General features: G+C 62.8%; 239 protein-coding genes, 5 tRNA genes and 2 pseudogenes (1 of these 246 cut by a window edge). 103 read left to right on the top strand and 143 right to left on the bottom strand.

Annotation, left to right across the window (positions count from 1 at the left end):
• Positions 1-16: 16 nt before the first annotated feature.
• The 5 genes from B059_RS0101810 to petA form a co-directional block, all read right to left on the bottom strand.
• Positions 17-430, bottom strand: coding sequence for a ClpXP protease specificity-enhancing factor (locus tag B059_RS0101810; RefSeq protein WP_018076529.1), 414 nt, complete (start codon positions 428-430; stop codon positions 17-19).
• 13 nt (positions 431-443) lie between these two features.
• Positions 444-1,043 carry a glutathione S-transferase N-terminal domain-containing protein gene (locus tag B059_RS0101805; protein WP_018076528.1) on the bottom strand — a complete coding sequence of 200 codons (600 nt, stop codon included), beginning with the start codon at positions 1,041-1,043 and terminating at the stop codon, positions 444-446.
• Positions 1,044-1,266: 223 nt separating this feature from the next.
• Positions 1,267-1,992 carry a cytochrome c1 gene (locus B059_RS0101800; RefSeq protein WP_018076527.1) on the bottom strand — a complete coding sequence of 242 codons (726 nt, stop codon included), beginning with the start codon at positions 1,990-1,992 and terminating at the stop codon, positions 1,267-1,269.
• Positions 1,993-3,228 (bottom strand): cytochrome b, encoded by a 1,236-nt coding sequence (locus tag B059_RS0101795; RefSeq protein ID WP_018076526.1) that lies wholly within the window; start codon positions 3,226-3,228, stop codon positions 1,993-1,995.
• 4 nt (positions 3,229-3,232) lie between these two features.
• Positions 3,233-3,841, bottom strand: coding sequence for a ubiquinol-cytochrome c reductase iron-sulfur subunit (gene petA / locus B059_RS0101790; RefSeq protein WP_018076525.1), 609 nt, complete (start codon positions 3,839-3,841; stop codon positions 3,233-3,235).
• A 153-nt stretch (positions 3,842-3,994) separates the two neighbouring features.
• On the opposite strand from petA, the gene B059_RS0101785 reads away from it, so the two are divergent.
• Positions 3,995-5,173, top strand: a complete 1,179-nt coding sequence (locus B059_RS0101785) for a S1C family serine protease (protein WP_038057999.1) — start codon at positions 3,995-3,997, stop codon at positions 5,171-5,173.
• 12 nt (positions 5,174-5,185) lie between these two features.
• Here the strand turns inward: B059_RS0101785 and B059_RS0101780 are convergent, their stop codons facing one another.
• Genes B059_RS0101780 through B059_RS0101770 form a run of 3 tightly spaced genes read right to left on the bottom strand, consistent with a single transcriptional unit; the run spans position 5,186 to position 8,257 of the window.
• On the bottom strand, positions 5,186-6,994 hold the full coding sequence (locus tag B059_RS0101780; RefSeq protein ID WP_018076523.1) for a thioredoxin domain-containing protein: 1,809 nt from the start codon (positions 6,992-6,994) through the stop codon (positions 5,186-5,188).
• On the bottom strand, positions 6,981-7,712 hold the full coding sequence (locus B059_RS0101775; RefSeq protein WP_018076522.1) for a hypothetical protein: 732 nt from the start codon (positions 7,710-7,712) through the stop codon (positions 6,981-6,983). Before B059_RS0101775 ends, B059_RS0101780 begins: the two co-directional genes overlap by 14 nt.
• Positions 7,709-8,257 carry an RNA polymerase sigma factor gene (locus B059_RS0101770; RefSeq protein WP_245538704.1) on the bottom strand — a complete coding sequence of 183 codons (549 nt, stop codon included), beginning with the start codon at positions 8,255-8,257 and terminating at the stop codon, positions 7,709-7,711. Before B059_RS0101770 ends, B059_RS0101775 begins: the two co-directional genes overlap by 4 nt.
• A gap of 145 nt (positions 8,258-8,402) precedes the next feature.
• Between B059_RS0101770 and B059_RS0101765 the strand changes: the two genes are divergently transcribed.
• Positions 8,403-8,858, top strand: a complete 456-nt coding sequence (locus B059_RS0101765; protein ID WP_018076520.1) for a DsrE family protein — start codon at positions 8,403-8,405, stop codon at positions 8,856-8,858.
• A gap of 86 nt (positions 8,859-8,944) precedes the next feature.
• On the opposite strand, the gene orn is transcribed toward B059_RS0101765, so the two are convergent.
• Complete coding sequence (orn, locus tag B059_RS0101760; RefSeq protein WP_018076519.1) at positions 8,945-9,493, bottom strand: oligoribonuclease; 549 nt, start codon at positions 9,491-9,493, stop codon at positions 8,945-8,947.
• A gap of 113 nt (positions 9,494-9,606) precedes the next feature.
• Between orn and B059_RS0101755 the strand changes: the two genes are divergently transcribed.
• The 4 genes from B059_RS0101755 to B059_RS0101740 all read left to right on the top strand — a co-directional run bounded on the left by B059_RS0101755 (position 9,607) and on the right by B059_RS0101740 (position 11,817).
• A complete protein-coding gene (locus tag B059_RS0101755; protein ID WP_018076518.1) occupies positions 9,607-9,915 on the top strand; it encodes a c-type cytochrome in 309 nt (102 codons plus the stop codon).
• A gap of 11 nt (positions 9,916-9,926) precedes the next feature.
• Positions 9,927-10,268 carry a 4a-hydroxytetrahydrobiopterin dehydratase gene (locus B059_RS0101750; protein WP_018076517.1) on the top strand — a complete coding sequence of 114 codons (342 nt, stop codon included), beginning with the start codon at positions 9,927-9,929 and terminating at the stop codon, positions 10,266-10,268.
• Positions 10,269-10,395: 127 nt separating this feature from the next.
• Entirely contained in the window at positions 10,396-11,274 is an 879-nt protein-coding gene (gene rsgA, locus B059_RS0101745) for a ribosome small subunit-dependent GTPase A (protein WP_018076516.1), read from the top strand.
• Positions 11,275-11,307: 33 nt separating this feature from the next.
• Entirely contained in the window at positions 11,308-11,817 is a 510-nt protein-coding gene (locus B059_RS0101740; protein ID WP_211206867.1) for a DsrE family protein, read from the top strand.
• Positions 11,818-11,835: 18 nt separating this feature from the next.
• Here the strand turns inward: B059_RS0101740 and B059_RS0101735 are convergent, their stop codons facing one another.
• The 11 genes from B059_RS0101735 to B059_RS18495 form a co-directional block, all read right to left on the bottom strand.
• Positions 11,836-12,270, bottom strand: a complete 435-nt coding sequence (locus B059_RS0101735) for a CBS domain-containing protein (RefSeq protein ID WP_018076514.1) — start codon at positions 12,268-12,270, stop codon at positions 11,836-11,838.
• 63 nt (positions 12,271-12,333) lie between these two features.
• A complete protein-coding gene (locus B059_RS0101730) occupies positions 12,334-12,879 on the bottom strand; it encodes a DJ-1 family glyoxalase III (RefSeq protein WP_018076513.1) in 546 nt (181 codons plus the stop codon).
• Between the two features lie 42 nt (positions 12,880-12,921).
• A complete protein-coding gene (locus B059_RS0101725; protein ID WP_018076512.1) occupies positions 12,922-13,407 on the bottom strand; it encodes a YajQ family cyclic di-GMP-binding protein in 486 nt (161 codons plus the stop codon).
• 23 nt (positions 13,408-13,430) lie between these two features.
• A complete protein-coding gene (locus tag B059_RS0101720) occupies positions 13,431-14,012 on the bottom strand; it encodes a hypothetical protein (protein ID WP_018076511.1) in 582 nt (193 codons plus the stop codon).
• Between the two features lie 8 nt (positions 14,013-14,020).
• A complete protein-coding gene (ppnP, locus tag B059_RS0101715) occupies positions 14,021-14,335 on the bottom strand; it encodes a pyrimidine/purine nucleoside phosphorylase (protein WP_018076510.1) in 315 nt (104 codons plus the stop codon).
• Complete coding sequence (locus tag B059_RS0101710) at positions 14,336-15,565, bottom strand: argininosuccinate synthase (protein ID WP_018076509.1); 1,230 nt, start codon at positions 15,563-15,565, stop codon at positions 14,336-14,338. It lies immediately after the preceding gene.
• Between the two features lie 11 nt (positions 15,566-15,576).
• Positions 15,577-15,816, bottom strand: a complete 240-nt coding sequence (locus B059_RS0101705; RefSeq protein WP_018076508.1) for a DUF2283 domain-containing protein — start codon at positions 15,814-15,816, stop codon at positions 15,577-15,579.
• Entirely contained in the window at positions 15,813-16,730 is a 918-nt protein-coding gene (gene argF / locus B059_RS0101700; protein ID WP_018076507.1) for an ornithine carbamoyltransferase, read from the bottom strand. Before argF ends, B059_RS0101705 begins: the two co-directional genes overlap by 4 nt.
• Positions 16,730-17,911 (bottom strand): acetylornithine transaminase, encoded by a 1,182-nt coding sequence (locus B059_RS0101695; RefSeq protein ID WP_018076506.1) that lies wholly within the window; start codon positions 17,909-17,911, stop codon positions 16,730-16,732. The genes argF and B059_RS0101695 overlap by 1 nt, the downstream gene beginning before the upstream one ends.
• Positions 17,912-17,999: 88 nt before the next feature.
• Positions 18,000-18,500, bottom strand: a complete 501-nt coding sequence (locus tag B059_RS0101690) for a urate hydroxylase PuuD (protein WP_018076505.1) — start codon at positions 18,498-18,500, stop codon at positions 18,000-18,002.
• A gap of 7 nt (positions 18,501-18,507) precedes the next feature.
• Entirely contained in the window at positions 18,508-18,756 is a 249-nt protein-coding gene (locus B059_RS18495; RefSeq protein WP_018076504.1) for a hypothetical protein, read from the bottom strand.
• Between B059_RS18495 and B059_RS0101680 the strand changes: the two genes are divergently transcribed.
• The gene (locus B059_RS0101680; protein WP_018076503.1) at positions 18,755-19,036 is read left to right on the top strand and encodes a DUF3579 domain-containing protein; all 282 of its coding nucleotides are present in this window, start codon (positions 18,755-18,757) and stop codon (positions 19,034-19,036) included. The genes B059_RS18495 and B059_RS0101680 overlap by 2 nt on opposite strands.
• Positions 19,037-19,100: 64 nt before the next feature.
• Here B059_RS0101680 and rpsT read toward each other — a convergent pair whose 3' ends face one another.
• The gene (gene rpsT / locus B059_RS0101675; RefSeq protein ID WP_018076502.1) at positions 19,101-19,364 is read right to left on the bottom strand and encodes a 30S ribosomal protein S20; all 264 of its coding nucleotides are present in this window, start codon (positions 19,362-19,364) and stop codon (positions 19,101-19,103) included.
• Positions 19,365-19,626: 262 nt separating this feature from the next.
• On the opposite strand from rpsT, the gene murJ reads away from it, so the two are divergent.
• From murJ to B059_RS18490, 7 genes are all read left to right on the top strand, one after another.
• The gene (gene murJ / locus B059_RS0101670; RefSeq protein ID WP_026177235.1) at positions 19,627-21,165 is read left to right on the top strand and encodes a murein biosynthesis integral membrane protein MurJ; all 1,539 of its coding nucleotides are present in this window, start codon (positions 19,627-19,629) and stop codon (positions 21,163-21,165) included.
• 62 nt (positions 21,166-21,227) lie between these two features.
• A complete protein-coding gene (locus tag B059_RS0101665; protein ID WP_018076500.1) occupies positions 21,228-22,154 on the top strand; it encodes a bifunctional riboflavin kinase/FAD synthetase in 927 nt (308 codons plus the stop codon).
• A gap of 11 nt (positions 22,155-22,165) precedes the next feature.
• Positions 22,166-24,955 (top strand): isoleucine--tRNA ligase, encoded by a 2,790-nt coding sequence (gene ileS, locus B059_RS0101660; protein WP_018076499.1) that lies wholly within the window; start codon positions 22,166-22,168, stop codon positions 24,953-24,955.
• A 16-nt stretch (positions 24,956-24,971) separates the two neighbouring features.
• Positions 24,972-25,445, top strand: a complete 474-nt coding sequence (lspA, locus tag B059_RS0101655) for a signal peptidase II (protein ID WP_018076498.1) — start codon at positions 24,972-24,974, stop codon at positions 25,443-25,445.
• Complete coding sequence (locus B059_RS0101650; protein ID WP_018076497.1) at positions 25,442-25,879, top strand: FKBP-type peptidyl-prolyl cis-trans isomerase; 438 nt, start codon at positions 25,442-25,444, stop codon at positions 25,877-25,879. Before lspA ends, B059_RS0101650 begins: the two co-directional genes overlap by 4 nt.
• A gap of 13 nt (positions 25,880-25,892) precedes the next feature.
• Positions 25,893-26,822: a 4-hydroxy-3-methylbut-2-enyl diphosphate reductase gene (ispH, locus tag B059_RS0101645; protein ID WP_018076496.1), complete on the top strand. Its 930-nt coding sequence runs from the start codon at positions 25,893-25,895 to the stop codon at positions 26,820-26,822.
• Between the two features lie 96 nt (positions 26,823-26,918).
• A complete protein-coding gene (locus B059_RS18490) occupies positions 26,919-27,296 on the top strand; it encodes a DUF5615 family PIN-like protein (RefSeq protein ID WP_211206866.1) in 378 nt (125 codons plus the stop codon).
• A gap of 123 nt (positions 27,297-27,419) precedes the next feature.
• On the opposite strand, the gene B059_RS0101635 is transcribed toward B059_RS18490, so the two are convergent.
• The 7 genes from B059_RS0101635 to B059_RS21585 form a co-directional block, all read right to left on the bottom strand.
• Positions 27,420-27,959 carry a GspH/FimT family pseudopilin gene (locus B059_RS0101635; protein ID WP_026177233.1) on the bottom strand — a complete coding sequence of 180 codons (540 nt, stop codon included), beginning with the start codon at positions 27,957-27,959 and terminating at the stop codon, positions 27,420-27,422.
• Positions 27,960-28,270: 311 nt separating this feature from the next.
• Positions 28,271-28,753 carry a GspH/FimT family pseudopilin gene (locus tag B059_RS0101630; protein ID WP_038057996.1) on the bottom strand — a complete coding sequence of 161 codons (483 nt, stop codon included), beginning with the start codon at positions 28,751-28,753 and terminating at the stop codon, positions 28,271-28,273.
• A 65-nt stretch (positions 28,754-28,818) separates the two neighbouring features.
• Positions 28,819-31,899: a pilus assembly protein gene (locus B059_RS0101625; protein WP_051068469.1), complete on the bottom strand. Its 3,081-nt coding sequence runs from the start codon at positions 31,897-31,899 to the stop codon at positions 28,819-28,821.
• 26 nt (positions 31,900-31,925) lie between these two features.
• Positions 31,926-32,420 (bottom strand): pilus assembly PilX family protein, encoded by a 495-nt coding sequence (locus B059_RS0101620; RefSeq protein WP_018076491.1) that lies wholly within the window; start codon positions 32,418-32,420, stop codon positions 31,926-31,928.
• Complete coding sequence (locus B059_RS0101615) at positions 32,417-33,508, bottom strand: PilW family protein (RefSeq protein WP_051068464.1); 1,092 nt, start codon at positions 33,506-33,508, stop codon at positions 32,417-32,419. The genes B059_RS0101620 and B059_RS0101615 overlap by 4 nt, the downstream gene beginning before the upstream one ends.
• 2 nt (positions 33,509-33,510) lie before the next feature.
• Entirely contained in the window at positions 33,511-34,089 is a 579-nt protein-coding gene (pilV, locus tag B059_RS0101610) for a type IV pilus modification protein PilV (protein WP_051068463.1), read from the bottom strand.
• On the bottom strand, positions 34,080-34,475 hold the full coding sequence (locus B059_RS21585; protein ID WP_018076488.1) for a type IV pilin protein: 396 nt from the start codon (positions 34,473-34,475) through the stop codon (positions 34,080-34,082). Before B059_RS21585 ends, pilV begins: the two co-directional genes overlap by 10 nt.
• Positions 34,476-34,711: 236 nt before the next feature.
• Between B059_RS21585 and thiO the strand changes: the two genes are divergently transcribed.
• The 4 genes from thiO (at position 34,712) to B059_RS0101585 (ending at position 38,441) form a co-directional block, all read left to right on the top strand.
• A complete protein-coding gene (thiO, locus tag B059_RS0101600; RefSeq protein ID WP_245538703.1) occupies positions 34,712-35,788 on the top strand; it encodes a glycine oxidase ThiO in 1,077 nt (358 codons plus the stop codon).
• 176 nt (positions 35,789-35,964) lie between these two features.
• Positions 35,965-36,393, top strand: coding sequence for a Uma2 family endonuclease (locus tag B059_RS0101595; RefSeq protein WP_018076486.1), 429 nt, complete (start codon positions 35,965-35,967; stop codon positions 36,391-36,393).
• Positions 36,386-37,318, top strand: a complete 933-nt coding sequence (locus tag B059_RS0101590) for a mitochondrial fission ELM1 family protein (protein WP_051068462.1) — start codon at positions 36,386-36,388, stop codon at positions 37,316-37,318. The genes B059_RS0101595 and B059_RS0101590 overlap by 8 nt, the downstream gene beginning before the upstream one ends.
• Positions 37,311-38,441, top strand: coding sequence for a glycosyltransferase family 4 protein (locus B059_RS0101585; protein WP_018076484.1), 1,131 nt, complete (start codon positions 37,311-37,313; stop codon positions 38,439-38,441). Before B059_RS0101590 ends, B059_RS0101585 begins: the two co-directional genes overlap by 8 nt.
• A 144-nt stretch (positions 38,442-38,585) precedes the next feature.
• On the opposite strand, the gene B059_RS0101580 is transcribed toward B059_RS0101585, so the two are convergent.
• The 32 genes and pseudogenes from B059_RS0101580 to cysS all read right to left on the bottom strand — a co-directional run bounded on the left by B059_RS0101580 (position 38,586) and on the right by cysS (position 66,319).
• A complete protein-coding gene (locus B059_RS0101580) occupies positions 38,586-40,436 on the bottom strand; it encodes a polysaccharide biosynthesis protein (RefSeq protein ID WP_018076483.1) in 1,851 nt (616 codons plus the stop codon).
• Positions 40,426-41,382 carry an MraY family glycosyltransferase gene (locus B059_RS0101575; protein WP_018076482.1) on the bottom strand — a complete coding sequence of 319 codons (957 nt, stop codon included), beginning with the start codon at positions 41,380-41,382 and terminating at the stop codon, positions 40,426-40,428. The genes B059_RS0101580 and B059_RS0101575 overlap by 11 nt, the downstream gene beginning before the upstream one ends.
• Positions 41,379-42,323 (bottom strand): UDP-glucose 4-epimerase family protein, encoded by a 945-nt coding sequence (locus B059_RS0101570; RefSeq protein ID WP_018076481.1) that lies wholly within the window; start codon positions 42,321-42,323, stop codon positions 41,379-41,381. Before B059_RS0101570 ends, B059_RS0101575 begins: the two co-directional genes overlap by 4 nt.
• On the bottom strand, positions 42,323-43,072 hold the full coding sequence (locus B059_RS0101565; protein WP_018076480.1) for a glycosyltransferase family 2 protein: 750 nt from the start codon (positions 43,070-43,072) through the stop codon (positions 42,323-42,325). Before B059_RS0101565 ends, B059_RS0101570 begins: the two co-directional genes overlap by 1 nt.
• Positions 43,069-43,920, bottom strand: coding sequence for a glycosyltransferase family 2 protein (locus B059_RS19835; protein WP_018076479.1), 852 nt, complete (start codon positions 43,918-43,920; stop codon positions 43,069-43,071). Before B059_RS19835 ends, B059_RS0101565 begins: the two co-directional genes overlap by 4 nt.
• The gene (locus B059_RS18480) at positions 43,917-44,780 is read right to left on the bottom strand and encodes a glycosyltransferase family 2 protein (protein ID WP_018076478.1); all 864 of its coding nucleotides are present in this window, start codon (positions 44,778-44,780) and stop codon (positions 43,917-43,919) included. The genes B059_RS19835 and B059_RS18480 overlap by 4 nt, the downstream gene beginning before the upstream one ends.
• A 77-nt stretch (positions 44,781-44,857) precedes the next feature.
• On the bottom strand, positions 44,858-46,096 hold the full coding sequence (locus tag B059_RS0101550; RefSeq protein WP_026177229.1) for a glycosyltransferase family 4 protein: 1,239 nt from the start codon (positions 46,094-46,096) through the stop codon (positions 44,858-44,860).
• 44 nt (positions 46,097-46,140) lie between these two features.
• Positions 46,141-47,052 (bottom strand): class I SAM-dependent methyltransferase, encoded by a 912-nt coding sequence (locus B059_RS19830; RefSeq protein WP_018076476.1) that lies wholly within the window; start codon positions 47,050-47,052, stop codon positions 46,141-46,143.
• A gap of 57 nt (positions 47,053-47,109) precedes the next feature.
• Positions 47,110-48,039, bottom strand: coding sequence for a glycosyltransferase family A protein (locus B059_RS0101540; protein WP_018076475.1), 930 nt, complete (start codon positions 48,037-48,039; stop codon positions 47,110-47,112).
• A complete protein-coding gene (locus B059_RS0101535; protein WP_018076474.1) occupies positions 48,040-49,149 on the bottom strand; it encodes a glycosyltransferase family 2 protein in 1,110 nt (369 codons plus the stop codon).
• Between the two features lie 47 nt (positions 49,150-49,196).
• Entirely contained in the window at positions 49,197-50,063 is an 867-nt protein-coding gene (locus B059_RS0101530) for a class I SAM-dependent methyltransferase (RefSeq protein ID WP_018076473.1), read from the bottom strand.
• Positions 50,063-50,941: a glycosyltransferase gene (locus B059_RS0101525; protein WP_018076472.1), complete on the bottom strand. Its 879-nt coding sequence runs from the start codon at positions 50,939-50,941 to the stop codon at positions 50,063-50,065. Before B059_RS0101525 ends, B059_RS0101530 begins: the two co-directional genes overlap by 1 nt.
• A gap of 2 nt (positions 50,942-50,943) precedes the next feature.
• On the bottom strand, positions 50,944-51,720 hold the full coding sequence (locus B059_RS0101520) for an FkbM family methyltransferase (RefSeq protein ID WP_081601561.1): 777 nt from the start codon (positions 51,718-51,720) through the stop codon (positions 50,944-50,946).
• Between the two features lie 20 nt (positions 51,721-51,740).
• Positions 51,741-53,051 carry a flippase gene (locus B059_RS18470; RefSeq protein WP_018076470.1) on the bottom strand — a complete coding sequence of 437 codons (1,311 nt, stop codon included), beginning with the start codon at positions 53,049-53,051 and terminating at the stop codon, positions 51,741-51,743.
• Positions 53,052-53,157: 106 nt separating this feature from the next.
• Positions 53,158-54,315, bottom strand: a complete 1,158-nt coding sequence (locus B059_RS0101510) for an O-antigen ligase family protein (protein ID WP_018076469.1) — start codon at positions 54,313-54,315, stop codon at positions 53,158-53,160.
• Positions 54,316-54,386: 71 nt separating this feature from the next.
• Positions 54,387-54,869, bottom strand: a complete 483-nt coding sequence (locus B059_RS21580) for an asparagine synthase C-terminal domain-containing protein (protein WP_336433332.1) — start codon at positions 54,867-54,869, stop codon at positions 54,387-54,389.
• A gap of 178 nt (positions 54,870-55,047) precedes the next feature.
• Positions 55,048-55,248: pseudogene (locus tag B059_RS21575) on the bottom strand (asparagine synthase-related protein); the annotation flags it as partial.
• The gene (locus B059_RS21570; protein WP_272867451.1) at positions 55,187-55,468 is read right to left on the bottom strand and encodes an asparagine synthase-related protein; all 282 of its coding nucleotides are present in this window, start codon (positions 55,466-55,468) and stop codon (positions 55,187-55,189) included. The pseudogene B059_RS21575 and the gene B059_RS21570, both read right to left, overlap by 62 nt.
• Before the next feature lie 69 nt (positions 55,469-55,537).
• Positions 55,538-56,077 carry an asparagine synthetase B family protein gene (locus B059_RS19820; protein ID WP_026177226.1) on the bottom strand — a complete coding sequence of 180 codons (540 nt, stop codon included), beginning with the start codon at positions 56,075-56,077 and terminating at the stop codon, positions 55,538-55,540.
• 52 nt (positions 56,078-56,129) lie between these two features.
• The gene (gene hisG / locus B059_RS0101490; protein ID WP_018076468.1) at positions 56,130-56,792 is read right to left on the bottom strand and encodes an ATP phosphoribosyltransferase; all 663 of its coding nucleotides are present in this window, start codon (positions 56,790-56,792) and stop codon (positions 56,130-56,132) included.
• Between the two features lie 12 nt (positions 56,793-56,804).
• On the bottom strand, positions 56,805-58,058 hold the full coding sequence (murA, locus tag B059_RS0101485; protein WP_018076467.1) for a UDP-N-acetylglucosamine 1-carboxyvinyltransferase: 1,254 nt from the start codon (positions 58,056-58,058) through the stop codon (positions 56,805-56,807).
• Complete coding sequence (locus tag B059_RS0101480) at positions 58,059-58,295, bottom strand: BolA family protein (RefSeq protein WP_018076466.1); 237 nt, start codon at positions 58,293-58,295, stop codon at positions 58,059-58,061. It lies immediately after the preceding gene.
• A gap of 30 nt (positions 58,296-58,325) precedes the next feature.
• The gene (locus B059_RS0101475; RefSeq protein ID WP_018076465.1) at positions 58,326-59,081 is read right to left on the bottom strand and encodes an ABC transporter permease; all 756 of its coding nucleotides are present in this window, start codon (positions 59,079-59,081) and stop codon (positions 58,326-58,328) included.
• Positions 59,078-59,986, bottom strand: a complete 909-nt coding sequence (locus B059_RS0101470) for an ABC transporter ATP-binding protein (protein WP_018076464.1) — start codon at positions 59,984-59,986, stop codon at positions 59,078-59,080. The genes B059_RS0101475 and B059_RS0101470 overlap by 4 nt, the downstream gene beginning before the upstream one ends.
• The gene (locus B059_RS0101465; RefSeq protein ID WP_018076463.1) at positions 59,983-60,261 is read right to left on the bottom strand and encodes an STAS domain-containing protein; all 279 of its coding nucleotides are present in this window, start codon (positions 60,259-60,261) and stop codon (positions 59,983-59,985) included. Before B059_RS0101465 ends, B059_RS0101470 begins: the two co-directional genes overlap by 4 nt.
• Positions 60,258-60,893 carry an MlaC/ttg2D family ABC transporter substrate-binding protein gene (locus B059_RS0101460; RefSeq protein ID WP_018076462.1) on the bottom strand — a complete coding sequence of 212 codons (636 nt, stop codon included), beginning with the start codon at positions 60,891-60,893 and terminating at the stop codon, positions 60,258-60,260. The genes B059_RS0101465 and B059_RS0101460 overlap by 4 nt, the downstream gene beginning before the upstream one ends.
• 69 nt (positions 60,894-60,962) lie before the next feature.
• A complete protein-coding gene (locus B059_RS0101455; protein ID WP_018076461.1) occupies positions 60,963-62,324 on the bottom strand; it encodes a TolC family protein in 1,362 nt (453 codons plus the stop codon).
• Complete coding sequence (gene mlaD / locus B059_RS0101450; protein WP_018076460.1) at positions 62,321-62,788, bottom strand: outer membrane lipid asymmetry maintenance protein MlaD; 468 nt, start codon at positions 62,786-62,788, stop codon at positions 62,321-62,323. Before mlaD ends, B059_RS0101455 begins: the two co-directional genes overlap by 4 nt.
• A gap of 2 nt (positions 62,789-62,790) precedes the next feature.
• Positions 62,791-63,579: a lipid asymmetry maintenance ABC transporter permease subunit MlaE gene (gene mlaE / locus B059_RS0101445; RefSeq protein ID WP_018076459.1), complete on the bottom strand. Its 789-nt coding sequence runs from the start codon at positions 63,577-63,579 to the stop codon at positions 62,791-62,793.
• A 1-nt stretch (position 63,580) separates the two neighbouring features.
• Entirely contained in the window at positions 63,581-64,384 is an 804-nt protein-coding gene (locus B059_RS0101440; protein WP_018076458.1) for an ABC transporter ATP-binding protein, read from the bottom strand.
• An 87-nt stretch (positions 64,385-64,471) separates the two neighbouring features.
• Positions 64,472-64,927 (bottom strand): DUF72 domain-containing protein, encoded by a 456-nt coding sequence (locus B059_RS0101435; RefSeq protein WP_018076457.1) that lies wholly within the window; start codon positions 64,925-64,927, stop codon positions 64,472-64,474.
• 24 nt (positions 64,928-64,951) lie between these two features.
• Positions 64,952-66,319 carry a cysteine--tRNA ligase gene (gene cysS, locus B059_RS0101430; protein ID WP_018076456.1) on the bottom strand — a complete coding sequence of 456 codons (1,368 nt, stop codon included), beginning with the start codon at positions 66,317-66,319 and terminating at the stop codon, positions 64,952-64,954.
• Between the two features lie 118 nt (positions 66,320-66,437).
• Between cysS and B059_RS0101425 the strand changes: the two genes are divergently transcribed.
• From B059_RS0101425 to B059_RS18460, 3 genes are all read left to right on the top strand, one after another.
• Positions 66,438-67,007: a tetratricopeptide repeat protein gene (locus tag B059_RS0101425; RefSeq protein WP_018076455.1), complete on the top strand. Its 570-nt coding sequence runs from the start codon at positions 66,438-66,440 to the stop codon at positions 67,005-67,007.
• Positions 67,008-67,081: 74 nt separating this feature from the next.
• Positions 67,082-67,573: a peptidylprolyl isomerase gene (locus B059_RS0101420; RefSeq protein ID WP_018076454.1), complete on the top strand. Its 492-nt coding sequence runs from the start codon at positions 67,082-67,084 to the stop codon at positions 67,571-67,573.
• Between the two features lie 8 nt (positions 67,574-67,581).
• Entirely contained in the window at positions 67,582-68,331 is a 750-nt protein-coding gene (locus tag B059_RS18460) for a UDP-2,3-diacylglucosamine diphosphatase (RefSeq protein ID WP_018076453.1), read from the top strand.
• Here B059_RS18460 and B059_RS0101410 read toward each other — a convergent pair.
• The 21 genes from B059_RS0101410 to B059_RS0101310 form a co-directional block, all read right to left on the bottom strand.
• Positions 68,326-69,012, bottom strand: a complete 687-nt coding sequence (locus tag B059_RS0101410) for a hypothetical protein (RefSeq protein WP_245538700.1) — start codon at positions 69,010-69,012, stop codon at positions 68,326-68,328. The genes B059_RS18460 and B059_RS0101410 overlap by 6 nt on opposite strands.
• Positions 69,009-70,181, bottom strand: a complete 1,173-nt coding sequence (locus B059_RS0101405; RefSeq protein ID WP_018076451.1) for an O-succinylhomoserine sulfhydrylase — start codon at positions 70,179-70,181, stop codon at positions 69,009-69,011. Before B059_RS0101405 ends, B059_RS0101410 begins: the two co-directional genes overlap by 4 nt.
• A 5-nt stretch (positions 70,182-70,186) precedes the next feature.
• Positions 70,187-71,707: an amidophosphoribosyltransferase gene (purF, locus tag B059_RS0101400; protein WP_018076450.1), complete on the bottom strand. Its 1,521-nt coding sequence runs from the start codon at positions 71,705-71,707 to the stop codon at positions 70,187-70,189.
• Between the two features lie 21 nt (positions 71,708-71,728).
• Positions 71,729-72,214 (bottom strand): CvpA family protein, encoded by a 486-nt coding sequence (locus B059_RS0101395; protein WP_018076449.1) that lies wholly within the window; start codon positions 72,212-72,214, stop codon positions 71,729-71,731.
• A gap of 2 nt (positions 72,215-72,216) precedes the next feature.
• Positions 72,217-72,873: an SPOR domain-containing protein gene (locus B059_RS0101390; protein ID WP_018076448.1), complete on the bottom strand. Its 657-nt coding sequence runs from the start codon at positions 72,871-72,873 to the stop codon at positions 72,217-72,219.
• Positions 72,854-74,131, bottom strand: a complete 1,278-nt coding sequence (gene folC, locus B059_RS0101385) for a bifunctional tetrahydrofolate synthase/dihydrofolate synthase (RefSeq protein ID WP_018076447.1) — start codon at positions 74,129-74,131, stop codon at positions 72,854-72,856. Before folC ends, B059_RS0101390 begins: the two co-directional genes overlap by 20 nt.
• A 3-nt stretch (positions 74,132-74,134) precedes the next feature.
• A complete protein-coding gene (gene accD / locus B059_RS0101380) occupies positions 74,135-75,004 on the bottom strand; it encodes an acetyl-CoA carboxylase, carboxyltransferase subunit beta (RefSeq protein ID WP_018076446.1) in 870 nt (289 codons plus the stop codon).
• Positions 75,005-75,022: 18 nt separating this feature from the next.
• A complete protein-coding gene (gene trpA / locus B059_RS0101375; protein ID WP_018076445.1) occupies positions 75,023-75,829 on the bottom strand; it encodes a tryptophan synthase subunit alpha in 807 nt (268 codons plus the stop codon).
• 45 nt (positions 75,830-75,874) lie between these two features.
• A complete protein-coding gene (gene trpB, locus B059_RS0101370; RefSeq protein ID WP_018076444.1) occupies positions 75,875-77,074 on the bottom strand; it encodes a tryptophan synthase subunit beta in 1,200 nt (399 codons plus the stop codon).
• Positions 77,071-77,691, bottom strand: a complete 621-nt coding sequence (locus tag B059_RS0101365; protein WP_018076443.1) for a phosphoribosylanthranilate isomerase — start codon at positions 77,689-77,691, stop codon at positions 77,071-77,073. The genes trpB and B059_RS0101365 overlap by 4 nt, the downstream gene beginning before the upstream one ends.
• Positions 77,676-78,455 (bottom strand): tRNA pseudouridine(38-40) synthase TruA, encoded by a 780-nt coding sequence (gene truA, locus B059_RS0101360; RefSeq protein ID WP_018076442.1) that lies wholly within the window; start codon positions 78,453-78,455, stop codon positions 77,676-77,678. The genes B059_RS0101365 and truA overlap by 16 nt, the downstream gene beginning before the upstream one ends.
• Positions 78,456-78,467: 12 nt before the next feature.
• A complete protein-coding gene (locus B059_RS0101355) occupies positions 78,468-79,082 on the bottom strand; it encodes a CbiQ family ECF transporter T component (protein WP_245538699.1) in 615 nt (204 codons plus the stop codon).
• Positions 79,075-81,474 carry a motility hub landmark protein FimV gene (locus B059_RS0101350; RefSeq protein WP_018076440.1) on the bottom strand — a complete coding sequence of 800 codons (2,400 nt, stop codon included), beginning with the start codon at positions 81,472-81,474 and terminating at the stop codon, positions 79,075-79,077. The genes B059_RS0101355 and B059_RS0101350 overlap by 8 nt, the downstream gene beginning before the upstream one ends.
• Before the next feature lie 130 nt (positions 81,475-81,604).
• Positions 81,605-82,717, bottom strand: a complete 1,113-nt coding sequence (gene asd, locus B059_RS0101345) for an aspartate-semialdehyde dehydrogenase (RefSeq protein WP_026177224.1) — start codon at positions 82,715-82,717, stop codon at positions 81,605-81,607.
• A 92-nt stretch (positions 82,718-82,809) separates the two neighbouring features.
• Positions 82,810-83,871 (bottom strand): 3-isopropylmalate dehydrogenase, encoded by a 1,062-nt coding sequence (gene leuB, locus B059_RS0101340; RefSeq protein ID WP_018076438.1) that lies wholly within the window; start codon positions 83,869-83,871, stop codon positions 82,810-82,812.
• Between the two features lie 70 nt (positions 83,872-83,941).
• The gene (gene leuD, locus B059_RS0101335; protein ID WP_018076437.1) at positions 83,942-84,580 is read right to left on the bottom strand and encodes a 3-isopropylmalate dehydratase small subunit; all 639 of its coding nucleotides are present in this window, start codon (positions 84,578-84,580) and stop codon (positions 83,942-83,944) included.
• The gene (locus B059_RS0101330; protein WP_018076436.1) at positions 84,581-84,703 is read right to left on the bottom strand and encodes an entericidin A/B family lipoprotein; all 123 of its coding nucleotides are present in this window, start codon (positions 84,701-84,703) and stop codon (positions 84,581-84,583) included.
• 10 nt (positions 84,704-84,713) lie between these two features.
• Positions 84,714-86,117 carry a 3-isopropylmalate dehydratase large subunit gene (leuC, locus tag B059_RS0101325; RefSeq protein ID WP_018076435.1) on the bottom strand — a complete coding sequence of 468 codons (1,404 nt, stop codon included), beginning with the start codon at positions 86,115-86,117 and terminating at the stop codon, positions 84,714-84,716.
• A 31-nt stretch (positions 86,118-86,148) separates the two neighbouring features.
• The gene (locus tag B059_RS0101320; protein ID WP_038057968.1) at positions 86,149-87,312 is read right to left on the bottom strand and encodes an MFS transporter; all 1,164 of its coding nucleotides are present in this window, start codon (positions 87,310-87,312) and stop codon (positions 86,149-86,151) included.
• 190 nt (positions 87,313-87,502) lie between these two features.
• On the bottom strand, positions 87,503-87,703 hold the full coding sequence (locus B059_RS0101315) for a dodecin family protein (RefSeq protein WP_018076433.1): 201 nt from the start codon (positions 87,701-87,703) through the stop codon (positions 87,503-87,505).
• Positions 87,704-87,809: 106 nt separating this feature from the next.
• Entirely contained in the window at positions 87,810-88,346 is a 537-nt protein-coding gene (locus B059_RS0101310) for a flavin reductase family protein (protein ID WP_018076432.1), read from the bottom strand.
• Between the two features lie 120 nt (positions 88,347-88,466).
• On the opposite strand from B059_RS0101310, the gene B059_RS20680 reads away from it, so the two are divergent.
• The 4 genes from B059_RS20680 (at position 88,467) to B059_RS21085 (ending at position 89,755) form a co-directional block, all read left to right on the top strand.
• On the top strand, positions 88,467-88,625 hold the full coding sequence (locus B059_RS20680) for a hypothetical protein (RefSeq protein WP_018076431.1): 159 nt from the start codon (positions 88,467-88,469) through the stop codon (positions 88,623-88,625).
• Between the two features lie 88 nt (positions 88,626-88,713).
• Positions 88,714-89,085, top strand: a complete 372-nt coding sequence (locus B059_RS0101300; protein WP_018076430.1) for a TusE/DsrC/DsvC family sulfur relay protein — start codon at positions 88,714-88,716, stop codon at positions 89,083-89,085.
• A 187-nt stretch (positions 89,086-89,272) separates the two neighbouring features.
• Positions 89,273-89,503, top strand: a complete 231-nt coding sequence (locus B059_RS21310; protein ID WP_026177223.1) for a P-loop NTPase family protein — start codon at positions 89,273-89,275, stop codon at positions 89,501-89,503.
• A gap of 78 nt (positions 89,504-89,581) precedes the next feature.
• On the top strand, positions 89,582-89,755 hold the full coding sequence (locus B059_RS21085; RefSeq protein WP_169333066.1) for a hypothetical protein: 174 nt from the start codon (positions 89,582-89,584) through the stop codon (positions 89,753-89,755).
• On the opposite strand, the gene B059_RS0101285 is transcribed toward B059_RS21085, so the two are convergent.
• Entirely contained in the window at positions 89,742-90,575 is an 834-nt protein-coding gene (locus tag B059_RS0101285) for an HDOD domain-containing protein (protein WP_018076429.1), read from the bottom strand. The two genes, B059_RS21085 and B059_RS0101285, sit on opposite strands and share 14 nt — an antisense overlap.
• 260 nt (positions 90,576-90,835) lie before the next feature.
• Between B059_RS0101285 and B059_RS0101275 the strand changes: the two genes are divergently transcribed.
• Positions 90,836-91,036, top strand: a complete 201-nt coding sequence (locus B059_RS0101275) for a DUF1059 domain-containing protein (RefSeq protein WP_018076427.1) — start codon at positions 90,836-90,838, stop codon at positions 91,034-91,036.
• Positions 91,037-91,129: 93 nt separating this feature from the next.
• Here the strand turns inward: B059_RS0101275 and B059_RS0101270 are convergent, their stop codons facing one another.
• Both B059_RS0101270 and B059_RS0101265 read right to left on the bottom strand, forming a co-directional pair.
• Positions 91,130-91,795, bottom strand: a complete 666-nt coding sequence (locus tag B059_RS0101270; protein WP_026177222.1) for a ferredoxin reductase domain-containing protein — start codon at positions 91,793-91,795, stop codon at positions 91,130-91,132.
• Positions 91,796-91,916: 121 nt separating this feature from the next.
• The gene (locus tag B059_RS0101265) at positions 91,917-92,336 is read right to left on the bottom strand and encodes an AF1514 family protein (protein WP_018076425.1); all 420 of its coding nucleotides are present in this window, start codon (positions 92,334-92,336) and stop codon (positions 91,917-91,919) included.
• A 319-nt stretch (positions 92,337-92,655) separates the two neighbouring features.
• Between B059_RS0101265 and B059_RS0101260 the strand changes: the two genes are divergently transcribed.
• Positions 92,656-93,180 (top strand): DsrE family protein, encoded by a 525-nt coding sequence (locus B059_RS0101260; protein ID WP_026177221.1) that lies wholly within the window; start codon positions 92,656-92,658, stop codon positions 93,178-93,180.
• Positions 93,181-93,245: 65 nt separating this feature from the next.
• Here the strand turns inward: B059_RS0101260 and B059_RS18450 are convergent, their stop codons facing one another.
• Complete coding sequence (locus B059_RS18450) at positions 93,246-94,085, bottom strand: DUF2238 domain-containing protein (protein WP_245538698.1); 840 nt, start codon at positions 94,083-94,085, stop codon at positions 93,246-93,248.
• Positions 94,086-94,508: 423 nt separating this feature from the next.
• Between B059_RS18450 and B059_RS0101245 the strand changes: the two genes are divergently transcribed.
• The 6 genes from B059_RS0101245 to B059_RS0101220 all read left to right on the top strand — a co-directional run bounded on the left by B059_RS0101245 (position 94,509) and on the right by B059_RS0101220 (position 99,159).
• On the top strand, positions 94,509-95,552 hold the full coding sequence (locus B059_RS0101245; protein WP_018076420.1) for an OmpA family protein: 1,044 nt from the start codon (positions 94,509-94,511) through the stop codon (positions 95,550-95,552).
• 172 nt (positions 95,553-95,724) lie between these two features.
• Complete coding sequence (locus tag B059_RS21080; RefSeq protein ID WP_018076419.1) at positions 95,725-95,868, top strand: hypothetical protein; 144 nt, start codon at positions 95,725-95,727, stop codon at positions 95,866-95,868.
• Positions 95,869-96,009: 141 nt separating this feature from the next.
• Positions 96,010-97,362: a TrpB-like pyridoxal phosphate-dependent enzyme gene (locus B059_RS0101235; RefSeq protein ID WP_018076418.1), complete on the top strand. Its 1,353-nt coding sequence runs from the start codon at positions 96,010-96,012 to the stop codon at positions 97,360-97,362.
• Between the two features lie 202 nt (positions 97,363-97,564).
• The gene (locus B059_RS0101230; protein ID WP_018076417.1) at positions 97,565-97,975 is read left to right on the top strand and encodes a cupredoxin domain-containing protein; all 411 of its coding nucleotides are present in this window, start codon (positions 97,565-97,567) and stop codon (positions 97,973-97,975) included.
• 3 nt (positions 97,976-97,978) lie between these two features.
• Positions 97,979-98,614 (top strand): LolA family protein, encoded by a 636-nt coding sequence (locus tag B059_RS0101225; protein ID WP_018076416.1) that lies wholly within the window; start codon positions 97,979-97,981, stop codon positions 98,612-98,614.
• Positions 98,615-98,640: 26 nt separating this feature from the next.
• Positions 98,641-99,159, top strand: a complete 519-nt coding sequence (locus B059_RS0101220; RefSeq protein WP_018076415.1) for an SRPBCC family protein — start codon at positions 98,641-98,643, stop codon at positions 99,157-99,159.
• 98 nt (positions 99,160-99,257) lie between these two features.
• Here the strand turns inward: B059_RS0101220 and B059_RS0101215 are convergent, their stop codons facing one another.
• Positions 99,258-100,580 carry a diguanylate cyclase domain-containing protein gene (locus B059_RS0101215; RefSeq protein WP_018076414.1) on the bottom strand — a complete coding sequence of 441 codons (1,323 nt, stop codon included), beginning with the start codon at positions 100,578-100,580 and terminating at the stop codon, positions 99,258-99,260.
• 423 nt (positions 100,581-101,003) lie between these two features.
• On the opposite strand from B059_RS0101215, the gene B059_RS0101210 reads away from it, so the two are divergent.
• The 6 genes and pseudogenes from B059_RS0101210 to B059_RS0101190 all read left to right on the top strand — a co-directional run bounded on the left by B059_RS0101210 (position 101,004) and on the right by B059_RS0101190 (position 107,590).
• Positions 101,004-102,281, top strand: coding sequence for an EAL and HDOD domain-containing protein (locus B059_RS0101210; RefSeq protein WP_018076413.1), 1,278 nt, complete (start codon positions 101,004-101,006; stop codon positions 102,279-102,281).
• An 83-nt stretch (positions 102,282-102,364) separates the two neighbouring features.
• Positions 102,365-104,725: a Tex family protein gene (locus B059_RS0101205; protein WP_018076412.1), complete on the top strand. Its 2,361-nt coding sequence runs from the start codon at positions 102,365-102,367 to the stop codon at positions 104,723-104,725.
• A gap of 119 nt (positions 104,726-104,844) precedes the next feature.
• Positions 104,845-105,666, top strand: a pseudogene (locus B059_RS21170) (cupin domain-containing protein); the annotation flags it as partial.
• Complete coding sequence (locus B059_RS21305) at positions 105,643-106,050, top strand: helix-turn-helix transcriptional regulator (RefSeq protein WP_336433333.1); 408 nt, start codon at positions 105,643-105,645, stop codon at positions 106,048-106,050. The pseudogene B059_RS21170 and the gene B059_RS21305, both read left to right, overlap by 24 nt.
• 176 nt (positions 106,051-106,226) lie before the next feature.
• Complete coding sequence (locus B059_RS0101195) at positions 106,227-106,808, top strand: hypothetical protein (protein WP_018076409.1); 582 nt, start codon at positions 106,227-106,229, stop codon at positions 106,806-106,808.
• A gap of 53 nt (positions 106,809-106,861) precedes the next feature.
• On the top strand, positions 106,862-107,590 hold the full coding sequence (locus tag B059_RS0101190) for an oxygen-binding di-iron domain-containing protein (protein WP_018076408.1): 729 nt from the start codon (positions 106,862-106,864) through the stop codon (positions 107,588-107,590).
• 145 nt (positions 107,591-107,735) lie between these two features.
• On the opposite strand, the gene B059_RS0101185 is transcribed toward B059_RS0101190, so the two are convergent.
• Complete coding sequence (locus B059_RS0101185) at positions 107,736-109,235, bottom strand: esterase/lipase family protein (protein WP_018076407.1); 1,500 nt, start codon at positions 109,233-109,235, stop codon at positions 107,736-107,738.
• Between the two features lie 430 nt (positions 109,236-109,665).
• Between B059_RS0101185 and B059_RS0101180 the strand changes: the two genes are divergently transcribed.
• The 5 genes from B059_RS0101180 (at position 109,666) to B059_RS0101160 (ending at position 113,188) form a co-directional block, all read left to right on the top strand.
• Positions 109,666-109,983 carry a hypothetical protein gene (locus B059_RS0101180; protein WP_018076406.1) on the top strand — a complete coding sequence of 106 codons (318 nt, stop codon included), beginning with the start codon at positions 109,666-109,668 and terminating at the stop codon, positions 109,981-109,983.
• A 112-nt stretch (positions 109,984-110,095) separates the two neighbouring features.
• Entirely contained in the window at positions 110,096-111,019 is a 924-nt protein-coding gene (locus B059_RS0101175) for a hypothetical protein (RefSeq protein WP_018076405.1), read from the top strand.
• Positions 111,020-111,424: 405 nt separating this feature from the next.
• Entirely contained in the window at positions 111,425-111,646 is a 222-nt protein-coding gene (locus B059_RS0101170; protein WP_026177218.1) for a hypothetical protein, read from the top strand.
• A 119-nt stretch (positions 111,647-111,765) separates the two neighbouring features.
• A complete protein-coding gene (locus B059_RS18440) occupies positions 111,766-112,134 on the top strand; it encodes a YciI family protein (RefSeq protein ID WP_018076403.1) in 369 nt (122 codons plus the stop codon).
• A 142-nt stretch (positions 112,135-112,276) separates the two neighbouring features.
• Positions 112,277-113,188, top strand: coding sequence for a DMT family transporter (locus B059_RS0101160; protein ID WP_018076402.1), 912 nt, complete (start codon positions 112,277-112,279; stop codon positions 113,186-113,188).
• Positions 113,189-113,237: 49 nt separating this feature from the next.
• Here the strand turns inward: B059_RS0101160 and B059_RS18435 are convergent, their stop codons facing one another.
• From B059_RS18435 to B059_RS20155, 3 genes are all read right to left on the bottom strand, one after another.
• Positions 113,238-113,999, bottom strand: a complete 762-nt coding sequence (locus B059_RS18435) for a hypothetical protein (protein WP_211206863.1) — start codon at positions 113,997-113,999, stop codon at positions 113,238-113,240.
• A gap of 78 nt (positions 114,000-114,077) precedes the next feature.
• Entirely contained in the window at positions 114,078-114,818 is a 741-nt protein-coding gene (locus B059_RS0101150; RefSeq protein WP_018076400.1) for a DUF2189 domain-containing protein, read from the bottom strand.
• A 389-nt stretch (positions 114,819-115,207) separates the two neighbouring features.
• Positions 115,208-116,233: a hypothetical protein gene (locus B059_RS20155; RefSeq protein ID WP_081601558.1), complete on the bottom strand. Its 1,026-nt coding sequence runs from the start codon at positions 116,231-116,233 to the stop codon at positions 115,208-115,210.
• Positions 116,234-116,307: 74 nt separating this feature from the next.
• On the opposite strand from B059_RS20155, the gene B059_RS20675 reads away from it, so the two are divergent.
• Both B059_RS20675 and B059_RS20150 read left to right on the top strand, forming a co-directional pair.
• Complete coding sequence (locus tag B059_RS20675) at positions 116,308-116,559, top strand: hypothetical protein (protein WP_026177216.1); 252 nt, start codon at positions 116,308-116,310, stop codon at positions 116,557-116,559.
• 276 nt (positions 116,560-116,835) lie between these two features.
• Positions 116,836-117,003, top strand: a complete 168-nt coding sequence (locus B059_RS20150; RefSeq protein ID WP_018076398.1) for a DUF1328 domain-containing protein — start codon at positions 116,836-116,838, stop codon at positions 117,001-117,003.
• A 225-nt stretch (positions 117,004-117,228) separates the two neighbouring features.
• Here the strand turns inward: B059_RS20150 and B059_RS0101130 are convergent, their stop codons facing one another.
• The 5 genes from B059_RS0101130 to B059_RS0101110 all read right to left on the bottom strand — a co-directional run bounded on the left by B059_RS0101130 (position 117,229) and on the right by B059_RS0101110 (position 124,582).
• Positions 117,229-117,879: a cupin domain-containing protein gene (locus B059_RS0101130; RefSeq protein WP_018076397.1), complete on the bottom strand. Its 651-nt coding sequence runs from the start codon at positions 117,877-117,879 to the stop codon at positions 117,229-117,231.
• A gap of 160 nt (positions 117,880-118,039) precedes the next feature.
• On the bottom strand, positions 118,040-118,933 hold the full coding sequence (locus tag B059_RS0101125; protein WP_018076396.1) for a nucleotidyltransferase domain-containing protein: 894 nt from the start codon (positions 118,931-118,933) through the stop codon (positions 118,040-118,042).
• 8 nt (positions 118,934-118,941) lie between these two features.
• A complete protein-coding gene (locus tag B059_RS0101120) occupies positions 118,942-119,907 on the bottom strand; it encodes a patatin-like phospholipase family protein (protein ID WP_026177214.1) in 966 nt (321 codons plus the stop codon).
• Between the two features lie 135 nt (positions 119,908-120,042).
• A complete protein-coding gene (locus B059_RS0101115) occupies positions 120,043-121,176 on the bottom strand; it encodes a ribonucleotide-diphosphate reductase subunit beta (protein ID WP_018076394.1) in 1,134 nt (377 codons plus the stop codon).
• A 499-nt stretch (positions 121,177-121,675) separates the two neighbouring features.
• A complete protein-coding gene (locus B059_RS0101110) occupies positions 121,676-124,582 on the bottom strand; it encodes a ribonucleoside-diphosphate reductase subunit alpha (protein ID WP_051068461.1) in 2,907 nt (968 codons plus the stop codon).
• A 493-nt stretch (positions 124,583-125,075) separates the two neighbouring features.
• Between B059_RS0101110 and purU the strand changes: the two genes are divergently transcribed.
• The 4 genes from purU (at position 125,076) to B059_RS0101090 (ending at position 127,898) form a co-directional block, all read left to right on the top strand.
• Positions 125,076-125,930 carry a formyltetrahydrofolate deformylase gene (purU, locus tag B059_RS0101105; protein ID WP_018076392.1) on the top strand — a complete coding sequence of 285 codons (855 nt, stop codon included), beginning with the start codon at positions 125,076-125,078 and terminating at the stop codon, positions 125,928-125,930.
• 76 nt (positions 125,931-126,006) lie between these two features.
• Positions 126,007-126,600, top strand: a complete 594-nt coding sequence (wrbA, locus tag B059_RS0101100) for an NAD(P)H:quinone oxidoreductase (protein ID WP_018076391.1) — start codon at positions 126,007-126,009, stop codon at positions 126,598-126,600.
• A complete protein-coding gene (locus B059_RS20625; RefSeq protein WP_018076390.1) occupies positions 126,597-126,944 on the top strand; it encodes a DUF2069 domain-containing protein in 348 nt (115 codons plus the stop codon). Before wrbA ends, B059_RS20625 begins: the two co-directional genes overlap by 4 nt.
• A 12-nt stretch (positions 126,945-126,956) precedes the next feature.
• The gene (locus tag B059_RS0101090) at positions 126,957-127,898 is read left to right on the top strand and encodes a GGDEF domain-containing protein (protein ID WP_018076389.1); all 942 of its coding nucleotides are present in this window, start codon (positions 126,957-126,959) and stop codon (positions 127,896-127,898) included.
• Between the two features lie 95 nt (positions 127,899-127,993).
• On the opposite strand, the gene B059_RS0101085 is transcribed toward B059_RS0101090, so the two are convergent.
• The 9 genes from B059_RS0101085 to B059_RS0101040 all read right to left on the bottom strand — a co-directional run bounded on the left by B059_RS0101085 (position 127,994) and on the right by B059_RS0101040 (position 135,973).
• On the bottom strand, positions 127,994-129,529 hold the full coding sequence (locus B059_RS0101085; RefSeq protein WP_018076388.1) for a 2-isopropylmalate synthase: 1,536 nt from the start codon (positions 129,527-129,529) through the stop codon (positions 127,994-127,996).
• Positions 129,530-129,743: 214 nt separating this feature from the next.
• On the bottom strand, positions 129,744-130,526 hold the full coding sequence (pssA, locus tag B059_RS0101075; RefSeq protein WP_018076386.1) for a CDP-diacylglycerol--serine O-phosphatidyltransferase: 783 nt from the start codon (positions 130,524-130,526) through the stop codon (positions 129,744-129,746).
• A 12-nt stretch (positions 130,527-130,538) separates the two neighbouring features.
• Complete coding sequence (locus tag B059_RS0101070) at positions 130,539-131,165, bottom strand: phosphatidylserine decarboxylase (RefSeq protein ID WP_018076385.1); 627 nt, start codon at positions 131,163-131,165, stop codon at positions 130,539-130,541.
• Between the two features lie 94 nt (positions 131,166-131,259).
• Positions 131,260-132,276, bottom strand: coding sequence for a ketol-acid reductoisomerase (gene ilvC / locus B059_RS0101065; protein ID WP_018076384.1), 1,017 nt, complete (start codon positions 132,274-132,276; stop codon positions 131,260-131,262).
• A 38-nt stretch (positions 132,277-132,314) separates the two neighbouring features.
• Positions 132,315-132,806 (bottom strand): acetolactate synthase small subunit, encoded by a 492-nt coding sequence (ilvN, locus tag B059_RS0101060; RefSeq protein ID WP_018076383.1) that lies wholly within the window; start codon positions 132,804-132,806, stop codon positions 132,315-132,317.
• Between the two features lies 1 nt (position 132,807).
• Positions 132,808-134,520, bottom strand: a complete 1,713-nt coding sequence (locus tag B059_RS0101055) for an acetolactate synthase 3 catalytic subunit (RefSeq protein ID WP_026177213.1) — start codon at positions 134,518-134,520, stop codon at positions 132,808-132,810.
• Between the two features lie 348 nt (positions 134,521-134,868).
• Positions 134,869-135,204, bottom strand: coding sequence for a DUF2173 family protein (locus B059_RS0101050; RefSeq protein ID WP_018076382.1), 336 nt, complete (start codon positions 135,202-135,204; stop codon positions 134,869-134,871).
• A 9-nt stretch (positions 135,205-135,213) separates the two neighbouring features.
• A complete protein-coding gene (locus B059_RS0101045) occupies positions 135,214-135,552 on the bottom strand; it encodes a DUF2173 family protein (RefSeq protein ID WP_018076381.1) in 339 nt (112 codons plus the stop codon).
• A gap of 16 nt (positions 135,553-135,568) precedes the next feature.
• Positions 135,569-135,973 (bottom strand): DUF2173 family protein, encoded by a 405-nt coding sequence (locus B059_RS0101040; protein WP_018076380.1) that lies wholly within the window; start codon positions 135,971-135,973, stop codon positions 135,569-135,571.
• A gap of 80 nt (positions 135,974-136,053) precedes the next feature.
• Here B059_RS0101040 and B059_RS0101035 point away from each other — a divergent pair, with 80 nt between their 5' ends.
• The 7 genes from B059_RS0101035 (at position 136,054) to B059_RS0101005 (ending at position 139,365) form a co-directional block, all read left to right on the top strand.
• Positions 136,054-136,491 (top strand): RDD family protein, encoded by a 438-nt coding sequence (locus B059_RS0101035; protein ID WP_018076379.1) that lies wholly within the window; start codon positions 136,054-136,056, stop codon positions 136,489-136,491.
• A 4-nt stretch (positions 136,492-136,495) separates the two neighbouring features.
• On the top strand, positions 136,496-136,927 hold the full coding sequence (locus B059_RS0101030) for a DUF6231 family protein (protein WP_018076378.1): 432 nt from the start codon (positions 136,496-136,498) through the stop codon (positions 136,925-136,927).
• Between the two features lie 153 nt (positions 136,928-137,080).
• Positions 137,081-137,500: an SseB family protein gene (locus B059_RS0101025; protein WP_018076377.1), complete on the top strand. Its 420-nt coding sequence runs from the start codon at positions 137,081-137,083 to the stop codon at positions 137,498-137,500.
• A gap of 24 nt (positions 137,501-137,524) precedes the next feature.
• Positions 137,525-138,907, top strand: coding sequence for an FAD-binding oxidoreductase (locus B059_RS0101020; RefSeq protein WP_018076376.1), 1,383 nt, complete (start codon positions 137,525-137,527; stop codon positions 138,905-138,907).
• A gap of 57 nt (positions 138,908-138,964) precedes the next feature.
• Positions 138,965-139,040: transfer RNA gene (locus B059_RS0101015), tRNA-Ala, on the top strand.
• Between the two features lie 16 nt (positions 139,041-139,056).
• Positions 139,057-139,239, top strand: a complete 183-nt coding sequence (locus B059_RS0101010; protein ID WP_018076375.1) for a hypothetical protein — start codon at positions 139,057-139,059, stop codon at positions 139,237-139,239.
• Between the two features lie 50 nt (positions 139,240-139,289).
• Positions 139,290-139,365 (top strand) — tRNA-Glu (locus B059_RS0101005).
• Positions 139,366-139,479: 114 nt separating this feature from the next.
• Here the strand turns inward: B059_RS0101005 and B059_RS0101000 are convergent.
• A tRNA-Arg gene (locus tag B059_RS0101000) sits at positions 139,480-139,555 on the bottom strand.
• Positions 139,556-139,653: 98 nt separating this feature from the next.
• Here B059_RS0101000 and B059_RS0100995 point away from each other — a divergent pair.
• Together B059_RS0100995 and B059_RS0100990 are read left to right on the top strand one after the other, a co-directional pair.
• Complete coding sequence (locus tag B059_RS0100995; RefSeq protein WP_051068460.1) at positions 139,654-140,226, top strand: peroxiredoxin; 573 nt, start codon at positions 139,654-139,656, stop codon at positions 140,224-140,226.
• A gap of 38 nt (positions 140,227-140,264) precedes the next feature.
• Positions 140,265-141,476 (top strand): diguanylate cyclase domain-containing protein, encoded by a 1,212-nt coding sequence (locus B059_RS0100990; protein WP_245538697.1) that lies wholly within the window; start codon positions 140,265-140,267, stop codon positions 141,474-141,476.
• A 4-nt stretch (positions 141,477-141,480) separates the two neighbouring features.
• Here B059_RS0100990 and B059_RS0100985 read toward each other — a convergent pair whose 3' ends face one another.
• The 3 genes from B059_RS0100985 to B059_RS0100975 form a co-directional block, all read right to left on the bottom strand.
• Positions 141,481-142,047, bottom strand: a complete 567-nt coding sequence (locus B059_RS0100985) for a CDP-alcohol phosphatidyltransferase family protein (protein ID WP_018076372.1) — start codon at positions 142,045-142,047, stop codon at positions 141,481-141,483.
• 13 nt (positions 142,048-142,060) lie between these two features.
• The gene (hrpA, locus tag B059_RS0100980; protein ID WP_157273571.1) at positions 142,061-145,858 is read right to left on the bottom strand and encodes an ATP-dependent RNA helicase HrpA; all 3,798 of its coding nucleotides are present in this window, start codon (positions 145,856-145,858) and stop codon (positions 142,061-142,063) included.
• Positions 145,859-145,999: 141 nt separating this feature from the next.
• Positions 146,000-146,668, bottom strand: coding sequence for an energy-coupling factor ABC transporter permease (locus tag B059_RS0100975; RefSeq protein ID WP_018076370.1), 669 nt, complete (start codon positions 146,666-146,668; stop codon positions 146,000-146,002).
• A gap of 56 nt (positions 146,669-146,724) precedes the next feature.
• Between B059_RS0100975 and B059_RS0100970 the strand changes: the two genes are divergently transcribed.
• The 13 genes from B059_RS0100970 to B059_RS0100910 all read left to right on the top strand — a co-directional run bounded on the left by B059_RS0100970 (position 146,725) and on the right by B059_RS0100910 (position 157,753).
• Positions 146,725-147,393, top strand: coding sequence for a YecA/YgfB family protein (locus B059_RS0100970; RefSeq protein WP_018076369.1), 669 nt, complete (start codon positions 146,725-146,727; stop codon positions 147,391-147,393).
• 37 nt (positions 147,394-147,430) lie between these two features.
• On the top strand, positions 147,431-148,099 hold the full coding sequence (locus B059_RS0100965) for a histidinol-phosphatase (RefSeq protein WP_018076368.1): 669 nt from the start codon (positions 147,431-147,433) through the stop codon (positions 148,097-148,099).
• A 10-nt stretch (positions 148,100-148,109) separates the two neighbouring features.
• Positions 148,110-149,099, top strand: coding sequence for a PDC sensor domain-containing protein (locus B059_RS0100960; RefSeq protein WP_018076367.1), 990 nt, complete (start codon positions 148,110-148,112; stop codon positions 149,097-149,099).
• Between the two features lie 97 nt (positions 149,100-149,196).
• Positions 149,197-149,772 carry an electron transport complex subunit RsxA gene (rsxA, locus tag B059_RS0100955; RefSeq protein WP_018076366.1) on the top strand — a complete coding sequence of 192 codons (576 nt, stop codon included), beginning with the start codon at positions 149,197-149,199 and terminating at the stop codon, positions 149,770-149,772.
• The gene (gene rsxB, locus B059_RS0100950) at positions 149,772-150,338 is read left to right on the top strand and encodes an electron transport complex subunit RsxB (RefSeq protein WP_018076365.1); all 567 of its coding nucleotides are present in this window, start codon (positions 149,772-149,774) and stop codon (positions 150,336-150,338) included. Before rsxA ends, rsxB begins: the two co-directional genes overlap by 1 nt.
• Positions 150,335-151,999 carry an electron transport complex subunit RsxC gene (gene rsxC / locus B059_RS0100945; protein WP_018076364.1) on the top strand — a complete coding sequence of 555 codons (1,665 nt, stop codon included), beginning with the start codon at positions 150,335-150,337 and terminating at the stop codon, positions 151,997-151,999. Before rsxB ends, rsxC begins: the two co-directional genes overlap by 4 nt.
• A gap of 23 nt (positions 152,000-152,022) precedes the next feature.
• Positions 152,023-153,057, top strand: coding sequence for an electron transport complex subunit RsxD (gene rsxD, locus B059_RS0100940; protein WP_018076363.1), 1,035 nt, complete (start codon positions 152,023-152,025; stop codon positions 153,055-153,057).
• Complete coding sequence (gene rsxG / locus B059_RS0100935; protein WP_018076362.1) at positions 153,054-153,707, top strand: electron transport complex subunit RsxG; 654 nt, start codon at positions 153,054-153,056, stop codon at positions 153,705-153,707. Before rsxD ends, rsxG begins: the two co-directional genes overlap by 4 nt.
• Positions 153,704-154,381, top strand: coding sequence for an electron transport complex subunit E (locus B059_RS0100930; protein ID WP_018076361.1), 678 nt, complete (start codon positions 153,704-153,706; stop codon positions 154,379-154,381). Before rsxG ends, B059_RS0100930 begins: the two co-directional genes overlap by 4 nt.
• On the top strand, positions 154,378-154,530 hold the full coding sequence (locus B059_RS21075) for a hypothetical protein (protein WP_018076360.1): 153 nt from the start codon (positions 154,378-154,380) through the stop codon (positions 154,528-154,530). The genes B059_RS0100930 and B059_RS21075 overlap by 4 nt, the downstream gene beginning before the upstream one ends.
• Positions 154,531-154,552: 22 nt before the next feature.
• Positions 154,553-155,185: an endonuclease III gene (gene nth, locus B059_RS0100920; protein WP_026177210.1), complete on the top strand. Its 633-nt coding sequence runs from the start codon at positions 154,553-154,555 to the stop codon at positions 155,183-155,185.
• Positions 155,178-155,612 (top strand): DUF1841 family protein, encoded by a 435-nt coding sequence (locus B059_RS0100915; RefSeq protein WP_018076359.1) that lies wholly within the window; start codon positions 155,178-155,180, stop codon positions 155,610-155,612. Before nth ends, B059_RS0100915 begins: the two co-directional genes overlap by 8 nt.
• 254 nt (positions 155,613-155,866) lie before the next feature.
• Complete coding sequence (locus B059_RS0100910) at positions 155,867-157,753, top strand: diguanylate cyclase (RefSeq protein WP_018076358.1); 1,887 nt, start codon at positions 155,867-155,869, stop codon at positions 157,751-157,753.
• 74 nt (positions 157,754-157,827) lie between these two features.
• Here B059_RS0100910 and B059_RS0100905 read toward each other — a convergent pair whose 3' ends face one another.
• Positions 157,828-160,506 carry a bifunctional acetate--CoA ligase family protein/GNAT family N-acetyltransferase gene (locus B059_RS0100905; RefSeq protein ID WP_018076357.1) on the bottom strand — a complete coding sequence of 893 codons (2,679 nt, stop codon included), beginning with the start codon at positions 160,504-160,506 and terminating at the stop codon, positions 157,828-157,830.
• A gap of 125 nt (positions 160,507-160,631) precedes the next feature.
• Between B059_RS0100905 and B059_RS0100900 the strand changes: the two genes are divergently transcribed.
• The 3 genes from B059_RS0100900 to B059_RS0100885 all read left to right on the top strand — a co-directional run bounded on the left by B059_RS0100900 (position 160,632) and on the right by B059_RS0100885 (position 164,945).
• Entirely contained in the window at positions 160,632-161,555 is a 924-nt protein-coding gene (locus tag B059_RS0100900; protein ID WP_018076356.1) for a histone deacetylase family protein, read from the top strand.
• A 657-nt stretch (positions 161,556-162,212) separates the two neighbouring features.
• Positions 162,213-163,562, top strand: a complete 1,350-nt coding sequence (locus B059_RS0100890) for a KamA family radical SAM protein (RefSeq protein ID WP_018076354.1) — start codon at positions 162,213-162,215, stop codon at positions 163,560-163,562.
• A gap of 105 nt (positions 163,563-163,667) precedes the next feature.
• Positions 163,668-164,945, top strand: coding sequence for a mechanosensitive ion channel family protein (locus B059_RS0100885; protein ID WP_018076353.1), 1,278 nt, complete (start codon positions 163,668-163,670; stop codon positions 164,943-164,945).
• Between the two features lie 183 nt (positions 164,946-165,128).
• On the opposite strand, the gene B059_RS0100880 is transcribed toward B059_RS0100885, so the two are convergent.
• Together B059_RS0100880 and B059_RS0100875 are read right to left on the bottom strand one after the other, a co-directional pair.
• Positions 165,129-165,452 (bottom strand): c-type cytochrome, encoded by a 324-nt coding sequence (locus B059_RS0100880; RefSeq protein ID WP_026177209.1) that lies wholly within the window; start codon positions 165,450-165,452, stop codon positions 165,129-165,131.
• Between the two features lie 9 nt (positions 165,453-165,461).
• Positions 165,462-165,797, bottom strand: a complete 336-nt coding sequence (locus tag B059_RS0100875; protein WP_018076351.1) for a c-type cytochrome — start codon at positions 165,795-165,797, stop codon at positions 165,462-165,464.
• A gap of 165 nt (positions 165,798-165,962) precedes the next feature.
• On the opposite strand from B059_RS0100875, the gene B059_RS0100870 reads away from it, so the two are divergent.
• A complete protein-coding gene (locus tag B059_RS0100870) occupies positions 165,963-167,807 on the top strand; it encodes a SulP family inorganic anion transporter (protein WP_018076350.1) in 1,845 nt (614 codons plus the stop codon).
• Here the strand turns inward: B059_RS0100870 and B059_RS0100865 are convergent.
• Genes B059_RS0100865 through B059_RS0100855 form a run of 3 tightly spaced genes read right to left on the bottom strand, consistent with a single transcriptional unit; the run spans position 167,758 to position 170,786 of the window.
• Complete coding sequence (locus B059_RS0100865) at positions 167,758-168,246, bottom strand: thermonuclease family protein (RefSeq protein WP_018076349.1); 489 nt, start codon at positions 168,244-168,246, stop codon at positions 167,758-167,760. The genes B059_RS0100870 and B059_RS0100865 overlap by 50 nt on opposite strands.
• Complete coding sequence (gene recN, locus B059_RS0100860) at positions 168,243-169,898, bottom strand: DNA repair protein RecN (RefSeq protein ID WP_018076348.1); 1,656 nt, start codon at positions 169,896-169,898, stop codon at positions 168,243-168,245. The genes B059_RS0100865 and recN overlap by 4 nt, the downstream gene beginning before the upstream one ends.
• 15 nt (positions 169,899-169,913) lie before the next feature.
• The gene (locus B059_RS0100855) at positions 169,914-170,786 is read right to left on the bottom strand and encodes an NAD kinase (RefSeq protein ID WP_018076347.1); all 873 of its coding nucleotides are present in this window, start codon (positions 170,784-170,786) and stop codon (positions 169,914-169,916) included.
• Between the two features lie 158 nt (positions 170,787-170,944).
• Between B059_RS0100855 and hrcA the strand changes: the two genes are divergently transcribed.
• The 4 genes from hrcA (at position 170,945) to B059_RS0100835 (ending at position 174,830) form a co-directional block, all read left to right on the top strand.
• A complete protein-coding gene (gene hrcA / locus B059_RS0100850; protein WP_018076346.1) occupies positions 170,945-171,961 on the top strand; it encodes a heat-inducible transcriptional repressor HrcA in 1,017 nt (338 codons plus the stop codon).
• On the top strand, positions 171,961-173,064 hold the full coding sequence (gene hemH / locus B059_RS0100845) for a ferrochelatase (RefSeq protein ID WP_018076345.1): 1,104 nt from the start codon (positions 171,961-171,963) through the stop codon (positions 173,062-173,064). The genes hrcA and hemH overlap by 1 nt, the downstream gene beginning before the upstream one ends.
• Positions 173,065-173,244: 180 nt before the next feature.
• The gene (locus B059_RS0100840; protein ID WP_018076344.1) at positions 173,245-173,547 is read left to right on the top strand and encodes a c-type cytochrome; all 303 of its coding nucleotides are present in this window, start codon (positions 173,245-173,247) and stop codon (positions 173,545-173,547) included.
• Between the two features lie 20 nt (positions 173,548-173,567).
• The gene (locus B059_RS0100835) at positions 173,568-174,830 is read left to right on the top strand and encodes an FAD-dependent oxidoreductase (RefSeq protein WP_018076343.1); all 1,263 of its coding nucleotides are present in this window, start codon (positions 173,568-173,570) and stop codon (positions 174,828-174,830) included.
• Between the two features lie 381 nt (positions 174,831-175,211).
• On the opposite strand, the gene B059_RS0100830 is transcribed toward B059_RS0100835, so the two are convergent.
• The 7 genes from B059_RS0100830 to aat all read right to left on the bottom strand — a co-directional run bounded on the left by B059_RS0100830 (position 175,212) and on the right by aat (position 179,556).
• Positions 175,212-175,496 (bottom strand): hypothetical protein, encoded by a 285-nt coding sequence (locus tag B059_RS0100830; protein WP_157273570.1) that lies wholly within the window; start codon positions 175,494-175,496, stop codon positions 175,212-175,214.
• 10 nt (positions 175,497-175,506) lie between these two features.
• Entirely contained in the window at positions 175,507-175,713 is a 207-nt protein-coding gene (locus tag B059_RS0100825) for a YMGG-like glycine zipper-containing protein (protein WP_051068468.1), read from the bottom strand.
• 292 nt (positions 175,714-176,005) lie between these two features.
• Entirely contained in the window at positions 176,006-176,509 is a 504-nt protein-coding gene (locus B059_RS0100815) for a dihydrofolate reductase (RefSeq protein ID WP_018076339.1), read from the bottom strand.
• Positions 176,506-177,300, bottom strand: a complete 795-nt coding sequence (locus tag B059_RS0100810) for a thymidylate synthase (RefSeq protein ID WP_018076338.1) — start codon at positions 177,298-177,300, stop codon at positions 176,506-176,508. The genes B059_RS0100815 and B059_RS0100810 overlap by 4 nt, the downstream gene beginning before the upstream one ends.
• A 12-nt stretch (positions 177,301-177,312) precedes the next feature.
• Entirely contained in the window at positions 177,313-178,155 is an 843-nt protein-coding gene (locus B059_RS0100805; RefSeq protein WP_018076337.1) for a hypothetical protein, read from the bottom strand.
• Positions 178,137-178,877 carry an arginyltransferase gene (locus B059_RS0100800; protein ID WP_018076336.1) on the bottom strand — a complete coding sequence of 247 codons (741 nt, stop codon included), beginning with the start codon at positions 178,875-178,877 and terminating at the stop codon, positions 178,137-178,139. Before B059_RS0100800 ends, B059_RS0100805 begins: the two co-directional genes overlap by 19 nt.
• A complete protein-coding gene (gene aat / locus B059_RS0100795; protein ID WP_018076335.1) occupies positions 178,864-179,556 on the bottom strand; it encodes a leucyl/phenylalanyl-tRNA--protein transferase in 693 nt (230 codons plus the stop codon). The genes B059_RS0100800 and aat overlap by 14 nt, the downstream gene beginning before the upstream one ends.
• A 106-nt stretch (positions 179,557-179,662) precedes the next feature.
• Here aat and B059_RS0100790 point away from each other — a divergent pair, with 106 nt between their 5' ends.
• The 14 genes from B059_RS0100790 (at position 179,663) to panD (ending at position 191,460) form a co-directional block, all read left to right on the top strand.
• Entirely contained in the window at positions 179,663-180,238 is a 576-nt protein-coding gene (locus B059_RS0100790) for an OmpW/AlkL family protein (protein WP_018076334.1), read from the top strand.
• Between the two features lie 84 nt (positions 180,239-180,322).
• Entirely contained in the window at positions 180,323-182,827 is a 2,505-nt protein-coding gene (locus tag B059_RS0100785) for a heavy metal translocating P-type ATPase (protein ID WP_081601557.1), read from the top strand.
• 2 nt (positions 182,828-182,829) lie between these two features.
• Positions 182,830-183,006 (top strand): cbb3-type cytochrome oxidase assembly protein CcoS, encoded by a 177-nt coding sequence (gene ccoS, locus B059_RS0100780; protein ID WP_018076332.1) that lies wholly within the window; start codon positions 182,830-182,832, stop codon positions 183,004-183,006.
• A gap of 52 nt (positions 183,007-183,058) precedes the next feature.
• Complete coding sequence (locus B059_RS0100775; RefSeq protein WP_245538696.1) at positions 183,059-183,697, top strand: DsbA family protein; 639 nt, start codon at positions 183,059-183,061, stop codon at positions 183,695-183,697.
• Positions 183,681-184,535, top strand: a complete 855-nt coding sequence (locus B059_RS0100770; RefSeq protein WP_026177208.1) for an amidohydrolase family protein — start codon at positions 183,681-183,683, stop codon at positions 184,533-184,535. The genes B059_RS0100775 and B059_RS0100770 overlap by 17 nt, the downstream gene beginning before the upstream one ends.
• Positions 184,536-184,569: 34 nt before the next feature.
• Complete coding sequence (locus tag B059_RS0100765; protein ID WP_018076329.1) at positions 184,570-185,214, top strand: peptidylprolyl isomerase; 645 nt, start codon at positions 184,570-184,572, stop codon at positions 185,212-185,214.
• Between the two features lie 131 nt (positions 185,215-185,345).
• Positions 185,346-186,137 (top strand): FecCD family ABC transporter permease, encoded by a 792-nt coding sequence (locus B059_RS0100760; protein ID WP_018076328.1) that lies wholly within the window; start codon positions 185,346-185,348, stop codon positions 186,135-186,137.
• Positions 186,134-186,871: an ABC transporter ATP-binding protein gene (locus tag B059_RS0100755; protein WP_018076327.1), complete on the top strand. Its 738-nt coding sequence runs from the start codon at positions 186,134-186,136 to the stop codon at positions 186,869-186,871. Before B059_RS0100760 ends, B059_RS0100755 begins: the two co-directional genes overlap by 4 nt.
• Positions 186,872-186,913: 42 nt before the next feature.
• Positions 186,914-188,263 (top strand): polynucleotide adenylyltransferase PcnB, encoded by a 1,350-nt coding sequence (gene pcnB, locus B059_RS0100750; protein WP_018076326.1) that lies wholly within the window; start codon positions 186,914-186,916, stop codon positions 188,261-188,263.
• On the top strand, positions 188,260-188,766 hold the full coding sequence (gene folK, locus B059_RS0100745) for a 2-amino-4-hydroxy-6-hydroxymethyldihydropteridine diphosphokinase (RefSeq protein WP_018076325.1): 507 nt from the start codon (positions 188,260-188,262) through the stop codon (positions 188,764-188,766). The genes pcnB and folK overlap by 4 nt, the downstream gene beginning before the upstream one ends.
• The gene (locus B059_RS0100740) at positions 188,763-189,404 is read left to right on the top strand and encodes a deoxynucleoside kinase (RefSeq protein ID WP_018076324.1); all 642 of its coding nucleotides are present in this window, start codon (positions 188,763-188,765) and stop codon (positions 189,402-189,404) included. Before folK ends, B059_RS0100740 begins: the two co-directional genes overlap by 4 nt.
• Position 189,405: 1 nt before the next feature.
• Positions 189,406-190,194 carry a 3-methyl-2-oxobutanoate hydroxymethyltransferase gene (panB, locus tag B059_RS0100735; protein WP_018076323.1) on the top strand — a complete coding sequence of 263 codons (789 nt, stop codon included), beginning with the start codon at positions 189,406-189,408 and terminating at the stop codon, positions 190,192-190,194.
• A complete protein-coding gene (gene panC, locus B059_RS0100730) occupies positions 190,194-191,039 on the top strand; it encodes a pantoate--beta-alanine ligase (protein ID WP_018076322.1) in 846 nt (281 codons plus the stop codon). Before panB ends, panC begins: the two co-directional genes overlap by 1 nt.
• A 40-nt stretch (positions 191,040-191,079) precedes the next feature.
• A complete protein-coding gene (gene panD, locus B059_RS0100725; protein WP_018076321.1) occupies positions 191,080-191,460 on the top strand; it encodes an aspartate 1-decarboxylase in 381 nt (126 codons plus the stop codon).
• Positions 191,461-191,565: 105 nt separating this feature from the next.
• On the opposite strand, the gene B059_RS0100720 is transcribed toward panD, so the two are convergent.
• The 11 genes from B059_RS0100720 to B059_RS0100675 all read right to left on the bottom strand — a co-directional run bounded on the left by B059_RS0100720 (position 191,566) and on the right by B059_RS0100675 (position 205,865).
• Positions 191,566-191,910 (bottom strand): cupin domain-containing protein, encoded by a 345-nt coding sequence (locus B059_RS0100720; protein WP_018076320.1) that lies wholly within the window; start codon positions 191,908-191,910, stop codon positions 191,566-191,568.
• A 26-nt stretch (positions 191,911-191,936) separates the two neighbouring features.
• Complete coding sequence (locus B059_RS0100715; RefSeq protein ID WP_018076319.1) at positions 191,937-194,411, bottom strand: glycogen/starch/alpha-glucan phosphorylase; 2,475 nt, start codon at positions 194,409-194,411, stop codon at positions 191,937-191,939.
• A 16-nt stretch (positions 194,412-194,427) separates the two neighbouring features.
• A complete protein-coding gene (gene glgA / locus B059_RS0100710; RefSeq protein WP_245538695.1) occupies positions 194,428-195,900 on the bottom strand; it encodes a glycogen synthase GlgA in 1,473 nt (490 codons plus the stop codon).
• Positions 195,901-195,936: 36 nt separating this feature from the next.
• Positions 195,937-198,147: a 1,4-alpha-glucan branching protein GlgB gene (gene glgB / locus B059_RS0100705; protein ID WP_018076317.1), complete on the bottom strand. Its 2,211-nt coding sequence runs from the start codon at positions 198,145-198,147 to the stop codon at positions 195,937-195,939.
• The gene (gene malQ, locus B059_RS0100700; RefSeq protein WP_018076316.1) at positions 198,144-199,496 is read right to left on the bottom strand and encodes a 4-alpha-glucanotransferase; all 1,353 of its coding nucleotides are present in this window, start codon (positions 199,494-199,496) and stop codon (positions 198,144-198,146) included. Before malQ ends, glgB begins: the two co-directional genes overlap by 4 nt.
• Complete coding sequence (locus B059_RS0100695; protein ID WP_018076315.1) at positions 199,496-201,217, bottom strand: glycoside hydrolase family 57 protein; 1,722 nt, start codon at positions 201,215-201,217, stop codon at positions 199,496-199,498. Before B059_RS0100695 ends, malQ begins: the two co-directional genes overlap by 1 nt.
• Positions 201,210-202,529, bottom strand: coding sequence for a glucose-1-phosphate adenylyltransferase (gene glgC, locus B059_RS0100690; RefSeq protein WP_018076314.1), 1,320 nt, complete (start codon positions 202,527-202,529; stop codon positions 201,210-201,212). The genes B059_RS0100695 and glgC overlap by 8 nt, the downstream gene beginning before the upstream one ends.
• Positions 202,530-202,583: 54 nt before the next feature.
• Entirely contained in the window at positions 202,584-203,573 is a 990-nt protein-coding gene (gene glk, locus B059_RS0100685; RefSeq protein ID WP_245538694.1) for a glucokinase, read from the bottom strand.
• Positions 203,560-205,257: a glucose-6-phosphate isomerase gene (gene pgi / locus B059_RS0100680; RefSeq protein ID WP_026177206.1), complete on the bottom strand. Its 1,698-nt coding sequence runs from the start codon at positions 205,255-205,257 to the stop codon at positions 203,560-203,562. The genes glk and pgi overlap by 14 nt, the downstream gene beginning before the upstream one ends.
• 271 nt (positions 205,258-205,528) lie before the next feature.
• Positions 205,529-205,589: transfer RNA gene (locus B059_RS20670), tRNA-OTHER, on the bottom strand.
• Positions 205,590-205,778: 189 nt separating this feature from the next.
• A tRNA-Leu gene (locus tag B059_RS0100675) sits at positions 205,779-205,865 on the bottom strand.
• A gap of 94 nt (positions 205,866-205,959) precedes the next feature.
• On the opposite strand from B059_RS0100675, the gene queA reads away from it, so the two are divergent.
• The 9 genes from queA (at position 205,960) to B059_RS0100630 (ending at position 213,939) form a co-directional block, all read left to right on the top strand.
• On the top strand, positions 205,960-207,000 hold the full coding sequence (gene queA, locus B059_RS0100670) for a tRNA preQ1(34) S-adenosylmethionine ribosyltransferase-isomerase QueA (RefSeq protein WP_018076311.1): 1,041 nt from the start codon (positions 205,960-205,962) through the stop codon (positions 206,998-207,000).
• Entirely contained in the window at positions 206,997-208,100 is a 1,104-nt protein-coding gene (gene tgt / locus B059_RS0100665; protein ID WP_018076310.1) for a tRNA guanosine(34) transglycosylase Tgt, read from the top strand. The genes queA and tgt overlap by 4 nt, the downstream gene beginning before the upstream one ends.
• Positions 208,101-208,147: 47 nt before the next feature.
• A complete protein-coding gene (gene yajC, locus B059_RS0100660) occupies positions 208,148-208,465 on the top strand; it encodes a preprotein translocase subunit YajC (RefSeq protein WP_018076309.1) in 318 nt (105 codons plus the stop codon).
• A gap of 114 nt (positions 208,466-208,579) precedes the next feature.
• Complete coding sequence (gene secD / locus B059_RS0100655; RefSeq protein WP_018076308.1) at positions 208,580-210,394, top strand: protein translocase subunit SecD; 1,815 nt, start codon at positions 208,580-208,582, stop codon at positions 210,392-210,394.
• A 10-nt stretch (positions 210,395-210,404) separates the two neighbouring features.
• The gene (secF, locus tag B059_RS0100650) at positions 210,405-211,337 is read left to right on the top strand and encodes a protein translocase subunit SecF (protein WP_018076307.1); all 933 of its coding nucleotides are present in this window, start codon (positions 210,405-210,407) and stop codon (positions 211,335-211,337) included.
• 66 nt (positions 211,338-211,403) lie between these two features.
• Positions 211,404-212,030, top strand: coding sequence for a DedA family protein (locus B059_RS0100645; protein ID WP_018076306.1), 627 nt, complete (start codon positions 211,404-211,406; stop codon positions 212,028-212,030).
• A 136-nt stretch (positions 212,031-212,166) separates the two neighbouring features.
• Positions 212,167-212,874 carry an RNA polymerase sigma factor gene (locus B059_RS0100640; RefSeq protein WP_018076305.1) on the top strand — a complete coding sequence of 236 codons (708 nt, stop codon included), beginning with the start codon at positions 212,167-212,169 and terminating at the stop codon, positions 212,872-212,874.
• Positions 212,875-212,935: 61 nt separating this feature from the next.
• Positions 212,936-213,535 (top strand): ferritin-like domain-containing protein, encoded by a 600-nt coding sequence (locus B059_RS0100635; protein WP_018076304.1) that lies wholly within the window; start codon positions 212,936-212,938, stop codon positions 213,533-213,535.
• On the top strand, positions 213,532-213,939 hold the full coding sequence (locus tag B059_RS0100630) for a c-type cytochrome (RefSeq protein WP_018076303.1): 408 nt from the start codon (positions 213,532-213,534) through the stop codon (positions 213,937-213,939). The genes B059_RS0100635 and B059_RS0100630 overlap by 4 nt, the downstream gene beginning before the upstream one ends.
• Here B059_RS0100630 and pdxJ read toward each other — a convergent pair.
• From pdxJ to B059_RS0100575, 11 genes are all read right to left on the bottom strand, one after another.
• Positions 213,908-214,657, bottom strand: coding sequence for a pyridoxine 5'-phosphate synthase (gene pdxJ, locus B059_RS0100625; protein ID WP_018076302.1), 750 nt, complete (start codon positions 214,655-214,657; stop codon positions 213,908-213,910). The genes B059_RS0100630 and pdxJ overlap by 32 nt on opposite strands.
• Positions 214,654-215,403, bottom strand: a complete 750-nt coding sequence (gene recO / locus B059_RS0100620) for a DNA repair protein RecO (protein WP_018076301.1) — start codon at positions 215,401-215,403, stop codon at positions 214,654-214,656. Before recO ends, pdxJ begins: the two co-directional genes overlap by 4 nt.
• A 143-nt stretch (positions 215,404-215,546) precedes the next feature.
• Positions 215,547-216,431 carry a GTPase Era gene (gene era, locus B059_RS0100615; protein ID WP_018076300.1) on the bottom strand — a complete coding sequence of 295 codons (885 nt, stop codon included), beginning with the start codon at positions 216,429-216,431 and terminating at the stop codon, positions 215,547-215,549.
• Positions 216,428-217,108, bottom strand: coding sequence for a ribonuclease III (rnc, locus tag B059_RS0100610; RefSeq protein WP_018076299.1), 681 nt, complete (start codon positions 217,106-217,108; stop codon positions 216,428-216,430). The genes era and rnc overlap by 4 nt, the downstream gene beginning before the upstream one ends.
• Positions 217,101-217,502, bottom strand: coding sequence for a DUF4845 domain-containing protein (locus B059_RS0100605; protein ID WP_018076298.1), 402 nt, complete (start codon positions 217,500-217,502; stop codon positions 217,101-217,103). The genes rnc and B059_RS0100605 overlap by 8 nt, the downstream gene beginning before the upstream one ends.
• A gap of 9 nt (positions 217,503-217,511) precedes the next feature.
• Positions 217,512-218,321 carry a signal peptidase I gene (gene lepB / locus B059_RS0100600; protein ID WP_018076297.1) on the bottom strand — a complete coding sequence of 270 codons (810 nt, stop codon included), beginning with the start codon at positions 218,319-218,321 and terminating at the stop codon, positions 217,512-217,514.
• A complete protein-coding gene (gene lepA, locus B059_RS0100595; RefSeq protein WP_018076296.1) occupies positions 218,322-220,121 on the bottom strand; it encodes a translation elongation factor 4 in 1,800 nt (599 codons plus the stop codon).
• 187 nt (positions 220,122-220,308) lie between these two features.
• Entirely contained in the window at positions 220,309-220,554 is a 246-nt protein-coding gene (locus B059_RS0100590; RefSeq protein ID WP_026177202.1) for a glutaredoxin family protein, read from the bottom strand.
• Positions 220,547-221,947 carry a DegQ family serine endoprotease gene (locus B059_RS0100585; protein WP_018076294.1) on the bottom strand — a complete coding sequence of 467 codons (1,401 nt, stop codon included), beginning with the start codon at positions 221,945-221,947 and terminating at the stop codon, positions 220,547-220,549. The genes B059_RS0100590 and B059_RS0100585 overlap by 8 nt, the downstream gene beginning before the upstream one ends.
• Positions 221,944-222,384 carry a SoxR reducing system RseC family protein gene (locus tag B059_RS0100580; protein WP_018076293.1) on the bottom strand — a complete coding sequence of 147 codons (441 nt, stop codon included), beginning with the start codon at positions 222,382-222,384 and terminating at the stop codon, positions 221,944-221,946. Before B059_RS0100580 ends, B059_RS0100585 begins: the two co-directional genes overlap by 4 nt.
• A 7-nt stretch (positions 222,385-222,391) precedes the next feature.
• Positions 222,392-223,166 carry the 3' portion of a MucB/RseB C-terminal domain-containing protein gene (locus tag B059_RS0100575; RefSeq protein ID WP_018076292.1) on the bottom strand. 182 nt of this gene lie beyond the right edge of the window, so the window shows 775 of its 957 coding nt (coding positions 183-957); its start codon lies beyond the right edge, outside the window — the gene reads right to left on this strand; the stop codon is at positions 222,392-222,394.

Genomic DNA, 223,166 nt, shown 5'->3' with positions numbered 1-223,166 from the left:
ACGAGAGATAATCCGATTACTTGACGACTTTGAGCGAGGGTTTGCCCTTGGGCGGCGCCGGCGCATCGCCTGGCGGGGACGGGGGCGATGGCGCCTGCCCGGGTGGCGGCGTGGATGCGTCGACCGGCTCGAAATGCAGGCCTTGGCCGTTCTCGCGCGTGAAGATGGCAGCTACCCGATCCACCGGAATGGAAATCTCGTGCGAAACGCCGCCAAAGCGCGCGGAAAACTGGATCCAGTCGTTGTCCAGGGTGAGATTACGGGTGGAGGCCGCACTGATGTTCAGCACAATCTGGCCGTCCTTGACGAAACCGGGCGGCACACGGGTGCGGCTATCCACCGCAACCAGCAGCTGCGGGGTGAAACCCGAATCCGTGCACCATTCATACAGGGCGCGGATCAGATAAGGCTTGGTTGAAATCTCGGCCACCCGTCCTCGTCCCTTACTTGCGCAGCGCCTTTTCGGTGGGCGTCAGCGCGTTGATGAAGGCCGGGCGGCTGAACAGGCGCTCACGGTACTTGAGCACCGGCGCCGCCATTTTCGGCAGTTCGATGCCGTAATGCTCGAGACGCCACAGCAGTGGGGCGATCGCCACGTCCAGCATGGAGAACTCGTCGTTCATCAGATATTTCTGCTTGGTGAGGATGGGCGTGAGTTGCGACAGGCTGTCACGGATTTCCTGGCGCGCCTTGTCCGACGACTTGCCGAGGGTGTGCTCCAGCGTATCGACGTGGGTAAACAGGTCGTGCTCGAAGTTGAACAGCACCAGTCGTGCACGCGCGCGCATGACGGGATCCGGCGGCATCAGCTGCGGATGCGGAAAACGCTCGTCGATGTATTCGTTGATGATGTTGGATTCGGTCAGAATCAGGTCGCGCTCGACCAGCACCGGCATCTTGCCGCTGGGGCTGATGCTGGCGATTTCTTCCGGCTTGTTGTGCATGTCCACATCGATGACTTCAAAGTCCATGTCTTTCTCAAACAGGACGATGCGACAGCGATGGCTGTACGGATCGGTGCTACCGGAATACAAGGTCATCATGGCAGGGGCTCCCTATCGTGTTGCGTATGTTGATGCTTTTTGACTTGAAATCCGGCTGCCTGAGTTTCCAGCCAGTAGCAGGCGGGCTCGAATATTGGTTGCTGGCATGCTGCATGGCTTGCGGGCAGTGCGTCAGCGCCTGTCGTTCAAGCGGGTTGGGGCCGGATCGATAAATGCCAACAGCCGGACACAGTCCGGCTGTTGGCAAATGGTGTGGCCCGACTCAGTGAATATCTTTCCAGAACTCTTTCTTCAGGTAATAGGCCACCACGAAGAAGACCGCCAGAAAAATCAGCACGATGACGCCAAGCTGCTTGCGCTGGACCTGCGCGGGCTCGCCCATCCACACCAGGTAGTTGACCAGGTCGCCGACCTTGGCGTCGTACTCGGCCAGGGTGACGCTGCCGGGCTTGGCCAGTTCGAGGCGATCGATCACTTCATGCTCGCCTTCCTTCCTGTAGTGCGGCACCATTTCGCCCTGCAGATCCCACATTACGTGCGGCATGCCCACCTTGTCGAACACGACGTTGTTCCAGCCGGTGGTCCGGGTGTCGTCACGGTAGAAGCTGCGCAGGTAGGTATAGAGCCAGTCGGCCCCGCGCGAACGCGCGATCACGCTGAGGTCGGGTGGCGTGGCGCCGAACCAGGCCTTGCCGTCGGCCTTGGTCATGCCGACCTTCATGGTCTCGCCCGGCTTTTCGCCGGCAAACAGCAGGTTCTCCTTGATCTGGTCCTCGGTCAGACCCAGATCCTGCAGACGCGAGTAGCGCATGGAACCGGCGCTGTGGCAGTTGAGGCAGTAGTTCACGAACATGCGGGCGCCGCGCTGCAGGGAGTCCTGGTCGGACAGATTGACCGGCGCCTTGTCCAGATGAATGCTGGCGCCCGACGCAAAAGCCACGACGGGGGCTGCCGCCAGCAGGAAAAGAAAGTTCTTCAAGCGTTTCATTTAGCCAGTCACCCTTTCCGGTTCCGGTTTGGTTTTGTCAATCGAGGTGTACCAGGGCATCAGCAGGAAAAACAGGAAGTAGATCACTGAGAAAACCTGGGCAAATATCGTCGCCACCGGGGTGGACGGCAACAGGCCCAGATAGCCCAACCCGATGAAGGACACGAGGAACAAAGCAAGCATGATCTTGTAGATCGGGCCGCGATAGCGGATCGACTTGACCTTGCCGCGGTCGAGCCAAGGCAGGAAGAACAGCACGACGATCGACAGGCCCATCGCCACCACGCCCGGGAACTGTGAGCCGAACAGCGGCGGCACCGCACGCAGGATTGCGTAGAACGGCGTGAAATACCACAGCGGCGCGATGTGCGCAGGCGTCTTCAGCGAGTCGGCGGGGACGAAGTTGTTGGCTTCGAGGAAGTAGCCGCCCATTTCCGGCGCGAAGAACACGATCGCCGAGAACACCATCAGGAAGACAATGACGCCGACGATGTCCTTCACCGTGTAGTACGGATGAAAGGGAATGCCGTCGAGCGGAATGTGCGTCACCGGATCCTTTTTCTTCTTGATCTCGATGCCATCGGGGTTGTTGGAACCGACTTCGTGCAGCGCCACCAGGTGCACTGCAACCAGCGCGATCAGCACCAGCGGCAGGGCGATGACGTGGAAGGCGAAGAAGCGGTTCAGCGTGGCGTCCGAAATCACGTAGTCGCCGCGAATCCAGATCGACAGGTCTTCACCGATGAAGGGCACGGCGGCAAACAGGTTGACGATCACCTGCGCACCCCAGAACGACATCTGGCCCCACGGCAGCAGATAGCCGAGGAAGGCTTCGGCCATCAGCGCCAGGTAGATCAGCACGCCGAAGATCCAGATCAGTTCGCGCGGCTTGCGGTAGGAACCGTACATCAGGCCGCGGAACATGTGCAGATAGACGACGACGAAGAACATCGAGGCGCCGGTCGAGTGCATGTAGCGGATCAGCCAGCCCCAGTCGACGTCGCGCATGATGTACTCGACGGATGCAAAGGCGAGTTCGGCATCCGGCTTGTAGCTCATGGTGAGGAAGATGCCGGTGACGATCTGCAGCACCAGCACCAGCAGTGCCAGCGAACCGAAGAAATACCAGAAGTTGAAGTTCTTGGGCGCGTAGTACTCGGACAGGTGCGCCTTGTAGGTGGCGGTGAGCGGGAATCGATCGTCGATCCAACCCATCATTTTTTGCAGGGCAGACATTTATTTACGCTCCTTTTGCGTCTACACCGATCAGCAACCTGGCATCGCTGAGGTATTGATGAGGCGGAATCACCAGATTGGTCGGGGCCGGCACGCCCTTGTACACACGTGCGGCAAGGTCGAACGTCGAACCGTGGCAGGGGCAGAAGAAACCGCCCGGCCAGTCGCTGCCCATGCCACTGTCGCCACCCAGTTTGAGTTTTTCGCTAGGCGAGCAGCCGAGGTGGGTGCAGATGCCGACCGCCACCAGATATTCCGGCTTGATCGAGCGGGTCGCATTCTTGCAATAGTCGGGCTGCTGCGGCTGCTCGCTCATGGCGTCAGCCAGCTTGTCGTCATGCTTGCCCAACTGGGCGAGCATCTCCTTGGTGCGGTTGACGACCCACACCGGCTTGCCGCGCCATTCGACCGTCAGCAGCATACCCGGCTCGATCTTGCTGATATCCACTTCCACCGGCGCGCCCGCTGCTTTCGCGCGCGCGCTTGGCAGCATACTCATGACCAGCGGCACTGCCACTCCCACAGCAGCGACCCCCCCAACCGCGCTGGTCGCAGCGATCAGGAATTTTCGTTTATTTGCGTCCACTTTTTGCCCTTCGGCTTCCTGGCTCATGTTTACCTAACCTGAACGTGTTGCGATAAAACCGGCATTCTAACCAAATTGCCCCCTCTACCGGAAGCCCAACGTAGCGCCGGCGCAGTAAGTTCCCGCCCTGAGCTATAATTATCGCGCGGCGGCATCACGCTTTCCTTGACCTATATCAACATGCGCAAACTCTGGTTGCTTTTCGCCCAATCCGCTACGGTGGCCTTGGGCGTGTTGTTCATCATCGTGCTGTTCAAGCCCGACCTCCTGCACTGGCAAACCCGGCAGCCAGGCCTCACCATTCAGCAGGCGCAGCATCCGGCGGCCAGTGGTCCCGCCGCAAGCGCTTCCTTCGCCCCCGCCGCAAAAAAGGTCATCCCGACGGTGGTCAACGTTTTTACCCAGCAAAAGGTGCGTAGCCCAGCCCATCCCGCGCTGCAGGACCCGATCTTTCGCTACTTCTTCGGCGACCGGCTGGACTCACGGCTGCGCGAGGTGTCCAACCTCGGTTCGGGTGTGATTGTCAGCCCGAACGGCTATATCCTGACCAACCACCATGTGGTCGAAGCCGCCGATCAAATCCGCGTGGCGCTGGACGACGGCCGGACGCTGCCGGCACGGGTGGTAGGGGCCGACCCCGAAACCGATCTGGCGGTACTGAAGATCGATACCGACAATTTGCCCGCCATCACCTTCGCCCAGGCCGACAGTCTGCAGGTCGGCGACTGGGTGCTGGCGGTGGGCAATCCGTTCGGCGTCGGTCAGACCGTCACCGCGGGAATCGTCAGCGCACTTGGACGTACCCATCTCGGCATCAACACCTTCGAGAATTTCATTCAGACCGATGCCGCCATCAATCCAGGCAACTCGGGCGGTGCGCTGGTCGACGCGACGGGCAATCTGGTGGGGGTCAACAGCGCCATCTATTCACGCACCGGCGGCTCGCAAGGCATCGGCTTTGCCATTCCGGTCAGCATCGCGCGCCAGGTGATGGAACAGATCGTCAAGACCGGCAGCGTGACGCGCGGCTGGATCGGCATCGAAGTGCAGGACCTGACGCCCGAACTGGCGGAATCTTTCAGTCTGAAAAATGCCGATGGCGCATTGATCGCGGGCGTGCTGAAAGGCGGCCCGGCCGACGCCGGCGGCATCCGTCCGGGCGACATCCTGCTGGCGGTCAACGGCAAGGCCGTGACCGACTCGGCCTCGCTGCTGAACCTGATTGCCGCCCTCAAACCCGGCATCGATACCCAGCTCACGGTGGCGCGCAAGCAGCAATCGCTGAACCTGAAAGTCCAGGTCGGGCGGCGCCCCATGCAACGCGCGCTGGAGCAGGCGCAGGAACCCGAACTCAACTAGGGCCTGTCAACCCTAATCTCGCGGCTGCATCGTCTGCGTCAGCACCCGCACGCGGGTGGGATAGGCGTAGGCATCCCGCTCCATCGCCGGCAGCCGCCAACCGGCGGCGGTACGCGCCAACCGCTGCAGCACGGGATCCGGCAAGCGCAGGCTGGCCAGGATCAGCACATCGGACGGCGAATACAGTGCGCCGTCGGCCAGCGCCGGCTCGGCCTGCAAGGTGGCCAGCAAGGGCCGCGCTTCGCGTTGCCAGCCCTTCCCGCTCCAGAACGCCTGCCAGGCGGTATGCGCCAGTTGCCGCGCCCGGGCGCGCGATTGCGCGTTGCCGGTGGCCTCGGCATGATCGAGCAGCCCCTGCACGACATAGGCGTAGTCCTCCAGTTCGGCCTGCGGCAGTACCTGCCCGCGCGCCCTCGCCTTCCTCAGGTACCGGTCCCTGACCAGCTGCGTCAGCAGGAATCGCTGCAGATGGTCGGCGCGTTGACGATAGGCCGGATCGAGTCGAATGGCCTGGCTGAAGGCCGACAGCGCCAGGCCATTCAGGCCGGCATTCAGCTTGTCGTCCTTGGGCAGGCTGCGGGCGCGGCGCAAGGGACGCAGGATGTGCGCGGCATCGGCCAGCAGCCGGCGCTCGTCCGCCGTCGGGGTGCGGTATTCCGCAGGCAGATAGCCGTCGTCGAAACTGCGCGCGGCATCGAGCCGCCACACCCGCTGCGCCGCGGCATAGGCTGCGGGCGGCAGGTGCCGCTTCAATTCATCGGGCTCCCACAGATAGGTGGCGCCTTCCCGCCCGGCGGCATCCACCGCCGAGGTGCTGCTGTACAGGCCGCCGCCCGCATCCAGCAATTCGTCCTGCATGAAATCGAGCGTGCTGCGGGCAATTTCGCGGTAACGCGGCTGGCGCAGCACGGTTGCGGCACGCAAATAGAGCATCGCCAGATGCGCATTGTCATAGAGCATTTTCTCGAAATGCGGCGTGTCCCATCCGGGATCGGTGGTGTAGCGGAAAAATCCGCCGCCGATATGATCGCGCAGTCCGCGCGCCGCCATCTGATCGAAGCTCAGGCGCAGGAATTCGGCCAGCCTGGCGTCCGGCTGCCGTGCCTGGCGCTCCAGCAGGGCATGCAGTTGCGGCGCCATCGGAAATTTGCTGACCTGGCCGAAGCCGCCATGGAGCGTGTCGGCTTCTTGCCAGGCGCCGGCGACGAACTGCTGCCAGGCGCGCGCGCTGCGTGCCGCCGTCAGCGGCGCACCGACGGGCTCCAGCGCAGGCGGCGGTGCCGCCTGCTGCGCCAAACGCCGGATGCCGGCCGAATCCGACGCCCAGCGTGCGGAGAGCTGGGACAGCAGCTTGCTGAAATCCTCCGGCGGCGCATACAGCACGACGAACGCCGGATAGCCCTCGGGGGTGACGAAGGCATTCAGCGGCCAGCCCGCCACACCATTGAGCCGCGAAGAAAACTCCTGCAAAGCCTCGTCCAGCCCGTTGTTGAGCTCGCGGTCGACCTTGACCGGAATGAAATCACGATTGAGCAACGCGGCAATCTGCGGGTTCCGGTAGCTTTCGCGCTGCATGACGTGGCACCAGTGGCAGGCGAAGTAGCCCACCGAAACGAACAGCAGCTTGTTCTCGCGCCGGGCGCGGGCGAGGGTGTCGGCATGCCATTCCTGCCAGGCCACCGGATCGTGGCCATGCAGGGCCAGGTAGGGTGACGGATGGCCGGCCAGCCGATTGACCGGAGCGGCCGCGGCCGACGCCGCAGGCAGCAGCAGAATCAGCAGCAGGACGGCAACGGTCGTCGCACGTTCAAACCCGGACATAGGTCCAGCCTTGCTGGAGCCGGGTGACGATTTCGCCGATGGCCGTCGGCGCCGTCCGGGTGGCGGGCAGCAGCTCCACCCGCTGTCCCTCGTCCGTAATCCGGGCGATGGACTGGCCGCATGCCACCCAGTGCAGGTTGACGTGGCGCTGTTTCATGCGTGCCATGCGCGCGGCGTAGGGACTGTAGCCCGCGCGCATCAGCTGGATGCCGCGGCTATTGGCGATGACTTCAAGCTGCATCGGCCGCCCCTCCCGTTCCGCTTCGTCGAGCAGACGCTCGGCCTGATCCAGTACCGCCTGCATCTTGTCCGGCGCGGCGCTGTCGAGATGCAGCATGACCCGGTTCGGGTCGGCCTCGCGCGCCAAACTGACCGTCCGATAGCCGTCCAGGGCGGCGGCCGGCGCGGCGGCCAGCGCACGCGATTCCACGCCGCGCAAGGCCCAGCCGGCGCTCACACCCGCAAGCAGAATGAGGCTGCCGAAGGTGCAGCGCTGCATGAACCGGCGTCGCGGCACGCGGCGCGATTCCCGGCCAGCTGCCGGCGGTGGCTCGGCATATGCCAGCTTCACCATGCCCTGCAGGCTGCGCAGGGCGCAGACGCGCTGCATCAACCCCGCATCCTCACGCATCCGGGCGATGAGCTTTTCGCTCTCGGCGACGTCGAGTTCGCCATCGATGAATGCATGCAGGATTTCGTCCGAAACGATCGAGCTCATTTCACCCTCCTCAGCTGCGGCGGTGCCGCAGGCTGCTGCATTGCCGTATCCAGCAATTTTTTCAGGCTCGCGCGTGCGCGCGACAGACGGCTCATCACCGTACCGACCGGAATGTCCAGAATTCCGGCCACCTCGGCATAGCCGAATTCTTCCAGATCGACCAGCGTCAGCACCTGGCGCTGCCCCAGTGGCAGACGCGCCACTGCGGCACGTACGCAGGCAATCACCTGCTCGCGGTCGCAGCATGCCTCGGGCGACGCGGCGCCGGATTCGAGTTCGTCCTGCCAGTCCTCGACATCGTCGAAATCGCGCCGGCTGCGCAGGTGATCGAGCCAGCAGTGATTCATGATCGCCACCATCCAGGCCTTCAGCGCCGCCTCGTCGCGTAGCTGAGCACGCCGTACCCAGGCTTTGGACAGCGTTTCCTGCACCAGGTCGTCGGCCAGCGCCGCGTCGTGGCACCAGGCATAGGCGATGCGGTAGAGCACCGGACGCTGCGCCTCGATGCCTGGGCGGAACGGGCCAAACAGAAAACGGCTCATCATGGTCATGTCGATGTGACGCGGAAAAGGGTACGTTTATTCCAGAAAAATCTGCCTGCCGGAATGGAATAAGCGTGTCACTCGCTGCGTCTTCTTCACAGGCTTCGATAAAGCCGGTTTATTCAATATATCAATCAGGAGACTCACCATGACACGCATCTTCGCCCCGCTACTGACCGTTCTGCTGCTGGCAACCGCCCCCATGGCCCACGCCGCCCCGCTGGCCGAGGCTGCGGCCCCTGCCGCGGGTCCGGAAGAAAAGGTGGTCTATCACCTCAACGACAGCGAAAACGCGATGGTCGCCTTGCGCAACGTGCGGAATCACCTCAACGCCAGCAAGGATGCCCATATCGCCGTCGTCGCCCACGGCAAGGGCATCGACTTCCTGCTCGCCGGCGCGCAGGACAAAAACGGCAACCCCTACGAGCCCGCAGTGCAGGAACTGAAGGCCAAAGGCGTCGACTTCCGCGTCTGCAACAACACCCTGAAGAGCCGCAAGCTGGACGCCAGCGCGGTGATCCCCGAAGCCACCGTCGTGGCGTCCGGCGTCGCCGAAATTGGCCGCCTGCAGGCGCGGGAAGGCTACGTCTACCTCAAGCCCTGAAGCCCCCGATCCACTACGCGCAAAGCGCGTGTGGAACCAGCGGCTACGCCATGCCCGATCTGGCAGCGGCCATCCGGCCGCTGTTTTCATGCGCCGCGGATGAAATGCTCGCGGTAATACTTCATTTCGTCGATCGATTCGTAGATGTCCGCCAGCGCTTCGTGCTTGCTCGCCTTCTTGAACCCTTCGCACAAACCCGGGCGCCAGCGTTTGGCGAGTTCCTTCAGCGTGCTGACATCCAGGTTGCGATAATGGAAGAAGGCTTCCAGCTGCGGCATGTAGCGCGCCATGAAGCGGCGGTCCTGGCAGATGGAATTGCCGCACATCGGCGAAGTCCTGGCCGGCACGTGCTGCTTCACGAACGCCAGCATCTGCGCCTCGGCCTCGGCCTCGGAAAGCGCAGAGGCCTTGACGCGATCGATCAGTCCCGACTTGCCGTGCGTGCCCTTGTTCCAGTTGTCCATCGCATTCATCACCGTGTCGGGCTGGTGCACCACCAGCACCGGCCCTTCGGCCACGGTGTTGAGGTCGGCGTCGGTGACGACAATGGCGAGTTCGATGATGCGGTCGGTGTCGGGGGACAGGCCGGTCATTTCCATGTCCAGCCAGAGCAGATGCGTGGGATTCAGTGCCATTTCAGCGTTCCTTCGAAAAACAGGCCGCCATTCTCGCACACGAGGTGAACGGCGCTGGCGCAATTGCCGCCCTGTGGCGATAATGCAAGGAATAATCAATCGGAGTCTCGATCATGAAAACCCTGACCGCCCTGTTCTGCGGCGTGCTGCTGGCGAGCGGCGCGCATGCCGCGCCGTTCGCCAAGGGCGACCCCAAGACCGGCAAGCAGCTGCACGACAAAGCCTGCCTCAGCTGCCACACCAGCATGTTCGGCGGCGACGGCAGCAAGATCTACACGCGCGCCGATCGCAAGGTCAAAACCGCGCAGCAACTGGCCGCCCGCATCTCCGCCTGCAACGCCAATACCGGCACCGGCTGGTTTCCGGAAGACGAGGCGCACGTCGCCGCCTACCTCAACCAGCAGTATTACAAATTCAAGTAAGGAGTCCCGTCATGACCACTGTCGTTGAAGAACTCGTCCGCAAGAAATGCGCTCCCTGCGAAGGTGGCGTCGCTCCCTTGACCGATGCGCAGGTTGCGCCGTTGCTGAAGGGGCTGCCTGGCTGGCAGCGCGACGGCGAGAAAATCGTCAAGGAATACAAGTTCAAGGATCACTATCGGACCCAGGCATTCACCAACGCGGTGATGTGGGTTTCGCATCGCGAAGATCACCATCCCTTCCTGCTGGTCGGTTACAACACCTGCCGTGTCGAATACTGGACACATGCGATCGGCGGCCTGTCGGAAAACGATTTCATCTGTGCCGCGAAAGTCGATGCACTGCTGGACATTTGACGCCGAGGGGATCGTTTCGGCACAGACTCGCGTGAACAAAGCGAACGTTAAGACGCTTCGCGCCGGCCGGAGCCCAAACGATTCCCTCTGCGCGGCCAAGGTCGACGCACTGTCCGACATCTGAGACATGGCCGTCCTGACCGGCCAGGTTGTCGCGGCGTTCAGCCGCCGCTTCATCGTTGCGACCGCTGCCGGCGAACTGCCTTGCCAGGTCAAGGGCCGCCATCTGCGCGCGGTATGCGGTGACCGGGTCGAAGTCCGGCGCGACGGCAATGCCGGGGTGATCGAGGCAGTGCTGCCGCGCGCCAGCCTGCTCTACCGTTCCGACGCCTTCAAATCCAAGGCCATCGCTGCCAATGTGACCCAGCTTGCGGTGGTGGTGGCGGCACGGCCGAGTTTTTCGATGGAACTGGTGCAGCGCTGCATTCTCGCCGCCGAAGACCAGGGCATCGCCAGCCTGCTCGTCCTCAACAAGGCCGACCTGCCGGAAACCCCGGTCGCGCGCGCACGGCTGGACCTCCTCACCCGCATCGGCTATCCGCTCGTCATCCTGTCGGCGCTGTCCGACGCGACGCCCCTGAAACCTGCCCTGCACGGCCACACCACGCTCTTGATCGGGCAGTCCGGCATGGGCAAGTCGACCCTCATCAATACGCTGTTTCCCGGTGCCGAGGCGGTGACAGCCGAGTATTCCGAAGCGCTCGACAGCGGCCGCCACACGACTACCCACACCCGCCTGCACCGGCTGGATGCCGTTTCCACGGTGATCGACTCGCCCGGCCTGCAGGAATTTGCCCTGCAGCACCTGGATGCCGGCGCCCTGGCACATGGCTTCGTCGAGTTTCGCCCGTTTCTCGGGCAGTGCCGCTTTCGCGACTGCAAGCACGAGACCGAGCCGGGCTGCCGTCTCCAGGAAGCCGCCGCCGCGGGCGCGATCGACCCCGCGCGGCTCCAGCTGTTCCAGACCCTGCGCCGCCTGCAACAGAACGCCGCACAGCGCCTATAAAACAGACACGATCAGAAAAACGGGGAGATCGTCGTGAAACCTGTCCTGACTTTGTTAATGCTGGTGTGGCTGGGCACGATTGCGCCAGCGCAGGCGGCTGGCAAATGGGTGGCCACTCCCTATGCGCCCCCCAAGGTCATGTTCGAGTTCTACCTGGACGACCCGCAGAAAATTGGCAGTGCACTGTACTGGGTGCGTTCGCTGATGAACCCGCTGCAGGAGGCGCCTTACAACTACTCGCCCGAAGACATGAACATCGTGGTGGTCATCCACGGCACCGAAATCGTGACGGTGGCGACAAAGAACGAGGCCAAATATCAGGAAGTGGTCGACCGCATGCGTTACTACGCCGACCTCGGCGTGTCCTTCAAGGTATGCGGCCAGGCAGCCGAGGATTTCGGCTATGCGGTAGCGGACTTCCAGGATTTCATCGAAGTGGTGCCCAACGGCATCGTCGAGCTGGCGCACTGGCAACAGCAGGGCTACGCGCTGATCGTGCCGAAAATACTGGAGAAGACCATCGACATCGAGTCGATCCGCTGACCGGCTCAATAGGCCGCCTTACTCGGGCCAGTGCTTGATGTAGCGCTTCAGCAAGCTGTTCTCGAAATTGGCTTCCTTGAGGCAGGCACGCGCCACGTCGTGGAAGGAAATGATGCCAAGCAGCTTGTTGCCGTCGAAGATCGGCAGGTGACCGATGTGCGATTTGGTCATCACGTCGCGCGCGTAATCCACCGAGTCGTCCGCATTGGCCACGACCGGCTCGGCCACCATGATGCTGCTGACTTCGGCATCCTTCAGGTCGCCGCCCTGTTTGAGCATGCCCTGCACCACATTACGCTCGGTCAGGAGCCCTACCATCTCGCCATTTTTCAGTACCACCAGCGAACCCACCCCCAGGCCCACCAGCTTGGCGACGGCGCTGGAAACCGGGTCGGTCGGCGCAATGCTGTGAATGTCGTCGCTTTTAAGCGTGAGGATTTCGCGAATCTGCATGGTTGGTGGTCTCCGGATCGGCGTGATGTAGGCCGAATGATAACAACGGCGGCGCGTGGCCGGCTACGGCCTGACCAACGCAGCTTCAACCTGCTGGCGCTTTTCGCTACCCGTCAGCACTTCCACCAGCGCCAGCGCAAAATCCATTGCCGTGCCGGGGCCGCGCGAGGTCATCACCTTGCCGTCCTGCACCACGGCAGCGGCGCTGACGGTCACGCCGGGCAGCGCATCGAGGAAGCCGGGGTAGCTGGTCGCCTGCTTGCCGTCGAGCACGCCGGCTTCAGCCAGCACCATCGGCGCGGCGCAGATGGCAGCGGTGTATTTTCCGGCGGCCGCCATTTTTTTCAGCAGCGCCAGGATGCGTGCATCCTCTTTCAAATGCGACGCGCCCGGCATGCCGCCCGGCAGCACCACCATGTCGTAGTCGTCCTGCAAAGCCACGTCGAGCGTGACGTCGGGTACCAGCTGCACGCCGCGGCTGGCCTTGACGATACCGGGCTTCAGGCCTGCCGTCACCACCTCGACGTCGGCACGGCGCAGCAGATCGATGATCGTGACGGCTTCGAGTTCTTCGCAGCCGTCCGCCAGGGGAACCAGAACCTTGCTCATGCCCGTCTCCTCGTGTCTGAGCTGAAATCCTCGGCCGGATATTCAGTCGCGGAAATTCTGATACTGCAGGGGAAAATCGGCAATACCCTTCCTTACCAGCGCGATGGTGTCCTGCAGCACGTCGCGCTTGGCGCCCGACACGCGCACGGTGTCGCCCTGGATGCTGGCCTGCACCTTGAGCTTGCTGTCCTTGATACACTTGACGATCTTCTTCGCCAATTCGGTCTCGACGCCGGTCTTCACCGTCACGTTGCGCTTGACCTTGTTGCCCGAGACCTTCTCGACGTTGCCGATATCGAGACATTTCACGTCGACGCCGCGCTTGGCCAGCTTCTGCGTCAGGATGTCGTGCACCTGGTCGAGCTGGAATTCGGTGTCGGCGTAGACTGTGAGGACATACTCGGCCTGCTCGATGCGCGCGTCGGAGCCCTTGAAGTCAAAACGCGTGGACACTTCCTTGTTGACCTGATCGACCGCGTTGCGCACTTCCTGCTTGTCGACCTCTGACACAATATCAAAACTTGGCATGATAGCTCCTTGACCTGGATTGATCAGACATCCGGGCTTAGCTCCATTACAAACGACTGCACCGGCAGCCCCGATTCGTCGTGGAACTCGGCCGCCGCCATCACCCCCAGCCGCGCCACCGCCTCGGCATCGAGCGAGGGCGCGCGATACGCCGCGTACATCGCTCCCAGCGCATACGGGCTGCCGCTGCCGTAGGCGTAGAATTTCGAGAACTCCTGTACGGTGCGATGCGCTGCCACGCCGAAGATGCCGCGCGGATTGGCGATCAGCACGTCCATGCGGGAGGACTCGAGATCGTCCTCCTTGTCCTCGCCGGCCTGCAGGTAGTAGTGCTCCTTCAGCGCGCCGTGCAGGGTGTTCCACACGCAGAAGATGCGGGCCACCGAGTCCAGTTGCGGCGGCTCGTCCAGCGAAGCGAAATAGTCCGCCAGGATCAGCTTGAAGGTGGCCGAGCCGGTAATCGCGACGTAGCTGTCGCCGACGCGGATGATTTTCTCATGGTTCGCCACGTAATCGGCGGACTCCTTGCCGCCGCCCCACTTCGTCAGCGTATCCGCCGCGATCGCGATGCGGCCGTCTTTCCTGACGATGGTGACGGTGGTCATGGCCCGGTTCAGCCGAAGTGGCAGACGTAGTGGTACGGCTCGCCGGCCACCTCGATCTCGAAGCTGGAATTGCCCGGCACCTTGAACGACTGCCCGGCGCCGCAGCTCTTCCACTCGCTCTCGCCGGCCAGCTTGACGCGGCAGGAACCCGCCACCGTTTCCATGATTTCAGGTGCACCGGTGTTGAAGGTGAGCGTGGCCGGCAGGATCACGCCGATGGATTTCTTCGTGCCGTCGGCGAACTGCACGGTGTGTGAGACGCACTTGCCGTCGAAATAGACGTTGGCCTGCTTGATGACCGCAACATTATCGAACTGGGACATTCATTTTCTCCGTGCGTCGAGTTTGGCGGCGATGCGCATGCGCAGCGCGTTGAGCTTGATGAAGCCGCCCGCGTCCTTCTGGTCGTAGGCGCCGGCGTCGTCCTCGAAGGTGGCGATGGTCGAATCGAACAGCGAATCGCTCTTCGAATCACGGCCGACGACGATGACGTTGCCCTTGTAGAGCTTGAGGCGCACGCTGCCGTTGACGTGCTGCTGTGTGTGATCGATCAGCACCTGCAGCGCGCGGCGCTCGGGCGACCACCAGTAGCCGTTGTAGATCAGGCTGGCGTAGCGCGGCATCAGGTCGTCCTTCAGGTGCGCAACTTCGCGGTCGAGCGTGATCGACTCGATCGCGCGATGGCCCTTCAAGAGAATCGTGCCGCCGGGCGTCTCGTAGCAGCCGCGCGACTTCATGCCGACGTAGCGGTTCTCCACCAGGTCGAGACGGCCGATGCCGTGCTTGCCGCCGATCTCGTTCAGCTTCGCCAGCACCTCGTGGGCGCGCATGCTCTGGCCGTCGATCGCGACGACATCGCCTTTCGCGTAGGTCAGCTCGATGTATTCGGCCTGATCCGGTGCCTTTTCCGGTGACACCGTCCAGCGCCACATGTCCTCCTCGGCTTCCGCATTCGGGTCTTCCAGATGGCGGCCTTCGTAGGAGATGTGCAGCAGGTTGGCATCCATCGAATACGGCGAGCCGCCCTGGCGGTGCTTCATGTCGATGGGAATGCCGTGGGTCTCGGCATAGTTCAGCAATTTTTCCCGCGACAGCAGATCCCACTCGCGCCACGGCGCGATCACCTTGACGTCGGGTTTCAACGCGTAGGCGCCGAGCTCGAAACGCACCTGGTCGTTGCCCTTGCCGGTGGCGCCGTGACAGATGGCGTCGGCGCCGGTTTCGTTGACGATCTCGATCAGGCGCTTGGCGATCAGCGGGCGCGCGATCGAGGTGCCGAGCAGGTATTCGCCTTCGTACACGGTATTGGCGCGGAACATCGGGAAGACGAAGTCGCGCACGAACTCCTCGCGCAGGTCGTCGATGTAGATCTGCTCTGGTTTGATGCCGAATTTCAACGCTTTCTCGCGCGCCGGATCGAGTTCCTCGCCCTGGCCGAGGTCGGCGGTGAAGGTCACCACCTCGCATTGATAGGTGTCCTGCAGCCATTTCAGGATGACGGAGGTGTCGAGGCCGCCGGAATAGGCCAGTACTACTTTCTTGATGTCGTTCATGGTGTGTGGATTCAATGGGTGGAACCGGATGAGTGCTTGTCGATGATTTCGACCTGGCCGGGGAAACCGCCGATTCTCAGCATGTCGAGGTTGGTGGCGAGGCTGGCCCTCTCGATCTCGATGCCGACGACGCGGCCGTCTTCCGACAGGTTGAGCACGATGCCTTCGTGCGCCTCCCACGCCTGCGTGGGGTTTTCGGGACTGATTTCGACATAGAGCGTATCCATGTCCTTGAAGTAGGCAATGTTCATGATTCGATTTTTCCCAGCAGCAGATATTCCATCAGCGCCTTCTGCACATGCAGGCGGTTTTCGGCTTCGTCCCACACCACCGACTGCGGGCCGTCGATAACCTCGGCCGTCACTTCCTCGCCGCGGTGCACGGGCAGGCAATGCATGAAGACCGCATCCGATTTCGCCATCGCCATCATGTCGGCATCCACCTGCCAGTCGGCGAAGGCCTTCAGGCGCTCGTCGTTTTCCGCTTCCCAGCCCATGCTAGTCCATACGTCGGTAGTCACCAGGTCGGCGCCACGGCAGGCATCCATCGGATCGGCGAAGCTTTCGAAATGATCGGTGCCATATAGATTGGCGCGTTCGGGTTCGACCTCGTAGCCCGGCGGGGTCGACACGTGCACGTTGAAACCGACCACTTCGGCCGCCTGCAGCCAGGTGTTGCACATGTTGTTGGAATCGCCGATCCATGCCACCGTCTTGCCCTGGATCGAACCGCGATGCTCGATGAAAGTGAAGATGTCAGCGAGGATCTGGCACGGGTGGTATTCGTTGGTCAGCCCGTTGATCACCGGCACGCGCGAGTGTGCGGCGAAGCGCTCGATGATGTCCTGCTCGAAGGTGCGGATCATCACGATGTCGACCATGCGCGAAATGACCTCACCCGCGTCTTCAACCGGCTCGCCGCGCCCCAGCTGGGTGTCGCGCGTGTTGAGATAGATCGCCGAGCCGCCGAGCTGGTGCATGCCGGCCTCGAACGAGAGCCGGGTACGGGTCGAGCTCTTCTCGAAAATCATCGCCAGTGTGCGGTCGAGCAACGGGTGGTAGGGTTGGTACTGCTTGAAGCGCGACTTGATCAGCCGCGTGCGCTCGAACAGGTACAGCAGTTCATCGCGCGACAGATCCTTGAATTGCAGGAAGTGCTTGAGCATCACGCCGCCTGCTGCAGGTAGCTTTTAACGATGCCGGATACCGCCGCGACCAGCGCATCGACCTCGGCTTCACCGTAAATCAGCGGCGGTACCAGACGGATGACCGAGTCGGCGGTAACGTTGATCAGTACGCCGGCGTCGCGCGCCACCGTCACCAGTTCGCCGCAGGGGCGGTCGAGCTCGATGCCGATCATCAGGCCCTCGCCACGGATGTCGACCACGCCATGCACGCCGGCCAGTGCCTGCCGCAACCCGCCGCGGATGTCCTCGCCACGCGTGCGCGCGTTGTCGATCAGCTTCTCTTCCTCGATCGCATCGAGCGTCGCCAGCGCCGCCGCGCACGCCAGCGGATTGCCGCCGAAGGTGGAGCCATGATTGCCCGGCTGGAAAACATCGGCTGCCGCGCCACGCGCCAGGCAGGCGCCGATCGGCACGCCCGAGCCAAGTCCCTTGGCCAGCGCCATCACGTCCGGCATCACGCCGGAATGCTGAAAGCCGAACCAGGTACCGGTGCGGCCGATCCCGGTCTGCACCTCGTCCAGCATCAGCAGCCAGCCGTGAGCATCGCAAATCTGCCGCAATCCGGCGAGGTACGCCGACGGCAGCACGTTGATGCCGCCTTCGCCCTGCACCGTTTCGAGCAGCACCGCGACCACGCTCTTGTTGTGCTCGGCCACATGGCGGATCGCATCGAGGTCGTTGAACGGAACCCGCGCGAAGCCCGTCAGCAGCGGCTCGAATCCCGCCTGGATCTTGCGGCTCCCGGTCGCGGTCAATGTCGCCATGGTGCGGCCGTGGAACGCCTTTTCCATCACGATGATGGTCGGCACCTCGATCCCCTTGCCGTGCCCATACAGGCGCGCCAGCTTGATCGCCGCCTCGTTGGCCTCGCACCCCGAATTGCAGAAGAACGCCTTGTCCATGCCCGACAGCGCGCACAGACGCTCGGCCAACTCTTCCTGCCGCAGCACGCGATACAGGTTGGACGAATGGATCAGCGCGGCCGCCTGGTCGGCGATCGCCTTCACCAGTTTGGGGTGCCCGTGGCCGAGCCCGTTCACCGCCACGCCGGCGACCGCATCGAGATAGCGCTTGCCCGCTTCGTCCCACAGATAGGCGCCCTCGCCGCGCACGAACGCAACCGGCTGGCGCGCATAGGTGTTCATCAGATGTGTTGTCATGGCAGTCCTCAACCAGGCTGTCGAAGTCGCTGTTCTTGAAATAGAAAACGGCGGCCTGAGCCGCCGTGCTTATCATGCACCGCCTTGATTATAGGCTGAAAAGCGCCGAGTGAGACATCCCGGTCGCCATGAAGAACAGCATCGGAATCGACAGCATGGTGTTGCTGCGCGACGCCAGAAAGGCGACGCGGCGCGCCGTGTTCTTCTCCTCGTCGGTCGCTGCTGCCATACCCAGAATTTTCTTCTGATTCGGCCAGATCAGCACCCACACGTTGAACAGCATGATGGTTCCGAGCCAGGCACCAATGCCGATCGGCCCCATGCCGTTGCGCAGCAGGAAGGCATCGGTGAAATGCGGCCCCAGCAAGGCTGCACCGGCAACCCAGGTCACCACGGCGGCCCAGCGGAAGAACAGCAAGGCGCGCGGCGCGACGTGCTTGGTGATGCCTGCGGCGGTGCCGTCGGCGCCTGCGTTTTTCAGCGCCGCCACCTGCACGAAGTTGAAGTAATACAGCAGGCCGATCCACATGATGCCTGCCATGAAGTGGATCCAGCGGGACAATGCGGAGACGATGTCGACGTTTTCCATTGCGCCCCTAACTCAAAAAATTTCTGGCAAAGACAACCAGTACGGCCGTGAGCACGACGCCTGCGATAACGGTACCCCACAGCGAATCCAGCGGGTTTTTCATGGTTCTCTCCTCCTTCGAATGGTTGACCGTTTTTGTCGGACAAGCCGGCGCCAGTATCTTCAAAATGCCGCGATCGTGCAAGCGCCGCACCCACGCCGCGCTGGCGACAGCATGATAAAATCCGCCGATTCCTTCAGCCGCCCGCCCACTCATGGATGACGCTTCCGCCAACGCCCCCTTCATCATTCGCGGCATCACCGCCAAGGGCACCCGGTTTCGGCCGAGCGACTGGGCCGATCGCCTGGCGGGCGCCTTCGCGGTGATCGACCCCAACAACCGCACCAATTATTCGCCGTACGTACAACCCACCACGCTGGACAGCATCCGTTGCGTGGTGGTGGACAAGAAACTCAAAACCGCCGATCCCAACGCCTACCGTTTTTTGCTAACCTTCGCCAGCTGCAACGAATTGCTGACTGAAAACGCCGACTGAACCCGCGGCGCCGGAAATGAAAAACGCCGCATCTGCGGCGTTTTCACTGTGCGGCGCCTGGCGCTCAGGCCATGCTCTTGACCGCCAGAGACAGGCGGCTCTTATGGCGTGCAGCCTTGTTCTTGTGGACGATCTGCTTGTCGGCGATGCGGTCGATCACGCTCATGGAAGCCTGAAAAACCTGCTGGGCGGCGGCCTTGTCGCCGGCCTCGATGGCTTTACGTACTTTCTTGATCGCGGTGCGCAATTCCGAGCGCTGGCTCATGTTGCTGTCGCGCTGCGCGCTGGCTTGACGTGCGCGCTTGCGCGCCTGGGCGGAGTTCGCCATGTATTCTGCTCCTGTAGGTCCTGCGCATAGCAAATATGAGCAGGACAAATTAATCTGCGCGCCCAGCCATGCTGACGGGGCAAACTCAATCCGAAGCTCCCCGTTTTCGACGGGACAGATTCACCAAAGCCCGCGATTGTACGGGAAACCCCGGCCGCAAATCAAGCGGTTTTGCATGCAACTGCAATAGGCGCGCTTGCGCGCAATCGCAGTTGCAGTTGGCGCGCCCGGCCCGCACAATGCGCGCAAAATGCCGCCATCCATGAATCTCCTCAAAGCCCTCGCTGCGGTCAGCAGCATGACACTGCTTTCCCGCATACTGGGATTCGTGCGCGACACCCTCATCGCCCGCGTGTTCGGTGCCGGACTCCTGTCCGACGCTTTCTTCGTCGCCTTCAAGATCCCCAACCTGCTGCGGCGCCTGTTTGCCGAAGGCGCCTTCTCGCAGGCGTTTGTGCCTATCCTCGCGGAATACAAGAGCCGCCAGGGCCACGACGCCACCCAGACCCTGGTCAACCAGGTTGCCACCGCGCTGACGCTGGTGCTGGTCGCGGTCGCGCTGCTGGGCATCGTGGGCGCGCCGTGGGTAGCCTATGTCAGCGCACCGGGATTCCGTGCCGAGCCGGAAAAATTCGCCCTCACCGTCACCCTGCTGCGCATCACGTTCCCCTACATCATCTTCATTTCGCTAGTGGCCCTGGCGGCGGGCATTCTCAACACTTTCAGCAAGTTTTCAGTGCCTGCGTTTGCACCGGTGCTGCTGAATCTGTCCATGATCGCCGCGACCCTGTGGCTGGCGCCATACTTCGATCCGCCGGTACTGGCGCTGGGCTGGGGCGTGGCGCTGGGCGGGGTGTTGCAACTGGCGTGGATGCTGCCGCATCTGCTGAAGATCCGCATGCTGCCGCGCCCGACCCGGCGTTTCGACGACCCCGGCCTCAAGCGCGTGCTGAAATTGATGGCGCCCGCCACGCTAGGCGTCTCGGTCGCGCAGATCAGCCTCTTGATCAACACCATCTTCGCCTCGTTTCTCGCTACCGGCAGCGTATCGTGGCTGTATTACGCCGACCGCCTGATGGAGTTTCCCACCGGCATGCTGGGGGTGGCGCTGGGCACCATCCTGCTGCCCAGCCTGGCCAGGCATTACGCCGACGACTCGCCGGCCGAATATTCCAAGCTGCTCGACTGGGGCTTGCGGCTCACGTTGCTGCTTGCGCTGCCTTCTGCCGCTGCGCTGGCGGTGCTGGCAGTGCCGCTCATCACCACGCTGTTTCATTACGGTGCCTTCAACGCGAACGACGTAAGCATGACGCAGCAGGCGCTGATCGCCTACAGCCTGGGGCTGGTCGGACTGATCCTGGTCAAGGTGCTGGCGCCCGGATTCTACGCCCGGCAGAACATCCGCACCCCGGTCAAGGTCGCCGTCTTCACCCTCGTCGCCACCCAGTTGATGAACCTCGCCTTCATCGGCCCGCTCGGCCACGCCGGACTGGCGCTGGCCATCGGCCTGGGCGCCTGCCTCAATGCCGGGTTGCTGCTGCATCTGCTGAAAAAACAGCAGGTTTACCAGCCACAGTCCGGCTGGACCGGCTACTTCCTGCGCGTGCTGGCGGCGGTTGTGCTGATGGCGGCGATGCTGTTCTACACCATGGGTGACGCGCAGTGGTGGCTGGCGGCCGGCTTTCCCGACCGGCTGACACGGCTGTCGCTGCTGGTCGGCGGTGGGATCGCGCTGTATTTTGCCGCGCTGGGGCTGATGGGCTTCCGTCCGCGGCAGTTCGCGCGGCGGGCGGCGAATTGACGGGCCGCTTAATCAGCTAGAATTAGTCCTTTTCGCGCCGGTTCGCCCTACGCATCAACCCCATGCGCATCACCCACGGTTTCAACGCTCTCGGCACGCCCCACGCGGTCACCATCGGCAACTTCGACGGCCTGCACCTCGGACACCAGGCCATGCTCGCCCGCCTGCAGGACGTGGCGCAGACGCGTGGCCTGCCAAGCTGCGTGTTGAGCTTCGAACCGCATCCGCGTGAATTCTTTGCACCCGAACAGGCGCCGGCGCGCCTGTCCAGCCTGCGCGAAAAGGCCGAATGCCTGCAACAGCTTGGCATTGATCGCTTGCATGTGTTCCGTTTCGACCGCGCATTCTCCACGCTGACTGCCGGAGCTTTCATCGAACGCGTGCTGGGCCACACCCTGCAGGCGCGCTACGTGCTGGTAGGCGACGATTTCCGCTATGGCGCCAAACGCGCGGGGGATTTCACGCTGCTTGAAAGCCTGGGCCAGTCGCTCGGTTTCGACGCCGAATTTCTGCCGACGGTCGAAGTCGCCGGCGAGCGCGCCTCCTCCACCGCAGTGCGCAACGCGCTGGCTGCGGGCCAACTGGAGCATGCCGCGCGCCTGCTAGGCAGGCCCTACAGCATTTCGGGGCGCGTGGTGCACGGCGACAAGCTGGGGCGCGACATCGGCTTTCCCACCGCCAACATCCAGCTCCGGCACAACCGGCCGCCGCTGATGGGCATCTTTGCGGTGGAACTGTATGGCCTCAACGGCGCTCCGTTGCGGGGGGTGGCGAGCCTGGGCAAGCGGCCCACCGTCAAAGGCGCAAACGCCGTGCCCGTGCTCGAAGTACACCTGTTCGATTTCGATGCCGACATTTACGGCCGTCGCGTGCGCGTGAGTTTTCTCCACAAGCTGCGCGACGAAGAGAAATACCCCGACCTCGACAGCCTCGTTGCGCAGATCCGCCGCGACGTCGACAACGCGAAACACTATCTGGCCAAGATTTAACCCGAACAGCCATGCCTGACTACAAAAGCACACTCAACCTGCCCGACACGCCTTTCCCGATGCGTGGCGACCTTGCCAAGCGCGAACCCGGCTGGGTCAAAAGCTGGCAGGAGAAAAAACGCTACGAAGCGATCCGCAAGGCCGCGGTCGGACGGCCAAAATTCATCCTGCACGACGGCCCGCCCTACGCCAACGGCGACATCCACATCGGCCACGCAGTCAACAAGATCCTCAAGGACATCATCGTCAAGGCCAAGACCCTCTCCGGCTTCGACGCGCCCTATGTGCCGGGCTGGGACTGCCACGGCCTGCCGATCGAACTGCAGGTGGAAAAAACCCACGGCAAGGATATCCCGCCTTCAAAATTCCGCGCGCTGTGCCGTGCCTACGCCACCGAGCAGATCGAACGGCAGAAGGCCGACTTCATCCGTCTCGGCGTGCTGGGCGACTGGGCAAATCCCTATCGCACCATGGACTTCCAGTTCGAGGCCGAGCAGTTGCGCGTGCTCGGGCAGATCCAGCAGGCGGGCTATCTGTATCAGGGCGCCAAGCCGGTGCACTGGTGCGTCGACTGCGGCTCGGCGCTGGCCGAAGCCGAGGTCGAATACGAGGACAAGACCTCGCCGGCGATCGACGTCGGCTTTGCCGTAGCCGACCACGCCGACCTCGTCAAGCGCTTCGATATTGCGGCGATCGACGAACCGATCCGGATCGTCATCTGGACCACCACGCCGTGGACGCTGCCGGCCAACCAGGCGGTGGCGCTGCATCCTGATTTCCAGTACGCGCTGGTGCGTACCGGCAAAGGTCTGCTGATTCTCGCCGACAGCCTGCGCGAAGCCGCGCTGACGCGCTACGGTTTGAGTGAAGGCGCCGAGGTCGTCGCGCACACCACCGGCCAGGCACTCGAAGGCATACTGCTGTGGCACCCATTCCAGGATCGCCAGGTAACGGTCATCCTCGGCGAGCACGTCACGGCCGACGCCGGCACCGGCGCCGTGCACACTGCCCCCGGCCATGGCCTCGACGACTACGTGGTGGGCAGCCGTTATGGCCTCAAGGTCGACAACCCGGTGGGCGACGACGGCCGCTTCTACGCCGCCGTGCCACTGGTCGGCGGCATGAGCATCTGGCAGGCCAATCCGCTGATCGTCGAGACGCTGGAGACCAGCGGCAGCCTGCTCGCGCACGAGAAGCTGCTGCACAGCTACCCGCACTGCTGGCGCCACAAGACGCCGATCATCTTCCGCGCCACGCGGCAGTGGTTTATCGGGATGGATGACAGGGATCAGGGGTCAGGGGCCGGGGGTCAGGTGGGCACGTTGCGCGAACAGGCGATGAAAGCAGTCGATACGACGCAATTTTTCCCGTCGTGGGGCCGTGCGCGGCTGGAGGCGATGATCAAAAACCGCCCCGACTGGTGTGTCTCGCGCCAGCGCAACTGGGGCGTGCCGATGCCCTTCTTCACCCACAAGGAAACCGGCGAACTGCATCCGCGCACCGCAGAACTGCTGGAAACCGTGGCGAAGCGCGTCGAGGCAGCCGGCATCGAAGCCTGGTTCGCGCTCGACACGACCGAGCTGCTGGGCGACGACGCCGCGCACTACGACAAGACCGGCCACACGCTCGACGTCTGGTTCGATTCGGGCGTGACTCATGCCTGCGTGCTGAAGCACCGCCCCGAGCTCGCGCATCCCGCGGATTTATATCTGGAAGGCTCGGACCAGCATCGCGGCTGGTTCCAGTCGTCGCTCCTCACCGGCTGCGCCACCGACGGCCGCGCGCCCTACCAGGCCCTGCTGACCCACGGTTTCGTGGTCGACGGCCGCGGCCACAAGATGAGCAAGTCGAAAGGCAACGTCGTGTCGCCGCAGAAGGTGATGGACCAGTTCGGCGCCGACATCCTGCGGCTGTGGGTGGCGACCACCGATTATTCGGGCGAACTCACCATCTCCGACGAGATTCTCAAGCGCGTCGTCGAAGGCTATCGCCGGATTCGAAATACCTTGAAATTCCTGCTCGCCAACCTGTCGGACTTCGATCCCGAGGCACACGCGCTGCCGGTCGAAGACTGGCTGGAAATCGACCGCTACGCGCTGGCAATGACGCGCCAGCTGCAGAGCGAATTGCAGGCGCATTACGACGCCTACGAATTCCACTTCATCGTGCAGAAGCTGCAGAGTTTCTGCTCGGAAGACCTTGGCGGCTTCTATCTCGACATCCTCAAGGACCGCCTCTACACCGGCGGCGCCGACAGCCGCCCGCGGCGCGCGGCGCAGAACGCGCTCCATCACCTGACCCATGCGCTCACCCGCTGGATGGCGCCGATCCTGTCGTTCACCGGCGAAGAAGTGTGGACACAGCTGGCGGGTGAGAACGATTCGGTGTTCCTGCATATCTGGCACGTGCTGCCGGAACAGACAGACGAGACGAACCTACTCGAGCGCTGGACCCGCATCCGCGCCGTGCGCGCCGAGGTGCAGAAGGAACTCGAGACCGTGCGCGTCGCCGGCGGCATCGGCTCCTCGCTGCAGGCCGAAGTTGTCTTGCACGCCACTCCCGAAACCCAGGCCCTGCTGGCGCCGCTGGGCGACGATCTGCGCTTCGTGCTGATTACCTCGCAGGCCCGCGTCGTTGCCGCAGAAGAAGAACGTATCGTCGTCACGCCGAGCGCGGCGAAGAAATGCGAGCGCTGCTGGCACTACCGCGACGACGTCGACACGCACGCCGCCCACCCCGGCCTGTGCGGACGCTGCGTGAGCAATCTTCATGGCGCAGGCGAGACGCGCAGCCATGCTTGACCTGCGGAACCCTGCAATGCGCAAATGGCTGGGCATCGCCTTTGCCGTCATCGTTGCCGACCACCTGACCAAGTTCTGGGTGTCTGCAACGCTCGACTACCAGGAAGCGATCCCGGTGCTGCCTTTCTTTTCGCTGGTGCGGGTGCACAACACCGGCGCGGCGTTCAGCTTCCTCGCCGACGCCGGCGGCTGGCAGCGCTGGTTCTTCATCGCGGTGGGCGTCATCGCCACCGTGATCATCGTGCGCCTGCTGAAACGCCACGCAAGCGAACCGCGCCTCGCGTTTTCGCTGGCACTGGTGCTCGGCGGCGCACTCGGCAACGTCATCGACCGTGTGGTGCTGGGACATGTGGTGGACTTCCTGTATTTTCACTATCGCGGCTTTGCCTGGCCGGCGTTCAACGTGGCCGACTCCGCCATCAGTGTCGGCGCCGCCCTGCTGATCTGGGACAGCCTGCGCAGCAAGCCCGCCACAGCAGGCCAGCCATGAGCGTGCGCAGCGTCGTCCCCGGCGACACCCTCCAGCTGCGCTACGCGCTGCGGCCGCGCGGCGGCGACGATCTCATCTCCAACTTCGACGATGCCGAAGCGGACACCGTGACGCTCGGCGACGGCACCCTGGCACCGATGCTGGAACAGTGGCTGATCGACCTGGTTCCCGGCGAGCGCCACGTGTTCCTGCTCGAACCCTGGCAGGCCTTCGGCGACAGCCAGCCCGAGCTGATCCAGACCCTGGCCAAAACCGATCTGCCGGCCGACATGGAATTCGCGGTCGATCAACTGGTCGAATTCACCATGCCCAACGGCCAGACCCTGGCCGGGCATATCCTGGAAATCGGCGATGAGGCGGTGAGGGTCGACTTCAACCATCCTCTCGCCGATCTGTCGGTTGAGTTTGAAGTGGAAATCGTACGCATCCTCTGAGACAGGAACCCTTATGACGGCCACCATTCTTCTCGCCAACCCGCGCGGCTTCTGCGCCGGCGTTGACCGTGCCATCGCCATCGTCGAGCGCGCGCTGGAAAAATTCGGCGCACCGATCTACGTGCGCCACGAAGTTGTCCACAACACCTATGTCGTCAACGACCTCAAGGCCAAGGGCGCGATTTTCGTCGAGGAACTCGATGAAGTGCCTGCCGGCGCCACCGTCGTTTTCAGCGCCCACGGCGTGTCGCAGGCGGTGCGCGCCGAGGCCGAGGCGCGTGGGCTCAACGTGTTCGACGCTACCTGCCCGCTCGTCACCAAGGTACACGTCGAAGTCAGCAAGATGCACGACAAGGGATACGAGATCGTGATGATCGGCCACAAGGGCCACCCCGAAGTCGAAGGCACACTGGGGCAGTCGGAAGGCGGCATGCACCTTGTCGAAACACCGGAAGACGTCGCCAGCCTGCACGTCGCCGACCCCGACAAGCTCGCCTACGTCACCCAGACCACGCTGTCGGTCGACGACGCCGCGCGCGTGGTCGACGCCCTGCGCGCACGTTTCCCCCACATCACCGGGCCAAAGAAGGACGACATCTGCTACGCCACGCAGAACCGCCAGGACGCGGTCAAGGCGCTGGCGCCGCAATGCGACGTGGTGATCGTGGTGGGGTCGCCGACCAGTTCCAACTCCAACCGCTTGAGGGAAGTCGCAGAAAACCTGGGAGTGCCCGCGTATATGGTGGACAACGCGTCGGAAATCGATCCGCAGTGGGTGGCCGGAAAGAACAGAGTTGGACTCACCGCCGGCGCTTCTGCACCTGAAATTCTGGTGCGCGCTGTTATCGATCGGCTGAATCAATTGGGCATCGACACCATAACGAACCTCGATGGCGCTCAAGAGAGGATTGCGTTCGCCTTGCCAAAAGGCTTGGGGATTTGACCTCAGATCGCCGCAGTCCGATCATCGGCGCAGCCAAACCTTGATACCCTACGCAGCATGGCAAGCCAAAGAACGTGAGGTCACGCCGGCCAACGCATGAAGCTGCCGGCCGGCATGAACCTGTCGCCGTGCTGGCTTGGTGTCTTGACTGAAGCTGGCTTCGAAGCGCTGCATTGGCCATTATTGGGCGTAAAAACGCGCCTGCCCCAGAAATCATGGCCCACGCCAGCGCAAACAACTACGCTGTGCTTACTCACAATCCGGACTGACTTCAGCGCGATTCTCGCCGCGCCCCATGGCGGCAAGCCCGGTGTCGTGCAAATCTGTTCCGAAGATATTAGCCCTGGCGCAATGGGCAAGCAGATCATCGCTGCATTGCGCCAAATGAAAATCGAGTCGGCAGACGACGCCTTGCTCACCATTGGCCCGAACCGCACACGCCTGCGCCTACTGCCCCTGCAACGCAAAGAATAACCGCCCAATACGCGGGCCGCGTATGCACCCATCGAGTCTAAAAGCCTCAGCGCCCACTGCGTACCGCAGGCAGTACACCTTGAGGCCGAAGTTCGCTGCCTCAAGGTATTCGACGCCACCCGATCATGGACAGGATGCGAGTGTGACCTTTGCTGTGCGCGGCCTGCCGGTACTGCTGATGACGATCTGCCTTCCACCTCCCGAGCCGTCCGATTCACTGCACAAAGTCAGCGTTCCGGCCTGGAAGGCCCCGGAGGTAAGCTTGCTCGCGCCACTGGGTGCGTAGGAGATGTATTTGGAAACCAAGGTGTTGCCGGTGAGCCTAAGCCCGGTCTGAAAAGCCTGTCTGACCTGGATTACCGTTTCGCCCGAATCCACCACTGCATTGTTGTTGGCGTCATGAAACACCAGCCACCCCTGGTGCCAGCCACCACTGGCGGCACAGGATATTCCAGCCGCCGACGTGCATACCACCACGCGCGAACTGCGTTTGATTGCCTCACTACGCGCTAGATGCAAGGAAGAAAGCAGCTCATTAGCGGCACTCGTCAAATGGCTGTTACGCGTGAAAGCAGCAAAGCTGGGAATACCAATCCCAAGAAGGATTGCGGAAACAGCCAGCACAACCATCATTTCCAGCAACGTTGCACCCGACTGTTTCATATCGCCCCCTGTTCACTCGTGATTCTCAGAGTGACACTTCGGGCGGGAATGAGCTATACAACTTTAGTTGTAGGATCGCCAAAAAAACCCATAATCATTTGAATTAAAACGACAATGTATTTTCATTCCGGATGAGATCCGGAGTTAGGCATTACGCTTACGCTGTTAAACTGAGTTTATCTGAACACGGCGGAAGCCTGAAAATGCGCAAGAACCTGCATCTGGGCCAGGCCTGGCTGCAAAAAACAGGCTTTGGAGCGTCAAGCTATTACTCGAGGACATATACATAAGCTGCCAGACGAAGTCCCATGTCAGGGACACGTACTAGCGCTGGCGACTTTCATCACGCCAGGTCTTCCAGTTAGGCTAACGGTGATGGTTCTTTTCGATGTGCCGATCGTCGGGGTGGCTCGGCAAAGGGTCAGATTGACGGGAGTTGCTCCGACACCGGTTGGCTGGAAAACGATGCTGGTTGCATCCCCCGAAAGCAAGAATCCATTAGGCAGCGCGGCCTGCGTGTAAATTACAGAGCCCCCAGCCAGAATCACCCAGCCATCTTTCCAGGCGCCGGTACAACTGCTGCCGTTTGACGAGGCGCACAGCGTCGCTGTCGCATTGCGCTTAATCGCCTCGCTGCGCGCCAAATGCGCGCTGGCCACAAAATTGTTGGCAAGCGTATTGAGCTTGCTACTCAGTGCGGCATTCTGAAAAGAGGGAATCGCTAGCGCCGCCAGGATAGCAGCGATAGCAATCGTCACTAAAAGCTCCACCAAAGTAAAACCACGCATCATCATGAACCTGCGGCCCGCCTTTGCAGCGAATCTAATGCGAGCTTCCCGAGAGCTTTCGTGACAATAGTTCATTTCTGGATATACCAATAGACGCGCTCCTTATTGCCGGTCACGCCACTTCCGCTCGTCTTTAATTTCACTTCGACTGGCGATTCCGGGTTGGCTCCAATAATGAAAGGCACCGTCATGGGCTGTCCGGTCGCAGGATTGGTCACCGTCACCATACCCGATACCGGAGAGGGTGGTAGCCCTCCACCTGAGACTTGCGCATAACGGTTGCCAGCCTGTCCAACCGGCGACGCATCCAGGTAATTAATGTTGTAAACCTGAGCTGTTCCAAGGGACGAGGTGCAAGCATTCGCGTCGGGTACTGTAGGAATATGCGTACTGAATGTCACCTCACCAAATACGACCACAGCAGAGGTCACCACTTGCTCCTTATCGCTGAAGGTTAAATACCAGCCCTTTTTGGCATCGAGGTCAGCCGCTGAAGGATTACCCCCGTTATTGCTGATCCCGAGCAAAGAATCCTGGCACAGAAAATCCCCTCCACAAGTGGTCGACTCACTGGAAAGCCAAGTGTTATCCAAAGGTTTGTCTTTCAGCATGAAAAAAGCATTGTTCACACTGGTTGTCGCAGTATTCGAATTGAGTGGATGCTCGCGATCGCCCGATCCCATCAGCACCGCATTGAATGTCGGAGCTACCACTACCTCAGGCCCGAACAAAAACTTACGGTTGGAGGTTCCCCCCGCGCAGCCCGACGGCGTTCCGCAGCCAAGTGAAGCAATCTGGGTGAATGCCCAGTTGGTGGGTGACTCCGCGCCGAAGGTAATCCGATAAACGTTACCCCCCGTATCGGCTAAATAAGCGTATTCTGCCAATCCGGTTGATGAATTTGGCACTACGGTGACGTCGCCCACCACACTACGCGTAGTATTGAATGTCTTCAACAGCGTTCCGTCGCTCGCATCAAGCACATAGACCCGATTTCCCTTTGGTGAAGTGCAGCTATTGTTGGTTGTGCCGTTATCGGTATCCTCGCAGGTATCGTAGCCGCCGCCCACAATCAGCATCGGTGAGGCACCCGACCCATAACCAGCTGCTTTGAAGGTTTTGAGGGCGGACCAAGTTTGGCCAATTTGCTCAAAACCCGTCATGCAACCAGTGTCGTCACCCAAACCTGTCGTGCATCCCTTACGCCACAACAAGCTTGGTGATTCCGGCGTGCTGACATCAAACGCGTAAATCATGCGTCCACCGCGCCGCTGGCTCGCATAAATCCAGGTATTAGTATTGTCTTTATAGGCCGTAATCGGCCCGTCGAAGAAATAGGGTTTAGCCGTGGCGTCACCCGCACTCGGAAACGTGATGAGCAACGAATTATCGTAGATTCTTTTCAGCTTGCCGTATTGATCGGGCGCGATGAAAGACCACAATTCGCTGCCTGCGTCTGTCCCCGTCTGATTACCATTGATTGCGTGAAGCATGCCATCGTTGGCGCCATAGAACACCACCACACCTGTGCTGCCACCATAGTCCACTGCCACCGGGCGCGAATGCACCACGTCACCCAGCGCCGACGGGCGCATCTCTGTCACATTCGCGTCGCTATCCTCATCCTTGACATCGGTGCCGCGTGCCCAATTGATGATCTTGGTACGTTGAGCGGCATCGGCCGCTCCCAGGGCTGCGGCCGTAATACCAAGATTTCCGTCAACGAAATCGTCGAGGCTGCCCGCCGCGCAGGTGCCGCAGGTTTTGACAGTGCGCGATGCCGGCGCGATAGCCCGCAGCATGTATCCTGCCGCTCCTTTCTCCACCACTTCGCCGTCCGGCGTATTGGACCAGATCGAATTTGCAACGGCCGTACAAGATCCCTTTGCTTCTGAACCTTCATAGTCCCAATAGCTGTCCACTGTCGCCGAAGTCCAGAAACTGCGTGCGCATTGGGTAATGAAACCAGTATTGTTGTTAATTGCCAATTCATCATTTGCATCGACCAGGTTGAGCGCAAAACCGCTGCCCTGCACGCTTGCCTTGAACTTGTACTGCTTCAGGTTGCCCTTCCAGCTCGGCTTGGTGTCGATGTCCGGTCGGAACATCCCGATGAAAACCTGATTAAGGTAAGTGCCTTGCGTATTTACGCTCACCGGCAAACTTGCCGAGGCGAACACGCTGTTGACGGCCTGGATTTCAGCGACGATTTGATCGAACGCCGCCTTGATCTTGGCGCCCACATCGGCTGCGCCAGCCGACCCCACATCAAAATACTTACCCTGGCCCTCTTCGGCCATACTCTGCAGCAATGCCTTGTAATCAGCGGAATACTGACCTGCGACCGTAGGTACTACGTCGATCACATAGGTGACGACGGGATTGGTGGTTTTATTGGCAAGATAGCGCGCCCACTCATCTGCGATTTCGGACTGCATTCCACTGGGCGTCAACGGAATCGTCGTCGTCTTGCCTCCAACCGCAGCAAGATGATTGTTGGCTGTAGTGTTGTCGCTATTATTTGAGCTCGACTTGCCGTTACTCAGGAATATCACATAATTTTTCTTGCAGACCGAGGAAGTCGGAGCCTGATAGGTCGTTGCACCGCTCGATGCCAACGCATTGCCAGGCAGCGTGTACACGGCATTGGCCGCCGCCGTTCCGGATGCATTGCCTGTGAAATCGCGTTTTTTCTTGTTGGCGCCCGCATAGGCTGTGCTGCTGGAAAAATAACGGTTGACCTCCGACATCGTCAAACCAAGCTTGCCGTTATTTGACGCGTCGTTATTTACATGAAAGTCGAGGACAAGATTTTTATATAGCGTTTTATTTGCCTCCGACATGGTGCGCACCGCAGCGCGCACATAGGCGCCGTCCGGATTGTCGTTGCCGCTGCCTGTTTCGGTATACATCATGAAGCCAAGCCGGAACTTGTTATTTTCAAGATCATCCACGGTCGAAGCAAGTGCTGCCATTTCAGCAGTGAATGCCGTACTCCAGTTCGCGGTATTGTCTATGACGATCAGCACATTGGGCAGATCGGCGCTTGCCGCATCCACCCCGGTAAAAAGGTCGATGTCCTCTGCATGTGCGAATGGCATGGCGAACAGCAAACCAGCTGCAAGACAGCGTGCCAATTTCGGGAATTCCATCTTCCTGCTCCTCAGAGTCGGCATGCTCAAACGCACGCCGATGCCGCATACTGCGTTTGGGTAAGGCGCTTACGCACCCCCTGCCAGATTGTCACCGCTGCGCCGGTATTCGTGCTGCTGACCCGAGCTTCAATATCCCATACGGTGTTGTAATCGATCGTGCTCGGCACTCCCGATGTCACGCCACTGAGCGTGGCTACGCTGGTAGAAATCGAGACCGCCTGGACACAAACGGGCGTCATGACGTTGACGGTGTAGTCATTGGTTCCATCCTGATCGATGTCGACCGGAATGGTCGAATTCACGGGCAGCGTGGTGAAATCGGAACTGATGATTTGCTCAATGGCCACATTGGCGGCAGCGATCGCCTCATCGCGGAATTGCATGTTGCCAACGGATTTGAGGTTGCCGCTGCTCAGCATGAAGGCGGAAGTGACAACCAGCGTCAGCAATACCAGCATGATCAGGCCCACGATGAGGGTGGCACCTTGCTGGGCACGTCGCGTTGCTGACATCATCATGGCGTCTCCCTCCGTCCGGACGGGTTGACGAGGCGAACGGTGGTGGTGAAGACGTGGCGCTTGAAGCCGTCGTTGAACGGCGCCATGGAACCCGCGCTACCTAGGGTATAGACCTTGGTATCGGTATAGCCCGGCGTGATTTCGGAACTGCGCGCCAGGACATGGATCCGGACGGCGACGACATTGGCCGCATCGCAGTTTGCAGCGCTAATGCAGCTCAAACCTGCACTATTGACGAAGGTATCGGGAATGCCATCCCCGCGGTTCACCGCGCCTACATAGCTCACTGCCGCACCATTCTTGCCGATATTATCGATACCGTATTCGATTCTGAATCCTTCTATTCCTTCAATCAGAGGTTGCGCCGCTTGATGTTCGCCGCCGATAAATTCGGAGCGCATCAGGGTGGGAATACCGTCGCCCGCAACGACCGAATAGTCGCGTATGTAATAAATGCTGGAAGTGAACTTGCGCGTCACCGCAATATCGCCCGAACTGACCGGTAAGACTGCGGGCAAACAATTTTTCTTGTGCAGAACATGTCCACTACTGGCGAGAACGAAGCTTAGCGGTGGTGTGGCATTGATTTCAGCATTGCATTGCGATGCCTGGAAGCAAACCTCTCCACCGCAGGCGGTTCCCGCGCTGGGCTCGGCATGACGAACGACAAGCACATCGGTATTGGCTTGCTGGTTGGCCACTGCCGCACAAGTCCCGACATCAGCCTGTACCGGAATGCCGATGAGGTTATTGCGGTCGGCCGCAACCCAGGTTCCCGGCACTTTGCAGGGGTCAGGTATCGCGTTAGGCATGTCGTCCGGCGCACTCACGTTGCGGTCCTCGAATCGTGGGACCAAATCGCCCCAGAATCCGGCGTGAACAAGGTCATCCTGCAACAATTGAATGGCGAATCGACCATTCTCGATCTGCCGGTTCATTTTCGCCATCTCGTTGTTGGTACGGGTGACATTGAGAAAGAGCGCGATCAGAGCCCCCACGATAACCATGCCAATGGCAATCGCAACCATCAGTTCGATCAGGGAAAGGCCTTGGGCATGCCGGGGGGCATGCCATTTTCCGATAGTCATGTTCACGTCAGATTCCCGATGCGGACGACCGTAGTGATGACGCGACGACAGATATCTCCAGTGCAGGCCGAGCCTGCCGCGCCATTGTAGAGGCCTTGCCCGCAGGCAGGGACAGGCGCCGAGATGGGCGTCATGCCCTGCCAGGCCACCGAAACCAAATATTGGCCACCGCCAATGTCCTCGATACAGCCACGGCCACCGACCATAGCGCCAACGTTGCCGCCACCCAGCGTCTCCCCTGTACCTTTAAGGGCATTGCACCACTCTCCGACATCACTCTGTTGCCGGGTGGCCGTGGCGGTGGGGCAGACGGCTGTGCCACCCAGCGGGGCGGTGGTAGGGGCGGCGGCGGCATAGCTCGCTGCATTGGCCCGATTGGTGGCGATGCGACTGGCCATGTCGTTCAACAGGACAAGCGCCTGGGCACGTTGATAGGCCTCCATTTCGGACGATTGCAGGCGTGCCTGCAATCCGGCCAGGCCCAGCAGCCCAATAGCCAGAATGACGATCGTGACCAGCACTTCGATCAAGGAAGTACCATGCTGAGCACCAGGAGGGGGCGAGAAGCGGCTTATTTCCATTTTGCAGCACTAGGCCCTTTGACGCCTTCGCTATTGAGGGTGAGATTGCCATCGCTGGCCTGCGAACCTGTGGCGGTGAAAGTGATAGTGAAGTTTGGCGGCGTCGCTACGTTGTTTGCCACGAGTCCTGCCGTGTATTTCGCCCCAACTTCAGGGGGAAGTGAGTAACTCATGTCACTCAAAGTCGACGCGTAGCTTCGATTGGCCAGAAAGAACTGCTGCTGCCGATTGGCGATGTCCATCATCTGCGCCTGCGCAGCCGCACGATGACCACGAATGACGTATTGAATGTAAGACGGATAGGCAATCGCCGCCAGAATTGCGACGACCACCACGGTAATCATCAACTCAATCAGGGTGAACCCGTTTTGTCTGCCTGACTTCATGTCTCTTCCTTTTATATGCCCTGCATCCTAATCAGCGAATAAGCAAGCCGCTACGGCCGTCCGATGACTGGTGCCTTTGGACGAACAGGCGGAAGCGGTAACGCCCTGCCGTGCCAATCGCATATATAACGACGCACCGCGCAATTTCTGTAGACGCGGCATGTCAGCCCGGGAAACCCCTAGAATTGCGCGATGCGAAAAACAGATATTTCGATGACTCCGAAAGGACTCCTGGCTTGAGCACGCACATGCTGGTGGTGGGCGCGGGCATATCCGGGCTGAGCGTGGCGCGGGCACTGCTGCTGCGCGGCCACGCCGTCACGCTGCTGGAACGCGGCGCCGTGGGCAGTGAAGCGTCCTGGGCGGGCGGCGGGATTCTGTCGCCGCTACTGCCGTGGGATTACGCCGAAGCACTCTCCACACTGGCGCTACGTTCGATGGCCGGGTATGCCGACTGGGTGGCGGATATCGAGGCTTGTTGTAGGCATAGTGCCGAATACTGGCGCTGCGGGATGCACATATCCGGGCTCTCTCACCCCGATACGGCGCTCGCATGGTGCCAGGCGCATAGCCTGGCGGCGCAACCCGCCCCCCCGGGGACCGGCAGCCTCTGGCTGCCAGACATTGCCCAGGTCCGCAATCCGCGACTGGTGGTAGCGCTACGCAAGGCAGTCGTGCAAATGGGCGGGGTCATCCATACACACACGGCGGTCGAAACAGTCACCACCCGGGGGAGACGGCTGGTAGCCGTCAACACAAGGCAAGGCAGCTTCCAGGCAGATCGCTTCGTGTTGGCTACCGGTGCCTGGGCGGGAATCGCACTACCGGGATTCACAGGTGTCCCCAACATCCGCCCGATCCGCGGCCAGATGCTGCTGTTCAAGCTGGAACCGGGTGCCTTGGACACGATCCTGTACCGCAACGGGCTGTATCTGATTCCGCGCCGCGACGGCCATGTACTGGCCGGCAGCACGCTGGAAGACGCAGGCTTCGACAAGTCGACCGACGCGGCCACGCTCCAGCGCCTGCATGCCGAGGCCGCCGAGTTGCTACCCATCCTGGCTGATGCCCGGCCAGCGCAGCACTGGGCCGGACTGCGCCCCGGCTCGCCCGGCAACATCCCGGTCATCGACCGCCATCCCGATTTCGACAACGTGTTCGTCAACGCCGGGCATTATCGCTACGGCGTGACGCTGGCGCCAGCTTCGGCGGAGCTGCTGGTCGACGTGATGGAAGGCAGGACGCCGGCGCTCGATCCCGCGCCATATCGCTGGCAGGCGGCGCTTGAGCGAGCATGGTCCGGTTGTTTTTAGCCCGGCTATCCATTGCGGGCCGAACGCCGTTGTGGAGGTGGCACCCTCACTGCGAATGCAAGCACCGTGCGACTTGAATGTGGCGCCAGCAATTTTATCGCCACCAAGCCGGCGGGTTTCAATTCGCGTCGAATCAATAGGATAATCGTCTCGTCCACCCAATCTGGTCACTTGCCATGTCACAAGCCCACGTCCATTCGCCGATTGGTGAAGCCGACTACCTGCATCGCGAGGAAGCCGCGACCAGCAAACATGAGTTGGTGGACGGCGACATTTTCGCGATGGCGGGTGCGAGCGAGCGGCACAACCGCATTGCTGGCAACATCTTTTTTCACCTGCGCAGCGCCACCCGCGGCAAAAACTGCCGTGCGTTCATGGCCGACATGAAGCTGCGGCTTGCCAGCGGCTCGACGTATTACTACCCCGACGCGATGCTGGTGTGCGACCCGGCTGACGACCACACGATCTACTTTCGCGATGAACACGGCGTCTGGTTTGAACAGGAACTCTCGCCCGAAGACCGGCTGGATGTGGCGTGCGGTGACGCCCGCCTCGCCCTGTCGCTGGACGATTTGTACGAGGACACGGGGCTACTCGTTGTCTGAGGCGGTCGGCAAGCGTCCCTCTTTGATCGTCTGGATCGTCAGCGATGGCAAGCCGGGCCACGTCAATCAGTCGCGCGGGTTGGCCGAGGCGCTGGTGCGCGCCATCCCCGCCGAAATCCATACCCGGCGCACCCTGCCCGCCTGGCGCGCCTGGCTGGCGCTGTTGCTGAAGCGCGTCCCCGACAACACACCGCACAGGCCCGACCTGATCATTGGCGCAGGTCATGCCACCCATCTGACGCTGCTGGCCTTGCAACGTGCACACGGCGGGCGCAGCGTGGTGCTGATGAAGCCGAGCCTGCCGCGCCGCTGCTTCGATCTGTGCATCGTTCCCGAACACGACGGCGTCGCGACCGATGCACGCACGCTGGTGACCGCGGGCGCGCTGAACCGCATCCAGCCAGCGGCGACACGCGGCGCGGGCCACGGCTTGATTTTGATTGGTGGCACCTCGCCGCATTTCGATTGGGACAGCGACACAATCCAGGTGCAGATCAAGGGCATTCTCGCGCGCACGCCCGACATAGAGTGGACGCTTACCACCTCGCGCCGCACCCCGGCGGATTTTCTGGCGCAGTTGCCGTCATCCCCCAAGCTGACGGTCATCCCTCACACGGCCACCTCGCCCGACTGGATACCCGAACAGCTTGCCCGCAGCAGCACGGTGTGGGTGACGCCCGACAGCGCCTCGATGGTATTCGAGGCATTGACGGCGGGCGCCGAGGTCGGCGTATTCGACCTGCCAGTCAATCCGAAAAGCCGCGTCGGCCGGGCGATCGCGCAGCTCGCCGATGCGCAGCGCATCACCCGCTTCGCGTACTGGTGCGCGCACGACAAGCTGCACCCCAACCTGCACCCGCTAGCCGAGGCAGACCGCTGTGCGGCCTGGATTCTGGACTGGCTGAAGAAAAAAACGAATGGCTGAAGAAAAAAAACTCACGGTTCTGCAACTGCTGCCCGCACTGGAATCGGGCGGGGTCGAGCGCGGCACGCTCGAAGTGGCACAGGCACTGGTGGAACGCGGCCACCGCGCGCTGGTGATGTCGGAGGGCGGGCGGCTGGTCGCACCGCTGACCGTATGCGGCGCCGAACACTTCGTCTGGCCGATCGGCAAGAAATCGCTCAAAACGCTGCTGCTCGCCAGCAGGCTGCGCAGCTTCCTGCTGGAACAAAAGGTCGGCCTCATCCATGCACGCTCGCGCGTGCCGGCATGGATTGCATACCTTGCCTGGCGCGGCATGGATCCGTCTACCCGCCCGCGTTTCGTCACCACGGTGCACGGCATGTATGGCGTCAACCGTTACAGCCGCATCATGACGCAGGGCGAACGGGTGATTGCGGTGTCCAACACCGTGCGCGACTACATCCTGCGCGAATACCCCGACACCCCGCCCTGGCGTATCCAGGTCATCCATCGCGGCGTCGACGGCGAAGCCTATCCGCACGGCTGGAAGCCCGATTCCGGCTGGCAGCAGGCGTTCCTTACGCAGTTTCCGAACGCCGCCGGCAAGCAGTTGCTCACCCTGCCCGGCCGCATCACCCGGCTCAAAGGGCATGAAGACTTCATCGAATTGATTTCCCGGCTGAATCGACGCGGCCTGCCCGTTCATGGACTCATCGTCGGCGGCGCGTCGTCATCCAAGCTGCGCTATTTGCAGAAGCTGCGCTATCGCGTGCGCAGCATGGGGCTGGAAGCCGACATCAGCTTCACCGGCCAGCGCGACGACCTGAAAAACATCCTGGCAATTTCCAGCCTGGTGCTGTCGCTTTCCACCCAGCCCGAATCGTTCGGCCGCACCACGCTGGAAGCGCTGCGGCTGGGCGTGCCGACGGCAGGCTACGACCATGGTGGTGTCGGCGAAATCCTGCGTACCGTCTATCCTGCCGGGCTGTTGCCGCTCGGCCGAATCGACGAAACCTGCCAGCGCCTCGCCCAGCAGCTGCAATACCCGGAGCCGGTTCCGGCCGGGGATTTTTTTCCGCTGCAAGCCATGCTGGATCAGACCGTGTCGCTGTACGAACAACTCGCGCGTGCACCACGGCGCTAAAACAGATTCAAGTTACAAGGCGCAGGCGAAACCGGTGGCCTTCTGTTTGTCCACGAACCCCTCATACCTTGAATCTTGAGTCTTGAGTCTTGAGTCTTGAGTCTTGAGTCTTGAATCTTGAATCTTGAATCTTGAACAATGGTGTCACGACGGTGCCGTTTCCGGCTGGTATTCCGGCACCCAGGTTTTCAGCTGGCATTTCACCGTCGCTTCATCATAGGGATCGGAACAGGCCAGCCAGGCCAGACATTCGTCGTGCCAGCCCGCATCGGCGGCGCGCGCCTTCGCCACCCGTAGCTTGGGGTGCGGCGTCGGCAACGTCGATTCGTCATCGGCGAGCAATTCCTCATAGAGCTTCTCGCCGGGGCGCAGGCCGCTGTACTCGATGCGGATACGCTCCTCGTCCGCGCCCGACAGCCGGATCATGAGTCGCGCCAGTTCGGCGATCTTCACCGGTTCGCCCATATCGAGCACGAAGATCTCGCCGCCCTCGCCCATCAGCCCCGCCTGTAGCACCAGCTGCGCGGCCTCGGGGATCGACATGAAGTAGCGGGTGATCTCGGGGTGCGTCACCGTCACCGGCCCGCCCGCTTCGATCTGTTTCTGGAACTTGGGAATCACGCTGCCGGACGAACCGAGCACGTTGCCGAAGCGCACCGACACGAAGCGCGTGCCGCTGGGTTGATCGGCCAGGCGCTGCTGCATCGCCTGGCACGCCATCTCGGCAAGGCGCTTGGTCGCCCCCATGACGTTGGTCGGGTTGACCGCCTTGTCGGTGGAAATCATCACGAATTTGCCCACGCCATGCGCCTGCGCGGCCGCGGCGACGACCTGGGTGCCGAGCACGTTGTTGCGCACCGCTTCCCAGGCATTGGCGTTCTCCATCAGCGGCACGTGCTTGTAGGCGGCGGCATGGAACACCACAACGGGACGCTGCACTGCCATGACCTGACTGACCCAAGCGGCGTTTTTGACGTCGCCGATCACCGGCACGATCGGAAGACCGGGAAAGCGCTGCGGCAGCTCCTGCTCCATTGCATACAGCGCCAGCTCGGACTGCTCGAACAGCACCAGTTTCGCTGGCGCAAAGCGCGCGATCTGGCGGCACAGCTCGGAGCCGATCGAACCGCCGGCCCCGGTCACCATCACTACCCGGCCGGTCAGCAGCTGGTGCAAGCCGCTGTCGTCGAGCTGTACCGGGTCACGCCCCAGCAGGTCGTCGAGTTCGATTCGGCGCAGGCTGGAAACCGACACCCGGCCAGCCACCAGGTCTTCGAGCGAGGGCACGGTCAGCACGTTCAACCCAGCCTCGGTACAGGCCTGGGTGATGCGCTTGCGCACCGCGTGCGCAGCCGACGGCAGCGCCAGCACCACGTCGTCGACGTCCATTTTCTTTGCCCAGTCGGCAACGTCGGCCAACGGCCCGAGCACCGGGACGCCCTGCACCAGCCGCCCCTGCTTGTCGCGGCTATCGTCGAGCAGGCCCACCACGTGAAAGCCCGCCGGGTTGCGCGCCAGCTCGCGCAGCAGGAAGTCCGCCGCCGAGCCGGCACCGGCCACCAGCACCGGTTTGCTGTCGGGGTGCAGTACGCTGGCCAGGCGATGTTCCTTCCAGGCGCGGTAAGCCAGACGGCTGCCGCCCATCACGACCACCAGCAGCAGCGGATCGAGGATCAGCACCGAACGCGGCACCACGGCGCTGACACGAAACAGGACCAGCACCAGCGGAACCAGCAGCGCCGCCAACCCGACCGCCAGCACGATGCGCTTGAGGTCGGGCAGGCTGGCGAAGCGCCAGATGCCGCGGTAGAGGCCAAAACGCCAGAACACCGCCGCCTGCAGCGGCACCACCCAGGCCAGAGTGGAGACAGCCGCCGTCCGGAACGCAGCCGGCACCTCCAGGTTGAAGCGCAGCCAGTACGCGGCCAGCCAGGCGATGGCCGCCACCAGGATGTCGTACAGGACGATGAGCGCGATACGCGGATTAAGCTTCATTGCGAGGCCGGTGCCATCGCAAATCGATGGCGAGGAAAATCAGCAGGTAGGTTGCGGCCGACAGTATAAGCAGCCACGCAAGGGTTTGCGGCAAAAACAGCAGCACGAATGCCAGCGCTGCCATAGCCAGCATCAGCGCATACGCGGCGAGGGCGATCTGGCGATGCGACGCACCGAGCAGCACCGCGCGCTGGTAGTAATGCGAGCGGTGCGCCTCCCAGATTCGTTCGCCGCGCAGCCCGCGCCGCGCAAGCGTCACGCTGGCATCGACGATGAAGGGGGAGAACACCAGCAGCGGAAACAGCCAGGGCCACACATGCCGCAGCGCACCCAGGATACCCAGCGAAGCCGCCATGAAGCCCAGCGGAATCGAGCCGGCGTCGCCCATGAACACCCGCGCCGGCGGGAAATTGAAGCGCAAAAAGGCGAGCGCCGCCGCCGCGATCGCCGCGCAGAATGCGGCCAGCCCGGGTGCGTCGCCGAGCCACGCAGCCAGCCCCAGCGCGCTGAAGCCGATTGCCGCCATGCCGCCCGCGAGTCCGTCCGAGCCGTCCATGAAATTGTAGAGGTTGGTCACCCAGACCACTGCGAGCATGCCCGCGAGCAAGGCCCAACCGGTCAGGCCCAGTGCCAGCAGGCAGCCCCCCGCCGCGACGAAGTGGGCCAGGAAGCGCACGCGCACCGGCAGGCCGCGTACGTCGTCGAGCACCGACACCGCAGCGAGCGCGAACGCGCCCAGCGTCACCGGCAACAGTGCCGTATCACCGAGCCACAGCGCCGCCGCCAGCACGCCGGCCATGATGCCCAGCCCACCGACGCGCGGCGTCGGCGTCGCGTGCAGCGAGCGTTCGTTGGGGTGGTCCATCGGCAGGCGGTTGCGGCGCAGGAGCCAGGAGAGCGTCAGCCAGCACGCCACGAACGAGAAAACAACGGCAAGCCAACTCATTTTGCTGAAACCACCGTTTCCGCCAGCCCTTCCGCCAGGGAATAGGGAGGCGTCCAGCCCAAGCGGGAGCGGATAGCCGAGCTATCCACGTACAGGGAGCCTGTCAGGCGTGCCACTGGCGCCCGCTTCCCCAGCATCGTGCCGACGAGCCTGAGTACGCCCACCGGGACAGGAAACAGCCGGGCCGGCCGCCCCATCGCCCGCGCCAGCGCGCGAACCAGTTCGGGCGTCGAAACCGGATGGCCGTCGTCGAGCAGGAAAGTTTGTCCCGCCGCAGCCGGATGTTCGATGCACACGCGGATCGCGTCGACAAAGTTGCCAAGATAGAGAAGGCTGCGACGGTTGTGGATCGCCCCGAGCGGGAGCGGCCAGCCGCGCGCGACGGTGTCGAGCAGACGCCGGAAGTTCTCCTTCACGCCCGATCCATATACGAGCGGCGGCCGCAGAATCACTACTTCCAGCCCGGTTTCCTGCGCGATCCTGCGCAGCCCCTGTTCGGCTTCCCACTTGGATATCGCATACGGATCCTCGGGCGTGGCCGCATCGGTTTCCCGATAGGGTGCATCACGCCCCTCGCCGTTGACCTTGATGGTGCTGATGAAAACGAAGCGCCTCACCCCCGCCTGTGCCGCCTGTTGGGCGAGATTGAGGGTGGCCTCGGTATTGATCTCTCGATACAACGCGAGAGGGTCCTGGACGCTTTCCTGCATCATGTGCACACGCGCTGCAAGATGGACAACCGCATCGCAGCCCGCGAGCGGCAGACGCCAGTCCGTCGATGGCCCGATATCGCCGATCACCACCTCGCCCTGCAACTCCGACCCGCGCCGCACAGCGGGGATAACCGCTTGGCCGGCGCCGGTGAGTTGACTGCACAGCGCGCGGCCGACAAAACCGGCGGCGCCCGTGACCAGCACCCTGGAATGGTTCGGACTTGTCATCACGAGTTGCCCGTCTTCGGCAGACGCAGCCAATGCTTGCTCAGGTAGCGCGCCATGCTGCCTGCATGCCAGCGCATGTAACGAAAATCCCGCCGGCTCGCACGGCGCGCATCATGGGACACCTGCACTTTGGGGCAGGCCAGCACCCGGTGCCCACCCTGCCACAGGCGCGTGCAGATATCGACATCTTCGTAATAAAGAAAGAACCCCTCGTCGAAACCACCCACGCGCCGGTAATCCTCAGCCCTGAACAGCATGAACATGCCACCCACCCAGTCAGCCGGAAAGGTTTCATCACCCACCGCAAAAGCATAGCGGCCATCGCCCCGGCCCAACAACTTGTTGGCCAGAGAAAAGGGTGTCGGGAACCGGCGAATGCTGTCCTCAATTTGTCCTGCCGGGGAAAGCACGGCAGGCGCAATCACGGCGGCGCGCTGGCGCTCAATCTCTTCGATCAATAGCGCGAAAGGGTTTTCCGGCATGCGTATGTCCGGATTCAACACGCAGAACCATTTTCCCTCCGCGAGCCGAAAGGCGGCATTGTGGTTTGCGCCGAAACCCTTCGGCGAGGCATTCGCCACGACCGTTACAGGATACGGAAAATCCTCAGAGGAAAATGGCAGCCGCTCGGGAATATTGCGGGTCAGAATGACTTCGAGGGGCAACGAATCGGCAAAGCGGGCGAGGTCTGCGAGGACATTACCTGCCAAGTCGCCCTGGCCATGGCTGACCACCGAAATCGAGATCACGGCTGCGTAGCGTGGTTATCACCACGAACCAGACTGGCCGCACGCCGGAACGCAACAATGAGCAGACGACGCACATACTTGGCCAATGAAAAGGCCATCAAAGCTATCGCCGCTGGCAGCCCTATCATTCCGATTGTCTTCAGATGCCAATAATTATTCAGTTCACCTTTCTCCATCGCCCACATCTGTGAGCTCAGCCCACCCGCTCCGAACATGGGCTTGCTTATCAAGGCGAGCGGAGCTGACATCCTCACCACGCGCAATCCCGACAAGGCGATCTCCATCCACAGCAAATGGTCGTCCGTGTGGCGTTTGCCGGACATGAAGCGGAAGGAAATGTTTGCCCTGACCATGACGGAAGGCGTTACAAGTGGGTTGAACAATAGAAGCCTGAGCGGCCGGACATCCTCGGCTTGCGCCGGATGCGGGATATCCAAGTCGGCTCCCGAACCACGCGCGATACGGTAGCCATGCCCGCACAATGCAACGTCGGGATGCATGCAAATATATTCATACTGATATTCGATTTTGTTCGGGTGCCAGCGATCATCCGCATCGAGGAATGCGATGAGCTCCCCTCGCGCCGCGGCCCATCCTGCGTTACGTGCTGACGCAGCCCCCTGATTTTCGCTCAGTTCCAGCACCTTCAACCAAGCCGGGTCGTAACGCAGCGCGAGTTCCCTAACGAAATCCCCCGTCCCGTCCTTGCTGCCGTCATTCACCACGATGACTTCCAGGGGCAACTGGGTCTGCTTGGCCACCGAGTCGATAGCTTCTGCAATGGTAGCCTTGGCTCGAAAGGCGGGAATCACGACACTGACAGGTGCCACAGTATTCAACTGGCTCATGTCCGCGTCCAGTGCGCCGGCTTGCCCATCAACCGTCGTCCCATATCCAGTAAATGGCGGGCGCCTCTCTCGCCTAGCAGGCGCCACAAAACACGCCGCAGCATATGCCGGACGGCAGCCAACAGCCAGGGGATGCCCGGGAAAATGCGGCCGTTTTCCCGGGTGGCACGACGCATTTCAAACAGCATCCTTTCGGAAGTGGCAGGATTCGACGAGATTCCGCCGAGCGACATTCCGGCGATCACGATATCCACGAACATCGCCTCGCGATCCTTCAACTCCCGCAGAAGGAATTCGTAGTCACCGGAAATCCTGAATGAGGTATCGAATTCCCCATGCACTCGAAATAAATCCCGGTGATGGAACAGGGCCGTATGCGGAAGGCACATCACGCTGCGAAAGCGGTTCCGTACCCTTTCCCACGCCTCGCCCGGAAAATAGATACCCTCGCCGGCCTGATTGACCAGCGCAACTTTCCCATAAACCACCCTGTATGCGGGATAAGCCGAATCAAGCATGGCCGCCATTTTCTGCAGCACATCCTGCGTCCACAGGTAATCGTCCGCGCCCAGGAAAAGAATCCATTCACCCGTCGCGTGGCGAATGCCCTTGTTCCAGGCATCGTAAATCCCCTTGTCCGGCTCGCTCATCCAGTAATCGATCACATCCTCGTTTTGCCGAAGGATATCCAGCGTGCCGTCTCTTGAGGCACCGTCCACAACAATCCATTCGATGTTGCCGTAGGTCTGCTCACGAATCGATTTGATCGCATCGGGAAGATGCCCGGCCGCGTTGTAGGTCGAAGTAATGATGGTGATCAGAGGTTGGCCGGGTTCGAATCGCTTTCTTCCTCCCGTCATGCGCAAGCCACCCTCCTGTACGACGGACTGGGCTCCGCTATTGCCGCCATGCCGAACTTCAAGTATGGAGCCCACTGTCATGCATCCCGAATGGCTTGGTGGTACACGTCCATGTATTGTCGAGCCACCTTCTGATAGGAGAACCGCGCAACAGCGTCCTCCCGCGCTTGAGTGGCCAACCACGCATAGCGCTCACTATCTTCCAACACCCACTGTATTCCATGTGCCAAATCTTCCGCATCGAATGCCTTCGCCAGATAGCCTGTCTGCTGGTGGCTAATGATGTCAGGCAAGCCACAAGTGTCAAACGCCACCACCGGAGTCCCACAAGCCAGGGATTCGACGCCCATATTGGGCAAATTTTCAATACGTGAAGGGATCACAATCACATCGGCCGCGCTGTATAGCACCCGGAGGCTAAGATCATCATGTAGATGCCCCATGTAATAAACGGGGAATCCCAGATCGAGCGGCTCGCGCGGCGCATTCTGACCCAATATCAGCAAGTGCAGGTCGCCCATCTGCTCCCGCAAGTGTTGCAGCGAAGAAAGCAGAAGATCGAAGCCTTTATGGGGCGCCGCATTGGCACCAAATGTTCCAAACAAAAGCAGCGGCCCTGCCGAAGTCAGTCCCAACAACTGACGAGCAGAATGCTTTTCAATCGGCCGCCACACCTCTGTGTCGAGAGGGTTATGAATTACAGAAACCGGCCAGCCGCACATCAGAACACTCTGGCGCACGCAATCGGCCAACCAATGGCTGGGGGCGACAATATGCATCGGCCTCCGCCACGCCTTGCGCTTGCGTTGCCACACCCAGCGGTTCAGATCGAAACCTGATTCGGGGCTAGGCCGATTGGTGCGCAAATACCCATCACGCCAGCGAAAGTCTTCGGTGACATGCTCTGCGCCACAAAACGCCCACATGTCATGCAGTGTCCAGACTATCGGCTTCTCGATGCGCCCGATGTCCCCGATGGACATCATTTCCAAATTCACCCACTGCAGATGCGCCACATCAGCGTCGGACAAGTTGATCTTCCTGGGCCAACCGGAAGGCAACATTGCCGACGAGTGCAGGATTGGGTTCCCGGTGGTCAGCAAACGGTTCGGCAGCCTGCCGAGCACAGGGCGAACCATTGCCGTCATCCGGTCCCACTTGCCTTGGGGTCCCTCTACCGTCCAGTGCTGCGACGATGCATCGTTCACGAGCATGCGCGAATCCACTCCCTCCGACCGCAAGGCATGATGGATCCGAAGTGCGGCCCGGGCGGCTCCGCCAACAGAGTCAGAGTGATTGAATACCCGAACTTTCAAGATCGAAGGCTCGCGATGGGCGAGGCAATGTGAGGATGGCCCACTCAGATTTTTCGGTAGACACCGATCACGGTGTGACCTTTGACATCAGTGAGTGGAATGGGAACAAGCTTCCCCAGTATCGACGACAATTTGGATACGAGTCTGGCGATCAGCGAATAATCCAGCAGCTTCGGTTTCATGCCGAGCCACCGTCTCAGCCGTGATTCCCATATCGTTTTATGCGCCCAATCCCGGTGATACTCTGCAACGGACTCGTACTCTATTGCCAACACTTCGAGACCGAAGCGTTCCGCCAAATGTCGCAGTGTCGTCCCGGTCCAGTGCGTCACATGGTGTGGCGGCATATCAAGTATGTTGTTCAATGCAGTTCCAACAAAACTATCATGGGCCGGCACTGCAATAATCAAACGCCCGCCTCGCTTCAGGCACTTCACGCAGTCCCTGATGAACCCCGCCGGATCCACAACGTGCTCCAGAACCTGGAATGACACAACCGCGTCGTACGTATTGCCGGAACTGGAATGAACTTCTACCGTCTGCTTAATCAGTCGAATACCAGCCTCGCTTGCCTTCTCGATAGCTTTATCGTTGAACTCCAGTCCCGTGTATCTGTGAGCCCCGACCACCTTCGCGAACGCCGCCTTGCCTCCCCCGACCTCCAGAACCCCCCCCTCTGCAGGCAGGTATTTCTGCGCGACTGCATACTCATACTTCTCTGCCATGTAATACCAGTCGAAGGACTGAAGTCGCTCGTACAGCCCCTCTCCGCCCGTCTCCATTGGGTCGAAATATCCGAGACCGCAAGACGCACAGACACAATAATCCAGCCGGGTGGAATTCAGCGCGTGTTCAATACCAAAGGCCTGCGCATATTTCGCGTTTAGATCCTGAACGCTGACCACCTCTCGCACCGTTACATCCTTGCTGCCACACAGCACACAAGCCAAAGGCATCTTTTCCCTCTCATTTGTTCTCTTCTGACGCGAAGAGTCCGCCCAACTGGGGCGTTTTTATCGTGCCCGAAACCTTAGCGAGATATTTCGCAGCTCTTGCAGGACCATCCCAGCGACTGAAGTGCTGAACGAACGTCGGCCGGTAAAGGTGTCCGCTTCAGGGTGGGGCAGGACAATCTTTGGATGGCGAAGCGGGAATTCTATCGGCTCGACAGGCATGTCCGCATAGACGCTTACCTTGTGCGTATGGGTGGCATCGGCACCGAAACCAATGTTCGATATCAGGTTGACATTGGGTAGGGCCGACACCATTCCCTGCGACCAAAGCGCCAGTGTCCACTGGTAATCCCAAGCATCGAGCTGATCTTCAAATACGGCATCGAATGCCTTGGCCCAATGTCGCCGTTCACTGTGCGTATTCACCAAGGCATCCAACCACCCACCATCCCGAAAAGCCGGCCATAAGGACGCGTCACGGTCGTAATGACGCCAAGCTCTCCTCCATGAAGCCCAGCCCCAAATGTGGTTGTAGCGCGAGAAGTAGTAGCTGGCCTCACCTCGCTTACGGCCGAACTGGAAGTTGTCGCCGCTGATCAAACCAATTCGCTCATCATCGCGGTAGCGTTCCAGGAGCTCTTCGCAGAAACGAAAGAAACTCGGGTGCGGCAAGCAGTCATCCTCAAGGATAATGGCTTCAGGCACTTGTTCGAACACCCAGTCTATGCCACTCGCCGGCCGGTTCCTGCAACCGAGATTAACGTCGGAAAAGTTCGTGAGGACTTCGCATTCCCAATCCACGCGCTTGATGACCTCGCGTGTTGCCGCGCATTTCTCAAGTTCACCCGGCCTATCCGGCCTCGGACCATCTGCCACAACCAGAAGTTTGGGTGGCTTGACCTTGGCAATCTCTGCGAAAACACGCTCCGTGGTTTCCGGCCGGTTGAAAATAATGAACGCGACCGGAGTCTTCAGCTGCCAGTTTGCCATTCAAGGTCTTCCAGACGAGGTGATCAGCTTGAAAACAAGAGGCGCACTGCGAAGTAAGTCGCTGTAAGCGCGGACCCTGTCCCTATTCTTACTCTTGGTTGCACCAGTACTGACTAATGACAATGCGCTTGCAGCCAAGGTCTTGGCGGCCGCCAACGCAACCCCTGCAACAAGGGCAAGAATCAACGTTTGCCGAGCCGGCAAGCCCAGCCTCCGAGCGCGCTTTTCCGCTAGATCTCGGATCGCATCCAGCACAAGGCTTCGGTCCGCCCTCAATTTATTGGACCTAAGAAGCTCGATGACGGATCTGTAAATGCCAGGAAAAGCCCTGTAATAGAACGAGCTCGAAGTCCCAGTTTTTTGGGCCAGAATCTGATATGCAAGAATAAAATCCAGAAAGAGCCTGAGTTCTATTGCCACGTCGTTCTTTCCCCACGATTCCCAGTGGCAAACGTTCAGCACGGTATGATGCACGATATTTTTTTTCCAGAAGTATGCGCCTTTTCCTCGGAGCAGATCTCCAAACACGATGACTGGAAAATAGGCGTTGTCATCGAATTCTTTCCAGAACTCGAAATCAATTGCTTCCCCCCGCAGAATTAACCCGGACAATACAAACCCATTATCCATGTACCTGGCTGCATTAGCCGATGAAGGCTCTATTGCCACGCTATCCGGAAAGGAATCGCAAACAACACAGTGAAGGCCGCCTTGTTCCGTATATGAATATCGTGGCGTCCAAGCCGCCGGCAAACTAGGGCGATGCATTCGAAGGAATTCGACCAATTCCACCAAAACCCCGGGCTGAAGCGAATCGTCATCTGTGATGATCAATTGATATTCGCTCGTCCGCGACGCCTCTTCCAGCATGCACCGGATATTCGCGCTCATGCCAAGGTTGCGTTCCCGAGTCACGGCCGCAAAGTAGCGTTGCAAGTAATCCCTTAGCAGGTTGGCCGTGTTATCAGGCGATGCATCGTTCGCCACATAGATTCCGACATGTCCTGATAGCGAAGCGTTTTCAATTTGTGCGGCCACTGATTCGATACACCGGCGTAACGACTTCTCCCGCTTATAGGTCGGAATACAGACCATCAATAGTTTCTTCATTTTTTCTTCCAACGGCGGGCACTTCAGCCAAGTCTCACGTAGAGAATTCACAAACCCCGAAGCGATCCAAGCAATTGCTTCACCATCTGTCTGCGGCGAGACCCCGGTGGCAGAATTGCATCAAGGATCTTCTTTCGGCGAATCGACCTGAGACGCGGATTGACTTGGCGCCACGGTATGTCCAGATTGTCTAAATTGAGCTGCGCTAGCGCATCTCTGTCCAAGACCGAAGGTTCCGCTTTCATTACGTACTGGTATACGAACGAATGCGGATCCTTCAAGACATAACTCCTGACGCGAGACGGCACTCGGTGCGCACCCGTGACGTCAGACACGACTACGGAGCAGTCAAGAAGCCGAACCCCTTGCCGAGAGAAGAAGTCCGCAATGCTCTTGAAGGTAAAGAACTTCAGATGAGTTTTATCCAAAATGCCCGTTTCCGTATAGCTGAAGTCGTCATTCAGCAACTGAAGCTTCACATCCCCAAATGCCACGTTCGGAAGCGAAATCACAAAAAACCCACCTTCCTTCAAGAACGTCTTAAAGGGGTGAAAAGCTTTGTTCGGTTGCACGACGTGCTCTAACACATCGAGAAGCACAATGACGTCGAAAGATTTCCAATAATTTTCAAAGGCCGCGCTCTCAAAGGAGTTGAGGTCGACTCGGTTTATGGCTGAATAGGCCCCGGTCTCTTTCGCAATGGCAATGCTCTCCGGACTGAATTCCATGCCATGCATTTCGCAGTTCTTGTTCCTATGCAAGAAAGCGCCAAAATCCCCACAAGCGGAACCTACATCCAAGACGACGGAATTAGATGGTATGTATTTGCTCGCAATAATCCTGGCGTCATTCTCATTTTCCGGATCCAAACTCACTTGATAAATTCTGGACCGGTCGTAACCAACCTCGCTCACTACGCCTTTTCCTCAAATTTCTCAATCGCGCACCGAAACCGCAGCAATATTGATTTAAATTTGGTAATCACCCTGTCCATAGCCGATTTCTCTTCATACTTACCCCCCCCCAAGTTTAACCAGTTCTGATAATTTTTCTGCCAATGCTCATTGTGTAGGCCATTCCAGAACTTTGGCTGTCCATATGCATGAATGATCTTGGCCTTTGGAGCCAAGACTGGATCGCTAGGATGGGGCGAAAATACCTTGCTATCGATCAGAACCGGTTGCAGACTGAAACGCTGAACCATGAAATCGAATATGGCTTGTTCGGGCATATATAAAAGCTCCGCATATTTGTCCAGTTCCGCATAGCAGAACTGGTACATTTCTTTATGTTTTTTTAAATGGTCCTGAAATACAAAAAGCCCTGCGCCTATGCCAACGGCCTCCATATCATATTCACTAACTGATTCATGTAATTGTCCCCTGACAGAATTCTCGCCCGGCATGAATTTAATTCCCTCTTCACAATGGGAAAAAAGTTCAGATATGTCGACTTGAACAATGACATCGTAGTCCGACCACATCACATTTTTGTAGTCATCCAACAACCTGAGGCACTCAAATTTGGTAAAAACCATCTTAGAGAATTGCCTCACAGAACGGGAATTTAATACTCTCGCGCTCTTCAGTGGGAAGTCATACAAAATAAACCTGGTCGGCAAGATTGTGCCAAGAATTTTCTGGTCATTCTTGCCAATTCCGTCGTGAATAATCACGACCTCGTCGACCATCCCTGGGGATAGCCGCTTTAGGTCCATCATCACGCAGGCCACCGCAAACACATGGTCCGCAGTGAGGCCGAACACGATTGCGTTGTTCTTCTTGGCGTCCATTCTCAACTTCTGGCGATGTATTGCTGTTGCACCCAGAAAGAGTCGGACTGCACGCCGTCGTCCGACAACTGGAAATACACCAATTCGAAATTATTCTGTCTCAACAAGCGCTCGATATCCCAGTAGAGTTTCTGTCCCTCCCAGTACTGCCGGTACTCTCCTTCAACCTGTATCGATTTGACCTTCGACAATTCCTCGCCGAAGCCATCGAGAACTTCGTAATTCGCACCTTCCACGTCGAGCTTCAAAAAGTCGACCGACTGGATCTGGTTGTCCCGAATGAACTTATCCATTCTGATCACTTCGACTTCGATGTCGACAAAGTTGCGGCTATCGGCGGTCAAACCCTTCCTCAGGGACGAGATGCCACTGTTCCCGTATTCATTGTTTTCCACGTCAATGGCGTGGAACACTGCCCTGCCGTTGTGATCGGAAATCGCAAAATCGTAGCTGTTGAAGTTGTAGAGTTCTCGCACCGCCTTGATGATCGCCGTGTGGGGCTCGAAGACATAGATATCCAAGTCCGCCAGGCCAAAACGCTTCCTGAGATATTCCGCATCCTGTGCATAATTTGCGCCGATCTCGAAAATATTCGACGGCTTGAAGGTGCAGAACTTTTCGACAAGGTCGGCATAGAGCGCCATCGCCCTTCCATCAGACACCGCTCTGGGATGAACCTGGATTTTTACACGCGGCCTGATCTTGACGCTTATCTCGGTCTTCGTTATCGCCTCGACGAGTCGGCGAACTTTTCCAAGCAAGAAAATTGCAAATTTCATAATGATTTGGTTTGGTTTGGCTATTTTCTGTTGTTCAGAAATATCCCGGTTTTCGAATTAAGGATGGCTAAAGAGAGTAGGGTCGATCCTACTGCAGTTATCAAAGTGGAAATCGCTGCCCCAATCCCCCCGTAGAGGGGTATCAACATGAAATTGAGCAGCACATTCGACACGACGGAAAAGATCGACACCACAAATCCGGCCTTCAACAAGCCTTCGATATAAAACATCTGGTTCAGAACAAAGAAGACCAGATAGGGCACGCCAGTCCAGATATAGATAGCCAAGTAAGTTCCGGCAGCGGCATACTGCTGGCCATAAATCAGATGGACAACCTGGTCGGACAGCAAGAAAATGATGACAGCAGCTGGCAGNACGCCTGTTGCCATCAGTTTGGTTACTTGAAGAATTCTCTTCCGGTAAAGTTCCTCGCTTTTTGCTTTTGCCGCAATGATAGACGGATAAATGGACGAACCGATGATGCCGGGAATTATCAGCCACACCTCGGCCAATCGGACAGCCGCGGAATAGTTGCCGACGACTGTATTGTTGACCATAGACCCGAGCATCACCTGATCCATTCTCATGTTGATCATTGAGGCCATGGACCCAAGTATCAGCGGCCAGCTTTCCATGAGCAGGCTTTTTGCGCGGGACCGGCTTGCGCGCCAGTTCAACAACCAGCCCGCTTGCCTCGCGTAGACCAGCAACAACAATGACCCCGCCAATGCGGTTTCCGCCAACGCCGCCCATACAAAGGCCAGCAGCGGCGCCTTGACCAGGATCAAACCGACCCTGATCGCCGCCAGAATGAGAAAGACGCCGTTTTCCACCCATACGGTGTACTTGGATCTGACCTGCGATTCAAACCAGTACTTCACCACCTCTGACGCCTTGAATACCAAGGCAAACCCGAGTATTGCAACCATTGCCCTAGCTAGGTCGTCAGCCGGCCTCATGACGCTGATAGCCACGACAGCCAGAACAAAAGCCAGGAAACCACCCATCAATTGCAGCAGGAAAGTCGTGCCCAGGGTGAGGCTGGCTCCATCCGCCTTCTGAACCAGATCCCGCACAACGATGCCATTCAACCCCAAACCGGCGACCGCCCCGAACAGGGCAACGATGGCCATGGCATAGTTCATGAGACCGAACTGCTCAGGCCCCAGATATCGCGCTACCCATACGCCGACAAGCAGCCCCATCCCCATGCGGAGTATCTTGTCGCCCAACAGCCAGCCCGTATTGGTGAGCGCTTTTTGCAGATTTGGGCGATGCTCGATTCTGGCCCTCAGGCTTGCCGGCAGGAGCTTGAGCCATATCGGGGTCAATTTGGGTGCAACTCCACTCGATACGCCGGGATCAGAGTCCCGGCCAACATAACAGGCTTCATTTCACCGGAGATATATTGACGGAGGTTTCTTGCCATTTCACCGATCAACCTTGCTCACGCCCAGGTTTCCCGGAATCCGGATTATAGAGTGCAAGAAGAAACGACACGAACATGGCCACATGGTAGGACCGATACGATTGCTCCAGCATCGTTGCGACAAGGATGCCCGCCACAGCCGCATACATGACCCCATGCTGCAAGGAACGAAGATTCGCCGCACCAGCCATGACTGCCAGGATTTGTGCACCATAGAACATCATGTACAAGGCCAGTCCGACCACACCCAATTCATACCAGCAGTCCAGCAGCAGGTTGTGCAGGTGCCCCACCTTGTATGTCTCGTTGATCACCACGGGCGGGTACAGCCCCACATTGCTGGGGCCGCCGCCCAGCCACTGGTTGGGCGGCGGAATGGTGATCGCCTGATACCAGAGCTGCGTGCGGAAGCTGCTCAACTGGTTGAGGAAAGTGAACCAGTACTCGTGCGTATGCTCTGCCTGGCTCAGCACATGCCCGGCCGGGTCGAACGCGAGGATCAGCGCAATAAACAGGAGCGAGGTTCCTCCCAGCGCCAGCAGGCGCTTGTTGGGGACAACGAAGAACACAAGCACTGCGAGCGCCCCGGCCAGGGTGACCACCTCGGTCAGGCTGTTGGAAAAAACCAGCAGCAGGGTCAGACTGGCCAGGCAGGCCAGGCTCAGGACAACACGGATTTTGCCCTTGACGGTCTGCCAGATGAAATAAAGCGCGAAGGGGGCAAGATAGGCCGGTACCAGGCCGTGCACCTGCAGTTCGGGATGGAAGTCGGACGACATCGACAGGATGAGAAACTGGGCTGCATAGTATGCAAAGCCGATCAGGCCTGCCACGCCGATCATTCTGACGGCACGCTCCAGGCTGAATTCGGGGATGGTGCGCACCAGTGCCCAGGTGATGAAGTAGCTGGACCCCAGCAAGGCATACTGCACCCACTTGCCGTAGGCGCCGTCAGGATTGATCGACAGCGCAGCGCTGAGCGTGCCCCATGCCAACAGCGCCAGGTACAGGACCGATGCGGCTGGCGGGAACGCGAAGCTGCGCGTGCGGACCAGCAGAACCACCGCGGTGACCCAGTAGAGCATATAGCTTGTGTTGCCCAGTCCGCGCCCGACCTGATAGAGCAGCGCAATGAAGACCGGTGCCAGCAGCAGCCAGTAGCGCATGCTGTGTGTTCCAGTGAGTACATCGCTCCAACCGGGGTTTTCGGGGCTCATGACAAGAGTTTTGTTTTCTTTCATTTCCATACCGTTGGTGCCAGATGGCGCGCATTGAAAAATATTGGATATTGGGTATGTCGGTTCATTGCGCGATGAACGCCAGCGGATCCGCCTGGTCGGCCGGCTTTTCGCCGCCCGACTCGATGTGAATGCGATGCCAGATCGCAAAGTTCAGCAGCGTCCACAGCGCGGTGCGGTGCTGTGCTTTGCGCCCTGCTGTTGTGCGCGCAGGAGCTTGCGCACCTCAGACGGATCGAACCAGGTGCGGATGCCGCCCGCTTCCGGCAGGACCTATGGTCGCGCGGCAGATAGCGTTCGCCCCACAGCCGCAGGAAGCGCTTGCCGGTACGCTTTTCGATCTTGTAGGCGTCCGGCAGCGCCAGCCCGAACTCGACCACCCGATGGTCGAGGAACGGCACGCGACCTTCCATGCCCCAGGCCATCAGCATACGGTCGGCCTTGATCAAGAGATCGTCGGGCAGCCAGGTTTCCAGATCCACGCATTGCATGCGCTGCAGCCGCGTCCACTGCTGTGGGGTATGCTGCCACGCCTGCCGGAAGGGTTGCCGCCAACCGGGCAAGACTTCGGCCAATCACGGGCTGAACAATACCGGGCGGGCCGCCCTTGCTGCGGAAGCTGCCGCTGCCAGGCGCGCGCATCGCCGCCCAGGCCCGCTTGATCCAGGGTGAGCGATAACGCCCATAGCCGGCGAACACTTCGTCCCCGCCTTCGCCTGAAAACACCACTTTCAGTTCGACGCCCACTCGCTCGGCCAGCATCGACACCGGCAGGTTGGCGTAATCGGCGGTGAGGTCGTCAACCGCCCATACGCTGCGCGGCAGACAGTCCAGCATGCCGTCGGTACTGACCTCGAACACACTGTGGCGGGTGTGGAACTGCGCGACGACGCGCTGTGCCGCATCGAGTCATCGACCTCGTTGTGCACCGAAGTGCCGGGGAAGCCCACCGAGAACGTGTGCAGAGGTTTGTCCATGCGTTGGCCAGTTGGGCCGCCAGCAGGGAAGAATCGACCCCTCCCGAGAGGAACAGGCCCAGCGGGACGTCGACACACATATGGATGTCCATCACGTCTTTCATCAAGATGTCGAAACGTTCCAGCGCTTCGTTCAAACCAAGACTGAGCGGGGTGATCTGCAACGACGACCACTAGGCCTGCACTTCCATCGTCAGGGCACGGGTATCGATCCGGGCTAGATGCGCGGGCGGCAATTTCGCAACGCCTTGCAGCAGCGTGCGCGGCGCGCAGGTGAAATTGGACTGCAGGAGTTGGGCAAGTCCTTGCGGATCGACCTCGGGCTTCCCCAGCCAGGGCAGCAGCGCTTTGATCTCGGACCCAAAAACCAGCCCCCGGCTATCGGGACAGTAGTAAAGCGGCTTGATGCCGAGTCGGTCGCGCGCGAGGATCAGCTCGCAGCGCTGCGCATCGTGGAGCGCGAAGGCAAACATGCCCTGCAGGCGATCGAGGAAGGCGATCCCCCAGGCCTCGTAGTCGTGCAGGAGCGTTTCGCAGTCGGAGTGGGTGGCGAAGCAGTGGCCGAGCGTTTCCAGTTTGGCGCGCAGTTCGCGGTAGTTGTAGATCTCGCCGTTGGCGACCAGCGCAAGGCTGCGGTCCTCGGCGTTGCGCCATGTCGTCGAGCAGGGTATCTCGACCGGCGTGGCTGAGACGACGCCTGCGATCTCACACATGCTTAAGCCCTGCCGTGCGTCGGCGTTCGGTCGTCACGCGCCGCGGAGCGCCTCAGCGCGCGCCGCCGGCAGCGACTGCCGACGCGAATGCATCGATCACCGGCTGGATCAGGCGGCGCTTGAGCTTCAACGCCGCCTGATTCACCACCAGCCGCGAACTGATGTCGCTGATATGTTCCACCGCGACGAGCCCGTTGGCCTTGAGCGTGCCGCCAGTGGAGACGAGATCGACGATGACATCGGACAGTCCGACCAGCGGCGCCAGTTCCATCGAGCCGTACAGCTTGATGAGGTCGATGTGCACGCCCTTGGAGGCAAAATGGTCGCGCGCCGCATTGACGTATTTGGTGGCGACGCGGATGCGCGCGCCCTGCTTCACCGTCCCCGCATAGTCGTAGCCTTCACGCACCGCGACCATCATGCGGCAGCGCGCGATCTGCAGGTCGAGCGGCTGATAGAGGCCGTTGCCGCCATGTTCGTTCAACACGTCCTTGCCAGCGATGCCGAGGTCGGCGGCGCCGTATTGCACGTAGGTCGGCACGTCGCTGGCGCGCACGATGATCAGGCGCACGTCGTCGCGGTTGGTGCCGATGATGAGCTTGCGCGAGGACTCGGGGTTCTCGGTCGGAGTGATGCCGGCCGCAGCCAGCAGCGGCAGGGTTTCTTCAAAGATGCGGCCCTTGGACAGGGCCAGCGTGATGCCTGAATTGCTCATGTTCGATGTCTGTCAATGCATGCGCTTGATGCGCGCGCCGAGCTGGGTCAGCTTCTCCTCAATGCGCTCGTAGCCGCGATCAAGGTGATAGATGCGCTCGATGGTGGTCTCGCCTGCCGCCACCAGGCCGGCCAGTACCAGGCAGGCCGAGGCACGCAGGTCGGTGGCCATGACGATGGCGCCGTCCAGTCGCGGCACACCGCGCACTAAAGCAGTGTGGCCGGAAACCTCGATGTTCGCACCGAGGCGGCGCAGCTCCTGCACGTGCATGAAGCGGTTTTCGAAAATGGTTTCGGTGACGCTGGCGGCGCCGTCGGCGATGGCGTTCATCGCCATGAACTGCGCCTGCATGTCGGTTGGAAACGCCGGATGCGGCGCGGTGCGCACGTCCACGGCCTTCAATTTGCCGTCGGATTCGACCTCGATCCAGTCCGGCCCCGTCTCGACCTTCGCGCCCGCCTCACGCAGCTTGGCGATCACGGCTTCCAGCGTGTCGGGCTGGGTGTGGGTGGCGCGCACGCGGCCGCCGGTCATCGCGGCGGCGACCAGGAAGGTGCCGGTCTCGATGCGGTCGGCCATCACCGAATAGTCGGCGCCGTGAAGCTTGTCGACGCCGTGAATGGTAATGACGTCGCTGCCGGCGCCTTCGACGTTGGCACCCATCGCGGCCAGGCAGCGCGCCAGGTCGACCACCTCGGGCTCGCGCGCGGCGTTTTCCAGCACCGTGGTACCGTCGGCCAGCGCGGCGGCCATCATCAGGTTCTCGGTACCGGTCACGGTGACCATGTCCATCACGATGCGCGCGCCCTTGAGACGCTTGCAGCGGGCATGGATGTAGCCATGTTCGATCTGGATGTCGGCCCCCATCGCCTGCAGACCCTTGATGTGCAGGTCGACCGGGCGCGAACCGATGGCGCAGCCGCCGGGCAGGGAGACGCGCGCCTCGCCGAAGCGCGCCAGCGTCGGCCCCAGCACCAGAATCGCGGCGCGCATGGTTTTCACCATTTCGTAGGGGGCTTCCTTGTGCGGGATCGATTCGCCGCACAGGGTGACGCGGTTCTGGTCGTCCAGCGTGACGCGCACGCCCATGTGGCCGAGCAGCGCCAGCATGGTGCTGATGTCCTTGAGATGCGGCACATTGCCGAGACGCAGCGGTTCCACGGCAAGTAGGCTGGCGGTGAGGATCGGCAGCGCGGCATTCTTGGCGCCGGAAATGCGCACCTCACCGGCGAGCGGATTGCCGCCGTGGATCAGCAGCGCATCCATTCAGCGCGCGGCCCAGTCTTCGGGAGTGTAGGTCTTCATCGACAGCGCGTGGATCTGCGCGTGCATACGCGAACCCAGCGCGTCGTACACCAGGCGGTGCTGCTGGATCATGTTCTTGCCGGCAAAGGCGGGGCTGACGATGACCGCCTGGAAATGCTGGCCGTCGCCGTCCAGCTCGATGTGGTCGCACGGCAGTTTCTCGGTAATCCAGCCTTTGATGTCGTCGGGAGTAACCATGTCTGTTTTGCCTCGCTCGTCTTTCGCAATCTAGTGTCTGAGTTTGTAGCCGCGCTTCAGCAGCATCAGAGTGAGGGCGGATATTGCCACAAAGCAGGCCCCGGCGACCAGCAGACCGAGCCAGGGATCGGTGTCGGACTGCCCGACAAACGCATAGCGGAAGCCGTCGATCAGGTAGAACACCGGGTTAACGTGCGAGACGGCCTGCCAGAAAGGCGGCAGCGAGTGGATCGAATAAAACACGCCGGACAGGAAGGTGAGTGGCAGGATGAGGAAATTCTGGAACGCCGCCAGCTGGTCGTATTTTTCCGCCCAGATCCCGGCGACGATGCCGACCGCCCCCATGATCGCGCAGGCCAGCACTGCATACGCCAGCAGCCAGCCAGGCTGTGGCATCTGCCACGGCGCGAACCACAGGGTCACCATCCATACGCCGAGCCCGACGATCAGCCCGCGCAAGACCGCCGCCCCCAGATAGGCGAGGAAAAATTCCAGATACGACAGCGGCGGCAGCAGCACGAATACGATGTTGCCCTGCATTTTCGACTGGATCAGGCTGGACGAGCTGTTGGAAAACGCGTTCTGCAGCATGCTCATCATCACCAGCCCCGGCACCAGAAACTGGGTGTAGGAGACACCGGGATAAACCTCGACATGTCCTTCCAGCACCTGGGAAAAAATCAGCAGGTACAGCAGCGCCGTCACCACCGGGGCGACCACGGTCTGCACCACCACTTTCCAGAAGCGCAGCAGTTCCTTGTAGAAGAGCGCCGGCAATCCAGTCATGTGCGCTTCATGATGTCGGTGAAGACATCCTCCAGGTCAGGTTCCAGCAGGTGCATCTCGGTCACACGGATTCCGGCGCCGCGCAGGTCGGCAAGCAGGGTTTCCAGTTCGCCATAGTCGCTGAAATTGACGCGCCAGCAGCCGTCGGCATCGCGTTGCAGGCGGCCCTGCCAGGCGGGTGGCACGGATTCGGGGTCGAACCGCAGCTGGGCGCAATGCTCGTTGGTCAGTTGCAGCAGGTTGCGCGTGGCGTCGAGGGCGACGACGCGTCCGCTTTTCAGCATGGCGATGCGGCCACACAGTGCCTCGGCCTCTTCCAGATAATGCGTGGTCAGCAGGATGGTGTGCCCCTCGCGGTTGAGGCGGCTGATGAATTCCCACAGCGAGCGGCGCAGATTGACGTCGACACCGGCGGTCGGTTCGTCCAGCACGATGACCGGCGGCTTGTGCACCAGCGCCTGCGCCACCAGCAGGCGACGCTTCATGCCGCCCGACAGGTTCTGCGTGTTCTTGTCGGCGTGCTGGGTGAGATCGAGGTGATGCATGATCTCGTCGATCCAGCCATCGTTGTGCTTGAGGCCGAAATAACCGGACTGGATGCGCAGGGTTTCGCGCACGTTGAAGAAGGGATCGTAGACCAGCTCCTGCGGCACCACGCCGAGGGCGCGGCGCGCCTGGCGATAGTCGCGCACCACGTCGTGGCCCATGATGGCGGCATGACCCGAATCGGCCCGGGCGAGCCCGGCCAGAATCGAGATCAGTGTGGTCTTGCCCGCTCCGTTGGGCCCCAGCAGGCCGAAAAACTCACCCTGCTGGATATCGAGCGAAACCCCGTCGAGCGCCTGGGTGGTGCGGAAGCGCTTGCGCAGTTCGCTGACACGGATCGCGGGGTTTGTCTGGCTCATGCGGGCAACAGCTCGGACACCCCATACAGTTCGGCCAGGGTAACAAAGCTGGCGGGCAGGCCGGTACAGCTCAGCGTGCGGCCCGACTGCCGGGCCTGGCGCATGGCACTGAAGATGAGCGCAAGGGCGGCCGAATCGGCGGTCTCGACTCCGCTGAAATCCAGCGTATCGACCTGCTGCGCGAGGTGCGGCCGCAATTCGCGCAGCAGGCCGCCGACGCTGTCGACGGTCACCGCGCCGGCGATACGGCAGCGCGTGCCCTCACATGCAATCACGAGCCGGGGCGCGGCGCCGGTTTGGACGTCCCGCGTTCGGACTGGGCAGCCAGGGTCTTGATCAGGCCGTCGATCCCGTTCTGCCGGATGGTGCTGGAAAAGGACGCGCGATAATTGGTCACCAGGCTGACGCCGTCGATCGACACATCGTAAACCTTCCAGCCGAAGGCAGTTTTGTACATGCTGTAGTCGATCGGAATGGGCTGTCCGCCCGGCTGGCGGATCTCGGAACGCACGGTCACGTCGGTTTCGTCCGGCTTCATCGCCAGCGGCTTGAATTCGACCGTCTGGTTGGTGAACGCTGTGAGCGAGCTGGAATAGGTGCGCACCAGCAGGTTGCGGAACTCGGTCACCAGTTCCTGTTTCTGCTTGGCGGTGGCACGCGGCCAGTGCTTGCCGACGGCCAGCTGGGTCATGCGGTTGAAATCGAAGTTGGGAAGGATCTTGGCTTCGACCAGCTGATACACCTTGCTCTGGTTGCCGTTCTGGATATCCTTGTCCTGCTTCAGGATCGTGAGGACTTCCTGCGTGGTGGTGCGTGCCAGCACATCGGGCGGCGTATCGGCGGCCAACGCTGGTCCGCTGTTGAGTCCCAGCACCAGTGCCAGCGGCAAAAAGAATGTGCGCAACATGTTCGTAGGTATTCCTGTTCGAGAAAATCGGAGTTGTATGAACCGGGTCAAGGAGTAGACGCCCGCCGCTTACTTGAGTTCACCCGTCAGGCGCGCCAGTTGCGCCACGTTCATGTTGTAGTCGTTGACCGTGCGCAGATATTCGGTCTGCGTCAGGACGTAATTCTTGAGCGCGTTGGCCACCTTGTCGGCGCTTTCGATCCCGGCCGCAAAATCGGCCAGCGACGCCACCATCCAGCGCCGCGCCGCCGCTGCGCCTTCACCCAGATCGCGTTGCGCATTGTAGTTGGCCTCGGCATTGGCATAGGCCTCGCCCACTTCGAACGGAATGCCTGCCACGGCAAACGCCTTCTTGTGGTTGAGCGCTTCCAGTTCGGCCTGTGCCTGGTTGACGCGGGCGCTGGCGGCACCGAACACGGTGTCCCATTTCACGCCCACCACCGGAGTCAGGCCGCCGCCGTTGAAGGGGTCGTAGAGATAGGGGTTGTCCAGCCGCTCGCGTTGCGAAGCGTAGTTGAATTGCCCGATCACGCCGGCGTACACGTCCGGCATGCGATCGGCTTTCTTGGCCGCCACCAGGGCGCGGCGGGCACGCAGACCGGCTTCGAGCTGCTGCATTTCGGGGCGTTCCTGCAAGGCGCGCGACTGGAACTCGGCCAGATCGACACGCGGGAAGGCAACCGGTTCGAGACGCTCGTCGGCCACCTTCAGGTCGGCCTTCAACCCAGCACCGGTCAGCACCTTGAGGCCATCCAGGCTGATTTTCTCGATGGCGTGCGACTGGTACACGTACTTGGCCAACAGGCCTTTGGCCGCTTGCAGCGCATACAGGTCGGACTGCTTGGCCTCGCCGGTTTCTTCCTTGAGATCACGCTCGACCGAGGTGATGGCCCGATCCAGCCGGCCCTGCATGTCTTCCAGGAAAACCCGGATATCGCGCGCGGTCAGATAGCCGAAATAGGCGCGTTTGGTGTCGTAGACCGTGTCGCCGCGTGTTTGCTTGAGTTCGCCGCGCTTGAGATCGATGTTGCCGCGTGCGGCCTCGCCGTAATGCTCGATCTTGCCGAAGGTGTAGAGCGGCTTGATCAGGGCGAAATCCAGATGCGTCCAGTCGGAAATGCCTTCGATCCTGTCGGCGTCGGTGCGCGGATTGGTTCCGTTAAAAGCCCCGCCCTGGTAGAAGCCGCCCTCGGCTTCCGGCGCCAGTCCGATGAAGGCGTTGGCGCTGACCCGCCAGCCGGCGTTGCCTTGTACTTCCTCCAGCATGCCGCGCGCAGCTTCGACCACCTGTTCGCGCTCCTTGATGCGGGGGTCGGCCGCCAGGCTCATTTCCACCGCCTGCTGCAGGTTGATGGTATCCGCCTGCCCTGGCAGGGCGGCCAGCAACAGGCCGGCCGCCAGCAGGGTACGGGTGAGTGGGTTGATTTTCATTGTGGCGCTCCTTCTTGAGCCTTACCGTATATAAAGTGGCCGATCAGATTTTCCAGCACCACGGCGTCCTGCGTGATGAGAATCCGGTCCTTGTCTTTCAGCTTCGAACTGTCGCCGCCGGCCTCCAGGCCGACGTATTGCTCGCCCAGCAGGCCCGAGGTCATGATGGCGGCAGTGGTGTCCTTGGGGAAAGCATAGCGCTTGTCCACACGAAGTGTGACGGCCGCTTCGTAGGTTTCATTGTCAAAACGGATATCCGCCACCCGGCCCACCACCACCCCGGCACTTTTGACCGGTGCGCGCGGCTTGAGTCCGCCGATGTTCTCGAAGCGGGCGACGACTTCGTAGCTGTCCGACGTGTTTACGGCACTCATGCTGCCTACCTTGAGCGCCAGAAACAGCAGCGCGGCGATGCCTGCGATGACGAATAATCCCACCCAGAGATCGAGTACGGTCTTGTTCATTGTCAGTTGATTCCCCGGAACATGAATGCAGTCAAAACAAAATCCAACGCCAGCACGGCCAGGCTCGACGTCACCACGGTACGCGTGGTGGCGCCCGACACGCCTTCGGCGGTCGGCGGTGCGTCATAGCCTTCGAACAGCGCGATGGTGGTGATGGCGACGCCGAACACCACGCTCTTGATGACGCCGTTCAGGATGTCCTGTTCGAAATCGACGGCGCTTTGCATCTGCGACCAGAACGAACCTTCGTCCACCCCGATCAGTTGCACGCCGACCAGATAGCCGCCGAAAATCCCCATCGCGGAGAACAGCGCCGCCAGCAGCGGCATCGAAATCACCCCCGCCCAGAAGCGCGGCGCCACCACGCGGGCAATCGGATCGACCGCCATCATCTCCATCGCCGACAGCTGCTCGGTCGCCTTCATCAGGCCGATTTCCGCGGTGATGGCGGAACCGGCACGGCTGGCGAACAGCAAGGCGGCCACCACCGGCCCCAGTTCGCGCACCAGCGAGAGCGCCACCAGAATGCCCAGCGCCTCTTCCGAGCCGTAGGTCTGCAGCGTCTCGTAGCCCTGCAGACCGAGCACCATGCCGACAAACAGCCCCGACACCAGGATGATGATGAGCGAAAGCACGCCGGTGAAGTACATCTCGCGGATGGTCAAGCCGAAGCGGCGGAATGCAGTACCCGAGTGCAGCAGCATCGCGAGGAAGAAACGGGCCGCGAAACCGATGCGCCACACGCCCTGTATCGTGCGATTGCCCAGGTTTTCGATCGATCGTTTGAGCACTTTATCCTCCCAGCCGCAAGTCGTCGGCGTAGGATGGCGCCGGATAATGGAACGGTACCGGGCCGTCGGCTTCGCCGTGCACGAACTGGTGCACATAAGGCAGGTCGGACGCGCGGATATCCTCTGCCGACCCCTTGGCAACGATCACGCCTTCCGAGACAAAATAAACGTAATCGACGATTTTCAGCGACTCCTGCACGTCGTGGGTCACCACCAGCGAGGTCAGCCCCAGCGTATCGGTCAGGCGGCGGATCAGGTTGCCGGTCACGCCCAGCGAAATGGGGTCGAGACCGGCAAACGGCTCGTCGTACATCACCAGCGTGGGCTCCAGTGCAATCGCGCGTGCCAGCGCCACCCGCCGTGCCATCCCGCCCGACAGCTCGGCCGGCATCAACTGCGCGGCGCCGCGCAGGCCGACGGCATGCAGCTTCATCAATACCAGGTCGCGGATGGCGTCTTCCGGCAGGTCGGTGTGTTCGCGTAGCTGGAACGCCACATTGTCGAACACCGACATGTCGGTGAACAGCGCGCCGAACTGGAACAGCATGCCCATCTTGCGGCGCAGGCGATACAGGCCGGCCGGGTCGAGTTCGCCCACCGACTCGCCTGCCACGCGCACCGTCCCCTGGCCGGGCTTGATCTGCCCGCCAATCAGACGCAAGAGTGTTGTTTTGCCGCAACCGCTGCTGCCCATGATGGCTATGACCTGCCCCCGTTTGGCGGTCAGGTTGACCCCCTTCAAAACCGGCCGGGTGCCATAGCCAAATGCGACATCTTCGATTTCGACCAGATTATCGTGTTGCAAAAAATCGAGCCTGTATTTCTGTTCGGGCTGCCATTTTACCGAAGAGCAGCAACCCGCCCACAATGGCGCGGGCGTTTTGCCACTTATTCAGTAGCCCATTATCTGCCTCAGGGTATTGGCCTGTTCCAGCAAACCGAGATTGCCACTGCGGCTGAGTACGAACAGGGGCTCGCCGGTCGCCGCCTGCTGCGCGATGCGTTGTGCCAGCAGACGCAGGTCCGGCGTCTCGTCCAGCCACCAGATATGGCGCGCCTCCCATGCCTGCGTTGCCAGCAGCACACGCGCCTGGGCGGGTTTGGCCGATGCCGCGCCTGCCGGTTCCAGCACGAAATAAAACGCCGCATGGGTATCGTCCAGCCATTGCGCCCAGCTTGTTTTAGAGGCGGCCTGCCAGACGGATGCCGGCAGATAAACCGTCTGGAATTGCGTGTTGTAATAAGACAACATCCAGTCATCCGGCAGGCCGTCCGGATAAAACCCGTTGCGCCACGCGGGATGCTGCCAGCCCACGGCGCCGACCAGGACAAGGAGGCTGGGCGTCATGCTGCGGTCAACGTGACCGGCACTTCAGGTACGTCGCCAGGTGGTACCGCCCGGCCCGTCTTCCAGCACGATACCGGCCGCCGTCAGGGCATCGCGGACGCGGTCGGATTCGGCAAAGTCTTTCGCCTTGCGCGCCGCCTGCCGCGCAGCGATCAGGGTTTCGATCTCCGCCTCGCCGATGCCGCCGTCGGCCGTCTTCGCCTGCAGGAAGTCTGCCGCATCGCGCTGCAACAGCCCCAGCACCCCGCCCAGATGACGCAGCGTCAGCGCCGCGACGGCATCGCCGCGATTCGCCTCGCTCGCCAGATCGAACAGCACCGCCAGCGCCTCGGGGGTATTGAAATCGTCGTCCATCGCCGCCCGGAAGCGCAGCGCCGCAGGCTGGCTCCAGTCGGGCGCGGCCACCTCCGGCGGCACGTTTTTCAGCGCGGTATACAAGCGCGTCAGCGCACCCTTGGCGTCGTCGAGGTGGGCATCCGAATAATTCAGCGGACTGCGGTAATGCGCACGCAGGATGAAAAAGCGCACCACTTCGGCATCGTATTTTTCCAGCACCTCGCGGATGGTGAAAAAATTGCCCAGCGATTTGGACATCTTTTCATTGTCCACCCGCACGAAACCGTTGTGCATCCAGTAGTTCACGAAGGTGCAGCCGTTCGCGCCTTCCGACTGGGCGATTTCGTTTTCATGATGCGGGAATTGCAGATCCTGGCCGCCGCCGTGGATGTCGAAATGGCGGCCGAGCAGGTCGGCGCTCATCGCCGAGCACTCGATATGCCATCCGGGGCGCCCCGCTCCCCACGGCGAGTCCCACGCCGGTTCGCCCGGTTTGGCGGCTTTCCACAGCACGAAATCCATCGGATCGCGCTTGTTGGGGTCGACCTCCACGCGTTCGCCCGCACGCAGTTCGTCGAGGCTCTTGCCGGACAGGCGGCCGTAAGCAGGGAAGGCACGCACGCTGTAATAGACGTCGCCATTGGGTGCCGGATAGGCCAGGCCGTTGCGGATCAATTGTTCGATCAGCGCCAGCATCTGGGCCACGTAGGCGGTGGCGCGCGGCTCATGGTCGGGCGGCAGCACGCCGAGCGCACGCTCGTCCTCGTGCATCGCGGCGATGAAGCGCGCGGTCAACGCGGCGGGTGTTTCATTGTTTTCCTGTGCGCGCTTGATGATCTTGTCGTCGATGTCGGTGATGTTCCGTACGTACTCGACCCGATAGCCGCTGGCGCGCAGCCAGCGCGTCGCCATGTCGAACACCACGAATACCCGTGCATGTCCGAGATGGCACAGATCGTAGACGGTCATGCCGCAGACGTATATGCGGACCACGCCTGGGCTGAGCGGGACAAATTCTTCCTTGGTGCGCGTAAGGGAATTGGTGATATGCAACATGATGCGAACGGCTACGAACGGATGGGTGACATGCAGGATTCAAGCGGCACGCCGACTGTCTCAGCCGCGGCGATATTGTTAGAATGCCCGCTTGACCAAGATGATCCGAGCATATCACATGGCCCTGCCGCGTTTACTTGCCGTCGTTGCCGCCTGCGTCTTCCTCTCCGGCACGCCGGTACTGGCCGATGAAATCCAGGAAATCAACCTGCAGTTCCGCACCGGCGACCTGGGCGGCGCGCTCGATCACGCCAACCGCTATCTGGTCCATAATCCCGGGGACGCCCGCGCCCGTTTCCTGAAAGGGCTGATCCTCGCCGACCAGGGCAAGACCAACGATGCCATCAACGTCTTTACCGGGCTGACCGAGGATCATCCGGAACTGCCCGAACCCTACAACAACCTGGCCGTGCTGTATGCCTCGCAAAGCCGGTACGAGGCCGCCCGGAACGCGCTGGAAACGGCGGTCCGCGCGCATCCGGACTACGCCACCGGGCACGAGAATCTCGGTGACGTCTATGCCAAGATGGCGGCGATTGCCTATGGCAAGGCGCTGGTGCTGGACAGCAGGAACGCGACTGCCCAAGCCAAGCTCACGCTGATCCAGAACATGCTGGGGGAACAGGCACGCAAGCAGACTTCGGCCAAACCCGTGCCCGGCACCGGCCAGCCCGCCCCGGCCAGATAAGATCACACCCCCGTCCCGGCACCGCGAAAACACCCGCCGGGAAACCCTCCCGCAACTTCTCAATAAGGACACCCATGGTCAAGCTGCATACCAATCACGGCATCATCACCCTCGAACTCGATGCCGAGAAGGCGCCCAAGACGGTCGAAAATTTCCTGCAATACGTGCGCGACGGTTTTTTTGACGGCACGATTTTCCACCGCGTGATCGACGGCTTCATGATCCAGGGTGGCGGTTTCGAACCCGGCATGACGCAAAAACCGACGCGCGCCGCGATTGAAAACGAAGCCGCCAACGGCCTCAAGAACGAGGCCTATACCATCGCCATGGCGCGCACGTCCGACCCCAATTCGGCCACCGCGCAGTTCTTCATCAACATCGCCAACAACAGCTTCCTCAACTTCACCGCACCGACCCCGCAGGGCTACGGCTATGCCGTGTTCGGCAAGGTGGTCGAAGGCATGGACGTGGTCGACAAGATCAGGAAAGTGAAAACCGGCAACCGCGCCGGGCATCAGGACGTGCCGCAGGAAGACGTCGTCATCAGCCAGGCCGAAATCGCCTGATTAACCCGGTGAACCCGACCCCGTCGTCAAAAACGGGCCGTACCTTCTTTGTCGCCGACCTGCATCTAACCGACGAACGCCCGGTCGCCACCGGGCGTTTTTTTCGTTTTCTGGATGAGGATGCCGCGGGCGCGGATGCCCTCTACATCCTGGGCGACCTGTTCGAGGCCTGGATCGGCGACGACCACGACGAACGGGTCGCCCGCGACACGGCGCAGCGGCTCAAGGCCCTGGCCGATGCGGGCACGCCGGTATATTTCATGCACGGCAACCGTGATTTCATGCTGGCCGGGCGCTACGCTGCGCTGTCCGGCATGACGCTGCTCGCCGACCCCACCCGGATTGATCTGTACGGCGTGCCGACGCTGCTGATGCACGGCGACACCCTGTGTAGCGACGACATGGCTTACCAGACCTTTCGCCGTCGGGTGCGGCACCCGCTGACGCTGGCGTTGTTGCGGCAGCTGCCGCTGGCCTGGCGCCGCCGCCTGGCGCGCCAGGCACGGGCGGGCAGCGAATCGGCCAAGGCAGGCAAGCCGACCGCGATCATGGATGTGAATGCCGATACCGTGCTGCGCGTGCTGCGCGAACATGGGATCTGCCGCCTGATCCACGGTCATACGCATCGCCCGGCGCAGCATGTCCATGCGGTCGATGGCCATGATTGCGAGCGTTGGGTGGTGCCGGACTGGTATGCGCGCTGGGGCTATGTGGTGTGCGATGCCGCCGGCTGCGCGCTCAGGACGGAAGCGCTATGACGGCGCGTTGATCGTCGCCATGCCGCCCGGCACGCTGAATAGTTCAGGCCGCAGCGGCTGCCGGGTTTCGCTTTCGAGCCGCCGCGTGCGCCCGGTGAATTCGCGTTCTTCCAGCGGCAGGCCGAGCGCGAGCGTGGCGCCCGATTCCCACACATGATTCGCCAGATCGCAGTCGCGCTGCAACTCGAGCGGCGAATCCTTCCAGACGCGGTATTGCGTGGCGGCCAGGATGGATTTCAACTCGGCCATCGCGCGCGCCGCATCCGGCGCGGCACGCAGGGCGGCTGCGCCTTCACTGCACACCACCCCTTTCACGCTGAGACTGAAACGCCGGGTGCCGCGCGCAGCCTTGTGGACATCGAGCCGCGGCTTCCAGCCGGCAGGCTTGGGCGGCAGCATGCCGGAAGTGAACACCATTGCCAGCCTGCTTTCACGCATGACGTTGATGACCAAACGCTGGCGTCGGTCCAGCAGGACGAAATCGCCTTCGTCCTCGCCGCTGTCCATGCGCATGAAGTCGTGCGTAACCAGGATGCGCGTCGGATAAGGCGGCTCGCCCGGATCCTGGTCGACATAGCGCAGTGCAATCATGGTTTGCCGCAGCGCGTCCGCGTCGGCCGCATGGGCGGCGCCCATTCCGGGCAGCCCCATCCCGAGCAGACACAGCAGCCACCACTTCATTCAGCCAGTCCGCGCGCGAGATCGGTCTGGATGTCGGCCACCGACTCGAGCCCCACCGCGATGCGCACCAGTCCGTCGCTGATGCCGGCCGCCGCGCGCTGCTCCGGCGCCAGACGGCCGTGCGTGGTGGTCGCCGGATGGGTGATGGTGCTCTTGGTGTCGCCGAGGTTGGCGGTGATCGACAGCATTTTCGTCGCGTCGATCAGCTTCCATGCCGCATCCTTGCCGCCCTTGAGCTCAAATGCGACGATGCCGCCACCGGTTTTCTGCTGCGTCATCGCCAGCGCGTGTTGCGGATGCGACGGCAGGCCGGGATACAGCACGCGCGCGACCGCAGGCTGCGTTTCCAGCCATTGCGCCAGCGCCAGCGCATTCCGCGAGTGCGCATCCATACGCAGCGACAGCGTCTCCATGCCTTTCAGGATCACCCAGGCGTTGAACGCCGACAGCGTCGGCCCGGCGGTGCGCAGGAAGGTGTAGACGCCTTCCATCAGCGCCTGGCTGCCAAGCACCGCGCCGCCGAGCACCCGGCCTTGGCCGTCGAGATACTTGGTGGCGGAATGGATCACGATGTCGGCGCCCAGTTCGAGCGGCCTCTGCAGCGCCGGCGAACAGAAGCAGTTGTCGACCGCGAGCCAGGCGCCGGCCTCGTGCGCGATCGCCGCCAGCGCGCGGATATCGCTCACTTCGGTGAGCGGATTGGACGGCGACTCGACGAAGAAGAGCCGGGTATTGGGCCTCACCGCCGCGCGCCACTCCGCCGGATCGGTCGGCGACACATAGGTCGTCTCGATGCCGAAGCGGCCGAGGATGTTGGAGAACAGCTGCACGGTGGAACCGAAGATCGAGCGCGACGCGACGACGTGCTCGCCCGCCTTCATCAGCCCCATCACCGTCGCCAGGATCGCCGCCATGCCGGAGGCGAACGCCACGCAGCGCTCGGCACCTTCGAGCGCGGCCAGCCGCGCCTCCATCATCTGCACGGTGGGGTTGGTGAAGCGCGCATAGATCGGGCCGGGCTGCTCGCCCTTGAAGCGCGCCGCGGCTTCCGCCGCGCTGCCGAACACGAAGCTGGAGGTGAGGAACATCGCCTCCGAGTGCTCGTTGAACTGGCTGCGCACACTGCCGGCGCGAACCGCCAGCGTTTCAAGATCGTATTCGTTGTCCATGCGTATCAGCTCCCGGACGCAAGATTAAGGTCGAGTTGCTGGGTCGACAGGGCCGACGGCGGCGGCGTTTCGCCGTTGCGCACGGCCTCGACGTAATTCAGATACTCCGGTGTGACGTCGCCGGTGATGTAGCGGCCGTCGAAGCACGAGGTGTCGAAGTCGAGAATCGCCGGGTTGCCGGCCCGAACCACGCTCACCATGGCGTCGAGGTCCTGGTAGATCAGCGCATCGCAGCCGATCTCGCGCGCGATCTCCGCGTCGGTACGACCGTTGGCGATCAGTTCGTTGCGCGTCGGCATGTCGATGCCGTAGACGTTCGAGTAGCGCACCGGCGGCGAAGCCGACGCGAAGTACACCTGCGCAGCGCCGGCATCGCGCGCCATCTGCACGATTTCGCGACTGGTGGTGCCGCGCACGATGGAGTCATCGACCAGCAGCACGTTGCGGCCCTTGAACTCTTCGCCAATCGCATTGAGCTTCTGCCGCACCGATTTCTTGCGCAGCGCCTGCCCCGGCATGATGAAGGTGCGGCCGATGTAACGGTTCTTGATGAAGCCTTCGCGATACGGCACGTTGAGGTGGTTCGCCAGCTGCAACGCCGAGGGACGGCTGGTGTCGGGAATCGGGATCACCACGTCGATGTTCAGATGGGCGAAATCGCGCTTGATCTTTTCGGCCAGCGAGATACCCATCGCCAGACGCGTGTTGTAGACCGAGACGCCGTCCATCACCGAATCCGGGCGCGCAAGGTAGACGTATTCGAAGATGCAGGGATTGAGTACCGCACGGTCGCTGCACTGGCGGCTGTGCAACTGCCGCTGATAGTCGACGAACACCGCTTCGCCCGGCGCCACGTCGCGCAGCAGACGGAAGCCCAGGGTATCGATCGCCACGCTTTCCGAGGCGACGATGTACTCGTGCGGGGTGACCTGTTCGTTGACGCCGATCACCAGCGGACGGATGCCGTGCGGATCGCGGAAAGCCAGCAGGCCGTAGCCGGCAATGAAAGCCGTCACCGCGTAGGCCCCCTTGCAGCGCGCATGCACACCCGCCACCGCACCGAAGATCGTGTCCAGGTTCAGCTGCCGCCCCGAGGCGCGCACCTGCAATTCATGCGCCAGCACGTTCAGCAGCACTTCGGAATCCGAATTGGTGTTGACGTGGCGCAGGTCGGCGCGGAACAGCGATTCCTTCAGTTCATCGGTATTGGTGAGGTTGCCGTTATGCCCCAGCACGATGCCGTAGGGCGAATTCACGTAGAACGGCTGCGACTCGGCCGACGACGAGGCGCTGCCCGCAGTGGGGTAGCGCACGTGCGCCACGCCCATGTCGCCGAGCAGGTTGCGCATGTCGCGGGTGCGGAACACGTCGCGCGCCAGGCCCTGTCCCTTGTGCATGTGGAAGCGGCTTTCCTCTGCCGTCACGATACCGGCGGCATCCTGGCCGCGGTGCTGCAGCACCATCAGCCCGTCGTACAAGAGCTGGTTGGCCGCCGAATTGGAAACGACTCCGATTACCCCGCACATACAGTGCACCCATCCATGAAATTATTCGAAACGAACGTACTTAGCCATCTCTGCCGGCAGCAGCGGCAAGGCGCGCTGCGCCAGTGCCTGCAGGCTGTCCGACAGCGCGGCCTGCTTCCAGAAATCGGTGCGTGGCAGCGAGGTCAGCCCGGCGGCAAGCGTCAGGCCGATCAGGATCACCAGCCCCTTGGCCAGCCCCAGCACGCCGCCCAGCACTTTGTCGGCGCTGCCCAGTCCGGCCGCCTTGATCAGCGAGGCCATGGCATGCCCCAACAGCAGTACGCCGATCAGCACCGCCAGAAAAATCACTGCGAAGCCGGCGAAATAGCGAATGCCCGGATTTTCGGTTGCGATCGGCAGCAGGGGAGCCACCATCAGCGCCCCCCACTTGCCCAGCACAAATGCCAGTATCCAGGCCGCCAGCGAAAACAGCGTATCCACCATGCCACGCATCAGTCCTCGTACCACGGTCAGGACCAGCACCAGCAGCACGATGAGGTCGAGCATGCTCACCTTGTGAGTACCTGCCCGGCCATGCCATTTTCGGCCAGTTTCACCGCAGCCGCCACCGCGGCTTCGCGCGAGGCATAGGGGCCCACGCGCACGCGCGTCAGGGCGCCCACCTTGTCAGTGTAGGCCGGCAACCCGGCGCTGGCTGCGCGCGCTTTAAGCGCACTGGCCTTGGCGGAATCGGAGAGTGCGGCAAGCTGCACCACGAAAGCCTCGCCGGTTGCGGCGGATTTGGCCTGCGGCACAGGCGTCGGTGCGGGTTTCGCAACCGGTTGGGGCGCGGGTTTGGGCGGTTTCGGCTGAGGGATGGGCTTAGCTGCTTCGGGTCTGCGCGGTTCAGATCTGGGCGCCGGTCCGGCAGGCGCCGCCTGAGGCGGTGCGGGTTGCCGCGTCTCCGGTTGCGGGGAAGGCGGCGGCGGTGCCGCCACGGCGGCAGCACGATCCGCCGGCTCCGCTTCGCTGGACGGATTCGGCCCGTCGCGCAGTTCTGCGGCAGGCGACCCCGCCATTTTCACCGCCAGCGAACTGGCAGGCGGCGGTTCGTCTTCCAGCAACAGCGGCAGCACGATCACCGCCAGCAGGGTCAGCGCAACCGCGCCGATCAGGCGGCGCCGGGCGCGGCGTTTGAGGTCATTTTCACTGCTGGGTGGCGGCATGGTCGAGCACGGCGGCAACGGTATAGAACGAACCGAAGACGAGAATTCTATCACCTTCGCATGCCGCGCTTCGCGCCTCCGCCAGCGCCGCGTTCACATCGCGTTGCACCTTGACCGGGGCATGGCCTGCGTGCGTGCGCAGGATGGCGGCCAGCGCCGCGGCATCGCGCGCACGCGGCGAAACGGGCATGCACGCCCACCACGCATCGATCTCGCCGGACAGTGCGGCGAACACGCCTGCCGCATCCTTGTCCGCCAGCATCCCCACCACCGCCAGCGTGCGCCCGGCCACCGGCTGGTCGCGCAGGGTGGCGGCCAGCGCCCGCGCCGCTTCCGGGTTGTGCGCCACGTCGAGAATGACCTCCGGCGCATGGGCGATACGCTGAAATCGCCCCGGTGCCCGCGCCACGGCAAGCCCCTGGCGTATCGCCGCCTCGCTCACCGGCAGGCGGGGGCGCAGGGCCTCCAGTACCGCCAGCGCACCGGCTGCATTGCATAGCTGATAGGCCCCTGCCATGGCGGGCAAGGGTAGATCGGTCCAGCTGCACGCCTCTCCCCGATAGGCCCAGCGATCCGTCTCGCGCTGCGCGGCGAAGTCGCGGCCCGCACAGCGCAGGTCGGCGCCGAGGTGCCGGGCATGCTCGATCAGGCTGGCAGGCGGTTCAGGATCGGCGCAGATGGCGGGACGGCCGGCGCGGTAAATACCGGCTTTCTCGAATCCGATCTTTTCGCGGGTATCGCCCAGAAAATCCATATGGTCGAGGTCGACGCTGGTGACGATCGCCGCATCGGCATCGAACGTATTCACCGCGTCGAGACGCCCGCCGAGGCCGACTTCGAGGATGGCCACGTCGACGCCGGCATCGACGAACTGCAACATCGCGCCCAGGGTGCCGAATTCGAAATAGGTTAGCGAGATGTCGCCGCGCACGGCGTCGATTCTTTCAAATGCGGCGATCAGTTCGGCGTCGCCCGCCTCCCTGCCGGCAATCCGCACCCGCTCGCTGTAGCGCAGCAGATGCGGCGAGGTGTAAAGGCCGGTCTTGTAGCCGGCGGCGCGGAGCATGGCTTCGAGATAGGCGCAGGTGGAGCCTTTGCCGTTGGTGCCGCCGACGATGATGAGGGGAAAGGCGGCATCCAGCCCGAGTGCGTCCTTGACGCGGCGCACCCGCTCCAGGCCAAGCTCGATGGTGCTGGGATGCAGCTGCTCCAGCCGCGTCAGCCAGTCGTCCAGCGAAAGACCCGGGCGTGTCGACACGCCCTAGGCGGCAAGCGCAGGCCGCCCCATCATCATCGCCAGCGTGGCGGCGAGCTCGTCGCGCATCTGGCGGCGGTCGATGATGCGGTCGATGGCGCCCTTCTCCTGCAAGAATTCGGCGCGCTGAAAGCCTTCCGGCAGCGTCTCGCGCACGGTCTGCTCGATCACGCGCGGACCGGCAAAGCCGATCAGCGCATTCGGTTCGGCCACGATGAGGTCGCCCAGCATGGCAAAACTCGCCGACACGCCGCCCATGGTGGGGTCGGTCAGCACTGAAATGAAGGGCAGGCGATTGCGCGAGAGCTGGGTCAGCGCAGCCGAGGTCTTCGCCATCTGCATCAGCGAGAACAGGCCTTCCTGCATGCGTGCACCGCCGCTGGCGGAAAAGCAGACGAAGGCCGAGTTCGATTCGATCGCCGCCTCCACGCCCAGCACAAAACGCTCGCCTACCACCGAGCCCATCGAACCGCCCATGAACTTGAATTCGAACGCCGCCGCCACCACCGGCACTGCCTTGACACTGCCGCCCAGCACTACCAGTGCATCGGTTTCCGAAGTGCCGGCCTGGGCCTCTTTCAGACGGTCGGGATATTTCTTGCTGTCCTTGAATTTCAGCGGATCAAGCGGCATCACGTGGGTGCCGATTTCGTGCTGGCCCTCGGCATCCAGCAGCATGGCCAGCCGCTGCCGTGCGCCGATACGGTGATGATGGCCGCATTTGGGGCACACCTCCTGATTGCTTTCGAGATCGGCACGGTACAGCACTTCGTTGCATGCCGGACACTTGGACCACAGGCCCTCGGGCATGGATTTCTTGTCGGCCAGCGCACGCCGTTTGATTTTCGGCGGCAAAATTTTCTGGAACCAGCTCATCGTTAATTCTCCGCTACCTTATTTCGACGCCGCGTCGACACCCCGGCGCAAGTCCTGCACCAGGTGTTTCACCCGGTTGATCACCTCGTTTTCGGGGGCCGTCTCGATCTCGTGCACGATACGGCTACCCACCACCACGGCATCGGCAATGCGCGCCACCGCCTCGGCGGTCGCCGCGTCGCGGATGCCGAATCCCACTCCCACCGGCAGGCTGCAATGCGCGCGAACCATGGCAAGCTTACGCGCCACTTCCCCGGTATCGAGACTGGCCGAGCCGGTCACCCCCTTCAGCGACACGTAATAGATGAAGCCGCCGGCAACCGCTGTCACCTGCTCCACCCGGGATTCCGGCGTGGTCGGCGACAGCAGGAAAATCGGATCGATGCCGTGCGCCTTGAATACATCGGCCACTCCGTGCGCCTCTTCCGGCGGAATATCCACCGTCAGCACGCCGTCCACCCCGGCGGCTTTCGCCGCCTGGGCAAAGGCCTCGTAGCCCATGTGCTCGACCGGGTTGGCATAGCCCATCAGCACCACCGGGGTCGTCGTGTTGGTCTTGCGGAATTCCGCCGTCATCGCCAGCACGTCCTTCAGCCCGACCTTGTTCGCCAGCGCCCGCTCGGAGGCGCGCTGGATCACCGGCCCATCCGCCATCGGATCGGAAAACGGCACCCCCAGTTCGATGATGTCCACCCCGGCTTCCACCAGCGCGTGCATCAGCGGCACCGTCAGGCCCTTGCCGGGATCGCCGGCAGTAATGAAAGGGATCAGGGCTTTCCTGTTTTGCGCCTTGAGCGCGGTAAAAGTCTGGCCGATGCGGCTCATGGTTCGTTCTTCTGCAAAAAGCGGTTCAATTGAATGGCGGCAGGCCTACAGGGTGAGCCCCGTCGCCTTCGCCACGGTGTTGATGTCCTTGTCGCCACGGCCGGACAGGTTGACCAGGATGATCTGATCCTTCTTCATCGTCGGCGCGAGCTTTTTGGCATGCGCGACGGCGTGGCTGGATTCGAGCGCGGGGATGATGCCCTCGAAGCGGCACAGGTCGTGGAAGGCGGCCATGGCCTCGTCGTCATTGACCGGGACGTACTCGGCGCGACCGGTGTCCTTGAGGTAACTGTGCTCGGGACCGACGCCCGGGTAGTCGAGGCCCGCCGAGATAGAGTGGGTTTCGATGATCTGGCCGTTCTCGTCCTGCATCAGATAGCTGCGGAAGCCATGCAGCACCCCCGGCGTACCCGCCGACAGCGACGCGGCATGCTTGCCGGTTTCCACCCCGGAACCACCCGCCTCGACGCCGATGAGGCGCACACCATCGTACGGAATATAGGGGTGGAAGATGCCGATGGCGTTGGAGCCGCCGCCGACGCAGGCGATCACGGCATCGGGCTGGCGGCCGGTCAGCTCCGGCACCTGGACGAGGCATTCGCGGCCGATCACGCACTGGAAGTCGCGCACCAGCATGGGGTACGGGTGCGGGCCGGCGGCGGTGCCGAGGATGTAGAAGGTCGATTCGACGTTGGTGACCCAGTCGCGCATCGCCTCGTTCAATGCATCCTTCAGCGTCTTTGAGCCGGACGACACCGGCACCACGGTGGCGCCGAGCAGTTTCATGCGAAAGACGTTGGGCGCCTGGCGTATGACGTCCTCGGCACCCATGTAGACCACGCACTCCATGCCGTAGCGCGCGGCGACGGTGGCGGAGGCGACGCCGTGCTGGCCGGCGCCGGTCTCGGCGATAACGCGCTTCTTACCCATGCGCCGCGCCAGCAGTGCCTGGCCGATGGTGTTGTTGATCTTGTGCGCGCCGGTGTGGTTGAGATCCTCCCGCTTGAGGTAGATCTGAGCGCCGCCGTATTGCTCGGAGAGGCGCCTGGCGTGGTAGACCGGACTGGGACGGCCGACGTAGTGCTTCAGTTCATATTCGAATTCGGCCATGAAGGCAGGGTCGTTGCGCGCCTTGTCGTATTCGACGCGCAGTTCCTCCAATGCCGCCATCAGGGTTTCGGCGACGAAAATGCCGCCATAGGGGCCGAAGTGGCCGCGGGAATCGGGTAGATCGGTCAGCTTCATGATGCTTCTTTCGCGTTCGCAATGAATCGCGCAATCTTGTGCGCGTCCTTGATGCCTTTGGATGCTTCCACGCCGGAAGACACATCCACCGCCCAGGGCCGCACGCGGCGGACCGCTTCGGCGACGTTGTCCGGCGTGAGCCCGCCAGACAAAACAATCGGTCTGGACAGATCCGGCGGGATCAGGCTCCAGTCGAAACGCTCTCCGCTGCCGCCCGGCACACCCGGCACCCAGGCATCCAGCAGTAAACCACGGGCGGCATCGAAGTCAGCCGCGCATTTTAGCAAATCCGTGTCCTGATTGACGCGCACCGCCTTGATCCAGGGGCGGCCGAAACGCATGCAGTCGGCCGCGGTCTCGTCGCCGTGAAATTGCAGCAGGTCGAGCGGAACGGTCTGTAACACCGTTTCGATGAAGTCCGCCCCGGCATTGACGAACAGCCCGACCGCCTGCACGAACGGCGGCAGATCGCGCACCAGCATGGCGGCGCTCTCGACCGTAAGATGGCGCGGGCTTTTTTCATAGAACACGAAACCCAGCGCGTCCGCCCCGGCGTCGCAAGCGGCATGCAGATCCTGCAAGCGGGTGATGCCACAGATTTTTACGCGAACAGCCATCGTTCAGAGCTTTCCGGCAAGGCAAAGTGCGCAGGATACCGGATATGGGTGAGATACAGCCCGGCGGCGTCGAAGGTGGGCGCGGCGCGGGTGCGGTCGCGCCCGTCCAGGATCTCGCGCATCCACCCGGGCGGCTGGCTGCCTGCACCGACCTGGACGAGGCCGCCCATGAGATTGCGCACCATGTGATGCAGAAAGCCGTCGGCGCGAAAGTCGCATAAAAGATAATCGCCGCGCCGCTCGATGTGCGCCAGTCGCAACTCCTTGACCGGCGATCTGGCCTGGCATTCGGCCGCACGAAACGCGGAAAAATCGTGCTGCCCGATCAGGCTCGCCGCGGCCAGATTCATTACGGCGGCATCCAGCGGCCGGTGATGCCAGCCGATCATCCCGTGGTTGAGCCCGGGGCGCACCGGGTGATTCAGCAGCACATAGCGGTAGCCGCGCTGGGTGGCGGCAAAGCGCGCGTGAAAGTCCTCACCGGCTTCGCGTGCCCACAGCACCGCCACGCCTTGGGGAAGATGGCTGTTGACGCCGCGCACCCAGGCAGTCAGCGGGCGTTGGGTCGGGGTATCGAAATGCGCTACCTGGAACGCAGCGTGGACCCCGGTATCGGTGCGCCCGGCCGCGGTGACGCCGATCTTTTCGCCGGCGATGGCGGACACCGCGGCTTCCAGTGCATCCTGCACACCGCAGCCCTGCGGCTGCGACTGCCAGCCGCAAAAGCCGACACCGCGGTATTCCAGACCCAGCACGATTCTCATATCACCCCGGCCTCACGCCAGCACGATCAACACCCCAAGCAAGCCCGCGAGTATGACGGCGCTGTCCCGGCTTTGCCAGCGTTCGGCCTGCAGGGTGTAGGTGACGGGCGTCGCATCGTCGGGCAGCGGCGCACGCAACGCATCCAGCCAGCGCGCCGATTTCGGCGCATGCTCGACGTAATCCAGGGTCAGACCCAGCCGCACCGCAAAGCCACGGCGGTCGAAGCCCAGCCAGGTCAGTGGCCGGGCCAGCACATACAGTCCGTAAATCAGGCGGGGACGGGACGTATACGCCAGCAGTGCCGCCAGGCCCGCCAGCATCAGCACCAACCGCCCCACGCGCAGCATGCCTTGCTGCACCCCTTCCACGCTGGGGCTGCCCCATCCCAGCGCCGGCCACAAAGCCGCCCCCGGCAGGGTATAGGCATACGTGAGCAGCAGTACCGCCATCAGCCAGCGGGTGCGGCGCAGCAGGCGCAGCAATTGCGGCCGAACGGGCGCAAACAGAAAGGCCGTCGCGGTGGCGACGGCCAGAATGATCAGCGGGGCCAGTGGGGCACGCTCCACCACCACCGCCCACCCGCACCACAGCAGGATGCGGGCAGCCGGGTGCAGGGATTTAACCAAGCGCGCCCAGCATGCCTTTGGCATCGGTCTTTTGTTTGTCGTTGCCTTCGGCCAGCACTTCGTTGAGGATTTCGCGCGCACCTTCCTTGTCGCCCATTTCCACATAGGCACGGGCAAGGTCGAGCTTGGTGCCGACCTCGTCGAGTTCGAGCTCATTGCCACCGGCATCGCCCAGATCGAGATCGAGGCCGCTAAAGTCGAATTTGCTTTCCAGGCCGCCCTCTTCTTCGAGGCCGAGATCTAGTTTCAGCTCATCATCGGCGGTGGCAGGCAGCTCCAGATCCGGCAGGTCGAAATCGAGATCCTGGGTATCGTTGATTTCCAGGTAATCCGTTTCGGCTGTTGCGGCCGCCTCGGGTGGGGTATCGAAACTGAGCACGTGTCCCGCGGACTCGAACTCCAGGGGCGCGTCTTCCGCCACGGCTTCGGACGCAGGCTGGAGCTCGGGATCGATATCGACCGGACCGGTGGGCTGCATGTCGGCCACGGACTCAGGCACGGGTTCGTCCGGGAACGTCACCGCGCCGCCGGCAACCGCCGCGGTGGCGGCCACCGTTGCCGCCGTTGCGGCGGAGCTCGGCTGTACGCCGCCATACAGCGGGTTGGTCGGATCGATACTGCGCCCCATTTCACAGGCCTTGTCCCACAGCGGGCTGGGTTTGCTGCCCAGTGCGGCATAGAGCTCGCCTGCGACTGCCTCGAACGTCACGGTGTTGCGGCGGGCAGCGTAGATTTCCAGCAATTTGACGCGGATTTCGTGACGATCCGGGTTTTTGTCGATGGCTTCCTTGAGAATTTCCTCGGCCTGGGCGTCGCGTCCGTAGGCCATGTACACCTCGGCTTCGGCAACGGGGTCGACGTCATGGGTATCGATGGTGCCCAGGCCCGCCTGACTGAAGTCGGTCAGGAAGGAAGTGTCGCCGGTATTGACGCTGCCGCCCGACGCGGCGCCGATGACGGTGTTGGGCTGAACGTCGCCGCCGCTCATGATGCTATCTTCCAGAGCGGTGTTGCCGGGCTTGCGCCGGCGACTGCCACCCGCCATCATCCACCACAGCACGCCACCCAGGCCGAGCGCAGCGAGACCGCCGCCCCAATACATCGGGTTGGCGAGCAGGGGGTCATACCAGTTTGCGGCCGGTTCGGGACTGGCCGCAGGCGCCTCGACAGCCGGAGTGACCGGCTTGGTTGCAACCGGCGCAGGCGCTGCCGCAGCGGGCGCCTCGCTTTGCGTCTTCTCCTGCATTTCGACCAGCGCCTGCATATCCTGGATCTGCTTTTCCAGTGCAGCCACGCGCTGATCCGATTCCTGCAGCGCCTTGTCGCGTGCGGTCGCATCCTCTTCCTGGGCGCGCAATTTCTCCTGCAGAACACGGGCTTCGTCGGCCTTGCCGGCGGCGGCCGGCGGCGCAAGCTTGGACAGTTTCAGGACGTCTTGCTGGGCTTCAGGCGCCGGTTTGGCGCGGTCTTCCACCTGTGGAGTAATTTTGCCGCTGCTGGCCTGACCCGGCTCCGCTTTGGCCTCCGGGGCAGTGCTCACGATCCCGGCCAGTTTCTGCCGGTAGGCACGCCAGTCCTCGGCCTGCAATTTGAGTTCGCGCACCGCCTCCTTTTGCGCAATGGCAGCCACTTTTTCAGCCGATGGCACGTTCAGTGTCGTGCCAGCTTTCAGGCGATTCATGTTGCCGTTGAAGGCCTGGGTATTCTCGCGGTAGAGACCCAGCAGGGTCTGCTCCAGACTCACCCCGCCCGGACGCACCTGATTGGCAATCTTAACCAGGGTGTCGCCGCGCTTCACTGCCACGCGGTCGGGAGCGGCAGGTGGCGATTGAGGGGCAGGCTGCGGCTTGCTTGCAGCCGTCGGTGCCGGCGTTTCGGCGGTGACTGGTGCCGGCATGGCCTGGCTTTGCATGGCCGGTGCGGACGTGGACCTGGCAGCAGGCGTCTGGGCCGGGGTAACCGCCACCGGGGCCACTTTTTGTGCGCCGCCCATGCCGGGCGGATCGAGCAGCATGGTGTATTCGCGCACCAGCCGCCCGGAGGCCCAGCTCAATTCGATCAGCATGTCGATGAAGGGATCGTTCACCGGACGGCTGGAAGTCACTTTCAGCACGGCCTTGCCATTGGGCTTTTTCTCGACCGTAAAACGCAGGGAAGACAATACCGGGGCGAATTCGACGCGCGCATCGCGAAACGTCTGGTCGGAAGCGAGGCTGGCCGACAGGCTGTCGAGCTCGGCCTTGTCGGCTGCGAGAAGTTCGATCTCCGCCGCCAGAGGCTGCCCTAGCGCCGAAGTGACCGACAGCTTGCCCAACCCGGCTGCATGCGTCATCAGTGGCACGGCAATCAAGCCTGCAGCCACCAGCTGGGTGGTGAAGCGCTTCAATTTCATCCCATCTCTCCCTATTCGCCCCTGCGCGGGGCTGTTGAATCCTTGACGCCACTATTGACGGCTCGGCAGGCGCAATCTTTAGTGCAACAATCGCACCAGCTCAGGCTCTGCTGCCGGGCAGGCCTTGTGTTCAGGCTTGCAACAGGATTCGCAGCATGCGGCGCAAGGGCTCCGCGGCCCCCCACAGCAGTTGGTCGCCGACGGTGAACGCAGTGAGGTACTGCGGCCCCATGTTGAGCTTGCGCATGCGGCCGATCGGCACGCTGAGGGTGCCAGTCACCGCCGCCGGGGTGAGTTCGCGCATGGTGATCTCGCGATCGTTCGGCACCACCTTGACCCACTGGTTGTGGGCCGCGATCAGGCTGTGGATGTCGGCCAGCGGCACGTCCCGGGTCAGCTTGATGGTGAGCGCCTGCGAATGGCAGCGCATCGCGCCGACACGCACGCAGAGGCCGTCGATCGGGATTGGATTGTCGCTGCGGCGCATGATCTTGTTGGCTTCGGCCTGCGCCTTCCATTCCTCCTTGGACTGGCCGGACTCCAGCGCGACGTCGATCCACGGGATCAGGTTGCCCGCCAGCGGCACCGGCCAGGCGTCGGCCGGGTAGCGGTCGGAACGGATGAAGTCGGCCACCTTGCGATCGATTTCGAGTATCGCCGACGCCGGGTCGCCGATCAGATCGGTAACCTCGGCGTGCACCGCGCCCATTTGCTGGATCAGCTCGCGCATGTTACGCGCGCCGGCGCCGGACGCGGCCTGGTAGGTCATCGGCGACACCCACTCGACCAACCCGGCGTCGAACAGCCCACCCATCGCCATCAGCATCAGCGACACCGTGCAGTTGCCGCCGACGTAGGTCTTGACGCCGTTGGCGACGCCATCCTGGATGATTTGCATGTTGACCGGGTCGAGGATGATGATGGCTTCGTCCTTCATCCTCAGCGCCGAGGCAGCGTCGATCCAGTAGCCGTCCCAGCCCGCCGCGCGCAGCTTCGGATAGACCTCCTTGGTGTAGTCGCCGCCCTGGCAGCTGATGAGGGTGTCGCATGCCTTCAGATCATCGATGCTGTTGGCGTCCTTCAGCGGCGGCACGTCGCGCCCGATGTCGGGGCCCTTGCCGCCGACGTTGGAGGTCGTAAAGAACACCGGATCGATATGGTCGAAATCGCTTTCTTCCTTCATGCGGCCCATCAGCACGGACCCCACCATGCCACGCCAGCCGATCAGTCCAACTTTCATCATGTTCATCTCCAAAAGAACTTAATCCGCGAAGGACGCGAAGGTTCGCGAAGTAAAGCACTTCTTGGCGTCTCTTCGCGTCCTTCGCGGAGAAATCAAAGCGCCCTCACCACTGCGTCGCCCATCTCGCTGCACGACGCCTTCCGCGTGCCCTCGGTCCAGATGTCGCCGGTACGCAGGCCCTCGCCGATCACCTGCTTCACTGCATTCTCGATGCGCTCGGCAGTCGCCAGATCGGCGAAACTGTAGCGGTACATCATCGCCACCGACAGGATGGTCGCCAGCGGGTTCGCCAGATTGCGGCCGGCGATGTCGGGCGCCGAGCCGTGGATCGGTTCATACATGCCCTTGTCGTGCTCGTCCAATGATGCCGACGGCAGCATGCCGATCGAGCCCGACAGCATCGACGCCGCATCCGACAGGATATCGCCGAAGATGTTGCCGGTAACCATGGTGTCGAACTGCTTGGGCGCGCGGATCAGCTGCATCGCCGCGTTGTCGACGTACATGTGCGAGAGCTCGACCTCGGGGTAGTCCTTCGACACTTCGATCATCACGTCTTTCCACAGTTCGGAGCATTCGAGCACGTTGGCCTTTTCCACCGAACACAACTTCTTGCCGCGCTTCATCGCGATGCCGAAGGCGACATGCGCGACGCGGCGCACTTCGGATTCGGAGTACAGCATGGTATTGAAGCCCACTCTTTCGCCGTTGCGCATTTCGATGCCGCGCGGCTGGCCGAAATACACGTCGCCGGTCAGCTCGCGTACGATCATCAGGTCGAGCCCCGACACCACCTCGGGCTTCAGTGACGAGGCGCCGGCGAGTTCCGGATACAGCAGCGCCGGGCGCAGGTTGGCGAAGAGATTCAGCTCCTTGCGGATGCGCAGCAGGCCGCGCTCGGGGCGCAGCGGGCGATCAAGCGTGTCGTACTGCGGGCCGCCGACGGCGCCGAGCAGCACCGCATCGGCCGCACGCGCGAGTTTCAGCGTCGCCTCCGGCAGCGGATCGCCCGCCGCGTCGTAGCCGGCGCCGCCGATGGGCGCGGTTTCCATTTCGATTTTGGCGCCTTCGGCGCGCAGCGCCTCGAGTACCTTGACCGCCTGCGCAACGATTTCCGGACCAATGCCGTCACCCGGCAAGACTGCAATTTTCATGTTCTTAAAACCTTTTTCCGCGAATACCCTTTATTCAATTCAGGGTATTCGCGGATAAACAATTAAATAATCATGCAAACAACCACGGCGCGTCGACCTTGCGCCGTTCTTCGTATGCCTTGATCTTGTCGCTTTGCAGCAAAGTAAGGCCGATGTCGTCCAGCCCATTCAGAAGCCGGTGCTTGCGCCCGCTGTCGACGTCGAACCCCAGCGCCTCGCCGCCCGGCGTGGTCACGGTCTGCTGATCGAGGTCGATGGCGAGGCGATAGCCCTCGTCCGCCGCGCACTCACGAAACAGGCGGTCGACTACCGTGGCGTCGAGCACGATCGGCAGGATGCCGTTCTTGAAGCAGTTGTTGTAGAAGATGTCGGCAAAGCTCGGCGCGATGATCGCGCGGATGCCGTAGTCCTCCAGCGCCCACGGCGCGTGCTCGCGGCTCGACCCGCAACCGAAGTTGTCGCGCGCGAGCAGCACCGACGCGCCCTTGTAGCGCGGGAAGTTCAGCACGAAGTCCGGGTTCGGCTGGCGTGTGGCCGGGTCCATCCCCGGCTCGCCGTGGTCAAGGTAACGCCATTCGTCGAACAGGTTGGGACCGAAGCCGGCGCGCTTGATCGACTTCAGGAACTGCTTGGGAATGATGGCGTCGGTGTCGACGTTGGCGCGGTCGAGCGGCACCACCAGCCCGTCGAGGACGATAAAGGCCTGCATTTAATTGGTCGACTTCTGAATCGCGTCGCCGGCTTTCTCGATGTCCTGCCCCATCCCGCGCACGGTGTTGCAGCCGGCCAGCACCAGGGTGGCGGCGATCATCAGGGCAATCATTGGCTTCATGGAATTCTCCTTAAAAGTGACGTACATCGACAAAATGCCCGGCGCACGCAGCGGCGGCGGCCATCGCCGGACTGACCAGGTGGGTTCTGCCGCCCTGCCCCTGGCGCCCCTCGAAATTGCGGTTGGAGGTCGAGGCACAGCGTTCGCCCGGTTCCAGCCGGTCGGCGTTCATCGCCAGACACATCGAGCAGCCGGGCTCGCGCCACTCGAAGCCGGCCTCGACGAAAATCCGGTCCAGGCCCTCGGCCTCGGCCTGCTGCTTGACCAGCCCGGAGCCCGGCACCACCATCGCCAGTTTGACGCTGGACGCGACCTTGCGGCCCTTGGCCACGCCGGCGGCTTCACGCAGATCCTCGATCCGCGAGTTGGTGCACGAACCGATGAATATCTTGTCCACCGGAATCCCGGCGACCGGCGTGCCGGCTGCGAGGCCCATGTATTCCAGCGCGCGCGTCCAGTCGTGACGCTTGATCTCGCTCGGTGCGTCGGCCGGATTCGGCACGCGGCCGTTGATGGTCGTCACCATCTCGGGCGAGGTGCCCCAGGTCACCTGCGGTTCGATCTTTGCCGCGTCGAGCTCGACCACGCGGTCGAACACCGCGTCGGCGTCCGAATGCAGCGTGTTCCACCACGCCACCGCCTGGTCCCAGGCCGCACCCGTGGGTGAATAGGGACGGCCCTTGACGTAGTCGATCGTGGTCTGGTCGACCGCGACCATGCCGGCGCGCGCGCCGGCCTCGATCGCCATGTTGCACAGCGTCATGCGGCCTTCCATCGTCAGTGCGCGGATCGCCGCGCCGCCGAACTCCAGCGCGTAGCCGGTACCGCCCGCGGTGCCGATCTCGCCGATGATCGCGAGCGCGATGTCCTTCGCGGTGACGCCGCGGCCGAGTTGGCCCTCGACCTTCACCAGCATCGTCTTCGACGGCTTCTGCCACAGGCACTGTGTCGCCAGCACGTGCTCGACCTCGGAGGTGCCGATGCCGAACGCCAGCGCGCCGAACGCGCCATGCGTCGAGGTATGCGAATCGCCGCACACCACGGTCATGCCGGGCAGGGTCAGGCCCTCTTCGGGGCCGATGACATGGACGATGCCCTGGCGGATGTCGTCCATCCTGAATTCGGTAATGCCGAACTCGGCGCAGTTGGCGTCGAGCGTTTCCACCTGCAGGCGCGAGATCGGGTCGGCGATGCCCTGCGAGCGGTCGGTGGTCGGCACATTGTGGTCGGGCACTGCGATGGCTGCATCCGCGCGGCGCGGCGTGCGGTGGGCCAGCTTCAACCCCTCGAAGGCCTGTGGACTGGTGACTTCGTGCACCAGGTGGCGGTCGATGTAGAGCAGCGTGGTGCCGTCGGCTTCGACGTGCACGACGTGGGCGTCCCACAATTTCTGGAATAAGGTCTGGCCGGGCATGGGAGGGCAAATTACGTAAAACCTGATTATTTCATAGCTGGGCACCCACGGGCACGGATTTTGTTTTTCCCCACGCGGCATACACCGCCCACGCCAGCGCCGCGCTCACGGCAGCCAGGGTGAAAGTCCACGCCGAGCCCAGCGTGTCCCAGGTCAGTCCGCTGGCCAGCCCGCCGACGGTGCCGCCGATGCCGTAGGACAGGCTGGTGTAGAGCGCCTGCCCACGCGCCTGATGGCGCCCACGGAAATGGGCATGGATCAGCGCCACCGCCGCTGCATGATAGGTGCCGAAAGTGAAGGCGTGCAGCGTCTGCGCGCCCCATACCAGCCAGGCCGACTCCACCCCCCAGGCGATCAGCAGGAAGCGCAGCACCGCCAGCGCGAAGCTCGCCAGAATCAGCCTGCGCGGCGTCACCTGCGCAAAAATGCGCGGAATGACGAGAAAAATGCCGATTTCGCACAGCACGCCGAGCGCCCACAGCCAGCCCACGGTTGACTTGCCGTAGCCGTGGTCGACCAGATAGATCGAATAGAAGGTGTAATACGGCCCGTGCGTCACCGCCATCAGCAGGCAGGCGACCAGCAGCGACGCCACCTCGGGCCGCTTCACGATGTCCCACACCGAATGATGGTCGGTCGCGTGCGGCAGGATCTCCGCCTCGGGAATCACCCGTGCAAACGCGGCGATGCCCAGCATCACCGCCAGCACCGCCCACGGCAGCCAGGCGATGGAAACATGATCGAAGGCATAGCCCAGCCCCACCACCATCACAATGAAACCGACCGAGCCCCACAGGCGAATGCGGCCGTAGGCATCGGTGCGCTCGCCCAGATGCGACAGCGTCATCGCCTCGACCAGCGGCAGCGACGCGCTCCAGAAAAAGCCCAGTGCCGCCATCACCGCAAACAGCCACCAGAAACCGTCGCCGGCGAACACCCCGGCGAACACCAGCACACTGCCTATCGCCGCAATCTGCACGATCGTCGTGCGGCGACCGGTGCGGTCGGCGATATGCCCCCAGATGTTGGGCGCAAAAATCCGCATCACCTGCAGCAGCGACATCAACACGCCGATCTGGAAGGCGTTGAACGCCAGCGACTGCAGATACAGCCCCCAGAACGGCGATATCGCACCGACGAAAGCGAAATAAAAGAAATAGAAACCGGACAGACGCCAGTAGGGGAGATTGGGCATGAATTCAGTCTGCCGCCACGGCGGCCACAACGCAGCGCGCATTATGCGGCCACGGCAGGGACGCCGGATATGGGCAAACCCGATTGGCAGGCCCGGGGCGGCGCGACTGCCGGATCATCGCAGCCGGTGCGAACGGGCCGCTGGTCCCGATACGCTTCCCGCCAGGGCGTCCGGGGCTTTCGCCGCCGACTTATTTCAGGACAAAGGTCAGCTTCATCCTGACGCTGTATTCGACGACCTTGCCTTTGTTCACCTTCACGCTCTGATCCATCACCCAGGCGCCGGTGATGTTTTCCAGCGACTCGGCCGCCTTCGCGACACCCTGCTGAATCGCGTCATCAAATCCCTTTTTGGAACTCGCCGTGACTTCGATGGTTTTTGCGATGCTCATGATGCCCCTCCGGTTGAACAAGCCGTCCGAAACCTCAGATTACCAACATGCGCGGGGAATCCAACCACAAAACCGGCCATGCCACATCAATCGGCGCCGGCTGCCGCTACTTCATGCCGGAACGCAACCTGACCGGTTCGCCTGCCACCGCGAACACGCCGTTGCCACGGTGGTGCAGCGTCTGCGGATTCTTGACGGTGGTATCGACCCACGCCTTCAGCACTTCAAGGATAAAGAAATTGTAGGCATTCACCAGCCGGGTATCGGCCACCCGGCATTCCAGGCTGGCATAGCATTCCGCAATCAGCGGTGCCTGCACCTGCGAAGCCGGGACAGGCGTGAGGCCGTATTCGACGAACTTGTCGACGCTGCGACCGGAGCCGTTGCCGATGCCCACCACCTGCTGCACCAGCGCCAGCGTCGGAATGTTGACCACGCATTCACGGGTCGCCTTCAGGGTATCGAACGAGGCGTTGCGGCCACTGATCACGCAACCCAGAAGCGGCGGCTCGAATTCCATCATGGTGTGCCACGACATCGTCATGATGTTGGCCCGGCCCCGGCGGGCGGTCGCCACCAGCACCACCGGTCCCGGCTCCAGCAGGCCATAGACCCTGGCCAGGGGATACGCACGCTTCGCCATGTCGACACCTCTTCCGTGATCACCAACGCCTGCAGCATAGCCGGTGTCATGCACTGCGGGCCGGCACGGGCCGCAACATGCTGCACGGCAGCGAAATTGCCGTCTTCGTGATCAGGAACCATGCGAAATACCGCGAACCGATACAGCGCGCCCTCCGACAGCATCGAATTCCACATATGCCGCCTGGCAACGGAGATCCACGGCTTCGTCAACCTGGTGCCGATGGCGGATGCCGGGATCGTGCTGCTGCAGCAAGAAGACTACGTCTGCATGCGCTGAAACCACCTGACGGCGAGCACTCCTTGTATCGGCGATGAGTCTGGCCTAAATTCAAGTATCCCCTCCAAAAGCATCCAAGGAGATGACCATGCTGCACGATTCAACCGACATCAACCGGCTGATCCAGAAGCCGCCGACCGACCCCGATTTCCCGTATGCCCCGCTGGACTGGACACGCAGCGAAGCGGAAAAAATTGCGCGCGATGAAAAGCTTGAGTTGACCGAAGACCATTGGGAGACTCTTCGTGCCCTGCAAAACTACTATGCGCACCACGAAGACGACAGCGTCATCAATCTGCGCGACCTGCACGATGCGCTGGATGAACATTTCCACCAGAAAGGCGGGCTGAAATACCTGTACACGCTGTTCCCGGGCGGTCCCATCGCACAGAGTTGCCGTCTTGCCGGGCTGAAAGCCCCCTTCATGGCTTCCGACCACAGCTTCGGCAGCGTGGCCTAGCCTGATGTTTCAATAGGTTGTTCCCGGCGAAGCCAGGCTGTCGGCGGGACTCCGCTCCTGCTCCCTCAGCAAATGCCGGGGAAGTCCTATCGCCACCGCATCTTCCGTTCATCCCTATTCATCCCTGCCATCGGCAGGATGGCTGAGCTTTGCCGTCACCAGCGGGAAGGGCGGCGTCGGCAAGACCTTGGTCTCGGCCAACCTCGCCGCAGTGCTTGCCAAGCGCGGCCACAAGGTGCTGGTGCTCGATGCCGATCTCGGGCTGGCCAATCTCGGCGCGGTGCTCAATCTGTACCCCAAGATCACGCTGCACGACGTGTTCAGCGGCAAGGCCCGGCTGGAAGAAGCCATTCTGCAGACACCAGGCGGATTTTCCGTGCTGCCGGCAGGCCCGGCACGGTCGAGTATTCACGGCTGACGCCCGAAGTGCGCCAGGCCGTGATGCGCCGCCAGTTGCTGATGCAAGCCATCCCCGGCTGCCCCGGCGGAATGGCCATTGCGCAACTCGCAGACAAGCTGGAACAAAACATCATCCCCAGCCCGGCATAGCATCTATCGCTGGCGCGATGCGCGCCAAATCCTGCCGCTTGCCGCGCAGTTCCGCCTGCGCGCTCCGCAGCGCACGGGCATCAGCCGTCAGGGAGGAGATTTTCTCGTCAGTTTTGAGTGACCGTGGGCCTTGCCGCAACCAGCGCCATCACCCTGTTCGGCTGCATGTGCAGCAGCGCCGCGATCTGGCGGTAATCGTCGGGCAGCGCGGCGTCGTCCCAGCCGTGTGCGGAATGCCGCGCCAGGTTGGCCGCCAGCATCACATTGCGCACTCTGGCCGAGTGTGCCTGCGCCGGATCCATCAGGTTCAGCAGCAATTCAGGCAAACGCCACCCGATCGTCAGCGCGCGCTGCAAATCCTCGCCGGCGAACCCCAGCACCTGCTTCTGCACCTCCGCACTGCGCAGCGAGGGATCGGCATCCTGCCGCTTTTCAACTTCCAGCATCTGTCGCGGGCTGAAGCACCACATCAGCATTTCGGCGACATGGGCAAGCAGTGCCGACACCCGCACTTCTTCCGCATGCAGATCGTGCAGGCGCAGCGCCCAATCGAAGGCATAGTGCGCGGCGCGTTGCGCGCGCCGAACGGTTTGCAGCAGATGCACCAGTGCGTCGAGACGATCGTGCAACATCTCTTCCACGATCGGGGCCGGCGGCACCCCGCGGAAAAACGTGTCCAATCCCATCATCAGCAGCGCCTGCCTCACATCGACCAGTTCATATTGCTGGTTGCGATGCTTGTGCGACTGCATATAGCGCAACAGCTTGACCGTCATCAGCGGATCGTCGGTCACCACATCGGCCGTACCGCGGGTAGTGAGCAGCGCGTCGTCGGCGCGCAGGCGTTGCAGCTCGCGGGCAGTTTGCCTCAGCACAGGAATGTCTGTCTGCCCCAAAAAGGCGAGCCAATCCGCCATGCTTTCCGGTTGCTGCATCAGCATCCCTCCCCGACGGGCCGAAGCGGACTCATGCTGGCGATGGCGCCACGAAAATCCTGCAACCGGCCAAGGAAAGCCTCCCATGCAAACGATTCATGGCTCTCCCCATGTTTAACGGCCTGTCCGACCCTGCCTTGAGCGATGCCGAATGCCGGTTCGAGGCCGACGCTTCCGGATTGACGGGCTATAAAGGAATCATTCGCCTTTTGTGGCGCCCGGTCGGGTTGGACCGGGGCAATTCGGGCGGATGACAGGAGGGTGCCATGGAACGCAAATACATCGACTGCAGGGAATATCCGAGCGAAATGAACTGTACGGTCATGATTTCCGCAGACAGCGAAGCCGAACTTCTGGAAGCCGCGGTCCAGCATGCCGTCGCAGTGCATCACGAGCGAGACACGCCGGAACTGCGCAACCAGATACGTGCACTGGTCAAGACCATGCCCGTCGCCAGGGCGGCGTGACCTCGCATACCCGGCGCAAAGGCAAACGAGGACTCAGGGCCCAGCCTGCCGGGTTTTTTCCTGGAATGAGCCAGCGGCCTTCAGCCTTGCGGTTCAGCGTTCGAATACCAGGCTTTCCGCGCTGGCTCCCAGCGCCGTCAAGGCACCGTTGACTGCCTCCATGAACGGGGGCGGGCCACAAACATAAAAGCGCTGCTTGAAGTCTCCGATTCTTTCTTCCAGGAAGGCGCGGTCGATGCGGCGGTGCTCATAGCCGGGCGCGGCGGCGCCAGTACAGAGCAGAATGCAGCGTTCTCCCAGCAAATGGCGCAACTCTTTTTCGCAGATCACGTCACGCGGGGTCTTGTTGGAAAACATCAAGGTCTGGCCGCCAAGCTTTCCCTTACGCGCCAATCCGCGCAGGATGGCCAGGAAGGGGGTGATGCCGGCGCCGCCAGCAATGAAAACGCCGGGACCTTGATAGCTGATGGTGCCGAACGGCTCGGACATCAGCAGTTCGGCACCGGGCTCCAATTGGTGGAGCGCATGGGTCACGCCGGCGTGGGCAGGGTAGGCCTTGATGGTAAATTCCAGCACCCGGTCATCGGCCAGTCCGGTGGGCGTGAACGGGCGGCCTTGCTCGCGCAGGCCGGGCCGGTCGATCGCCAACTCCACGCCCTGACCGGGAGCGACGGCAACGCCCGCAGGCCTGCTGATGATGAAGTGCTTCACGTCATGGGTAACGAACTGACTCATGAGCAGGCTGACGCGGTAGTTCATCGGCATCCCTTTCCCTCAAAAAACGGGCGCCGCCCACCACGCGAACTCTGCGTGTGTCCTTCGTGTCGGCGATACGCAAATCAGCCGGCCATCGTCTGCATGGCCGGAGGCTTGACCAGATTCAGTACTGATCGGCCAGCCAGTCGTCCAGCGGGGTGCAGGCCTCCTGCTTCGGGATGGAGGAATCCCTGCCCTGCAGCGGGGTATAGCAGATGTACTCGTTGCCCTCGTTATCCGTCAGATTGCGCAGCGGGATATCGCCCACGGTCTCAAAGCCACGCGTATCCATCATGATGAACTGGTAGTCGTCCCCTACGCTGACCTCCAGCCCGCCGCCGTTGCCTTCACCATATTTTTCCCACCAGGTTTCGGGATTGGCGCCGTCATAGAAGGGGGTGGTCGCCCCCAGCCTGCTGTTTCGATGCCATGCCATGATGGTCGGGTCTTTCATCTGATTGTCCTTCGCGGCGTCCTTCGCAAGGAGGCTGGCAGCCTCGAAACCCGGGTCAGCACCGTGAAAGTCGACATGTACGTTTCTCATGATGTGCTCCTTGAAATATGAGTAACGGAAATTGAGCCGTGCCGCCAGAAACGGCGCACGATCAGTATTATTTGTAGGCCAATACCAGACAAAAACAATCAGGTATTCAGCGGCCCATGGGCGCAGACGGATGCCTTCACTCACGCCAGCAACAGCCCGGCAGACCCGGGGGTGATCAGTAGGCTCCGCCACGGATGGCGTTTTCCGGCCCCTCCGTTTATAGTCGGCAAACGCAATGATTTGCATGTAAGCCGGGATTGTGCGCGACCGGGCGGACGCCTACTGCGCACGGCAATGGACCGAAAAAGGAGACATACGCGTGAAAACACACCTGACAGGAATGGCCATCGCGGCAGCCGTCGCTATGCTGCCGGTACAACCGGCCGTGGCGGAGGCGTTCGCGCCTTACGGAACGGCCAAGGTCGACATGCACAAGATGCCGGTTACCAATACGGTATTCGACGTCAATTACGAAGACCCGCAGAAGCTGAACATCCTTTACAACTTCGTCAAGAACACCAAGAAAGAAACCCGCGGCAAGGTGGTGGTGGTGACTCACGGGCCGGAACTGCGCGCGTTTGCCAAGGAAAATTACGAAAAATACCAGGGCATCGTGGACAAGATGGCGGAGCTGGCGAAGGAAGGCGTGGCGTTCAAGATGTGCAACAACGCCATGAAGGCGGCCGGGTTCAGTGCCGAAGACATGCACGGCTTCATTACCGTGGTACCGGCAGGCTTCCCGGAATTGGTCTACTGGCAGGGCAAGGGTTACCAATACATCAACCCGCTGCCGCTCTCGGTGAAAGACGTCCGCTATATCGATCAGCCCCAGCTGAAAAAATGACCCCACCACGCTAGTGGCCGGTATCTGGCAAGGAAACGCCGGATACCGCAGTTCGAATCCGCTCGTCAATCCCCGTCTTCGCGTCCGTCTTTCCCGCGCACCTCCCGCAAGGCCTGCTTGCCCAAGGGCTTGTCGCCCGGTTCGATTTTCAGGCTGGCACGCAGATCGGCGCCGAACGCCGAATCGTGGCGCCAGTGGGTCAATGCCACCATCAGCAGCGCCGGTACCGCTCCGGCCACTGCCAGCGCCATGTCTTTCTGGGCGTCCCACACGTCGCCCTGCGCGCCCAGAAATGCCAGGCCCGCGGCAGGGTCGACGCGGGCCGCCACCAGCCATTCGATAATCTCGTACCCCGCCGAAAACGCCAGCACCAGTTCCAGCGGAAACCAGTACGCCCACACGCCGCGTGCCTTCACCACGCGCACGAATACCTCGTGCAGGGGATAGGCCAGCAGCAGGCCGAAACAGAAATGCACCAGCCGGTCATACATGTTGCGGCCGGACCCGAACCAATGCTGCAGCGTGTAGCCGAACGGCACTTCGGCATAGGTGTAATGCGAGCCCACCACATGCAGCAGCATGAAGGCGGTAATCAGAGTGTAGGAAAGATCGGACAGCCTGAAGTAACGTGCGGTCAGAACGATGAGCGGCACAAACACGAACACCAGGTAGTTTTCCAGCAGCCAGTCGTGCGGATAGCGGGGTTCGATCGCCGCCCACATCCAGACGACGGCAAAAACCCCCAGGAGCAGGGCATGGTAGCGCGTCATGCGTTCAATCCGGGCGACGCCGGAAGCCGCGCTGTAAAGGTCACCGGGTTCGGTTCTTTCATTCTGTCTTTGCTCCTGGCCCGTCACTTCGCATACGGTTTCATGCACCAGCGGGTGGACGGGCTCACCGGGCATTCCGTCATCTGATCCTGCTTGCTTTCAGCATCGGAAATCGCCCAAAGCAGTCACTTCGGGGATTTTAAATACAGGAGGGCTCATCCTTATCCGCCACACACCCTGCAGACCTCACTCCTCAGGGCTTCCCGGCCCTGGCATGCAATGCAACCATCACCGACTCAACCCCGTTCCCCATCACTCCGCGCAAGTCGATACGCCCGCCTGCCTGGTGCCGGTAAGCAAGCCACAGCGCGCTGGTTTGATATAATCCGGCAACTGGCTGCACGATCATGGACTCGCTTTCAGGGTCGTCAATCGCTCGACAAGACGAGGAGGCCAGCGGCCCTCATCGGCCCCGCCACTCGATGGAGGCGACCCTGCTCCGGCGAGAAATTTCGCGACAATGCAGCAATCACCGCAACTATTCGTAAGGATAATCCAATGCGCCTCAAGACCCTGCCCGCCCTCATCGCCCTTGGCCTGGCCAGTGCTGCACTGCAAGCGCACGCCATGGACGACCGCCTGTACATCGCCCCCACGCTGAACTACACCTTCGCCGACAGCGACCGCCGCTCCGACGACGACTGGGGTGGTGGCCTGGCCTTGGGCAAACCCATCAATCCGGACTGGAACCTGGAACTGGCGCTGACGGGCAGTTCGCTCGACCGTGATGCCGGCGGCCGCTACAAGCTGTGGGGACTAGGCGTGGACGGCCTGTATTTCTTCAACCGCGACGCCGGCTTCGCTCCCTACGCGGTCGTTGGCCTGGGCGCGCTGCACACCGACATTCCCGGCCGGGACGACACCGGCCTGATGGCCAACGCCGGCCTCGGCGTCATCAAGCAACTGAGCGAAAACATTGCGCTGCGCGCCGATGCACGCTACCGCTGGGACGACAACAGCACCGATGCCTTCAACAAAAGCAGCTTCGGCGACTGGTTGATCAACGTCGGCTTGAACATCGCCCTGGGCAAGAAGGCGCAGCCCGCCCCCGCGCCACAGCCCGCTCCGGTCGCCTACCAGGAGCCTGCGCCGGTGCCGCCGCCGCAACCCGCGCCCGAACCGGTGGCGCAGGCGGAGCCCGTGCCGGTTGCCCCGGTGCTCAAGACGAAGCAGGCCGTCGAACTGGACAAGGCCCAGGCCGGCGACGTGGTCGTCCTTCTCGAAGGCGTGAACTTCGAATTCGACTCCGCCAAGCTGCGCCCCGATGCCCTCGAAATCCTGGCTGAAGCGGCCACCGTGCTCGACAAGCGCAAAGACATCAACGTGGACATCGTCGGCCATACCTGCAACATCGGCACCGACCAATACAACCAGGGCCTGTCCGAGCGCCGCGCCAAGTCCGTGTATGACTATCTCGTCTCCCACGATATCGCTGCCGCACGCCTCACCTCCAAAGGCATGGGCGAGACCCAGCCTGCCTTCAGCAATGCCTCCCGTGAAGGCCGTGCCAAGAACCGCCGGGTCGAACTGCACGTAAAGTAATTGCAGCGCTGCTGCACCGACAGAAAGCCGCCACATCGAGGCGGCTTTTTGTTTCACCGCGCCATTTGGCGAAGCCTGCGAACCAGGCCACTCCCTGCGCAGGCTGTTTTTGCTGGGTGAAGTCGGTCGGGGCGGGTATCGTTTACGTACGGCCATTAAAAGGAGACAAAGCTTGAAACCGAACTACCAGTACGAAAAGCGGCAAAGGGAACTGGAAAAGAAGAAAAAGAAAGCTGAAAAAGAGCTTAAAAAAGCATCGCCGGCCGGGGCGCCGCCGGCTCCGGAAGATACAACCGTTCCGCCGGAAAACAAGTGAACCGGAGCAGCGCCTGACCCCGTATTGCGAGGGTTTCCGGTCAAGTGGGGAGCGTTGACGACACTTGGCGATTGACCGATGATTGATTGAGCGACCTGCTTGTCCGAAATACCGTCGCCATCCGATAACAGGGAGAACGCCATGCCGCAAACCAAGTTCCTGCTCGACGAATCCGAGATTCCCGCCCACTGGTACAACGTCGTCGCCGATATGCCCAACCGGCCGGCGCCACCGCTGGGCCCGGACGGCAAGCCGATCGGTCCCGAGGCGCTGACGGCGATTTTCCCGATGAGCCTGATCGAGCAGGAAATGTCGGCCGAACGCTGGATTCCGATCCCCGAAAAAGTGCGCGAAATCTACCGGCTATGGCGCCCCTCGCCGCTGTTCCGCGCCCATCGCCTGGAAGCGGCGCTCGGCACCCCGGCGAAGATCTACTACAAGTACGAAGGCGTATCGCCGGCCGGCTCGCACAAGGTCAACACCTCGGTGGCGCAGGCCTATTACAACGCCGAAGCCGGCATCAAGCGCATCGCCACCGAAACCGGCGCCGGACAGTGGGGCTGCTCGATCGCGCTGGCCGGACAGATGTTCGGGCTGGAGGTGCGGGTGTACATGGTCAAGGTGAGCTACGGCCAGAAGCCCTACCGCCGCTCCATGATGCAGACCTGGGGCGCGGAGGTGTTCGCCAGCCCCAGCCTGGAAACCCACTCCGGCCGTGCCGCCCTGGCTGAAGACCCGGACAATCCGGGCTCGCTCGGCCTGGCGATTTCCGAGGCGGTGGAAGACGCCGCCTCGCGTGCCGACACCAATTACGCCCTCGGCTCGGTACTGAACCACGTGCTGCTGCACCAGACCGTGATCGGGCTGGAAGCGAAGAAGCAGTTCGAGAAAGCCGGCGACTATCCCGACATGATCTTCGCGCCCTGCGGCGGCGGCTCCAACTTCGGCGGCGCGACCTTCCCCTTCTTCGCCGACAAGGCGGCCGGCAGAAACGTGCGACTGGTCGCGGTCGAGCCGGCCTCCTGTCCCACCCTCACGCGCGGCCACTACGCCTACGACTTCGGCGACACCGCCAAGCTGACGCCGATGATGCTGATGTACACGCTCGGCCACGATTTCATGCCGCCCGGCATCCACGCCGGCGGCCTGCGCTATCACGGCGACTCGGCGCTGGTGTCGCAGCTCTACCACGAGAAACTGATCGAAGCGATCGCCGTCCCCCAGCTTGCCACCTTCCAGGCCGGCGTTACCTTCGCCCGCGCCGAAGGCATCATCCCCGCGCCCGAATCCAACCACGCCATCGCCGCCTGCATCGACGAGGCGTTGCGCTGCAAGGCAAGCGGCGAGCCGAAGACGCTGTTCTTCAATCTGTCCGGCCACGGCCACTTCGACATGGCGGCCTATGACAGCTATTTCAGCGGCAAGCTGGAGGACTTCGCCTACCCGGAAGAGGCGATCCAGGCCGCGCTGGAGCGCCTGCCGCAGGTGGGGTGATGGCCGCCCGCGCCGCGCATTGACGGCGCGGCTGGACGCACCATGGCGCCGCCTCCGCGATCGGGCGCCAGGCGTTGAAACCGAACTCTCCGTTTGAAAAAATGCCCAACCGAGCAGAAAAGAAATAGTCGTCCTATCGTAAAAGGAGCGAAAGTCCGGCAAGAGACTGCACCTTTCCCGGGGGAGGGACCAAGGAGCCGGCATGCACAGCATCAGACTCATTTCATCCGGTATCGCGCTGGCGCTCTGTCTCGCTGCCGGCACTCAGGCTGCCGACGCCCCTTATCGGGTTGCCGTGGCCAGCGACGGCATCCAGCGCGTCACCATCGTCGGCGGCAGCTATTTCTTCAAGCCAGACCACATCGTCGTCAAGGCGGGCACGCCGGTCGAACTGGTACTGCGCGTCGAACGGGGGATCGTTCCCCATCGCTTCGTGCTCGATCTGCCGTCCGACCAGGTTGCCATCGACACCCAGCTTGGCGAGGAGCCGCGCGTTTTCCGTTTCACCCCCGGCACCCCCGGCCGCTACCCCTACTATTGCCCGAACCGGCTGCTCTTCTTCGATAGCCACCGCGACAAAGGCATGGCGGGCATGCTGGAGGTGGTGGAATAAGCCATGCTCTGGCCCCTGCTCGCCGCCGCCCTGCTCGTTCCGGCCAGCGCAGCGACGCTCGACCCGGTCGCCGCCGCGCGGCAGCAGTTCGAACAGCTCGACAGCTACCGGGTCACGCTTCGTTCGTCCGCGCCGCAGCGCCCGACGCAGGTCATCCGCTACGCCTACCGCAAACCCGGCTTCGTCCGCATGGAGTTCGTCACACCCCATGCGGGCGCGCTGCTGATCTACAGTCCGCACAGCGGCCAGGTGCGCCTGTGGCCATTCGGCCAGCGCGCCTTCGCGGCGCTGACGCTGGCCCCGGACCATCCGCTGATCCGCGGACCCTACGGCCGCAGCGTGGATCGTTCCGACGCCGGGGCGCTGCTGCGTAATGTCCAGGTACTACAGGTGGGCGGCGATACCGAGCTGCGCAGCATGGAAACGGTTGGGCACTGGAACGCCCGGCAACTGGTCGTCACTGGGGCTCCCGGCAAGACGGTGGACGGCGTGCACCGTTTCCAGCTCTGGCTGGCGGAGGGATCGCTGTTCCCGGTCAAGGTCGCCAGTTTCGGCCTGGATGCCGAGGCACTGGAAACCGTGTTGATGGACGACGTTGAAATCAATGTGCCGTTCGCCGCGGATTTTTTCCAGCCCTGACCTCAAGCCTGGAACCTCGAACGGTCATGGCGGAATATCGGTTCTCCACCCTGTGGTACCTGGAAGCCCCGGTGGAATCGGTGTGGGACGCCATCTATCACTCCCGCCGCTGGCCGAACTGGTGGCGCGGGGTCGAACAGGTGCTGGATCTGGAGGCCGGCGACGACAGCGGGCTGGGGGCGCTGCAGCGCTACACCTGGAAAAGCGTCCTGCCTTACCGGCTGACCTTCGACATACGGGTCACCCGCATCGAACCGCTGGTCTGCCTAGAAGGCCGGGCAAGCGGGGAAGTCGACGGGTACGGCGGCTGGTACTTTTCGCGCGAAGGCACGCTCACCGTCGTCCGCTACGACTGGCAGGTACGCACCACCCGGCGCTGGATGAATCTGCTCACTCCCCTCGCCCAGCCGCTGTTCAAGTGGAACCACAACGCCGTGATGCGTGCCGGCGGACAGGGACTGGCCCGTCTGCTCGACGCCCGGCTGGTCGCCATCGCCCATCGCCGCCCGGCCAGGCCGCAACGCGTCCGGGTTGGCGGCAGCTGACGCGAGAAAGGCGGTCTGGTCCTGGCCGCCACAACGGAACGTGGGCTCATCGTTGAATGGGCATGCCGTGCCCCGGCCATTCCCGGAAACCCGGGCGCCTACTCAACCCGGTTGCGCCCGTTGCGCTTGGCGCGGTAAAGCGCATCGTCGGCGCGGCCGAGCAATGCCGCACCGGATTCGCCCATCCGGTGCATGGCGACGCCAAAACTGGCCGTCACACACCCCACCTGTTCGAATTCGGTGTACGCCAAAGACGTGCAGATCCTTTCCGCAATCCCGCGTGCAGCCGCCAGATCGGTTTGTGGCAGCAGCACGGCAAACTCTTCCCTGCCCCATCTCGCCAGGACGTCGGTCTGACGCAAGTAGCATTGAACGTGCTGCGCAATCGACTTGAGCACGATGTCGCCCCGATTGTGCCCCCAGGTATCGTTGATCTGCTTGAAATGGTCGATATCGAAGAGCAGAACCGAGAAAGGCATGGCAGGCGACCGATCATGCCATTGCTGCTCGTCGAGCAGCAATGCCTCGAAGCGCGTGCGATTGGCCACCCCGGTCAGGGGATCGGTCGCGGCAAGGTGCTCCAGCCGCACCGTCTTGCGTTCCAGCATCTCGATGATCTCGCGCAATTCCTGCGCATGGTGGCGCATCAGGTCGGCCCAACGACTATAGGCGACGCCGATCAGGTCCTGCTGGGTGATGATGCCGATCACTTCCCTGTTTGCGGGGTCCTGCACCACCAGCCGCTTGAAATGCTTTTCGCGCAAGGTCGACACCGCCTCGGCCACGGTCAGGTCGTAGGTCACGGCATGGAGCGGGGACGACATGTGCAGGTGTAGCGGGTCGGTCAGCGCCACGCCGTCGTGCAGCAGGCGGATCGCATCCTGGGTCGTCACGATGCCCACCGCGGTTCCCCGATCGAGCACGATCACCGCGTCGTCCGAATCCACCAGCAGCGCCAGCGCCTGGCCGAGCGGCGCATCGTGCGGCAGTTTCCTGATCGCATGCCGGCGCAGCAGATCGCGCAGCTGCTGGCGCTGGAGCATCAACTGCGGGTCGAGGCTGCCGAGAATGTCGGTATTGGACACGATGCCGAACAGGCTGCCCGTCGCATCGACCACGGCGGCATAGCCATGCGGGCCATCGAACAGTTCGATCACATCCAGCAGGCCGCTTCCCTTCGCAATGCTGGGCAGCGGGTGATAGCCGGCCTCGCTGATGGCGATATCGAGGCTCGGCATCGAGAAGCGAAGCCGGACCACATCGGATGCGGTCAGCAGGCCGAAGCCGCCGGACGTCTCCTCGACCACGATATTGCGGAGCGCATGCTGCGACATCTGCTGCAGCGCGTCGCGCACGGCGACTCGCGCCGGCACGCTCACGATGTCGGTCGTGGCCAATTCATCGACAAGAGGAAAGAACATGGATGCCTTCGTTCAGTGCCCGCCGCCCACGCCTCGCAGATCCCATCATCCGCTTCGGCCGTTCTCGACCCGTTTGGGGTCTTCGCTTGAAGTCAACAACACTGTAGCGCAAGCGCGCCGCCAGCGGGAATCCGGCTGGACGCCGTCTTGCTATCCACCCCCGTTCGGCCCGGGCACGGCCGGCCGGGCTGGCGGTTGACTGCATTCCCGCCCGGAATCCACCTCGCGCAGGACAGGGTGTCCAAGCCTCCTTTCATTGTTCACGCTTGTGAAGCCGGGCCTGTCCAACCGCCGGCCTCCTCCCGCTGCGAGTTCACCCCGGCGGGAATGAGCTGATATGCTCACGCTGATAATTAGGGCCTGTTAACGCTGATTTCACACCGGCGACGAGCCCTGCATAAACAAGTTTTTCGAGGAGCCTGGATGGGCAAAGAATCCTTTCTCGCACGGCAACCCATCGTCGATGCCGAACATCGCCTGTTCGCCTACGAACTCCTGTTCCGGCAATCGCTGTCAGCCGTCTCGGCCCAGATTTCCAGCCAGCTGCAGGCCGGCGTCGAGATCATCGGCAACACGCTCTGTCTCGGCCCCGAATGGCTGCTGCACGGCAAGCTCGCTTTCATCAACCTGGACGAAGCCACCCTGATGAGCGACTTCGTCTGCCTGCTGCCGCCCCGCCACGTGGTCTACGAAATCCTCGAGACCGTGCCGGTCTCGCCGGTGCTGATCGCCCGTATCCAGGAACTCCGCCAGCTGGGCTACCGCTTTGCGCTGGACGATTTCGTCTGCCTGGAGGAGTACCGGCCGCTGCTGCCGATGGTCGACTTCGTCAAGCTCGATGTGCTCGAACAGCATCCCGAAAAAACCCTGGAAATCATTGCGCACATCCGCCTCGACTTCTCCGGCCAGTTCATCGCCGAGAAGGTCGAAACCCGCGAGATGTTCGAGCTCTGCCGCAACAGCGGCATCCAGTATTTCCAGGGCTATTATTTCGCTCGTCCCGAGAACCTCTCCAACAAGGCCATTCAACCGGGGCAGCTGGCCGTCCTCGAACTGATGAACAAGGTTCGCGCCTGCCAGGACCTGGGCGAAATCGAAGCGCTGTTGCGCCGCGATGCCGCCTTGACCCTGCGCCTGTTGCGCTACGCCAATTCCGCCGCCGCCGGCCTGCAGCAGCAAGTCCACACGGTGCGCCAGGCCCTCATGCTGGTCGGACTGAAGACACTGTATCGCTGGCTGGCGCTGCTCCTGATCACCGCCAACCCGACACCCACCAACGCCCTGGCGGCACGCACCGCGGTGACGCGCGGACGTCTCTGCGAACTGCTCGGCCAGTCCCGGCTGAACAGCGAGGCACAGGACGAGCTGTTCATCACCGGACTGTTTTCCCTGGCCGAACCGCTACTGGAAATCCCGCTCACCCATCTGCTCGAGCAGTTATCCATGCCCGCGCCCATCGTGCAGGCCCTGCTCCACCAGGCTGGCCCCTATGCGCCCTTCCTGAAGCTTGCCGAGGCTTCGGAACGCAGCGATTTCGGGCAGATCGCCCGCTACGCCAGCGAGATCGCCTCCAGCCCGGAAGAGATCAATACCGCTCAACTGCAATCGCTTGCCTGGGCCGAGGAACTGACCAGCGAAGCAACTACGACGGCAGCCGGCAGCGCTAGCCAGCGCCTGAAAGGGGCGGCGCGCCGGAATTGAGGATATTCGGCATAATGCGCAACCCGAACACTTCAGCTTTCGGCCTCGCGGCGCGGAGGCCGATTCATTCAGCAGGGCAAATCATGCTTCCTTCCATCGAACACCGACTCGCCGCCGAGATCGCGGCCAAACCTGCGCAGGTTGCCGCTGCCATTGCCCTGCTCGACGAGGGGGCGACGGTGCCGTTCATCTCGCGCTACCGCAAGGAGGCGACGGGAGGCCTCGACGACGCGCAGCTGCGCCTGCTGGAAGACCGGCTGCGCTATCTGCGCGAACTGGAAGAACGCCGCGCCGCCATCATCGATTCGATCACGGGGCAGGGCAGGATGACGCCGGCGCTGCTGAAAGCCATCTCATTGTCCCCGGACAAGGCGCAGCTGGAAGACCTGTACCTGCCGTACAAGCCGAAGCGCCGCACCAGAGCGCAGATCGCACTGGAAGCCGGATTGGAGCCGCTGGCGGAATCCCTGCTAGCGAACCCGCTGCTGAATCCGGAGGAAGAGGCAGCCCAGTATCTGCGCGCGCCCTTCAGCAACGAGCAGGGCGACAACCCCGGCGTTGCGGACACGAAGGCCGCGCTCGACGGCGCGCGGCAGATCCTGATGGAACGTTTTGCCGAAGACGCGGGCCTGCTGCAATCCCTGCGCGAATACGTGCAGGAACACGCCATCGTCGAGTCGAAAGTGCGCGAAGGCAAGGAAGCGGCTGCGGAAAAATTCGCCGACTACTTCGACTATGCGGAAACCCTCCACACCGTCCCCTCGCATCGCGCGCTGGCGCTTTTCCGCGGGCGGCGCGAAGACATGCTCGACGTGCGGCTGCGCCTCGACAGCGAGGAAGAGCGGCCGGGCTGGAGTGCGCCGCACAATCCCTGCGAGGCGCGCATCGCCAGCCGCTTCGGCATCCAGGATCAGAATCGCCCCGCCGACCGCTGGCTGATGGACACGGCGCGCTTCACCTGGCGCGCGAAAGTCTTCATGCATCTGGAGCTCGAACTGATGAGCGCGCTGCGCACCCGCGCCGAGACCGACGCCATCAAGGTGTTCGCGCGCAACCTCGCCGACCTGCTGCTCGCCGCCCCTGCCGGCCCGCGCGTCACCATGGGTCTGGACCCCGGCATCCGCAGCGGCGTGAAAGTGGCGGTGGTGGACGCAACCGGCAAGGTGCTCGACACCGCCACCGTCTATCCACACCCGCCGAAGAACGACTGGAACGGGACATTGCACGCGCTGGCCAAACTCGCCGAACGGCACCGCGTGACGCTGATCGCCATCGGCAACGGCACCGCCTCAAGAGAAACCGACAAGCTGGCGCGCGACCTCATTCAGCTGCGCTCCGAACTCAGGCTGACCAGCATCGTCGTCTCCGAGGCAGGCGCGTCGGTGTATTCCGCATCCGAATTCGCCTCGCACGAACTGCCCGAACTCGATGTCTCGCTGCGCGGCGCGGTGTCGATCGCGCGCCGGCTGCAGGACCCGCTGGCCGAACTGGTGAAGATCGATCCCAAGTCGATCGGTGTCGGCCAGTATCAGCACGACGTCAGCCAGTACGAACTGGCGCGCTCGCTCGATACGGTGGTGGAGGATTGCGTCAACGCCGTCGGCGTCGACGTCAACACCGCCTCGGTGCCGCTGCTCGCGCGCGTCTCCGGCCTCGGCAACAGCGTGGCGCAGGCCATCGTTGCCCACCGCGACGCCAGGGGCCGGTTTGCCAGCCGCGCGCAACTGCGCGAGGTGCCGCGCCTGGGCGAGAAAACCTTCGAGCAGGCGGCCGGCTTTCTGCGCATCATGGACGGCGACGACCCGCTCGACGCCTCCGCCGTCCACCCTGAATCGTATCCGCTGGTGCAGCGCATCCTCGCCGACCTCAAGCAGGACCTCAGGGCGGTGATCGGCAACGGCAGCCTGCTGAAATCGCTCGATCCGTCGAAATACACGGACGCGCAATTCGGCCTCCCCACCATCAGCGACATCCTCAGGGAACTCGAAAAACCCGGCCGCGACCCGCGCCCCGAATTCACCACCGCGACCTTCAGGGAAGGCGTGGAAACCCTGGCCGATCTCAGGCCAGACATGATCCTGGAAGGCGTCGTCACCAACGTCGCCGCGTTCGGCGCCTTCGTCGACATCGGCGTGCACCAGGATGGCCTGGTGCACATCTCCGCCCTGTCGAACAGCTTCGTCAAGGATCCGCACAGCGTGGTCAAGACCGGGCAGATCGTGAAGGTGAAAGTGCTGGAGGCCGACGTGAAGCGCAAGCGCATCGCGCTGACGATGCGCCTGAACGATGCGGCGGAGAAGCCCGCCAACAGGCCGGATGCCACGGGCAAGCCGCGCGATTCATACCGGCAGGGCAAGGCAGCGGAAGGGAAATCGAAGCGTGCGCCCACTGCAGCGCCGATGGGTGGCGCCATGGCGGCGGCGTTCCAGAAACTGAAGGGATGAGACCGGTTGGCCGGCGAGAAGGCTCAGACCGGAGCCCGACCTGCCGGTGCGCGAGGAATGGATCGGAGCGGCCGCGGTTGACTCGCGAAATCCCGCTTCAATTCGTCCGATGAAAGGCAATGCGATGCATGCCCCCAGCGCGCTCACAAACGGACTCAGGGCTCACTTGCTTCCCTGTCTTCCTGCGGGGCCTCAGCCCTGACTTCGTCGGAGAAGCGCACCTTCACACTGGTGCGGCTGTTCGTACTCACCGCCAGGCAAAGCCGCCTGGCGGCATAGCAACAAATGTAGTGATTCCGGTCGCCCGTTTCCAGAACCGCGCCGCCGGTTTCGTGACAATAACCACGCGGCGAAAACGGTCGATCTGCCCGCGCCCCGGTCACCCAGCATACTGCGACCCGTGGTCCGCCGAAGCGGCCCCGGCCCGCGAGATCGCCGCAGCCGTGTTGCCCGGCTGCGAGCACGTCATGGAATACCACATGATCGCCAAGGGCCGCGGCTGGGCGGCCGTCGAGGGACAGCCTCCGGTCAGGCTGGGTGCAGGAGATGTCGTGATATTTCCGCAAGGCGACCCGCACGTCATGTCGAGCGCGCCGGGAATCGAACCCCTGCGCCAGACGGCAGACTGGGTTTTTTCCACGCGCAACGATCCCAAGCCCATACCCATCGCCTATCACCACGGCGTCGTCGATGCCGGTGCGTCGCTACCGGTCGAGGAAGCCGACACGATTGCCGTATGCGGGTTTCTCGGTTGCGACCTCAAGCCGTTCAACCCGCTCGTTGCGGTGCTTCCCCGCATTCTGCACCTGGCTGCGGGACACGCCGGCGACTGAGTCGCACGCGTCATCGACCAGGCGGTGGCCGAATCCAGCAGCCCCCGCCCCGGCGGTGATGCCGTGCTTGAACGGCTGGCAGAAATGATGTTCGTCGATGCCGCCCGCCGCTATCTCGATGCGCTGCCCGAGGACGCAACCGGATGGCTGGCGGGACTGCGCGACCGCTTTGTCGGCAAGGCGCTCGAACGCATGCATGCAGAGCCCGATCACGCGTGGAGCGTCGAAGAACTCGCTCACGAAGTCGGCCTGTCGCGATCTGCCTTGCATCAACGATTCATGCATTACCTCGGCCAGCCGCCGATGCAATACCTGGCCAGCTGGCACATCCAGCTTGGCGCTCGCCTGCTGCGTGAATCGAACCGTACGGTCGCAGCCATTGCGCTCGACACCGGCTACGATTCTGAAGCCGCCTTCGCACACGCCTTCAAGCGCGCGGTGGGGGCGCCACCCGGCGCATGGCGGAAGGCCCAGGCAGCGCGAAGCGAATAAAACCATCGGCAAGCTGTGCGTCCTTGCCCGCGAGAGTAGCGGATGAATAGGGTGTCCGGGCTGATGCGTCACTCCGCGGTTCCTGTCCGATTGTTCGCGCAGATAAAAGGGCGCAGGATAGGTCAGGTTTTGCGCCCGGACGCTGCAGCGTGACTGGCTGAACGAGGAAACTGCAAATGACCTTCTACAACATCATCTTCGGCATCCTCTTCCTCGGCGCTTGCCAGGCTGTCCTGCTCAGCCTGAACCGCGAAATCGACACCGGGCTTATCACCCTCGTTGCCCTGATGATCTTCAATGACGCAGTCAACACGGCCGAGGCGGTGGAGGAACGCAAGTTCGATTACACGATCGGGATGAAGCTTATCGACCTTGCCAGCTTCCTGGTTCTTGCCACGACCTTGATTTTGCTGAGCGAGAACACAAAAAATTTCCTCGACGCGCCAATTTATTCGTCTCTACCGGAATGGATCAGGCATCCAAGTGTGCCTCCGGCACTCCTGCTGGTGTACTGCGGGCTCGTCGCTGGCTGGAACCGGGCTTCAAAGGATATATGGAAGCGGAGCGAGTGGCCCTGGTACCTCATTGCCTCGGTGATCGCGATTGTCATCGCGCTCCTCGTTCTGGTCGGGTTACGCCCCTCCAGGCTCGCGCATTCCACTGCGTATGCCTTGGTGACCGGCATTGCAGTGCTGGGAACGCTTGGCTACCTGGTTTCATATTCGTTCATCAAGAAAGAACAAACAGGATCAGACTGAACTGCCCCGGGCTTTGATCTTGCGACGTCGAATCGACATGAAAGGAAAGCGCCATGACCATCACCAACCAACAGTCCGGAACCAGCGTTCATGAAGTGGCCGACGGGATTTATCGCATCAATACGCCGGTGATGCTTGAAGGAAGCACCGGATTTTCGTTCAACCAATACCTTATCAAGGATGATGAGCCCCTGTTATTCCATACCGGGCTGCGCAAGATGTTTGCGCTTGTGCGTGAAGCCGTGGCCTGCGTACTGCCGCCGGAATCGCTGCGTTACATAGGCTTTTCCCATGTCGAGGCAGACGAATGCGGCTCGCTCAACGAATGGCTGGCTGCCGCCCCGCAAGCCGTCCCCCTCTGCAGCCAGGTGGCGGGAATGGTGTCCATCAACGATATGGCCGATCGTTCCCCCCGCACCCTGGCAGACGGCGAGGCACTTTCGCTTGGTCGCCATCGCGTGCGCTGGTTCGATACCCCGCATCTCCCGCATGCCTGGGAATGCGGTCTTTTGACGGAAGAGCGCACCCAAACCCTGTTCTGCGGCGATTTGTTCACCCAGCCCGGTGCAGGCTCCCCGCCTGTCACCGAGGCAGACATTCTCGGCCCCAGTGAAGCATTTCGCTCACAAATGGATTACTTCTCGCATACGACAAACGCGGCCGGGATGCTGGAACGTCTGGCCTCGACCGAGCCAACCCTCCTTGCCTGCATGCATGGCAGTGCCTGGCGGGGCGATGGTGCACGGCTTTTGCGCGCGCTCGCTGTCAGACTGTCGGGATAAGACGTTGTCAGCGTCGTGGGCGTCGCATCGCGGGGCGAAGGGGCACGAGGGTTGCGGGTCGGTCTGGCTGCCAGCGGCCCTGTGTCAATGCAAGACCGAAGCCCGTGTTACCCCATCCGCAGGGCAATCCGCACCAGCTGTCGCGTCACTGCCAGGGCGTACCATACAGCCGCAGCGTGGCCTTGAAGCCCTTCTGGTTCTCCAGCGGAATCGCAACGTAGGGCTTGCCCTGTTCATCCTTCATGCCTTCGGCAATCCTGTCCTCGGCGCTCGACCATCCGCTGTCGGCCAGGACATAGCCCACCCGCCATGACTCGTCGGGCGTGTCTGGGGGGATCGCGCTGATGACGATGGTGTCGCGGAACAGGTATTCGCCCGGCATGTAATGCTGGTCCACCGAAGACTCTTCCCCCAGGTAGGTCAGCATCGACACCGAAAGCTGAACGGAGAACATCATTTCCTTGCTTCGCTGGGGCCGCTTCGACATATCCAGGAACACGGAGAACAGGGTGGGCTGTCGTGCCGCCTTCAGCAGCCGGCCTTCCTCGTCGAACAGATCGGAGCGCTGGCGCAGGATGGCGCTGTTGTTCGCAATCGTGCGGCGCGTCAGGTCGAAGTCCAGCGCGCCCCGGGTCGCTACCGTCACTTCGAAGTAGTAGCCCACGCGGGTTCCCAGCAGCTTGCGCACCAGGCCGATCGGGGGCAGCGGCAGGGCGTCCACCCACAGCGCCCCCTCCACGCGCATATCGCCGAACAGGAAGCGGACCAGATTCTGGAACCCCTCTTCCGAATTCACGATGCCATACGCGCCGCTGTGGCTGCGATGGACATGCGCCCGCGGCGCCTCGCTCACGTAGGCATTCGAGATCCGCACCAGGCCGTCGCTCAGTTCCCCGGCCAGCAGGCGGGATACGCCCCGCGCCACGTCGTAGTCCTTGCTGTTGGTCCCCACCAGACAGAAGAACCGGGCCGGATCGAATTTGTTGTCGAGCGAATTCACGGCGGTTTTTCCGTCCTTGATCGCCAGGTATTCGCGCATCCTGTCGCGGTTGAAATTGTCCATGTCCCACAGATCGAAAAAGCCCGGCACGTTCTTGCCCGCCATCTCGATGCCGTTATGGGGCGTGGCGTAGGTAAACACCTTGTCGACCAGCCTGCGCGCCTCCTTGCTGCCTATCCGGTCGTTCTGCAGAAAACAGCGGCAGACCAGCCCGCCCATGGAATGCGCCACCAGGTAGACCTTGAAGTCAGCGGGCTTCATCTGGCCGCCGCTGCACACCTGATCCCGCACGCGCAGGATCAGGTCGCTCAGGCCCTGCGCCGCCTGCTCGACCGTGGGCACCACGCCAGAACCGAAATCCGGATCGGCCACATCGTAATAGCGGTGGATGATGATGCTCTCCGGCGCGATCTGCCCGGTTTCCAGTTGCAGGCCGTCCCGGTAGATGTCCTTGTAGCCCAGCTTCATCAGCCGCACGATGGGCGACTCGAAGAACACCTTGCGTACCGCTCCGTTCCACGCCTGACGGGACTTGGTCGAGCCGCATTCCAGTCCCATGTACGGCGTCGAAGTCGTCTCCGCGATCTCCGCCCTGGTCATCGCGTAACCGCGAACATAGATGATGGGATATTGCTTGGTGGTCATGGCGTCTTTCATTGTGCGAACACGTGCATTCTAGGGCGTACGACCACGATGTTGCGCAACCGAAGCTGAAGCGCACTCACGCCTTGCCGAACGCCTTCGCCCAGGCCCCGCACAGCATGATCAAGGCCGGGCAGAGCATGGAAGTGGATTCTGGAAGTAGACGAGAAGCCGCAACCAGCGGAATGCCGCCGCACAATGACCTGTCTCCGTTAGCAGACAGAAAATCTCTTTTTTTAATAATGGCTTGCCCCTGATGGCGCCATTTCGCGTCGCCTGATGACGACAAAACGAAGTCGGGCCGGCACCGAACAAAATACATAACACATTGATAAATAATGATTATATAAATCTGGCATGGTCCATGCTATAGGGAGTGTGGCTTCTCGATATGAAAGCCTTTATCAAACTCACCCATTAAGGAGTATCGAAAATGATGCAGAAAACCCAACCGATCCGCAGCACGCTCTTGACTGTTCTCATGGTCGGCTTTGCCACGGCGGCCACAGCTGCGGGGGTAGGTGCCAACACCAATGCCGGCGCCAATGCCGGTGCTAATGCCGGCGGCAACGCGGCGGCCCACGTCAGTCCCGCCGGCAGCGCCAACAGCAACGCCCAATGGCAAGACGGTGCGGCCAAGGGGGCAGACCGTGCCGCCGAGCGCATGAGCCCGAAAGGCGCTGACATGAAGCAATCGGGTGCCACGGAGTCCGACGCCACCGACAAGGCGGCCCTGAAGGACAAACGCTGATGCTTCCCGCGCCCTGCTGCCGCGCGACGGCCGCCAGGGCGCGGGGTGAACGCCGCTTTCAAGCCCGGCTGTCCGTCCAGCCCGCCCTCCCCGCTGACAGGAGGCACGTTATATGACACGCAGCCCCCATTTTTTCAGTCCCATCCAGACACTCAAGCACATCTTCAGCCATATCGGCGTCACGCTGCTGGCTGTCGGCATCGCTTTTTCCCTGCCCGCGCTGGCAAAGTTCATCCTCTTTACCTGGTGGCCCATGATGAAAGACGATTCGCAGCTCCTGCTGATCAATGAAATCGTTTTTGCCGCCGTGCTGGTGCTGCTGTTCAATCTACTTCTCGGCGCACGGCAGGGACGCCTCAGCTACCGGATGAACCGGCTGGCCTCGCTGGTGCATGTGCGCGAGGAGGGCAGCCGGTTCTCGCGCCGGATCGACCGCAAGCTACTCGACCGCATCACCGGCACCCGCGACGTATCGGTGATGTCGGTCACCGGATACGACACCTTCGTGTCAGAGCGACGCAATCTGCACAACGTCATCGACCACAGCTACGAATTGCGGGTCATGCTGATGAACCCCTATAGCGCCGGCGCCATGCGCCGCATGGCCACCCTGGGCGACCCCGCCCCGCTGCTCGACAGCTACTGCCAGGAGACCGCGGCCACGATCGAACGGCTGACTGCCCTGGCGACCGCAGGCAAGCAGGTCACGCTCAAGTTCTACGAGGATCCGCCCTTCTGGAACCTGATCGTTACCGGGGAATACGTGTGGGTGCAGTATTGCCACGACGGCCACGAGCTGCGCAGCCAGCCGGAATACGTCTTCGCCCTGCAAAAGGACCAGCCCACGCAAGGCCTGTTCTCGGCGTTCTACGTGCACTTCCTCAACCATTGGTGCGATCCCGCCCACCCGGAATACGACTTCGCCAGCCACGAACTGATTTATCGCGACGACAAGGGTAACGAAATGAAGCGACGCCCCTTCCCGCCGCAGCCCGATCGCAGCCCACACCAGGGGCTCGTCTTGCTGGCGAGCTGATGCCCGCTATCCGCCATTGCCTGCCCGGCGGCGGAAGATAAAGAGGAAACGGAAATGGCCAAGGGTACGGGTGACACCAAGGCCGCACCCGAACCCGGAAGCGTCAATGCAAGGTGACGGTGTGACCCGGCTTTTCGCCAGAGTCCGTCACGCGATGCCAATTCGAGCCAGGCCCCTTTAATTCCCTCCATTGATTTTGGGTTCATCGGCAGTGGACTATAAATAACGTCACGGCACCGGAGAACAGCCCACGCGCTTCGGCAGCCCCGGAGCAAACCACAACCAACGGGATGCAGCCCGGCGGACGACATGCGTGGTCGCCCGATTGTTCCTTCCTATCCCAAGGGGCCGCAGCTGCGTCCTGCTGCCGTCTATCCGCAATCCAACCAGACAGAGAGGCACGTGATGAAACAAGTCAAACTGAGCGTTCCTGAAATCGGATTGATCGCCGGTACCCGGGCCGCTGCGGGCGCCGGCCTCGCACTGCTGCTTTGCAACCGCCTGAATCCGGACCAGCGCCGTGCAGTCGGCTGGACGCTTCTTGCAGTGGGCGTCGCCACCACGATACCGCTGGTCGCACACGTTTTTGGAAAACCCGCCGCGCCCGCGGACGCTGAAGAGGCATAAATCGCGGGCTATCGGAAGTGCCAGCACCGGCAGAGCACCGGGACCCCGTGCTGCCATGCCATTCCCTGCCTTCAGCCCGTCCCCTGATGGGGTTCGCAGACAAACCCAAAGGAGACACCATGCAATTCATGATGCTGATGATTCCCGCCGTGTACCAGGGCGGCAAACCGGCACCGGGCTTCAAGCCGGATCCGGAGAAGATGGAGGAGATGGGACGTTTCAACGAGGAAATGGGCAAGGCGCTCAAGATCGAATCGCTCAACGGCCTGCATCCACTGGCCCAGGGCGCACGCGTGTCGTTCGCCAGCGGCAAGCCCGCCGTGACCGACGGACCGCTCATCAAGGCAAAGGAAGTGCTGGGCGGTTACTGGCTGGTGGAGGCGCCGTCCAAGGAAGAAGTGGTGAAGTGGGCGCAGCGCTGCCCGGCGGATGACGGCGACATCATCGAGATCCGGCAAATCTTCGGGCCCGAGGATTTCGCGGAATAAGGCGCGTGCCCTGAACTGGAAATGTGGTTTTGCAAGACCTGAGCCCGATGGCTCTTCCAGTTTCACCTGCCTCACGACGCGATGGATCGAGTCGGCAGTGGTGGTAAGGTGAGCTGCACTGCGTATCCCGGAATCCCGTCGCATGACAGCTGAAGCCCTCCCTGTTCCGGCCCACCGCCTCCACCTGTTCAAAGGCTTTGCGGCTGCGGCTGCGGTCGTCGTGATCTGGTCCGGTTTCAACATCGTCTCCCGGCTGGGTGGACGCAGCCCACTTACACCGTTCGACATGGCCGCCATCCGTTTCGTCTTCTCGGGCATCGTGTGTCTTCCGTTCGTGCTGGTCCGATGGCGACGCCTCAACTGGCCGCGACTGGCCGTGCTCGCCGCATTGGGCGGCATGACTTACGGGCTGCTGGTCTACTCGGGCTTTTCGCTGGCGCCGACCGCCCATGCGGGCATTCTGGTCAACGGCGGCATTCCGTTTGCAACGGCATTGATCGCCTGGCTCGTACTCGGGCGCCGTCCCGGCATCCGGTCCGAATTCGCCCTGCTGGTCGCAGGTCTGGGGATCGTGCTGATCGGCCTCCACAGCTTCGGCCAGTTTGCCGGGGCGCCCGCTCATCAATGGGCGGGGGATATATTCTTTCTGCTTGCCGCGATCTGCTATGCCTGCTTTGGCCTGTTGCTCAAGCATTGGCATGTCTCGCCGCTCGACGCCACGATCGGCATTGCCGTGATTTCAATGGCCTGCTACACGCCGGTTTATCTCCTGTTCCTGCCCAAGGCCATCACCACCGTCCCCCTGGCCTTCGTCCTGTGGCAAGGCATTTATCAAGGCATCCTCGCCGCCTCGATTGCCGGCCTGCTCTTCGCCTACGCCATCCACAACATCGGCCCGCAGCGCGCCACCCTCATGCTGGCCATGGTTCCGGGCATCTCGGCCGTCGCCGCCGTACCCTTGCTGGGGGAATCCCTCGATGCCGTGACCCTTGCCGGTGTCGTGCTGGTGACGGTCGGCGCTGTGCTGGGCGCCACGCATCAAGCGGCAAAATGAGGATGAAGGGGCGAACGATCTCTCGGGCAGGGACGAGCAGCGAGCGCAGCTAATCGGGCAACGCGGCACGGCGAGCCACGATAGCCGCCTCACCCTCTGCCAAAGCAAGCGGAGCCAGATCCGCCCCCGTGAGCCAGGATGTATCGATTTTTTTCACCGCCCGCACATAAAGCTTTTCGCCTCCGACGCAGCGCGTGCTGATCCTCAGATCGTAGGCGGCAACATCGATGGTGCCCGACGCGTGGGTCAAGAACAGGTAGGTTTCCGCGTTGACCGTCCCGATCGGCGCGCCATCGACACTGAACAGTACCGCCCCCGCGGGGAACGGCCAGGGCAGACGATCCAGCATCAGATAGATTGCGCACTCGCCCACTTTGGGCCGGTACGCCTTCGCCGCGCGGTCATCGGCCTGCGGCGCCGAGCCGTCGAAGCACATGCCGTTGGAGAGACACTTGGACAGATCCGCTTTTTCGACAAACACGACCTTCCCCGCGTCGTCAAAACCGACTGCAAGCCACTCGTCGTAGGTATATACCGCACTGCTGCTTCCGCCGATGACCCCCCACATCGCGCGGGAGCCGGTGTAGTACCAATACGCTCCCCTGGCCTTGGCTATCAAGGGTGGCCCGAGGAGTTGTCTTACCCGATCGCGGTCCGCATCCGGTGCCGAGAGTTGCCGAAGCACTTCCGGGCCGTAAGGCGGCTTCGTAAAGACACCGATGGGGACGACGATGCAGGACGTGCATGCCAGGGCCGCCACCGCTGCAATCAGGCGCCTGCCCTGACAAAGAGACCTTAGGAGAGCGGCCACGATTTCTCCGGGGAAGGGCTAGACACACCCACCGTCGCTTACGCCTGACGCCAATTTTTCACCTTTGATCGATTGCCGTCACGTGGAAGCAGGCAGGACCGTCTTGTAAAGTTCGTAACTCGCGTATGCCATCACCGGCATCACCAGAGGAAACAGCGGCAAGAGCAGGATGCTGCCGATAATCGTTGCCGAGAGCAGTAGGGCCCAGCCCATGGCGGCGATGAAGTGTCGCATCACGATCCGCACGCTGGTGACCACCGCCCCGACGAGGTTGCTGCGCCGTTCGCACAGAAGCGGCACCGAGAAGGCCGAAACAGCGAAGAGCAAAAAGCCGATCACCGCCCCCGACAGCAGGCCCCAGAAGACGAAGGACGCGATGTCGGCGCCAACGGAGATGAAGTCCGCGGGAAAGATGGGATCGTCGCCGACCATATAGGCGTAGAGAATGGCGGCGTCAGTGATGAAAATCATGAACAGCAGGGCGCAGATCAGGGCGATCGCCCAGATCGCCGCCGATGCCCGGGAAAAACCCTCCGTTAGCGTGGTGAACGTCACCGACGCACCGGCACGGATGCCGCGAGCGACGGCAAAGAAGCCGGCGAGGATCGCCGGCGCCACCAGCATGAAGCCGCCGGCAGCCATGATGACGAAGGGCGCGCGTCCGGCGAGGAGCATAGCGCCCATGATGACAGCGCCGATGGTGGTGAAGATCCCTGCATAGGCAATGCTCACCGCGCGCGTCGCGTTGGCGGTGCGCCAACCCCAGGAAAGCGCCGCGCCGATGGCCTGGAAGGTCAGCGGCCGTTCGGCGAAGAGCATGGCATCCCCGGAAGGCAAGATGGCCGATGGAGGTTCCGCGACAGAACGACGCCCCTCACCCTGTCAATCCCAACTCAAGACCCCGCCCATTGACCCGGCGGTAGCGATGCATTCTTTCAGATCGTCTGGGAGTTTGAGCGTGGTGATGGACATCGAAGTCGCTTCCGTCTGGGGTGTCCCCAAGATATCACCCGATTCCGAGGGCTTCAACGCTGATTATGGTGTCTGACCCCATTTATTCGGCTAAAAGGGTAGCGTCCCCTTTGTTTTATTGTCGGGTCTTGTCTTTTGCGGCAAAAGACAAGACCCGACCCCACTGTCCACACTGCGGTGCGCCGCTTTTTGTTCACAGCTCCCGTCACCTGGAACCGTGGCCTGTTCCCTGTTCTTCAGCGATTCTGATAACGCTCCTCGTACTCTTTTCTCCTACGCTCATACTCTTGCTGGGACCCCTTGTACTTTTGAACCTGGCCCTGTGGCGCAGCCTTGTCGTCCTTGGCCTTGCCTCTCGATTCAGGTTGGGAACGTTGCCGCTCAAGATCGCGTTGCTGCTGCGGCTCTTGGCGGCGTTGTTGCTCCAGCTGACGCTGTTGATCTTGACGGCGTTGCTGTTCCTGCTGACGTTGCTCCAGCTGGCGCTGTTGATCTTGGCGGCGTTGCTGCTCCAGCTGACGCTGTTGTTCTTGCTGCCGCTGTTGTTCTTGCTGCCGCTGTTGTTGCTCCAGCTGGCGCTGCTCCTGCTGACGCCGCTCCTGCTCGCGCTGCTCCTGCTGGCGTTGCTCCTGCTGGCGCTGCTGGTCTTGCTGCACACGCGGTCTAAAGTACTGCTGTGTGACAGGCTCACGCGGCTGGTAGCGGTAATACTCGGAACGTATCGTATGCTGCTGTTCTACTGCGCGAGGATAGCGGTCGCCCGAATAATTCCGCTGGTAAGTCGGCAACGGTGCAGGAGCCGGCGCGGCGCGGTGGTCCCAACGGTCCCACCCGCTTCGACGCTGTTCCCAGTCGCGACCCCAGCGATCCCCCCAACGTGGCGGCGCGTCGGCATGCCAGCCGCGGAAATAAGGCGGCGGTTGGCGGTAGTAACGAACCGGGACGCGCAGAATATAAACTGGCACATCGTAATAACCCACCCTATCCCACGGCCCGTTGTACCAGCCGCTCACATACCAGTTATCGCTACGGAACACCCAGTAGAGGCCGTCGTAAAAGAAGAAATTCGAATCCACCCGGGGCGCGTAGTAAACGGGATAGCCCGGTATCCGGACAAGATCCGGGTACGTCGAATAATGGATACCTATGTTGACGCCAGAATATCCGACGGCGACACGGCTGGATGGCTCATAGGGGGGAGCGGTATAGCAACCCTGGACAAGGATCATCGATATCGCAATCATCAAGTAGCTCTTTTTCATTTGCCGCTCCTTCCCCAGATGTGGGGTTAACCGATTTGGAGATTTGGAGTCGGGCCTTGCCACGCAATACGTCAATGCAAGACCTGCCCCTCAATGTCCACAGTGTGGGCGCGCTCTGTATCTGCAGGATTTCAGACGCGGGGCGAATTGTTACGAAACGTAACTGCATCGCCTGTCCCGGCAAACGATGGGAGATGGATCAAGCTTTTTTCTCCCGGCCAGATGTGGTTTTGCAAGACCTGACCCCGTATCCCGTGACCCTTGCCGGCGTCGTGCTGGTAACGATCGGCGCTGTGCTGGGGGCGACGCATCAAGCGGCAAAATAAGGATGAAGGGCGAACGATCTCTCGGGCAGGGTTTGGAAATGTGGTTTTGCAAGACCTGACCCCGAGCCGTTGTTGTGAAAGCGTCCGAAATACCCCGGTCAGTTCAGTGTGTAGCCCTATCGTTCCCGTGATCCTGACGCCTGCCCGGCAACCACGAGTGGTCTATATTGGCTTTGACAGCCGCCGCCAGGCCACATCAATCAGAGGGCCCGAGGTTCCGTAGGGGCGGCACGATTTCCCACGCGCCATCTTGTGGCCGAAAAAAGGAGAATCACCATGTTTTCCTGGGCTTTGACTTTCTTCATTGTTGCGATCATCGCTGCCCTGCTCGGGTTCAGCGGAATTGCCGGAACCTTGGCGTGGGCCGCCAAGATGCTGTTCATCGCGGGTCTGATCTTGGCTATCGTGTTCTTCGTGATCGGCCGCCGGCCTCCTCCACTGTAGCTGCGCGTGCGATGCTCGATGGGGTCGGGTCTGTGCCATCAGGCTCCTCGCCTGGTGGGTGAATGTGTCAATGCAAGACCTGACCCCGTAGCTTGTTCGATCGGCGCCGTCCTGGGGGCGACGTATCAAGCGGCAAAATGAGGATGAAGGTCGAACGATCTCACAGGCAGGATTTGGAAACGTGGATTCAAGACCTGACCGCGATGACACCCGGACCACGCACGATCATCCCGCGCCCAGATGCCCGACCTTGACAAAGATTGTGCACCCCTCGCGGCTGAACGGCTGGTGCCTGCTCATGTGCGGGCTGCGCAGCCAGCTGCCGGCCGAATAGCGGCCGAACTCGTCCTCGAACACGCCGTCGAGCACCAGGATTTCCTCGCCGCCGAAATGCGCATGGCTCTGGAAAAACGTCTCCGGCTGCCAGCGCACCAGCGCCGCATGCTCGCCTGCGTGCTGGTGCAAGGGCATCACCGCCAGCCCGGGCACCAGGCCGGGCAGCCACTGCATCGACGCGGTATCGAGCCGCACCACGGCCGTGTCTTCTGCGTCGAAGGCGTAACGCTTGATGAACAGCACGCACCCCGCTTCGCTATGGAGCGCCAACTCCGCGCCCAGCGGATTGCGCAGATATGTCCCCGCCCTCCACACACCGCGCGCATCCGTCAGTGTGCCGTCGAGCACGAGGATTTCCTCGCCCAGCGCACCACCCGGCGGCGCGAACATCGCACCCGCCGGCGCCTGCACCAGGCTGGTCGTGCCCGCACCGCCCGCCAGGCTGTCGAGCGGCTTGCAGGCGCCCCCGCCATCCGCCGTCGCGAGCCAGGGCGCCGTTTGCGTAGCCACCACCACACGCTCGTTCACATCTGCATGCATGTCATTTTCACTGTGGTTAACAATCACCGGGGGTTATGGTGTCTGACCCCATTTACGAAGCTGACCCCTTTAGCTCGTGGATAAACAATCCGAAGCTGACCCCTTTAGTTGTCCTATGGTGGATTAATCCGAGCCTGGCCCCTTTGATTTCTTTCCTAATTTACCAGTCGTTCCAGAGACTGATAGTCGCATTGATGAAGGCCTCGCCGTCAGGCTTTGGCCAGCAAGTATGCGAGGCATCTCTTAGCAGGTAATACTGTTCATTCGCGCAGACAAGCTTGTCCTTATCTGCTTCATTTTGAATCCAATTGAAAGCGTTCATGAAGCAATTTTGGTAGTTCTTAGAAAGCAGGTCTGTCGGCACGTTGTAAAGCAGCCCTTCAATAAAATACGAGGGTGCAGTACCTGCCTTGAGCAAACCCTCGTCGACACATCGACTACGCATATTCTTCAGGATGCGAACCATAGGCTTTAACCACTGGTTGCTTGCTTGATGATTAGCCGTCAGATTCGCGGAATGTTGCTTGGGGTAATTAGCAATCCTCTCCCCAGCAGAGTTCCAAAAACAAATTCCCTCGGCATACGATTGGTCGCTATTGCTATTGAACTTGAAATAGCGTCGAAATTGAGCGGCAACAATCACATCAGTCTTTCGACGATTCCCACTTGCCCCTATTGCGATCGCCTTGCCACCTTCCTTAACGTCTGATCCGTACTGCGCGATCAATGTTGCAAGCACATCCCGTTTGAAGTCGGAATATGAATACGCAGCATCCGAGTAAGCTTTCTCTTGAGCAGACTTTTCCGCCTCGCTTAGCTCCGAAAGATCACTATAAAAACAATCATCGAGCCGAATAACTACGTCAACGTCACTTTCAGCGTAGATGTTCGTGTCGTTGCCATATGAGCCTTGCAAAAAGACCTTGTAGCCTTTTCCAGAATAGGGCGTACCTGCAGCCTCTAGCGTGCTCTTGATTGAGTTATACGTGCTGCTGGACTGCTGGATCGACCCCTGATGCGACCAGATATCGAGTTGGGATTCACTAATTGCCATGAGTCACCTCACATCAGAAACTCTTTGAGCTGGTCTTCTCGACAGGCAAATGATTCTCGGCCTCGTTGTCTCAGAATATTCAGCTTGTCCAAGTTGTGCTCCATCAAATCAGTCGCCATTTCCGGTCTCTCAAATGTGTCGCTGATTCTGATAGTTGGCACATCTCTAAATAGAATTGTTCGCAATTGATCCATCGACTGAGTGTTTATTTCCAGCGTTTTCTGGAGAAGTTCGATGCTGTTGAACGGGATGCGTTTTATAACTTTCATGTACCACTTGTTCGGATCTGGGTAGACACCCACACCGACACTTACGACCCGGAGGTCGGCGCGCTCTTTTTTAAGCGCGGCAACAGCATCAGCAATTGCATATAGCGTTGGGTTATTTGCGCAATACCCACCATCTAGAAGTTCTATCTTGTCACCCGCAGACGTCGTTACGACCTTCCGATCAAAGAAAGGAAACGCCGAGCAGGATGCTTGGACAGCATCGGCGATGGGGACTCCAAAGCCCGGTGCAAATGTCCCAATTGATCCATGAGCTTGTTTGACGTTGCCTTTGAATATCATGGGACGCTCGGTCATCCACTTTGTGCTGACAACACCGATTCCAGTTTTTACATCTGCGAACATTCTTTTCCCGAACACATCATGTGCCAGCTTTTCGAGCGCGGCAGTTCGACCATTTCGAGTGCGACAAGCCATTACATCAGGCACGTGCTTCTTGTAGAGGGCATGTATTTCATCGACCTCGTAGCCAAGCGCGATTAATGTGGCAATGATTGCTCCGGTGCTTGTACCGAAAATAATGTCAAACCTCTTATACAGAGGGCAGTTAAGCATTGCTTCAATTTCTTTGAGTACACCGAGTGTGTAGAAACCCTTTGCCCCGCCACCATCAAGCGAGAGGATGCGACACTGGGCATCAGCTTCATACTCTGTAGTTAGCGTTGATTCTTTTTTTTCTTCTGTCACGTTAAATCTTCCACAAAGGAATCAAATCATCATCGGATGGCTTGATGCCGCGCCTTGAACAGTCGCGGTGGTTTTTGCATCCCTGTCCCAAATAAATAAAGGCGCAGTTCCCTGCGCCTTTATTCACTAAGCCGGTCAATCCCAGCTCAACGCCCCGCCCGTCTGATACTCCGTGACGCGCGTCTCGAAGAAGTTCTTCTCCTTCTTGAGGTCGATCATCTCGGCCATCCAGGGGAAGGGATTGGTGACGCCGGGGAACATCTCGTCGAGGCCGATCTGCTGGCAGCGGCGATTGGCGATGAAGCGCAGGTATTCCTTGAACTGGGCAGAGTTGAGGCCCAGCACGCCGCGCGGCATGGTGTCTTCGGCGTAGCGGTATTCGAGCTCGACGCCCTTCTGGATCAGGCCACGGATTTCGGCCTTGAATTCATTCGTCCACAGGTGCGGGTTTTCGAGCTTGATGGTGTTGATGAGGTCGATGCCGAAGTTGCAGTGCATGGACTCGTCGCGCAGGATGTACTGGTACTGCTCGGCGGCGCCGGTCATCTTGTTCTGGCGGCCGAGCGCGAGGATCTGCACGAAGCCGACGTAGAAGAAGATGCCTTCCATGATGCAGGCGAAGACGATCAGCGACTTCAGCAGGGCCTGGTCGGCCTCGGGGGTGCCGGTCTTGAATTCGGGGTTGGTCAGCGTGTCGATGAAGGGGATGAGGAAGTCGTCCTTGTCGCGGATGCTGGCGACTTCGTGATAGGCGTTGAAGATCTCGCCTTCGTCGAGGCCCAGGCTTTCGACGATGTACTGGTAGGCGTGGGTGTGGATGGCCTCTTCGAACGCCTGGCGCAAAAGATATTGCCTGCACTCGGGCGCGGTGATGTGGCGGTAGGTGCCGAGCACGATGTTGTTGGCGGCCAGCGAATCGGCGGTGACGAAGAAGCCGAGGTTGCGCTTGACCAGGCGGCGCTCGTCTTCGGTGAGCGCGGTGGGGTCCTTCCACTGCGCGATGTCGCGCGACATGTTCACTTCCTGCGGCATCCAGTGGTTGGCGCAGCCGGCGAGGTATTTCTCCCACGCCCATTTGTATTTGAAGGGGACGAGCTGGTTCACGTCCGTCGCGCCGTTGATCACGCGCTTGTCGGCGGCCTGCACGCGGCGCGTCTGCGGGGCGGCGTCGGCAACGGCAGCAACTGGTGCGGCGGATTCCTTGCGCAGGAAGGCCGGCACGTCAACGGTCTTGGCGGCGGGGGTGAAGTCTTCTTCAAAGTTCAGCATCGTTCTGGTTCTCCTTTGGTTGTCCCAAAGTGGGCTGGGCCCACACTGCTTTTAATCTGGCGGCGGGCGGAGCCCACCTTGTATTCATTACTGGCTTCTGCGTACCGGCCCCTTCTGCGCCACCTCGGCTGGATCGAGCCGGCGGGGGAATTCGGCGAGCACTGTCTGAGCCCCACAGGGGCGCGTTGCACAGCCGCCCCGATGGATCAGTTCAGTCGAGGCCCGCCCCGAAGGGGTGGCGCAGCAGGGCGGCTTTCTTTGGTTACCGGACGTCGTGCCTTGGCATGACGTCCCATCAAGCCAGCTTGGCGAGACAAGAAAAGTGACTAGCCGCCGGGCATACGATTCCACACGTGCTTTTACCCAGAGGGCACAAGAACGCGTAGTGGATCGGAGTCCCTTCAGGGGCTACCCCCGGCCAACGAACCCACGCGCATTGCGTCGAAACCCATTGGCCAGCTTGGCCTCTTCTTTTGGTGCCGCTCCTCCTCCAACCCCTTTACTGGCACGCCTCGCATTCCTCGAACCCGGGATCCCCCGGCCGCATCGTGCAGGCGCGCCCTTCGATCTCCGGCTCCGGCAGGTTCGCTGCCGCCGCATTGATCGCGCTGCGGCCACTGCTCATCGCTCCCGCGCCGCCGCTCGCCGACACGGCATTCAGTTCGCCGCCCTTGCCGGTGGATTTCTCCGCCGAGGTGGCGCCCAGCGTGCGCAGGTAATACGTGGTCTTCAGCCCGCGTATCCACGCCAGCTTGTAGGTCTCGTCGAGCTTCTTGCCGGAGGCGCCGGCCATGTAGATGTTGAGGCTCTGCGCCTGGTCGATCCACTTCTGGCGGCGCGACGCGCACTCGACCAGCCAGCTGGTTTCCATCTCGAACGCGGTGGCGTAGAGCGTGCGGATGTCGGCCGGGATGCGGTCGATCTTCGCCAGGCTGCCATCGAAGTACTTGATGTCGGCGACCATCACTTCGTCCCACAGGCCGAGCTTCTTCAGGTCGGCGACCAGATACTTGTTGGCGACGGTGAATTCGCCCGACAGGTTGGATTTGACGTAGATGTTCTGGTAGGTCGGCTCGATCGAGGCGGAGACGCCGACGATGTTGGCGATGGTCGCGGTCGGCGCGATCGCCAGGCAGTTGGAGTTGCGCATGCCGTGCTGGCCGATGCGCGCGCGCAGCGCGTCCCAATCCAGCGTGCTGCTGGTATCCACTTCCAGGTAGCCGCCGCGCTCCTCGGCCAGCAGTTTCAGCGAGTCCTGCGGCAGGATGCCGCGGCTCCACAGGCTGCCTTCGTAGCTGGAATAGCGGCCGCGCTCGGCGGCGAGTTCGGTCGATGCCCAGAAGGCGTAGTAGGACACAGCCTCCATCGAGCGGTCGGCGAATTCGACGGCGGCGTCGCTGGCATAGGCCACGCGCAGTTCCTGCAGCGCGTCCTGGAAGCCCATGATGCCGAGGCCGACCGGACGGTGCTTGAGGTTGGAGTTGCGCGCCTTGCCGACGGCGTAGTAGTTGACGTCCACCACGTTGTCGAGCATGCGCATCGCGGTGTGGATGGTCGCCTTCAGCTTGTCGAGGTCAAGCCTGCCGTCTTTCAGATGATTGACGAGGTTGACCGAGCCGAGGTTGCACACGGCGATCTCACTGTCGCTGGTGTTGAGCGTGATCTCGGTGCACAGGTTGGAGCTGTGGACGACGCCGACGTGCTGCTGCGGGCTGCGGATGTTGCACGGGTCCTTGAAGGTGATCCAGGGATGGCCGGTCTCGAACAGCATCGACAGCATCTTGCGCCACATCTGCACGGCGGGGATACGCTTGAACACCTTGATCTCGCCGCGGTCGGCGCGGCGTTCGTATTCGGCGTAGGCCTCGGCGAACTTGCGGCCGTAGAGGTCGTGCAGGTCGGGCACGTCGTTGGGCGAGAACAGGGTCCAGTCGCCGCCTTCCATCACGCGCTGCATGAAGAGATCCGGAATCCAGTTCGCGGTGTTCATGTCGTGGGTGCGGCGGCGGTCGTCGCCGGTGTTCTTGCGCAGATCGAGGAATTCCTCGATGTCGAGATGCCAGGTTTCGAGATAGGCGCACACCGCGCCCTTGCGCTTGCCGCCCTGGTTGACGGCGACGGCCGTGTCGTTGACCACCTTGAGGAAGGGCACGACACCCTGCGACTTGCCGTTGGTGCCCTTGATGCGGGCGCCCATGGCGCGCACCGGGGTCCAGTCGTTGCCCAGCCCGCCGGCGTACTTCTGCAGCATGGCGTTTTCCTTGATCGCCTGGTAGATGCCGTCGAGGTCGTCGGTGACGGTGGTGAGATAACAGCTGGACAGCTGGGAATGCCGCGTGCCGGCGTTGAACAGCGTCGGGGTCGAGCTCATGAAGTCGAACGCGGACAGCACCTGGTAGAACTCGATCGCGCGCGCCTCGCGGTCGATCTCGTTGATAGCCAGCCCCATCGCCACGCGCATGAAGAAGGCCTGCGGCAGTTCGATGCGCGATTCCTCGATATGCAGGAAATAGCGGTCGTACAGGGTCTGCAGGCCGAGATAGCCGAACTGGTAGTCGCGGCCGGCGTCGAGCACGGCGGCCAGGCGCGTGAGGTCGAACTGGCCGAGCTTCTCGTCGAGCAGCTCGGCATCGATGCCCTTCTTGATGAATTGCGGGAAATACTCGGCGTAGCGCTCGCCCATCTGCGTCTGCGTCACCGTCTCGCCCAGCACTTCGTGGCGAATGGAATTGAGCAACAGGCGCGCACTGACGAAGGAATAGCCCGGGTCCTGCTCGATCATCGAGCGCGCGGCGAGCACCAGCGCCTTTTCGACTTCGGCCATCGGCACGCCATCGTAGAGGTCGCGCAGCACGGTGTGCATGATCGGCTCGGCCTTGACGTTGTCGCCCAGCCCGCTGCAGGCGTCGGCCAGCAGCGCGGCCAGGCGCGCGGTGTCGAGCGGCTTCTTCTGGCCGTCCTCGACCACGTGCAGCTGGACGTCGGGGACGCCGGCGGCTTTTTGCGCGGCGCGTTCCTGCGCGCGCTTCTCGCGATACAGCACATAGGCGCGCGCGACTTCATGCTCGCCCGAGCGCATCAGCGCCAGTTCGACCTGGTCCTGGATATCCTCGATGTGGAAGGTGCCGCCGTTGGGGGTGCGCCGCATCAGGGCGGCGGTCACCTGGCCGGTGATCGCCTCGACCAGCTCGCGGATGCGCGCCGAGGCCGCAGCCTGGCCGCCCTGCACCGCGATGAAGGCCTTGGTCACGGCGATGGCGATCTTGTTGGGCGCAAAGCCGACCACCGCGCCGTTGCGGCGGATGATCTTGTAGTCGGCGTAGCGTGTGTCGATCACCGCCGTGTCGGCAGTTTCGAGGGGGGGAACGGGGGCGGATGCAGCGGATTCGGTGGCGACATTCAACATCGATGGGGTTTCCTCGGTGGGTGTAACAAAACCAGACGGCCGTGCCGGTGCGATATTCACACCTTATGCACAGCTTTCCCGGCGCCCGCTCACAGCTTTATTCACAACATATTGTGGTGCGGACGGGAGCCGGGTACAAATTCTAGGTGCCCAGCCGGACATGTCAACCCGGACGCGTTTTGTCGCGCCGGCATTTTTCGCAGGCCGGAAAATCCCATGGCAAATCAAAGTTTTTGCCTGGCGGCATGCCTAAATAATGAACAGACGCATGGCTGGATGCGGCCTGGCGCCGAGAAACGTCGAATCCGGCCGATGGATGCGTTCAAATTCAGCTTATTAGCAGGCATGAATACAGCCTGCGCTGCGCAAAGACTGCTGAATCTTTGCGCGACGCGTCACGAAACGGGGGGGGCGGCCGCATCACCTCAAGATGATCAGGGGAATTTTGGTTATGATTGCGCAAACCCCACACCCCGGATTGCCGGGTGCCACCATGCGTCATACCGCTGTTCTACTGATTTCCTGCCCCGACCAGAAGGGATTGGTCGCGGCCATCGCCGATTTCCTGCTATTGCAGGATGCCAATATCCTGCACGCCGACCAGCATCAGGATGCCGAGCTGAAGCTGTTCCTGATGCGGGTGGAGTGGGATCTGGCGGATTTCAACCTCGACCTGGCCGACTTCGCCACCGCCTTCGGACCCATCGCGAGCCGCTTCGGGATGAGCTGGCGGCTCGCCGAATCGAGCCGAAAACCGCGCCTGGCGGTGTTCGTGTCGAAATTCGACCACTGCCTGGCCGACCTGCTCTACCGCTACCAAAGCGGCGAACTGCATTGCGAGCTGCCGATCATCCTCAGCAACCACGAGGACACACGCTGGCTCGCCGACGCCTACCGGGTGCCCTACCAGCATCTGGCGGTGCACAAGGACGCCAAGCACGAAGCCGAGCAGATGCAGCTGGCGATCCTGCGCGACCAGAGGATCGATTTCATCGTGCTGGCACGCTACATGCAGGTGCTGTCGGCGGATTTCATCCGCCATTTCCCCAACCGCATCATCAACATCCATCATTCCTTCCTGCCCGCCTTCCACGGCGCCAAGCCCTATCACCGCGCATTCGAGCGCGGCGTCAAGCTGATCGGCGCAACCGCGCACTACGTCACCGAAACGCTCGACGACGGCCCGATCATCGAACAGGACGTGGCGCGCATCTCGCATCGCGACAACCTCGACGACCTGGTCAAAAAAGGCGCCGACCTGGAGAAAGTGGTGCTGTCGCGCGCGGTGAAGTGGCATCTCGACAACCGGGTGCTGGTGTACGCCAACAAGACGGTCGTGTTCGACTGAGTCCTGCGCGGGCGTGACGCCGCGGCCCTGCCGCTGCCGTACACTGCTACCTTTGCCTTTTTGCAGACGGACAGTCATGACCGAGATTCTCGTTTTGTATTACAGCGTCGGCGGCAGTGTGCGCGAGATGGCACATCTGGTCGCGCGCGGGGTCAATCAGGTGGCCGGCGCCAGCGCCCGCCTGCGCACGGTGCCCCCGGTGGCGCCGCGCACCCAGGTGGCCGAGCCGCCGGTGCCGGATGAGGGCGCGCCCTACGCGGAGCTGGCCGACCTCGAACAGTGCGCCGGCCTCGCGCTCGGTTCGCCCACCCGTTTCGGCAACATGGCGGCGGCGCCCAAGTATTTCCTCGACGGCACCGGCGCGCTGTGGGCGAAGGGCAGCCTGGTCGGCAAGCCCGCTGCCGTGTTCACCTCCACCGCCAGCCTGCACGGCGGCCAGGAAACGACGCTTACCAGCATGATGCTGCCGCTCTTGCACCACGGCATGCTGATCGTCGGCCTGCCCTACACCCTCGCCGAGGTGAACCACACCGCCAGCGGCGGCACTCCCTACGGCGCCAGCCACTGGGCCGGCTCCGCCGACGACAAGCCGCTCACCGACGACGAGCGCGCACTGTGCATCGCACTCGGCAAGCGTCTGGCCGAAACCGCAAGCAAACTGTCCAGATGAAGAACCTGCAACTCATCGCGAGCGCGAGCCTGATCGCGCTGATCTTCCTGTGCCTAGCGTGGGAACTGTGGCTGGCGCCGATCCGCCCCGGCGGTTCCTCGCTGGCGCTCAAGGCACTGCCGCTGCTGCTGCCGCTGATGGGCATCCTCAAGGGCCGCCGCTATACCTATCAATGGGCGCCGATGCTGGTGCTGGCCTACTTCACCGAAGGCGTGGTGCGCGCGTGGTCGGACACCGGCCTGTCGGCGTGGCTTGCCGGCGCCGAGGTGGTGCTGTCGGTGGCGTTCTTCTTTGCCGCGATCTACTACGCCAGGTTCAGCGCACCGTCGCGGCTGGCAAACTGAATCAGGCCGACAATGACCCGCAACGCGAAAGACGCTGAAATCGACAGCACGGTCTACCGGACCCTGCTGGAATCAACGAAGGCCATCCCCTGGAAAATAGACTGGTCGACCATGCGGTTCGCCTACATCGGCCCTCAAATTGAAAATCTGCTTGGCTGGTCGCCCTCGAGTTGGGTGAGCGTGGAGGACTGGGCGGCAAGGATGCACCCAGAGGACAGGGAACGGGTGGTCGATTTTTGCGTTGCCCAGTCCAGGGCCGGAACCGATCACGAGGCCGACTATCGTGCCCTGGCGCAGGATGGCGGATATGTGTGGATCCGCGATGTGGTGCACGTGGTGCGCAACGAAAACGGCGAAGTCGATTCGCTGGTCGGATTCATGTTTGACATCAGCGAGCGGAAGAAAACCGAGCAGGAACTGGCCCTCCTTCAGAAAGAACTGGAGGAGTTGTCGTTCAAGGACGGCTTGACCGGCGTTGCGAATCGCCGCATGTTCGACGCCATCCTGGATGCGGAGTGGACCGATGCGCGGCGCAACAACCGATCCCTTGCGCTGATCATGCTCGATATCGATTATTTCAAGCAATACAACGACCACTACGGGCACATCCAGGGGGACGACTGCCTGAAACGCGTGGCGCAGGCCCTGAGTTCGGCCGCGACCCGATCACGGGATTTCCTTGCCCGCTTTGGCGGCGAGGAGTTCGTGCTGGTGCTGCCAGAAACGGATGAAAAAGCGGCGATCAAAGTTGCCGAACGATGCCGCAACCTGCTGTTCAAGGAGCAAATCCCGCACGAAACATCGCCACTCAGCCCGATCCTGACCGTCAGCATCGGAGTCGGCGCCATTGTCCCGACGCGCCAGGATGAACCGCTCCGCTTCGTCGAGGATGTGGACAAACGGCTGTACCTCGCGAAGCAGCATGGCCGAAACCGCATCGTCAACGGCCTTTAGAAAGCCGCTTCGCAGCCCGGCAGGCAGTGCCGGCACGCTTTCCGGACGATCATGAAAAACGCCCCTGTCGGGGCGTTTTCTATCGCAGCGCCACGCTACACCTGCGGATGCGCACGCTCGCGTTTGCTGTGCAGTTTGTTGAGCGCGTGCAGGTAGGCCTTGGCCGAGGCCACCACGATGTCGGTGTCGGCGCCCTGGCCGTTGACCACGCGCCCGTCCTGCGCGAGCCGCACCGTCACCTCGCCCTGCGCGTCGGTGCCGCTGGTGATGTTGTTGACCGAATACAGCAGCAGTTCGGCGCCGCTGTTGACCACCGATTCGAGCGCCTTGAACGTCGCATCGACCGGACCCGAGCCATCTCCCGCGGCCTGCTTCTCGGCGCCGTCGTCGGTAAACACCAGTTGCGCGTGCGGAATTTCGCCGGTCTCGGAACACACTTTCATCGATACCAGCTTGTAGCGTTCCTGCCCGGCGGCGTAGCCTTCGTCGGAAACCAGCGCCTGCAGGTCCTCGTCGAAAATCTCGCGCTTCTTGTCGGCCAGATCCTTGAAGCGGGCGAACGCGGCGTTGAGCGCTTCCTCGCTGTCGAGCACGATGCCGAGTTCGGAAAGCTTGGTCCTGAACGCGTTGCGGCCCGACAGCTTGCCGAGCGTCAGCCGATTGGCGTGCCAGCCGACATCTTCGGCGCGCATGATTTCGTAGGTCTCGCGGTGCTTCAGCACGCCGTCCTGGTGGATGCCCGATTCGTGGGCGAAGGCGTTGGCGCCGACGATGGCCTTGTTCGGCTGCACCGGATAGCCAGTGATGGTGGAGACCAGCTTGGAGGCCGGCACGATCTGGGTGGCGTCGATGCGCGTGTCGCAGTGGAACACGTCCTTGCGGGTGCGCACCGCCATCACGATCTCCTCCAGCGAGGCGTTGCCGGCGCGCTCACCGAGCCCGTTGATGGTGCACTCGACCTGGCGCGCGCCATTCATCACCGCGGCGAGTGAGTTGGCGACCGCCATGCCGAGGTCGTTATGGCAGTGGGTAGACCAGATGACCTTGTTCGAATCCGGTACGCGCTCGATCAGCTGCTTCATGCGCTCGCCCCACAGCGCCGGAATACTGTAGCCGACGGTGTCTGGCACGTTGAGCGTGGTGGCGCCGGCCTTGATCACCTCGGTGAAGATGCGCACCAGAAAATCCATGTCGGAGCGCACCGCGTCTTCGGCCGAGAATTCGACGTCATCGCTGTATTCGCGCGCGAGCCTGACTGCCTTCACCGCCGCCTCGACCACCTGGTCCGGCTGCATGCGCAGCTTCTTTTCCATGTGGATCGGACTGGTGGCGATGAAGGTATGGATGCGTCCCGACCTGGCCGGTTTGATCGCGCCGCCCGCCGCATGGATGTCGCGTTCGTTGGCGCGTGCCAGCGAGCAGACGGTCGAGTTCTGGATGGTTTCGGCAATGGTGCGGATCGCATCGGCATCGCCTGGGCTGGCGGCAGCGAAGCCGGCCTCGATCACGTCGACGCCGAGCCTTTCCAGCTGGCGCGCGATGCGAAGTTTTTCTTCCTTGGTCATCGACGCGCCGGGGCTTTGCTCGCCGTCGCGCAAGGTGGTGTCGAAAATAAACAAACGGTCGTTCATGGCTGGCTCCATGGAGGGTCGGGGCCGCGTTCAGGCGCGGGATGCCGACGCATTATATAAGGCTGCCGCATGCAGCTCGCGGCGCGGGGGTACAGCTCGGGGGAGGGGGGTCAATGTGTGCGCGCGACGCGCAGCAGCAGGCTGCCGAACAGAAGGTTCGACAGGCAGAGGAGAAAGGACGGGCGGGACCAATTAGACATGGTCTAAATTTTATCTACTTTTCGCCGCCCTGCAAAGGGGACGGTTTCTTGCGGTGCAGCAGCTTCCACAGCGCATCGCCATAGCCCGACAGGCCATACAGCACGAACACACCGAACAGCACTTCCGGCGGACTGGTCGACACCAGGACGAAAGCCAGCACGATCAGCAGGATGGCAAAGAAGGGCACGCTTTTCCTGAGGTTGATTTCCTTGCCGCTGTAATAGCGGAAGTTGCTGACCATGGACAGCCCGCCAAACAGGGCCAGCGCGGTGGCGAGCCAGCGCACATCCTGGCCCGGCACGCCGTTTTCGACCATCACCCAGACGAAGCCTGCGATCAACGCTGCGGCAGACGGGCTGGGCAGGCCCTGGAAGAAGCGCTTGTCGGTGACGGTGTCGAGCTGGGTGTTGAAGCGCGCCAGGCGCAAGGCAGCGCCGGCGCAATAGACGAAGGCGGCGATCCAGCCGAGCTTGCCCATGCCCTGCAGGGCGAACTCGTAGATCACCAGCGCGGGCGCGACGCCGAACGACACCATGTCCGACAGGCTGTCGTACTCGGCGCCGAAGGCGCTTTGCGTGTGCGTCATGCGGGCGACACGGCCGTCGAGACCGTCGAGCACCATGGCGATGAAGATGGCCACCGCGGCATGCTCGAAGCGCCCGTTCATCGCCTGCACCACGGCATAGAAGCCGGCGAACAGCGCCCCCGTGGTGAACAGATTGGGCAGCAGGTAGATGCCGCGGTCACGCATCCGCGGCCGTTTCGATTCGGTCTTGCGGTGATGGAATTCGAGCATGGCGAAGCCGGGTTACCAGCGAGCCAGTATGGTACGCCCGCCAGTCACTTTTTGACCAATCGAGACCTCGGCGCGTGCCGTCGCCGGCAGATAGACGTCGACGCGCGACCCGAAACGGATAAAACCGTAGCGCTGGCCGCGCGCCAGCCTGTCGCCAATGCGCACATAACACAGGATGCGCCGCGCGATCAGCCCGGCGATCTGCACGCTCGTCACATCGCCGCGCGCAGACTGTATCCACACCGCGTTGCGTTCGTTTTCGGTGGAGGCCTTGTCGAGGTCGGCATTGACGAAGCTGCCCGGCGTGTACCAGTGTCCCTTGATCTCGCCATCGACCGGACTCTTGTTGGAATGCACGTTGAACACGTTCATGAACACGCTGATCTTCAGCGCCTCGCGTTCCAGGTAGGGGTCGTTGACCTTTTCCACCACGACGATGCGGCCATCGGCCGGCGCGATCACCGCATCGGCATCGGCCGGCGGCACCCGCGCCGGATCGCGGAAAAACTGCAGCGCGAACACCGCCCAGATCCAGAACGGAATCGACCACCAGCCGAGCAGCCAGGTCGCGATCAAGGCGGCGGCAAACGCGGCCAGCAATACCAGCCAGCCCTCACGGGCGATAAGGGGATGGGTCATGTTTTAGGAGTCAGGGACCAGGAACCAGGGGCTAGGGAAAGGGGCCACGGCATAGCCGAACGCCCCTAAATCCTAGCCCCTATCTCCTGGATCCTCAGTTTTTGGATTGATCGACCAGCTTGTTCTTGCTGATCCACGGCATCATGGCGCGCAGCTTAGCGCCGACGACTTCGATCGGATGCTCGGCATTGAGGCGGCGGCGGGCGGTCATCTCGGGGTAGTTGGTGCGCCCCTCGAGGATGAACTGCTTGGCGTAGTTGCCGTTCTGGATGTTGTCCAGGCACTCCTTCATCGCGGCTTTGGACTGGGCGTTGATGACCTTGGGGCCGGTCACGTATTCGCCGTATTCCGCGTTGTTGGAAATCGAGTAGTTCATGTTGGCGATGCCGCCTTCGTACATCAGGTCGACGATCAGCTTCAGCTCGTGCAGGCATTCGAAATAGGCCATTTCCGGCGCGTAACCCGCTTCGGTCAGGGTTTCGAAACCGGCCTTCACCAGATCGACGCAGCCGCCGCACAGCACGGCCTGTTCGCCGAACAGGTCGGTCTCGGTTTCTTCGCGGAAGGAGGTTTCGATCACGCCGCCCTTGGTGCCACCGTTGGCGCAGGAATACGACAGCGCGAGGTCACGCGCCTTGCCGGACTTGTCCTGGTAGACCGCGATCAGCGAAGGCACGCCGCCACCCTGCGTGTAGGTGGAGCGCACCAGATGGCCGGGGCCCTTGGGCGCGATCATGACGACGTCGAGATCGGCGCGCGGGGTGATCTGGTTGTAGTGGACGTTGAAACCGTGGGCGAAAGCGAGCGTCGCACCCTGCTTCAGGTTGGGTTCGATATCGCTGTAATACGTACCTGCCATCAACTCGTCGGGAATCAGGATCATCACGAAGTCGGCAGCCTTCACGGCATCGGCGATTTCCTTGACGTCAAGCTTGGCCTTCTTGGCCTTGTCCCACGAGGCGCCGCCCTTGCGCAGGCCGACCGTGACCTTGACGCCGGAGTCCTTCAGGTTGTTGGCGTGGGCGTGACCCTGCGAGCCGTAGCCGATGATGGCAACCTTGCGCTTCTTGATGAGGGAAAGGTCGGCGTCCTTGTCGTAAAAAACTTTCATGTGAATTCCCGGGCAAATAAATAAAAACGGATTGAAAATCAGGCTTTCAGGCTGCGCTCGCCGCGTCCGATGCCGGACGCGCCGGTGCGCACGGTTTCGATGATGAAGGCGGAATCGATCGCCTCCAGAAAGGCATCCAGCTTGGAGCCGGTGCCGGTCAACTCGATTGTGTAAGTGGCGTCGGTAACGTCGATGATGCGGCCACGGAAAATGTCGGCGGTACGCTTCATCTCCTCGCGCCCCGTGCCCACCGCCTTGACCTTGACCAGCATCAGCTCGCGCTCGATGTGGCGGCCTTCGGTCAGGTCCATCACCTTGATCACGTCGACCAGCTTGTTCAGCTGCTTGGTGATCTGCTCGATGATTTCTTCCGAGCCGGTGGTGACGATGGTCATGCGCGACAGGGTGGCATCTTCGGTCGGCGCCACGGTGAGCGATTCGATGTTGTAGCCGCGTGCCGAGAACAGGCCGGCGACGCGCGACAGCGCGCCGGCCTCGTTTTCCATCAGGAGCGAAATGATGTGGCGCATGTCAAAGCTCCTCCGCCAGGATCATTTCGGACAGGCCCTTGCCGCCTTCGACCATGGGGAAGACGTTTTCGGTCTGGTCGGTCTGGAAGTCCATGAACACCATTCTTTCCTTCAGCGCGGGCGAGAAGGCTTCCTTCAGCGCAGCCTCGACGTCCTCGGGCTTGTCGATGCGCATGCCGACGTGGCCGTAGGACTCCGCCAGCTTGACGAAATCGGGCAGCGATTCCATGTACGACTCGGCGTAGCGGCTGCCGTAGAAGAATTCCTGCCACTGCCGCACCATGCCCATGTAGCGGTTGTTGAGCGTGACGACCTTGACCGGGATGCGGTACTGCTTGCAGGTCGACAGCTCCTGGATGTTCATCTGGATGCTCGATTCGCCGGTGATGCAGGCGACCTGTGCGTCGGGAAAAGCGAGTTGTACGCCCATGGCGTAGGGCAAGCCGACGCCCATGGTGCCGAGACCGCCGGAATTGATCCAGCGCCGCGGCTTGTCGAACTTGTAATACTGTGCCGCCCACATCTGGTGCTGACCCACGTCGGAAGTGATGAAGGCATCGCCCCCGGTCACTTCCCACAGCTTTTCCACCACATACTGCGGCTTGATGATGGCGCCGTTGCGGTTGTACTTGAGACAGTCCTTCGAGCGCCACAGTTCAATCTGTGTCCACCATGCATTCAGCGCGGCGGCATCGGGTTTTTCCTTGGCCTGCTTCAGCAGAACCAGCATGTCGGCCAGCACGTTTTGCACGTCGCCGACGATGGGCACGTCGACCCTGACGCGCTTGGAAATCGACGAAGGGTCGATATCGACATGGATGATGCGACGCTGCTCGCGCGCAAAGTGCGCAGGATTGCCGATCACGCGGTCGTCGAAGCGCGCGCCGACGGCGAGCAGTACGTCGCAGTGCTGCATCGCCATGTTGGCTTCGTAGGTACCGTGCATGCCGAGCATGCCGAGGTTCTGCCTGTCGGTGGCGGGAAAGCCGCCTAGACCCATCAGCGTGTTGGTGATGGGGAAACCCAATAACCGGGTGAACTCGGCCAGCTGTTCCGAGGCATCGCCCAGCACCACGCCGCCGCCGGTGTAGATCATCGGCCGCTTGGCTTCGAGCAGCATCTGTACCGCACGCTTCATTTGCCCGCTGTGACCCTTGGCCACCGGGCTGTACGAGCGCATCTCGAGCGTGGCCGGATATTCGAATTCGGTGAGATGCGCAGTCACATCCTTGGGCACGTCGACCACCACCGGGCCGGGACGACCGGTGGACGCGATGATGAAGGCCTTCTTCATCGTCACGGCCAGATCCTTCACATCCTTGACCAGGAAGTTGTGCTTGACGCAGGGGCGCGTGATGCCGACGGTATCGACTTCCTGGAACGCATCCAGCCCGATCGCAGCGGTCGGCACCTGGCCGGTGACGACCACGATGGGGATGGAATCCATGTAGGCGGTGGCGATCCCGGTGACCGCGTTGGTCACGCCCGGCCCCGAGGTCACCAGCGCCACGCCGACCCGGCCGGTCGCGCGCGCGTAGGCGTCGGCCGCATGCACTGCAGCCTGTTCGTGGCGCACCAGCACATGCTTGAACTTGTTCTGCTTGAAGATTTCGTCGTAGATGTTGAGCACGGCCCCGCCGGGATAGCCGAATACGAACTCGACCCCTTCTTCAGCCAGACAACGTACAACGATCTCGGCGCCCGTGGCTTCCATAATAAATGGCAAAAAACTAATCCGTTGGTGAACCCGTGAGGGTAATCGTTTTGCCATGATTCGGTCAAGAAATCATGCCATAGCGCCATTTTGCGCAACGTTGACGACCGCCCGCCAAAACAAAAAAACCCTTCTGCGGGCAGATAGGGTTTTAAGTCGAAAAGCATGTTTACCGGGGAGAAACGCCCCGCGCCTCGACAGGCGCATGCTCCGGCTAGCCCACCCATGCATCCATTTCATCAATTCAGGCGAGAATACAAGGCAAATGCCCGAAAATCGTGCGGCGCCTCTGCCGCACAGCTTGGCCGCATTGCACGACCGTGCGGGAACAATGAACGATGCTGGCGCCTATTCGTGCGCGGCTTCGCCGAGCGCGCGCATGATTTCGTTCAGCGAACCCCGCGCATTTTCAACCAGGCAAACCACGTTTCCGGTGCTGCATACGGTCAGCCCTGCGCCCTGCACGATCCAGCCCCGCGACGGCGACCAGCCGCGCATCTGCGAAAACAGGGACAGCAGGTCGATATTGCTCGACACCAGGCGGCGATACCACTGGGCAAACTGCGCCATCCGTTCCATCAGCTCGGGAGACAGCATGCCTTCGGCTTCCATGATCACGCCATCGTCGCGAAAGCGGCACACGGCGGTCACGCCATCCAGCACCAGGACTTTGTTCAGCGACATACGCGCTCCTCAGGTTGCCTGCACGGCGTTGAACGTGGCTTCGTAGTCGGCATCGCGATTCTTGACGACGACGCCGCAGTTGCCATTCACCACCACCGACCATTCCAGTCCCACGACCGAAAAGCCCTTGAGCGGCTGAAATCCGCTCTGCCCAGTGAGGGCTTCCCAACCGTGTCCTTCCATACTGGCTATGGCCAGATTAGCGACGCACGAGCGTGCCAGCAGATCCAGTACCAGCGGGGTCAATTCAGTCCCCTCGCGCAGTACATGCGATTGCAGATCGCCCTTGTCGCTGTATGTGAACGCTGCCAGCGCGCCCGGCAGTTCCATCATTTTTTCCAGATCCATATCCGCTCCCCGTTTGTCAGTACAACGCTTCCTTGGTATCGCCTCCCAGCCTGGCATACAGATTGACCAGCAGGTCATCCTGCACATCACCCACTTTGGCACGCATGATGGTCATGACGTCATTCAGCAATTCGTCACGGTTTTCGATGAAGGAGAAATAATTGCCCACTGCGCAAACAGTGATTTGGCTGCCGCGCGCGATCCAGCCTTGTATCGGACGGTAGCCGCAATTTTCGGCAAAAGAGTCGAAAATTTCGGCCTGCATGTTGACCGACAGCGTATTGGCACGACACACGATCGACGCCATGCGCGCAAACTCCTCGGTGAGTGCGCCCTCATACGAGAAACGATCGCCGCGATATGCATATTCGCCCGCAGCGATGACACCGGGAATGGCCATGAGTTGCTTTACGATATGCATCGAGTTCCCTCCTGCTTTTTTGATTATGCTTGCGGCACGTTGTGGCAAAGTATCGCGCCCAGCTGCAATATAGAGCCACCATGCAAGACAAAGCAATAGACCTCGCCCCTGCGCCCTTCCTGGTACGCATCGCCGCCCTGATCTACGAATCACTGCTCGTCGCGGCGGTGGTGTTCGTCGCGTCCTTCATCATAATCCCGGTTGTTGGCGAAATGCATGCACCATGGCAGCGGCATGTGTTTCAAGCTTATATCGCAGGCGTGCTGTTCGCCTATTTCAGCACATTCTGGCTGCGCAGCGGGCAAACGCTGGCGATGAAAACCTGGCGTATCCGCCTGGTCAGCCGGAACGGAGACCGCCTGCGCTTCAAGCAGGCCGCGCTGCGATTCGTCCTCGCATTTTTCGGTTTGCTGCTGGCGGGAAGCGGCTTTTGGTGGGCCTTGATCGACCGCGACCGGCTGTTTCTTCACGACCGTATCGCCGGCACCCGGCTGGTACGCGTGCCGCGCAAGGCGTGAAGGGATGAACTGGCGCGACCACCTGCAAACACGCCTGCTGGAGATACGATCCACCAGCGTGTACGCACTGGATGAAGCGGCCCGACAGCTGGCCAGCCGCGTGTTGCAGGACACGCCGGTCTGCGCGCGCGACAACCCGCCGGATTCACTCTGTGCACTGGCATTGGGGATCGATGCGCTGAACGGGCTGAACGTGCAGCAAGCCCAACACCTGATCAACCAGACACGCCTCTATATCGCCCCGCGCATCCTGCTCGCCGTGCAATCGGACTGCGTGCTGGACGAGGCGACGTTTCGTGCCCTCGGTTTCACGCTGTCGGCAACCAACACAACGCAAGACAGGCGCATCCATTACTACGATCTCGACACCTACAAAACCGTGCCGGACTGGCTCAATTCCCGTTACTGGGCACATCCCGAACGCTGGCAGCCCTGAAGGACTCCGATCCACTACGCATCGAAGCCCGCGTGGGATCGTTGCCCTGAAGGCCACCTTCTGATCCGGACCGGGCTTGCGTGTTCCAGGAAGCGCTCGCAGTCCACGCCATCGGGTACACTGGGCCCTGTCATTGCGCAACGGCCCGATATCATGAAGTTCATCCCCCACAACGCACTTGAAGAACAGCTGGCTGCTGTTCATGCCGGCACGCTCGATCCCGAAACATTCGTGTTGCAACTGGTCGACCAGCAGCTATTCATGCCGGTACGCGATGAAAAGAATCCCATCCAGGGATTCCAGCGATCGGTCCAGGCAGAGCCGCTGATCATCGAAACCGATGACGGCGAACGCGTACTGGTGGTGTTCACCAGTCCCGAACGGGCCAAGCCCTTCGTCGAGCACTTCCCCGAATTTTCGGGCGGTCTGCTGACCGAGTTTTCCTGGCTGTTGCGTCGCATCGGCGGCGGGGTACCGATTGCGCTCAACCCGGGGTGGGACATCGGCATGGACTTCGACGCCGACATGATCGCGCAGCTGGTCGCGCAACTTCCCCCCGAACAGCCGGCCTGACGCGTTCCGCCCGCCCACGCCCTCATGCTGCCCGAATCCGCACTCGCTGCTTTCCGTTCCGCACTCGGGGCGGATCGCGTCTTCGACGATGCCATCACGCGTACCCTGTATGCCCACGACGAGACTCCGCGCCATGTCGAACCCGAGGCCGTGCTGTTCCCGGCCTCGCACGCCGACGTGGCCGCACTGGTGCACATCGCGTTCGAACATGGCATCGCCCTGACGCCGCGCGGCGCCGGCTCCGGCAACGTCGGCGGCGCCCTGCCCGCGCCCGGCAGCGTGGTCGTCAGTTTCGAGTGCATGCGGCGGGTGCTCGAATTCGACCCCGGCAACCGCCTTATCGTCGTCGAGCCCGGCGTGGTCACCGAAGACATCGACCGCATCGCGCGTAGCGCCGGCCTGTTTTATCCGCCCGACCCCGGCAGCGGCGCCTATTGCCGCATCGGCGGCAATCTTGCGATGAACGCCGCCGGGCCGCGTGCCGTCAAGTACGGCGTCACCCGCGACTATGTGCTGGGGTTGCGCGCCGTCACCGGCAGCGGACAGGAAATCCGCACCGGCTGCCGCACCACCAAGGGCGTCACCGGCTACGACCTGACCCGCCTGCTGGTCGGTTCCGGCGGCACCCTCGCACTCATCACCGAAGCCACGCTGAAACTGCTGCCCGCACCGGCGGCCGTCGCCACCCTGCGCGCATGTTTCGCCAGCAACCGCGCCGCACTCGACGCGGTCGGCCGCGTCATGCATCAGGCCGTCCTGCCCTGCGCGCTCGAATTCATGGATCACCATGCCATCGATGCCATCCGCCCGACCGGCGCGGCAGGCGATCTGCCGTCAGGCACCCGGGCATTGCTGATGGTCGAAGCCGACGGCGCCGCACAGGATTTGCCGCGGCAGATCGCCGCGCTGGAACAGGCACTCGCCGGCGAAGGTCTGCTCGACATGCGCAGTGGCTTCAAGCGCGACGACATCGCGCGGTTGTGGGCCGCACGCAGATCGCTGTCGCACGCGGTCAAGCGCATCGCACCGCTGAAGATCAACGAAGATGTGGTGGTGCCGGTATCGCAGCTGGCCGACTTCGTCGACTTCATCGACCACACTGCGCAGGTACAGCGCCTGCCGATCGTCTCGTTCGGCCATGCCGGCAACGGCAACCTGCACGTCAACCTCATGGTGCATCCCGACGACGCGGACGAAATGAGGCGTGCCCACCTGGCCCTCGAAGCCATCATGCTGCGTGTGCTGGCGCTGGACGGCACGCTCTCGGGCGAACACGGCATCGGCACTGAAAAGCGCCGTTTCGTGCCACAGGAAATCGACCCTGTGACGCTGGATCTGATGCGCGCGATCAAGCAGCAATTCGACCCGCACGGCCTGCTCAACCCCGGCAAACTTTTTCCTGATTAAGATGGGCACAAAGGCTTTACAAGCGCAAAAGGCATCTATAGAATGCGCGGCTTCGTTGGGGGTATAGCTCAGCTGGGAGAGCGCTTGCATGGCATGCAAGAGGTCAGCGGTTCGATCCCGCTTACCTCCACCAACTAACAGGAAGTCCGATGCACAGGCTTGGCGTCATCACCACCCTGCTGGGGTTGATACTGAGCGTAGTCGGTCTGATTGTTGGATTCTGGAAGATGTTGAATGGTAGCGGGCACGCCGAAATTTGGCTGGGGCTGGTACCATTGGGTTTCGTCGGTTTGCTACTCGGCGTCACCTTGACGCAGCTTTCCAGAAAGTAATGACGGCGCAAGTCGTGGCAGCAAAGTTGGCGGTTCGCACCGTCGTCCGGGTCCCCATCGTCTAGAGGCCTAGGACATCGCCCTTTCACGGCGGTAACCGGGGTTCGAATCCCCGTGGGGACGCCACAATCCTTCCCGGGTTGTGACATAAATCGAGTACTTGAGAAATTAATTAAAGCGGCCGGGTGCCGCTATTTTTATTGCACATTTTTTATTGTGCGTTGCGCCCTGAATCCAGGCTGGCGCCCCGAAGACGAATCGAACGTCCGACCTACCCCTTAGGAGGGGGTTGCTCTATCCACTGAGCTACCGGGGCGTGGCGCGCATTCTACCGAATCCCGCGTGGATTGCCGAACCCTATCGGACATACTCGATTGGCATACAACCCGGCTATGATGCAAACGGGAGGCGCCGATGAATAAATACATGCTGGGTGGACTGGCATTGCTGCTACTGCTGGCCAGCGCGGTTTTGTGGATGCTGCGGCCGGGCCCGCAGCGGACGGAAGGCAGCGCCGCACCCGATTTCGCCCTGCAGGACCAGGACGGACGCACTCATCGTTTGGGCGATTATGCCGGGCGCTGGCTGGTGCTGTATTTCTATCCCAGGGACGATACGCCCGGCTGCACCCGGGAGGCCTGTCGCTTTCGCGATGACATCGGCGTGCTGGGCAAACTCAACGCGGCGGTGGTCGGAATCAGCGTCGACGACACCCGGTCGCACGCCAGTTTTGCCCGCAAATACCGGCTGCCGTTTCCCCTGCTGTCAGACCCGGACGGACGGACGGCCGCAGCATACGACAGCCTGCTGAATCTTGGGCTCGTGCGATTTGCCCGTCGCCATACCTTCATCATCGCACCCAACGGCCGTATCGCGGCACGCTTCAGCAAGGTTGACCCGGCACGCCACGCGCAGCATGTGGCCCATGCCTTGCAGGTCCTTCAGCAGGCCGATATGCCACAGCCAACGCTGCAACCCGGCCAATAATGGACTAGATATCAATAATGGCCTGAGCACAAGCGTCTATGCCTATGCAACGCGGATTCTCCCTCACCACCGGAGCGGCCTTCGTCACGCTGATCGTCCTGATCTGCGGGCTGGCATTGAACGGACTGCTGCAATTACAAACGCTGGGCGAGCAGATGCGCACGGTGGTCGAGAACCATAACCGCAAGATCGATCTCATCACGCAAACTCAGGTGGCGGCGCATATCCGTACCGACAGCCTGTTCCGCATGGCGCTTACCGACGACCCGTTCGAACGCGATGCCCATTTCATGGAATTCAACCGCGCCGGTTTCCTCGTCGGGAGCGGGCGCAATGCCCTGCGCCAGATGGGATTTTCCACCGCCGAGCAACGCAGCTTCGATACCCAGACCCGCCTGGTCAACGACATCGAATTAGTGCAGGGTCGCGTGATCGATCTGCTCAACTCCGAGCTGAGCACTGACGCGCGCCGGGTATTGATGCGGGAAGCTATCCCTATCCAGCAAGCCTTCAACCTGCAACTGGCCGATATGCGTAATCTGTATCAGCAGGCCAACTTCATCGCCCAGCAGCAGGCGCAGCAAACCTACCGGCGCACTTTTCTGCTCACGCTGGCATTCGGCATCGCGGCGGTCGCCCTGGCCCTGCTGATCGCCAGGCATACATTACGAAAAATCGGCCAGAAATCGCGGCAGATAGACGCACAGATGATGGAGCTCGAGCGCTCACGGGCAGCGCTGCGCGAAGAGGCCACGCATGACCCGCTCACCGGACTGGCCAACCGGCGGCTGTTTTATGACCGCCTGCAGCAGGCGATCCGCCACGCCCATCGCTATGGCGGCAAGGTGGGTATCCTGTATGTGGACATGGACCGCTTCAAGGACATCAATGACCGGCATGGCCACCACATCGGCGATGCCGTGTTGATGGAAGTCGCACAGCAGCTACGGGATTGCGTACGCGAATCCGACTCGGTTGCGCGTCTGGGCGGCGACGAATTCGTGGTATTGCTGGAAGGCGTGCAGGGGCGGCACGACTGCGTCGCCGCTGCGCTCAAGATCGAACATAGCCTGGCCCACAGCACCCGCTTTGACGACCTCCATCTGGGCATCAACGCCAGCATAGGTCAGGCGGTGTATCCCGACGACGGAAGCGACGAAGATGCACTGATTCGCGCCGCCGACGCCGCCATGTACCGGGTCAAATCCGGCTGCGAGTCGGAACGCCAGCGCTGCCTTTCCTTTCAGTGACGCCTCAGCGAGGTTTGAAGCGGGCCGCTGCGCGCGCCTTGGCACTCCAGATCCAGACATACTGCGCCCCGGAGACCACGGCAATGACGAACACGATGCCGAACAACGGCAGCAGCCAGCCGTCCAGCGCCAACAGGCCGGCCAGGCCCGCCAGCACCAGCGTCAGCAGCGCAAACTCGGCAAACATATGCGTCTTGCCGAGCCAGGTGGGATGGATTTCCAGATGGCCGGCCAACCCGCGGTAGCTCAGCGCACCCAGCACGATGATGCTGTCGCGCAGCAGGATCGCCAGCGTCACCCACATCGGGATCGCTTCTTCGAGCGTCAGCATCACCAGCGTCACCAGGCCCAGCGCCTTGTCGGCGACGGTATCGAGCGCCGCGCCCAGCGGCGTCATCTGCCGGAGCCAGCGCGCCAGCAGGCCATCGATGCCATCCGACACCGCAGCCGCGAGGAACAGCCAGCAGGCCGCCTCCCAGCGCTGCTGCAGGATCAGCCAGCCGACCACCGGCACCGCCGCCAGGCGCGCCAGGGTTATGATGTTGGGCAGGTTGAAGACGCGTTCGCTCATAGGCATACCGTACTCAACCCAGGGGCTGCCTGGCAAGCTCGTCCCACACTTTGTCGAGCCGCTTGACCGACACCGGATACGGCGTTTTCAGTTCCTGGGCGAACAGCGAGATGCGCAGCTCCTCCAGCTGCCAGCGGAAGTCGTCGAGTGCGGCGGCGGCTGCGCCAGGACCGCCTGAAAGGCGAGTGTCTGGCAGCGTACCCCTTGCGGATACTGCGCCCTTCACCTGGTCACGCCGCGCCAGGTACTTGTTCTGCAGCGTCAGCACGCCCGCCATGGCGCGCGCGTCGCGCTGTTCGGCAGCGGGCAGCTTCTCCAGCCGCTTGAGGATGCCGCGCAGGTAGCGCGGCAACTCCTTCAGGCGCGCCCACGGCGTGGCGGTGATGAAATCCGCCGATACCAGCGCCGCCAGGTGCGTGTGCTCGTCGCGCATCACCGCGGTGAACTGCGGCTTGGCGTTGAGGCGCGCCGCCACCTGCGCATGCAGGTCGAGTATCTCCGCCACGTCGCGTACGAGCGCCTGCTTCACCACGGAGATTCTGGGTTTGGCGCGCTCCTTCTGCTTGCCGAAATGCTTTTCGTCGCGCGGCGTGTCGTCGTCGCCCAAAAGCGCGCGCGCGGCGATCGCATCGATCAGGGCTGCGCGCAGCTGCTCGGCGCTGCCAAAGTTGCGATATTTCAGTGCCAGCGCGGTTTCGCGCGACAGATCCTTGTCGAGCTGCCTGAACTGCGCGGCCAGCGCGATGCGCAGCAGCCGCACGATCCCGCGGCGGGTCTCATTTTCCGCGACGTCGGCCGCATCGAGCAGGCGCAGGTCGACGCTCTCGCCATCGTCGACCAGCGCCGGGTAGCCGGTCAGCTCGCGTCCGTCGCGCCTGAATTTCACCTGCGCGGGCAGGTCGCCGAAATTCCATTCGGCAAGACCGCTACGCTCGAACCCGCTGTCCTCGGTGCCGCCGCCGTAGGTGATGCGCGCCGCGCCGCCAAGCTGCTGGCGCAGGCTCGCAAGATCGCGGCCGCTGGCAAGCTCCTGTCCGCTGTCGTCGATCACGCTGAGATTCATCTTCAGGTGCGCCGGCAACTCGCCCGCCCAGTCGTCGGGATGAATGTCGGCGCCGGTCCTCTTGCGGATGAAGGCGGCCAGCGCCTCGGTCAGCCTCTGCTCGCCAGGTTTCGCTGCCGAGAGAAATGCCGTCACCGCATCGGGCAGCGGAATCAGCGGGCGGCGCTTGTCCTTGGGCAGGAATTTCAACAGCGCGGTGAGCTTCTCGCGGATCAGGCCAGGCACCAGCCAGTCGACCTGCGCCGCTTCGACCCGGTTGAGCAGATACAGCGGCAGGCGCAGGGTCACGCCGTCGAGCGCATGGCCGGGTTCGAAGCGGTATTTGAGCTGGCACGCCACGCCGTCGACCGCCATTGTCTCGGGAAACAACGCGTGGTCGGCGCCGAGTCCCTCGCCGAGGATGTCCGCGCGCTGCAGGAACAGAATGTTCGGGTTGCCTGCTTCGGCTTCCGCACGCCAGCTCTCGAACGCCACGCCGTTGTGGAGGCCGGCCGGGATGCGCGCGTCGAACACGCGGAAGATACGTTCCTCGTCCAGCCACACGCCCGATTTCCTTGCCTTGTGTTCGAGGTCTTCGATTTCCTTGATGAGCGCGCGGTTGTGCGCGAACCACGGCGCCCTGGTGTCGTATTCGCCTGCCACCAACGCACCGCGGATGAACAGCTCGCGCGACAGTGCCGCATCGATGGGGCCGTAGTGGATCTTGCGCCGCGGCACCAGGGTGATGCCGTACAGGCTCACGCGCTCGAACGCCACCACGCGCGCGCCATCCTTCTCCCAGTGCGGCTCGATGAACATGCGCGTCAACAAATGGCGCCCCGCCGCCTCGATCCATTCCGGCCGCACCTCGGCAACCGTGCGTGCGAGCAGCCGGCCGGTATCCGTGAGTTCAGCCGCCATGATCCACTTCGGCGCCTTTTTCACCAGCGCCGAGCCGGGGTGGATCGACAGCTTGATGCCGCGCGCACCCTGATAGTTGCCCTCGCCTGGCTTGGGGCGACCTTTCGCGTCGTCGGACTTGAAGCCGATATTGCCGAGAAGACCGGTCAGCAGCGCCTGGTGGATCGCGTCGTAGCCCGCGGGCTTGTCGTTCGCCTTCAGGCCCAGCTCGGCGATCTGCGCATGCAGCTGGCCGTGGATGTCGCGCCATTCGCGCATCCGCCGCGGCGACAGGAAGTGATCCTGCAGCAGCGTCTGCAGCTGGCGGTTGGTTTTCTTGTGCTGCACCTGCTCCTCGTACCAGCGCCACAGCCTGAGCCAGCCCATGAAGTCGGAACGCTCGTCGGCAAATAATTTGTGCTTTTCATCCGCCGCCTGCGCGCGCTCCATCGGGCGGTCGCGCGGATCCTGCACCGACAGCGCGCTGGCGATGATCAGTACCTCGGTGACGCAGCGCTGCTGTTCCGCCGCCAGCAGCATGCGCGCGATGCGCGGATCGAGCGGCAGTTTCGCCAGTTTCCTGCCGATCTGGGTCAGCTGGCCCTGCTCGTCGAGCGCGTGCAGCTCGGCCAGCAACTGATAACCGTCGGTCACCAGACGCGTGCCTGGCGGGTCGATGAAGGGAAAGCCGACCACGTCGCCCAAGCCAAGCGACTTCATGCGCAGGATGACGCCCGCCAGCGAGGAGCGCAGCAGTTCGGGGTCGGTGAATCTTGGACGATTGCCGAAGTCGGCTTCGTCGTACAGCCGGATGCACACGCCGTCGGCCACCCGCCCGCAGCGCCCGGCACGCTGGTTGGCCGAGGCCTGCGAAACCTTCTCGATCAGCAGCTGCTCGACCTTGTTGCGCGCCGAATAGCGCTTTACCCGCGCGCTGCCGGGGTCGATCACGTAGCGGATACCTGGCACGGTGAGCGAGGTTTCCGCCACGTTGGTCGCCAGCACGATGCGGCGCAGTGCGCTGGTCGGCTTGAAGATCGCATCCTGCTCGGCCACCGACAGGCGGGAAAACAGCGGCAGGATTTCGGTGCCCGGCGGATGGTGCTTTCTGAGCGCCTCGGCGGTGTCGCGGATCTCGCGCTCGCCCGGCAGGAACACCAGAATGTCGCCGGGACCCAGACGCGCCAGCTCGTCGGTGGCGTCGAGGATGGCGGCGATCAGGTCCGGTGCGTCCTTGTCCTTTTTTTCGCGCTCGCCCCTGGCCGGGGTGGCAGGCTCGTCGCGCTCGACCGGCCGCCAGCGGATTTCCACCGGGTACATCCGCCCCGACACCTCGATCACCGGCGCGTCGTTGAAGTGCCTGGAAAAGCGTTCGGCGTCGATGGTCGCCGAGGTGATGACGAGGCGCAGGTCGGCGCGCTTTTCGACCAGCGTCTTCAGGTAGCCGAGCAGGAAATCGATGTTGAGGCTGCGCTCGTGCGCTTCGTCGATGATGATCGTGTCGTAGCGGGAGAGCAGCGGGTCGCCCTGGCTTTCGGCCAGCAGGATGCCGTCGGTCATCACCTTGACCGCGGTGTCGTGGCGCACCTTGTCGGTGAAGCGCACCTTGTAGCCGACCAGGCCGCCGAGTTCCGACCCCAGTTCCTGCGCGATGCGCGCCGCCACCGAACGCGCGGCGATGCGGCGCGGCTGGGTGCAGCCGATCAGCTGGCCGGGGCGGATGCCGGCTTCGAGGCACATCTTGGGGATCTGCGTGGTCTTGCCCGAGCCGGTCTCGCCGCACAGGATCAGCACGCGGTTGGCCTTGAGCGCGGCGAGGATGTCGTCGCGACGCGCGCTGACCGGCAGGTCGGGATAGGTGATGTGCAAGGTGGGGCTCAAAATTCAAAAACCGGATTGTCCGCGAAGGAACACGAAGAAAGGCGAAAGAAACCAACCCGATTCGAGCCTGATGGATGAGCAGGCCAAAAAATGATGGGGTTTCCTTCGCGCCCTTCGCGGATAAAAGCTTTACTTGTTCTGGATATACCGCGCGTCATCGAAGGTTTCCAGCCAGGCCGGACGGTATACCGCCATCATGGTAATCGCCATGCCGGTGGAAAATGCCTCGGCCCAGGCGAGCAGCAGCGCGGCATACGGCGTGTACTGCGTCAGCAGGTAGTCGAGCGGATAGGCGCCGGCCAGCGCCATCAGCGCCGTGGTGGCCAGCCCGACGGCCGCCACGGCCAGCGCCGCACCGAAAAATCCGTTGCCCAGCACATAAATGAAGAAATGATTCGGCAGGCGGCGTTCCAGCAGGCGGAATACGCCCCAGCTCACCGCTGCAGGCAGCGCCACCTGCAGCAGCGCATCGATCCCCAGCGTAACCGGATTGCCGCGCCCGAACACCGCATTGGCCAGCAGAACCAGCACCCCGGCAAAGCTCGCGCGCCAGAAGCCGAACATCAGCGTCATGGCCGAAATGCCGTACAGATGGAACGCCAGCCCCGGCTTCACCCCGGTGCGGATCTGCCACAGTGCCAGCACCGCCACGGTGGCGCCCAGAAACAGATTCAGACGCGCCGGCTGCGCAAGCCTGCGCCAATCCCCCGACACCAGCCAGCGCCAGCCCAGAAAGGCCAGCCCCAGCCAGCCGAACAGATGTAATGATTGCGGCAGCACAAGCGCGGTAAAATTCATCCATCAATTTTACGCGAAGCCCCGTGCGCTGCCGCGCCCTTCGCATCGAGCCTGCCATGTCCACCAGAAACCAGAATGCACCGCTCAGCGACGACGATATCGCCGAACTGGCCGACCTGATCGACGATGCCGCCGCGCGCACCGACGCGCCGCTGTCGCTCGAAGGCGTCGACGGCTTCGTCACGGCCCTGCAATGCGCGCCACGCCCGATTGCGGCGGAAAGCTATCTGCCGGTGCTGTTCGAGCACGACGCCCCCGCAACGCTGTTTGCCGGTGCCGCGGAATACGACCGCTTCGAAGCGCTGCTCGGCCGCCGCTGGAACGAGATCGCGCGTGCGCTCGCCGCCCCGATCGACACCCTGGCCGACCCGCGCGCGCTGTCCCCGCTCATCATGGACTGGGAAGGCCTGCTGGCCGACCTGCCGAAAAACGAGGCCGCCGCGCTCGGTGCCGAAGGCGTTCCGCCTTATGCCAGCCTGTGGGCAGCCGGATTCCTGCAGGTGGTGGAACACTGGGAAGCCGACTGGGAACTGCCGCCGGACAGCAAGGACGAAGCCTTTGTCGACGAAATGCTCGACCCGCTGTATGTGCTGATGACGCCGCCCGAAGAATGGACGGAAGCAGAGCGCCAGACCAGCCGCAACGATTATGTGGCGATGGCGATCTGGAGTTGCTATGAACTGCGCGACTTCTGGCGCGACCGCGGCCAGGCTCCGCGCGCCTGAATTCCTGTAACTTGAATCGTTTAATTTGCATTCCAATATGAATCTCGTCCTGTTCGACCTCGACAACACCCTGCTCGCCGGCGACTCCGACTACGAATGGGGTCAATTCCTCATCGCAAGGGGCGTGGTCGACGGCGCCCACTACGAAGCCAAGAACCGCGCGTTCTACGAAGACTACAAGGCCGGACGGCTGGATATTCATGCCTTCCTCGCGTTTGCCCTGCGCCCGCTCGCCACCCACACGCGCGAACAGCTCGACGCCTGGCACGCCGAATACATGGAGACGCGCATCAGGCCGATGATCACCCAGGCCGCACGCGACCTGGTCGACAGGCACCTCAGCGAAGCCGATCTGGTCGCCGTCATCACCGCCACCAACAGTTTCGTCACCGCGCCGATTGCGCGCGAATTCGGCATCCCGCACCTGATCGCCACCGAACCCGAGCAGCGCGACGGCCGCTTCACCGGCGAAGTCGCCGGCACCCCCTGCTTCCGCGAAGGCAAGGTCACCCGCCTCGAACACTTCCTCGAAACCCAGGGCACCCGCCTCGACTGCCTCACTACCAGCTGGTTCTACAGCGACTCGCATAACGACCTGCCGCTGCTGGAAAAAGTCCGCCATCCCGTCGCCGTCGACCCCGACCCCACCTTGCGCGCCCACGCCGAGGGCAAGGGCTGGCCGGTGATTTCGCTGCGTCACAGCTAGGCCGCACGCCATGCAGCCCATTGTCCCGCACCACTCCGCCCCGTCCCCCACCACGCTCGCCGAAAGCGTCGCCCACCAGCGCGACGCCCTCGCCAATATGCTGCGCGAGCCGCTGGCGCTGGCCGCACAGGCGTGCAGCCGGGCATGGCCGAGCCGTGCCGGACTCAACGCCGCGCTGAGCCATGCGCTGACGACCCTGCCCGCGTGCAAATACCTGTATGCGCTGGATACCCATGCGATCCAGCTCTCCGACAATATCAGCCACACAGGCCTGATCGAGACGGATTTCGGGCGCGATCGTTCCGACCGCCCCTACATGAACGAAGCAGTACCAAACCAGGGCTTTCTGCTGTCGCAGGCCTATATCAGCCTGCGCATGAAGCGGCCATCGCTCACCGCGATCCAGATCGTGCGCAACGACGATGGCGAGGTGCTCGGCTTCGTCGGCGCCGACTTCGACCTGCGCGACCTGCCGATCACCGGCCAGCTATACGACGAACCCACCAACTGGCGGCAGATCAAGGGCGACCCGGCAATCCGCGGCGCGGTATTCCACCAGACCCGCAGCGACAGCCAGATGGACCTCAACATCGACACCGTGCTCGGCGTGATGGAAGAGCTGATGAGCGATCGCGGCGTGTTCCACGGCAAGCTGCACTTTTCCAGCAGCCGCGCCACCATCTGGCTGGTCGACGATCCGTATTACTACCGGCTGCTCGACATCGACGCGCTGACCGACCCCGACACCTGCCTTACCTACCCGCGCCGCCCCTACCCGAACACGGCCGCGGTCCCCAGGGACAAGATCCGTCCGGTGCTCGACACCCTGCGCGCGCTGCGCTTCATGGACGAGACCTTCTATCTGCGCGGGGGTTCGCTCAACATCTTCAATGGCATGATCGGCCTCACCTTCTCGTGCGACGGTTCGCACTATCTGCCCTGGGACGAATTTTTGATCAAGGGCTACGATTTCTGGGCCAGCGGAAAAACCCTCGGCTGACCGGCCGGCCGTGCGCCAAACAATATCCCTACCTTTAGGCGCTTGAATCCCACGCGCCTAAAGGCGGATAATGTGGTATTGCGTTGGGCTGGCTGTTTTGGAAACCTACATCCTCATCATTATTTCCACGGTGTTCGTGAACAACATCGTGATGGCCAAGATACTCGGCCTATGCCCGTTCATGGGCGTATCGAAGAAACTGGAAGCAGCGATCGGCATGGGGCTGGCGACGGCCTTCGTGCTGACGCTGGCGTCCGGTGCGAGCTATCTCGTCAACGAATACCTGCTCGGCCCCGAATTGTTCTATCTGCGCACGCTGTCGTTCATCGTGGTGATCGCCGGGATCGTGCAGTTCACCGAGATGTTCATCCACAAATCCAGCCCGGTGCTGTACCAGGTGCTGGGGATCTATCTGCCGCTCATCACCACCAACTGCGCAGTACTGGGGATTCCACTGCTCAATGCGCAGGAACAGCACAACTTCGTCGAATCGCTGTTTTTCGGCGCTGGCGGTGCGCTCGGCTTCACCATGGTGCTGATCCTGTTTGCCGGCATCCGCGAACGGATGGAGACGTGTGACGTTCCTTCGCCGTTCAAGGGCACCAGCATTGCAATGATCACCGCAGGCTTGATGTCGCTCGCATTCATGGGTTTCTCCGGGCTGGTCAAATAATGCTTGCCGCCATTCTGGTGATGGCCGGTATCGCAGTGGCGATCGGGCTGGCGCTCGGATGGTCGGCCATCCGCTTCAAGGTGGAAGGCAACCCGCTGGCGGAAAAGATCGACGCCATTCTGCCGCAGACGCAGTGCGGGCAGTGCGGATTTCTCGGCTGCCGGCCCTACGCCGAGGCGATCGCCAAGGGCGAGGCGGACATCAACCTGTGCCCGCCAGGCGGCGAGGAAGGGGTGAAAAAACTGGCCGACCTGCTCGGCGTGGAACCCAAGCCGCTCGACGAAAGCCATGGCGCGCCCAAGCCCAAGTCGGTGGCCTTCATCGACGAACAGACCTGCATCGGCTGTACCCTGTGCATCCAGGCCTGCCCGGTCGACGCCATTTCCGGTGCCGCCAAGCAGATGCACACCATCATTGCGGCCGAGTGCACCGGCTGCGAACTGTGCCTGCCGCCGTGCCCGGTCGACTGCATCACCATGGTGCCGATCGCCGAAGATCTGCCGCACTGGAAGTGGAAGCATCCGGTGGTGATGCTGAAGCAGGTTTCCGGAGACAGCAGCGCATGAGCCGCGAACTCTTCAAATTCAAGGGTGGCGTGCATCCACCCGAGCACAAGACGGAGTCGAACGCACGGCCGATCCACGCCGCGCCGCTGCCGAGGAAACTGGTCATCCCGCTGCGTCAGCACATCGGCAACCCGGCCAAACCGCTGGTCAACGTGGGCGACCGGGTGCTGAAAGGCCAGATGATCGGGGAAGCCGACGGCACCATCTCAGCGGCAGTGCATGCCTCCAGCTCGGGCATCGTCACCGCCATCGACCTGCAGCCGGTGCCGCATATCTCCGGTCTTCCCGACCTGTGCATCAGCATCGAAACCGACGGCCGCGACGAATGGATAGAACATGGCCCGCTCGATTACCGGACGCTGGCGCCGGCCGACCTGCGCATACGGCTGCGCGACCTGGGGCTGGCCGGCCTCGGCGGCGCGGTGTTCCCCAGCGCGGTCAAGCTCGACCCTGGCGCGACGCAGCACTGTCCCACCCTCATCATCAACGGCGGCGAATGCGAGCCGTGGATCACCTGCGACGACGTGCTGATGCGCACCCGTGCCGACGAGATCCTGCAGGGCGTGGCGATCATGCGCCACCTGCTGGGCAGCACGGAAATCCTCGTCGGCATCGAGGACAACAAGCCGGAAGCCGTCGCCGCGATGCATGCGGCCGCGGCCCGGATGGATTTTGCAGTGGAAATCGTGGTCGTGCCGGCGCGCTACCCCGGCGGCGGCGCCAAGCAGATGATCCAGGTGCTCACCGGCAGGGAAGTCCCGTCCGGCAAGCTGTCCACCGACATCGGCATCCAGGTGTTCAACGTCGGTACCGCCTACGCGCTGGCTCGCGCGGTGCACCATGGCGAACCCCTGATCTCGCGGCTGGTCACCGTCACCGGCCACGTGCTGCGCCCGCAGAACTTCGAAGTGCTGATCGGCACGCCGATGCATACGCTGATCACCCTGGCGGGCGACCGCGACGGCACCACCGGCGTACTGATGGGCGGACCGATGATGGGCATGCCGATGCCGAATCTCGATGTACCGGTGGTCAAGGCCACCAACTGCATCCTGGTGCAGTCGGCCGAGCTGTTCCCGCCGCTGCCCAAGGCTTTGCCGTGCATCCGCTGCACCCGCTGCGCCGACGCCTGCCCGGCGGAACTGCAGCCGCAGGAACTGTTCCGCTTCGCCAAGGCGGCCGATTTCGGCCGTGCGCAGGAATACCATCTGTTCGACTGCATCGAGTGTGGCTGCTGCAGCTACGTCTGCCCCAGCCACATCCCGCTGGTCGACTTCTACCGCTACGCCAAGGGCGAAATCTGGACTCGCGAAAAGGACAAGCGTGCCGCCGACCTCGCGCGCGAACGCCACGCGTTCCGCCAGTTCCGGCAGGAGCGCGAGAAAAAGGAAAAAGCCGAGAAGCTTGCCGCCAAGGCCCAGGCCAAGCGCGCCGAGCTTGCCGCCGCACCCGACGCCGCCGCCCCCAGCGAAGCCGATGCCAAGAAAGCGCTGATCGCTGCCGCACTCGCCCGCGCGCAGGCAAAAAAAGCCGGGACAGTGCCGAAGAACACCGACCATCTGTCGCCCGGCACCCAGCAAGAGATCGAGGAAATCGAGGCGCGCCGGGCTAAAATCCGCGAGCTGGCGCACCAACCGCTGGAGTCCGAAGAGAAACCCTAAGGCGTCACGGAAGAAAACGCATCATGCCCTCCCCTTTCATTATCGATCGCAGCAGCGTCACCCAGGTCATGGCCTGGGTGCTGGCGGCGCTGCTGCCCGGCATTGCGGTGTACGTCTGGGTGTTCGGGCCGGGCATCCTCGTCACCCTGTCACTCGCCACCGTCACCGCGCTGGCCGCCGAAGCGGCGATGCTAAAAGCGCGCAGCTATCCGGCCCAACCCTTTCTCACCGACCTGTCGGCCGTCGTCACCGCCTGGCTGCTGGCACTCTCGCTGCCTGCGCTGGCACCATGGTGGCTGATCGTCACCGGCACGCTGTTTGCCATCGTGGTCGCCAAGCACCTGTATGGCGGCCTGGGGCAGAACATCTTCAATCCGGCGATGGTCGGCTACGCGGTGCTGATCGTGTCGTTCCCGGTGCAGATGACGCAGTGGGCGGGCCCGCTCGAACTGACCGCGGCGCCGCTTACCCTGGCACAAAGCGCGAGCGTGATTTTCGGTGGCGACGTGTCGAAGGCCACGCTCGACGCCGTCACCATGGCGACGCCGCTGGACTCGCTGCGCACCGGCCTGCTGCAGCAGCATACCGTCGATGAAATCATGACGCAGCCGGTTTTCGGCCACTACGGCGGCATCGGTTTCGAGTGGCTGGCGACGGCGTTCCTGCTCGGCGGCCTCGTGCTGTGGGCCTTGCGCATCATCAGCTGGCAGGTGCCGCTGGCGTTCCTCGCCGGCATCTGGCTCACCGCGGGCTTCCTGCACTTCTTCGACGCCGGACGTTTCGGCGCACCGTGGTTCCATCTGTTCGCACCGTCGGTGATGCTCGGCGCATTCTTCATCGCCACCGACCCGGTATCCGGCGCCACGACGCCGCGCGGCAAGTTGATCTTCGGCCTCGGCGCGGGCTTTCTCACCATCGTCATCCGCACCTGGGGCGGCTATCCCGATGGCGTCGCGTTTGCCATCCTGCTGATGAACCTGTGCGTGCCGCTGATCGATCAATACACCCAGCCGCGCATTTATGGCGGTGCGAAAAAGGCCAAGGCACCACCCGCATGAATTCGCAAATCCGCGCGGCCCTGCGTAATGCACTGCGCACCGGCCTCATCCTGCTCGTATTTTCGCTGATCGGCACCGCGATACTGGCGTTCACCCATGACCGCACCGAGCCGACCATCGCCCGCAGCCAGCAGGCGGAGAAATTCGCGCTCATCAGCCAGGTATTGCCCGCCGCCCTGTACGACAACGACCTGCTGGCCAGCCAGCAAAGCGCGCCGCCTGACGTGCTGCTCGGCACCCGCAAGCCTTCGGCGATATGGATCGCCCGCCGTGGCGGCGCCGTCAGCGGCGTGGTGCTGGAAGCCGTCGCGCCGGACGGCTACAGCGGCGACATCGCCCTGCTGGTCGGCATCGACATCGACGGCAACGTGACCGGCGTGCGCGTCACCGCGCACCGCGAAACACCGGGACTGGGCGATTACATCGACCGCGCCAAAAGCGCCTGGATCGACCAGTTTGCCGGCAAATCGCTGACCGCCCCGCCGCCCAAGCACTGGAAAGTGGCGAAGGACGGCGGCGTCTTCGATGCCCGCGCCGGCGCCACCATCACCCCACGCGCCGTGGTCAAGGCGGTCAAAAGCGCGCTAGACTATTTTGCGCGCCACCGCGCCGCACTGGTGGCCACGCCCGAGCCAGGAGCCCAACCATGATCACCGCAACAGAATTCCGCAGCCTGTTTCACAACGGCCTCATCAAGCAAAACACCGGGCTGGTGCAACTACTCGGCCTGTGTCCGCTGCTGGCAATCAGCAACAACGTCATCAACGCGCTGTCGCTGGGGCTGGCGACCGTGCTGGTGATGGCCGCCTCCAGCGGGGCGGTGTCGGGCGTGCGCCATTTCGTGCCGAACGAAATCCGCATTCCCGTGTTCGTGCTCATCATCGCCGCGCTGGTCACGGTGATCGATCTGGCGATGAATGCCTTCGTGCACCCGCTGTATCTGGTGCTGGGGATCTTTATCCCGCTGATCACCACCAACTGCATCGTGCTGGCGCGCGCCGACGCGTTTGCCTCCAAGAATCACCCGCTGCACAGCGTAGTCGATGCGATTGCGATGGGCCTGGGCCTGACGCTGGTGCTGGTGGTGCTGGGCGCGATCCGCGAACTCGCCGGACAGGGTACGCTGCTGTCCGGCATCGACCTGGTGTTCGGCGAGGAAGCCAAGCAATTCGTGCTGCACCTGCTGCCCGGCTACAAGGGCTTTCTGCTGGCGATCCTGCCACCCGGCGCCTTCATAGCGCTGGGGCTGCTGATCGCCGCGAACAACTGGAACAAGGCGCGCGCCGAACAGCGCGCCCGCGCAGCCGTGCCGGTTGCGGCATGAAGCCGCCGCTGAAAAAACGCGTTCCCAAGCCGCGCAATCCCTATGTCGCACTGGCGATCCAGCGCCGTGCCGGCGCACATGAAAAACCGGCCAGTGCCCAGCGGCAAGCCGAAAAACAGGCATTGAAGAAGTCGCTCGATACGCAGTGACGCGCCGCATGCCACGCTCGCCATGAATCCAGCCAAACGTCGCGAAATCTTCAGCCGCCTGCGCGCGGCCAATCCGCATCCCACCACCGAGCTTGAGTACGCCACGCCATTCGAACTGCTGGTGGCGGTGGTGCTCTCGGCGCAGGCCACCGACAAGGGGGTGAACCTGGCGACGCGCAGGCTGTTTCCGGTGGCCAACACGCCCGAAGCCATCTATGCGCTGGGTGAAGCGGGTCTGGCGGATTACATCAAGAGCATCGGCCTCTACAAGAGCAAGGCCAGGCATCTCATCGCCGCCTGCCGGATGCTGGTCGAGCAGCATGGCAGCCGGGTTCCCGCCGAGCGCGCCGCGCTCGAAGCGCTGCCCGGCGTGGGGCGCAAAACCGCCAACGTGATTCTGAACACCGCTTTCGGCCAGCCGACCATGGCGGTCGACACCCACATCTTCCGCGTCGCCAACCGCACCGGCCTGGCCCCCGGCAAGACCGTGCTGGAGGTGGAAAAAAAGCTGCTCAAGACCATCCCCGCCGAATTCCGCATCGACGCCCACCACTGGCTGATCCTGCACGGCCGCTACGTGTGTCAGGCCAGAAAGCCGAAATGCCCCGAATGCATCATTGCGGATCTGTGCGAGTACAAGGACAAGCGTGTTTAATCCCAGCCGCGACCAGGCGCGTCAGTTCTTCTTCGACGTGTGGGCGAAATACCGCGCCGGACAGGCGCTGGCAGGCGCAGAACAGCCGGCGCTCGACGCCGTGCTGGCGCACCCCGAATACCACGCCATGCTCGATCGGCCCGAGCGCCATAAAGAGCGGGACTACCTGCCCGAGTCCGGCGAAACCAACCCATTTCTGCATCTATCCATGCACCTGGCGATCGCCGAGCAGCTCTCGGTCGACCAGCCGCCGGGGATCCGCGACCGCTACCAGCGGCTGCTCGGCCGGCATGGCGACGCCATGGCCGCCCAGCACGACATCATGGACTGTCTCGCGGAAATGATCTGGCAGGTACAGCGCTACCGCACGGCATTCGATTCGGCGGCGTATTTACGCTGCCTGGATCAAAAGCTCGGCCTCGCCTGACGGCCTTCCGGCAACGCCCGGACTTCGCACAGCAGGCTTCATTTTGTCGAAATCCTGTCGATAACACTGCTGAAAACATGACAGCGGCATCCGGAATGCCTCGCTGCATGCTGGCCGCTCCCACACGGCCATCGATAGTCCGGCACGAATTCAGCCTGAAGCTGCCGCCACGCGGATGGCGACCGCGAGGCATTCTGGCCGGGATCTGCCAATCCGCGACGGCATCCCTTCGCTTCACCGAAACAGGTTGATTGATGACACAGGTTGAACAACTCAAAATCAGCGGCCAGCTGCCCAGTCCACGGGGGGTGGCGCTGGCCGTGCTTGAGTTATCCCGGCGCGAGAACGCAACCCTGAGCGAAATTGCCCGGGTGGTGCAGACCGACCCCGCGCTGTCCGGACGGCTGATCAAGCTGGCGAACGTCGCTTCGCACGGCGTGCGCCCGGTAGTATCGGTGCAGGAAGCCGTGGTGCGCCAGGGCATGGCGACGGTACGCCAGCTTGCGCTGGGGTTTTCGCTGCTGGACCAGTATCGCGCCGGCGCGTGCGAAGCCTTCGACTACCAGGGATACTGGGCACATTCGCTGCTGATGGGGCTGACCATGCAGGCGCTGGGCGCGCGGATACCGGTAGCCGCAGCCGACGAGCTGTTCGTCTGCGGCCTGCTGGCCCAGGTGGGGCAACTGGCGCTGGCGACCGCCTACCCCGACGATTACAACGCGGTCCTGACGGCGCATCATGCCGATCCCGCGCAGCCGATCCTTGCCCAGGAACGCGCCCGCCTGGAAACCGACCATAGCGAACTAGGCATCGTGATGCTGACCGACTGGGGCATTCCCAAAGTCTTCACCGAGCCGCTCGCCCATTATGAGAACCCGGATCACCCCTGTTTTCCCCACGACTCGCGGACCAGCAGCCTGACGCTGATGCTGCGGCTGTCGCACCTGCTCGCCAACCTCGGGTTGGCAGATGCCGCCAGGCGCCAGCAACTGGCACGGGAATGGATGGCGCTGGCGGCCGGACTCGACATCCCGCGGGAAGCTGCCGGAGGCTTCATCGACGGCGTGATCGCCAGCTGGCATGACTGGGGCGCGCTGCTGAAGATTCCGACGACGAGGCTGCCGCCTTTTGCCGAAATCATCCATGGTCATGCGGGGACCGCGGAAAACGAGTCGCCGCTGCGCATCGTGGTGGCAGACGGCAATGCCTTCAGCCGCCGCAAAACCATGGCGCTGCTGGCCGAAGACAGCGGCCACATCGTCTATCCGGCAGACAACGGCAACACGGCTCTGGCGCTGGCGATGGAAGTGCTGCCGCACGTCATCATCGCGCACTACAACCTGCCGCAGCTCGACGGCCCGGAATTGTGCCAGGCCTTGCGCGCGACCGAAGAAGGCCGTCGCATGCATATTCTGCTGATGGCCGACGATCACTGCGAAACGCAGCTGATGCGTGCCTACGAAGTCGACGCGGATGGCTACGCGCCCAGCACCATCAGCGCCAAGGGGCTGCGTACGCGGCTCAACGCTGCGCAACGCCTGGTGCAATTGCAAAACGCCTGGGAAAAGGATCGCACGCAGCTGCGCCAGATTGCCGCCGAGCTGGCCGTGGCCAACCGGCGGCTGGCGAATGCCGCGCTGACCGACCTGCTGACCGGGCTGCCCAACCGCCGTTCGGCGATGGACCAGCTCGAACAGGCGTGGAATGCCGCTTCGCGCTCCGGTGCGCCGCTTGCGGTGATGGTGATCGATATCGACCACTTCAAGCACATCAACGACACCTACGGCCACGCTGCGGGCGACAACGTCCTGCGCGAGGCGGCCGACACCCTGCGCATGTCGGCACGCCGGGGGGACAGCGTCTGCCGGATCGGCGGCGAGGAGTTCCTGGTCATTTGCCCCAACACCGACCTCAAGGCCGCGCTGCTGTCGGCGGAACGCCTGCGCGCCACCCTGGAAGCGAAAAGAGTCACCATCGGGCAGGCGGCAAGAACCATCACCGCCAGCATCGGCGTGGCCGCCCGGGAAGCCGGCACCGCGGATAGCGATTCGCTGGTCAGCACCGCCGACCAGGCGCTCTACGCGGCCAAGAAGGCCGGGCGCAACCGGACCTGCACTCGCCAGCACCCGCTGCCCCATTGACGCGGCAAGCAGGCCACCGCGCAGGGCCGCCGGCCCTGAACCCGTGATCCGGCGGAAACCGCCCGGATCACCACTTACAAGGTGCGCGCAATCCTTTGCACCGTATCGTCCTCCGGATGCGGCTCGCTGCGGAAACCCAGGCCTGCCGCCAGTTTCAGCATCGGACGGTTGGTTTTCAGCACCTCGCCCTCCATCGTCTTCAGGCCCATGCTGCGCGCCACGTCCATCAGCACATCCATGAGCTTGTGGCCGATCCCCTGCTTCTGCCACACGTCGTCGACCACCAGGGCGAATTCGCAGGACTCACCGTCCGGATTGATGGCATAGCGCGCCACGCCCAGCTCCACTTCCCCACCGTCGATTTCTGCCAGCGCCAGCAGTGCCATTTCCCGCGTGTAGTCGATCTGGGTGAGGCGCGCCAGCATGGCGGGGGACAGCTCGCTCACCGCGTCCATGAAGCGGAAATACTTGGTTTCCTCGGACAGGCTGCGCACGAACTTCTGTGTCAGTTCGGCATCTTCCGGGCGGATCGGGCGGATGACGACGTCATTGCCATTGGGCAATTGCCAGTAGGTCAGCAGATGCGCCGGGTAGGGGTGGATCGCCATGTGGCCGTAGCGGTCGGCCGTCGGCACGCGGGGAGCGATGACGATGCGGGCATCCAGCGCCAGTGCGCCGCGTTCGTCCACCAGCAGCGGATTGATGTCCAGTTCGGCCAGCCAGGGCAATTCGCAGACCATTTCCGACAGTCGCAGCAGCACGTTCTCCAGCGCGTCCATGTCGACCGGCGGGCGGTTGCGGAACGCGCCCAGCAGGGTGGCGACGCGGGTGCGCCGGATCAGGTCGTGCGCCAGATAACGGTTCAGCGGCGGCAGCGTCACCGCACGATCCTGCAGGGCTTCGACGTCGACGCCGCCGGCACCGAACACGATCACCGGCCCCAGCACCGGGTCCGAGATCATGCCGAGCAACACTTCGCGGGCGTGCGGACGCATCACCATGGGCTCGATGACGATGCCGTCCAGGGTGGCGTCGGGACGGAGCCGCTTCACATCGGCCAGCATCTCGCTGAAAGCGGAGCGCACCGCCTGGCCGCTGGACAAGCCCAGCCGCACGCCATTGACGTCGGATTTGTGGGTGATGTCCGGCGAATTGATTTTCATCACCACCGGGAAGCCGATCTGCTGCGCCATCAGCATGGCCTCCATGGGACTGCGCGCGATCAACGTCGGCGCGATCGGGATGCGGAAAGCCGCCAGCAGCGCCTTCGATTCCACCTCGTTGAGCAGATGCCGGCCCTGCGCCAGCGCGCTTTCGACGATCAGGCGGGCGCCTTCCGCGTCCGGCTCGGTTTGCTGTGACAATGGTCCCGGCGTCTGCATCGACTGGCGCTGGTTCTCGTAAAAGGCAGAAAGGAAGGAGAACACCTCGACCGCCGGCTCCGGCGTGGTGAAGTACGGAATGCCGGCCTGCTTGAACAGACGCCGTCCCGCGTGTACCTGCGCCTCGCCCATCCAGCAGGTCAGCACCGGCTTGTGCGAGGTCTTCGCCACCTCCACCACCGCCTCGGCCACCTCGGTCGGCCGGGTCATCGCCTGCGGCGTCAGCATCACCAGCACGCCGTCGACGTTGTCGTCGGCGAGGCAGGCGCCCACCGCCGCGCGGTAACGCCCGGCGGCGGCGTCGCCGATGATGTCGAGCGGATTACCGTGCGACCAGTTGGCCGGCAGCACAGCGTCGAGCGCATCGAGCGTCGCCGGCGACAGCTCCGCCATGCGCACACCCAGATCCACCGCGAGATCAGTCGCCATGACGCCGGGGCCGCCGCCGTTGGTGACGATGGCAAGACGGTTGCCGCTGGGCCGGATGTGGCTGGACAGCGCGCGCGCCGAGGCGAATAGCTGCACGATGGTGTTGACCCGCACCACTCCGGCGCGCCGCACCAGGGCATCGAACACCGCGTCCGATCCCACCAGCGCGCCGGTATGCGACTGCGCCGCCTTTGCCCCCGTCGCGTGGCGCCCCACCTTGACCATGACGATGGGCTTGAAGCGGGCCGTCGCCCGCAGCGCGCTCATGAAGCGGCGCGCGTCGCGGATGCCTTCGATGTAGAGCAGGATGCCCCGGGTCTGGGTGTCGTAAGCCAGGTAATCGAGGATTTCGCCGAAATCCAGGTCGGCCGACGCACCGGTGGAGATCACGCTGGAAAAGCCGATGCCGTTGGTTTCCGCCCAGTCCATCATCGCGGTGCAGATCGCGCCGGACTGCGACACCAGCGCCAGGTCTCCGTTCAGGGTGGTGCCCTGGCTGAAGGTGGCATTCAGCCCGATAGCCGGCCGCTGGATGCCCAGGCAGTTGGGGCCGATGAAGCGAATGCCGTATTGCTTCGCTGTGCGGGTCACGACGGCTTCCAGCGCCGCGCCCTGTGCGCCCACTTCACGGAAACCGGCCGACAGCACGACAGCATGGCGGATGCCACGCTGCCCGCATTGCTCCATGATCGGTGCGATAGTCGGCGCGGGGGTGGCGATCAGCGCCAGCTCGGGCACCGCCGGCAACTCGCCGGCGCTGGCATAGCAGCGCTCGCCGAACACAGTCTCGTGCTTCGGGTTGACCGGAAAAACCTGGCCGCCGTAGCCGGATTTGCGCAGGTTCCGGAACAGGGTTCCAGCGACCGAATCCTCGCGTTCGCTGGCACCGAAGACCGCAACCGAACGGGCGTTGAACAGGGGATGCAGATAGTGTTGGGACATGGCTTCGTGAGAACGGCGTGCGGCGGCGCAGCGGCCGGATCGGGGATGCCCTATCCTAGGCCATCCTCCGTTACAGCGCCATCTCGCCGGGCGTATAGTTGAGCCATTCAGCACCTTGACTCGCCATGCACACCGCCTATATCACCCACCCCGAATGCCTCAAGCACGACATGGGCAACTGGCACCCGGAAAGCCCGCTGCGTCTGCGCGCCATCGATGACCGGCTGCATGCCGCCCACCTGTTCGATTATCTGATCCACCACGAAGCCCCGCTGGTGCACCGCAGCCAGCTGCTCAGAGCGCATGACGCCGCCTATATCGATTCCATCGAGGCCGCCTCGCCCTACGAAGGCTTCCACGCGCTCGACCCCGACACCGGCATGAACCCGCACAGTCTGGATGCCGCCTACCATGCGGCCGGCGGCGCGGTGATGGCGGTCGACCTGGTGATGCGCGGCGAAGTGGCCAGCGCCTTCGTCGCCTGCCGGCCGCCCGGACACCACGCCACCCGCAGCCAGGCCATGGGGTTTTGCATCTTCAACAACGTCGCCGTGGCGGCCGCGCATGCCCTGGAAGCGCACGCCCTGGAACGGGTCGCCATCGTCGATTTCGACGTTCATCACGGCAACGGTACCGAGGACATCTTCAGGAACGATCCGCGCGCGATGCTGTGCTCCACCTTCCAGCACCCCTTCTACCCGTTTAGCGGCGCCGACAGCGCCAGCGCGCACATCGTCAACGTGCCGCTGCCCGCCGGCACCGGCGGCCCCGCCTACCGTGAAGCCTTCAGCACGCAAATCATGCCGCGCCTGGAAGCCTTCCGGCCGCAGATGCTGTTTTTCTCCGCCGGCTTCGACGCCCACCGCGAGGACGACATGGCGCAGTTCGGCCTGGTCGAAGCGGATTATGTCTGGATCACCGAGCAGGCGATGGGCGTGGCTGCGCGCCACGCCGAAGGGCGCATCGTCTCGGTACTGGAAGGCGGCTACGACCTCAGCGCCCTGGGACGCAGCGTGGCGGTGCACATCAAGACTCTGGCGGATTTATAACCGCCTCGCGGCTGAATCAGCCATGCCCTGAATCGGGTGCGGAGAGGCAATCAGGATCGGCTGGTTGCAGCCAACCAGCAAGCGTCAGCGCATATCCTTTCGGTATCCGCTAGCCGAATCACGGCATCCTTATAACGCATCGACCAGGGTTGCCCGTACCCGCACTGCGCCCTTCCAGTGCCACTTCCAGTACACGTGAATACTGGCGTACCGCGCCAATGATGAGGCGGCATTTCGGGCAGCAGCGGTGAATTCATGAGAAAGGCCCGCCAGGGCTTAAAGGTGAGCTCAGGTCAGCCGGTACTGGCGGGGAGCGCCTGTATCCAGAAGTGTTATCATTGAATAATGATTTCTATAAAACTATTTTCTGGGTATATACCACGCCGTTTACACACGCCCCTCTCGCACAGGAGGCAGGCCATACCCTTTCCCAAGCCGGCCGGACATTGTTTCGAGATCATTCCCGACACGCAGGGGATTTCATCCGCATCGGTATAACACGGTCCATCGGTCCGTTCAGCCGGTTACAAAAGCACAGCCACGGCATCGCGGCCCCGTTTCCTCCGCTCATCCTCTATCCGGAACAAGCCAGGCCTGGGCAGCATGCCGTCCCGTTGCCTGGTATCCGGCCAACCAAAAATGAAATGGAATTGCCACATGCAGAAATCTTGTAGATACAAGGCCTATTCCCTGAATAACTTCCGCGACATCCCGCAGATGGAACGGCTGCCCGAAGAAATAAAATTCGACATCGAAGTGGTGGGGCACGTCCTTCCCTTCAAGGCCAACAATTTTGTTGTCGACCATCTCATCGACTGGGACCGGGTGCCTGCCGACCCCCTGTTCCTGCTCACCTTCCCCCAGCGTGACATGCTGTTGCCCCATCACTACGAGGAAATGGCAGCCCTGCTGAAAGGCGGCGCCGACCGCGCCGAACTCAAGGCCGCCGCAAACCGTATCCGCCTGCAGCTCAATCCGCATCCGGCCGGACAGATCAGCCACAACATACCCAGCCTCGACGGCGAGAACCTCGACGGCATGCAGCACAAGTACCGGGAAACCGTCTTGTTCTTTCCCAGCCAGGGCCAGACCTGCCACGCCTATTGCAGCTTCTGTTTTCGCTGGCCGCAGTTCGTCGGGCTCTCCGATCTCAAGTTTGCCAGCCGTGAAGTGGATCGCCTGATCGATTATCTCCAGACCAATCCGCAGGTCACCGATGTGCTGTTCACCGGCGGCGACCCGCTGATCATGTCGGCGCGCAACCTGGCCCAATACATCGAGCCCTTGCTCGAAGCCGATCTGCCCAACCTGCGCCGCATCCGCATCGGCACCAAGGCGCTCAGCTACTGGCCTTACCGATTCCTGAGCGACAACGACACAGAGGATTTGCTGGCGCTCTTCCGCAAGGTCGGGGAGAACGGCAAGCACCTTGCCTTGATGGCCCACTTCAACCATCCGAGGGAACTGGCGCCCGAGCCGGTACGCCAGGCAATTGCACAAATCAGGCAAGCCGGGGCGATCATCCGCACCCAGTCGCCCCTGCTGCGGCACATCAACGACGATCCGGCCTTGTGGATCCAGATGTGGAATGAACAGGTAGATCTGGGCTGTGTGCCTTACTACATGTTCATCGCCCGCGACACTGGCGCCCAGCACTATTTCAACGTACCCCTGGTACGTGCCTGGGAAATTTTCCGCGAAGCCTACCGGCAGGTAGGGGGGCTTTGCCGTACCGTACGCGGCCCCAGCATGTCCGCCAACCCCGGCAAGGTACAGGTGCTGGGGACCAGCGAAGTCATGGGCGAAAAAGTTCTGCAACTGCGCTTCATTCAGGCCCGCAACCCCGATTGGGTGCACCGGCCCTTTTTTGCCCGTTATGACGAACAGGCCACCTGGCTGAGCGATCTCAAGCCCGCCTTTGGCGAAGAACGGTTTTTCTATCAGAAAGAATTCGAACAGGACTACCGGGAAAATCTGGAAGAGGGGCATCCTGAGGACTATGAATAATGTCCGGCGCCCCAGCCCGTCGCCGGCGATCCCGCCTCGGCTTGACTGCCGTTAACGCCGGCGATACGCCACAAACCGTTCTTACATGCCCGATCTCTTTCCGCAATGAAGCTTGAAATTGCCTATCTGACCGAACAGCCCGAAGCGATTCAGGCCATCGCCGGCCTGGTGCTGATGGTCTTGCTGGCCTATGGCGCCAGACTTGTCGTCCACTGGATCCTGCTGCATGGGTTCAGTCGCTGGATCGAGGCCATGCAGGCACGCTGGACACGCGTCGTCCTTCACCGCAATGTCCTCAACCGCCTGGAGAAGGTCACGCCGTCCCTGGTGGTCCAGATGTCCGTAGCCGCCATTCCCTATCTGCCCGCTGCCGCCGTAAGCATTATCAGAAATGTGGCCGTGGCGGTGACCGTCCTGCAAATCGTCCGGGTATTGATGGCCTTCCTGGATGCGCTCCACGAAGAGCACGAGGAGTATGAAAGATCAGCCGGCACCCTGGCCGCATCAACCCGCTCGATCAAGAGCCACATCCAGCTGGCCAAGCTGGGTTTGATGTTGCTGGGCGGCATCGTCATCATTGCAGCGCTGATCGACCGCTCACCCCTGATTCTGCTTTCCGGTTTGGGCGCCATGTCGGCTGTGTTGATGCTGGTTTTCAAGGATACCTTGCTGTCCTTCACGGCTGGCTTGCAACTGGCGTCCAACGACATGCTGCGCGTAGGCGACTGGATCGAGATGCCACAGCTGGGCGCGGATGGAGATGTGATCGACATTGCCCTGCACACGGTCAAAGTGCAGAACTGGGACAAAACCATCACGACCATTCCTACCTGGCGCCTGATGTCGGAGAGCTTTCGCAACTGGCGTGGCATGTCCGAGTCGGGCGGGCGGCGTATCAAGCGCGTCATTCGACTGGATGCAGGCTCTGTTTGCTTCCTCAAACCGGAAGACGTGGAACGCCTTCAGCACATTGCCCTGCTCAGGCCTTACCTCGAGCAAAAGCTGCAGGAGCTTGATGGCGCCAATAGCGCGGCAAGCCGCACGTTGGGCGATCTGGCAAAAGCCCCCGCCAATCAGCGGCGCCTGACCAACCTCGGCACCTTCAGGGCCTATATCCATGCCTACCTGAGGCAGCATCCGAAGATTCACCAGGGCATGACACTGATGGTCCGTGCGATGGAACCCTCCTCGGAAGGCATTCCAATGGAACTGTACTGCTTCACCGCGTCAACTGCCTGGATTGAGTACGAAGGCATCCAAAGCGATATTTTTGATCATCTGCTCGCCATGCTCCCTGAGTTTGATTTGCGCCTTTACCAGAAGCCGACGGGTCAGGACCTTACCACCGGATTGCAGTTACGCCAGGGGCTGAACCAGGACTGACAGGCGCCCGGTTGCAGGCGATCACCGCGTCCGGGAAAGCCAGGACGACACAGGCAGACTGCCGGCCGGGCATGCCGGGACTGCCTTTTCAGGATCGCAAACCGCTGCTCTTTTCCGCTCCAGTCGCTTCAATAAAAAACGGGCGCGGCCTGTCCAGCCGCGCCCGCTATCTTTCCGCCTGAATCAATACTTCAGCGTCAGCCCTTTCTGTTTGGAGAAATACATCGCCAGATCGCGCATGTCGGTATCGGAGAGGTTTTGTACCTGGCCTGCCATAATGGGGTTCTTGCGCTTGCCGGACTGGTAATCCTTGAGCACATGGTAGAGATAATCGCGGTGCTGGCCCGCCAGTTTGGGAAAGGATGCCACGGCACTGATCCCGTCCACGCCGTGGCAGGCAGCGCAGGTGGCCGATTTGGCCTTGCCGGCCTCGTAGTCGCCCTTGGCATGTGCGGCCGGGGAAGTGCCCAGTGCAACCGCGGCGAGGATGAGCAATGTTCTTTTCATGGGGCCTCCTCAGTTGGCAGCGCCGCTGTACGACGATGCGTAATACGCTGCAAGATCATCCATGTCACGCTCGGACAGGCTGCCCGCGATGGCCTTCATGCTGGGGTGGCTGCGATCGCCACTTTTATAGGCTTTGAGGGCCGCCACGATATAATCGGCGTGCTGTCCACCGAGCTTGGGAACGCTATATACGCTGGGATAGGCGGTACGCCAGCCGGCAATGCCATGACAACCGGCGCACATCGAGGTTTTAAGCTGTCCGGCCTTGGGGTCGCCCGCTGCCTGAACCGGTGCGGTCAACAGCAGCAGCGCGGATGCACACAACGTCATCGTGGTGAGTTTCATCTTCCTCTCGCTCCCTCTGGTTGAATTGTCGTTGCGACCCGATCCGACGCGGGGTGTGCGTCCGATTATAAAACCGGACAGGCCACCGGGGACAGGAAGCCATACAAAAACCCTTTTGCAACAAATAGTTATAGTCTTATTCACTAATATACTTTTGGAGCCTGCGTGATCGATCTCAAGGCCTGCCCGCTCTGGCTTTACCGCCTGCTGCCCTTCCTGCGCTGGTGGCCCCTGGTCACGTCGCAGACGTTCAAGGCCGACAACATCGCCGCGCTCACCGGCGCCATGATCGTGCTGCCGCAGGCGGTGGCGTTCGCCACCATCGCCGGGCTGCCGCCCGAGTATGGCCTCTATGCAGCCATGGTGCCTGCCATCGTCGCCGCATTGTGGGGGTCGAGCTGGCACCTGGTGTCGGGGCCGACCACGGCGATCTCGATCGTGGTATTCGCCTCAGTCAGCCCGCTCGCCGAGCCGGGCAGCCCGCAGTTCATCGGCCTGGTGCTCACGCTCACCCTGCTGGCCGGCCTGATCCAGCTGGCGATGGGCCTGGCGCGGCTGGGCGCGCTGGTCAACTTCATCTCGCATACGGTCATCATCGGCTTCACCGCCGGTGCGGCGATCCTCATCGCAAGCAGCCAGATCAAGCACTTCTTCGGTCTCGATATGCCGCGCGGCGCACACTTCCACGAAGTGCTGATCCATTTCGGCAGCCACCTCGCCGACATCCAGCCCTGGGTGATGGCGGTGGGCGTGGTCACGCTGGGGTCGGGCATGCTCGCCAAGCGCTATCTGCAGAAGCTACCCTACATGATCGTCGCGATGGTGGTCGGCAGCGTGGTCGCGGCGATCCTCAATGCGCAATTCGGCAGCGAAACCACCGGCATCCGCACCGTCGGCGCGCTGGCCGCCGCCTTTCCCCCTTTCTCGGTACCGGACTTCTCACTCACCGCAATCAAGCAGACGCTTTTCCCCGCCACCATCATCGCCATCCTCGCGCTGACCGAGGCGGTGGCGATCGCCCGCGCGGTCGCAATCAAGTCCGACCAGCGCATCGACAGCAACCAGGAGTTCGTCGGCCAGGGGCTGTCCAACATCGCCGGCAGCTTCTTCTCCGGTTACGCTTCCAGCGGCTCATTCAACCGCAGCGGCGTCAACTACGCAGCGGGAGCAAAAACGCCGCTGGCGGCAGCGATGTCGGCGCTGTTCCTGCTGCTGATCGTGCTGCTGGTCGCCCCGCTTGCGGCCTACCTGCCGGTGCCGTCGATGGCGGCGATCCTGTTCATCGTGGCGTGGGGCCTGATCGACTTCCACCACATCGGCGAAATCTTCAAGCGCCACAAGCGCGAGCGCATCGTCCTCGCGCTGACCTTCGTCGGCACCCTGGTCGACCTGGAAAAGGGCATCTTCTTCGGCATCCTGGTGTCGCTGCTGTTCTACCTTTACCGCACCTCGCGGCCGTCGATCCGCGAACTGGTGCCGCTCGCGCCCGAACTCGACAATCCGCGCCGCAAGTTCGTGCCGGCCGCAGCAGGTGCCGCCCGCTGCCCGCAGATGGCGATGCTGCGCGTCGAGGGCTCGATCTTCTTCGGCGCGGTCGAACACGTGCAGCAGTATTTCCGCAACGTCGACGAGGCCGATCCGAAGAAGAAAAACCTGCTGATCACCGCGCGCGCGATCGGCTTCATCGACCTCGCCGGTGCCGAGCTGCTGGCCAAGGAAGCCACGCGACGGCGCAAGCTGGGCGGGGGGTTGTACCTGGTCGGCGTGCAGCCGGATTTCTGTGAAATGCTGCGCCGCAGCGGCCAGGTCGACACCATCGGCGAAGACCAGATATTCCGCCACAAGGGCGAGGCCCTCGAGTTGATCTACCCGCGGCTCGACAACGAGATATGCCGTACCTGCACCGCGCGGATCTTCCGCGAATGCCACGTCGCACTGCCGGACGGAACGCCGCGCAGCCTCAGCGACCGCGAGCTGGCTGCGCGCGCCGCCACATCCACGGCGGAGTAGGCGCAGGATCCTGCCACAGCCCGATGCCCGCGCGGCGCGCGTCGTCCTGCAGCGGCCGCATCGCCCGGTACGGATTGCGCGACGACGACCAGGCGTAACCGCGCCGCACCAGTTCCTCATTCACTGGCAGCGCATCGACCTCGATCCTTCCCAGCTTGCGACCATAAACATCGGTGGCAACGATTTCGAGCGTTGCACGCTGCTGCAATGCCATGTCCTTGAGCGCGCGGGTGGCCGCCTCGCCGTACGGCTGCCCCTTTTCCGGCGCGTCGATGCCGGCCAGGCGCACCTTGATGAACGCCCGCGAGGACGGATGGTAGTGGTCTGGCCTGAACAGCAGGGTATCGCCGTCGATCACCACGATGACGACGCCGCTGAGCGGCTCCGCCCACGCCACACCGGCGGCGAGCAGCAGGAACAGGGCAAGCAGGCGTCTCAACCCGCGAGCATCTCGGCGGCATGCTGCCGCGTTGTCGCGGTGATCTTGAGTCCGCCGAGCATGCGCGCGATTTCCTCCACCCGCGCGCCGGCATCGAGCAACTCGATGCTGGACGAGACGAAACCGCCGCTGGCCTGCCTGGCCACCCGCAAGTGCTGCGAACCGCGCGCCGCCACCTGCGGCAAGTGGGTGATGACCAGCACCTGCCGGGTTACGCCCAGCTTCGCCAGCCGTCGCCCGACCGCTTCGGCCACGCTGCCGCCGATGCCGACGTCGACTTCGTCGAAGATCAGCGTCGGCACGCCAGCCACGCCCGACAGCGCGGTCTGGATCGCCAGGCTGATGCGCGACAGCTCGCCGCCCGACGCCACCTTGCCAAGCGGTCCCGGCGGCAGGCCGGGATGGCTAGCGACGAGAAACGCCACGTCCTCCAGCCCGTGCGCGCGCGGCTCGCCGGTCGGCGCAAGCGTGATATCGAGCTGACCACCGGCCAGCGCGAGTTCGCCCATCGCCACCGTCACCTGCTTCGACAGCACCGTCGCCGCCTTGCGGCGCAGCGCGCCGAGCTGGCGCGCATCGGCATGGTATTGCGCCAGAGCGGTATCTTCGGCTGCCCGCAGCGCGTCGAGATCGTCGCCCGCCGCCAGCGCGGCCAGCCGCATTTCGAACTGTTGCAGCAAACCGGCCAGTGCATCCGGCTGCACGCGGTGCTTGCGCGCCAGTCGGTGCATGTCGGCCAGCCGCTGGTCGAGTTCGGCCAGCCGTTCGGGATCGGGATTGAGGTTGCCGGCATAGCGGCGCAGCGCATGCACCGCCTCGGCCAGATCGGCACTGGCCGAATTCAGCAGCGCGGCGACCTCCTTCAGGCTGTCGTCCACCGCCTGCATGCCGTCGAGCCGTGCGCTCATTTCGCCAAGCTGGCCGGCCACCGCCGCCTCGCCTTCGTCGAGTCCGTCGATCAGGGCCTGGCTACCCTCGAGTAGCATGGTGACGTGGGCCAGCCGCGCGTGCTCGGTCTGGATGTCGTCCCATCGTACGAGATTGTCGCCCAGCGCGCGCAGTTCCTCCAGCGCCAGCTGCAGGCCTTCGCGCTCGATCTGCCGTGCTTGGCCGTGGGTTTCGGCGTCCAGACGCTGCCGCCGCGCCGCCTGCCAGGCATGCCAGGTGGTGTTGACCGTCACGGCCAGCGGCTGTGCGCCGGCATACGCATCGAGCACCTCGCGCTGGACCTGCGGGCGCAGCAGCGCGTGATGCGCGTGTTGGCCATGGATGTCGAGCAGAAAATCGGCGGCTTCCTTCAGCTGGGTCAACGGCGCGGCGCTGCCGTTGATGAAGGCACGCGAACGGCCGCCGGCGTCGATCACGCGGCGCAGGATCAAGACATCGCCGTCCGACGCGAAGCCGGCGTCGTCGAGCCAGGCCGCCAGCACGGGCAAGCCATCGATCGCGAATTCGGCGGCGATCTCGGCACGCGGCGCACCCGGCCGCACGACGCCCCCTTCGGCGCGGTCGCCCAGCGCCAGCGCCAGCGCGTCGACCAGGATCGATTTGCCGGCGCCGGTCTCGCCGGTGAGCACGGTCAGTCCCGGCGCGAAGTCGAGCTCGACCGATTCGACCAGCAGGTAGTTGCGGATGGAAAGGTGCAACAGCATGGGTACGCTTGCGTGTTAAAGCTGCTTGCCCCAGTGCAGCTTCTGCCGCAGGGTGTCGTAATAACTGTAGGAATGCGGATGCAGCAGCGTGATCGGGCGGCTGGCACGGGTGATCCACACATGGTCGCCGCTGAGCAGGTCGAAATGGTGCTGGCCGTCGAAGTGGACGCGCGCGTCGTCGGCGTAGGTCAGATGCAGTTCGATGCGCGCATGGCTGCTGACCACGATAGGGCGTGCCGACAGCGTGTGCGGGCAGATCGGTACCAGCGCCACCGCCTCCAGCGTTGGATGCATGATCGGCCCGCCGGCCGACAGTGCGTAGGCCGTGGTGCCGGTCGGGCTGGTGACCACCAGGCCGTCGGCACGCTGGCTCTGGACGAATTCGCCGTTGATGGCGATTTCCAGATCGATCAGGCGGCCCGAGCCGCCCTTGCCCACCACCACATCGTTGAATGCAGTGGACTCGAAAACGCGCTCGCCGCCACGATGAACCTGGCCGTTCAGCAGGATGCGTTCTTCCGCCATGTACTGGCCGCTGAGGATTTCCGCCACCGCATCGTACATGTGGTCGACCGTGATGTCGGTGAGAAAGCCCAGCCGCCCCTGGTTGATGCCGATCAGCGGCACGCCGCGTGGCGCCAGTTCGCGCGCGATCGACAGCATGGTGCCGTCGCCGCCCAGCACCACGACCGCATCGCTGTCGATCGCCATATCCTGCAGATTGCGGGTGGGAAAGTCATCGATCCCCAGATGTTCGGCGGTCTGACTGGCAAGCAGAACCGTATGCCCGCGCCCCCGCAGAAACTCCCCCAGTGACCGCACGGAGGCTTCCATGCCCTGATTGTTGTATTTGCCGACAAGACCGACGGTATGGAAAAGGGTTTGCATGAGGGCCGATTATAGGCGAGATGCAAGTTGCAAGATTCGAGAGACAAGATTCAAGATTCAAGATACAAGGTGCAGGCAAAGCGAGCCGTTTCGCGCCTGGCGATGAATCACTTGTACCTTGAATCTTGTAACTTGCATCTCGCCTATATAATCTCCCCATGCTCACCGACCGCGCCCGCATCCTGCTGAAAACCCTGGTTGAACGGTATATTGCCGAAGGCGAACCGGTAGGCTCGCGCACCCTCTCCAAGCATTCCGGGCTGGAGCTGTCGCCGGCGAGCATCCGCAACGTCATGGCCGACCTCGAAGAAATGGGCTTCGTCGCCAGCCCGCACACTTCGGCCGGCCGCGTGCCGACGCCGCGCGGCTACCGCTTCTTCGTCGATACGCTGCTGACGGTGCGCCCACTGGCGCAGGTCGAAGTCAGCCAGCTCGAAAGCAGCCTGACGTCAGCCGATCCGCAACGGCTGATGACGGCGGCCTCCACCCTGTTGTCTGACCTCAGCCGGTTTGCCGGCCTGGTGATGACGCCGCGGCGCAGCCCGGCATTCCGCCAGGTCGAATTCATCAGCCTGTCCGACAAGCGCATCCTGCTCATCATCGTCACCATGGAAGGCGAGGTCGAGAATCGCGTCATCCTCACCGAACAGCCCTACAGCGCCTCCGCGCTGACCGAGGCGGCCAATTATTTCAACCAACACTTTGCCGGGCAGAACTTCGACCAAGTGCGTGCGAAGCTGCGCGACGAACTCGGCCGCATGCGCGACGACATCACCCGCCTGATGGCGGCGGCGCTGGACGCCGGCAGTCAGGCGCTCGACGCCAGCCAGGAAAACGTGGTGGTATCCGGCAGCCGCAAGCTGCTCGACGTGCAGGATCTCTCCAGCAACATGGGCAGCCTGCGTCGCCTGTTCGATGCCTTCGAGCAGAAGACCGGGCTGCTGCAGCTGCTTGACCAGTCGCGCACCGCGGCCGGGGTGCAGATCTTCATCGGCGGCGAATCCGAACTGCTGCCGCTCGACGAATGCAGCCTGGTCACCGCGCCCTATTCGGTCGACGGCCAGGTGGTCGGCACGCTCGGCGTCGTCGGCCCCACCCGCATGGCCTACGAACGCGTGGTGCCGATCGTCGACATCACCGCCAGACTGTTATCGAGCGCGTTGTCGCATCATTGATGAGCTATCTCAAGGAACCCGAATACGCCCACGGCCAGCCCGCCCGCACCGGCATCCTGCTGGTCAATCTCGGCACCCCCGAGGCGCCGACCGCACGGGCATTGCGGCCCTACCTGAAGCAGTTCCTGTCCGACCCGCGCGTGGTGGAAATCCCGCGCGCCGTGTGGTGGCTAATCCTCAACGGCATCATCCTCAACACCCGGCCGAAAAAATCGGCCGCGAAATACGCCGCCGTCTGGACCAAGGACGGCTCGCCGCTCAAGGTCCACACCGAAAAGCAGGCCAAGCTGCTGAAGGGCTGGCTGGGCGAGAAAATCGCCACCCCTTTCATGGTCGAATACGCGATGCGCTACGGCAACCCGGCCATCTCCGACACCCTGGCGCGGATGAAGGCCGCCGGCTGCGACCGCATCCTGGTCCTGTCCGCCTACCCGCAATACGCCGCCTCCAGCACCGCCAGCGCCTTCGACATGGCATTTGCCTGGCTGCAGCAAGTCCGCAATCAGCCGGCGCTGCGCACGCTCAAGCACTACCACGACCACCCCGCCTACATCCAGGCGCTGGCCGCCAACATCCGCGATTACTGGCAGATGCACGGCCGCCCCGACGTATTGCTGATGAGCTTCCACGGTGTGCCGCGCTATACGCTCGACAAGGGCGACCCCTACCACTGCGAATGCCGGAAAACCGGGCGACTGCTGGCGCAAGCGCTGGGACTCGAGCCGAAGCAGTATCGCCTCACTTTCCAGTCGCGCTTCGGCCGCGCCGAATGGCTGCAGCCCTACACCGACAAGACGCTGGAGGAACTCGGCCGAGCCGGTACAGGCCGCATCGACGTGGTCGCCCCGGGCTTCACCGCCGACTGCCTGGAAACCCTGGAAGAGCTGGCGATGGAAGGCCGCGCCGCCTTTCTCGCGGCGGGTGGCAAGGAATTCCGCTACATTCCCGCGCTCAACGAGCATCCGCAATGGATCGAAGCGCTCGGCCGCATCACGCTGGAGAACCTCGGCGGCTGGGTCAGTGACAACCGGGACCGCGACGCCGACGAACAGGCGCGTCAAGCGAGCAGAAACCTGGCGCTGAGCTTGGGCGCGCGCAGCTAGGGTCCAAACATCCGTTCGGCACACGTCAAAGCCGCGTTATATAAGCCCCTGCTTGTTGACAAGCCATGACGGCTCTCCCAGCATGGTACTTCTGGAGAGTCGCCCCAAACCCCGCCAGAATCAAGGCTTGCGGGGCCGTCACGACTCCCGTCCTGATCCCTCACCTCTCTGGAGGAGTCTATGCACAAGAAAATCACTCTGGCGCTCGTCGGCTTCATCGGCCTTGCCCTTTGCGGTGCCGTCGGCGCGGCAGACATGCACACCCAGGTCATCGCATCCACCTGCATGACCTGCCACGGCCCCGGCGGCAAGAGCCAGGGCAAAATCCCCAGCCTGGCCGGCCTGCACAAGGATAGCTTCGTCAAGCTCATGACGGAATTCAGAGCCGGCACGCGCGCCGCATCCATCATGAAGCGCCACGCAAATGGCTACACCGAGGCCGAAATCGAAGCCATGGGCGCCTATTTCGCCAGCCTGAAGTGAATCCATCGAGGAGACCGAAAATGACGCTGAATCGTCGCGATTTTCTGAAGATTTCCGGCGCCGGCGCAGCGGTTGCGCTCACCGGTTGCGCCAGCCGTCCCGGCCCCTCGGCCCGCGCCCACGTCGTCGTGGTCGGTGCCGGCTTCGGCGGCGCCACCTGCGCCAAATACCTGCGCAAGTGGGGACCCAACATCGAGGTCACCCTGATCGAGCCGAACGACAAGTTCGTATCCTGCCCGATTTCCAACTGGGTGCTGGGCGGCCTGCGCAGCATGGACGATATCACCCACGGCTATGACCGCCTGCCCAGGCACGGCATCAGGATGGTCAAGGACAGTGTCGTCGCCATCGACGCCGGCCGCCGCGTGGTCACGACCCGCGGCGGCGCCAGCATCGGTTATGACCGCCTGGTGCTCGCCCCCGGCATCGAAGTGCTGAGCGACACCGTTAGAGGCTTCAAGGAGGCCGAAGCCGCCGGCAAGGTCGTCCACGCCTGGAAAGCCGGTGCCCAGACTGCGCTGCTGCGGCGGCAGCTCGAAGCCATGCCCGATGGCGGCACCTTCGTCATGTCGGTTCCGGCCGCGCCCTACCGCTGTCCGCCCGGGCCCTACGAGCGGGCCTGCATGGTGGCCCACTATTTCAAGCAGGCCAAGCGCAAATCAAAGATCATCCTGCTCGACGGCAACGCCGACATCGCCTCCAAGAAAGCACTGTTCACCTGGGCCTGGAACACCTTCTATCCAGGGATGATCGACTATCGCCCCAACAACGCGCCGCTTGCGGTGGATGGCGGCAGGATGACCGTCGCCACCGAGTTCGACGACGTCAAGGGCGACGTGCTGAATGTCGTGCCCCGGCAGCGCGCCGGTGAAGTCTGCCACCTGGCCGGCGCACGCAACGACAGTAACAAGGCCTGGTGCACGGTCAATCTCGCCACCTTCGAGTCGACCACCGTTCCCGGCGTCCACGTCATCGGCGACTCGGTGCTGTCCAACCTGCCGAAGTCCGGCCACATGGCGACCAACCATGCCAAGATCTGCGCCGCCGCCATCGTCGAACTGCTCGCAGGCCGTCAGCCCGATCCCATCCCGGTCGTCTCCAATACCTGCTATTCGGCCACCTCCGATACCACCGCAGGCTATGTCGCCCACGTCTACCGCTTCGAGGCCGGCAAGGGCTACGTCGCACAGCCCGAGGGGGGCGCCACCGCCAAGGGTGACGAACCCAACTTCGTCTTTGCCGAATCCTGGTCGAAGAATATCTGGGCCGAAGTGCTGAGCTGATGCAACGCGGTGCTGCAAACAAAAACGGGGGGGTGCAGCCCCCCGTTTTTGTTTGGCGATTCTGGATGACCTGAACTGGCCGCTTATGATCAGGACGGCAACAACTGGATCGACGAAAACGACGCCGTGTCTACCCAACTCAGGGGGGTGGAGCAAAAATGCCCAGAGCAACGACCAACTCGCCACCCTGAAGGCTGGCGGCGTGGGCGCGCTGTATCTGGGCAAGGTTGCCACCGAATTCAACCACAAGGGCGGACAACCAGTTCGATGGCCAGGTACGCACCAGCGGCATCGATCTAAACGAAGACGGCTTCGCCGGCAGGCTGCAGCAAATCGACCTCGTCGTATACCCCGGCTATCCCATGCCTCTCGCCGGCGCCACTAGTCACACCGCGGAGCCATTCTCAGCTTCGCCTTGATGGGGTCGCCGACCTTATATTCCGCCAGGGTCTCCCGCGAAGCCTGAAATTCATGGATGGACCCATCGGCCGCCCGCAGGGTCAGCCTGCCCTGGCCCATGTCCACCTTGGTAACCTGGCCCTCAACCATGGCCGGCGCAGCGGCCTTGCCGCAGTCGGCCGGCTTGTCCTGTGCGAAGGCGAGCCCGCTCGAAACCATGAGGCTGCCGACTATGGCTGCCACGTTCAAAAGCATTCCGTTCTTCATCGCGGCCCCTTCACTTGGTTATGTCGTAAATGGCTCCCGCCGCCGCGCCGACGCCCGTGCCTATCAGCGCGCCTTTGCCGGCGCCGTAACCCGTGCCCGCACCGATGGCGGCCCCCGCTCCAGCTCCGACAGCGGCACCGGTGGCGGTGCCGCAGGACGTGCCGAACACAGTGAAAATCAGCAAACCGGCAATTGCAATTGTCTTCGGGGTCTTCATGATTTGCGCCCTCCGCAACATGGTTCATCCGGATAGCGGGATCCTCGCTACCCCCAGCCTTTCTTTTGCAAGACTGTATTTTTTTCTAGTCGATGCGAGCGACCCCGTCAAACTGAAAGGCCTGTCGAACAGCCGTTTCGGTTGCCGGCCCACCAAGGTCCAGGGGATGTTACGGCAACAAAAAACGGGGCTGCAGCCCCGTTTTATCGATTTCCGCAGAGTGCGGACGCAGTTCGGCCATGCACCCTGAACGGGCTATTTCAAAAACGCCAAGCGGGACACGGTTTTTCCACTAGTTTCGTTCATACACCGCAAAATCAAACCCCAGCGCATCCCCCTTCCCGCCCGTGTGCGACTCGCGCGAAACTTCCCTGAACGCGCTTCGGTCGTAGTCGGGAAAGCGGGCGTCGCCCTCGGCTTCGATATCCACTTCGGTCAGGTACAGGCGGTCGGCGAGCGGGATGGCCTGGGCGTAAAGCTCGGCGCCGCCGATGATGAAGATCTCGTCGGCATCCTGGCACAGTGCGAGCGCGGCGGGAATGGAGCCGGCGATCAGGCAGCCGTCCTTGCAGTAGTCGGGATTGCGGGTGATGACGATGTTGGTGCGCCCCGGCAGCGGGCGGCCGAGCGACTCGAAGGTCTTGCGGCCCATCAGGATGGGATGGTTGAGCGTCAGCGCCTTGAAGTGGGCGAGGTCTTCCGGCAGCCGCCAGGGCAGACGGTTCTCGACGCCGATGACGCGGTTCCGGGCGAGCGCGGCGATGACGCTCACGCGCGGCTTCTTCGCAGCGCTCATACCGCCACCGGCGCCCTGATCGCGGGATGCGGGTCGTAGCCGCCGAGGGTGAAATCCTCGAAGCGGAACGCGAAGATGTCGCGCACAGCGGGGTTCAGCGTCATCGTCGGCAGCGGGCGCGGCGCGCGGCTCAACTGCTCGCGCGTCTGGTCGAGGTGGTTCAGGTACAGGTGGGCGTCGCCGAGCGTGTGGACGAAGTCGCCGGGCTTGAGACCCGTCACCTGCGCCATCATCAGCGTCAGCAATGCGTAGGAGGCGATGTTGAACGGTACGCCGAGGAAGATGTCGGCGCTGCGCTGGTACAGCTGGCATGAGAGCCTGCCGTCGGCGACGTAGAACTGGAAGAAGGCGTGGCACGGCGCCAGCGCCATCTTGTCCAGATCCGCGACGTTCCATGCCGAGACGATGATGCGGCGCGAGTCGGGGTTTTGCTTGAGCGTCTTCACCACCTCGCTGATCTGGTCGATGGTGCCGCCATCGGGCGTAGGCCAGGATCGCCACTGGTGGCCGTAGACCGGGCCCAGGTTGCCGTGCGCATCGGCCCATTCGTCCCAGATCGAGACGCCGTTTTCCTTCAGGTAACGGATGTTGGTGTCGCCCTGCAGGAACCACAAGAGTTCGTGGATGATGGAGCGCAGGTGGCATTTCTTGGTGGTGACGAGCGGAAAGCCTGCGGCGAGGTCGTAGCGCATCTGCCAGCCGAACACCGACAGCGTGCCGGTGCCGGTGCGGTCGTCTTTGCGGGCGCCGTGCTCGAGCACGTGGCGCATCAGTTCGAGATAGGGTTTCATCGTGAAGTGGGTTTAAGGTTTTGCGGGTGCGGCCTGGATCAGCAGCTCATTATCGTTGAATACGGTTTCGCCCCGAACGCCGTCGTAAAACCCCGCGAGCCGGGCGGCAGGCGCCTGACCGTAGATATCCCAGAAGGCGATCTCGAAATCGGCGTTGTCCTGCACGGCCAGGGCCAGCCGTCGGAAGCGCGTTTCGTCCTGCGCCTTCAGCCAGCCGACCAGCAGCATGGACTGGCGATAGAACTCGAAAATATTCAGGCCGAACGCGCCGGCACGGTGACGCTTGTCGGGCACGTCCCGCATGGCGAGGTTGACCCGCCTCCCGGCACGAATCGCGGCGTATGCCTGCGCGTCGGTCGCATACTCGGCGCCGCCGCCTGCCGCGGCAAGCGAAGCCCAGCCTTCGTGGAACCAGACCGGCAGGGTGCTGTGGTAGTGGCCGATGCGCTGCCCCAGATGCAAGTGCGCCAGTTCGTGGGCGAGCAGCGCGGGCAGACGGTGCTTCTCGCGGCCGTCGAGGTTGGGCGACAGGATCAGGCGGTTGTCCGGCACCACCGCGGCGGAAAGCTTCGGCGTCATCACATGGCGCCTGAAGCAGTCGTCGCTGCCGCACACATAGATGCGCGGCGGACGGGCAAACGGCCGGTAATGCGCCGCCTCGACCCGCGCGATGGCGGCCGGCAGCGCCTCCGCCACGCGAGCGCCGTAGGCGTCATAGCCCGGCTCGACCCAGACGCGCGCATCGCCTGCCAGCGGGACGAAGCTGTCGATCGGGCGCAGTGCGCGCGGCTCGCTCACGGTGAGCGCGCAGCCCGACAACAGCGTCAGCGCCGCGATCACGCCCCAGCGTCGCATTCCGGTTCCATCACCTGCCAGCGGCCGTCGATCAGCCCCTGCAGCGGCGGGTACTGTTTCTTGTAGGCCATCTTGCGGCTCTCGGCGATCCAGTAGCCAAGGTAGAGATAGGGCAGTTCCAGCCGCTTCGCCAGTTCGACCTGCCACAGCACGCCGTAGACGCCGAGGCTGTCCTGCGTGCGCGCGGGATCGAAGAAGGTGTAGACCGCCGACAGGCCATCCTCGATCTGGTCGATCAACGAGACCATCGCCAGCGTGTCGCCGTCGCGGAACTCGACCATCACGGTGTCGACGTTGGATGACAGCAGGAACTGGGTGTACTGGTCGGGGCCATCGCGGTCCATGCCGCCGCCGGCATGGCGGCTGCCGAGATAGCTGCGGTACAGCGCGTAATGGTCTTCCCTGAAATCGAGCGGCAGGAAACGGGCGGCCAGGTTCCGGTTGCGCTTGAGACAGCGGCGCTGGGTGCGGTTGGGAACAAAGCCGGCGACGTCGACCCGCACCGGCACGCAGGCGTGGCAGTGCTCGCAATGCGGGCGATAGGTGAACTGCCCGCTACGGCGAAAGCCGGCGCGGATCAGCGCGCTGTAGGCATGGCCGTCGATCAGGTGGGTGGGCGTGGCGACTTGCGAGCGCGAGCGTCGGCCCGGCAGATAGCTGCAGTCGTAATGCGCGGTCAGGTAAAACTGGATGCGCTGGAACGGCGGTTCAGTCGGATACATCGAAATTCCATGGGCCGGGCCGATGCGGCAAGTTTACCAACTCCGCCAGCCGCGCTGTAAACACCGTGCGCGGCAGCGTGCGCGCGCCCAGGCTGGCCAGATGGGGGGTCTCCATCTGACAGTCGATGAGGCCGAATTCCCAGCGCCGCAGCTGCTGCGCCAGGCGCACCAGCGCAAGCTTGGAGGCATCGGATTCGCGGCTGAACATCGATTCGCCGTAGAACATGCGGCCGATCGCCACGCCGTACAAGCCGCCGACCAGTCTGCCGTCGTGCCAGGTTTCCACCGAATGCGCGTAGCCGGCATCGAACAGGCGGCGGTAGGCCGCCACCATCACGGGGGAAATCCAGGTGCCGGATGCACCGCCACGCGGCGCGGCGCAGGCGTGCATCACGTCGGCAAACGCGGTGTCCACCCGTACCTCGAAACCGGCGTTGCGGATACGCTTGGCCAGCGAGCGGGTGACGCGCACCTCGCCGGGCACCAGCACCATGCGCGGATCGGGACTCCACCACAGGATGGGCTCGCCGGGATTGAACCAGGGAAAGATGCCGTGGCGATAGGCATCCAGCAGGCGCTCGACCGACAGGTCGCCCCCCATCGCCAGCAGGCCGTTGGGGTCGGTTAGCGCGGTTTCGACTGCAGGAAAAACTGTGGCTTTTTGGAGACGTTCGGGCATGCCGCCATGGTAGCGGATTCATTTTGGCTTGCGTCCTGATTGTTTACTTATTATGATATGAATGTCTTATTTATACTCTTATCTTTTTTCAACAGGAGCCGTGAACATGAAGAATTCCCTGCTTGCCCTTGCACTGATTGCCGCCCTGCCCGCCTCCGCCCTGGCTGACAACTGGATGATGCGCGCGCGCGCCATCCAGATCGCCCCCGACGTCAAGTCCTCCAGCCTGCCGGGCCTCGACGTATCCGACGAATGGGTGCCGGAAATCGACTTCACCTACTTCATCACGCCCAATATCGGGGTGGAACTCATTCTCGCCACCGCACGCCGCGAAATAACGCTGAACGGTGCCAGCCTCGGCAAGCTGAGCAACCTGCCGCCCACGCTGACGCTGCAGTACCACTTCAATCCCACGCCGGTGATCAAACCCTATGTCGGCGTCGGATTGAACTACGCCCGCTTCTATAATGTCGATCTTGCTCCCGGCCTGAGTGTCGAGAAAGACAGCTTCGGCGGCGCCCTGCAGGCGGGCGTGGACATTGCGGTAACCAAGAATGGCTATATCAACCTCGACGTCAAGAAAATATGGATCGATACCGACGTCAAAAGCAACGGCGTCAAGCTCACCCATCTGGATATCAATCCGTGGGTGTGGGGTATCGGCTACGGGTTCCGTTTCTGATAACAAGCTGCACCTGACGCCTGCGGCCGGCCCGATCTCTCTCCCGGGTTTGCCGCGCCATAGCGTTCTCCTGCGGGGCGATGCGTGAGTACTTCTCCTGGGCTCACGGCCGCCCTGTCTTTTTCGGACTGCTTCCACTGCGGCCTGCCGGTGCCGGACGGCGCCCACTATCCCATCAAGTTCGAAGGTGAAACCCGCCCGGCGTGTTGCCGTGGCTGCCAGGCGGTGGCGCAGACCATCATCGACAGCGGCCAGGGCGCCTACTACGCCCATCGCACCGCGTTGCCGGCGACTCCGCAACAGGCCGAGGCCGAACTGGCGCAGCTGGGGCTCTACGACCTGCCCGAGATCCAGGAAAGCTTCGTGCGAACGGAAGCGGAAAACATCCGCGAAGCCGCGCTGATCCTCGAAAACATCGTCTGCGCCGCGTGTATCTGGCTGAACGAGCGCCACATCGCAGGACTGCCGGGCGTGCTGTCGGTGGAGATCAACTACGCCACGCGCCGCGCGCGGGTGCGCTGGGACAACGGCCGCATCCAGCTGTCGGCGATTCTGAAGGCGGTGTCCGACATCGGCTACATCGCTCACCCGTTCGACCCCGGCCGCTCCGACGACATCTACAAACGCGAACGTAACACCGCGATCAAGCGGCTTGCCATCGCCGGGCTCGGCATGATGCAGGTGATGATGTACGCGCTGCCGACCTACACCGCCACCGACATGACCGACGACATCCGTCTGCTGATGCGCTGGGCGAGCCTGATCCTCACCATTCCGGTGGTGGTGTATTCAGCCTGGCCGTTTTTCATCGGTGCCTGGCGCGACTTCAAGCGCCGTAGCCTGGGCATGGACGTACCGGTGGCGCTCGGCATCGGCACCGCCTTCGCCGCCAGCGTCTACGCCACCTTTTCCGGCCACGGCGAGGTGTATTACGACTCGGTCGCCATGTTCGTCTTCCTGCTCCTGGCCGGGCGCTTTCTCGAAATGAACGCACGCCGCCGCGCCGGTGCCGCAGTCGAGGAACTGGTGAAGCTGATCCCCGCCGTCACCACGCGGCTGCCCGACTGGCCGGCGCGCGACGAAGCGCAGGTGCCGGTGGCCCGGCTGGCGGTTGGCGACCACGTGCTGGTACGCCCCGGTGAAACGCTGCCCGCCGACGGCGTGGTGGTCGAGGGCGACAGCGCGGTGAGCGAGGCGATGCTCACCGGCGAATCGCTGCCGGTGTCGAAAACCGTGCACTCGATGGTGGTCGGCGGCAGCCTCAACCAGGCCAGCCCGCTGGTGGTGCGAGTGGACAAGCTCGGCGCCGACACCCGGCTCGCCTCCATCGTGCGCCTGCTCGACCGCGCGCAGAGCGAAAAGCCGCGCATCGGCCAACTGGCGGATCGCGCCGCCGCCTGGTTCGTCGGCCTGCTGCTGCTGATCACCGTTGCCGTCGGGCTGGTCTGGTACGCCATCGATCCGTCGAAAGTGCTATGGATCGTGGTGTCGATCCTGGTCGTCACCTGCCCCTGCGCGCTCGGACTCGCCACGCCCGCCGCACTGACCACGGCCACCGGCCGGCTCACCCGGCTGGGTCTGCTGACCACGCGTGGCCATGCACTGGAAACCCTGGCGCGCGCCACCGATCTGGTGTTCGACAAGACCGGCACGCTCACCCATGGCCACCTCTCCGTGCGCTGCGTGGTGCCCCTGGGCGGACGCAGCGAGCGCGAAGCCGGCATGCTGGCCGCAGCGCTCGAAGCCGGCTCGGAACATCCCATCGCCAAGGCATTGCGCGAAGTGGCCGCACCCGCCGCGATCGCCAGCCATATCCGCAATACGCCGGGGCGCGGCGTCGAAGGCACGATCGAAGGCCGCGTGTACCGGCTGGGCGCGCCGGCCTTTGCCGTCGCCAGCGCTCTCCCCCCGACGCCACCGGAACCGGATAGCGGCGCCAGCTGGGTCGCGCTGGCCGAAGGTGGCGAACTGATCGCCTGGTTTGCCCTGGCTGATACCCCGCGGGCGGATGCCCCGGTCGCGCTCGCCGCGCTGCAAAAACAGGGCCTGCGGCTGCACCTGGTGTCGGGCGACGCCGCGGGCGCGGTACAGGCGATCGCACAGCAGCTCGGCATCGCGGAATGGCACGCCGGTGCCCTGCCGGAAGACAAGCTCGCCTACGTCAACGCGCTGCAGCGGCAGGGCCGCATCGTCGCCATGGTGGGCGACGGCATCAACGATGCACCGGTGCTGGCCGGCGCGCAGGTATCGATCGCCATGGGCGAGGGCGCCGACGTCGCGCAGGCTGCCGCCGACATGGTGATGCTGGGCAGCCGGCTGGTCACGCTGTACGAAGGCGTCGCGCTCGCCCGCAAGACCCGGCGCATCATCCGCCAGAATCTCGGCTGGGCACTCGGCTACAACCTCATCGCCATTCCCGCCGCCGCGCTCGGCTACGTCACGCCGTGGATCGCAGGCATCGGCATGTCGGCCAGCTCGCTGCTGGTGGTGCTGAACGCGCTCCGGCTCTCCAGTTTCAGCCAGCCCGCCGATGACGGCAACCGCAAGGCGCAGGATTCAAGGCTCGCCGCGCAAGAGTCAAGCCCCTGAGCATGGACATCCTGCTCCTGCTCATCCCCTTGAGTCTCGTCATCGTCGGCATCATCGCCTGGATCATGCTGTGGGCGGCCAAAAACGGCCAGTTCGATGACCTCGAAGGGCCGGCGCACAGCGTCATCATGGACGACGACACCCCGCCCAAACCGAACGACCCAACAACCCCGGTCTGAATCTCATCGCGTATGCTGTGAATCGTTTTTTCATTTCGCAGCTGGCTCTCCCATGAAGCCTCCTTTTCTCTGGTATTTCGCCGACCCCATGTGTTCGTGGTGCTGGGGGTTTTCTCCGGTGATCGAAAGCGTGCGCGACGACTACCGCGAGCGCATGAAGATCGCCCTGGTGCTCGGCGGCCTGCGGCCCGGAACCACCGCGCCGATGACGGCGGCGGGCCGGGAAGAAATCCTGCATCACTGGCACCAGGTGCACGACCGCACCGGACAAGATTTCCGCTTCGAGAACGCGCTGCCGGAAGGTTTCATCTACGACACCGAACCCGCCAGCCGCGCCGTGGTGGCGGTGGGCGGACTGGACCCGGCGCTGATCTTCCCGCTGTTCAAGGCAATCCAGTCGGCGTTCTACGCCGGGGGGCGCGACGTTACCCGGCCCGACGTGCTGGCCGGGCTGGCGGCGGCGCTCGGCGTGGACGCGCGGGCGTTCCTGCGCGCGTTCGACAGCGACGACGCCCGCGCCAGAACCCGGGCGCACTTCCTGCAGGCGCGCCAGGCCGGCGTGCGCGGCTTTCCCGCGCTGATCCTGCAACAGGGCACGCAGCTGCACCCCATCAGCAACGGCTGCCAGCCGCTTGAAACCGTGCGCGCGGCGATCGATGCCCGTCTCGCTGCAGATGATGCGTCGAACTGACCGGTTGCTCGCGACGCTTGGCGGACTGGTCGTTGCGGCAGCATGCGCCAGCGCGGCCAGCCCGCCGTCGATGATCGACGCCCACGCGCATTACTCCGCTCCTGCTGCAAGCGCGTTTTCCCCCGCCGCCATCCTGGCCAGACTCGATGCCGCCGGAGTACGCCGGCTGGTGGTGACGAGTTCGCCGCCGCAGCTGGCACAGCACCTGTACCGGCATGCGCCCGGCCGCATCATTCCGCTGCTCGGCGTCTATGCGTCGGACCTGGACAAGGGCCGCTGGGTGCACGACGCCGGCCTGCCGGCGCGGATCGCTGCGCAGCTGGAACACGGCAGCTGGGCGGGCATCGGCGAACTGCATCTGTTTGCCGGCGACGCCCGGCAGCCGGTGTTCGAGCAACTGGTGCGGCTGGCGGCTGCGCGCAGGCTGGTGCTGATGCTTCACGGCGACGCCGAAGTGATCGAGCGCGCGTTCGCCATCGCGCCCGAGGTGCGGGTGCTGTGGGCGCATCTCGGCACCCGGCCGCAGCCCGGGCTGCTGGCCGCAATGCTGGATCGTTATCCCGCCACGCTCTGGATCGACACCTCGGTGCGCAACGAACGCATCGCGCCGGACGGCACGTTGCTGCCGGAATGGCGCGCGCTGTTCGAGCGCTATCCCGACCGCTTCGTGGCGGCGGTGGACACCTTCAGCGTGAACCGCTGGCAGCACTACGCAGCCGTCGTGGCGCAAATCCGCAACTGGATCGAGCCGCTGCCGCAACCGCTGGAAAACGGGCTGCTGCATGACAACGCGGCACGGCTGTTCGACGCCTTCCTGGCATCCCCCGCTCGCCCGTAAAATCCCCCCCCATTCCCACTCTGGAGCTTTTCCGATGACCCGTTTCCCCCTGTTTTATGCCACGCTGCTGCTCGGCGCGCTGATGTTTGGCGTCACCGGCTGCGGCGCCAGCGAACCCGGCACGCAGACCGTTTCCACCGCCCCCGCTGCCGGCCAGCCGGCCAACCCGCGCGTGCTGATCGAAACCAGCAAGGGCGACATCACGCTGGAACTATTCCCCCGCAATGCACCGCAGTCGACAGCGAATTTTCTCAACTACGTGAAAAGCGGGTTTTACGACGGCCTGGTGTTTCATCGCGTGATCCCCGGCTTCATGATCCAGGGCGGCGGCATGACGCCGGACATGGCGGAAAAGCCCAACGGCAAACCCATCCGCAACGAAGCCGACAATGGCCTGAAGAACCTGCGCGGCACGCTGGCGATGGCGCGCACCGGCGACCCGCATTCGGCGACCTCGCAGTTCTTCATCAACGTGGTGGACAACGCGCTCCTCAACCACCGCGGCCAGAGCGTCGCCGGCTGGGGCTATACGGTGTTCGGCCAGGTGGTCGACGGCATGGCGGTGGTCGACGCCATCGTCGCGGTGCCGCGCGGCAGTCGCGGGCCGCACGACGACGTGCCGCTCGAACCGGTCGTGATGCAGCGCGTCAGCGTGCTGGCCGAGGCGCCCCGGCCCTGAGCCCCGTCACCCGACTGCTGCCGCTCGCGCTGGCCGCGCCGTTCGCCATTGCGCTCGGCCTGCTGGCCGGCGCGCTGCCGGCCGACCGCGAACTGGCGCAGCAGATCCTCGTCGAGCTGCGCGCCCCGCGCGTGGCGGCGGCCTTCGCCTGCGGCGGCCTGCTGGCGCTGGCGGGCGCGCTGATGCAGACGCTGTTCCGCAATCCACTGGCCGAGCCCTATCTGCTCGGCGTCTCCGGCGGCGCCGGCCTGCTCGCGCTGCTCGGCATGGCGGCCGGACTGGCATGGCCGTGGGTGTCGGCGCTGGCATTCGCCGGCAGCCTGCTGGCGCTGGCGCTCGCCGCCGCGCTCGGCGGACGGCTGCTGGCGCGCGACCACACCCCGCTCCTGCTCGCTGGCGTCATGCTGGCGGCGGGCTTCGGCGCGCTGATCGCGCTGGTGCTTTCCGTGGCGCCGGCCGAGCGTCTGCCGGGCATGCTGTTCTTCCTGATGGGCGACCTGGCGTGGACCAGCAACGCCTTGATGCTGTGGAGCGCGCTGCTGCTGGCAGTAGCCGCCGCGCTGGGACTGTCGCGGCGGCTCGACGTGCTGCAGCTGTCGCCGCTGAAAGCCGCTTCCCTGGGCGTGGCCGTCGCGCCCACGCGCTGGATGCTGTTCACCCTGGCCGGCGCCTGTACCGCGCTGGTGGTGGCGCAGGCCGGCAGCATCGGCTTCGTCGGCCTGATGGTGCCGCACGCCTTGAGGAAACTCGGCTACGCCGGCCACCGCGTCCTGCTACCTGCCTGCGCGCTCGCCGGCGGCAGCCTGCTGGTGCTCGCCGACGCGCTGGCGCGCACCGTGATCGAACCGCGCGAACTGCCGGTTGGCGTGCTGACTGCCTTGCTTGGGGTGCCGATGATGTTGTGGCTGTTGCGCAAACCATGAGCCTCGTCGCCCATCAGCTCAGCCTGCAAGCCGGCACCCGCACGCTGGTCAACGCCCTCGACCTCGCGCTCGAACCAGGCGAAGTGCTCGGCATCCTCGGCGCCAACGGTGCCGGCAAGTCGACGCTGCTAATGGTGCTGGCGGGTCTCGCTCGGCCCGCATCCGGCCGCGTCACGCTCGACGGCCAGCCGGTTGCGGACCTGCCGCCGCTGACCCGCGCGCAGCACATCGGCCTGCTGCCGCAGGGCGACGAGGGCGGCTTCTTCGGCAGTGTGGCCGACTTCGTCACGCTCGGGCGCTATCCCTTCGGCCATGCGCCCGGCGACCTGGTGCCGCAGCTGGCGACCTGGGAGCTCACCGATCTCGCCCGGCGCCCGCTCGGCACCCTGTCCGGCGGCGAGCACCAGCGCGCGCGGCTGGCGCAGCTGGCGGTGCAGGCGCCGCGCATCGCCCTGCTCGACGAGCCGCTGACCCACCTCGACCCGGCGCACCAGGCGCGGCTGCTGGCGTGGGCGCGTAGCGAAGCCGAGGCCGGGCATGCGATTGCGCTGACGCTGCACGACCCGAACTGGGCCGCCAGTCACTGCGACCACCTGCTGTTCCTGTACGGTGATGGCCGCTGGCAACGGGGCAGGCCCGCCGAACTGCTCACACCGGACGCGCTGGAAGCCCTGTATGGCCTTGGCTCCGCGACGCTGTGGCGGCTGCAGAACCGACCGGTCCAGCCTGTATAATCGCCCATCTGCTTCATTCGCCCCCCTGCTCCGCGCACTCCAATGATTCGTCGCATCATCAGCAAAGTATTCGGCCGCAAATCGCGTGCCTCCGGCGCGCAGATCCTGCCGCAACCCCGACACGGCATCCGCCGCGAGCAGATCGACGACTGCGCGCTGAAAACCTGCGAAACCCTGGCGCAGGCCGGCTTCAAAGGCTATCTGGTGGGTGGCGCGGTGCGCGACCTGCTGCTGGGCAAAACGCCGAAGGATTTCGACGTCGCCACCGACGCCACGCCGGAAGAGGTGCGGCGGCTGTTCCGCCGCTCGCGCATCATCGGCCGGCGCTTCCAGATCGTGCACGTGATGTGCGGGCGCGTCACCATCGAGGTCACCACCTTCCGCGCCAACGGCCAGAAGGAAGCCGAGGAGGAAGACGAGCGGCCGACCGACGAGCACGGCCGCCTGCTGTCCGACAATGTGTTCGGCAACATGGCGGATGACGCGGCACGCCGCGACTTCACCATCAACGCGCTGTATTACGACCCGGCGCGCGAGGAAGTGCACGACTACTTCGGCGGCGTCGCCGACTGCAAGAAGCATGTGCTGCGCATGATCGGCGATCCCGAGACGCGCTTCCGCGAAGACCCGGTACGCATGCTGCGCGCCGCGCGCTTTGCCGCCAAGCTCGATTTCCACATCGACGAAGCGACGCGCCGGCCGGTCGCCACGCTGGCGCCGCTGCTGGCCAACATCCCGCGCGCGCGCATCTTCGACGAGGCGCTGAAGCTCCTGATGTCGGGCCATGCCCTGCGCGGCGTCCACCAGCTGCGCGCCGAAGGCCTGCACCACGGCATGCTGCCGCTGCTCGATACGATACTGGACGACCCCACCGGGGAGCGCTTCATCACCGCCGCACTGAAAACCACCGACGCACGCATCGCGCAGGACAAGCCGGCCTCACCTGCATTTCTGTTCGGTACCCTGTTGTGGCCGCAGGTATTGCAGCGCTGGCGTGCGCTCGAAGCGGCCGGCGAGAAACCGCAGCCTGCCCTGTTCCTGGCGATGGACGAAGTGCTCGATGCGCAGCGCGGCCAGCTCGCCATCCCGCGCCGCTACGACGGCATGATGAAGGAAGTCTGGGCGCTGCAGCCGCGTTTCGAGCAGCGCGGCGGCCAGCGTCCGTATCGCCTGCTGGAGCACCCGCGCTTCCGCGCCGCCTACGACTTCCTGCTGCTGCGCGCCGAATCCGGCGAGGTCGCTGCCGAACTCGGCGAATGGTGGACGCGCTTCCAGGAAGCCGGCGAGGACGAACGCGCCGCCATGCTGCTGGCCGACAGCTCGCCCAAACCGCGCCGCCGCCGCAAACGCAGGAAGCCGGGCGAATCCGGCGCCGAGACGCAGTCCGCATGAATGTGACGGCGACCATTGGCCTCGGCGCCAATCTCAACGACCCGGCCGCACAGGTCGAATACGCGCTGGCCGAGCTCGACCGCCTGCCCGCCACGCGCCTCGTCGCGCGTTCCAGCCTGTACGCCTCGGCCCCGGTGGGCTACGTCGACCAGCCCGATTTCATCAACGCGGTGGCGCAGGTCGAGACGGGCCTTGCGCCGCGTGCACTGCTCGCCGCGCTGCTCGACCTCGAGCACCGCCACGGCCGCGAACGCGGTTTCCGCAACGCCCCGCGCACGCTCGATCTCGACCTGCTGCTGTACGACGGCGCCCACTTCCACGAAGCAGGCCTGTCGCTGCCGCATCCGCGCATGCACGAGCGGGCCTTCGTGTTGCTGCCGCTGCTGGAAATCGCGCCCGACACGACGATCCCCGGTCGCGGCCGGGCCGTCGACTGGCTCGCCGGCTGCGCGGGCCAGAATGTAACCATCCTTCCCCCTCCCACTGCCACGGTCAACGCATGACGCTGTCCCGTTACCGCTACGTCGTGGTCGAAGGCCCGATCGGCGCCGGCAAGACCAGCCTCACCCGCAAGCTGGCCGAGCACCTGGGCGCCGACATCCTGCTGGAAAACGCCGGCGACAATCCCTTCCTGCCGCGCTTCTACCAAGAGCCGAAGCGCTACGCGCTGCCGACGCAGCTGCATTTCCTGTTCGATCGCGCGCGTCAGCTGCGCGATCTGGCGCAGGGCGACCTGTTCCACGCCGGCACGGTGTCGGATTTCCTGATCGACAAGGACATGCTGTTCGCGCGCCTGAACCTGGACGACGACGAATTCGAGCTGTACCAGAAGGTCTACGCCGATCTTGCGCCGCAGGCGCCGACGCCCGACCTGGTGATCTACCTGCAGGCACCGATCGAGGCGCTGAAGGAACGCGTCAAGCGCCGCGGCCTGGATTTCGAGCGCAGCATGGATGCGGGCTACCTGCAGCGCCTGGCCAACAGCTACAGTGAATTTTTCCATCGCTACGAGGACGCGCCGCTGCTCATCGTCAATACCAGCAACCTCAATTTCGCGGAAAGCGAAGCCGATTTCGAGTTGCTGCTGGAACGCATGAGCAAGATGCGCGGCCCGCGCGAATTTTTCAGCCGGGCGGCCTGACATGAGCCTCACCCTGTCCACGCTCAAGGCCATGCGCAGCAAGGGCGAAAAGATCGCCGTGCTCACCTGCTACGACGCCAGCTTCGCGCGCGTGCTCGACGCCGCCGGCGTCGAGGTGCTGCTGGTCGGCGACTCGCTCGGCATGGTGGTACAGGGCCACACCTCGACGCTGCCGGTGAAACTCGCCGAGATGACCTACCACACGCGCTGCGTCGCCGCCGGTACCGGACGCGCCTTCATCGTCGCCGACCTGCCGTTCGGCAGCTACCAGCCATCGCCCGAACGCGCATTTTCAGCAAGTGCACGGCTGATGGCGGCGGGCGCGCACATGGTCAAGCTCGAAGGCGGCGCGGTGATGGTCGACACCGTCGCCTTCCTCACCCGGCGCGGCATTCCGGTGTGCGCGCACCTCGGCCTGCTGCCGCAGTCGGTCAACCAGATCGGCGGCTACCGGGTACAGGGGCGCGAGGACGCCGCCGCGGCCCAGCTGATCGCCGACGCGCGCGCGCTGGAAGCCGCCGGCGCCGGGCTGATCGTGCTGGAAATGGTGCCCGCCGCGCTGGCGAAAATGGTCACCGAGGCGCTGACGATCCCCACTATTGGCATCGGCGCAGGCGGCGACTGTTCCGGCCAGGTGCTGGTGCTGTACGACATGCTGGGCCTGTATCCGCGTGCGCCGAAATTCTCGAAGAATTTCATGGTCGGCGCCGATGGCATCGAGGCGGCCGTGCGCGCCTATGTCGCCGCGGTGAAGGACGGCAGCTTTCCTGCGTCGGAACACGTGTTCTGATGCAGCTCATCCATACCGCCGCTGCACTGCGCACTGCGCTCGCCGGAGAGACCCGCACTGCGCTGGTGCCGACCATGGGCAACCTGCATGCCGGCCACGTCTCGCTGGTCGAACTGGCGAAACGGCACGGTAGCCCGGTGGTCGCGAGCATTTTCGTCAACCCGCTGCAGTTCGGCGCCGGTGAGGACTTCGAACGCTACCCGCGCACGCTTGCCGCCGACTGCGAGAAGCTTGCCGCCGCCGGCTGCGATATGGTGTTCGCGCCCGATGTCGTCGAGATGTACCCGGTACCGCAGACTTTCACCGTGCAGGTAGCCGACAGCCTGGCGAACGATCTCTGCGGCGCGTTCCGCCCCGGCCATTTCAACGGCGTCGCGACCGTGGTGCTGAAACTGTTCAACCTGGCACAGCCGCGCGTGGCGGTATTCGGCAAGAAGGATTTCCAGCAACTCCTGGTCATCCGCGAACTGGTACGGCAGTTCAACCTGCCGATCGAAGTCCTGGCAGGCGACACGCTGCGCGAAGCCGACGGCCTGGCGATGAGTTCACGCAACGCGTATCTGGGCACGGCGGAACGGCAGCAGGCCGCCGCACTGCATGGAGCCCTGGCGGACCTCGCTGCCCGGCTCCACGCTGGCGCGCACGATTTCGATGCGCTTGCCACCACGGCCGCCCGGAGACTGGAAATGGCCGGCTGGAATGTCGATTACATCGCGCTGCGCGACGCCGCCAGCCTGCGGCCAGTCGATGCCGCCAGCCGCCACGCGGTGGCGCTCGGCGCGGCCCGACTGGGTAAAACCCGGCTGATCGACAACATCGAGATTGCCTTGGGTAATCCACTCTGAAGTTTTATAATGTAAGCCCTTTCTTATTGAGGGCACCGTCATGCAAAGAACGATGCTCAAGTCCAAGCTGCACCGGGCTACCGTCACGCATTCCGAGCTGCATTACGAAGGCTCGTGCGCGATCGACGAGACCCTGCTGGACACGGCCAACATCCACGAATACGAGCAGATCCAGATCTACAACGTCACCAACGGCGAGCGCTTCACCACCTACGCCATCCGTGCGGCGCGCGATTCCGGCATCATCTCGGTGAACGGCGCCGCTGCGCACAAGGCCAATCCGGGCGACCTCGTGATCATCGCCACCTACGCCAGCTACAACGAACTGGAACTGGCGCGCTACGCGCCGGAACTGGTGTATGTCGACGCGGACAACCGCATCATGGACACCCGCCAGGCGATTCCGGTGCAGGCGGCGTGAGACCGCAGCCCTAAAGCAAAAAGGCCGGGTTTCCCCGGCCTTTTTGCTTTTCCCCGTAGCTTCAGCACCCCTGCCTTTCCGGCAGGCGGGGGCTCGGGCCTGAGCTCACGCTTGCCTGGCGATATCGACCGAGATCTCCACCGCCGGAACCGTTCCTCTGTTCTCAAGCCAGTGGGTGGTGTTCCTGTCCTCGGGCCAGCCCACTCCCGGCCCATAGTCCGTAGCAACGCCATTTCGATGGTCCGTGATCGTTCCTTGCAGTATGTAGACGGTGCCGGGCCTGTCTTTATGGTCGTGAATCGGACCGAAGACGCCTCCAGGCTCGATGGTTACCATGCGCATTCGAAGTTGACGCCCTGCCATGCCCTCGATCTCAGGGCCGAGGTCAACTGCTGCAAGTAACTTCACCGTCACACCTTGCGTCTCCGGTGCCACCTGTTCGTTGCTCATCGTGCTCTCCTGGATGTCCGCCGATGCTACTTGAGCTTCCAGATCCCGGCGTTGTATTCCTGCATGGTGCGATCGGTCGAGAAGAATCCGCTCGACGCGGTGTTGAGAATGCTCATCCGCGTCCACCTGGCCTCGTCCTGCCAGGCCTGCGCCACCCGCTCCTGGGCATCGACATAGCTGCGGAAATCCGCCAGCACCATCCAGGGGTCGTGCGGACTCAGCAACGAGTCGAGGATCATGTCGAAGATGCCCGGTTCGTATAAATTGAAATGGCCCGATTTCAGCAGATCGATCACCTCGCGTAGATCGGGGTCGTTTTCCACATAGCTCAGCGGCTGGTAATGCGGACGCAGCGCCTCGATTTTCTCGGCGTGCAGGCCAAACAGGAAGAAGTTGTCCTTGCCCACCGCGTCGAGAATCTCGATGTTGGCGCCATCGTAGGTGCCGATGGTGATGGCGCCATTCATCATGAATTTCATGTTGCCGGTGCCGGAGGCCTCCTTGCCCGCGGTCGAAATCTGCTCCGACAGGTCGGTCGCCGGCGCGATAACCTCCATGCTACTCACCCGGTAGTTGGGTGCGAAGACCATCTTCAGGCGACCGTCGACGTCGGGGTCGCTGTTGACCACATCGGCCACGCTGTTGATGAGCTTGATGATGCGCTTGGCCATCGCGTAGCCGGGCGCGGCCTTGCCGCCGATCAGCACGCAGCGGTCGGCCCAGCCATCGAGTCGTCCATGATTGATGCGGTTGTACAGGTGGATCACGTGCAGCACGTTGAGCAGTTGCCGCTTGTATTCGTGGATGCGCTTGACCTGCACGTCGAACAGCGCGTCCGGGTTGAACTCCACCCCGCACCGGGCCTTGATTATCTCGGCGAGGCGTTCCTTGTTGGCGCGCTTCACCGCGCGCCATTCGGCGTGGAAAGCGGCATGGCTCGCCTCCGCCAGCGGCTTCAGCCGTTCCAGTTGCGACAGATCGGCGATCCAGTCCTCACCGATCTGTTCGCTGATGAGCGCGCTCAGGCCAGGATTGGCGTGCGCCACCCAGCGGCGCGGGGTGACGCCGTTGGTCTTGTTGTTGAACTTGTCCGGCCACAGGTCGACGAAATCGCGGAACAGCCCTTCCCGCAGCAGACGGGAGTGCAGCGCAGCGACGCCGTTGACCGAGAAGCTGCCGACGATGGCAAGCCAGGCCATGCGGATCTGGCGCACCGGCCCCTCTTCGATGATCGACATGCGGCGGCGGCGGTCGATGTCGCCCGGCCATGCCACCGACACTTCCCGCAGGAAGCGCGCATTGATTTCGTAGACGATCTCCAGCAGGCGCGGCAGCAGGCGCTCGAACAGTGCCACTGGCCAGCGCTCCAGCGCCTCCGGCAGCAGCGTATGGTTGGTGTAGGCCATGCACTGCGTGGTGATCGCCCAGGCCGCGTCCCACCGCATGCCTTCCTGGTCGAGCAGCAGGCGCATCAACTCGGCCACGGCTACGGAAGGGTGGGTATCGTTCATCTGGAACACGTTGTGCTCGGCGAATTTCGTCAGGTCGCTGTTGCCCGCCGCACGCCACTGCCGCAGCGCATCCTGCATGCTGGCCGAGACCAGGAAATACTGCTGGCGCAGACGCAGCTCCTTGCCGTTTTCGCTGCTGTCGTTGGGATACAGCACCATCGAGATGTATTCGGCCTGGTTCGCCGCCTGCACCGCCTCGGAGTAACTGCCGGCATTGAATTCCTCGAGGTTGAATACGTCGGTGGAAACCGATTTCCACAGCCGTAACGTGTTCACGGCATGGTTGCGGTAGCCCGAGATCGGCATGTCATAAGGCACCGCCAGCACATCGCTGGTATCCACCCAGCGCGCGCGGTGAATACCGGCCTTGTCGTGATAGTGCTCGGTGCGACCGCCGAACGGCACCCGGCAGGTGAACTCGGCGCGCTCGACCTCCCACGGATTGCCGTCGCGCAGCCAGTGGTCGGGATCTTCGACCTGATAGCCGTTCTCGATGCGCTGGTGGAACATGCCGTACTGGTAATGAAGCCCGTAGCCCATCACCGGTAAGTCGAGCGTCGCGCAACTGTCCATGAAACACGCCGCCAGCCGCCCCAGGCCGCCGTTGCCCAGGCCTGCGTCGGTTTCCTGTTCGGCCACCTCCTCCAGTGTCTGGCCGAACCGGTGCAGTGCCTCGCGCGAGGCCTCGTCGAGCCCCAGGTTGAGCACGTGGTTGGCCAGCGAGCGGCCGATCAGGAATTCCAGCGACAGGTAATAGCCGCGCCGCCTGCCCGGCTGGTCGCGCGCGACATAGGTATTCATCCAGTCCGACATCAGGTGGTCGCGCAGCGTCCAGGCCAGCGCCTTATAGGTGTATCGCGGTGGACAGTCCCGCATGCGTCCGAGGTGGTAGAGCTGATAACGCTGGACATCATGTGTGAGCGCTGCGCCAGTTCTCGGCAGCGGTTTCAGAACGATGGCACGGGAGGCGGCAGTTTTCTCGTCTGGCATGGGGATTCCCCTGAAATCATGTCGAATAAAGGGCAAGGTAGCGGTCGGCGCTCTCCGACCAGCCGAACGACTGGCGCATACCGGCCTGCTGCAGCCGTCGCCACTGCGCGGGCTGGCGATAGAGATCGAGCGCTCGGCGGAGGGCGTCCAGGAAGGCCGCCACGTCGGGGACATCGAACACGAAACCGGTGGCGCTGCCATCCTGCAAGGCGGCCTCGGTCGCATCGACCACGGTATCGGCCAGCCCGCCGGTCTTGAAGACGACCGGCGGCGTGCCGTAGCGCAGGCTGTACATCTGGTTCAGACCGCATGGTTCGAAACGCGACGGCATCAGGAACAGGTCCGCCCCGGCCTCGATCCGGTGCGCCAGCGGCTCGTCGTAACCGACCTCGATGAAGATCCGCTGCGGGTGCTGCCTGGCCAGCCGTGCGAGCTTACGCTCGTACATTGCCTGGCCGCTGCCCAGCAGCACCAGCCGCACGTCAGTCTCGGCGAGCAGCACCGGTATCGCGGCGAGTACCCAGTCGATGCCCTTCTGCTCGACCAGCCGCCCTACCAGCCCCAGCAGCGGCGCCTGCAGGGCGGCGTCATCGGCCTGTGGCAAAAACCGTTCGAGCAGGGCCCGCTTGTTGCGTCGCTTGCCGGGCTGGATGCGGCTCACCGAGTAATGCGCGGGCAAGTGCGGATCGGTGGACGGGTTCCAGATCCGGGTATCGATGCCGTTGAGAATGCCATGCAATTTGTATTGCCGCGACAGCAGCAAGCCGTCGAGTCCGTAACCGAATTCGGGCGTGCAGATTTCCTGCGCATAGGTAGGACTCACCGTGGTGACGGCATCGGCATACACGATGCCCGCCTTCAGCATGGAGAAGACGCCGTGGAACTCCGCTCCCTCCGGCGACCACCAATGGCTGGGCAGCTGCAGGCGTACGAAATCGCTGCTCGGGAAATAGCCGCCGTAAGCGAGGTTGTGAATGGTGAACACGGTTTTCGGCCGCCGCGGCTGCTCGGCCAGCAACGCCGCCACCAGGCCGGTCTGCCAGTCGTGCATATGCACCACCGCAGGCTGCCAGCCCAGATTCAGCGCATCCTGGGCCAGCAGTGCCGCCACCCGCGCAAACACCGCAAAGCGCTCGGCATTGTCAGGCCAGTCCTGGCCGCTGGCATCGACATAGGGATTGCCTTCGCGGTCGAACAGCGGCGGGCAGTCGATCACCCACAATGGAAAGGCAAAATCGGGATGGCGCGTTTCCAGGATGCGCGCGCTGACCATGCCCTCGGCGCCGCGCACGTCGAGCCAGCCGAGGATGCGCATCGGGTCGAGCTGGCGCAACAGCGCGCGATAGCCCGGCAGTACCAGGCGGATGTCGGCGCCGCGATCATGCAAGGCATGCGGCAGGCTGTAGAGCACATCGCCCAGCCCGCCGGTTTTCACCAGCGGATAGGCTTCGCTGGCCGCAAACAGGATTTTCATTGCTCCGCGTTTCATTATTCTTTTCCATCGTTACTGATTGGTCACATCGAATCAACCGCAGGGTTTGAGGAACAGTGCGCCGAGCGGCGGGATCGTCACCTCCATGGACTGCTCGAAGCCCATCCACGGCAGATCCTGGGGATGCAGCGGCTGGCCGTTGCCGAGATTGGTGCCGCCGTAATAGGCCGAATCGGTGTTCAGCACCTCGCACCAGGCAGAAGCCGTCGGCACGCCGATGCGGTAAGCGCGGCGCGGCACCGGCGTGAAGTTGAACAGCGCCACCAGCTGCGCGCCCGGCTCCCGTCCCTGACGTACCAGGCTCAGCACCGACTGGTCGGCGTCGTGGCAGTCGATCCAGCGAAATCCGCGCGGGTCGAAGTCGAACTCATGCAGCGCCGCCTCGCTGCGATAGAGGCGATTGAGGTCGCGCAGCAACGCGCGGATGCTGTCGTGCGCGGGGAACGCAAGGAGTGCCCAGTCGAGCTGCCCCGACTCCTTCCACTCGTTCCACTGGCCGAATTCTCCGCCCATGAACAAGAGCTTCTTGCCCGGATGCGCATAGTGCCATGCATAGAATACCCGCAGGTTGGCGAAGCGCTGCCAGGCGTCGCCCGGCATCTTGTCAAGCAGACTTTTCTTCATGTGCACCACTTCGTCGTGCGACAGCGGCAGCACGAAGTTTTCGGTCCACGCATACATCTGGCTGAAGGTCAGCTGGTTGTGCTGGTACTTGCGGTAGATGGGTTCCTTCTCGATGTATTCGAGGCTGTCGTTCATCCAGCCCATGTTCCACTTCATCGAGAAGCCCAGGCCGCCGAGTTCGGCCGGGCGCGAGACGGCGGGCCAGGCAGTCGATTCCTCGGCGATGGTGAGCACGCCGGGGAAGCGGCCATGCACCTCGGCATTCATCTCGCGCAGAAAATGGATGGCCTCGATGTTTTCGCGCCCGCCATACTGGTTCGGCAGCCATTCGCCGGGTTTGCGCGAATAATCCAGATACAGCATCGATGCCACCGCGTCGACGCGCAGGCCGTCAATGTGAAACTCATCCAGCCAGTACAGCGCGTTGGCGACCAGAAAATTGCGCACTTCGTTGCGGCCGAAATCGAAAATCAGCGTGCCCCAGTCCTGGTGCTCGCCGCGACGCGGATCGGCATGTTCGTACACGGGCTCGCCGGTAAACCGTGCCAGCGCCCAGTCATCCTTGGGAAAATGCGCCGGCACCCAGTCGAGCAGTACGCCGATACTTGCCTGATGGCAGGCATCGACGAAGGCGCGGAAATCGTCCGGCGAACCGAAGCGCGCCGTCGGCGCGTAATAGCCCGACACCTGGTAGCCCCACGAAGCGTCGAGCGGATACTCGGCCACCGGCATCAGTTCGATATGGGTATAGCCGAGGTCCTGCACGTAGGGAATCAGTTCGGCGGCGAGTTCGCCCCAGCCGTAATAGCTGCCGTCATCGTGGCGCCGCCAGGAGCCGGGGTGCAGCTCGTAGATGCTGATCGGCTGGTGCTGCCAGTCGAAATGCGCGCGTGCCTCGATCCACGCGCCGTCTTCCCAGGCATAGGCTTCGTCATCCGGCACGCAGCTGGTGGTTTCCGGGCGCATGAACATCTGTCGCGCATAGGGGTCGGTTTTCTTCACCAGTTGGCCGCGGCTACCGAGAATTTCGTATTTGTAGGCGTGGCCAGCCCCCAGACCGGGGATGAACAATTCCCATATGCCCGACGTGCCGCGACAGCGCATCGGGTGGCGGCGGCCATCCCAGTCGTTGAAATCACCGATCACGCTAACCCGTTGCACCGCCGGCGCCCACACGGCGAACAGGCAACCTTCGACGCCATCGACGGTTTTCCGACGCGCACCGAGCACTTTCCAGGCTTCGAAATGGCGCCCCTCGCCCAGCAGGTGCAGGTCCATCTCGCCCAGCTGCGGTCCGAAGCTGTAAGGGCATTGCGTGGTATGCCAATTGCCCGCCCCCTTGTCCTGCCAGCGCAGCAACGGATGCGGCTCGACCGCGGCGCCGGGTGGCAGCTGGCGCTCGAAACAGTCGGTGCCGGGCACCCGCGACATGCGGCCGCCGGCCACCTCGACCGCCTCCGCGGCGGGCATGAAAGCGCGGATCAGCGTGCCGCCGCCCGGCTGCGGGTGTATCCCCAGCACCTCGAAAGGATCGTGGTGCGTGCCGCTCTGCACACGCATGATGGGCGCGCTGACTGCAGGCAGACTGGCATCTGGCGGGCTTGTTCGAGAGAGGTTCATGGACGGGGCTGGATCTCGCATCGGTGGGTTTTCTGTAATTGTCGCAGCAAGCGGGATGCCAGCTCCGGGGTCAGCGCATCCCATGTGAACCGCCAGGTCCAGTTGCCGCTGTCGGTGCCGGGCGTGTTCATGCGTGCTTCGCTGCCGAGCTGCAGTACGTCCTGCAGCGGCAGCACCGCCAGCGCGGCGCAGCTTTCCAGCACCGCGGCGATCATCGCCGCCAGCACCGCATCGGGGTCGCTGACGTCCAGTTGCCGCATCACCTGCTGGCGTGCTTCGTCGGGTAGCGTGCGCCACCAGCCCAGCGTGGTGTCGTTGTCGTGGGTGCCGGTGTAATACACGGTGTCGGGATGCACGTTTTCCGGCTTGTGCGGATTGTCGGCATGGCCGTCAAACGCGAATTGCAACACAGCCATGCCGGGCAGGCCAAACCGGTGGCGCAGCACGGTGACATCTGGCGTGATGACGCCGAGATCTTCGGCCACCAGAGGCAGCGTTCCCATCTCGTCGGCGATCGCCTGCAACAGTTCCGCTCCGGGCACCGCCACCCATTCGCCGTGGACTGCGGTGGGCTCGTCCGCCGGGATCTCCCAGGCCGCAACCAGGCCGCGGAAATGGTCGATGCGCAGCAGGTCGAACCACTCGAAGTGAGCGCGCAGCCGCGCGCGCCACCAGGCGAAGCCGTCGGCCTGCATCGCCGCCCAGTTGTAGTGCGGATTGCCCCAGCGCTGTCCGGTCGCGGAGAAATAATCCGGCGGCACACCCGTCACCATCACAGGGTGGCCCGCGTCGTCCAGCAGGAACAGGTCGCGCTGCGCCCACACGTCGGCGCTGTCGTGAGCGACGAAAATCGGCATGTCGCCGAACATCTGGATGCCGCGCGCCGCTGCTTGTGCACGGATGTGCTGTCCGTGAAAAGCTGCGCGATACTGCTCGACCATCACCGCGTTCAGCTTGTCGGCGTGGCTGACATCGAGCGCGGCCAGCGTCTGCGCATCGCGGTCGCGCAGCGCAAGCGGCCAGTCGGTCCAGGGGGTGTCGCCCTGATCCGCCTTGATGACCATGAAGCGCGCAAAATCCACCAGCCAATGCGCCTGCCGGCTGCGCCAGTCCATAAAACCGTGCATATCGGCCGGTGCAGCGGGAAACAGGGCGGGGTCGACCGCGAATGCCGAGGCACACTGGTAAGGCGACAGCCCGCCCAGCGGCAGGCCCAGCGGCAACATCTGCCACACGCCGATCCCCGCTGCCTGCAGAAAATCCAGCCAGCGTTCGACATCGGCCAGCGTAATCGATGGCAGCGAGGTCGGATGCAGCAGCAGGCCGGCGCGCCGCGTGTCGAATCGCATCAGGTATTCCTGCGCATGGTACCGGCATTCTCGGCGTTGCCGCGGCCATGCGACAGCGGCACGTCGAGCTGGATCGGCGGCGCCACGCCGATCAGCCGATACAGTTCGCGCACCTGGTCCCGGTACAGCTGCTCGAAATCGCTCACGCTGCTGGCCGGGTTGTAGTCGCCGAACCACCAGAACCAGTCTGAGCCCTCGCATACCGCCAGTTGTTGCGTCGCCTGCTGCAGTTGCATGGCGGACAAACCGCCGCCTTTGGCGACACGGTCATAATCGTGCTTCGCCATCGCCAGCAGATCCCAGCCGCGATTCTTGTCTTCCGAACCGATCCAGGTCGAGAAGCTGCCGTATACCCAGCTGCCTGCCGCCAGCCGCTTCAGCGACGTGACGGCGGCTTGCGTGACCTGCCCGGAAAAAGTGTCGACATTGAGCCTGGGGTGGCTCGACAGCGTCGAGTAGAGCGCATCGAGAAAATGGTGGCCGTTGTCGGGGTAGTACTCCCAGGCATTCTCGCCGTCGAGAATGACCGAGACCACATGCCGGCTCGCGTCCTCGCCGAAAAAATGGGCGATGTTTTCCAGATGCTGGACGAAGTCGCCCACCGCATCGTCGGCATGCCAGTCGCCATACTTGAAGCCGATCAGATCGGACAGGCCATCGTCGCGAAAAAACACCCGCGTAGCGAAACCGTCGATCTGCGCAGGCGAGAACAGCGCGCGCTTGGTATGCATATCGCTTTCCGGAAGCCCCGACTTGACGCAGCTGTTGCGCCATACGCCCTCGCCCGAGGCGGTCCAGGCAAAGCCCATTTCATCGAGCTGGGCCAGCGCATCCTCGCTCACCCCGCCTTCGGACAGCCACACGCCGGCCGGCCGACGACCGAAATAATGTTCGAACACGGCCACGCCCCGCTGCAGGTGCCAGCGTGCACGTTCGGCTCCGCCGGGATAGGCCGGCGCCTGCGGGACGGGCGCATCGGGCAGGGCATCGCGCAGGTTGGCAAAGTCATTGAGCAGCGGCACGATGGGGTGACCGTAAGGCGACATCGACAATTCGATCTGGCCGCGCTCGGCAAGCGCGCGGTAACGCGGGATCAGCCCGGCCATGCAACCCTGCATCAAGTTCAGCAGCGCGTGGCGATCGGTGACAGAAAAATTCTTTTCCTGTGCCATCAGCCGCTGCGCCAGCGGCAATTGTTTGAGCGAGTGGCCCAGCCAGGCAAGGTGATACCAGGTCAGCAAATCGAGAAAATATTGCTCGGACAGATACGTCAGGTGCAGCTGCTGCTCTGCGTTGTTGGCTCCGGTTTCGTCGGTGACACCGACCATGCGCAGCAGTGAATGGAATGCGGGATACGGATGGATCATGCGCGGCGCATGACAGCGCCGGCAATCCTGCACGATACGGAGACGGCGAGCTGCATCTGCCGGAATCGGTTCGATGCCCGCAAGCAGGTTCAGCAGCGGGTCGTGGGTGGGCTTGCCGTACTGCAACAGCGCATCGAGCTGCCGTGCGTAATCGTCGAGTTGCTCCAGTAGCACCGGCGCAAAGTTGACCACTGCGCGCATCCGCGGATAGCGCTCCAGATGCGCGGCCATGTCGCTGTAATCCTTGATGCCGTGCAGGTATACCCAGGGCAGGCGATATGCGCCCTTGAGGCCTTCGCGGTAATACGGCTGGTGCATGTGCCAGCACAACACGACATTGATCGATTCAGCCATCGAATTCATCCTGCCACCTGGCGTACAGGTTCTGCCCAAGCATGGCGGGGGTCACCAGCACAATGCCTTCATCCGTCACATGAAAGCGTTTGGCATCCTCGACCCGGTCTTCGCCGATCACCGTGCCGTCGGGAATGACCGTGCCCTTGTCGATGATGGCGCGGGTGATGCGGCAATTCCTGCCGATGCTGACCTTGGGCAGGACCACGCTGTCCTTGATCAGGCTGCAGTTTTCCACCGTGGTGGCAAAGAACAGCACCGAACGTTTGACCCGCGCACCCGACAGGATGCAACCGCCCGCGATCAGCGAGTCGATCGCCTCGCCGCGTCGGCCTTCGTCGTCGAAAATGAACTTGGCGGGTGGAAATTGCGGCTGGTAGGTCCAGATCGGCCAGTCGCGGTCATACAGATTGAGTTCGGGTTCGATCGAGCACAGCTCCATGTTGGTTTTCCAGTAGGAATGCAGCGTGCCGACATCACGCCAGTAGGCGGGCTGATCGTCTTTATTGCGGAAAGGAAACGCGACCCCGCGCGCGGATGCGATGCTGGCCGGGATGATGTCCTTGCCGAAATCGTGCGAGGAGCGGGGGTTGCCGGCGTCCTCGACCAGCGTCTTGTAGAGGAAATCCTTGGAGAAGATGTAGATGCCCGTCGAGACCAGCGCAATGCCGGGCTTGCCGGGAATGCAGTCGGGGTTCTTGGGCTTCTCGGTGAAATGGGTGATGTACATGTTTTCGTCGACCGACATCACGCCGAACGAACTTGCCTCGGCCACCGGCACCTCGATGCTGCCGACGGTGAAGTCGGCACCGGTCTGCACGTGGTACAGCAGCATATCGGAGTAATCCATGGTGTAGACATGATCGCCGCCCAGCACCAGCACGTACTCGGGATGGTGGCGCTGCACGATATCGATGTTCTGGAACAGCGCATCGGCGGTGCCTTGGTACCACTCCTTCTTGTCGGTGCGCTGCTGCGCCGGCAGGATTTCAACGAACTCGCCGATCTCGGCACGCATGAAGCCCCAGGCGCGTTGCAGGTGGCGAATCAGCGAATGCGATTTGTACTGCGTCAGCACGCCGATGCGGCGGATGCCCGAATTGACGCAGTTCGACAGCGGAAAATCGATGATGCGGTACTTGCCTCCGATCGGTACTGCGGGCTTGGCGCGCCAGGCGGTCAGATGCTTCAGCCGCGAGCCCTCGCCGCCCGCCAGCACCAGCGCCAGCGTCCTGTGCGTGAGACCGGTCACCGTCTTCGGCTCGGTGTAATAGCGATAGAGCCGTTCCTGCTCGTCTTTTGAAATCGTCATATCCGTTCCTTGTTGCTGCCCTATGAGATCAAGTAGTGAATCGTTGAATCGGGCTCAGGGCGGCGCAAACGCCATTGCAATCGCACCCTGCACTCCCAGCCGCGGCTGGACAATCAAAAAAACCGGCGTGCGCTCGACCACCCCGCGCATCCTTCCCTTGTCGACGGCCGCGGCCATGAAACGCGGCGACTGCAGGTGTGTCTGCAGGTGCCGGGACACGCCACCGGCGATATACAGCCCGCCGCGCGGCTGATACAACAGCGCCACATTGCCGGTCCACGCCCCATACAGCGCGACGAACAGATCGAGCGCGGCCGCGGCGACGCCATCGCCCGACCCGGCGCGCGCAACGAGCATGGCGCCGTCCACAGGTTCGCCGGGCTGCGCGAGGCCTTGCTCGGTACAGCAGAAGCGGTACAGGTCGTTCATCGCCGAGCCCGACACGGCGCGCTCCCATGACACATGGCCATATTCGGCGCGCAAATATTCGAGCAGCCGCAGCTGCAGCGCATTGCCCGGCGCGAAGTCGGTATGCCCGCCTTCGCTGGCGAAGCTCCGGTAGCGCCCGCTGGAATCGGCCACCATGAAGGCCAGCCCCATGCCGGTGCCGGCGCCGATAATGGCACGCACGCCAGCGGGGTCGGCCGGCCGGGGGTTGAGCGCGATCACGTCGGATGCGGTCAGCGTCGCCACGCCCGCCGCCGCCGCCTGAAAATCGTTGACGAAGCGCACGTCGGCAATACCCAGCGAGGCCGCCATGCCGGCCGCATCGAGTGTCCAGTCCAGATTGGTGAGCTTGACGCGTTGTGCCTGCAACGGCCCGGGCAGCGCCAGCAGCAGGACGTTCGGTGGGACGGGCGACTGCGCCTCGGCCATGAACTGGCGCAACAGCGCATCCGCCGAAGCGAAATCGGCGCTGGCATACACCTTTTCGAAACGCGGGCGCGACACACCCTCCGCATCGCCGGTCACCCAGGCCAGCCAGCTTTTGGTCCCCCCGATATCGCCCGCGATCAACTCCATACTCGAACTATAAGCCAGCATGCGGCTGGCGCATGCGGCGGTAGTGATTAATGAGCGCACTGGTCGAGGCGTCGTGCCCGGTCACCGGCGCAGCGGCCTGCAGTTCGGGCAGGATGCGGCTGGCAAGCTGCTTGCCGAGTTCCACTCCCCACTGGTCGTAGGAATTCAGGTTCCAGATCACGCCCTGTACGAAAATCTTGTGCTCGTACAGGGCGATCAGCATGCCGAGCGCGTGCGGGGTCAGCTTTTGCAGCAGCAGCGCATTGCTCGGATGGTTGCCGTCGAACACCTTGTGCTGGACGAACTGGCCGGTTTGCGCCGAATCGCCTTCAGGCGAGCCCATTTCAAGCAAGGTCTCCCCGCGCGTGCGGCCGCGCATCAGCGCTTCGGTCTGCGCCAGAAAATGGGCGAAGAGAATATCGTGGTGCGCCTGCAGTTCGGTGTGCGGCTCGACCGAGACGATGAAATCGGCCGGGATCATCCTGCTTCCCTGATGCAGCAATTGATAGAACGCATGCTGTCCGTTGATGCCGCTGGCACCCCAGACGATGGCCCCGGTGGAATAGTCCACCACCTTGCCGTCGCGGCTCACCGACTTGCCGTTGCTTTCCATGTCGGCCTGCTGCAGGTACGCCGGCAGGCTGCTCAGGTAATGGTCATACGGCAGGATCGCATGCGACTCGGCACCGAAAAGGTTGTTGTACCAGACGCCCAGCAGCGCCAGGATCACCGGCATGTTCTGCTCCAGCGGCGCATGGCGAAAATGCCCGTCCATCTCGTGCGCGCCTTCCAGCAGTTCGACGAAACGTTCCGCGCCCACCGCCAGCACGATCGACAGCCCGATCGCAGACCAAAGCGAATAGCGTCCGCCCACCCAGTCCCAGAATTCGAACATGTGGGCCGGGTCGATGCCGAACGCCGCCACCGCGTGGCGGTTGGTGGAAGCCGCCACAAAATGCCGCGCGACATGCCGGGTCGCCAGTGCACGTGCCAGGAACCACTCGCGCGCATGGTGCGCGTTGGTCATCGTTTCCTGCGTGGCAAAGGTTTTCGACGACACGATGAACAGCGCCGTCTCCGGATTCAGCGCTTCCAGTATTTCCTGCACATGCGCGCCATCGACGTTGGAAATGAAGTGCGCCTTCAGCTGTGGATGGTGGTATGGCTTCAATGCCTGACACACCATCTGCGGCCCCAGATCCGAGCCGCCGATACCGATATTCACCACGTCGGTGATACGCTTGCCGGTATAGCCGCGCCACTCGCCACTGCGAACCTGTTCGGCAAACGTCGCCATGCGCCCGATCACCGCGCTCACCTTGGGCATCACATCCTCGCCGTCGACACGCATCGGCTGCTTGCTGCGGTTACGCAGCGCCACATGCAGCACCGCACGGTTTTCCGTGTTGTTGATTTTCTCGCCTGTGAACATGCGCTCGCGCCAGCCCGCCACATCCGCCTCCTCGGCCAGCCGTACCAGCAAGCTCATGGTGTCGCCAGTAATGCGATTCTTCGAATAGTCCAGCAGCAACCCGCCTACTCGCAGCGAAAACCGCTCGAAGCGCGCCGGATCGGCCGCAAACAGATCGCGCATATGTACCGTTGCCATCTGCGCGTGATGCGCCTGCAACACGCGATACACAGGCCGGTGCAATACACCCGGCTCGCCCGCCTCGTTCCGCAACATCTGAATTGCTGAAGACATGCTGCCCCTTCTGTCTGCGCGACTTCCAACGCTCATCAAGCAATGCCTGTGCCCTAGCACCGGAGGCTACGTCCGACACGTGTTGGAACTATAGGAAAAATCCGTGAGACGCCGATGACGAATCCGTGAAACCGCATCAAGACTGCACCCAGCTGGGACTACCCGCCCGATATGGCGGGAGGAATGCACCTGAATAGTGCAGAAGAACAGGCGGGCAAGGCCAGCTCCAAACAAGACGGCGGCGCTTGGATTCAGCGGGAAAAAATTGATTTGGCGAGGAGGGGACTCGAACCCCCACAGCAGCGGCGGATTTTGAATCCACTTGAAACCCCATATTCCATGCGGACTGGCGATGAATACAGCAATAAAATCAGTAAGATGGCTTACCGTTTGATCCCGTGGTTTAGCGGAGTTTTCCACTCAAACCGCAGCAAAAAATTCGAGGGAAGGTGCATTAAAAAAATTCGAGGGAAGGTGCATTATGGGTATGGCAGTTCCGGGCTAAGCCATTGAATTCAAACTGGTGCCGGGAGGGGGACTCGAACCCCCACACTGTTACCAGCGGCGGATTTTGAATCCGCTGCGTCTACCGATTCCGCCATCCCGGCAAGGAGCCGGACGCGAACGCGGCCGGCGACAGAAGCCGGGGATTATCGCCGAATCGGGCGCCCCCCCGCAAGGCGACGGCTATAATCGCGCCCCATGCATGTTGCCGATTTCGATTTCGATCTGCCCGACGAACTGATCGCGCAATTCCCGTCCGCGCTGCGTGGCGGCAGCCGGCTGCTGCACATCGAGACATCCGGCACGCTGCATGACCGCGAATTTGCCGATCTACCCACCCTGCTGCGCCCAAACGACCTGCTGGTGATGAACGATACGCGTGTGATCAAGGCACGCTTGTTTGGCCACAAGGATTCCGGCGGCAAGGTCGAGCTGCTGGTGGAACGGGTGCTGGATGAATGCGATGCGCTGGCCTTCATCCGTGCCAGCCATGCGCCCAGGCCGGGGACGCGGATTCATCTCGTCGACGATGTGGCGGTGGCGGTGCTGGCGCGGCAGGACGATCTGACCCGGCTGCGCTTTCCACGCCCGGTGCTGGAGGTGCTGGACCAGCTCGGCCAGTTGCCGCTGCCGCCCTACATCGAGCATGCGCCGACAGCCGACGACGAGGCGCGCTACCAGACCGTATACGCGAACGCACCCGGCGCGGTGGCGGCCCCCACCGCCGGACTGCATTTCGATGCTGCCATGCTGGATGCCTTGCGCACGCAGGGCATCCACACGGCGCAGGTGACGCTGCACGTGGGCGCCGGCACCTTCCAGCCGGTGCGGGTGGACGCCATTGCCGACCACAGGATGCATAGCGAGCGTTACACGATCCCGGACGCGGCGGTGGCGGCGATTGCCGAAACGCGTGCCCGTGGCGGCCGCGTGGTGGCGGTGGGCACCACCAGCCTGCGCGCGCTGGAAGCCGCAGCACAAGCGGGCAAGCTGCACGCCGGCTCCAGCGAGACCGACATCTTCATCACCCCGGGTTATCGCTTCCGGGTGGTCGACGCGCTCATCACCAACTTTCATCTTCCCAAATCCACGCTGCTGATGCTGGTCTCCGCGTTTGCCGGCGTCGACACCATCCGCACGGCCTACGCCCATGCCGTCAGGGAGCGCTACCGCTTCTTCAGCTACGGCGACGCGATGTTTTTGGAAAAGAACAGCCTGGAAAAACATCCTCTCGCATGAAATTCGACCTCCTCGCCACCGACGGCGGCGCGCGCCGCGGCCAGCTCCACCTCGCGCACGGCACGGTGCAGACGCCCGTCTTCATGCCGGTGGGCACCTACGGCACGGTGAAAGCGATGGCGCCGGCCGAGCTTATCGAAACCGGCTTCGAAATGGTGCTCTCCAACACCTTCCACCTGTGGCTGCGCCCCGGCCTGGAGGTGATCGAACGCTTCGGCGGGCTGCACCGCTTCATGGGCTGGGACAAGCCGATCCTCACCGATTCGGGCGGGTTCCAGGTGTTCAGCCTGGGCAAGCTGAGGAAGATCACCGAGGAGGGAGTGAAATTCGCCTCGCCGATCAACGGCGACAAGCTGTTTCTCACCCCGGAAATCTCGATGCAGATCCAGCGCACGCTGAACTCCGACATCGTGATGATTTTCGACGAATGCACGCCCTATCCCGCCACCGAGCGCGAGGCCGCCGACTCGATGCGGCTCTCGCTGCGCTGGGCGGCGCGCTCGAAAGCGGCGCACGCCGGCAATCCCAACGCGCTGTATGGCATCGTGCAGGGCGGCATGTACGAGGATTTGCGCGACGAGTCGGCACGCGAACTGATCGGCATGGACTTCGACGGCTACGCCATCGGCGGGCTCTCGGTCGGCGAACCCAAGAACGACATGGCGCGCATCCTCGCCCACACCGCGCCGCAGCTGCCGGCCGGCAAGCCGCGCTACCTGATGGGCGTCGGCACGCCATCGGATCTGGTGTTCGCGGTCGGCCAGGGGATCGACCAGTTCGACTGCGTGCTGCCGACCCGCAATGCGCGCCACGGCATCCTGTTCACCCGGCGCGGCGAAATGCGCATCCGCAACGCACGCTGGAAAACCGACACCGCGCCGATCGACGACGAGTGCGACTGCCACACCTGCACCCATTTCAGCCGCGCCTACGTGCACCATCTGATCCGCGCCGGGGAAATCCTCGGCGCGCGGCTGGCCACGATCCACAACCTGCATTACTACCACCGGCTGATGGCCGGGATGCGCGCTGCCATCGAGGCCGGGCGCTTTGCCGACTTCACGGCGCAGTTTCACGAGATGCAAACACGCGGATGGTAGAATCCCCGGGTTTTTCAGCAAACCGCCCTTAATTTGGAGCTTCACCTATGATTTCACTTGCCCACGCGCAAACTGCCGCATCGGCCACGCCCGGCATCACCGATTTCCTGCCGCTGATCATCATTTTCATCCTGTTCTGGTTCATGCTCATCCGCCCGCAGATGAAACGCGCCAAGGAGCAGAAGAAAATGCTGACGGAACTGGCCAAGGGCGACGAAATCGTTACCAGCAGCGGCCAGGTCGGAAAAGTCGCAAAAATCGGCGATCAATACGTGTCGCTGGAAATCGCCGACGGCGTGATTACCCACGTGCAAAAGCAGTCGGTGCAGACGCTGCTGCCCAAGGGCACGATCAAAGGCATTTAGGGATCATGATCCAGGGGCTGGGAACGGGGAAGAACGGCTGTGCCGCACATTTTCCAGCACGCGCCCCGGTCCCTACCCCTAGCTCCTAGCCCCTAATTCCTGGCTCCTAAAAAAATGAACCGCTTCCCGCTCTGGAAATATGTGCTCATCGGCATCACGCTGGTGGTTGCATTCATTTACACCCTGCCCAACTTCTTCGGCGAAGTGCCGGCGGTACAGGTCTCGCCGGTGCGCACCAGCGAGAATGTCGACACCGCGCTGCTGGGGCAGGTGGAATCCGCGCTGAAGGCGGCCCAGGTGGCCTACAACGCGGTGGAACTGGCGGGCAACAGCATCAAGGTGCGCCTTGCCAACACCGACGTACAGATCAAGGCCAAGGACGTGCTGCAAAACAGCCTGGGCGAACGCTACACCGTGGCGCTCAACCTGGTGTCGGCCTCGCCGGCCTGGCTGTCGTCGATCCATGCGCTGCCCATGTATCTCGGCCTCGACTTGCGCGGCGGGGTGCACTTCCTGCTCGAGGTCGACATGAAGGCCGCGCTGGAAAAAGCGGCCATCCGTTACCAGAACGATTTCCGCACCGAACTGCGCGGCGACAAGATCCGCTATGGACGCATCAGCCGCGAAGGCAATGCCGTTACCGTGCACTTCGCGACCCGCGACCAGCGTGATGCGGCCGCCAACAAGCTGGGCTCGGTGTTCACCGATCTCGTCTTCAGCCCCGCAGACCAGGCCGATGGCTTCACCCTGACCGCACGCCTGAAACCGGAAGCCCAAACCAAGGTGCAGGAATTCGCCCTGCAGCAGAACATCACGACGCTCAGAAACCGCGTCAACGAGCTCGGCGTGGCCGAACCCGTCATCCAGCAACAGGGCGCTAGCCGCGTCGTGGTGCAACTGCCCGGCGTGCAGGACACCGCCAAGGCGAAGGACATTCTGGGCCGCACCGCCACCCTGGAAGTCCGCATGGTCGACGAGCAGGCCGATCCGATCGCCGTCAGCCAGGGCCGGGCGCCGTTCGGCGACGACATCGTGACCAGCCGCGAGGGCGGCAATATCGCGGTGAAGAAGGACGTGGTGCTGACCGGTGATTCGATCACCGACGCCTCGCCCGGCTTCGACAGCCAGAGCGGCCAGGCCGCGGTGCACATCAACCTCGACGGCAAGGGCGCGCGCATCTTCAAGGACGTGACGCGCGAGAACGTCGGCAAGCGCATGGCCATCCTGCTGATCGAGAAGGGCGTTGCCGAGGCGATCACCGCGCCGGTCATTCGTGAGGAAATCGGCGGCGGCCGGGTGCAGATCACCGGCATGGAAACCGCGCAGGAAGCCTCCGATGTCGCCCTGCTGCTGCGCGCCGGCGCCCTCGCTGCGCCGATGCAGATCGTGGAAGAACGCACCGTCGGCCCCAGCATGGGCGCCGAGAACATCGACAAAGGCTTCCACTCCAACCTGTGGGGCTTCCTCGCGGTCGTCAGCTTCATGGTCATCTACTACCGCGTGTTCGGCCTGATCTCGTCGGTCGCGCTGGCCATCAACGCCCTGCTGCTGATCGCGCTGCTCTCCATGATGCAGGCCACGCTCACCCTGCCCGGCATGGCGGCGATCGCGCTCACGCTCGGCATGGCGATCGACGCCAACGTCCTGATCAACGAGCGCATCCGCGAGGAGATCCGTGCCGGCCTCACCCCGCAGGCGGCGATCCACGCCGGCTACGAGCGCGCCTGGGCCACCATTCTCGACTCCAACCTCACCACGATGATCGCCGGCATTGCACTGTTCTGGCTCGGCTCCGGCCCGGTGCGCGGCTTCGCCGTGGTGCTGTGTCTGGGCATCCTCACCTCCATGTTCAGTGCCGTGACCGTGTCGCGCGCCATGGTGAACCTCACCTACGGCCGCCAGGCGCGGCTGGCCAAAGTCTCGATCTAAGGCTGACATCATGCTGGAATTTTTCCCGTTCAAGAAAACCATTCCCTTCATGAGCTGGGGGAAGGTGACGACGGCGATTTCGCTCATCACCTTCCTGTTCTCGGTGTGGGCACTGTGGGACCGCGGTCTCAACCTGGGCGTCGATTTCACCGGCGGCACCGTGATCGAGGTCCGTACCGACCAGCCAGCCGATCTGCATGTGATCCGTACGGCGCTGGAAAAGACCGGCCTGCCCGAAATTTCGGTGCAGAACTTCGGCACCAGCCACGACGTGCTGATCCGCCTGCCCAACAAGGGCGAAGCCAACGCCGCGGAAACCAGCAACCGCGTGATGGCCGCCTTGCAGTCGGTCGATGCCACCATCGAACTGAAGCGCGTCGATTTCGTCGGCCCGCAGGTCGGCAAGGAGCTTTACGACAGCGGCGCGCTGGCGCTGCTGGTGGTCGCCTTCGGCATCATGGCCTATCTGGCCATCCGCTTCGAATGGCGCTTCGCGGTGGCGGGGATGCTCGCCAACATGCACGACATCGTCATCATCCTCGGCATGTTCGCCTTCTTCCAGTGGGAGTTCACGCTGACCGTTCTGGCCGGCGTGCTGGCGGTTCTGGGCTACTCGGTCAACGAGTCGGTGGTGGTGTTCGACCGGATCCGCGAAAACATCCGCAAGATGCGCGGCGCGACCATCCCGCACATCATCGACGACGCCATCACCCGCACCATGAGCCGCACCATCATCACCCACGGCTCGACCCAGCTCATGGTGCTGTCGATGTTTTTCTTCGGCGGCGAGGCGCTGCACAACTTCGCGCTCGCGCTCACCATCGGCATCATGTTCGGCATCTACTCGTCGGTGCTGGTGGCCTCGCCGCTCTTGCTGATGTTCGGCGTCAAGCGCGAGCACTTCATCAAGCCGGTGGAGAAGAAGGAAGAGGCGGTTGTTTGAGATGCAAGACACAAGATCCAAGATGCAAGGAGGCGCGCTTCCCCCTTGCCTCTTGAGTCTTGCAACTTGAACCTGCATCTCATCATGCTCAACGACATCATCCAGACCATCGTCGCCACCGTCGGCGCCTGGGGCTATACCGGCATCTTTCTGATGATGGCGCTGGAATCGAGTTTCTTCCCCTTCCCCAGCGAAGTGGTGATGATTCCCGCCGGCTATCTCGCCTACAAGGGCGAAATGAATCTTGTACTGGCCATCCTCGCCGGCATCGGCGGCAGCCTAGCCGGCGCGCTGTTCAACTACTGGCTGGCGATGAAGCTGGGTCGCCCCTTCCTGCTGCGCTACGGCAAGTACATCCTGTTCAAGGAGCACTCGCTGCAGCGCATGGAAGACTTCTTCGCGCGCCACGGCCACATCTCCACCTTCACCGGCCATCTGATCCCGGCGGTGCGCCAGTACATTTCGCTGCCGGCGGGCCTCGCGCGCATGAACCTCGCCGTGTTCAGCTTCTACACCAGCCTCGGCGCCGGCATCTGGGTCACCATCCTCGCCGTGCTGGGGTACACGCTCGGCCACAACGAGGAGGCGATCCGCAACAATCTCCACCTCATCACGCTGTTCACCCTCGGCGCAGTGGCCGTGATCGTGCTGCTCTACGTCCGCCTCAAGCTGAAGAAGAAAGTCCTGCGCTAGCGGGCCGGGAGCGCTCCCGCCACCGCCCTCTCCGCGGTCTGCGTACCGCAATGCGTTCTCGCCCTCCGGTGCCGGGAACGCGAAAAGCTTCGCCGTCATCTAATGTGATAAGAGCCCGAAACAGACGGAGAGCGCCATGTATCGCCCCCAGGAAAAAGCCGCCGAGCAACCCTTGACCGACGCCGAGCTCGCGCAGCGCATCGCGGAGGGCGATCTATCCATGCTCCAACGCCTGATGCGACGCCACAATCAAACGCTTTACCGGACTGCACGCAGCATCCTGAATGACGACGCCGAGGCCGAAGACGCCGTACAGGACGCCTATCTTCTTGCCTATCGCGCGATGGGCCAATTTCACGGCAATGCCCGGTTATCCACCTGGCTGGTGCGCATCGCCGTCAACGCAGCCATCGCACGTTTGCGCAAGCGCCGCCGGCAGGCCGAGGTGGTCGACCTGTATGCCGATGCGGAGCAGGAAGACAGACTGTCGGAGGCAAATATGGGCGAGCATTCACCCGAGCAACCCGAACATGCCCTGATGCGCGTGGAAATACGTCGCCTGGTCGAGGACAAGATCAGTCGGCTGCCGGATGCTTTTCGCACTGTCTTCGTGCTGCGCGCGCTGGAAGAAATGTCCGTCGACGAAACGGCGGCCTGTCTCGACATTCCGCCGGAAACGGTACGCACCCGCTACTTTCGCGCCCGGGGACTGCTGCGCGAAGCACTGGCGCGTGAAATCGATTTCAGCCTCGCGGACGCATTCTCCTTCGCCGGCGACCGCTGCGACCGCATTGTCGCGGGCGTTCTGGCGAAGCTGAACACCCACCAGGCTGACGACGCCTGATCCCGCCCGGCCCAGCTGTCGCCAGGCTCCATCGCAGCACCTTCCCTATCAGGAGACCGCCATGTTTTCATTCATTCAAAAGCAGGACACGACGCACATGCCTATTACGGCAAACCTGGACGATGAGACGCGTCGTTCCTTTCTCGGCCACTCGGGCCTGCTTCTGTCGGGTGCGGCCGTTGCCCTGCTCGCCGGGCGCGATGCGCTCGCCAAAGGCGGCCAGTCCGGCGCGTCCGACGTGCGTATTCTGAACACAGCGCTGGGCGCCGAACTCGAGGCGGTCGCAGCCTACCAGCTGGGTGCGGAGAGCGGGCTGCTGCAAAAACCGGTGCTCGATCTTGCGCTGACGTTTCAGGGGCATCACAAGGAACATGCTGACGTACTGGCGAAAACCATCGTCAAACTGGGCGGACAGCCGGTGGCATCGAAAGAGAAATACACCTTTCCTGTCGACACGCTGAAAAGCCAGGCCGACGTCCTGCGCTTCGCCGCGATGCTCGAAAAAGGCGCGGTGAGCGCGTATCTCGGCGCCGTGCCGGTATTCGGCAACCGCGAGCTGGCCAAGGCTGCCGCCAGCATTCTCGGGGACGAAGCGATGCACTGGGCAATCTTGCGCAACGCATTGGGCGAGATCCCGGTGCCATCCGCCTTCATGTCGTGAAAAAATTCAGGGCGGCCATCCTGGCCGCCAGCGCCGTGTATGCCCTCCTTGCGAATGCAGGCCCTGCCGCTGCGCTCGCGCATGGCGACCCCGCGCGGGGCAAGGTGGTCTACGAGCGTTGCCTCGCTTGCCATGCCTTCGCCTATGACCGTACCGGCCCCCGGCATTGTGGGCTGTTCGGTCGCCATGCCGGCAGCGTACAAGGCTTCGCGTATTCGGATGCGATGCGTCACTCGAATCTGGTGTGGGGCACGCGGACGCTCGATCGCTTTCTGAAGAACCCGCTCAAGACCGTGCCGGGAACCGCGATGGGCTATGCCGGTATCGCGGATCGCCAGGAACGCGCCGACCTCATCGCCTATCTCAAGCAGGTCAACGATTCGGCAGAATGCCGCGGGCAGTAGCTTCCACCATCAGCCGCTTCATCTCCGCCACCGCCGCCGGCCATCCCACGAACAAGGCTTGCGCGACGATCGCATGGCCGATATTGAGCTCGAAGATGCCAGGCAGCGCCGCGATCGGCTGCACATTGTGATAGGTCAGGCCGTGGCCGGCATTCATCGTCAGGCCGAGACTGCGGCCGTAGGCAACCGCCATGCGGATGCGCTCGAACTCGGCGCTGCGCGCAGCGTCATCTTCGGCATCTGCATAATGCCCGGTATGGATCTCGACCACCGGCGCGCCGGCTGCGTGAGCCGCGTCGAGCTGGGCGAAGTCGGCGTCGATGAAGAGGGAAACGCGGATGCCCGCGTGCGCCAGCCGCGCACAGGCATCCTTCAGCCTGGGCATCTGGCTGGCCACGTCGAGCCCGCCCTCGGTGGTCAGTTCCTCGCGTTTTTCCGGAACCAGGCAGACGTCCTGCGGTTTCGTCGCGACGGCGATTGCAAGCATCTCCTCGGTGACCGCCATTTCTAGGTTCATCTTGGTCTTCAGCACCTGGCGCAGGATCGCCACATCGGCATCCTGGATGTGGCGGCGGTCTTCCCTGAGGTGCAGGGTGATCGAATCGGCGCCCGCGGTCTCGGCCAACAGCGCGGCCTCGACCGGGCTCGGATAGCGGGTCTTGCGCGCCTGACGCAGGGTGGCGATATGGTCTATGTTGACGCCGAGATGGATGCTCATTGTGTCAGTTCGGTAAGTTCGCGTAGCAGCTGGCGAGTATAAAGCGGCTTCGCGCCGAGGGTATGGTTGATCAACGTGCGCATCAGGACCTTGGCTTCGGCCAGGGTGGCCGGGCGCTCGAAACGGTCGGCGGCGAGGTCGATCAGCGTCTGCCCGGATACCGGGCAGCCCGGCTGCCCGCCCGTATTGATGCCCACGAGGCTACGCAGTGCGCCGCGTTCAGGCTGGAATACGTAACGGGCACCGGGGTCGATCGGCGCCTTGCTCTCGGCCTCGCGATCGAAAGTGGCACCGTAGCCGATCTCGGCGAGCAGGTTTTTCTCGAAGCGGCGCAGGATGCGCTCGTAATCGGTGCTGCACGTCTCGCCTGCCAGCTGTTCGAGGGTACCGGAATAGCGGTCGTACAGCAGTTCGTGCGCATCACCGCGCGCCAGCAGGCGCAACAGCAGTTCGTTGAGATAGAACCCGCACATCAGCGCGCGGCCCTGCGGCGCCAGCAGCCCGCCCTGCCATTCCGCCGCATGCAGGGTTTTCAACTCGGACTTGCCGAACCACGACAGCAGCAGCGGAGTGAAGGGCTGCATCAGACCGCGCAGCGCCGAGGCCGGACGGCGCGCGCCGCGTGCGATCAGCGCCACACGGCCGTGGCTGCGGGTGAACGCTTCCGCCACCACGCTGGTTTCCTTGAAAGGATAGGTGTGGAGGATGAAGCCGGGCTCGTTGTTGATACGGGCGTCGCTAGACATGGAAAAACAGCTTATCCGCGAAGGACGCGAAGGGGTGCGAAGAAAGACAAAAGCAGAAATATGAAAGCTTCGTGCATGACAGATCCACGCATCTCGGGTAATTTATCTTCGCGTTTCTTCGCGTCCTTCGCGGATAAAGATTTTCAATCAATTCCCAGCGACTTCAGCATCCGCACGTCGTCAGCCCAGCCGCCCTTCACTTTTACCCAGACCTCCAGATACACCTTGCTGTCGAACGCGCGCTCCATGTCGAGCCGCGCCTGAGTGGAGATGGTCTTGAGCTTTTCGCCACCCTTGCCAATGACGATGGCCTTGTGGCCGTCACGGTCGACCAGGATGGTGGCGAAAATACGGCGCAGATTGCCTTCCTCCTCGAACTTGTCGATGGTCACCGCCACCGCATAAGGAATTTCCTCGCCGCACAGACGGAACACCTTTTCGCGGATCAGTTCAGCCGCCAGCTGGCGTTCGGTCTGGTCGGTGACGTCGTCCGCGTCGAATAGCGGCGGGTTTTCCGGCAGGTGGGCCTGCAGGGTTTTCAGCAATTCGTCGAGATTGCTGCCTTGCTTGGCCGATACCGGCACGATCTCGGTAAAGGCATGCGCAGCGGCGGCTTCCTGCAGATAAGCCATCAGCGCGGCACGATCCCTGGCGTAGTCGATTTTGTTGACCGCCAGGATCAACGGACGATCCTTCGGCAGCAGCGCCATCACCTGGCGGTCCTCCCGCGTCAGCCGCCCGGCCTCGACCAGCATCATCACCACGTCGGTATCCGACAGGGTTTCGCGCACCCGCTTGTTCATCGCGCGATTCATGGTGCTGCCGTGGCGGGTCTGGAACCCCGGGGTATCGACGAACACGAACTGCGCTTCGTCGGTGGTATGGATCCCCATCACGCGATGGCGCGTGGTCTGCGCCTTACGCGAGGTGATGCTGATTTTTTGTCCGACGATGCGGTTGAGCAGGGTCGATTTGCCGACGTTGGGACGTCCGACGATGGCGATGAGGCCACACTTGAATTCGCTCATTTTTGCAACGCCTCGCACGCCTGGCGTGCGGCCTCCTGTTCGGCGGCGCGGCGGCTCTTGCCGACGCCGCGCGTGCTAAACGCAGGCTTCGCCAGTACGCACTCGACGATGAAACTCTGGTCGTGCGCCTCGCCTTGAGTCGCGACCAGTTGATAGTCCGGCAGCGGCAGCCGGCGCGATTGCAGCATTTCCTGCAGTTGGGTCTTGGCATCCTTGCCCGAAGCCTTGGGATCGATTTTCGCCACCAGCGGATCGAACAGGCCGCGCACGACGCGTTGCGCCTGGTCGAACCCGGCATCCAGAAAAATCGCGCCGAACAGCGATTCCAGCGCATCGGCCAGGATCGAGGGACGGCGAAAGCCGCCACTCTTGAGTTCGCCTTCGCCGAGACGCAGGACATCCCCCAGCCTCAGCGCAACGGCAATATCGGCCAACGTTTCCTGCCGCACCAGGTTGGCGCGCAGGCGAGACAGGCTGCCTTCGGGCAAATCGGGAAAGGCGTCGTAGAGCGCGCGGGCAACCGAGCAGTTCAATACCGAGTCGCCGAGAAATTCGAGCCGCTCGTTATTGAGCGCGCCATAGCTGCGGTGCGTCAGCGCCTGGGTCAGGAGTTCGGAACGGATGAAGGTGTAGCCCAGCGCCTGCTGCAGGCGCTGGTTCAACAAGGCGTTATTCAATCTGGGCGGGGACGGCGTTGGGATCGCTGCTGGCACTGAAATCCACTACCAGGCTGACGTTGCCGACGAGTTTGGTGCGGAACGCATAATTGGCGGAGACGACCGGGATGCCGCCGCGGCGATCGATGCTGAGGTCTTCCGGCTTGACCACGGTGACATAACCCACGTTGGCGCGCTTGGTGAAATCGTTGCGCAGTTCGGCGTTGCTCTTCGATTTGAAGTCGGACTCCTGCGTCATCGTGGCGAGAATTTTCTTCACCGAGAAAAACTCGATGTAGGCAGGCACCAGCTTCATCGCCAGCATGGCTATAGCGACCAGCACGATGGCGACGAACAGGAAGCCGATCATGCTCAGGCCATGTTGTCGGGAAGGCGTGGAACGGGTGCGCTGCATGGTGTCTCCTTATCGAATGACGGTGCCGATACGGCCGAAATCGTCAAAATTCATCCAGATGAAAAAGGCCTTGCCGACGATGTTCCTGTCGGGGACGAAACCCCAGTAACGGCTGTCGTTGCTGGCATCGCGATTGTCGCCCATCATGAAGTACTGGCCTGCCGGAACCTTGCAGGTAAAGCCTTCGCCCTCGGCATTGTAGGAGCAGTTTTCGCGGTAGGGGAAGTCCGTCACCTGGGGCGGATAGACCGCGGGCTTGCCCGGCTCGGTCATCATGGCGTGACCGACACCATTGAGACGCTCGTTGTACACCATGGCGGTGATGTAGTTGAGGCCGTTGCCGACGTAGCTATAGGTGCCGGTATTGACGCTCGGCACCGGCTGGCCGTTGACGATGAGCTGCTTGTTGCGGTATTCGACCACGTCGCCCGGTACACCGACCACCCGCTTGATGTAGTCGAGGCCGGGATCGGCCGGGTAGCGGAACACCATGACGTCGCCGCGCTCGGGATTGTTCAACTGCACGACTTTCTTGTTGAGCACCGGCAGGCGGATGCCGTAGGTGTATTTGTTGACGAGGATGAAGTCGCCGATCAGCAGCGTCGGCATCATCGAACCGGACGGAATCTTGAACGGCTCGACCAGGAAGGAACGCAGCGCGAACACCACCAGAATCACCGGAAAGAAGCTCTTGGCATATTCGACCAGCAGCGGCTCCCTGGCGTCCTTGTCGCGGCTGCGCTTGAGCAGCAGCGCGTCGAGCAGCCAGATGCCGCCGGTGACGGCGAGCGCGATGAAAAGAATGAGGGCGAAGTTCATTTATTTGTCCGAGACCTGGAGGATCGCAAGGAAGGCTTCCTGCGGGATTTCGACGTTGCCGACCTGCTTCATGCGGCGTTTGCCGGCCTTCTGTTTTTCCAGCAGCTTCTTCTTGCGCGTGATGTCGCCGCCGTAGCACTTGGCGAGCACGTTCTTGCGCAGCGCCTTGACGTTCTCGCGAGCGATGATGCTGGCGCCGATCGCCGCCTGCACCGCGACGTCGAACATCTGGCGCGGGATCAGCTCGCGCATCTTGGACGCCAGTTCGCGGCCGCGATACACACTGGTGGCGCGGTGCACGATCAGCGACAACGCGTCGACTTTCTCGTTGTTGACAAGGATGTCGAGTTTGACCAGGTCGCCCGGGCGGTATTCCTTGAACTCATAGTCGAGCGAGGCATAGCCGCGGCTGGTCGACTTCAGCTTGTCGAAAAAATCCATCACCACTTCGTTCATCGGCAGATCGTAGCGCAGCATCACCTGCCTGCCGTGGTACTGCATGTCGAGCTGCATGCCGCGCTTCTGGTTGCACAGCGTGATGACGTTGCCGACGTATTCTTCCGGCACGAAGATCGTCGCGGTGATGATGGGCTCACGGATTTCCTCGATCTTCGACAGTTCGGGCAGCTTGAACGGATTCTCGACGTTGATCAGGGTGCCGTCTTTCATCAGCACTTCGTACACCACCGTCGGCGCGGTGGTGATGAGGTCCATGTCGTACTCGCGCTCCAGCCGTTCCTGCACGATGTCCATGTGCAAGAGGCCGAGGAAGCCGCAGCGGAAACCGAAGCCCAGCGCCTGCGAAACTTCGGGCTCGAACTGCAGCGCCGCGTCGTTCAGCTGCAGTTTGGTCAGCGCGTCGCGCAGCGCCTCGAAATCGTGCGATTCGACCGGATACAGGCCGGCGAAGACCTGCGATTGCACCTTCTTGAAGCCGGGCAACGGTTCGCTGGCAGGACGGTCGACCAGGGTGATGGTATCGCCCACCTGGGCGGATTTGAGTTCCTTGATGCCGGCGATCACGAACCCCACCTCGCCGGCCGACAACTGCGGCCGGTCGACCGATTTCGGGGTGAACACACCGACATGCTCGGTCAGGTGCAGCGCACCGGATGCTATGAAGCGGATCTTGTCCTTGGGGCGCAGGGCGCCGTCGACCACCCGCACCAGCATCACCACACCGACGTAGTTGTCGAACCAGGAGTCGATGATCAGTGCCTTCAGCGGCGCGGACTCGTCGCCGCGCGGCGGCGGCACCTGTTTCACCACCACTTCGAGGATTTCGGGGATGCCGATGCCGGACTTGGCGGAGGCACGCACCGCATCGGTCGCATCGATGCCGACGATGTCTTCGATTTCTTCCGCCACCCGGTCTGGGTCGGCTGCCGGCAGGTCGATCTTGTTCAGCACCGGGATGACCTCGACGCCGAGGTCGATCGCGGTGTAGCAGTTGGCCACCGTCTGCGCTTCGACCCCCTGCGAGGCATCGACCACCAGCAGCGCGCCCTCGCAGGCCGACAGGGAACGCGACACTTCGTAGGAAAAGTCGACGTGGCCGGGGGTATCGATCAGGTTCAGGCGGTAGACCTGGCCATCCTGCGCCTTGTAGGCGAGCGCGGCGGTCTGCGCCTTGATGGTGATGCCGCGCTCCTTCTCCAGGTCCATCGAATCGAGCACCTGCGCCTCCATCTCGCGTTCGGACAAGCCGCCGCAATACTGGATCAGACGGTCGGCCAGGGTGGACTTGCCGTGATCGATGTGGGCGATGATGGAAAAATTGCGGATCAGATTCTGGGACACAACAAAACGGGCACGTTTCCGTGCCCGGCAAGGGATGCGATAACTTGCAGAATTTTAACGGATTCCAGGGCGTGCCGACACCCATTTCGCAGTCGCGACGGAGCCGCTTATGGATGCCGCCTGCGGCCAAGGATGGCCTGAATCGGCCCGCCCCTCCGAATTACCGCGAAAAAGCGTCCGGCAGGCCCTATGGGTGGGCACTCAGCCATGCCTGAAATGCGGGCAGATCAAGCTGATGGCGGCAAATCTCGGTGTCGCCATCGAACAGCAGCGGCACGTCCCAGCCATATTTCTGCCTGAGCGATGGATCGCCATCGACGTCGACGAGAACCAGCCGGTGTCCGGCCCTCACGATCAGCGCACCGACTTCCGCTTCCATGTCCTCGCACAGCGGGCACCCCGCGCGCGTGTACAGCAAGAGCGTTTCACTCACCCGAGATCTTCAGCGGGACGTACAACGAGCCTTCGCCGCGTCGCACCAGGATTGCCGCGCTCTTGCCGACCGGCACTGCAGCGATGGCCTTGCGGAACGCGTCCACGTTGGCCACCTTGCTGTTGTTCACCGCCAGAATGACGTCGCCGGTGCGAATGCCTGCCCGCGCCGCATCGCCGGTGGCATCCACGACCAGCACGCCGTGATCGAGCCCGAGTGCGCGACGCTGTTCCACGTTCAACTCGGACAAGGCCAGCCCACCGCGCGAAAAGGTTTTTCCTTCAGTGCCGGCCTGCTGGGTTTCAGCCGGCAACTCGGCCAGCACTACGCCCAGTTGCTGGGCTTTGCCTTTACGCCATATCTGCAGCGGGATTTTGACGCCTGGCTTGGTCATGCCGACCATCCGCGGCAGGTCGCCGGAATTTTCCACTGCCTTGCCATTGAATTCCAGAATGACATCGGCGGCCTGCAGTCCCGCCTTGTGCGCAGGACTGTCTTCTTGCACCTGCGAGACCAGCGCGCCGCGCGGGCGATCCAGCCCGAAGGATTCGGCCAGGTCGGCGGTCACCTCCTGGATCACCACGCCGAGCCAGCCGCGCGATACCTTGCCGCTGCTTTTCAGCTGCCCCACCACTTCCATCGCCACATCGATCGGAATCGCGAACGAGACCCCCTGGTAGCCGCCGCTGCGGCTGTAAATCTGCGAATTGATGCCGACCACTTCGCCCTTCATATTGAACAGCGGCCCGCCCGAATTACCGGGGTTGATCGGCACATCGGTCTGGATATAGGGCACATAGCTTTCCGACGGCAGCGAACGCCCCTTGGCGGAGACGATGCCTGCAGTGACCGAGTTTTCGAAACCGAACGGCGAGCCGATCGCCGCTACCGCTTCGCCGACGCGCAGCCGGGTGGGATCGCCCAGTTTGACGGCGGGCAGCTTGTCGGCGGTGATCTTGATGACGGCCACATCGGTGCGGGTGTCGGCCCCCACCACCTTGGCGGTGAACTTGCGCTTGTCGATCAGCTTGACCACGACCTCGTCGGCGCCCTTGACCACATGCGCGTTGGTCAAAATGTAGCCATCGCTGCTGACGATAAACCCGGAGCCCTCGCCACGCGCGGGGATTTCCTGCATCGGGCCGCCCTGTCCTCCTTGGCCGCCCGGCCCACCGGGGAAGAAACGGCGGAAAAACTCCTGCATGTCCTCTTCGTCGGGAATCGCGAACGGCAGCCCTTCCGGCCCGCGCCTCACCAGTTTGGTCGTGCTGATATTGACCACTGCCGGCCCCTGCTTTTCAACCAGGTCGGCCACATCCATCACATCTTTTGCCAGCACCGGTGCCGACAAGGCAAACACCAGCGCGGTCGCTGCCCAAGCTGTTCTCATCATGACTGTCCTTTTATCATGCGAAACTTGAAATCGTCTTCACGTCTGAGCACTACCGGGCGGGCCGCCCGGCCACCTCGCGCAGCCAGCCAGCCCGCCATCCCTCCAAGCAGCACGCCGACGAGCGCGGAGCCGTCGCCGGGCTGGATTGCCTGTGCCAGCAGCGCGCCCGCCAGCATCAACCCCAATGGCAGGCCATAGACACGCAATGCGCTCCTGAGCACACTGCCACGGGCAATGCCGACCACGACACGATCGCCTGGAGCCAGCGACAAATCGCAGTCGACCAGGAAATGCCGCGGTTTGCGCTGGAACAGTTCGGCAATGCGACGCGACGAGCACCCCTGCCCGCCGCAGGTGCCGCAGCCCGACGGTTCAACTGCCTGCACCCAGATGCCGTCCGATGCGGTTTTGACGACTTCGGCAGTTTGTTCCAGCATGCGGCGCCTACTTCCTTTTCACCGAGTTACCTGTTTCGATCAATGCCATGCTCGGCACTTCGCCCAGGGTCGTCACGCTATAGCCGTCGACCTCGCGCGCATAGACCCCGATCGCGCCTTCGGTCGACAGCCCCTGCAGGCGCTGCGCCTGGGGATCGGCCGGTTCGACGAACATCGACAGCACGCTGAGGCCGTCCGAAAACACCAGATGGGTGACCGGCGCCGTTTTGCCCGGCAGTGCGCGCACCGCCTCCTGCACCCGCTCAAACCCCGGCGGCGGCGCCACGCTCCAGGCCACCGCGGCCGGCGTGTCGAGGCTGGCTTTCTGGATGCGCTTGCCCGCCATGTCATTGCGGAATAATTGGGCATCGGGTGCCTTGCCGATCTGGATTTCGGAAAACACGAACATCGACACCACGCTGCCATTGCCGTTGACTATGCGCGACTTGAGCGGCAAGCCGGTGCGCTTGTCCAGCCACAGCGTATAGGCATAGCGATAGCCGTCGCGCGGCTCCAGCATCACCACCTGGCAGGGACGTCCCGCCACGCGCTCGGTTCCGGCAAGTGTCGCCTCGTAGTAATCAAGCAGGCCGGCCGGCCGGGCAGGCAGCAAGGCGGGGAAGAAACGGCGCGGAGCATTGCGTTCCAGCCGCACACTCTTGCCGTCCGGCAAATGGCAGTAGACGTCGTTGTTGATGCGCAGGAACTGGCGCGGCGTCCCGTCCAGGACTTCGATTTTTTCCAGTTCGCCTGTCGCATCGGTGCGGTGCAGCACACGCAAC

It is taken from the genome of Thiobacillus denitrificans DSM 12475 (assembly GCF_000376425.1).
Classification (GTDB): domain Bacteria; phylum Pseudomonadota; class Gammaproteobacteria; order Burkholderiales; family Thiobacillaceae; genus Thiobacillus; species Thiobacillus denitrificans.
Note: the sequence above shows the minus strand (reverse complement) of the source record. Positions and strands in the feature narration are given on the sequence as shown.

What these genes read in the sequence shown, in the direction of transcription:
- argF (WP_018076507.1), bottom strand. Translation starts at nt 16,730, where the DNA reads ATGCTCAAGCACTTCCTGCAATTCAAGGATCTGTCGCGCGATGAACTG.
- B059_RS0101315 (WP_018076433.1), bottom strand. Translation starts at nt 87,703, where the DNA reads ATGAGCATCGCAAAAACCATCGAAGTCACGGCGAGTTCCAAAAAGGGA.
- B059_RS19835 (WP_018076479.1), bottom strand. Translation starts at nt 43,920, where the DNA reads ATGAGCCAGTTGAATACTGTGGCACCTGTCAGTGTCGTGATTCCCGCC.
- mlaD (WP_018076460.1), bottom strand. Translation starts at nt 62,788, where the DNA reads ATGAACAAGACCGTACTCGATCTCTGGGTGGGATTATTCGTCATCGCA.
- B059_RS0100830 (WP_157273570.1), bottom strand. Translation starts at nt 175,496, where the DNA reads ATGAAGAACGGAATGCTTTTGAACGTGGCAGCCATAGTCGGCAGCCTC.
- B059_RS0101130 (WP_018076397.1), bottom strand. Translation starts at nt 117,879, where the DNA reads ATGCATGCAGATGTGAACGAGCGTGTGGTGGTGGCTACGCAAACGGCG.
- accD (WP_018076446.1), bottom strand. Translation starts at nt 75,004, where the DNA reads ATGAGCTGGTTCCAGAAAATTTTGCCGCCGAAAATCAAACGGCGTGCG.
- hisG (WP_018076468.1), bottom strand. Translation starts at nt 56,792, where the DNA reads ATGAGCAATTCAGGCATCACGCTGGCCCTGTCCAAGGGCCGCATCTTT.
- B059_RS0101510 (WP_018076469.1), bottom strand. Translation starts at nt 54,315, where the DNA reads ATGCGCTACTGGCTGCTGCTGGCACCGGTCTTCATTGCGCTGCTCTAT.
- B059_RS0101480 (WP_018076466.1), bottom strand. Translation starts at nt 58,295, where the DNA reads ATGGTTACTCCCGACGACATCAAAGGCTGGATTACCGAGAAACTGCCG.
- B059_RS0101460 (WP_018076462.1), bottom strand. Translation starts at nt 60,893, where the DNA reads ATGTTGCGCACATTCTTTTTGCCGCTGGCACTGGTGCTGGGACTCAAC.
- queA (WP_018076311.1), top strand. Translation starts at nt 205,960, where the DNA reads ATGCATGTTGCCGATTTCGATTTCGATCTGCCCGACGAACTGATCGCG.
- B059_RS0101175 (WP_018076405.1), top strand. Translation starts at nt 110,096, where the DNA reads ATGACACGCAGCCCCCATTTTTTCAGTCCCATCCAGACACTCAAGCAC.
- panC (WP_018076322.1), top strand. Translation starts at nt 190,194, where the DNA reads ATGCAGCTCATCCATACCGCCGCTGCACTGCGCACTGCGCTCGCCGGA.
- B059_RS0101435 (WP_018076457.1), bottom strand. Translation starts at nt 64,927, where the DNA reads ATGACGCCCAGCCTCCTTGTCCTGGTCGGCGCCGTGGGCTGGCAGCAT.
- B059_RS0100695 (WP_018076315.1), bottom strand. Translation starts at nt 201,217, where the DNA reads ATGGCTGAATCGATCAATGTCGTGTTGTGCTGGCACATGCACCAGCCG.
- B059_RS0101800 (WP_018076527.1), bottom strand. Translation starts at nt 1,992, where the DNA reads ATGAAACGCTTGAAGAACTTTCTTTTCCTGCTGGCGGCAGCCCCCGTC.
- B059_RS0101770 (WP_245538704.1), bottom strand. Translation starts at nt 8,257, where the DNA reads ATGATGAGCCGTTTTCTGTTTGGCCCGTTCCGCCCAGGCATCGAGGCG.
- B059_RS0101750 (WP_018076517.1), top strand. Translation starts at nt 9,927, where the DNA reads ATGACCACTGTCGTTGAAGAACTCGTCCGCAAGAAATGCGCTCCCTGC.
- B059_RS0101575 (WP_018076482.1), bottom strand. Translation starts at nt 41,382, where the DNA reads ATGAGTTGGCTTGCCGTTGTTTTCTCGTTCGTGGCGTGCTGGCTGACG.
- B059_RS0101170 (WP_026177218.1), top strand. Translation starts at nt 111,425, where the DNA reads ATGAAACAAGTCAAACTGAGCGTTCCTGAAATCGGATTGATCGCCGGT.
- B059_RS20680 (WP_018076431.1), top strand. Translation starts at nt 88,467, where the DNA reads ATGCGAAATACCGCGAACCGATACAGCGCGCCCTCCGACAGCATCGAA.
- B059_RS0100770 (WP_026177208.1), top strand. Translation starts at nt 183,681, where the DNA reads ATGATGCGTCGAACTGACCGGTTGCTCGCGACGCTTGGCGGACTGGTC.
- B059_RS0100605 (WP_018076298.1), bottom strand. Translation starts at nt 217,502, where the DNA reads ATGCAGCGCACCCGTTCCACGCCTTCCCGACAACATGGCCTGAGCATG.
- B059_RS0101695 (WP_018076506.1), bottom strand. Translation starts at nt 17,911, where the DNA reads ATGACAACACATCTGATGAACACCTATGCGCGCCAGCCGGTTGCGTTC.
- B059_RS0100900 (WP_018076356.1), top strand. Translation starts at nt 160,632, where the DNA reads ATGCACACCGCCTATATCACCCACCCCGAATGCCTCAAGCACGACATG.
- leuD (WP_018076437.1), bottom strand. Translation starts at nt 84,580, where the DNA reads ATGCAGGCCTTTATCGTCCTCGACGGGCTGGTGGTGCCGCTCGACCGC.
- lspA (WP_018076498.1), top strand. Translation starts at nt 24,972, where the DNA reads ATGCGCAAATGGCTGGGCATCGCCTTTGCCGTCATCGTTGCCGACCAC.
- B059_RS0101205 (WP_018076412.1), top strand. Translation starts at nt 102,365, where the DNA reads ATGCTTCCTTCCATCGAACACCGACTCGCCGCCGAGATCGCGGCCAAA.
- B059_RS20625 (WP_018076390.1), top strand. Translation starts at nt 126,597, where the DNA reads ATGAAGAACCTGCAACTCATCGCGAGCGCGAGCCTGATCGCGCTGATC.
- B059_RS0101160 (WP_018076402.1), top strand. Translation starts at nt 112,277, where the DNA reads ATGACAGCTGAAGCCCTCCCTGTTCCGGCCCACCGCCTCCACCTGTTC.
- B059_RS18495 (WP_018076504.1), bottom strand. Translation starts at nt 18,756, where the DNA reads ATGAGTGGGCGGGCGGCTGAAGGAATCGGCGGATTTTATCATGCTGTC.
- B059_RS0101220 (WP_018076415.1), top strand. Translation starts at nt 98,641, where the DNA reads ATGGCGGAATATCGGTTCTCCACCCTGTGGTACCTGGAAGCCCCGGTG.
- B059_RS0101330 (WP_018076436.1), bottom strand. Translation starts at nt 84,703, where the DNA reads ATGAAGCCAATGATTGCCCTGATGATCGCCGCCACCCTGGTGCTGGCC.
- petA (WP_018076525.1), bottom strand. Translation starts at nt 3,841, where the DNA reads ATGAGCCAGGAAGCCGAAGGGCAAAAAGTGGACGCAAATAAACGAAAA.
- tgt (WP_018076310.1), top strand. Translation starts at nt 206,997, where the DNA reads ATGAAATTCGACCTCCTCGCCACCGACGGCGGCGCGCGCCGCGGCCAG.
- B059_RS0101150 (WP_018076400.1), bottom strand. Translation starts at nt 114,818, where the DNA reads ATGCTCTTCGCCGAACGGCCGCTGACCTTCCAGGCCATCGGCGCGGCG.
- ileS (WP_018076499.1), top strand. Translation starts at nt 22,166, where the DNA reads ATGCCTGACTACAAAAGCACACTCAACCTGCCCGACACGCCTTTCCCG.
- pilV (WP_051068463.1), bottom strand. Translation starts at nt 34,089, where the DNA reads ATGGAAATAAGCCGCTTCTCGCCCCCTCCTGGTGCTCAGCATGGTACT.
- B059_RS0101410 (WP_245538700.1), bottom strand. Translation starts at nt 69,012, where the DNA reads ATGAAGTGGTGGCTGCTGTGTCTGCTCGGGATGGGGCTGCCCGGAATG.
- B059_RS0101035 (WP_018076379.1), top strand. Translation starts at nt 136,054, where the DNA reads ATGCAAGACAAAGCAATAGACCTCGCCCCTGCGCCCTTCCTGGTACGC.
- B059_RS0101725 (WP_018076512.1), bottom strand. Translation starts at nt 13,407, where the DNA reads ATGCCAAGTTTTGATATTGTGTCAGAGGTCGACAAGCAGGAAGTGCGC.
- B059_RS0101420 (WP_018076454.1), top strand. Translation starts at nt 67,082, where the DNA reads ATGGTCAAGCTGCATACCAATCACGGCATCATCACCCTCGAACTCGAT.
- B059_RS0100635 (WP_018076304.1), top strand. Translation starts at nt 212,936, where the DNA reads ATGTTTTCATTCATTCAAAAGCAGGACACGACGCACATGCCTATTACG.
- B059_RS0101705 (WP_018076508.1), bottom strand. Translation starts at nt 15,816, where the DNA reads ATGAACATTGCCTACTTCAAGGACATGGATACGCTCTATGTCGAAATC.
- leuB (WP_018076438.1), bottom strand. Translation starts at nt 83,871, where the DNA reads ATGAAAATTGCAGTCTTGCCGGGTGACGGCATTGGTCCGGAAATCGTT.
- B059_RS0100825 (WP_051068468.1), bottom strand. Translation starts at nt 175,713, where the DNA reads ATGAAGACCCCGAAGACAATTGCAATTGCCGGTTTGCTGATTTTCACT.
- B059_RS0101055 (WP_026177213.1), bottom strand. Translation starts at nt 134,520, where the DNA reads ATGGAAGCCACGGGCGCCGAGATCGTTGTACGTTGTCTGGCTGAAGAA.
- pcnB (WP_018076326.1), top strand. Translation starts at nt 186,914, where the DNA reads ATGATTCGTCGCATCATCAGCAAAGTATTCGGCCGCAAATCGCGTGCC.
- B059_RS0101665 (WP_018076500.1), top strand. Translation starts at nt 21,228, where the DNA reads ATGCGCATCACCCACGGTTTCAACGCTCTCGGCACGCCCCACGCGGTC.
- B059_RS0101625 (WP_051068469.1), bottom strand. Translation starts at nt 31,899, where the DNA reads ATGGAATTCCCGAAATTGGCACGCTGTCTTGCAGCTGGTTTGCTGTTC.
- B059_RS0101185 (WP_018076407.1), bottom strand. Translation starts at nt 109,235, where the DNA reads ATGACCACCAAGCAATATCCCATCATCTATGTTCGCGGTTACGCGATG.
- B059_RS0100970 (WP_018076369.1), top strand. Translation starts at nt 146,725, where the DNA reads ATGTCCACCAGAAACCAGAATGCACCGCTCAGCGACGACGATATCGCC.
- B059_RS0101805 (WP_018076528.1), bottom strand. Translation starts at nt 1,043, where the DNA reads ATGATGACCTTGTATTCCGGTAGCACCGATCCGTACAGCCATCGCTGT.
- B059_RS0100580 (WP_018076293.1), bottom strand. Translation starts at nt 222,384, where the DNA reads ATGCTGGAACAAACTGCCGAAGTCGTCAAAACCGCATCGGACGGCATC.
- B059_RS0100800 (WP_018076336.1), bottom strand. Translation starts at nt 178,877, where the DNA reads ATGTATCCGACTGAACCGCCGTTCCAGCGCATCCAGTTTTACCTGACC.
- B059_RS18480 (WP_018076478.1), bottom strand. Translation starts at nt 44,780, where the DNA reads ATGACGGGAGGAAGAAAGCGATTCGAACCCGGCCAACCTCTGATCACC.
- pgi (WP_026177206.1), bottom strand. Translation starts at nt 205,257, where the DNA reads ATGTCTTCAGCAATTCAGATGTTGCGGAACGAGGCGGGCGAGCCGGGT.
- B059_RS0101030 (WP_018076378.1), top strand. Translation starts at nt 136,496, where the DNA reads ATGAACTGGCGCGACCACCTGCAAACACGCCTGCTGGAGATACGATCC.
- B059_RS0101045 (WP_018076381.1), bottom strand. Translation starts at nt 135,552, where the DNA reads ATGGATCTGGAAAAAATGATGGAACTGCCGGGCGCGCTGGCAGCGTTC.
- B059_RS0101780 (WP_018076523.1), bottom strand. Translation starts at nt 6,994, where the DNA reads ATGTCCGGGTTTGAACGTGCGACGACCGTTGCCGTCCTGCTGCTGATT.
- B059_RS0100985 (WP_018076372.1), bottom strand. Translation starts at nt 142,047, where the DNA reads ATGAGCGAACGCGTCTTCAACCTGCCCAACATCATAACCCTGGCGCGC.
- B059_RS20150 (WP_018076398.1), top strand. Translation starts at nt 116,836, where the DNA reads ATGTTTTCCTGGGCTTTGACTTTCTTCATTGTTGCGATCATCGCTGCC.
- rsxG (WP_018076362.1), top strand. Translation starts at nt 153,054, where the DNA reads ATGAATTCGCAAATCCGCGCGGCCCTGCGTAATGCACTGCGCACCGGC.
- B059_RS0101615 (WP_051068464.1), bottom strand. Translation starts at nt 33,508, where the DNA reads ATGACTATCGGAAAATGGCATGCCCCCCGGCATGCCCAAGGCCTTTCC.
- orn (WP_018076519.1), bottom strand. Translation starts at nt 9,493, where the DNA reads ATGGCACTGAATCCCACGCATCTGCTCTGGCTGGACATGGAAATGACC.
- B059_RS0100840 (WP_018076344.1), top strand. Translation starts at nt 173,245, where the DNA reads ATGCACAAGAAAATCACTCTGGCGCTCGTCGGCTTCATCGGCCTTGCC.
- cysS (WP_018076456.1), bottom strand. Translation starts at nt 66,319, where the DNA reads ATGTTGCATATCACCAATTCCCTTACGCGCACCAAGGAAGAATTTGTC.
- asd (WP_026177224.1), bottom strand. Translation starts at nt 82,717, where the DNA reads ATGATGAAAGTTGGACTGATCGGCTGGCGTGGCATGGTGGGGTCCGTG.
- B059_RS0101050 (WP_018076382.1), bottom strand. Translation starts at nt 135,204, where the DNA reads ATGTCGCTGAACAAAGTCCTGGTGCTGGATGGCGTGACCGCCGTGTGC.
- B059_RS0101320 (WP_038057968.1), bottom strand. Translation starts at nt 87,312, where the DNA reads ATGCCCAATCTCCCCTACTGGCGTCTGTCCGGTTTCTATTTCTTTTAT.
- B059_RS0100715 (WP_018076319.1), bottom strand. Translation starts at nt 194,411, where the DNA reads ATGCCAGACGAGAAAACTGCCGCCTCCCGTGCCATCGTTCTGAAACCG.
- secD (WP_018076308.1), top strand. Translation starts at nt 208,580, where the DNA reads ATGAACCGCTTCCCGCTCTGGAAATATGTGCTCATCGGCATCACGCTG.
- B059_RS0100960 (WP_018076367.1), top strand. Translation starts at nt 148,110, where the DNA reads ATGCAGCCCATTGTCCCGCACCACTCCGCCCCGTCCCCCACCACGCTC.
- B059_RS0101210 (WP_018076413.1), top strand. Translation starts at nt 101,004, where the DNA reads ATGGGCAAAGAATCCTTTCTCGCACGGCAACCCATCGTCGATGCCGAA.
- B059_RS0100885 (WP_018076353.1), top strand. Translation starts at nt 163,668, where the DNA reads ATGAAGCTTGAAATTGCCTATCTGACCGAACAGCCCGAAGCGATTCAG.
- B059_RS0101275 (WP_018076427.1), top strand. Translation starts at nt 90,836, where the DNA reads ATGGAACGCAAATACATCGACTGCAGGGAATATCCGAGCGAAATGAAC.
- B059_RS0101630 (WP_038057996.1), bottom strand. Translation starts at nt 28,753, where the DNA reads ATGATGATGCGTGGTTTTACTTTGGTGGAGCTTTTAGTGACGATTGCT.
- B059_RS0101040 (WP_018076380.1), bottom strand. Translation starts at nt 135,973, where the DNA reads ATGCATATCGTAAAGCAACTCATGGCCATTCCCGGTGTCATCGCTGCG.
- B059_RS20675 (WP_026177216.1), top strand. Translation starts at nt 116,308, where the DNA reads ATGCAAGACCTGCCCCTCAATGTCCACAGTGTGGGCGCGCTCTGTATC.
- ppnP (WP_018076510.1), bottom strand. Translation starts at nt 14,335, where the DNA reads ATGTCCCAGTTCGATAATGTTGCGGTCATCAAGCAGGCCAACGTCTAT.
- B059_RS0101470 (WP_018076464.1), bottom strand. Translation starts at nt 59,986, where the DNA reads ATGAGCCAGACAAACCCCGCGATCCGTGTCAGCGAACTGCGCAAGCGC.
- B059_RS0100905 (WP_018076357.1), bottom strand. Translation starts at nt 160,506, where the DNA reads ATGTCCCAACACTATCTGCATCCCCTGTTCAACGCCCGTTCGGTTGCG.
- purF (WP_018076450.1), bottom strand. Translation starts at nt 71,707, where the DNA reads ATGTGCGGGGTAATCGGAGTCGTTTCCAATTCGGCGGCCAACCAGCTC.
- B059_RS19830 (WP_018076476.1), bottom strand. Translation starts at nt 47,052, where the DNA reads ATGCCTTTGGCTTGTGTGCTGTGTGGCAGCAAGGATGTAACGGTGCGA.
- B059_RS0101270 (WP_026177222.1), bottom strand. Translation starts at nt 91,795, where the DNA reads ATGAACTACCGCGTCAGCCTGCTCATGAGTCAGTTCGTTACCCATGAC.
- B059_RS0101010 (WP_018076375.1), top strand. Translation starts at nt 139,057, where the DNA reads ATGCACAGGCTTGGCGTCATCACCACCCTGCTGGGGTTGATACTGAGC.
- B059_RS0101650 (WP_018076497.1), top strand. Translation starts at nt 25,442, where the DNA reads ATGAGCGTGCGCAGCGTCGTCCCCGGCGACACCCTCCAGCTGCGCTAC.
- B059_RS0100815 (WP_018076339.1), bottom strand. Translation starts at nt 176,509, where the DNA reads ATGAGCGCTGCGAAGAAGCCGCGCGTGAGCGTCATCGCCGCGCTCGCC.
- B059_RS18440 (WP_018076403.1), top strand. Translation starts at nt 111,766, where the DNA reads ATGCAATTCATGATGCTGATGATTCCCGCCGTGTACCAGGGCGGCAAA.
- B059_RS0100805 (WP_018076337.1), bottom strand. Translation starts at nt 178,155, where the DNA reads ATGCGACGCTGGGGCGTGATCGCGGCGCTGACGCTGTTGTCGGGCTGC.
- truA (WP_018076442.1), bottom strand. Translation starts at nt 78,455, where the DNA reads ATGAGAATCGTGCTGGGTCTGGAATACCGCGGTGTCGGCTTTTGCGGC.
- B059_RS0100990 (WP_245538697.1), top strand. Translation starts at nt 140,265, where the DNA reads ATGCCTATGCAACGCGGATTCTCCCTCACCACCGGAGCGGCCTTCGTC.
- B059_RS0101070 (WP_018076385.1), bottom strand. Translation starts at nt 131,165, where the DNA reads ATGACCCATCCCCTTATCGCCCGTGAGGGCTGGCTGGTATTGCTGGCC.
- ilvC (WP_018076384.1), bottom strand. Translation starts at nt 132,276, where the DNA reads ATGAAAGTTTTTTACGACAAGGACGCCGACCTTTCCCTCATCAAGAAG.
- leuC (WP_018076435.1), bottom strand. Translation starts at nt 86,117, where the DNA reads ATGCCCGGCCAGACCTTATTCCAGAAATTGTGGGACGCCCACGTCGTG.
- B059_RS0100810 (WP_018076338.1), bottom strand. Translation starts at nt 177,300, where the DNA reads ATGAAACCCTATCTCGAACTGATGCGCCACGTGCTCGAGCACGGCGCC.
- B059_RS0101720 (WP_018076511.1), bottom strand. Translation starts at nt 14,012, where the DNA reads ATGACCACCGTCACCATCGTCAGGAAAGACGGCCGCATCGCGATCGCG.
- B059_RS0101125 (WP_018076396.1), bottom strand. Translation starts at nt 118,933, where the DNA reads ATGGCAATTAGTGAATCCCAACTCGATATCTGGTCGCATCAGGGGTCG.
- rsxB (WP_018076365.1), top strand. Translation starts at nt 149,772, where the DNA reads ATGCTTGCCGCCATTCTGGTGATGGCCGGTATCGCAGTGGCGATCGGG.
- B059_RS0101195 (WP_018076409.1), top strand. Translation starts at nt 106,227, where the DNA reads ATGACCTTCTACAACATCATCTTCGGCATCCTCTTCCTCGGCGCTTGC.
- aat (WP_018076335.1), bottom strand. Translation starts at nt 179,556, where the DNA reads ATGCCCGAACGTCTCCAAAAAGCCACAGTTTTTCCTGCAGTCGAAACC.
- B059_RS0101425 (WP_018076455.1), top strand. Translation starts at nt 66,438, where the DNA reads ATGGCCCTGCCGCGTTTACTTGCCGTCGTTGCCGCCTGCGTCTTCCTC.
- B059_RS0101735 (WP_018076514.1), bottom strand. Translation starts at nt 12,270, where the DNA reads ATGCAGATTCGCGAAATCCTCACGCTTAAAAGCGACGACATTCACAGC.
- B059_RS0101190 (WP_018076408.1), top strand. Translation starts at nt 106,862, where the DNA reads ATGACCATCACCAACCAACAGTCCGGAACCAGCGTTCATGAAGTGGCC.
- B059_RS21570 (WP_272867451.1), bottom strand. Translation starts at nt 55,468, where the DNA reads ATGAAAGACGTGATGGACATCCATATGTGTGTCGACGTCCCGCTGGGC.
- B059_RS0101580 (WP_018076483.1), bottom strand. Translation starts at nt 40,436, where the DNA reads ATGAAGCTTAATCCGCGTATCGCGCTCATCGTCCTGTACGACATCCTG.
- B059_RS0100835 (WP_018076343.1), top strand. Translation starts at nt 173,568, where the DNA reads ATGACGCTGAATCGTCGCGATTTTCTGAAGATTTCCGGCGCCGGCGCA.
- B059_RS0101265 (WP_018076425.1), bottom strand. Translation starts at nt 92,336, where the DNA reads ATGAGAAACGTACATGTCGACTTTCACGGTGCTGACCCGGGTTTCGAG.
- B059_RS0101285 (WP_018076429.1), bottom strand. Translation starts at nt 90,575, where the DNA reads ATGCTGATGCAGCAACCGGAAAGCATGGCGGATTGGCTCGCCTTTTTG.
- B059_RS0101585 (WP_018076484.1), top strand. Translation starts at nt 37,311, where the DNA reads ATGGCTGAAGAAAAAAAACTCACGGTTCTGCAACTGCTGCCCGCACTG.
- glgB (WP_018076317.1), bottom strand. Translation starts at nt 198,147, where the DNA reads ATGAACCTCTCTCGAACAAGCCCGCCAGATGCCAGTCTGCCTGCAGTC.
- rsxC (WP_018076364.1), top strand. Translation starts at nt 150,335, where the DNA reads ATGAGCCGCGAACTCTTCAAATTCAAGGGTGGCGTGCATCCACCCGAG.
- B059_RS0101710 (WP_018076509.1), bottom strand. Translation starts at nt 15,565, where the DNA reads ATGAACGACATCAAGAAAGTAGTACTGGCCTATTCCGGCGGCCTCGAC.
- B059_RS0100790 (WP_018076334.1), top strand. Translation starts at nt 179,663, where the DNA reads ATGAAGAATTCCCTGCTTGCCCTTGCACTGATTGCCGCCCTGCCCGCC.
- B059_RS0101785 (WP_038057999.1), top strand. Translation starts at nt 3,995, where the DNA reads ATGCGCAAACTCTGGTTGCTTTTCGCCCAATCCGCTACGGTGGCCTTG.
- rpsT (WP_018076502.1), bottom strand. Translation starts at nt 19,364, where the DNA reads ATGGCGAACTCCGCCCAGGCGCGCAAGCGCGCACGTCAAGCCAGCGCG.
- B059_RS0101390 (WP_018076448.1), bottom strand. Translation starts at nt 72,873, where the DNA reads ATGCCGCCACCCAGCAGTGAAAATGACCTCAAACGCCGCGCCCGGCGC.
- recN (WP_018076348.1), bottom strand. Translation starts at nt 169,898, where the DNA reads ATGCTGTTGCACCTTTCCATCCGCAACTACCTGCTGGTCGAATCGGTC.
- B059_RS0101595 (WP_018076486.1), top strand. Translation starts at nt 35,965, where the DNA reads ATGTCACAAGCCCACGTCCATTCGCCGATTGGTGAAGCCGACTACCTG.
- B059_RS0101350 (WP_018076440.1), bottom strand. Translation starts at nt 81,474, where the DNA reads ATGAAATTGAAGCGCTTCACCACCCAGCTGGTGGCTGCAGGCTTGATT.
- B059_RS0101620 (WP_018076491.1), bottom strand. Translation starts at nt 32,420, where the DNA reads ATGATGATGTCAGCAACGCGACGTGCCCAGCAAGGTGCCACCCTCATC.
- hrcA (WP_018076346.1), top strand. Translation starts at nt 170,945, where the DNA reads ATGCTCACCGACCGCGCCCGCATCCTGCTGAAAACCCTGGTTGAACGG.
- B059_RS0100755 (WP_018076327.1), top strand. Translation starts at nt 186,134, where the DNA reads ATGAGCCTCGTCGCCCATCAGCTCAGCCTGCAAGCCGGCACCCGCACG.
- B059_RS0101765 (WP_018076520.1), top strand. Translation starts at nt 8,403, where the DNA reads ATGACACGCATCTTCGCCCCGCTACTGACCGTTCTGCTGCTGGCAACC.
- B059_RS21585 (WP_018076488.1), bottom strand. Translation starts at nt 34,475, where the DNA reads ATGAAGTCAGGCAGACAAAACGGGTTCACCCTGATTGAGTTGATGATT.
- trpA (WP_018076445.1), bottom strand. Translation starts at nt 75,829, where the DNA reads ATGAGCCGCATCGGCCAGACTTTTACCGCGCTCAAGGCGCAAAACAGG.
- folK (WP_018076325.1), top strand. Translation starts at nt 188,260, where the DNA reads ATGAATGTGACGGCGACCATTGGCCTCGGCGCCAATCTCAACGACCCG.
- B059_RS0101180 (WP_018076406.1), top strand. Translation starts at nt 109,666, where the DNA reads ATGATGCAGAAAACCCAACCGATCCGCAGCACGCTCTTGACTGTTCTC.
- B059_RS0100855 (WP_018076347.1), bottom strand. Translation starts at nt 170,786, where the DNA reads ATGCAAACCCTTTTCCATACCGTCGGTCTTGTCGGCAAATACAACAAT.
- recO (WP_018076301.1), bottom strand. Translation starts at nt 215,403, where the DNA reads ATGTCTAGCGACGCCCGTATCAACAACGAGCCCGGCTTCATCCTCCAC.
- B059_RS0101680 (WP_018076503.1), top strand. Translation starts at nt 18,755, where the DNA reads ATGGATGACGCTTCCGCCAACGCCCCCTTCATCATTCGCGGCATCACC.
- pdxJ (WP_018076302.1), bottom strand. Translation starts at nt 214,657, where the DNA reads ATGAGCATCCATCTCGGCGTCAACATAGACCATATCGCCACCCTGCGT.
- trpB (WP_018076444.1), bottom strand. Translation starts at nt 77,074, where the DNA reads ATGAAGCTGACCGATCTACCCGATTCCCGCGGCCACTTCGGCCCCTAT.
- B059_RS0100740 (WP_018076324.1), top strand. Translation starts at nt 188,763, where the DNA reads ATGACGCTGTCCCGTTACCGCTACGTCGTGGTCGAAGGCCCGATCGGC.
- B059_RS0101110 (WP_051068461.1), bottom strand. Translation starts at nt 124,582, where the DNA reads ATGTTGAATGTCGCCACCGAATCCGCTGCATCCGCCCCCGTTCCCCCC.
- era (WP_018076300.1), bottom strand. Translation starts at nt 216,431, where the DNA reads ATGAGCGAATTCAAGTGTGGCCTCATCGCCATCGTCGGACGTCCCAAC.
- B059_RS19820 (WP_026177226.1), bottom strand. Translation starts at nt 56,077, where the DNA reads ATGTGTGAGATCGCAGGCGTCGTCTCAGCCACGCCGGTCGAGATACCC.
- B059_RS21075 (WP_018076360.1), top strand. Translation starts at nt 154,378, where the DNA reads ATGAAGCCGCCGCTGAAAAAACGCGTTCCCAAGCCGCGCAATCCCTAT.
- B059_RS0100875 (WP_018076351.1), bottom strand. Translation starts at nt 165,797, where the DNA reads ATGAAACTCACCACGATGACGTTGTGTGCATCCGCGCTGCTGCTGTTG.
- B059_RS0101215 (WP_018076414.1), bottom strand. Translation starts at nt 100,580, where the DNA reads ATGTTCTTTCCTCTTGTCGATGAATTGGCCACGACCGACATCGTGAGC.
- ccoS (WP_018076332.1), top strand. Translation starts at nt 182,830, where the DNA reads ATGGACATCCTGCTCCTGCTCATCCCCTTGAGTCTCGTCATCGTCGGC.
- B059_RS0101475 (WP_018076465.1), bottom strand. Translation starts at nt 59,081, where the DNA reads ATGACTGGATTGCCGGCGCTCTTCTACAAGGAACTGCTGCGCTTCTGG.
- panB (WP_018076323.1), top strand. Translation starts at nt 189,406, where the DNA reads ATGAGCCTCACCCTGTCCACGCTCAAGGCCATGCGCAGCAAGGGCGAA.
- B059_RS0100640 (WP_018076305.1), top strand. Translation starts at nt 212,167, where the DNA reads ATGTATCGCCCCCAGGAAAAAGCCGCCGAGCAACCCTTGACCGACGCC.
- B059_RS0101570 (WP_018076481.1), bottom strand. Translation starts at nt 42,323, where the DNA reads ATGACAAGTCCGAACCATTCCAGGGTGCTGGTCACGGGCGCCGCCGGT.
- B059_RS20155 (WP_081601558.1), bottom strand. Translation starts at nt 116,233, where the DNA reads ATGAAAAAGAGCTACTTGATGATTGCGATATCGATGATCCTTGTCCAG.
- B059_RS0101395 (WP_018076449.1), bottom strand. Translation starts at nt 72,214, where the DNA reads ATGCTCGACCTCATCGTGCTGCTGGTGCTGGTCCTGACCGTGGTACGA.
- yajC (WP_018076309.1), top strand. Translation starts at nt 208,148, where the DNA reads ATGATTTCACTTGCCCACGCGCAAACTGCCGCATCGGCCACGCCCGGC.
- purU (WP_018076392.1), top strand. Translation starts at nt 125,076, where the DNA reads ATGCGTCATACCGCTGTTCTACTGATTTCCTGCCCCGACCAGAAGGGA.
- hemH (WP_018076345.1), top strand. Translation starts at nt 171,961, where the DNA reads ATGAGCTATCTCAAGGAACCCGAATACGCCCACGGCCAGCCCGCCCGC.
- B059_RS0101775 (WP_018076522.1), bottom strand. Translation starts at nt 7,712, where the DNA reads ATGAGCTCGATCGTTTCGGACGAAATCCTGCATGCATTCATCGATGGC.
- rsgA (WP_018076516.1), top strand. Translation starts at nt 10,396, where the DNA reads ATGGCCGTCCTGACCGGCCAGGTTGTCGCGGCGTTCAGCCGCCGCTTC.
- glgA (WP_245538695.1), bottom strand. Translation starts at nt 195,900, where the DNA reads ATGAAACGCGGAGCAATGAAAATCCTGTTTGCGGCCAGCGAAGCCTAT.
- B059_RS0100765 (WP_018076329.1), top strand. Translation starts at nt 184,570, where the DNA reads ATGACCCGTTTCCCCCTGTTTTATGCCACGCTGCTGCTCGGCGCGCTG.
- B059_RS0101520 (WP_081601561.1), bottom strand. Translation starts at nt 51,720, where the DNA reads ATGAAATTTGCAATTTTCTTGCTTGGAAAAGTTCGCCGACTCGTCGAG.
- B059_RS18490 (WP_211206866.1), top strand. Translation starts at nt 26,919, where the DNA reads ATGAAGCTGCCGGCCGGCATGAACCTGTCGCCGTGCTGGCTTGGTGTC.
- ispH (WP_018076496.1), top strand. Translation starts at nt 25,893, where the DNA reads ATGACGGCCACCATTCTTCTCGCCAACCCGCGCGGCTTCTGCGCCGGC.
- ilvN (WP_018076383.1), bottom strand. Translation starts at nt 132,806, where the DNA reads ATGCGCCACATCATTTCGCTCCTGATGGAAAACGAGGCCGGCGCGCTG.
- B059_RS0101635 (WP_026177233.1), bottom strand. Translation starts at nt 27,959, where the DNA reads ATGAAACAGTCGGGTGCAACGTTGCTGGAAATGATGGTTGTGCTGGCT.
- B059_RS0101300 (WP_018076430.1), top strand. Translation starts at nt 88,714, where the DNA reads ATGCTGCACGATTCAACCGACATCAACCGGCTGATCCAGAAGCCGCCG.
- B059_RS0100965 (WP_018076368.1), top strand. Translation starts at nt 147,431, where the DNA reads ATGAATCTCGTCCTGTTCGACCTCGACAACACCCTGCTCGCCGGCGAC.
- B059_RS0101535 (WP_018076474.1), bottom strand. Translation starts at nt 49,149, where the DNA reads ATGAAGAAACTATTGATGGTCTGTATTCCGACCTATAAGCGGGAGAAG.
- glgC (WP_018076314.1), bottom strand. Translation starts at nt 202,529, where the DNA reads ATGACGATTTCAAAAGACGAGCAGGAACGGCTCTATCGCTATTACACC.
- B059_RS0101235 (WP_018076418.1), top strand. Translation starts at nt 96,010, where the DNA reads ATGCCGCAAACCAAGTTCCTGCTCGACGAATCCGAGATTCCCGCCCAC.
- B059_RS0101540 (WP_018076475.1), bottom strand. Translation starts at nt 48,039, where the DNA reads ATGGCAAACTGGCAGCTGAAGACTCCGGTCGCGTTCATTATTTTCAAC.
- B059_RS0101115 (WP_018076394.1), bottom strand. Translation starts at nt 121,176, where the DNA reads ATGCTGAACTTTGAAGAAGACTTCACCCCCGCCGCCAAGACCGTTGAC.
- B059_RS0101690 (WP_018076505.1), bottom strand. Translation starts at nt 18,500, where the DNA reads ATGGAAAACGTCGACATCGTCTCCGCATTGTCCCGCTGGATCCACTTC.
- B059_RS0101755 (WP_018076518.1), top strand. Translation starts at nt 9,607, where the DNA reads ATGAAAACCCTGACCGCCCTGTTCTGCGGCGTGCTGCTGGCGAGCGGC.
- lepB (WP_018076297.1), bottom strand. Translation starts at nt 218,321, where the DNA reads ATGAACTTCGCCCTCATTCTTTTCATCGCGCTCGCCGTCACCGGCGGC.
- B059_RS0100890 (WP_018076354.1), top strand. Translation starts at nt 162,213, where the DNA reads ATGCAGAAATCTTGTAGATACAAGGCCTATTCCCTGAATAACTTCCGC.
- B059_RS0100720 (WP_018076320.1), bottom strand. Translation starts at nt 191,910, where the DNA reads ATGAGCAACGAACAGGTGGCACCGGAGACGCAAGGTGTGACGGTGAAG.
- murA (WP_018076467.1), bottom strand. Translation starts at nt 58,058, where the DNA reads ATGGATGCGCTGCTGATCCACGGCGGCAATCCGCTCGCCGGTGAGGTG.
- B059_RS0101245 (WP_018076420.1), top strand. Translation starts at nt 94,509, where the DNA reads ATGCGCCTCAAGACCCTGCCCGCCCTCATCGCCCTTGGCCTGGCCAGT.
- B059_RS0101405 (WP_018076451.1), bottom strand. Translation starts at nt 70,181, where the DNA reads ATGGACAACGAATACGATCTTGAAACGCTGGCGGTTCGCGCCGGCAGT.
- B059_RS0101225 (WP_018076416.1), top strand. Translation starts at nt 97,979, where the DNA reads ATGCTCTGGCCCCTGCTCGCCGCCGCCCTGCTCGTTCCGGCCAGCGCA.
- pssA (WP_018076386.1), bottom strand. Translation starts at nt 130,526, where the DNA reads ATGCTCGAATTCCATCACCGCAAGACCGAATCGAAACGGCCGCGGATG.
- B059_RS0100775 (WP_245538696.1), top strand. Translation starts at nt 183,059, where the DNA reads ATGAAGCCTCCTTTTCTCTGGTATTTCGCCGACCCCATGTGTTCGTGG.
- B059_RS0101085 (WP_018076388.1), bottom strand. Translation starts at nt 129,529, where the DNA reads ATGAACGACCGTTTGTTTATTTTCGACACCACCTTGCGCGACGGCGAG.
- B059_RS0100585 (WP_018076294.1), bottom strand. Translation starts at nt 221,947, where the DNA reads ATGATGAGAACAGCTTGGGCAGCGACCGCGCTGGTGTTTGCCTTGTCG.
- B059_RS0101795 (WP_018076526.1), bottom strand. Translation starts at nt 3,228, where the DNA reads ATGTCTGCCCTGCAAAAAATGATGGGTTGGATCGACGATCGATTCCCG.
- B059_RS0101525 (WP_018076472.1), bottom strand. Translation starts at nt 50,941, where the DNA reads ATGGACGCCAAGAAGAACAACGCAATCGTGTTCGGCCTCACTGCGGAC.
- B059_RS0100995 (WP_051068460.1), top strand. Translation starts at nt 139,654, where the DNA reads ATGAATAAATACATGCTGGGTGGACTGGCATTGCTGCTACTGCTGGCC.
- B059_RS0101025 (WP_018076377.1), top strand. Translation starts at nt 137,081, where the DNA reads ATGAAGTTCATCCCCCACAACGCACTTGAAGAACAGCTGGCTGCTGTT.
- rsxD (WP_018076363.1), top strand. Translation starts at nt 152,023, where the DNA reads ATGCCCTCCCCTTTCATTATCGATCGCAGCAGCGTCACCCAGGTCATG.
- B059_RS0101230 (WP_018076417.1), top strand. Translation starts at nt 97,565, where the DNA reads ATGCACAGCATCAGACTCATTTCATCCGGTATCGCGCTGGCGCTCTGT.
- B059_RS0101090 (WP_018076389.1), top strand. Translation starts at nt 126,957, where the DNA reads ATGACCCGCAACGCGAAAGACGCTGAAATCGACAGCACGGTCTACCGG.
- B059_RS18450 (WP_245538698.1), bottom strand. Translation starts at nt 94,085, where the DNA reads ATGCCCGGTGAGCCCGTCCACCCGCTGGTGCATGAAACCGTATGCGAA.
- B059_RS0100975 (WP_018076370.1), bottom strand. Translation starts at nt 146,668, where the DNA reads ATGAATTTTACCGCGCTTGTGCTGCCGCAATCATTACATCTGTTCGGC.
- wrbA (WP_018076391.1), top strand. Translation starts at nt 126,007, where the DNA reads ATGACCGAGATTCTCGTTTTGTATTACAGCGTCGGCGGCAGTGTGCGC.
- secF (WP_018076307.1), top strand. Translation starts at nt 210,405, where the DNA reads ATGCTGGAATTTTTCCCGTTCAAGAAAACCATTCCCTTCATGAGCTGG.
- B059_RS0101020 (WP_018076376.1), top strand. Translation starts at nt 137,525, where the DNA reads ATGCTGCCCGAATCCGCACTCGCTGCTTTCCGTTCCGCACTCGGGGCG.
- B059_RS0101730 (WP_018076513.1), bottom strand. Translation starts at nt 12,879, where the DNA reads ATGAGCAAGGTTCTGGTTCCCCTGGCGGACGGCTGCGAAGAACTCGAA.
- B059_RS21305 (WP_336433333.1), top strand. Translation starts at nt 105,643, where the DNA reads ATGATGTTCGTCGATGCCGCCCGCCGCTATCTCGATGCGCTGCCCGAG.
- B059_RS0100910 (WP_018076358.1), top strand. Translation starts at nt 155,867, where the DNA reads ATGACACAGGTTGAACAACTCAAAATCAGCGGCCAGCTGCCCAGTCCA.
- B059_RS0101310 (WP_018076432.1), bottom strand. Translation starts at nt 88,346, where the DNA reads ATGGCGAAGCGTGCGTATCCCCTGGCCAGGGTCTATGGCCTGCTGGAG.
- B059_RS0100880 (WP_026177209.1), bottom strand. Translation starts at nt 165,452, where the DNA reads ATGAAAAGAACATTGCTCATCCTCGCCGCGGTTGCACTGGGCACTTCC.
- panD (WP_018076321.1), top strand. Translation starts at nt 191,080, where the DNA reads ATGCAAAGAACGATGCTCAAGTCCAAGCTGCACCGGGCTACCGTCACG.
- B059_RS0101455 (WP_018076461.1), bottom strand. Translation starts at nt 62,324, where the DNA reads ATGAAAATCAACCCACTCACCCGTACCCTGCTGGCGGCCGGCCTGTTG.
- glk (WP_245538694.1), bottom strand. Translation starts at nt 203,573, where the DNA reads ATGCTGGCTTATAGTTCGAGTATGGAGTTGATCGCGGGCGATATCGGG.
- B059_RS0100930 (WP_018076361.1), top strand. Translation starts at nt 153,704, where the DNA reads ATGATCACCGCAACAGAATTCCGCAGCCTGTTTCACAACGGCCTCATC.
- murJ (WP_026177235.1), top strand. Translation starts at nt 19,627, where the DNA reads ATGAATCTCCTCAAAGCCCTCGCTGCGGTCAGCAGCATGACACTGCTT.
- malQ (WP_018076316.1), bottom strand. Translation starts at nt 199,496, where the DNA reads ATGCGATTCGACACGCGGCGCGCCGGCCTGCTGCTGCATCCGACCTCG.
- B059_RS0101365 (WP_018076443.1), bottom strand. Translation starts at nt 77,691, where the DNA reads ATGGCTGTTCGCGTAAAAATCTGTGGCATCACCCGCTTGCAGGATCTG.
- nth (WP_026177210.1), top strand. Translation starts at nt 154,553, where the DNA reads ATGAATCCAGCCAAACGTCGCGAAATCTTCAGCCGCCTGCGCGCGGCC.